Annotated in this window: 211 protein-coding genes, 2 tRNA genes and 7 pseudogenes (2 of these 220 running past the window's edge); 108 read left to right on the forward strand and 112 right to left on the reverse strand. The window is 56.7% G+C overall.

From position 1 onward, the window contains the following. Both Z946_RS20665 and Z946_RS0111740 read right to left on the reverse strand, forming a co-directional pair. Nucleotides 1-176 carry the 5' end (the start) of a ferric reductase-like transmembrane domain-containing protein gene (locus Z946_RS20665; RefSeq protein ID WP_052836096.1) on the reverse strand. Its footprint begins 427 nt before the window's first position, so only the first 176 of its 603 coding nucleotides appear in the window; the start codon lies at nt 174-176; the stop codon falls past the left edge of the window. A gap of 5 nt (nt 177-181) precedes the next feature. Beyond that, nucleotides 182-670: a peptidase associated/transthyretin-like domain-containing protein gene (locus tag Z946_RS0111740; RefSeq protein WP_025055929.1), complete on the reverse strand. Its 489-nt coding sequence runs from the start codon at nt 668-670 to the stop codon at nt 182-184. Between the two features lie 290 nt (nt 671-960). Between Z946_RS0111740 and Z946_RS0111745 the strand changes: the two genes are divergently transcribed. Further along, nucleotides 961-1,374 (forward strand): universal stress protein, encoded by a 414-nt coding sequence (locus tag Z946_RS0111745; protein ID WP_025055930.1) that lies wholly within the window; start codon nt 961-963, stop codon nt 1,372-1,374. Nucleotides 1,375-1,522: 148 nt separating this feature from the next. On the opposite strand, the gene Z946_RS0111750 is transcribed toward Z946_RS0111745, so the two are convergent. Further along, on the reverse strand, nt 1,523-2,191 hold the full coding sequence (locus Z946_RS0111750; RefSeq protein WP_025055931.1) for an NAD(P)/FAD-dependent oxidoreductase: 669 nt from the start codon (nt 2,189-2,191) through the stop codon (nt 1,523-1,525). Nucleotides 2,192-2,582: 391 nt separating this feature from the next. On the opposite strand from Z946_RS0111750, the gene Z946_RS0111755 reads away from it, so the two are divergent. Next, on the forward strand, nt 2,583-3,455 hold the full coding sequence (locus Z946_RS0111755) for an NAD(P)-dependent oxidoreductase (RefSeq protein ID WP_025055932.1): 873 nt from the start codon (nt 2,583-2,585) through the stop codon (nt 3,453-3,455). A gap of 80 nt (nt 3,456-3,535) precedes the next feature. On the opposite strand, the gene Z946_RS0111760 is transcribed toward Z946_RS0111755, so the two are convergent. Next, on the reverse strand, nt 3,536-5,266 hold the full coding sequence (locus tag Z946_RS0111760) for a M28 family peptidase (RefSeq protein WP_025055933.1): 1,731 nt from the start codon (nt 5,264-5,266) through the stop codon (nt 3,536-3,538). A 113-nt stretch (nt 5,267-5,379) separates the two neighbouring features. Continuing rightward, nucleotides 5,380-6,168, reverse strand: coding sequence for an IclR family transcriptional regulator (locus Z946_RS0111765; RefSeq protein ID WP_025055934.1), 789 nt, complete (start codon nt 6,166-6,168; stop codon nt 5,380-5,382). Nucleotides 6,169-6,405: 237 nt separating this feature from the next. Between Z946_RS0111765 and Z946_RS0111770 the strand changes: the two genes are divergently transcribed. The 9 genes from Z946_RS0111770 to Z946_RS0111810 all read left to right on the forward strand — a co-directional run bounded on the left by Z946_RS0111770 (nt 6,406) and on the right by Z946_RS0111810 (nt 18,223). Next, on the forward strand, nt 6,406-8,061 hold the full coding sequence (locus Z946_RS0111770; RefSeq protein WP_025055935.1) for an ABC transporter substrate-binding protein: 1,656 nt from the start codon (nt 6,406-6,408) through the stop codon (nt 8,059-8,061). 81 nt (nt 8,062-8,142) lie between these two features. Next, nucleotides 8,143-9,120: an ABC transporter permease gene (locus Z946_RS0111775; RefSeq protein ID WP_025043382.1), complete on the forward strand. Its 978-nt coding sequence runs from the start codon at nt 8,143-8,145 to the stop codon at nt 9,118-9,120. Then, nucleotides 9,113-10,006, forward strand: coding sequence for an ABC transporter permease (locus tag Z946_RS0111780; protein ID WP_025055936.1), 894 nt, complete (start codon nt 9,113-9,115; stop codon nt 10,004-10,006). Before Z946_RS0111775 ends, Z946_RS0111780 begins: the two co-directional genes overlap by 8 nt. 1 nt (nt 10,007) lies before the next feature. Then, nucleotides 10,008-11,027 carry an ABC transporter ATP-binding protein gene (locus tag Z946_RS0111785; RefSeq protein WP_025055937.1) on the forward strand — a complete coding sequence of 340 codons (1,020 nt, stop codon included), beginning with the start codon at nt 10,008-10,010 and terminating at the stop codon, nt 11,025-11,027. After that, nucleotides 11,024-12,007: an ABC transporter ATP-binding protein gene (locus Z946_RS0111790; protein ID WP_152540574.1), complete on the forward strand. Its 984-nt coding sequence runs from the start codon at nt 11,024-11,026 to the stop codon at nt 12,005-12,007. Before Z946_RS0111785 ends, Z946_RS0111790 begins: the two co-directional genes overlap by 4 nt. Next, nucleotides 12,007-13,014, forward strand: a complete 1,008-nt coding sequence (locus Z946_RS0111795; RefSeq protein ID WP_025055939.1) for an NADPH:quinone reductase — start codon at nt 12,007-12,009, stop codon at nt 13,012-13,014. The genes Z946_RS0111790 and Z946_RS0111795 overlap by 1 nt, the downstream gene beginning before the upstream one ends. Nucleotides 13,015-13,024: 10 nt before the next feature. Next, nucleotides 13,025-14,842, forward strand: a complete 1,818-nt coding sequence (locus Z946_RS0111800) for a hydantoinase B/oxoprolinase family protein (protein WP_241461329.1) — start codon at nt 13,025-13,027, stop codon at nt 14,840-14,842. Beyond that, complete coding sequence (locus Z946_RS0111805; protein WP_025055941.1) at nt 14,829-16,874, forward strand: hydantoinase/oxoprolinase family protein; 2,046 nt, start codon at nt 14,829-14,831, stop codon at nt 16,872-16,874. The genes Z946_RS0111800 and Z946_RS0111805 overlap by 14 nt, the downstream gene beginning before the upstream one ends. Then, nucleotides 16,871-18,223: a M20/M25/M40 family metallo-hydrolase gene (locus tag Z946_RS0111810; RefSeq protein ID WP_037969187.1), complete on the forward strand. Its 1,353-nt coding sequence runs from the start codon at nt 16,871-16,873 to the stop codon at nt 18,221-18,223. Before Z946_RS0111805 ends, Z946_RS0111810 begins: the two co-directional genes overlap by 4 nt. A gap of 84 nt (nt 18,224-18,307) precedes the next feature. Here the strand turns inward: Z946_RS0111810 and Z946_RS0111815 are convergent, their stop codons facing one another. Continuing rightward, nucleotides 18,308-19,198 (reverse strand): LysR family transcriptional regulator, encoded by an 891-nt coding sequence (locus tag Z946_RS0111815; RefSeq protein ID WP_025055943.1) that lies wholly within the window; start codon nt 19,196-19,198, stop codon nt 18,308-18,310. A gap of 98 nt (nt 19,199-19,296) precedes the next feature. Between Z946_RS0111815 and Z946_RS0111820 the strand changes: the two genes are divergently transcribed. Beyond that, on the forward strand, nt 19,297-19,794 hold the full coding sequence (locus Z946_RS0111820) for a lactoylglutathione lyase family protein (RefSeq protein WP_025055944.1): 498 nt from the start codon (nt 19,297-19,299) through the stop codon (nt 19,792-19,794). 95 nt (nt 19,795-19,889) lie between these two features. On the opposite strand, the gene Z946_RS0111825 is transcribed toward Z946_RS0111820, so the two are convergent. Further along, entirely contained in the window at nt 19,890-21,530 is a 1,641-nt protein-coding gene (locus tag Z946_RS0111825) for an FAD/NAD(P)-binding protein (protein WP_025055945.1), read from the reverse strand. Between the two features lie 246 nt (nt 21,531-21,776). Between Z946_RS0111825 and Z946_RS21825 the strand changes: the two are divergent. Next, a pseudogene (locus Z946_RS21825) lies at nt 21,777-22,022 on the forward strand (IS3 family transposase); the annotation flags it as partial. A gap of 51 nt (nt 22,023-22,073) precedes the next feature. Here Z946_RS21825 and Z946_RS0111835 read toward each other — a convergent pair. Both Z946_RS0111835 and Z946_RS0111840 read right to left on the reverse strand, forming a co-directional pair. Beyond that, the gene (locus Z946_RS0111835) at nt 22,074-22,988 is read right to left on the reverse strand and encodes an AEC family transporter (protein WP_025055947.1); all 915 of its coding nucleotides are present in this window, start codon (nt 22,986-22,988) and stop codon (nt 22,074-22,076) included. Nucleotides 22,989-23,094: 106 nt separating this feature from the next. Beyond that, entirely contained in the window at nt 23,095-23,997 is a 903-nt protein-coding gene (locus Z946_RS0111840; protein ID WP_025055948.1) for a LysR family transcriptional regulator, read from the reverse strand. Between the two features lie 133 nt (nt 23,998-24,130). On the opposite strand from Z946_RS0111840, the gene Z946_RS0111845 reads away from it, so the two are divergent. From Z946_RS0111845 to Z946_RS0111950, 22 genes are all read left to right on the forward strand, one after another. Beyond that, nucleotides 24,131-24,913 (forward strand): 5-oxoprolinase subunit PxpA, encoded by a 783-nt coding sequence (locus Z946_RS0111845; RefSeq protein WP_025055949.1) that lies wholly within the window; start codon nt 24,131-24,133, stop codon nt 24,911-24,913. Between the two features lie 23 nt (nt 24,914-24,936). Then, nucleotides 24,937-25,173, forward strand: coding sequence for an acetyl-CoA carboxylase (locus tag Z946_RS0111850; protein ID WP_025055950.1), 237 nt, complete (start codon nt 24,937-24,939; stop codon nt 25,171-25,173). Nucleotides 25,174-25,175: 2 nt separating this feature from the next. After that, nucleotides 25,176-26,543 carry an acetyl-CoA carboxylase biotin carboxylase subunit gene (locus Z946_RS0111855; protein WP_025055951.1) on the forward strand — a complete coding sequence of 456 codons (1,368 nt, stop codon included), beginning with the start codon at nt 25,176-25,178 and terminating at the stop codon, nt 26,541-26,543. Between the two features lie 16 nt (nt 26,544-26,559). After that, nucleotides 26,560-27,435 (forward strand): 5-oxoprolinase subunit B family protein, encoded by an 876-nt coding sequence (locus Z946_RS0111860; RefSeq protein WP_025055952.1) that lies wholly within the window; start codon nt 26,560-26,562, stop codon nt 27,433-27,435. Continuing rightward, nucleotides 27,425-28,396, forward strand: a complete 972-nt coding sequence (locus Z946_RS0111865) for a 5-oxoprolinase subunit C family protein (protein WP_025055953.1) — start codon at nt 27,425-27,427, stop codon at nt 28,394-28,396. The genes Z946_RS0111860 and Z946_RS0111865 overlap by 11 nt, the downstream gene beginning before the upstream one ends. A gap of 226 nt (nt 28,397-28,622) precedes the next feature. Continuing rightward, the gene (locus tag Z946_RS0111870) at nt 28,623-29,858 is read left to right on the forward strand and encodes an ABC transporter substrate-binding protein (protein ID WP_025055954.1); all 1,236 of its coding nucleotides are present in this window, start codon (nt 28,623-28,625) and stop codon (nt 29,856-29,858) included. Further along, nucleotides 29,855-30,838: a GntR family transcriptional regulator gene (locus Z946_RS0111875; RefSeq protein WP_025055955.1), complete on the forward strand. Its 984-nt coding sequence runs from the start codon at nt 29,855-29,857 to the stop codon at nt 30,836-30,838. The genes Z946_RS0111870 and Z946_RS0111875 overlap by 4 nt, the downstream gene beginning before the upstream one ends. Before the next feature lie 236 nt (nt 30,839-31,074). Then, complete coding sequence (locus Z946_RS0111880) at nt 31,075-32,157, forward strand: ABC transporter ATP-binding protein (RefSeq protein ID WP_025055956.1); 1,083 nt, start codon at nt 31,075-31,077, stop codon at nt 32,155-32,157. Continuing rightward, nucleotides 32,154-33,020 carry an ABC transporter permease gene (locus Z946_RS0111885; RefSeq protein ID WP_025055957.1) on the forward strand — a complete coding sequence of 289 codons (867 nt, stop codon included), beginning with the start codon at nt 32,154-32,156 and terminating at the stop codon, nt 33,018-33,020. The genes Z946_RS0111880 and Z946_RS0111885 overlap by 4 nt, the downstream gene beginning before the upstream one ends. Before the next feature lie 3 nt (nt 33,021-33,023). Next, nucleotides 33,024-33,875, forward strand: coding sequence for an ABC transporter permease (locus tag Z946_RS0111890; protein WP_025055958.1), 852 nt, complete (start codon nt 33,024-33,026; stop codon nt 33,873-33,875). Further along, the gene (locus Z946_RS0111895) at nt 33,872-34,588 is read left to right on the forward strand and encodes an SDR family NAD(P)-dependent oxidoreductase (RefSeq protein WP_025057535.1); all 717 of its coding nucleotides are present in this window, start codon (nt 33,872-33,874) and stop codon (nt 34,586-34,588) included. The genes Z946_RS0111890 and Z946_RS0111895 overlap by 4 nt, the downstream gene beginning before the upstream one ends. Further along, nucleotides 34,585-35,340, forward strand: a complete 756-nt coding sequence (locus tag Z946_RS0111900) for an SDR family NAD(P)-dependent oxidoreductase (RefSeq protein WP_037969188.1) — start codon at nt 34,585-34,587, stop codon at nt 35,338-35,340. Before Z946_RS0111895 ends, Z946_RS0111900 begins: the two co-directional genes overlap by 4 nt. 62 nt (nt 35,341-35,402) lie before the next feature. Beyond that, nucleotides 35,403-36,626 carry an ABC transporter substrate-binding protein gene (locus Z946_RS0111905; protein WP_025055960.1) on the forward strand — a complete coding sequence of 408 codons (1,224 nt, stop codon included), beginning with the start codon at nt 35,403-35,405 and terminating at the stop codon, nt 36,624-36,626. A 75-nt stretch (nt 36,627-36,701) separates the two neighbouring features. Further along, nucleotides 36,702-37,808, forward strand: coding sequence for an ABC transporter ATP-binding protein (locus Z946_RS0111910; protein ID WP_025055961.1), 1,107 nt, complete (start codon nt 36,702-36,704; stop codon nt 37,806-37,808). Nucleotides 37,809-37,812: 4 nt separating this feature from the next. Then, on the forward strand, nt 37,813-39,165 hold the full coding sequence (locus Z946_RS0111915; protein WP_025055962.1) for an amidase: 1,353 nt from the start codon (nt 37,813-37,815) through the stop codon (nt 39,163-39,165). A 44-nt stretch (nt 39,166-39,209) separates the two neighbouring features. Then, the gene (locus Z946_RS0111920) at nt 39,210-40,112 is read left to right on the forward strand and encodes a polysaccharide deacetylase family protein (protein ID WP_025055963.1); all 903 of its coding nucleotides are present in this window, start codon (nt 39,210-39,212) and stop codon (nt 40,110-40,112) included. A 52-nt stretch (nt 40,113-40,164) separates the two neighbouring features. Then, complete coding sequence (locus Z946_RS0111925) at nt 40,165-40,473, forward strand: hypothetical protein (protein ID WP_241461330.1); 309 nt, start codon at nt 40,165-40,167, stop codon at nt 40,471-40,473. Continuing rightward, on the forward strand, nt 40,470-41,426 hold the full coding sequence (locus Z946_RS0111930; protein WP_025055965.1) for a CobW family GTP-binding protein: 957 nt from the start codon (nt 40,470-40,472) through the stop codon (nt 41,424-41,426). Before Z946_RS0111925 ends, Z946_RS0111930 begins: the two co-directional genes overlap by 4 nt. A gap of 84 nt (nt 41,427-41,510) precedes the next feature. Then, nucleotides 41,511-41,828 (forward strand): cupin domain-containing protein, encoded by a 318-nt coding sequence (locus Z946_RS0111935; RefSeq protein ID WP_025055966.1) that lies wholly within the window; start codon nt 41,511-41,513, stop codon nt 41,826-41,828. 186 nt (nt 41,829-42,014) lie between these two features. After that, nucleotides 42,015-42,926, forward strand: a complete 912-nt coding sequence (locus tag Z946_RS0111940) for an AraC-like ligand-binding domain-containing protein (protein WP_241461331.1) — start codon at nt 42,015-42,017, stop codon at nt 42,924-42,926. A 112-nt stretch (nt 42,927-43,038) separates the two neighbouring features. Next, nucleotides 43,039-45,066: a hydantoinase/oxoprolinase family protein gene (locus Z946_RS0111945; RefSeq protein WP_025055968.1), complete on the forward strand. Its 2,028-nt coding sequence runs from the start codon at nt 43,039-43,041 to the stop codon at nt 45,064-45,066. Nucleotides 45,067-45,069: 3 nt separating this feature from the next. Then, nucleotides 45,070-47,031, forward strand: a complete 1,962-nt coding sequence (locus Z946_RS0111950) for a hydantoinase B/oxoprolinase family protein (RefSeq protein ID WP_025055969.1) — start codon at nt 45,070-45,072, stop codon at nt 47,029-47,031. 318 nt (nt 47,032-47,349) lie between these two features. On the opposite strand, the gene Z946_RS0111955 is transcribed toward Z946_RS0111950, so the two are convergent. The 3 genes from Z946_RS0111955 to Z946_RS21830 all read right to left on the reverse strand — a co-directional run bounded on the left by Z946_RS0111955 (nt 47,350) and on the right by Z946_RS21830 (nt 50,113). Further along, a complete protein-coding gene (locus tag Z946_RS0111955; RefSeq protein ID WP_025055970.1) occupies nt 47,350-48,996 on the reverse strand; it encodes a BCCT family transporter in 1,647 nt (548 codons plus the stop codon). 57 nt (nt 48,997-49,053) lie between these two features. Then, complete coding sequence (locus tag Z946_RS0111960; protein ID WP_025055971.1) at nt 49,054-49,470, reverse strand: universal stress protein; 417 nt, start codon at nt 49,468-49,470, stop codon at nt 49,054-49,056. 424 nt (nt 49,471-49,894) lie between these two features. Beyond that, nucleotides 49,895-50,113 (reverse strand): DUF6500 family protein, encoded by a 219-nt coding sequence (locus Z946_RS21830; protein WP_025055972.1) that lies wholly within the window; start codon nt 50,111-50,113, stop codon nt 49,895-49,897. 137 nt (nt 50,114-50,250) lie between these two features. On the opposite strand from Z946_RS21830, the pseudogene Z946_RS20670 reads away from it, so the two are divergent. Next, a pseudogene (locus Z946_RS20670) lies at nt 50,251-50,633 on the forward strand (transposase); the annotation flags it as partial. 122 nt (nt 50,634-50,755) lie between these two features. On the opposite strand, the gene Z946_RS0111975 reads toward Z946_RS20670, so the two are convergent. The 5 genes from Z946_RS0111975 to Z946_RS0111995 form a co-directional block, all read right to left on the reverse strand. Next, the gene (locus Z946_RS0111975; protein ID WP_160170279.1) at nt 50,756-52,540 is read right to left on the reverse strand and encodes a bifunctional helix-turn-helix transcriptional regulator/alpha/beta hydrolase; all 1,785 of its coding nucleotides are present in this window, start codon (nt 52,538-52,540) and stop codon (nt 50,756-50,758) included. A 543-nt stretch (nt 52,541-53,083) separates the two neighbouring features. Continuing rightward, nucleotides 53,084-53,854 (reverse strand): SDR family NAD(P)-dependent oxidoreductase, encoded by a 771-nt coding sequence (locus Z946_RS0111980; RefSeq protein WP_025055974.1) that lies wholly within the window; start codon nt 53,852-53,854, stop codon nt 53,084-53,086. Then, a complete protein-coding gene (locus Z946_RS0111985; RefSeq protein WP_025055975.1) occupies nt 53,851-54,780 on the reverse strand; it encodes an SDR family oxidoreductase in 930 nt (309 codons plus the stop codon). Before Z946_RS0111985 ends, Z946_RS0111980 begins: the two co-directional genes overlap by 4 nt. Then, the gene (locus Z946_RS0111990; protein ID WP_025055976.1) at nt 54,777-55,673 is read right to left on the reverse strand and encodes a bile acid:sodium symporter family protein; all 897 of its coding nucleotides are present in this window, start codon (nt 55,671-55,673) and stop codon (nt 54,777-54,779) included. The genes Z946_RS0111985 and Z946_RS0111990 overlap by 4 nt, the downstream gene beginning before the upstream one ends. Next, the gene (locus Z946_RS0111995) at nt 55,670-56,986 is read right to left on the reverse strand and encodes a flavin-containing monooxygenase (protein ID WP_025055977.1); all 1,317 of its coding nucleotides are present in this window, start codon (nt 56,984-56,986) and stop codon (nt 55,670-55,672) included. The genes Z946_RS0111990 and Z946_RS0111995 overlap by 4 nt, the downstream gene beginning before the upstream one ends. 61 nt (nt 56,987-57,047) lie before the next feature. On the opposite strand from Z946_RS0111995, the gene Z946_RS0112000 reads away from it, so the two are divergent. Then, nucleotides 57,048-57,695: a TetR/AcrR family transcriptional regulator gene (locus tag Z946_RS0112000; RefSeq protein WP_025055978.1), complete on the forward strand. Its 648-nt coding sequence runs from the start codon at nt 57,048-57,050 to the stop codon at nt 57,693-57,695. Between the two features lie 151 nt (nt 57,696-57,846). On the opposite strand, the gene Z946_RS0112005 is transcribed toward Z946_RS0112000, so the two are convergent. From Z946_RS0112005 to Z946_RS0112015, 4 genes and pseudogenes are all read right to left on the reverse strand, one after another. Beyond that, complete coding sequence (locus tag Z946_RS0112005) at nt 57,847-59,223, reverse strand: sensor histidine kinase (RefSeq protein ID WP_025055979.1); 1,377 nt, start codon at nt 59,221-59,223, stop codon at nt 57,847-57,849. Nucleotides 59,224-59,266: 43 nt separating this feature from the next. After that, nucleotides 59,267-61,060, reverse strand: coding sequence for a sensor histidine kinase (locus Z946_RS0112010; RefSeq protein ID WP_241461332.1), 1,794 nt, complete (start codon nt 61,058-61,060; stop codon nt 59,267-59,269). A 142-nt stretch (nt 61,061-61,202) separates the two neighbouring features. After that, nucleotides 61,203-61,520, reverse strand: a pseudogene (locus Z946_RS21400) (transposase); the annotation flags it as partial. A gap of 41 nt (nt 61,521-61,561) precedes the next feature. Further along, nucleotides 61,562-62,269, reverse strand: a complete 708-nt coding sequence (locus Z946_RS0112015) for an IS6 family transposase (protein ID WP_025055981.1) — start codon at nt 62,267-62,269, stop codon at nt 61,562-61,564. Nucleotides 62,270-63,334: 1,065 nt separating this feature from the next. On the opposite strand from Z946_RS0112015, the gene Z946_RS0112020 reads away from it, so the two are divergent. The 3 genes from Z946_RS0112020 (at nt 63,335) to Z946_RS0112030 (ending at nt 66,248) form a co-directional block, all read left to right on the forward strand. Then, nucleotides 63,335-64,012 (forward strand): potassium channel family protein, encoded by a 678-nt coding sequence (locus Z946_RS0112020; RefSeq protein ID WP_037969189.1) that lies wholly within the window; start codon nt 63,335-63,337, stop codon nt 64,010-64,012. Then, a complete protein-coding gene (locus Z946_RS0112025; protein ID WP_025055983.1) occupies nt 64,012-65,358 on the forward strand; it encodes a TrkH family potassium uptake protein in 1,347 nt (448 codons plus the stop codon). The genes Z946_RS0112020 and Z946_RS0112025 overlap by 1 nt, the downstream gene beginning before the upstream one ends. A gap of 218 nt (nt 65,359-65,576) precedes the next feature. Beyond that, the gene (locus Z946_RS0112030) at nt 65,577-66,248 is read left to right on the forward strand and encodes a crotonase/enoyl-CoA hydratase family protein (protein ID WP_037969190.1); all 672 of its coding nucleotides are present in this window, start codon (nt 65,577-65,579) and stop codon (nt 66,246-66,248) included. Nucleotides 66,249-66,485: 237 nt separating this feature from the next. Here Z946_RS0112030 and Z946_RS0112035 read toward each other — a convergent pair whose 3' ends face one another. The 7 genes from Z946_RS0112035 to Z946_RS0112065 form a co-directional block, all read right to left on the reverse strand. After that, nucleotides 66,486-67,883 (reverse strand): FGGY-family carbohydrate kinase, encoded by a 1,398-nt coding sequence (locus Z946_RS0112035; protein WP_025055985.1) that lies wholly within the window; start codon nt 67,881-67,883, stop codon nt 66,486-66,488. Then, nucleotides 67,880-68,197, reverse strand: coding sequence for an L-rhamnose mutarotase (locus Z946_RS0112040; RefSeq protein WP_025055986.1), 318 nt, complete (start codon nt 68,195-68,197; stop codon nt 67,880-67,882). The genes Z946_RS0112035 and Z946_RS0112040 overlap by 4 nt, the downstream gene beginning before the upstream one ends. Further along, nucleotides 68,194-69,195 (reverse strand): ABC transporter permease, encoded by a 1,002-nt coding sequence (locus tag Z946_RS0112045; protein WP_025055987.1) that lies wholly within the window; start codon nt 69,193-69,195, stop codon nt 68,194-68,196. The genes Z946_RS0112040 and Z946_RS0112045 overlap by 4 nt, the downstream gene beginning before the upstream one ends. Then, nucleotides 69,192-70,172, reverse strand: a complete 981-nt coding sequence (locus Z946_RS0112050) for an ABC transporter permease (protein ID WP_025055988.1) — start codon at nt 70,170-70,172, stop codon at nt 69,192-69,194. Before Z946_RS0112050 ends, Z946_RS0112045 begins: the two co-directional genes overlap by 4 nt. Then, on the reverse strand, nt 70,169-71,713 hold the full coding sequence (locus Z946_RS0112055; RefSeq protein WP_025055989.1) for a sugar ABC transporter ATP-binding protein: 1,545 nt from the start codon (nt 71,711-71,713) through the stop codon (nt 70,169-70,171). Before Z946_RS0112055 ends, Z946_RS0112050 begins: the two co-directional genes overlap by 4 nt. An 80-nt stretch (nt 71,714-71,793) precedes the next feature. Beyond that, a complete protein-coding gene (gene rhaS, locus Z946_RS0112060; protein ID WP_025055990.1) occupies nt 71,794-72,789 on the reverse strand; it encodes a rhamnose ABC transporter substrate-binding protein in 996 nt (331 codons plus the stop codon). A gap of 34 nt (nt 72,790-72,823) precedes the next feature. Beyond that, nucleotides 72,824-73,627 carry a DeoR/GlpR family DNA-binding transcription regulator gene (locus tag Z946_RS0112065; protein WP_025055991.1) on the reverse strand — a complete coding sequence of 268 codons (804 nt, stop codon included), beginning with the start codon at nt 73,625-73,627 and terminating at the stop codon, nt 72,824-72,826. A 185-nt stretch (nt 73,628-73,812) separates the two neighbouring features. Here Z946_RS0112065 and Z946_RS0112070 point away from each other — a divergent pair, with 185 nt between their 5' ends. From Z946_RS0112070 to Z946_RS20675, 3 genes and pseudogenes are all read left to right on the forward strand, one after another. Next, a complete protein-coding gene (locus tag Z946_RS0112070) occupies nt 73,813-75,915 on the forward strand; it encodes a bifunctional rhamnulose-1-phosphate aldolase/short-chain dehydrogenase (RefSeq protein ID WP_025055992.1) in 2,103 nt (700 codons plus the stop codon). A 22-nt stretch (nt 75,916-75,937) separates the two neighbouring features. Then, nucleotides 75,938-77,176 (forward strand): L-rhamnose isomerase, encoded by a 1,239-nt coding sequence (locus Z946_RS0112075; protein ID WP_025055993.1) that lies wholly within the window; start codon nt 75,938-75,940, stop codon nt 77,174-77,176. Nucleotides 77,177-77,507: 331 nt separating this feature from the next. Then, nucleotides 77,508-77,654, forward strand: a pseudogene (locus Z946_RS20675) (IS110 family transposase); the annotation flags it as partial. A gap of 75 nt (nt 77,655-77,729) precedes the next feature. Here Z946_RS20675 and Z946_RS20680 read toward each other — a convergent pair. Next, a pseudogene (locus Z946_RS20680) lies at nt 77,730-79,060 on the reverse strand (IS3 family transposase). A gap of 275 nt (nt 79,061-79,335) precedes the next feature. Here Z946_RS20680 and Z946_RS0112100 point away from each other — a divergent pair. The 4 genes from Z946_RS0112100 to Z946_RS0112115 all read left to right on the forward strand — a co-directional run bounded on the left by Z946_RS0112100 (nt 79,336) and on the right by Z946_RS0112115 (nt 83,577). Then, nucleotides 79,336-80,364, forward strand: coding sequence for a histone deacetylase family protein (locus Z946_RS0112100; protein ID WP_025055996.1), 1,029 nt, complete (start codon nt 79,336-79,338; stop codon nt 80,362-80,364). A gap of 88 nt (nt 80,365-80,452) precedes the next feature. Further along, a complete protein-coding gene (locus tag Z946_RS0112105; RefSeq protein ID WP_160170280.1) occupies nt 80,453-81,493 on the forward strand; it encodes a phosphotransferase in 1,041 nt (346 codons plus the stop codon). After that, nucleotides 81,490-82,809, forward strand: a complete 1,320-nt coding sequence (locus Z946_RS0112110; protein ID WP_025055998.1) for an aspartate aminotransferase family protein — start codon at nt 81,490-81,492, stop codon at nt 82,807-82,809. Before Z946_RS0112105 ends, Z946_RS0112110 begins: the two co-directional genes overlap by 4 nt. A 12-nt stretch (nt 82,810-82,821) precedes the next feature. After that, nucleotides 82,822-83,577, forward strand: a complete 756-nt coding sequence (locus Z946_RS0112115; protein WP_025055999.1) for an SDR family NAD(P)-dependent oxidoreductase — start codon at nt 82,822-82,824, stop codon at nt 83,575-83,577. Here Z946_RS0112115 and Z946_RS0112120 read toward each other — a convergent pair. The 8 genes from Z946_RS0112120 to Z946_RS0112155 all read right to left on the reverse strand — a co-directional run bounded on the left by Z946_RS0112120 (nt 83,574) and on the right by Z946_RS0112155 (nt 92,272). Further along, on the reverse strand, nt 83,574-84,551 hold the full coding sequence (locus Z946_RS0112120) for an NAD(P)-dependent oxidoreductase (protein WP_025056000.1): 978 nt from the start codon (nt 84,549-84,551) through the stop codon (nt 83,574-83,576). The two genes, Z946_RS0112115 and Z946_RS0112120, sit on opposite strands and share 4 nt — an antisense overlap. Further along, entirely contained in the window at nt 84,548-86,185 is a 1,638-nt protein-coding gene (locus tag Z946_RS0112125; RefSeq protein ID WP_025056001.1) for an ABC transporter ATP-binding protein, read from the reverse strand. Before Z946_RS0112125 ends, Z946_RS0112120 begins: the two co-directional genes overlap by 4 nt. Next, nucleotides 86,182-87,021 (reverse strand): ABC transporter permease, encoded by an 840-nt coding sequence (locus Z946_RS0112130; RefSeq protein ID WP_025056002.1) that lies wholly within the window; start codon nt 87,019-87,021, stop codon nt 86,182-86,184. Before Z946_RS0112130 ends, Z946_RS0112125 begins: the two co-directional genes overlap by 4 nt. Beyond that, nucleotides 87,018-87,989 carry an ABC transporter permease gene (locus Z946_RS0112135; RefSeq protein ID WP_025056003.1) on the reverse strand — a complete coding sequence of 324 codons (972 nt, stop codon included), beginning with the start codon at nt 87,987-87,989 and terminating at the stop codon, nt 87,018-87,020. Before Z946_RS0112135 ends, Z946_RS0112130 begins: the two co-directional genes overlap by 4 nt. A gap of 80 nt (nt 87,990-88,069) precedes the next feature. Further along, nucleotides 88,070-89,626 (reverse strand): ABC transporter substrate-binding protein, encoded by a 1,557-nt coding sequence (locus tag Z946_RS0112140; protein WP_025056004.1) that lies wholly within the window; start codon nt 89,624-89,626, stop codon nt 88,070-88,072. Nucleotides 89,627-89,667: 41 nt separating this feature from the next. Beyond that, nucleotides 89,668-90,432: a class II aldolase/adducin family protein gene (locus tag Z946_RS0112145; protein ID WP_025056005.1), complete on the reverse strand. Its 765-nt coding sequence runs from the start codon at nt 90,430-90,432 to the stop codon at nt 89,668-89,670. A 206-nt stretch (nt 90,433-90,638) separates the two neighbouring features. Then, nucleotides 90,639-91,583: a LysR family transcriptional regulator gene (locus tag Z946_RS0112150; RefSeq protein WP_052836097.1), complete on the reverse strand. Its 945-nt coding sequence runs from the start codon at nt 91,581-91,583 to the stop codon at nt 90,639-90,641. Further along, nucleotides 91,580-92,272 carry a GntR family transcriptional regulator gene (locus Z946_RS0112155; RefSeq protein ID WP_025056007.1) on the reverse strand — a complete coding sequence of 231 codons (693 nt, stop codon included), beginning with the start codon at nt 92,270-92,272 and terminating at the stop codon, nt 91,580-91,582. Before Z946_RS0112155 ends, Z946_RS0112150 begins: the two co-directional genes overlap by 4 nt. A gap of 144 nt (nt 92,273-92,416) precedes the next feature. On the opposite strand from Z946_RS0112155, the gene Z946_RS0112160 reads away from it, so the two are divergent. Continuing rightward, nucleotides 92,417-93,802 (forward strand): aspartate aminotransferase family protein, encoded by a 1,386-nt coding sequence (locus Z946_RS0112160; RefSeq protein ID WP_025056008.1) that lies wholly within the window; start codon nt 92,417-92,419, stop codon nt 93,800-93,802. Nucleotides 93,803-93,882: 80 nt separating this feature from the next. Here the strand turns inward: Z946_RS0112160 and Z946_RS20685 are convergent. Both Z946_RS20685 and Z946_RS21405 read right to left on the reverse strand, forming a co-directional pair. Then, nucleotides 93,883-94,134: pseudogene (locus tag Z946_RS20685) on the reverse strand (DDE-type integrase/transposase/recombinase); the annotation flags it as partial. A gap of 45 nt (nt 94,135-94,179) precedes the next feature. Beyond that, nucleotides 94,180-94,314, reverse strand: a pseudogene (locus Z946_RS21405) (integrase core domain-containing protein); the annotation flags it as partial. 896 nt (nt 94,315-95,210) lie between these two features. Between Z946_RS21405 and Z946_RS21115 the strand changes: the two are divergent. The 4 genes from Z946_RS21115 to Z946_RS0112200 all read left to right on the forward strand — a co-directional run bounded on the left by Z946_RS21115 (nt 95,211) and on the right by Z946_RS0112200 (nt 98,992). Continuing rightward, nucleotides 95,211-96,425: a Hint domain-containing protein gene (locus Z946_RS21115; protein WP_025056011.1), complete on the forward strand. Its 1,215-nt coding sequence runs from the start codon at nt 95,211-95,213 to the stop codon at nt 96,423-96,425. 227 nt (nt 96,426-96,652) lie between these two features. Beyond that, nucleotides 96,653-96,955, forward strand: coding sequence for a DUF3489 domain-containing protein (locus tag Z946_RS0112190; RefSeq protein ID WP_025056012.1), 303 nt, complete (start codon nt 96,653-96,655; stop codon nt 96,953-96,955). Beyond that, nucleotides 96,945-97,355 carry a DUF2924 domain-containing protein gene (locus tag Z946_RS0112195; RefSeq protein ID WP_025056013.1) on the forward strand — a complete coding sequence of 137 codons (411 nt, stop codon included), beginning with the start codon at nt 96,945-96,947 and terminating at the stop codon, nt 97,353-97,355. The genes Z946_RS0112190 and Z946_RS0112195 overlap by 11 nt, the downstream gene beginning before the upstream one ends. Beyond that, a complete protein-coding gene (locus Z946_RS0112200) occupies nt 97,352-98,992 on the forward strand; it encodes a recombinase family protein (protein WP_025056014.1) in 1,641 nt (546 codons plus the stop codon). Before Z946_RS0112195 ends, Z946_RS0112200 begins: the two co-directional genes overlap by 4 nt. Nucleotides 98,993-99,165: 173 nt before the next feature. Here Z946_RS0112200 and Z946_RS0112205 read toward each other — a convergent pair. The 4 genes from Z946_RS0112205 to Z946_RS0112220 all read right to left on the reverse strand — a co-directional run bounded on the left by Z946_RS0112205 (nt 99,166) and on the right by Z946_RS0112220 (nt 102,286). Continuing rightward, nucleotides 99,166-99,240, reverse strand: a tRNA-Gln gene (locus tag Z946_RS0112205). Nucleotides 99,241-99,300: 60 nt separating this feature from the next. Next, on the reverse strand, nt 99,301-100,620 hold the full coding sequence (locus Z946_RS0112210) for a mechanosensitive ion channel family protein (protein WP_025056015.1): 1,320 nt from the start codon (nt 100,618-100,620) through the stop codon (nt 99,301-99,303). Between the two features lie 83 nt (nt 100,621-100,703). Further along, nucleotides 100,704-101,696 carry an NADPH:quinone reductase gene (locus Z946_RS0112215; RefSeq protein ID WP_025056016.1) on the reverse strand — a complete coding sequence of 331 codons (993 nt, stop codon included), beginning with the start codon at nt 101,694-101,696 and terminating at the stop codon, nt 100,704-100,706. A gap of 119 nt (nt 101,697-101,815) precedes the next feature. Next, complete coding sequence (locus tag Z946_RS0112220) at nt 101,816-102,286, reverse strand: SH3 domain-containing protein (protein WP_152540576.1); 471 nt, start codon at nt 102,284-102,286, stop codon at nt 101,816-101,818. A gap of 156 nt (nt 102,287-102,442) precedes the next feature. Here Z946_RS0112220 and Z946_RS0112225 point away from each other — a divergent pair, with 156 nt between their 5' ends. The 4 genes from Z946_RS0112225 to Z946_RS0112240 all read left to right on the forward strand — a co-directional run bounded on the left by Z946_RS0112225 (nt 102,443) and on the right by Z946_RS0112240 (nt 109,372). After that, a complete protein-coding gene (locus Z946_RS0112225) occupies nt 102,443-103,429 on the forward strand; it encodes a 2-hydroxyacid dehydrogenase (protein ID WP_025056018.1) in 987 nt (328 codons plus the stop codon). Nucleotides 103,430-103,493: 64 nt separating this feature from the next. Beyond that, nucleotides 103,494-105,269, forward strand: a complete 1,776-nt coding sequence (ggt, locus tag Z946_RS0112230) for a gamma-glutamyltransferase (RefSeq protein WP_025056019.1) — start codon at nt 103,494-103,496, stop codon at nt 105,267-105,269. Nucleotides 105,270-105,308: 39 nt separating this feature from the next. Continuing rightward, entirely contained in the window at nt 105,309-106,715 is a 1,407-nt protein-coding gene (locus Z946_RS0112235) for an FAD-binding oxidoreductase (RefSeq protein ID WP_025056020.1), read from the forward strand. Nucleotides 106,716-106,876: 161 nt separating this feature from the next. Beyond that, the gene (locus Z946_RS0112240; protein WP_025056021.1) at nt 106,877-109,372 is read left to right on the forward strand and encodes a GcvT family protein; all 2,496 of its coding nucleotides are present in this window, start codon (nt 106,877-106,879) and stop codon (nt 109,370-109,372) included. A 54-nt stretch (nt 109,373-109,426) separates the two neighbouring features. On the opposite strand, the gene Z946_RS0112245 is transcribed toward Z946_RS0112240, so the two are convergent. Beyond that, on the reverse strand, nt 109,427-110,941 hold the full coding sequence (locus tag Z946_RS0112245) for a catalase (RefSeq protein ID WP_025056022.1): 1,515 nt from the start codon (nt 110,939-110,941) through the stop codon (nt 109,427-109,429). Nucleotides 110,942-111,092: 151 nt separating this feature from the next. On the opposite strand from Z946_RS0112245, the gene Z946_RS0112250 reads away from it, so the two are divergent. After that, the gene (locus tag Z946_RS0112250) at nt 111,093-111,467 is read left to right on the forward strand and encodes a diacylglycerol kinase (protein WP_025056023.1); all 375 of its coding nucleotides are present in this window, start codon (nt 111,093-111,095) and stop codon (nt 111,465-111,467) included. 8 nt (nt 111,468-111,475) lie between these two features. Here the strand turns inward: Z946_RS0112250 and Z946_RS0112255 are convergent, their stop codons facing one another. The 5 genes from Z946_RS0112255 to Z946_RS0112275 form a co-directional block, all read right to left on the reverse strand. Then, a complete protein-coding gene (locus tag Z946_RS0112255; RefSeq protein ID WP_025056024.1) occupies nt 111,476-112,261 on the reverse strand; it encodes a glycoside hydrolase family 25 protein in 786 nt (261 codons plus the stop codon). Continuing rightward, nucleotides 112,258-112,914 carry a DUF938 domain-containing protein gene (locus Z946_RS0112260; protein WP_025056025.1) on the reverse strand — a complete coding sequence of 219 codons (657 nt, stop codon included), beginning with the start codon at nt 112,912-112,914 and terminating at the stop codon, nt 112,258-112,260. Before Z946_RS0112260 ends, Z946_RS0112255 begins: the two co-directional genes overlap by 4 nt. After that, nucleotides 112,911-113,990, reverse strand: a complete 1,080-nt coding sequence (locus Z946_RS0112265; RefSeq protein WP_025056026.1) for an NAD(P)/FAD-dependent oxidoreductase — start codon at nt 113,988-113,990, stop codon at nt 112,911-112,913. The genes Z946_RS0112260 and Z946_RS0112265 overlap by 4 nt, the downstream gene beginning before the upstream one ends. After that, nucleotides 113,987-114,925, reverse strand: coding sequence for an aldo/keto reductase (locus Z946_RS0112270; RefSeq protein ID WP_025056027.1), 939 nt, complete (start codon nt 114,923-114,925; stop codon nt 113,987-113,989). The genes Z946_RS0112265 and Z946_RS0112270 overlap by 4 nt, the downstream gene beginning before the upstream one ends. Nucleotides 114,926-115,092: 167 nt before the next feature. Next, on the reverse strand, nt 115,093-115,701 hold the full coding sequence (locus Z946_RS0112275) for a glutathione S-transferase family protein (RefSeq protein WP_025056028.1): 609 nt from the start codon (nt 115,699-115,701) through the stop codon (nt 115,093-115,095). Nucleotides 115,702-115,769: 68 nt separating this feature from the next. On the opposite strand from Z946_RS0112275, the gene Z946_RS0112280 reads away from it, so the two are divergent. Next, entirely contained in the window at nt 115,770-116,171 is a 402-nt protein-coding gene (locus Z946_RS0112280) for an ectoine synthase (protein ID WP_025056029.1), read from the forward strand. 69 nt (nt 116,172-116,240) lie between these two features. After that, nucleotides 116,241-116,969, forward strand: a complete 729-nt coding sequence (locus Z946_RS21410; protein ID WP_152540577.1) for an MgtC/SapB family protein — start codon at nt 116,241-116,243, stop codon at nt 116,967-116,969. Nucleotides 116,970-117,036: 67 nt separating this feature from the next. Here Z946_RS21410 and Z946_RS0112290 read toward each other — a convergent pair whose 3' ends face one another. From Z946_RS0112290 to xdhA, 8 genes are read right to left on the reverse strand one after another with little or no spacing between them, the layout of a single operon-like run. Beyond that, nucleotides 117,037-118,116, reverse strand: a complete 1,080-nt coding sequence (locus tag Z946_RS0112290; RefSeq protein WP_025056031.1) for a BMP family ABC transporter substrate-binding protein — start codon at nt 118,114-118,116, stop codon at nt 117,037-117,039. Nucleotides 118,117-118,165: 49 nt separating this feature from the next. Continuing rightward, complete coding sequence (locus Z946_RS0112295) at nt 118,166-119,086, reverse strand: ABC transporter permease (protein WP_025056032.1); 921 nt, start codon at nt 119,084-119,086, stop codon at nt 118,166-118,168. Then, on the reverse strand, nt 119,086-119,442 hold the full coding sequence (locus Z946_RS0112300; protein ID WP_025056033.1) for a hypothetical protein: 357 nt from the start codon (nt 119,440-119,442) through the stop codon (nt 119,086-119,088). The genes Z946_RS0112295 and Z946_RS0112300 overlap by 1 nt, the downstream gene beginning before the upstream one ends. Further along, on the reverse strand, nt 119,442-120,524 hold the full coding sequence (locus Z946_RS0112305) for an ABC transporter permease (protein ID WP_025056034.1): 1,083 nt from the start codon (nt 120,522-120,524) through the stop codon (nt 119,442-119,444). The genes Z946_RS0112300 and Z946_RS0112305 overlap by 1 nt, the downstream gene beginning before the upstream one ends. 48 nt (nt 120,525-120,572) lie before the next feature. After that, nucleotides 120,573-122,093: an ABC transporter ATP-binding protein gene (locus Z946_RS0112310; RefSeq protein WP_025056035.1), complete on the reverse strand. Its 1,521-nt coding sequence runs from the start codon at nt 122,091-122,093 to the stop codon at nt 120,573-120,575. Next, entirely contained in the window at nt 122,090-122,854 is a 765-nt protein-coding gene (gene xdhC / locus Z946_RS0112315) for a xanthine dehydrogenase accessory protein XdhC (RefSeq protein ID WP_025056036.1), read from the reverse strand. Before xdhC ends, Z946_RS0112310 begins: the two co-directional genes overlap by 4 nt. Further along, nucleotides 122,851-125,238 carry a xanthine dehydrogenase molybdopterin binding subunit gene (gene xdhB, locus Z946_RS0112320; protein ID WP_025056037.1) on the reverse strand — a complete coding sequence of 796 codons (2,388 nt, stop codon included), beginning with the start codon at nt 125,236-125,238 and terminating at the stop codon, nt 122,851-122,853. The genes xdhC and xdhB overlap by 4 nt, the downstream gene beginning before the upstream one ends. Next, on the reverse strand, nt 125,235-126,608 hold the full coding sequence (xdhA, locus tag Z946_RS0112325; protein WP_025056038.1) for a xanthine dehydrogenase small subunit: 1,374 nt from the start codon (nt 126,606-126,608) through the stop codon (nt 125,235-125,237). Before xdhA ends, xdhB begins: the two co-directional genes overlap by 4 nt. A gap of 183 nt (nt 126,609-126,791) precedes the next feature. Here xdhA and dnaE point away from each other — a divergent pair, with 183 nt between their 5' ends. After that, nucleotides 126,792-130,316 (forward strand): DNA polymerase III subunit alpha, encoded by a 3,525-nt coding sequence (dnaE, locus tag Z946_RS0112330; RefSeq protein WP_025056039.1) that lies wholly within the window; start codon nt 126,792-126,794, stop codon nt 130,314-130,316. 120 nt (nt 130,317-130,436) lie between these two features. Further along, nucleotides 130,437-131,402, forward strand: a complete 966-nt coding sequence (locus Z946_RS0112335) for a hypothetical protein (RefSeq protein WP_025056040.1) — start codon at nt 130,437-130,439, stop codon at nt 131,400-131,402. A gap of 61 nt (nt 131,403-131,463) precedes the next feature. Here the strand turns inward: Z946_RS0112335 and Z946_RS0112340 are convergent, their stop codons facing one another. Further along, nucleotides 131,464-131,658, reverse strand: a complete 195-nt coding sequence (locus tag Z946_RS0112340) for a SlyX family protein (protein ID WP_025056041.1) — start codon at nt 131,656-131,658, stop codon at nt 131,464-131,466. 110 nt (nt 131,659-131,768) lie between these two features. Between Z946_RS0112340 and hisS the strand changes: the two genes are divergently transcribed. Genes hisS through hisG form a run of 3 tightly spaced genes read left to right on the forward strand, consistent with a single transcriptional unit; the run spans nt 131,769 to nt 135,030 of the window. Continuing rightward, nucleotides 131,769-133,265, forward strand: coding sequence for a histidine--tRNA ligase (hisS, locus tag Z946_RS0112345; protein ID WP_025056042.1), 1,497 nt, complete (start codon nt 131,769-131,771; stop codon nt 133,263-133,265). Next, the gene (locus Z946_RS0112350; protein WP_025056043.1) at nt 133,265-134,344 is read left to right on the forward strand and encodes an ATP phosphoribosyltransferase regulatory subunit; all 1,080 of its coding nucleotides are present in this window, start codon (nt 133,265-133,267) and stop codon (nt 134,342-134,344) included. Before hisS ends, Z946_RS0112350 begins: the two co-directional genes overlap by 1 nt. Next, nucleotides 134,341-135,030, forward strand: a complete 690-nt coding sequence (hisG, locus tag Z946_RS0112355; protein WP_025056044.1) for an ATP phosphoribosyltransferase — start codon at nt 134,341-134,343, stop codon at nt 135,028-135,030. The genes Z946_RS0112350 and hisG overlap by 4 nt, the downstream gene beginning before the upstream one ends. Here the strand turns inward: hisG and Z946_RS0112360 are convergent. Then, entirely contained in the window at nt 135,027-135,458 is a 432-nt protein-coding gene (locus tag Z946_RS0112360) for a DUF1489 family protein (RefSeq protein WP_025056045.1), read from the reverse strand. The genes hisG and Z946_RS0112360 overlap by 4 nt on opposite strands. A gap of 167 nt (nt 135,459-135,625) precedes the next feature. Here Z946_RS0112360 and Z946_RS0112365 point away from each other — a divergent pair, with 167 nt between their 5' ends. Next, nucleotides 135,626-137,893, forward strand: a complete 2,268-nt coding sequence (locus Z946_RS0112365; RefSeq protein WP_025056046.1) for an adenosylcobalamin-dependent ribonucleoside-diphosphate reductase — start codon at nt 135,626-135,628, stop codon at nt 137,891-137,893. Between the two features lie 80 nt (nt 137,894-137,973). Here Z946_RS0112365 and Z946_RS0112370 read toward each other — a convergent pair whose 3' ends face one another. The 4 genes from Z946_RS0112370 to Z946_RS0112385 form a co-directional block, all read right to left on the reverse strand. Beyond that, nucleotides 137,974-139,308 (reverse strand): aspartate aminotransferase family protein, encoded by a 1,335-nt coding sequence (locus Z946_RS0112370; RefSeq protein ID WP_025056047.1) that lies wholly within the window; start codon nt 139,306-139,308, stop codon nt 137,974-137,976. A gap of 161 nt (nt 139,309-139,469) precedes the next feature. After that, nucleotides 139,470-140,606 carry an N-acetylglucosamine-6-phosphate deacetylase gene (gene nagA / locus Z946_RS0112375; RefSeq protein ID WP_025056048.1) on the reverse strand — a complete coding sequence of 379 codons (1,137 nt, stop codon included), beginning with the start codon at nt 140,604-140,606 and terminating at the stop codon, nt 139,470-139,472. Next, entirely contained in the window at nt 140,603-141,484 is an 882-nt protein-coding gene (locus Z946_RS0112380; RefSeq protein WP_025056049.1) for a glucosamine kinase nucleotide-binding domain-containing protein, read from the reverse strand. Before Z946_RS0112380 ends, nagA begins: the two co-directional genes overlap by 4 nt. 60 nt (nt 141,485-141,544) lie before the next feature. After that, nucleotides 141,545-142,072, reverse strand: a complete 528-nt coding sequence (locus Z946_RS0112385; protein WP_025056050.1) for a winged helix DNA-binding protein — start codon at nt 142,070-142,072, stop codon at nt 141,545-141,547. A 353-nt stretch (nt 142,073-142,425) separates the two neighbouring features. Here Z946_RS0112385 and Z946_RS0112390 point away from each other — a divergent pair, with 353 nt between their 5' ends. Beyond that, nucleotides 142,426-143,502: a Hint domain-containing protein gene (locus Z946_RS0112390; RefSeq protein ID WP_025056051.1), complete on the forward strand. Its 1,077-nt coding sequence runs from the start codon at nt 142,426-142,428 to the stop codon at nt 143,500-143,502. A gap of 47 nt (nt 143,503-143,549) precedes the next feature. Here the strand turns inward: Z946_RS0112390 and Z946_RS0112395 are convergent, their stop codons facing one another. Continuing rightward, the gene (locus Z946_RS0112395; RefSeq protein WP_025056052.1) at nt 143,550-144,119 is read right to left on the reverse strand and encodes a TlpA disulfide reductase family protein; all 570 of its coding nucleotides are present in this window, start codon (nt 144,117-144,119) and stop codon (nt 143,550-143,552) included. Between the two features lie 22 nt (nt 144,120-144,141). Between Z946_RS0112395 and argH the strand changes: the two genes are divergently transcribed. From argH to Z946_RS0112420, 5 genes are all read left to right on the forward strand, one after another. Beyond that, on the forward strand, nt 144,142-145,533 hold the full coding sequence (argH, locus tag Z946_RS0112400) for an argininosuccinate lyase (RefSeq protein ID WP_025056053.1): 1,392 nt from the start codon (nt 144,142-144,144) through the stop codon (nt 145,531-145,533). Next, the gene (locus tag Z946_RS0112405) at nt 145,530-145,709 is read left to right on the forward strand and encodes a hypothetical protein (protein ID WP_025056054.1); all 180 of its coding nucleotides are present in this window, start codon (nt 145,530-145,532) and stop codon (nt 145,707-145,709) included. The genes argH and Z946_RS0112405 overlap by 4 nt, the downstream gene beginning before the upstream one ends. A gap of 168 nt (nt 145,710-145,877) precedes the next feature. After that, complete coding sequence (locus tag Z946_RS0112410; protein WP_025056055.1) at nt 145,878-146,195, forward strand: DUF2834 domain-containing protein; 318 nt, start codon at nt 145,878-145,880, stop codon at nt 146,193-146,195. Nucleotides 146,196-146,246: 51 nt separating this feature from the next. After that, nucleotides 146,247-147,512: a diaminopimelate decarboxylase gene (gene lysA, locus Z946_RS0112415; RefSeq protein ID WP_025056056.1), complete on the forward strand. Its 1,266-nt coding sequence runs from the start codon at nt 146,247-146,249 to the stop codon at nt 147,510-147,512. Between the two features lie 37 nt (nt 147,513-147,549). Beyond that, the gene (locus tag Z946_RS0112420; protein ID WP_025056057.1) at nt 147,550-150,183 is read left to right on the forward strand and encodes a TIGR02302 family protein; all 2,634 of its coding nucleotides are present in this window, start codon (nt 147,550-147,552) and stop codon (nt 150,181-150,183) included. A 9-nt stretch (nt 150,184-150,192) separates the two neighbouring features. Here Z946_RS0112420 and Z946_RS0112425 read toward each other — a convergent pair whose 3' ends face one another. Further along, nucleotides 150,193-151,041, reverse strand: a complete 849-nt coding sequence (locus Z946_RS0112425) for a zinc-ribbon domain-containing protein (protein WP_025056058.1) — start codon at nt 151,039-151,041, stop codon at nt 150,193-150,195. Between the two features lie 163 nt (nt 151,042-151,204). Here Z946_RS0112425 and Z946_RS0112430 point away from each other — a divergent pair, with 163 nt between their 5' ends. From Z946_RS0112430 to Z946_RS0112445, 4 genes are read left to right on the forward strand one after another with little or no spacing between them, the layout of a single operon-like run. Further along, nucleotides 151,205-151,882, forward strand: coding sequence for a cell division ATP-binding protein FtsE (locus tag Z946_RS0112430; RefSeq protein ID WP_025056059.1), 678 nt, complete (start codon nt 151,205-151,207; stop codon nt 151,880-151,882). Further along, a complete protein-coding gene (locus tag Z946_RS0112435) occupies nt 151,879-152,784 on the forward strand; it encodes a cell division protein FtsX (RefSeq protein ID WP_025056060.1) in 906 nt (301 codons plus the stop codon). Before Z946_RS0112430 ends, Z946_RS0112435 begins: the two co-directional genes overlap by 4 nt. Beyond that, complete coding sequence (locus Z946_RS0112440; protein ID WP_025056061.1) at nt 152,784-153,509, forward strand: lysophospholipid acyltransferase family protein; 726 nt, start codon at nt 152,784-152,786, stop codon at nt 153,507-153,509. Before Z946_RS0112435 ends, Z946_RS0112440 begins: the two co-directional genes overlap by 1 nt. Then, nucleotides 153,502-154,107, forward strand: a complete 606-nt coding sequence (locus Z946_RS0112445) for a pyridoxamine 5'-phosphate oxidase family protein (protein WP_025056062.1) — start codon at nt 153,502-153,504, stop codon at nt 154,105-154,107. The genes Z946_RS0112440 and Z946_RS0112445 overlap by 8 nt, the downstream gene beginning before the upstream one ends. Before the next feature lie 124 nt (nt 154,108-154,231). Here Z946_RS0112445 and lpdA read toward each other — a convergent pair whose 3' ends face one another. The 16 genes from lpdA to Z946_RS0112525 form a co-directional block, all read right to left on the reverse strand. After that, nucleotides 154,232-155,620, reverse strand: coding sequence for a dihydrolipoyl dehydrogenase (gene lpdA / locus Z946_RS0112450; protein ID WP_025056063.1), 1,389 nt, complete (start codon nt 155,618-155,620; stop codon nt 154,232-154,234). A gap of 44 nt (nt 155,621-155,664) precedes the next feature. Beyond that, a complete protein-coding gene (locus Z946_RS0112455) occupies nt 155,665-156,060 on the reverse strand; it encodes an MAPEG family protein (protein ID WP_025056064.1) in 396 nt (131 codons plus the stop codon). A gap of 110 nt (nt 156,061-156,170) precedes the next feature. Then, a complete protein-coding gene (odhB, locus tag Z946_RS0112460; protein ID WP_025056065.1) occupies nt 156,171-157,697 on the reverse strand; it encodes a 2-oxoglutarate dehydrogenase complex dihydrolipoyllysine-residue succinyltransferase in 1,527 nt (508 codons plus the stop codon). Next, the gene (locus tag Z946_RS0112465; RefSeq protein WP_025056066.1) at nt 157,694-160,660 is read right to left on the reverse strand and encodes a 2-oxoglutarate dehydrogenase E1 component; all 2,967 of its coding nucleotides are present in this window, start codon (nt 160,658-160,660) and stop codon (nt 157,694-157,696) included. Before Z946_RS0112465 ends, odhB begins: the two co-directional genes overlap by 4 nt. 29 nt (nt 160,661-160,689) lie before the next feature. Then, nucleotides 160,690-161,154 (reverse strand): DUF805 domain-containing protein, encoded by a 465-nt coding sequence (locus Z946_RS0112470; protein ID WP_052836098.1) that lies wholly within the window; start codon nt 161,152-161,154, stop codon nt 160,690-160,692. Nucleotides 161,155-161,270: 116 nt separating this feature from the next. Then, nucleotides 161,271-162,071 carry an FkbM family methyltransferase gene (locus tag Z946_RS0112475; RefSeq protein ID WP_025056068.1) on the reverse strand — a complete coding sequence of 267 codons (801 nt, stop codon included), beginning with the start codon at nt 162,069-162,071 and terminating at the stop codon, nt 161,271-161,273. 47 nt (nt 162,072-162,118) lie between these two features. Then, nucleotides 162,119-163,006 carry a succinate--CoA ligase subunit alpha gene (gene sucD, locus Z946_RS0112480; RefSeq protein ID WP_025056069.1) on the reverse strand — a complete coding sequence of 296 codons (888 nt, stop codon included), beginning with the start codon at nt 163,004-163,006 and terminating at the stop codon, nt 162,119-162,121. A gap of 62 nt (nt 163,007-163,068) precedes the next feature. Beyond that, nucleotides 163,069-163,344 carry a hypothetical protein gene (locus tag Z946_RS0112485; RefSeq protein WP_025056070.1) on the reverse strand — a complete coding sequence of 92 codons (276 nt, stop codon included), beginning with the start codon at nt 163,342-163,344 and terminating at the stop codon, nt 163,069-163,071. Nucleotides 163,345-163,401: 57 nt separating this feature from the next. After that, nucleotides 163,402-163,923, reverse strand: a complete 522-nt coding sequence (locus Z946_RS0112490) for a hypothetical protein (protein WP_025056071.1) — start codon at nt 163,921-163,923, stop codon at nt 163,402-163,404. Between the two features lie 2 nt (nt 163,924-163,925). Then, a complete protein-coding gene (locus Z946_RS0112495; RefSeq protein WP_025056072.1) occupies nt 163,926-164,438 on the reverse strand; it encodes a hypothetical protein in 513 nt (170 codons plus the stop codon). Beyond that, complete coding sequence (locus tag Z946_RS0112500; protein WP_025056073.1) at nt 164,435-164,701, reverse strand: hypothetical protein; 267 nt, start codon at nt 164,699-164,701, stop codon at nt 164,435-164,437. Before Z946_RS0112500 ends, Z946_RS0112495 begins: the two co-directional genes overlap by 4 nt. Nucleotides 164,702-164,745: 44 nt before the next feature. Beyond that, a complete protein-coding gene (gene sucC / locus Z946_RS0112505) occupies nt 164,746-165,939 on the reverse strand; it encodes an ADP-forming succinate--CoA ligase subunit beta (RefSeq protein ID WP_025056074.1) in 1,194 nt (397 codons plus the stop codon). A 254-nt stretch (nt 165,940-166,193) separates the two neighbouring features. Next, the gene (locus Z946_RS0112510) at nt 166,194-167,225 is read right to left on the reverse strand and encodes a MaoC family dehydratase (RefSeq protein ID WP_025056075.1); all 1,032 of its coding nucleotides are present in this window, start codon (nt 167,223-167,225) and stop codon (nt 166,194-166,196) included. Continuing rightward, nucleotides 167,225-167,428, reverse strand: coding sequence for a DUF1737 domain-containing protein (locus Z946_RS0112515; protein WP_025056076.1), 204 nt, complete (start codon nt 167,426-167,428; stop codon nt 167,225-167,227). Before Z946_RS0112515 ends, Z946_RS0112510 begins: the two co-directional genes overlap by 1 nt. 16 nt (nt 167,429-167,444) lie before the next feature. Continuing rightward, a complete protein-coding gene (locus tag Z946_RS0112520) occupies nt 167,445-168,002 on the reverse strand; it encodes an NnrU family protein (RefSeq protein ID WP_025056077.1) in 558 nt (185 codons plus the stop codon). Nucleotide 168,003: 1 nt separating this feature from the next. Then, nucleotides 168,004-168,864 carry an HpcH/HpaI aldolase/citrate lyase family protein gene (locus tag Z946_RS0112525; protein WP_025056078.1) on the reverse strand — a complete coding sequence of 287 codons (861 nt, stop codon included), beginning with the start codon at nt 168,862-168,864 and terminating at the stop codon, nt 168,004-168,006. A 317-nt stretch (nt 168,865-169,181) separates the two neighbouring features. On the opposite strand from Z946_RS0112525, the gene Z946_RS0112530 reads away from it, so the two are divergent. After that, nucleotides 169,182-169,514: a hypothetical protein gene (locus tag Z946_RS0112530; protein WP_025056079.1), complete on the forward strand. Its 333-nt coding sequence runs from the start codon at nt 169,182-169,184 to the stop codon at nt 169,512-169,514. 77 nt (nt 169,515-169,591) lie between these two features. Here Z946_RS0112530 and Z946_RS0112535 read toward each other — a convergent pair whose 3' ends face one another. Further along, nucleotides 169,592-170,347: a sulfite exporter TauE/SafE family protein gene (locus tag Z946_RS0112535; RefSeq protein WP_025056080.1), complete on the reverse strand. Its 756-nt coding sequence runs from the start codon at nt 170,345-170,347 to the stop codon at nt 169,592-169,594. Nucleotides 170,348-170,461: 114 nt separating this feature from the next. On the opposite strand from Z946_RS0112535, the gene Z946_RS0112540 reads away from it, so the two are divergent. From Z946_RS0112540 to Z946_RS0112595, 11 genes are all read left to right on the forward strand, one after another. Then, the gene (locus tag Z946_RS0112540) at nt 170,462-171,355 is read left to right on the forward strand and encodes a PRC-barrel domain-containing protein (protein WP_025056081.1); all 894 of its coding nucleotides are present in this window, start codon (nt 170,462-170,464) and stop codon (nt 171,353-171,355) included. 153 nt (nt 171,356-171,508) lie between these two features. Then, nucleotides 171,509-172,471: a malate dehydrogenase gene (gene mdh, locus Z946_RS0112545; protein ID WP_025056082.1), complete on the forward strand. Its 963-nt coding sequence runs from the start codon at nt 171,509-171,511 to the stop codon at nt 172,469-172,471. A gap of 141 nt (nt 172,472-172,612) precedes the next feature. Then, complete coding sequence (locus Z946_RS0112550; protein ID WP_081780879.1) at nt 172,613-173,284, forward strand: DUF1194 domain-containing protein; 672 nt, start codon at nt 172,613-172,615, stop codon at nt 173,282-173,284. Between the two features lie 185 nt (nt 173,285-173,469). After that, nucleotides 173,470-173,853: a succinate dehydrogenase, cytochrome b556 subunit gene (gene sdhC / locus Z946_RS0112555; RefSeq protein WP_025056084.1), complete on the forward strand. Its 384-nt coding sequence runs from the start codon at nt 173,470-173,472 to the stop codon at nt 173,851-173,853. Between the two features lie 13 nt (nt 173,854-173,866). Then, nucleotides 173,867-174,238, forward strand: a complete 372-nt coding sequence (sdhD, locus tag Z946_RS0112560; RefSeq protein WP_025056085.1) for a succinate dehydrogenase, hydrophobic membrane anchor protein — start codon at nt 173,867-173,869, stop codon at nt 174,236-174,238. Nucleotides 174,239-174,265: 27 nt separating this feature from the next. Beyond that, a complete protein-coding gene (sdhA, locus tag Z946_RS0112565; protein WP_025056086.1) occupies nt 174,266-176,071 on the forward strand; it encodes a succinate dehydrogenase flavoprotein subunit in 1,806 nt (601 codons plus the stop codon). 4 nt (nt 176,072-176,075) lie between these two features. Beyond that, the gene (locus tag Z946_RS0112570; protein WP_025056087.1) at nt 176,076-176,405 is read left to right on the forward strand and encodes a hypothetical protein; all 330 of its coding nucleotides are present in this window, start codon (nt 176,076-176,078) and stop codon (nt 176,403-176,405) included. Between the two features lie 3 nt (nt 176,406-176,408). After that, complete coding sequence (locus Z946_RS0112575; protein ID WP_025056088.1) at nt 176,409-177,209, forward strand: FkbM family methyltransferase; 801 nt, start codon at nt 176,409-176,411, stop codon at nt 177,207-177,209. Nucleotides 177,210-177,275: 66 nt separating this feature from the next. Further along, nucleotides 177,276-178,055, forward strand: coding sequence for a succinate dehydrogenase iron-sulfur subunit (locus tag Z946_RS0112580; RefSeq protein ID WP_025056089.1), 780 nt, complete (start codon nt 177,276-177,278; stop codon nt 178,053-178,055). Between the two features lie 350 nt (nt 178,056-178,405). Then, nucleotides 178,406-180,052: an FAD-binding dehydrogenase gene (locus Z946_RS0112590; RefSeq protein WP_025056091.1), complete on the forward strand. Its 1,647-nt coding sequence runs from the start codon at nt 178,406-178,408 to the stop codon at nt 180,050-180,052. Beyond that, entirely contained in the window at nt 180,049-180,897 is an 849-nt protein-coding gene (locus Z946_RS0112595; protein WP_025056092.1) for an urea carboxylase-associated family protein, read from the forward strand. Before Z946_RS0112590 ends, Z946_RS0112595 begins: the two co-directional genes overlap by 4 nt. Nucleotides 180,898-180,901: 4 nt before the next feature. Here Z946_RS0112595 and deoD read toward each other — a convergent pair whose 3' ends face one another. From deoD to Z946_RS0112610, 3 genes are all read right to left on the reverse strand, one after another. Then, nucleotides 180,902-181,606, reverse strand: a complete 705-nt coding sequence (gene deoD, locus Z946_RS0112600; protein WP_025056093.1) for a purine-nucleoside phosphorylase — start codon at nt 181,604-181,606, stop codon at nt 180,902-180,904. Nucleotides 181,607-181,840: 234 nt separating this feature from the next. Further along, the gene (locus Z946_RS0112605) at nt 181,841-182,185 is read right to left on the reverse strand and encodes an H-NS histone family protein (protein ID WP_025056094.1); all 345 of its coding nucleotides are present in this window, start codon (nt 182,183-182,185) and stop codon (nt 181,841-181,843) included. An 83-nt stretch (nt 182,186-182,268) separates the two neighbouring features. After that, nucleotides 182,269-184,236, reverse strand: coding sequence for a protein meaA (locus tag Z946_RS0112610; RefSeq protein ID WP_025056095.1), 1,968 nt, complete (start codon nt 184,234-184,236; stop codon nt 182,269-182,271). 164 nt (nt 184,237-184,400) lie between these two features. On the opposite strand from Z946_RS0112610, the gene Z946_RS0112615 reads away from it, so the two are divergent. The 8 genes from Z946_RS0112615 to Z946_RS0112645 all read left to right on the forward strand — a co-directional run bounded on the left by Z946_RS0112615 (nt 184,401) and on the right by Z946_RS0112645 (nt 192,270). Beyond that, entirely contained in the window at nt 184,401-185,201 is an 801-nt protein-coding gene (locus Z946_RS0112615) for a bestrophin-like domain (protein WP_025056096.1), read from the forward strand. A 115-nt stretch (nt 185,202-185,316) separates the two neighbouring features. Next, on the forward strand, nt 185,317-186,711 hold the full coding sequence (locus Z946_RS0112620; protein WP_025056097.1) for a 1-acyl-sn-glycerol-3-phosphate acyltransferase: 1,395 nt from the start codon (nt 185,317-185,319) through the stop codon (nt 186,709-186,711). A 115-nt stretch (nt 186,712-186,826) separates the two neighbouring features. Next, the gene (gene ccrA / locus Z946_RS0112625) at nt 186,827-188,107 is read left to right on the forward strand and encodes a crotonyl-CoA carboxylase/reductase (RefSeq protein WP_025056098.1); all 1,281 of its coding nucleotides are present in this window, start codon (nt 186,827-186,829) and stop codon (nt 188,105-188,107) included. Nucleotides 188,108-188,323: 216 nt separating this feature from the next. Beyond that, on the forward strand, nt 188,324-188,530 hold the full coding sequence (locus Z946_RS21415) for a hypothetical protein (protein ID WP_081780823.1): 207 nt from the start codon (nt 188,324-188,326) through the stop codon (nt 188,528-188,530). Then, on the forward strand, nt 188,478-189,197 hold the full coding sequence (locus Z946_RS0112630; protein WP_025056099.1) for a helix-turn-helix transcriptional regulator: 720 nt from the start codon (nt 188,478-188,480) through the stop codon (nt 189,195-189,197). The genes Z946_RS21415 and Z946_RS0112630 overlap by 53 nt, the downstream gene beginning before the upstream one ends. 155 nt (nt 189,198-189,352) lie before the next feature. After that, nucleotides 189,353-189,988, forward strand: a complete 636-nt coding sequence (locus tag Z946_RS0112635) for an acyl-homoserine-lactone synthase (RefSeq protein ID WP_025056100.1) — start codon at nt 189,353-189,355, stop codon at nt 189,986-189,988. Between the two features lie 51 nt (nt 189,989-190,039). Then, nucleotides 190,040-191,578 (forward strand): ATP-dependent DNA helicase, encoded by a 1,539-nt coding sequence (locus Z946_RS0112640; RefSeq protein ID WP_025056101.1) that lies wholly within the window; start codon nt 190,040-190,042, stop codon nt 191,576-191,578. Continuing rightward, nucleotides 191,575-192,270: an SDR family oxidoreductase gene (locus Z946_RS0112645; RefSeq protein WP_025056102.1), complete on the forward strand. Its 696-nt coding sequence runs from the start codon at nt 191,575-191,577 to the stop codon at nt 192,268-192,270. Before Z946_RS0112640 ends, Z946_RS0112645 begins: the two co-directional genes overlap by 4 nt. A gap of 14 nt (nt 192,271-192,284) precedes the next feature. Here Z946_RS0112645 and Z946_RS0112650 read toward each other — a convergent pair whose 3' ends face one another. From Z946_RS0112650 to Z946_RS0112705, 12 genes are all read right to left on the reverse strand, one after another. Beyond that, on the reverse strand, nt 192,285-193,043 hold the full coding sequence (locus Z946_RS0112650) for a TIGR02186 family protein (RefSeq protein ID WP_037969196.1): 759 nt from the start codon (nt 193,041-193,043) through the stop codon (nt 192,285-192,287). Continuing rightward, a complete protein-coding gene (locus Z946_RS0112655) occupies nt 193,043-193,954 on the reverse strand; it encodes a sulfite exporter TauE/SafE family protein (RefSeq protein WP_025056104.1) in 912 nt (303 codons plus the stop codon). The genes Z946_RS0112650 and Z946_RS0112655 overlap by 1 nt, the downstream gene beginning before the upstream one ends. Before the next feature lie 90 nt (nt 193,955-194,044). Beyond that, nucleotides 194,045-195,013: an ABC transporter permease gene (locus tag Z946_RS0112660; protein ID WP_025056105.1), complete on the reverse strand. Its 969-nt coding sequence runs from the start codon at nt 195,011-195,013 to the stop codon at nt 194,045-194,047. Next, nucleotides 195,013-196,143 carry an ABC transporter permease gene (locus Z946_RS0112665; protein WP_025056106.1) on the reverse strand — a complete coding sequence of 377 codons (1,131 nt, stop codon included), beginning with the start codon at nt 196,141-196,143 and terminating at the stop codon, nt 195,013-195,015. The genes Z946_RS0112660 and Z946_RS0112665 overlap by 1 nt, the downstream gene beginning before the upstream one ends. A gap of 1 nt (nt 196,144) precedes the next feature. Further along, nucleotides 196,145-197,782, reverse strand: coding sequence for an ABC transporter ATP-binding protein (locus Z946_RS0112670; protein WP_025056107.1), 1,638 nt, complete (start codon nt 197,780-197,782; stop codon nt 196,145-196,147). Next, nucleotides 197,783-198,781, reverse strand: coding sequence for a BMP family lipoprotein (locus Z946_RS0112675; RefSeq protein WP_025056108.1), 999 nt, complete (start codon nt 198,779-198,781; stop codon nt 197,783-197,785). It abuts the gene before it with no gap. A gap of 114 nt (nt 198,782-198,895) precedes the next feature. After that, entirely contained in the window at nt 198,896-199,231 is a 336-nt protein-coding gene (locus tag Z946_RS0112680; RefSeq protein WP_311733212.1) for a GNAT family N-acetyltransferase, read from the reverse strand. A gap of 104 nt (nt 199,232-199,335) precedes the next feature. Beyond that, entirely contained in the window at nt 199,336-200,025 is a 690-nt protein-coding gene (gene tsaB, locus Z946_RS0112685) for a tRNA (adenosine(37)-N6)-threonylcarbamoyltransferase complex dimerization subunit type 1 TsaB (RefSeq protein WP_025056110.1), read from the reverse strand. 1 nt (nt 200,026) lies between these two features. After that, on the reverse strand, nt 200,027-200,587 hold the full coding sequence (locus Z946_RS0112690) for a NifU family protein (protein WP_025056111.1): 561 nt from the start codon (nt 200,585-200,587) through the stop codon (nt 200,027-200,029). Nucleotides 200,588-200,720: 133 nt separating this feature from the next. Further along, nucleotides 200,721-201,179 (reverse strand): universal stress protein, encoded by a 459-nt coding sequence (locus Z946_RS0112695; protein WP_025056112.1) that lies wholly within the window; start codon nt 201,177-201,179, stop codon nt 200,721-200,723. A 165-nt stretch (nt 201,180-201,344) separates the two neighbouring features. Next, nucleotides 201,345-202,223, reverse strand: coding sequence for a branched-chain amino acid aminotransferase (locus tag Z946_RS0112700; protein ID WP_025056113.1), 879 nt, complete (start codon nt 202,221-202,223; stop codon nt 201,345-201,347). A 10-nt stretch (nt 202,224-202,233) separates the two neighbouring features. Then, the gene (locus Z946_RS0112705; RefSeq protein ID WP_025056114.1) at nt 202,234-202,467 is read right to left on the reverse strand and encodes a hypothetical protein; all 234 of its coding nucleotides are present in this window, start codon (nt 202,465-202,467) and stop codon (nt 202,234-202,236) included. Nucleotides 202,468-202,608: 141 nt separating this feature from the next. Here Z946_RS0112705 and Z946_RS0112710 point away from each other — a divergent pair, with 141 nt between their 5' ends. Together Z946_RS0112710 and Z946_RS0112715 are read left to right on the forward strand one after the other, a co-directional pair. Beyond that, the gene (locus Z946_RS0112710; protein WP_081780824.1) at nt 202,609-203,328 is read left to right on the forward strand and encodes a M48 family metallopeptidase; all 720 of its coding nucleotides are present in this window, start codon (nt 202,609-202,611) and stop codon (nt 203,326-203,328) included. Between the two features lie 20 nt (nt 203,329-203,348). Further along, nucleotides 203,349-203,699 carry a YigZ family protein gene (locus Z946_RS0112715; protein ID WP_375782155.1) on the forward strand — a complete coding sequence of 117 codons (351 nt, stop codon included), beginning with the start codon at nt 203,349-203,351 and terminating at the stop codon, nt 203,697-203,699. Here the strand turns inward: Z946_RS0112715 and trhA are convergent. From trhA to rimO, 4 genes are all read right to left on the reverse strand, one after another. Beyond that, nucleotides 203,670-204,293, reverse strand: a complete 624-nt coding sequence (gene trhA / locus Z946_RS0112720) for a PAQR family membrane homeostasis protein TrhA (protein ID WP_025056117.1) — start codon at nt 204,291-204,293, stop codon at nt 203,670-203,672. The genes Z946_RS0112715 and trhA overlap by 30 nt on opposite strands. A gap of 58 nt (nt 204,294-204,351) precedes the next feature. Then, nucleotides 204,352-204,723, reverse strand: coding sequence for a thiol-disulfide oxidoreductase DCC family protein (locus Z946_RS20695; protein ID WP_037969197.1), 372 nt, complete (start codon nt 204,721-204,723; stop codon nt 204,352-204,354). A gap of 38 nt (nt 204,724-204,761) precedes the next feature. After that, a complete protein-coding gene (locus Z946_RS0112730) occupies nt 204,762-205,118 on the reverse strand; it encodes a hypothetical protein (protein WP_025056118.1) in 357 nt (118 codons plus the stop codon). Between the two features lie 517 nt (nt 205,119-205,635). Beyond that, the gene (rimO, locus tag Z946_RS0112735) at nt 205,636-207,006 is read right to left on the reverse strand and encodes a 30S ribosomal protein S12 methylthiotransferase RimO (protein ID WP_025056119.1); all 1,371 of its coding nucleotides are present in this window, start codon (nt 207,004-207,006) and stop codon (nt 205,636-205,638) included. Between the two features lie 59 nt (nt 207,007-207,065). On the opposite strand from rimO, the gene Z946_RS0112740 reads away from it, so the two are divergent. Together Z946_RS0112740 and trpB are read left to right on the forward strand one after the other, a co-directional pair. Beyond that, entirely contained in the window at nt 207,066-208,997 is a 1,932-nt protein-coding gene (locus Z946_RS0112740) for an AsmA family protein (RefSeq protein WP_025056120.1), read from the forward strand. 148 nt (nt 208,998-209,145) lie between these two features. Next, nucleotides 209,146-210,378 (forward strand): tryptophan synthase subunit beta, encoded by a 1,233-nt coding sequence (trpB, locus tag Z946_RS0112745; protein ID WP_025056121.1) that lies wholly within the window; start codon nt 209,146-209,148, stop codon nt 210,376-210,378. Nucleotides 210,379-210,437: 59 nt separating this feature from the next. Here the strand turns inward: trpB and Z946_RS0112750 are convergent, their stop codons facing one another. From Z946_RS0112750 to Z946_RS0112770, 5 genes are all read right to left on the reverse strand, one after another. Next, a complete protein-coding gene (locus Z946_RS0112750; protein ID WP_025056122.1) occupies nt 210,438-210,821 on the reverse strand; it encodes a DUF2237 family protein in 384 nt (127 codons plus the stop codon). 6 nt (nt 210,822-210,827) lie between these two features. After that, nucleotides 210,828-211,991, reverse strand: a complete 1,164-nt coding sequence (locus Z946_RS0112755; protein ID WP_025056123.1) for a serine hydrolase domain-containing protein — start codon at nt 211,989-211,991, stop codon at nt 210,828-210,830. Between the two features lie 55 nt (nt 211,992-212,046). Next, nucleotides 212,047-213,087: a DUF2332 domain-containing protein gene (locus Z946_RS0112760; protein WP_025056124.1), complete on the reverse strand. Its 1,041-nt coding sequence runs from the start codon at nt 213,085-213,087 to the stop codon at nt 212,047-212,049. Then, nucleotides 213,084-213,776 (reverse strand): aminoacyl-tRNA hydrolase, encoded by a 693-nt coding sequence (pth, locus tag Z946_RS0112765; RefSeq protein WP_025056125.1) that lies wholly within the window; start codon nt 213,774-213,776, stop codon nt 213,084-213,086. The genes Z946_RS0112760 and pth overlap by 4 nt, the downstream gene beginning before the upstream one ends. A 179-nt stretch (nt 213,777-213,955) precedes the next feature. Next, nucleotides 213,956-214,621 carry a 50S ribosomal protein L25/general stress protein Ctc gene (locus Z946_RS0112770; protein WP_025056126.1) on the reverse strand — a complete coding sequence of 222 codons (666 nt, stop codon included), beginning with the start codon at nt 214,619-214,621 and terminating at the stop codon, nt 213,956-213,958. A gap of 149 nt (nt 214,622-214,770) precedes the next feature. On the opposite strand from Z946_RS0112770, the gene Z946_RS0112775 reads away from it, so the two are divergent. Then, nucleotides 214,771-215,919 carry an MFS transporter gene (locus Z946_RS0112775; protein ID WP_025056127.1) on the forward strand — a complete coding sequence of 383 codons (1,149 nt, stop codon included), beginning with the start codon at nt 214,771-214,773 and terminating at the stop codon, nt 215,917-215,919. Here Z946_RS0112775 and Z946_RS0112780 read toward each other — a convergent pair. Both Z946_RS0112780 and Z946_RS0112785 read right to left on the reverse strand, forming a co-directional pair. Next, nucleotides 215,894-216,520 carry a hypothetical protein gene (locus Z946_RS0112780; protein WP_025056128.1) on the reverse strand — a complete coding sequence of 209 codons (627 nt, stop codon included), beginning with the start codon at nt 216,518-216,520 and terminating at the stop codon, nt 215,894-215,896. The genes Z946_RS0112775 and Z946_RS0112780 overlap by 26 nt on opposite strands. Before the next feature lie 20 nt (nt 216,521-216,540). Continuing rightward, on the reverse strand, nt 216,541-217,710 hold the full coding sequence (locus Z946_RS0112785; RefSeq protein WP_025056129.1) for an alpha-hydroxy acid oxidase: 1,170 nt from the start codon (nt 217,708-217,710) through the stop codon (nt 216,541-216,543). Nucleotides 217,711-217,842: 132 nt separating this feature from the next. On the opposite strand from Z946_RS0112785, the gene Z946_RS0112790 reads away from it, so the two are divergent. Beyond that, nucleotides 217,843-218,949 carry an Acg family FMN-binding oxidoreductase gene (locus tag Z946_RS0112790; RefSeq protein WP_025056130.1) on the forward strand — a complete coding sequence of 369 codons (1,107 nt, stop codon included), beginning with the start codon at nt 217,843-217,845 and terminating at the stop codon, nt 218,947-218,949. Next, nucleotides 218,942-219,394: a MarR family winged helix-turn-helix transcriptional regulator gene (locus tag Z946_RS0112795; RefSeq protein ID WP_025056131.1), complete on the forward strand. Its 453-nt coding sequence runs from the start codon at nt 218,942-218,944 to the stop codon at nt 219,392-219,394. Before Z946_RS0112790 ends, Z946_RS0112795 begins: the two co-directional genes overlap by 8 nt. Here Z946_RS0112795 and trpA read toward each other — a convergent pair. Next, on the reverse strand, nt 219,391-220,182 hold the full coding sequence (trpA, locus tag Z946_RS0112800; RefSeq protein ID WP_025056132.1) for a tryptophan synthase subunit alpha: 792 nt from the start codon (nt 220,180-220,182) through the stop codon (nt 219,391-219,393). The two genes, Z946_RS0112795 and trpA, sit on opposite strands and share 4 nt — an antisense overlap. Nucleotides 220,183-220,398: 216 nt before the next feature. On the opposite strand from trpA, the gene ychF reads away from it, so the two are divergent. Further along, nucleotides 220,399-221,496 (forward strand): redox-regulated ATPase YchF, encoded by a 1,098-nt coding sequence (gene ychF / locus Z946_RS0112805; protein ID WP_025056133.1) that lies wholly within the window; start codon nt 220,399-220,401, stop codon nt 221,494-221,496. Nucleotides 221,497-221,587: 91 nt separating this feature from the next. On the opposite strand, the gene Z946_RS0112810 is transcribed toward ychF, so the two are convergent. Beyond that, the gene (locus Z946_RS0112810; protein ID WP_025056134.1) at nt 221,588-221,884 is read right to left on the reverse strand and encodes a hypothetical protein; all 297 of its coding nucleotides are present in this window, start codon (nt 221,882-221,884) and stop codon (nt 221,588-221,590) included. A 465-nt stretch (nt 221,885-222,349) separates the two neighbouring features. Here Z946_RS0112810 and Z946_RS0112815 point away from each other — a divergent pair. Both Z946_RS0112815 and Z946_RS0112820 read left to right on the forward strand, forming a co-directional pair. Further along, nucleotides 222,350-222,439, forward strand: a tRNA-Ser gene (locus Z946_RS0112815). Between the two features lie 370 nt (nt 222,440-222,809). Then, nucleotides 222,810-223,913 carry a hypothetical protein gene (locus Z946_RS0112820; RefSeq protein WP_152540578.1) on the forward strand — a complete coding sequence of 368 codons (1,104 nt, stop codon included), beginning with the start codon at nt 222,810-222,812 and terminating at the stop codon, nt 223,911-223,913. A gap of 6 nt (nt 223,914-223,919) precedes the next feature. Here Z946_RS0112820 and gmd read toward each other — a convergent pair whose 3' ends face one another. Continuing rightward, complete coding sequence (gene gmd, locus Z946_RS0112825) at nt 223,920-224,942, reverse strand: GDP-mannose 4,6-dehydratase (protein ID WP_025056136.1); 1,023 nt, start codon at nt 224,940-224,942, stop codon at nt 223,920-223,922. After that, nucleotides 224,939-226,828 carry an FkbM family methyltransferase gene (locus Z946_RS21125; RefSeq protein ID WP_052836100.1) on the reverse strand — a complete coding sequence of 630 codons (1,890 nt, stop codon included), beginning with the start codon at nt 226,826-226,828 and terminating at the stop codon, nt 224,939-224,941. The genes gmd and Z946_RS21125 overlap by 4 nt, the downstream gene beginning before the upstream one ends. Nucleotides 226,829-227,028: 200 nt before the next feature. Here Z946_RS21125 and Z946_RS21130 point away from each other — a divergent pair, with 200 nt between their 5' ends. The 3 genes from Z946_RS21130 to Z946_RS0112850 all read left to right on the forward strand — a co-directional run. Further along, entirely contained in the window at nt 227,029-228,903 is a 1,875-nt protein-coding gene (locus tag Z946_RS21130) for a glycosyltransferase family 2 protein (protein WP_025056137.1), read from the forward strand. A gap of 354 nt (nt 228,904-229,257) precedes the next feature. Then, nucleotides 229,258-230,295 (forward strand): efflux RND transporter periplasmic adaptor subunit, encoded by a 1,038-nt coding sequence (locus tag Z946_RS0112845; protein ID WP_025056138.1) that lies wholly within the window; start codon nt 229,258-229,260, stop codon nt 230,293-230,295. Between the two features lie 8 nt (nt 230,296-230,303). Further along, a protein-coding gene (locus Z946_RS0112850; RefSeq protein WP_025056139.1) for an efflux RND transporter permease subunit crosses the window boundary here: on the forward strand, nt 230,304-230,686 show its 5' end (the start). It continues 2,665 nt past the right edge of the window; only the first 383 of its 3,048 coding nucleotides appear in the window; the start codon lies at nt 230,304-230,306; its stop codon lies beyond the right edge, outside the window.

Consider the following 230,686-nt stretch of genomic DNA (forward strand, 5'->3'; position numbering starts at 1 on the left):
TGGATAAGCAGTAACCCAAGCCCGAAGATGCCTGCAAACCCGCCCACGATATATACGGGGTCACGAAATGCGAGCAGCGGACTGAAGGCCGCAGCGATTAGGGGTGCAAGGACTGCGAGGATTGCCGCGATCCAAAAGAAAACACCGCTGCCGCGCCAAACCTGTCGCTGTTTCATTGCCGTCAGACCGGTTGCAGAACGAAATCCGCATGCAACGTTGTGTCGCTCGAGCGTGCCATGACCGGTCGCAGGAATACGGCTTCAAAGGCGTCATCATCATAGGCCAGATGCCCATGGGCTTGCCCAAAAGCGGGAACAATTTGCGGCATTTCCAGCTGGAATAGCCCGTCCTCATCCGTCAATGTGGCACCGTGGCTTTGCGGGTCGCGCTCGTGGCCTTCGGTTGTATGTGCCCAAATCTGGATGCGCTGTCCGGCCAGCGGTGCGCCATCACCGGCGCGGCGCACAGAACCTGTCATCCAGAAACCACCGCCGCCGATCTTTTCGACAACGGGTGCACCGGGGCGGTAATTATTCGCACCACCGCGCATGCTGGGTGTCGCACGCAGGCCCGACGCGTTTGCCGAAGTCCACAAACCAGACAGGCCTGAAACCGCTGCCGCACCTGTGGCTGTCAGCACGCTGCGCCGCGTAAAAGAAAGTAAAGTCATATGAAATCTCCCCTCAGAATATCGGAACTCTAAACACTGGGTACTGATCTCGCTCCGCCATCTTACCGCTTGGTTTGAAACTAGAATACGTGCAGGGTGTCACCAACCATATTCACGCCTTCGTGAACCATACGATATGCCGTATTCCGACCTCATGTACAATTTCTCCGCACGCGCCAATGGCCGTCACAGGACCGTTTCTCGCAAATTCACTGACAAACGGTACTGAAACGGAAATTCGTGCTAAGCTTACACGCACTGGACGTAAAAACTGCACGAAGGAACGCAAGATGTACTCAAAAATTCTGGTACCGATGGCTTTGACTCACGGGGTCTCCTCTCAGACGCTTGAGATCGCAAAGGCACTGTGTTCGGCAGGAGGGGAGATCATCGCACTCCACGTCCATGAAGAGTTGCACGGAACCGTGAGCGCCTATCTGGACAAGAAAGCGGTCAAGGCCGGGTTCGATTCCGCAAAAGCGGTGTTGGTGGAAAAAGCGTCGATAGTGCCAGAAGCCACCACTGTGATGGTGTCCGGTCACTCGGGCCGGACCGTCCTGGAATATGCCAAGAAGCACGACATTGATTGCATTGTGATGGGCTCTCACAAGCCGGGCTTGCGAGACTACTTCCTTGGCTCAACTGCGGGTCATGTCGTGCGCCATGCTCATTGCGCAGTCCATGTGCATCGCCACCCGGACTGACTTAGACTCGGTTTGATGTCGTATTGATAAAGGTTCGGACGCCTGCGACCACTGTGCGCTGGCGCCCTTCGTTTCCTATGGTCACGCGTGTGCGCCAGCGGCAATCAGACGTGACGTGATGAACTCTGCCCGTGACTGGGCCTGTTCCTCAACCACCTCTTCGCCCGACATAACTGCCTTCATCATCATTCTCGCCACATCCACGCCCTGCTGCCAATATTCGGTATGCAAACCGGAACCTGCGGTCCATCCACTGGCATAATAGATGCTGTTGCGGCCCTGCGATATCCGCCTGTGCTTGCATGCAATCGAAATCAAAGACGAAATGCTTGAGGTTGGCGACCGCAGGTTCGCCGTTTTCGTCCTTGAGGATATGTTTGTCGATCACCGGCATATGCGGGTTCACAGACAGAAAGAACTCGGGCGAGCCAAATTTGTTGAACTCTTCGTTCGCGCCGTCGTTTTGATGGCGGTTGGCCACGTAGTTGATGACATAGGGTTTCAGCGCGACAGAACACGGATCGTGCACGACGATGTTATACGTGCACCACATATTGCGGTTGACCGGGAGCAGCCGCGAGTCTGTATGCGCGACGCTGACTGCCGTCTCGTATTTGATCTGTGACATGATATTTGAAGCCTCACGCGGCAGGCTGGGTGTTGGCGATTCTGCCTCGAGTTCAGCGGTGCCAACCATCAAACGCAGCGCATCATCAGCAGGCGTCGCAAGGCAAATGTAGCGGCAATTCAGGATCTCGATTTTCTTTTCGGCGTTGTAACTCCAGACGGCATAACCCGGCTCCGGCCCTGCCGCCACTAACGCCTTCCTGAATGTGATATTAGTGCATGACAGCAGCGAAGGGCATCTTGCGCGGGCCGGTCACGCTACTGACAAAATACATCCGCGCAGGCCCGGAATTGGTCCTGCGGTGCCGATACTCAGCGCATCTTTTAAGCGTTACTTCGGTCATCAAACGATAACCCGACCGGTTAGACCTACGATTCTTTTCAACATGGGGTTGAAATTGAGATGCCTCTGCACCGTGACTTTCGTGAAAGCCGCCACTGAAAATAGGCAGGACAGTACTTATCGGTCTTCTTCTTTGTGGTTTGTGCATTTGCGCCGATCCAGACAAAGTACATAGCGACTGGTGTGAGAACAGGCGCGCAATCAGCGAGCGTTTGGAACTGAAATAGAGGGTGAGCAGATGAGTTGGGTATTTGTCGGATTAGGGCAGATGGGGCTTCCTATGGCGCAGCGATTATCTTCCGTCGTCGACGTGGTTGCCTATGACGCAAGGAATGACGTGACCACGGATTTGAATGTCGTTAAAGATCCGCGCGCTCTCAAAGATCATGAGGTGATGGTCACCTGCCTGCCGAATGGAAAGGTCGTTGAAGATGCACTGTTCGGAGAAAAAAACCTTGTTGCTGGTCTCGCCGAAGGAGCCGTCGTCTTTGACACCTCTACGACCTCCCATACCGCAGCCTGTAATATCTCTGAAAGGCTCGCGCAGCGCGGCATCCATTTTTTGGACGCGCCGGTATCAGGCATGCAAAAACGTGCGGAGGACGGAACCTTGACCATGATGATCGGCGGCGATCCGGCGCTTGTGGCCGCGCACAAAGACAGCCTGTCTGCGATGGCCTCGAAGGTGCTGCACGTGGGGCCAGTGGGGACAGGGCAACTTGCCAAACTGATCAATCAGTTGCTGTTCGACATCAACATGGCGGCCTTGGCCGAGATTATGCCTGTCTCTACCAGACTCGGTCTGAAACCCGAGCAGATCACGGACATTGTCAACACTGGCACCGGCCGCAGCTATGCGAGCGAATTCTTCCTGCCTAATATTCTGGAAGGCATATTTGATCAGGGTTATCCGATGCAGGCAGCGTACAAGGATCTGGTATCAGGGTCAGAAATTATGGCGAACAACAGTTTCCCCGCTCCAGTTCTGGCAGCGGCAACAGCGACGTATCAGCATGCTTTGGCAGAAGGGTATGGTGAAAGCGATAAGGGGGCGATGATCCGGGTTTTCGAGCGGCTTTTGAAAACCTCGTTTCGTAAATCTGACGGATAGACCCTTACTGCGGGTCTATCGACAAGGCGATTGGTAAGGCAAAGCGCGGGGTATGACCCGCCGCGCTTTGCCTGATTTCATCAAACCCCGGCGACGCGTTCGATCAGGGTTTCAGCGGACCGCATGCCTGCGATCACGTGGTTCTGCCCACGCACCAGTTGTGTGCGTCCGAACCCCTGCAAATCTGCCGGCGTCGCGGCGATTTTGCTGGCCTGATCCAAGGCGGGCAGGGGCGGGATGGTCAGCGCAGGGTCATGGCGGAACCGGTCCGAGCGGTTGAAGTTAAGCGGCACCAGAATGCGAGCGAGGTCTTGGATCACGATATTCGCCCGCGCCTCACTGACGGACCCATCGGCGACACCATCGTAGAACGCGTTAAGCTTGCTCAACAAACTGTCGCTTGCTGCTTTGGCGTCTGAAAGGTCGAACGCATCGCCAGCTTCGGATTGATAGGTCGCCAGCGTGTCCTGAAATTCGAGGGCCGTCGCGCGCCAGTCCTGCGGCAAGACCGCAGCGTTTGCGTTGCGGAAGACGGCGAGCAGGTACACCTTGATGTCGCGTAACAGAATATCCTTGTCAGCGATCTCAAGCGTGTCGTTCTCGGTGTGCCATGCAATGTTCATGCCGCAGCCGCCAACAGCGTAATATCCCAGTTCTTCGCGGTGTGCGTCTGTCATGGCAGAGGACAGCATGAGATAACCGGACAAACCGATGTTGTTGAAAGAATAGTCGCCTGCGCGGTGGGGGCGTTCGGAGTGCAATTCCTTGCCGCAAACGTCCTTAATCACCTGTGCCAGATAGTCGTGGTTCTCTGACATGACAGATACATTCAGAAATTCCGTGGCCCAGCGACAGCCGGGGCTGTCACAGTTCACCTGCGCCACGCAGTTGGCGTCCAGATCCAGCGCGAAGGTGTCGGAATACCATGTGGATCCCGCGTAACGGCCGGTGGAGTGGCCGGGCCACCAGACGATTTTGACCGTGCGACGCAGCTTGTCCTTGTTGGCCCACAATACACGGGCGATTTCCAGCATGCTGGCGTCACCGGTTGCGTTATCGCCGACACCCACATCCCAGCTGTCAAGGTGGCCGTGCAACAGCACGTATTTCTCTGGCTCTTCAGTGCCCGGGATCGTGATTTCAGGCAGTTTTGAGGTGAACCAGCCTTCTTCCATCTCGGTAAAGATCGTGGCTTCACCACCGGCTTCGGCAATTGCACGCAAGGCCTGACCGCTTTCGAAATTGACCGCGGCAGCGGGAATAGTTGGTTTGTTCGGCAGATCATCCGTGCCGGGCGTGCCCCAGATGGTCGTGCAGATACCCCAGTGGATATCGACGCCGGGATTGATCGCAATCACACCGATGGCACCGCATGTGTCCATCAACGAAATGATCGCGGGGCTGGCGAAACCTTCGGTCAGCACGATCTTGCCGCGCACCTTCGCTTCCATCTCGGCAGAGGCTTCCAACTGGCTTTCGAACGCGTCTTCTTCGTCCATGTTGGTGGTGCCGGGGATATAGACCAGCGGGCCGCTTAGTCCGTTTGGTGTGTTCACAGCATAGGCAGGAGGCTTGGCGCGGAACGTTGTGCCATCCGCTTCGACACGCGCCTGACCGGGCAGACTGAGATAGAGCTCCGGCTCGTGCACCTGAACCTCGACACCATGACCGCGAAGTGTGTCGACAACTTCATCCATTCCGCGATTGACGTCATCGGGATGCTCGCGCTTGAACGTCGCAAAGCTCTCGACCAAGGCCCACGGCGCATCGATTGTCACCTGTTCAAGCAGGTCTTTTTCTGTTTGGTTCATTTCTCTCTCCTGTGTTTTGCTCAATGAAACGATGTTGCATTTGATAAAACGCTAGCAGAGAGGTTTGAGTCGGGCAAGCGGCGCGATTGCCCGAAGGCGCGGTGTTTGGATTTTCAGCCGAGGGTGAGCTTTGCGGAGATTTTGTCGGCCGCAGCCTTCACCGCTTCGATATAGACTTCGCGTCTTTGCTCATCGAGGCGCACGGCGGCACCGGCGATTGAAAGGGCGGCCACCACTTCACCCGATGCGTTAAAGATCGGGGCAGCGATCGAAAATGCGCCATCATCCAGATCGTTCAGCGCCACGTTGTACCCGTTTGCACGAATCCGGTGCAGGATTTTGCTGAGCTGTTCGGGGTCTGTGATTGTATGATTCGTGTAGCTGGGCATTTCGGACGTGAGGACGCGGTCTAGAATGGAGGGTTCAGCATAGGCGAGCAACAACATTGAGCCGCCGCCTGCATGCAATGGCCCCTTGCGCCCTGTTTGCGCGAACATACGGATCGCGTGCAGCCCTTCGCGAGTCGCCAGGGCCAGCGCATAATTCCCTTCGCGGATGACCAGATTGACGTTTTCGCCAGTTTCATCACGCAACTCGTCCATGATTTGCGGGGCGACATGCAGCAAAGCCCCATCGCGGCCCACGCGTTCGCCCAACAGGGCAACGCGGTAGCCCAGTGAAAAGGTGGCCCGTTCTGCGTCGCGGTGCACATAACCTGCTTCTTCGAGTGTCTGTAACAGTCTGAAAACGATAGATTTCGTTAGCCCCATTTCATTGGCCAGTGCGGTCACGCCAAGGCCGGGTTTTTCGGCCAGAGCCTCGAGAACATTCAGCGCGCGACCCACTGCCTCAATTTTATACGATTTTCGTTGGGCAGGGGGGGGTACAGCATCGTTTGTCATGGTTGCTCCAAAAAAGTGTATTGTCTTTTTCAACATTCGTGTTTTACTGAATAAAGTAATTTCGTTCTGTCTCACTGAGTAAAACACTAGAGGCTGTCCGTCAATACCAAGAATAACGCCGGACTGCCCGGCGAAAGAATGTACGGAAGAGAAGTTTGGCCGCACGTTTGGTCGCGTTGTTCCGTAACATTTGCATGCTGACTGGCCCGATGGGTCGACGACAACAGGAGAGATATTGTGAACACACTATTAAAGCTGGCGTCTACGTCGCTGATGAGCATGGCGATGCTTGCCGGACCGACATGGGCGCAGGACAAAATCCGCACGATCCATTTGCTTTCGCGCCCGCAGGCGGCGCAACCGGCGGAATTTCAGGCCGTTCAACTTATTGCACAGGAATGGCGCAAACTGGGTCTGGACGTAGAAGTTGACGTCATGCCGTGGGAGCAGATGTCATCCGAGGTTTGGTACAACCGCGAAGACTGGGACGTGACGGCGTGGCAGATGACCGGCCGGCCCGAACGCTCCGATCCCGACGAGATTATCTATAACCTTTTCCACTCCACCACGGCGGAATCCGGTTATAACTTCATCGGATACAACAACCCCGAATATGATGCGCTGGTTGAAAAGCAGCGTGTGACGATTGACCCGACAGAGCGTCAGGCGCTTGTCCGTCAGGCGCAGGAAATTCTGGCCAAAGACCAGCCCAACATGATGCTGGTGCACCCCGAGCAGGCCTTTGCCTTTGACAACACAATCTGGGATGCAGCATCGGTTGTAAATCAGTCGGGCATCGGTATCCGTAACACATGGACGTGGTTGTCGCTGGCCCCCAAGGGCGACCAGAAAGACATCATTGCCAATTCCGCCGATAACGTGATTGCGGTAAACCCGCTTTATATCTCCGGGGTGACCGACAGCTGGATTACCGAGCTGCTGTATGACCGCCTGTTCCGCGTTGGGCCGGACGGCTTGCCCACAGAATGGGCCGCGACCAGCTATGAATGGCGCGACGACAAGACCATCGCCGTGACCCTGCGCGATGATATGAAGTGGCATGACGGTGAACCCCTGACCGCCGAAGACGTCAAGTTTTCGTTTGAGACAACGGTTGGTGGTGAAGCGCCGATGTATTCGCCGTTCGGCAAGGGCATCAGCGATATCGCAATCGAGGGCGACAATGTCGTGGTCTTCACGCTTGAGAACCCGTCTGCGTCTTTCATCATCTCCAGCCTTGCCAAGATCAACCTGATCCCCAAGCACGTGTGGGAGCCGATCCTTGCCGACCTGTCGACCAAAGAGGAAAACGCAGAGAGCTATCAGGAAGAGATGCCCATCGGTTCAGGCCCTTACAAGTTTGACCGCTGGATCACCAACGAAGAGATCGTTCTGAGTGCAAACACCGATCACTTCAACGCACCAAAGGCCGAGCGCTGGATCCTGCGTTTTGTGCCGAACGCCGAAGCATCTTTGGGCATGTTGCGTTCAGGTGAGGTGAACTTCCTGACCGATTTCTCCGGTGACCCGCAAGTTCTGGTTGATGCCGCAGAAGCGGATGGTGATCTGGAAGTCGTATCAACCGTCGACATCGGTTTCCGGTATCTGGCCTTTAACAACCGCCGCCCGCCGTTCGATGATCCGGCCTTCCGCTCGGCGCTGTCCTCTGCCGTTGATCGCCGCCTGATCGTAAACGCTGCTTTCAAAGGCTTTGCGGTGGCATCAAACTCGGTTGTTTCACCGGCGCTTGAATTCTGGCACGCCAAAGATGTTGTCGACAACTTCAAGGCGGGGTCTGACGTCGCGAAAGCGATGCTGGAAGAAGCAGGCTACACAATGGATGGTGACAGTCTGGCCTATCCTGATGGCGTAAAAGAGACACTGGCCGACTAACGACGGCCCGATCAAAACGGGGGCGGCGCGTCTGTGCCGCTCTCTCCTCCCCCTTTCACCCAAAACTGGCAGCAGGTTCTCATGAGTACGCTCAAACCCGTTCTATCGCGCACCTTACAGTTAATGCTGGTCCTTTGGGCAGTTGTGACAATCCTGTTTCTGATGTTCCGCTTGATGCCGGGCAACCCGCTCGCGGCCTACATCGACCCGTCTTTCACCCTTGAACAGCAAGAGCAGTTGATCCGCCAATTCGGTCTGGATGAACCACTGCTGTCGCAGTATTTCACCTACCTCGGCAATCTGTTGCAGGGCGAGCTGGGATATTCATTCCGCTACCGCACGCCGGTTTCCGAACGCATCTGGCTGCTGCTTCCGAACACGCTGATCCTGACGTTTTCCTCGCTCATCATTGCCTACATCTTTGGTATTCTCGCGGGTGCGTGGCTTGCATGGCGCCGCGCCAGCCGCGCCGAAGCTGTGGCTTTGCCCATTGTCCTTGCCACCCGCGCGATGCCGGAGTTCTGGCTGGGTATGGTGTTGCTGGCGGTCTTTTCCTTTTCGCTGGGCATATTCCCTGCGGGGGGAACGCGGTCCGCTGGCACCGAATACGACAGCCTTTGGGCGCTCTATACCTCGGCTGATTTTCTGTCCCACCTCGCGCTGCCGATGCTGACGCTGGCAATATATTCCCAGGGTTTGCCGTTGCTGCTGATGCGGTCGAACATGCTGGACGTGATGAAAGAAGACTTCGTCACCATGGCCAAGGTCAAAGGCCTGTCACCCTATACTATTGTCATCAAACACGGCGCACGTAACGCTTTGCTGCCGGTGATGACGTCGTTCGCAATCTCTGTCGGTTATCAATTGCAAGGCAACGTGGTGGTCGAAAGCGTGTTCTCCTGGCCGGGATTGGGACGTGAACTTGTCTCGGCGGTTTCAGCTTCCGACTATCCACTGGCGCAGGGGGCGTTCTTGATGATCGCTGTTGTCGTAATCCTGATGAACCTGATTGCCGACCTTCTTTACACCTTCCTCGACCCAAGGATTTCCCATGCCTGAGGCTATCGCTTCCCAAGGACCGATCCGCCGCATGTTCAACATGCTGAACCTGCCGGTTGGCGACAACTTTGCCGTTGCGGGTCTGGTGATCTATCTGCTGTTTGTCCTGACCGCGATCTTTGCGCCGGTGCTGGCCCCCTATGATCCGACCGAGATTTTGTATTCGGAAGATTACAACCTCGCGTCTGATTTCCTGCCGGGGCAGGAGGGCCATATTCTGGGCACCACCAGCCTTGGCCGCGATATCTTTTCGCAGATCGTCTATGGCGCACGGTCGGCCCTGCTGGTTGGTTTGACGGCGGCGTTTATGGTCGCGTTCATCGGCACCATTGTCGGCCTGATGTCCGGTTATTTCGGGGGCTGGATTGATACCGTCCTGATGCGGCTGGCCGATGTGGCCTTTGGTATTCCGTTCCTGCCGTTTGTGATTGTGATCTCGGCCTTTCTCGAACCCTCAATCTGGAACACGGTCATCGCTATGGCGCTGGTCCTGTGGCGTGACACAGCGCGCGTGATCCGTTCGCAAGTGCTGACCCTACGCTCTCGCGGCTATGTAGAAGCGGCGCGGGTGTCAGGCTCTTCCGATTTCAAGATCATCACACGCCACATCGCGCCCAATATCGTCCCGCTGTCGCTTCTTTACGGGTCCATTGCCATCGGCTGGGCCATCCTGACCGAAGCCTCCATCAGCTTTCTGGGGTTCGGTGATCCTGACAGCATCAGTTGGGGCTTCATGTTGCAGGATGCCTTTGCCAGTCAGGCACTGAGCCGCCAAGCCTATCATTGGTTCATCCCTCCGGGCCTAGCAATCATTCTGGTCGTTTCTGCGGGGTTCTTCATCTCGCGCGGTTACGAAAACCTTCTGTTTCCAAAGTTGGGCCGTTGATATGACTGACCACCTTCTTACCGTCAAAGATCTGTCTATCGCCTATGAGGTGCCGGGTCTTGATATCGTCGCCGTGTCACGCGCGTCCTTTGATGTGCCAAAGGGGTCAATCGTCGGGCTCGTAGGCGAAAGCGGCTGTGGCAAGACCACGATGGCGCGCGCCTTTACCCGCATCATTTCCGACAACGCCAAGATCACCGAAGGCAGCATGATGTTTGACGGGCAAGACCTCGCCAAGCTACCGGAGAAAGCGATGAACGCCCTGCGCTGGCGTGACATTGCATTTGTGCCGCAATCGGCAATGAACTCGCTCGATCCGGTGTACCGCGTTGAATACCAGTTGAATGAAGTGCTGCGGGGCAGGGGCGGCATGACCCGTGCTCAAGCCAAGGTGCGTGCGGAAGAACTGTTCGAAATGGTCGGGATTGAGGCGAACCGTCTGCGTGACTATCCACACCAGTTTTCCGGCGGCATGCGCCAGAGGGTCGCGATTGCCTTGGCGCTCGCATTGAACCCCAAGCTGATCGTGGCGGATGAACCGGTGACGGCATTGGATGTGATCGTTCAACGCCAAATTCTGGACCAGATGCGCGATCTGCAACGCGAGCTTGGCATTTCTATCATTATGGTAACGCATGACATTTCTGTCGTCGCCTATATCTGTGACCGCACGGTGGTGATGTACGCAGGCGAGGTGGTCGAGGATTGCGATACCGCGACGCTGCTATCCGAACCGCTGCATCCTTACACCATGGGTCTGAAGAACGCCTTCCCCGATATTGCAAGCGCGGGTTCGGGCACGCTGACCCCGATCAGTGGCGCGCCGCCGGACCTTGCCACCCCGCCAAGCGGTTGCCGTTTTGCGGCGCGCTGCCCCTTTGCCACCGATCACTGCCGTGCAGTGTCACCCGTTCTGGAAAAGCAGGCAGAGGGCCATTCGGTCGCCTGTCACCGCGCGCACGAAGCGGCGCAGTTGCGTGCGCAGGCAGCCCAACCCGAGACATGGGGAGAGATGGCATGAGCACGCCACTTGTCGAGGTCGAAAACGCGCAATTGCATTACAAGGTCGGCTCGGCCGCGTCTGCGATGTTGGGGTTGCCTTCGGTCGTCAAAGCGGTCGACGGAATTACTTTCACGCTGAACAAAGGCGAAAGTGTCGGTCTGCTTGGCGAAAGCGGATGCGGGAAAACGTCGATGGGGCGTCTTTTGGTCAAACTGGAGGACGTCACAGGCGGGTCGGCCCGTTTTGACGGGGCAGAAATTGCGCAGCTAAAGGGAACTGAACTGCGCAAGTTCCGGTCGCGCAGCCAGATGATATTCCAGAACCCCTTTGACGCGGTAAACCCCCGTTATTCCATCAAGAAAACGATGGCAGAGCCGTTAGGCAACGCGGGTATCCCCAAAACGGAATGGGACAGCCGCATCATCAAGGCGCTGGAACTTGTCCGCCTTGCCGAGCCCGAGCAATATCTGGACCGCTATCCGCACCAGTTGTCGGGCGGTCAGTTGCAGCGTGTGGTGATGGCCCGCGCCCTGATCCTTGAACCCGACTTTGTGGTCGCGGACGAGCCGGTTTCGATGCTCGACGTTTCTGTCCGTGCCGGTGTGTTGAACGTTTTCCGCGAGGTCCGCGACAAGCTGGGGCTGACTGCGATCTACATCAGCCATGATCTGGCGCTTGTGCGCTACGTGTGTGAACGCACCATCGTCATGTATCTGGGCCGCATCATGGAGGACGGCCCGACCGAAGAGATCGTACGCGACCCGCTGCACCCCTATACGCAAGCGCTGGTCGCTGCCGTGCCAACCCCCAAAGCAGATCAAAGCCATGATCCTCTTCCCATCGGGCGCGGTGCACCCGATCCGCGCAATCCGCCATCGGGCTGCGTTTTCCGCGATCGCTGTCCCAAAGCTTTTGGTCGTTGTGCCACCGACATTCCGTTGCCGCAGAAAGTGGGCAACCGCGATGTGGCCTGCCATCTGTTTGACGAGCGTTCGTGATGCGTGCCGCCACCTATTCCCGGACCGGTCCAGCGGCTGAGGTTTTGTCGGTCATTGATATGCCCGATCCGAAACCCGCCTCCGGAGAGGTGGTGGTACGCATCCATGCGTCGGGCATTAACCCCGCAGACGTGAAACGGCGCGCCGGATGGAATGGGATGCAGATGGCCCATCCGCTGGTGATCCCGCATTGCGACGGGGCAGGCGTGATCGTGGAAACTGGTGAAGGTGTATCCGAAGACCGGATCGGTGAACGGGTCTGGCTGTGGAACGCACAGGGCGGATACGGCGAAGCGGGACGCGCCTATGGCACCGCCGCTGAACTGATTGCATTGCCATCGGAACAGGCGGTGCGGCTGTCTGACAAACTGAGCTTCGAAGAAGGTGCTTGCCTTGGCGTTCCGGGCCTGACCGCATGGCTTTTGGTGCTCGCAGATGGGCCGGTCGATGGTAAAACACTTTTGATCCAGGGGGCTGCTGGCGCTGTGGGCCATATGGCTTTGCAGGTCGCCCTGCACCATAATGCCGATGTCATTGCGGTTGTCAGCTCTGATACGAGGGCGCAACACGTGGGCAAGATCGCGCGGGTTCCGACCATCAACCGGCACACCGAAGACGTCGCTGCCCATGTGCATGAATTGACAAGCGGCACAGGTGTTGATCGCGTTATCGAGGTCGATCTAGCCGCCAATCTGGAAACCGACATCGCTTGTCTTGCCGTGCATGGGACCATCGCGTCTTACTCCTGCTCGTCTGATCCCACACCGACACTACCCTATTACAAGCTGGCCGATCTGGGCGCGGTGATCCGCTTTGTGCAGGGTTTCCGCCTGACAGCCGATCAACGTAAGGCCGCGAACGCAATGCTTACTGAACTGTCCGATGCAGGTGCCTTGCGCCCCGCCATCGGCGCATCATTCCCTCTGACCGATATCGCGCAGGCGCATGAAAACATGCACAGCGGCGCGTTTGGCCAGACGGTACTCACCCTCGCAGCGAACGACTAAGGAGCTGATGATGAACGAACAAACCGCCGTAAAGGCACCCCCCAGCCATATCTGCGATCCTGTGTCGTTAGAGATTATCAGAGGGGCCATCGCCGCCGCCCAGTCAGAGATGGAGGCGCTGATTGAACGCACTGCGATCTCGGCCTTTATCCGCGAGAAGAAGGACTTTTACACCGCGCTTTTTGATGGGCACGGCACGATGGCCGTCGGCTCAATGGTTCCAATATTTGGCGATATGACCCGTCCTGTGTTGGAGAAGTTTCCGGCAGAAACCATGCAGCCCGGCGACGTCTATTGGTACAATGATTGCTACGGCTCTTACGGGGCAATTTCGCATTCGAACGATCAGGTTTTGCTGGCACCAGTGTTTCGTGACGGGCGCATCTGCGCGTTTGTGATGAGCTGGGCGCATTTTGCCGACATCGGCGGGCTGCGGCCCGGCTCAATCAGCCCTGATGCGACCGATATTTTCCAGGAAGGTGTGATGATTCCCGTCACCAAGATGATCGAGGCGGGTGAAGTTAATCAAGCTGTGCTCGACATCTTCCACCGCAACTCCCGCTTTCCCGATCAAAGTATCGGTGACATGCGCGCGTTGATGGCCTCGGTCGATCTGGGGACCAAGCGGGTTGGTGAAATCCTTGATCGCTTCGGGCCGGACATGATGGCCGACGCACTGGCCCAGCTGCTAGACCGGACGCGCCGTTTGGTGCGCACAAAACTGGCGGAGACGTTTGACTACGGCACGCATAAATTCACCGATGCCATCGACAGTGATGGCCACGGCAACGGCCCGTTCCGCATGCGTTTTGCCCTGACCCGCGAAAAGGGCACTGATGGGGACGATCACTTTATCTTTGATGCACGAGAGAGCGATGATCAGGCCCCGGGTCCTATCAATTATCTGATGAACAAGGGCGTGCCGGGTATGGCGCTGGGCCTGTTCTATCTGGGGGGTGATCCGTCGCAGGTGTGCAACGCGGGCGGTCCGAATGCATTGGACGAGGTGTTGTTTCGCGAGGGGTCGTTCCTGCAACCGAAATACCCCGCGCCTCTTGGCCTGCGCGGCCTGACGGCGATGCGGATGATTTCCGCGATGTGCGGGTTGCTCAACACCGGCGGCGGCGAAGCGCCCGCTGCGAATTCGGCCTATGTGGTGAACATCATGCGTGGCGAATTCCGCAACAAGGCGGGCGAATTGGAGCCGTACCTTCTGGCTGACGGTATCGGTGTCGGCTACGGCGCGCGGGCGACAGCGGACGGTATTGATGCTGTCTATTTTGTCGCGCAAGAAAACTATCCGGTGGAGTTTCTTGAAGCTGGATATCCTGTCACGATGCGGGGCTACGGCGTGGTGCCTGATTCCGGTGGGGCGGGCAAACATCGTGGGGGCTGTGGCATTGTGCGCGAATACGAGATCCTTGCCGAAACCACCATGTGCGCGATCCGTATCGACAGTGTGCAGAACCCGCCATGGGGCATCGACGGCGGGCGGTCCGGCCGTCACGGCGTTGCGATTGTAAATCCGGGCACACCGGATGAGGTGGTTCTGAACCCGCTGTCAGACGGTAACATGCTGAAAAAAGGCGATATCCTTCGCATCGAGACCGGAGGAGGGGGCGGGCATGGGCATCCATATGACCGTCCCGCAGAACGTGTTCTTGAAGATGTGCTCGACGGTTTTGTCACCGAAGCAGCCGCGCTTGAATTGTACGGCGTGGTCATAAAAAACGATGAACTCGACGTTACCGCAACCAAATCACACCGCGCCGACCGCCCGAAGGTTGGCCGCTTTTACCGTCAGGAGTACGTCGATGCCCTCGTCTGATATGACCTTTGATCCGTCCTATGCCGTGGCTGTCGACATTGGCGGCACCTTCACTGACATCTCTTTGCTTGATCGCACTTCCGGTCAGGTCTGGCGTGCCAAAACACCGTCGACGCCGGTAGATCCATCGCAGGCTTTCATGACGGGTGTGAATGCGGTTTTGGGGGATGCTGGCATTGATGCATCCGTGTTGGATCAGGTGCTGCATGGCACAACTGTTGCCACGAACATGATCCTTGAAAACAAAGGGGCCAAAACAGCGCTGGTGACAACGCGGGGCTTCCGTCACGTGCTGGAAATCGGGCGTCAGGATATTCCGCGTCATGCAAACCTGTTCACGTGGGTCAAGCCGCGCCGTCCGGTTCCCGCATCGCGTATCCATGAAATTGATGAGCGTATCGGCACAGGGGGCGTTGTGATGACGCCGCTGGACGAGGACTGCGTGGCAAAGGTGGCTGAAGCGATCCGCGCGCAAAATGTCGAAGCGGTCGCGGTTTGTCTGGTTCACGCATACGCAAATGCAGATCACGAAAAGCGCGTGACCGAATTGTTGCGGGCCGCTTTGCCTGACGTGGATGTCACCTGTTCCACAGATGTTTTGCCGGTCGTGCGCGAATTCGAACGCAGCCTTGCAACGGTTCTGAACGCGGGCGTCATGCCCGGCGTTTCCACCTATGTGGAGCGGCTGGAAAACCGTCTGTCCGAGGCAAACGTCGCATCACCCCTTTTGTTGATGCAATCAAACGGCGGTGTTGCAGGCACGGCGGCGATCCGCACGGCACCGGCGCTTACTGCGTTGTCCGGCCCCGCTGCCGGTGTTGTGGGCGCCTGTGACGTTGCCGGGGCCTGCGGGATCAAGGATATCATCACTGTCGATATCGGTGGCACCTCTGCTGACATCTGCCTGATACGCGATGGTGTCGTTGGCCTGACGCAATCGGGCAAGGTTGGCGATTGGCCGCTGTCCCTGCCGATGGTCGATATGGTGACAATCGGGGCAGGCGGCGGGTCTATCGCGCAGGTCGCGGATGAAACGCTTGCAGTTGGTCCCCATTCCGCCGGAGCAAGGCCAGGTCCTGCGGCCTATGGTCATGGCGGGACACAGGCGACCGTGACAGATGCGCATGTTGCACTGGGTCATTTGCCTGTCAGTTTGCTGGGCGGAGAGATGTCGCTGGATCAGGAAGCCGCGCTTAAGGTTGTGGATGACAATGTTGCCGGTCCGCTTGGGCTGGAACGCCACGATGCAGCGCGTGGTATTCTTGCGATTATGAATAACAACATGGTGGGCGCGGTTCGGACCGTTTCTGTGGAACGTGGCCATGATCCGCGCGACTTCACACTGGTGCCGTTCGGCGGTGCCGGTCCCTTGCACGGTGTTGCATTGGCAGAACTGCTTGGCATCAATCAGGTCATGGTGCCGCCTGCGCCGGGCTTGCTTTGTGCTGACGGGTTGCTTGCCGCCGATCTTAAAGCGGAATTTACACGTGCTTTGCCGACACCCGGTGCCATTGATCAAAGCGTGGGCGACAGCATTGCCAGCGAGCTGGTCAAAGACGCCACCGCGTGGTTGGAAGAAGAGGGCATTCCGGTGGAGCGCCGTGACATCCAGACCCGCGCATTGCTGCGCTTTCACGGGCAGGGCGGCGAGATTGCCGTTGATTGGGCCGACACACCTGAAGACACCGAAACGCGTTTCAAGCAGGCACACGAAGCCCTTTACGGCTTCATTCTGGACGCTCAGGTTGAACTGGTTACATTGCGCATCGAGGCGGCAGGCCGCACCGAAGCATCGCCGCGCCCCGACCTTGACACCGGTGAAAAGCCAGCGCCGGTCCAATCTCAGATGGTGCATTGGGAGACCGGCGATGTGGACACGCCAATCTATGACCGCGCCACCCTGTGTGCGGGCGTGCGGCTGTCCGGCCCTGCCGTGATCACGCAACTGGATACGACCACGATCATTCCGCCCGGCTGGTCCGCCACCGTGCATCCCTCCGCTGCATTGTTGTTGGAAAAGGAAACAGCATGAGCCAGATCGACGAAATTTTCGACTACATCAAAGAAAACGAAGAAAGCTACGTCGCGCGGGTGATGGAATATGTAAGCCACCCCTCTATTTCCGCCCATAACATCGGGATCAGGGAAGTGGCAGGCATGCTTGTCCATTACCTTAAGGGGCTGGATTTCGACGCCAAGCTGATCGAGACGCCCGGACATCCTTTCGTTCTGGGACACCGTACCGTTGATCCGTCAAAACCAACCGTCCTGCTTTATGGTCACTATGACGTGCAGCCGCCTGATCCGCTTGAGGCTTGGGTCAGTCCTCCGTTTGAACCCGAAGTCCGCGATGGCCGCATCTGGGCGCGCGGCATTGGTGACAATAAGGGGCAGCATTTCGCGCAGCTTCTGGCGATCGAGGCCCATCTGAAGGTCACAGGCACCTTGCCGTGCAACATCATTTTCTGCCTTGAGGGTGAAGAGGAAATCGGCTCCCCACAGATTGCCGACTTTGTGCGCAATCATATGGACGAACTGCAAGCCGACCTTGTCGTGACCTCTGACGGGCCGCTTCATGAAACCGGCCAACCGGTGATTACATTCGGTGTGCGCGGTGTTGCGTCATTTGATCTGGTGGCAAAGGGGGCATCGCGCGATGTGCACTCCGGCAATTTCGGGGGCGTCGTGCCGAACCCGATCTGGACGCTGGTACAGCTGCTGGCAACGATGAAGGACGCTGATGGCAATATCACAGTCGAAGGCATCACAGAACCGGTTATACCTGCCACCAATCTTGAGCTGGACGCCGCATCGCGTCTGCCACTTGATCTGCCGGAGGTGATGAAAGACCTTGGCCTTGAGGCGCTCGACGGCCCGTTGGACCGCCCGTATTGGGACCGTCTGATGTTCCATCCGACACTGACCATCAACGGTTTTCACGGCGGCTACGGCGGTCCGGGCAGCAAGACAGTTCTGCCCAATGAAGCCATCGCGAAATGCGATGTGCGGCTGGTCGAACCCCTGACACCCGATCATGTGTTCGAGCGTATCGAGGCGCATGTCGCCAAGCACGCACCAAATGTCGAGGTGGTCCGCCACAATGGTATGCTGCCTTCCAAAACACCCATGGACACGCCCTTTGCCGCGACGCTGATCAAAGCGGTCGAGCGCGCGCGCGGCGTTGAACCCCTGCTTTATCCGACGGTTGGCGGCAGCCTGCCGGATTACGTCTGGACGAAGATACTGAAGAAGCCGGCTTTTGTTGTGCCCTATGCAAACGCAGACGAGGCCAACCACGCGCCGAACGAAAACCTTGAGGTGGTCCGTTTCATCGACGGTATCCGTACAGGGGCATCCCTGCTGTTCGAACTTGGTCAGTGATGTCGCCTTGGGGATGATACGTGAAAAACGCCGCCTTCTGAATACACCATTTAGAGGCGGCGTATAACCTCAACTCGGACGGAGTTATTGCAGTGCAACCGCGGCGCGGGTGATCAATTTACCTAGTGCCGCAACACGTGCGATGTCACTTCGGCCCTTGCGCGATATGATGCGTAGATCCTGAAATCTTCGCTTTGGCAATTGAATGATTGCCAGATCAGCCTTTCCGGCAAAAGCGTCGACGCCGGATCTTGGCAGAATTGTATATCCAAGACCCTGCGCCACAGGGATCGGAATTTGTCCGATCTGATTTACAAAGGTCCTGACCCGCAAACGGTCAGCGCCTTTGTAGGTGTCTTTAAAGTTCAAAGAAAAAAGATCATCTGCATAGCCGTAAGCATCCGGATGCGCGACAAAGCCAAGCTCATCGAGCATGGGAAGGTGAACTTGTCGTCCGGCGAAGGATCGGGGGACAACCAGACACAGCTCTTCGCGGGTCAAGTCTTGGGCGTCCAGCCTGGGATGGCTTGTCGGCTCTGCGACAATACCAAGGTCAAATGTACCGCTCAGGACCGAGGCAAGAATAGTGGCGTGCGGTGCAGCCGTAACGTTAATAACGAGTTTCGGTGCGCGGTGCATCCGCTCCAGTAGATGTGGATACAGCCACATAGCAATGCTGCCCGAAGATCCGATGCTCACGGTCCCTGCGTCGGGATCATCTGCTTGGATCGCCTCTTGCAATTCCCGTTCTTGCTGACGCCGCGCAACGCCGATGGCCAAAACCGCATCACCGGCAGGGGTCAGCGTGAACGACTTGCCATCCTTTATGATCAGGGGCTTGCCGACCTGAATGGTCAGTTTGTTCAAGTGTTGCGACACGCCGGGTTGCGTCATCCCCAACAACTCAGCCGTGCGCGTGAAGTGTCCGACATCGCACAGTGTCGTGAAGGTGTCCAACCATGTGGCGTTAAGCATGTGTGGTGAATTTATTTATGAAAATCATACCAAATGATAATTTTTTATTCGAGCGCGGTCCAGCTAAATCCTATTCAACACGCATGAAAGGAAACACTATGCTGCCGACGCCCCGCTCGTTCTCTCACATCGGTCTATCTGTCCCGGATCTGGCAAAAGCGATCAGATTCTATAGCGAAGTTCTTGGCTTTTACGTCATAATGGAACCGACGGTCATAATCGAAGACGACAGCGACATCGGTCAGATGTGCATAGATGTTTTTGGCGAAGGGTGGGGGCGCATGCGCATCGCCCATTTGGCAACGGCGGACCGCATCGGGTTTGAATTGTTCGAATTTGAAGGGCACGAGGCACCGCAAGACAATTTGAACTACCGTCAGCACGGCACGTTCCACTTTGCCATTCAAGACCCGAACCTTGAGGATCTATTGGCTAAGATCGTTGCGGCTGGTGGCAAGCAGCGCATGCCGGTGCGGGAATATTTCCCGAACGACAAGCCATATCGCATGGTCTATGTCGAGGACCCTTTTGGTATCGTTTTCGAGCTATATAGCCACAGCTATGAACTGACGTATTCCAATGGCGCATATTCTTGATCCGTCAGCTCATATTTATGAATTGGCAATCGAGGCTGATGCGCCCCGTCGGATACACTGCGGTATCCGACGGTAAGCCCGCGCAATCGCTTTGCTCAGGTCCTTGGCCCCAACCGCTCCATTACGCCCTCTGCCCAACGGTGAGACGCTTCGCCAAAACAATCGTGAAGCGAATCCGCGGCCACGACGCTGCCCAACGCCAACCGCCCCAAAAGGCATAGTCCGCGTGACTGCGCCCCGTCTTTGCCGATAAGTTGACCATTGCCGGCAGTATGTGCAGCAAGGCTATCTGCGATCGGAGACAGTCGTCCTGCTTCCATTAAGCCCACTAGCAGCGGGGGCCGCAAGATCGACAGGTTCGGTGACGGCAGAACAGCATCAATCATAACGTCCGCTTCGATAGAACTCGCATCGTTCTTCAACGTCCAGCCGCCGTTAGTAAGTGCAAAATCAGGGTCGGCAGCGTAGTCCAGATCGACAAGCCCCGCATCAATCAAAGCAGCAAGCTCGCGACTGGATGAGACCGGCGGTCCGTAGGAATACCGCTTGAGCCCCTCGTCAAATGCGACAATCTTTTCTGCGGTTTCAGGCGGGGTCTCGGCAGGGTTATAGCCGCTTCGAAGTTCATCCTGCCATTTTCGCCAGACTTGCCCGACCACGTAGCCGATTGACGGCAGACTTTTGCCCTCTGCCATCGCGATCCCGGCCTGCAAGGTCTCTAATGAACCGCCAGTTTCCTGCGAACCGGGCGAGGACCATTCGGTCTCTAGCCAGTCTGCAACATCGGAGGTGTCCGCATCGCCGCCCACGTCGCGCAAAATCCGGGCTACGACTGGCAAAAGCGCTTCCGTTATAAACTCTTGCGCTCGTTTCGGGGCGGCGGTTGCTGCGTTTTTAATGTTGTCCGAAAAAGCCCATGTCTCTTCGTGCTCCGGTTCAAAGTTCGCATCAATCGCTTCGGTTTCAGGCTTCGGGAAGGGCGGTCTGCCATCCAGCGAAAATGGCAGGATGCACGCTGGTTCATTTCCCGAAGGCAGGTATTTGCCCTGATGAAACTTACCGCCTTGAAGGGTGGTCAGAACACGCAAAACATCAAAAGCCGAAAGAGCCAACCCGCGAATTGCGACAGTGCGGCCCGACCAAGCAGTGGCCTGCGACAGTAGACGTTTCGCCGGATAGGACTGTGCGAGTGTGCCATGCGACGCATCTGCATGTTGCTGCCATTCGGCAAGCTGGTCATCCGGTTCTACATCCGGCTGACCTGGCGATAACAGAACTTCGGCGTACGGCCCGACCCATTCGTCCGCGACGCGCAACATCCAGCCCTCATCCACCTGCTTTAATTCGGACACCTTAGTGGATGAAAGTGTGATCTCCAGTCGCCTTGACGCCTTCAGGTCTGCGTACCTCTCTTCGAGATATCGTCCCAAATCGGCACGCGCTGGAAAGGCATTCGGTCCGGGCGCGTCCTCCAGCCACTCGGCAAAGCTCCCACAACGCGCGAATTTCGGCGGGCGAATTTCGACGTCCCGCATCGGGATGTTGAGTTGACAGACAGCAGGCTCATCAGGGTCAAAATTCGGTCCCGCGCCAAAGGCTGGGAAGGGATCAAAGGCATCGACTTTCAAAGGCGCTGCACCGTCTTCGACGCGCATTGCAAGCGCCTCCAGCGCACCCAACCCGCGCGGCCCCATCCCGATAATCGCTAGACGAGATTGGTTAACCTGTTCGTTCATCTGCTTTCAGCCCTTCAAGCTACCATTTCGAATGTCGCGAGTAACGGTGTAGGCTACGATAGCAGCCGCGATGAATTCGGTGGCATTTCAATGTTCCAATGCAACCGACACCAGCGCGTTCAAGATCTACTCCGATAAAGCTTAACCCGACTGACGTGTCCATGGTTCCGCGCCAAGTGAGTTTACGAAGAATTGATAGACGGACGTGGTCGCGGTGATGAACATGCTGTGTCCGGATTCACCACTGAAACACAGGTTCGAAACCGTCTCGGGCACCAAACCCTGAAGAACCGCATCCTGCTTGAAAATGACTTCCTGCGAAGTGATCTTGAAGCCCAGATCGAAGCATTTGTCGATCACTAACGCTCCTGCGAGAGCATCAACAACGTCACACCTTCCGACGTCGTCTTCGGCAATTGCTGCGCAATACCCTGTCAGGCCATGGAAAGGATCAAACGACAGACACTCACAGCGCGTCGCTTGCATCACCGCGGAGGTTCAGATGGTGGAGCAGCAATGTGCGAACCGCTTCTAGTGGAACATTCAACCAAGAAGCGACAGAATGACGGGCAATGTCACCGCAGAGAACGCGGTTCCGTACAACACCGTTCGTGCAGACAAGGGCACACTGATGCCGGCAGCGCGGGCCATGATATAGACATTGGCGGCGGGGGGCAGGGCACCCATGATAATCGCCGTGGCCACCCAAATCGGATCGAACCCAGAGACGACGATAAAGGCAATCGCAACAGCCAACGGGTGCCCGACAAGCTTTACCGTTAGACATGCCGCGAGACGTGGCTCGACTTTGCCGCCACGGTTGCGCGCCAGCGTCAGGCCGAGAGAGAACAGGGCGGTGGGCGCTGCGGCATTCTGAAAACCTGTCAGGGGCACGTCGATACTGTCTGGCAGGGTCAGGCCGCTTTGCGCGAACAGCAACCCTGCGATGGTCGCAATGATAAAGGGATGGGTAAGAACCTTGCGCAATGGATCAACCAGACGTGACCAGCCCTGTGAGTTGCCCCCGATCATCAGCGGCCAAATCGTAAAGATCAACAAAACATCTGCACAGAAAACAAAAGCCGCGGGGGCGCCAGCCGTCGGGCCAAGCACCGCAACCGTCAGGGCGGGACCCATGTATCCGATATTGGAATAACTTGCGGCAAGCCCGAAAACCGCAGGGTGGTCGCCCGCCGGATTCTTGCGCCCGATCAACCATCCGCTCAGGAACATCAAGCCAGTGACCATCGTGGTTATCGCGAGAAACCCGATGAGTTCGGAAGCACCGGGTGGCACGATGCGTACCGATTGGAAAAGCAAAGCGGGCAGCGCAACATAAAAGGTAAAGGCATCGAGCCAACGCTGTTGTTCTGCACCATGGCGGAGCAGGAGTTGCGCTGCAACGCCGGCAAGTATGTATAGAAAAAACGGGGCAATAAGCCCCAGTCCGACCATCATAGCAACGTTTCCTGTGCATTCGGGTGGGCCGTTGAAATGCGTGGAACGGCTCTATCGTGTCCGCTGTCCATCGCGTAACCGTTCCAAAGTTTCAAGCGGCTGGCATTCAGAACTGCAACTTGGGCGACAAAAATGCCGAGGTGAAATAGCCTTTGAGTGTCTCCATTGCGAGACTGCGCGCCGCGCCGCGGTTGAATGCGAGCCCTACATCCATCGTCGGAATTTCAACATCGGTGGGGACCGTTTCGATCCGACGTCCTTCCAGCGACCAAGGGCGGTACACCATATCCGACAGGATGGTTACGCCCTGACCATTCCCAACAAGCGAGCGGACCGCTTCAACGGAGGATGTGCGCAGCTTCACATTGGGATTCTGATTGTGGCTGTTCCAATATTTCATACTGGAATGGGCCGCCTCGTCGACCGTGAGCATCACGTAAGGTTCCTGTGCAATACGGCTGAGGGGAACGTCACCTTCGTGGCAGAATTCATGGCCTGCCGGCACCCATAGCCGGCGTGGCGACTTGAGAAGTGTCAGGGTTTCAATGCCATCGCGCTGGATATTTGAGGTCAGCGCCAGCGCCATGTCTATCTGGCACCTGAGCAGCTGCTCTTCGATGCTCTGACGGTTCAGTTCAACAATCTGGATGTCGAGACGCGGATAAAGCTGGCTAAGCCGCCCCAAATGATAGGGCAAGAAGTAACCGATGACCGTATAGGACGCGGCAACAGTGAGCGTTCCGGTAACCTCGTTGCTGCCGCGATCAAATTCATGGGCGGCATCGATTCGCTCCAGAATATCTCTGGCCGCATGCAGGAATTGCCGCCCGTCCTTGGTCAGATCCATCCCCTGCGCGCGCCGTTGAAAAAGCGAAACGCCTAAAATTGCCTCAAGTTCGCGCACAGAACTGGTGACAGATGACTGCGAAATTGAGAGAAGTTTTGCTGCGCGGCTCACTTGCCCGGTTTCGGCAGTGGCGACAAAGTACTTCAAGTGCTTGAAATTCATGACTTCTCTACTTTTTTCTAACGGCGCTCCCTAATGATATCTGAAAAAATGATAATGCGTCAGCGAAAAAAAGAAATTCCAATTACGCGAATTCTGAACATCAATGTGAGGGCATAAACGAGAGGGCGACGGCGTGAAGCAAGTAGTAGATCTGAACTGCGATATGGGCGAGGGATTTGGTCAATGGGTCCTTGGTGACGCGCCGGATGACCAGATCATGAAGATCATCAGTTCCGCTAACATTGCGGCTGGATTTCACGCTGGTGACGCGAACTCAATGAACCGCGTGGTGAAGTTGGCACAGGCACATGGCGTCGGTGTCGGTGCGCATCCGGGCTATGCCGATTTGCAAGGTTTCGGGCGCCGTTACATCAACACTGATTCCGCCGAATTGATTAATGACATTCTTTATCAGATCGGTGCGATCCGCGAATTCGGGCGGCGCTACGGTGCACCGTTGCAGCACGTTAAACTTCACGGCGCGCTGTATATGGAAGCCGCGACAAACGATGACCTTTCAGAAATGCTGGTGGATACCTTGCAGGTCACAAGCCCTGATGCCCTGCTGTTTTGCATGGGCATTTCCAAAACCTACGCCGCCGCAAAGCGGGCAGGGCATCCGGTCATTCGCGAATTCTATGCCGACCGCGATTACGATAATTCCGGCTCTATCGTGTTCACACGTCAGGTCGGTCGGCCTGATCCGGCCAAGATCGCAGAAAAATGCGTAAAAGCATGCCAAACCGGCAAAGTCACAACGGTAGAAGGCGATGAGATGGACATCGAGTTTGAATCGATTTGCTTCCACTCGGACACGCCCGGTGCTCTTAGCATGGGACAGGCGATCAGATCGGGCTTGTCGGACGCAGGCATACGCATCGCGACAGCTGCCGAAGTTGCAAAAACACTCTCGTAAAGAAATCAGACAAGGAGACTACTATGGCGCAGGTCATGTCCCCCGTTCCGGGCACTTTCTACACTCAGGCTTCTCCCGAAGAACCGACATACAAATCCAAAGGTGACAGCGTTGCCGTAGGCGACACCATCGGTTTGGTGGAGGTGATGAAGACATTCATCGAAATCAAGGCAGAGACAGCCGGTACGTTCGACAGCTATCTTGTGGAAAATGGTGCCGCCGTCACGGCCGGTGAAGCGCTTGCGCAGCTGGAGGAATAAGAATGCCAATCCAGCGCATGTTCATTGCCAACCGTGGCGAGATCGCGGTGCGGATTATTCACGCGGCGCAGGCGATGGGTGTTCACACGATCCAAGCCTATTCAGAAGCGGACGCGGATATGCTGGCGGTGCGTTTGGCTGATGAGTCCGTATGCATCGGGCCTGCGCAAGCGGCGCAATCCTATCTGAACGTCGATGCCGTCGTAGCGGCAGCAAAGGCTGCCAAAGCAGATGCTGTGCATCCGGGCTATGGATTTCTGGCCGAAAACGCCGGCTTTGTCCGGGCGCTGACTGCTGCTGGTATCACCTTTGTCGGGCCTTCCGCCGATACAATTGACAGGATGGGCGATAAAGTTGCCGCGCGACAGGCGGCGCAGTCCGCAGGTGTGCCTGTGGTTCCGGGGTCGAAAGGGCGCTTGGAGACAACCGACGAAGCCGTGAAAGTGGCATCAGAGGTTGGATACCCCGTGATGATCAAGGCTGCAGCTGGCGGCGGCGGCAAGGGTATTCGCATCGCGCAAAACGAAGACGAATTGCGCAAGATGGCCCCGCAAGCGCAGGCCGAGGCCGCCGCTTCTTTCGGGGATGGCGGGCTATATTTGGAACGTGCAATTCAGTCCCCACGCCACATCGAAGTGCAGATCATGGGCGACGGCAAGGACGCGGTGCACTACTTTGAGCGCGAATGTTCGATGCAGCGCCGCCGTCAGAAGGTCTGGGAGGAGGCGGGTGCCGCCTGTCTGGATGAGGAAACGCGCAAACATCTGTGCGACACTGCTGTGTCGCTGGCCAAAGCGGTCAACTATGTGGGTGCCGGCACTCTCGAATACCTCTATGACGGCGTTACCAAAGAGTTTTTCTTTATCGAGATGAACACACGGATTCAGGTGGAACACCCTGTGACCGAAATGTTGACCGGCACAGATCTTGTCCAAGAGATGATACATGTTTGCGGTGGTGGAAAGCTCCGCCAACAGCAGTCGGACATCACCCGCTCTGGTCATGCGATCGAGGTCCGGCTGAATGCCGAAGATCCGCTGATGCAATTCATGCCGTTTCCGGGACAGGTCACAGGTCTGACAGTGCCTGAGGGCAAGGGTATCCGCTTTGATCACTTTTTATACGAAGGCTATCAAATTCCACCGTTTTACGACTCACTTTTGGGCAAGTTGATCGTCCATGCACCCGACCGTGCTGCGGCCATTGACTTGATGGTGACCGCGCTCGAAGGGCTTGAAATCGAAGGTGTCAAAACAACCAAGCCGCTGCATTTGGCGCTCGCAAATGATGCTGCGGTCCGGGCGGACGACTTTCATACTCAATGGCTTGAGCCGTGGCTGGCTGCGGGCAACCTGACTTCAACGCGCTAATCATTGGAGGGATACCATGAAGACACGTTATACCTATGGCGGCGATGAACATATCTATGTCGAGATGGACGATGAAATGTCACTCGATGCGTTTTTCAAATCGCTTTCGATGAGCAACGCTGTGCGCGATGCAAAAATTGAGGGGGTCACCGAAATTTGCCCTGCGAACGCTTCGTTTCAGGTGCGGTTTGATCCTGATGTGATCGCGCCGGACGACATGATGGCAAAGGTCAAAGAGCTGGAGCATCGTGCCGAAGACGCAGAGAAACGTCTGAAAACCCGCATCATCGAGATACCGGTCTACTATCAGGATCCTTGGACCCATGAGACGCTGATGCGTTTCCGCGAACGCCATCAGGACCCGTCCGGTAGCGATCTGGACTACGCCGCACGGATCAACGGTTTCGACAGTGTCGACGCCTTTATCGAGGCGCATCATGCACAGCCGTGGTTCGTATCCATGGTTGGTTTCGTCGCGGGGCTCCCGTTCTTGTACCAGTTGGTCGACCGGGAAAAGCAGCTGCAGGTACCGAAATATCTGCGGCCCCGAACGGATACACCAAAACAGACCGTTGGCTATGGAGGCTGCTTTTCTTGCGTTTATTCAGTGCGGGGCGCGGGCGGATATCAGATGTTTGGTGTCACCCCGATGCCTATTTTCGATCCTGAGCAAAAACAAAGCTACCTCAAGGATTTCATGGTGTTCTTCAAACCCGGAGACATCGTTAAGTGGAAGCCGATTGACCGCGACGAATACGACCGCATTCTGGCCGAGGTCGAAGCGGACACATATGTGCCGCGCATCGCCGAAGTGGATTTCGATCTTGATGCCTTTAACGCGGACATGGCTGGCACCAACGCCAAACTGATGGAGGCCCTCAATGTCGCTTAAAATTATTCAGCCCGGACTGTCGACCTCTATTCAGGATTTGGGCCGCCCCGGTTACTTTCATCTGGGCATCCCAATTGGCGGCGCGATGGACCGGTTTGCATTGCGTGTTGCCAATATGCTGGTCGGAAACCCCGAAGGCGCTGCAGGTTTCGAAGTTGTCTTTATGGGGCCGACAATCGAGTTCCAGAAAGACGCCTTGATCTCAGTCACAGGCGCAAACCTTCCACCAAAGATCGACGGCACTCCCTGCGAGACATGGACGGCAATCGAGGTAAAGGCGGGCCAAACGCTTAGCTTTGATTTTCTGAAATCCGGCGCGCGCGCCTATATCGCGATCAGTGGGGGCATCGATACGCCACCGGCACTTGGCAGTCGTTCTACTTATCCGATTGGCGCGCTGGGAGGCATTGAAGGCCGCAATATCCAAGAAGGAGACATCATTCCCTTGGGCGAGGCCGATATGATCGAACCCGGGCTGAGCGTTCCTGAAAAGCTGCGCCGTTTGCCCGGTAATCCGGCAGAACTTCGCGTGTTGCCGGGATTATACTGGCACCGTCTGACACCGGCATCACAGAAACAGTTCTTTGCGGATGACTGGGCCGTCGCATTGGAAGCGGACCGGATGGGGTACCGTTTCAAGGGAGGCAATCCGCTCGAGTTTGTAGACCGCGAACAGCCTTTCGGTGCTGGCGCCGACCCTTCCAACATCGTCGATGGTTGCTATTCCTACGGTTCCATTCAGGTGCCAGGCGGGCTGGAACCGATTGTGCTGCACCGCGACGCGGTATCTGGCGGTGGCTATTTCACCTTGGGTGCGATCATTTCCGCTGACATGGATTTGATCGGACAGTTGCAGCCGCACACGCCGGTCAAATTCGTGCAGGTCAACATGGACCAAGCGATAAAAGCCCGCGCAGAGCGGAAGAAGATGCTTGCACAGGTACGTGAGCATCTAGGTTAAGCGTGTCCATGAGGCCGGTGACTGCCTGATGGCGCTCACCGGTCTGCCATAGAGGGTCTAAGCCGGTTTGACCGGTGATGCGCTGGAATAACGTGATCGACACACATTCGCGTCTGAAAGAATACCGAATGTAGCCGGCGGCAAGGTGACATTTACGTCTGGTCTTTGCAGAGGTAAAAACAGCGAGGCCAATTGTGCGGCCCAGTAAGGGAGGACGTTCCCACCAATGGCCGGTACTCTTCATGATCGACATAAACTTGCCTCGCCTCCGCGGGTAAAACGGCGCAAACTCAGGGTGCGCGGCACCGATGTAACCCTGCTCGAAGAGGTGCGGCAGCTGGCCATCGCCGATCTGGGTTATGACATCGAATTTGAATCGCTTGATTTTCTAAGCTGTCAACGCCGCGCGGCGATGGACCCGCTTACATACGATATCTACGAACAGTGTTTTCATAACCTCGATATCGTTTGGTATTGGGGCGCTTTGCAGCCAATCGACACTGCTTTGATAAAGCAATGGGACAACGTGGGTAATCTGGCCAAGGTCGGTGGTATCAGCAAATATACATGGCACGGCCACGGTGACGCGCCTGTGCGCAAGCTATACGTTCAGCCGGATGGCACGCTGGGCCAGCAGCAAATGCCACAGATCAGCATGCTGCCGACCACGCATAACGTAGACAGCTTTGGATTTGATCGCCGTCTGTTTGGTGATGAGGGGCCGGAAGGATCAAGCTGGGCTTGGTTGCTTGACCGACGTGCGCGCGGCCGCATTGCTTTGGTGGATGAACCCGCAATCGGGATATTTGATGTAGCACTTGCGGCAGAGGCCAACGGCGATCTGACCTTCAAAGACATCGGGAATATGACTGTCGACGAAATCGACAGCCTGATGGCATTGCTTGAAACACTGCGCCAACAGGGGTTCTTTGTTGGCAGTTGGGTCGATGCCGACCAAGCCGAAAAGCTGGTTTTGGAAGACCGTGTGTCGGTCCAGAGCATGTGGGCACCCTCTTATGGTAACCTGGGACCAATGGAGGGAACGTTTTGCGAAAGTGTCCCTCGGGAGGGCTACCGTGCATGGCACGGCGGAGCGTCGCTGGCCCGCCACCTGAGCGGCTCCAAGCTTGAGATGGCCTATGAGTACCTTAACTGGTGGTTGACCGGGCCGGCTGGGGCAGTGATGGCGCGCCAAGGTCACTATATGACAAATCCAGAGGGCGTGCGGGAATACCTGAGCCCCGAAGAATGGGGCTATTGGTATGACGGCGACATTGCGCCTTGTGACCTTAAGGGACCAACAGGAAAAACTGTTGTCCGTGCCGGTCAGCGTAGGCCCGGCGGGGCCTACAACGAGCGTGTCAGCCGGATCGCCCTGTGGAATACGACGATGGACGAATATAACTACGCTGCCCGTGCATGGAACCGGTTCATTGCAACATTGGGTGCAGGCGTATCATGAGCAAATCGCCAAAAATATCCGGGCAAGAGCCGCTCTATGAAACCATCAGCCGGGTGTTGCGCCACAATATCAAGTCGGGACGCCTTCCAGAGGGGTTGGTCCTCATTGAGGGGCCGATCGCAAAGCTGATGCAGACAAGCCGCGCACCGGTACAGACGTCTCTTCGAATGCTGAATTCCGAGGGACTCATTCACCGGTTTCGCGGGCGTGGGTACCTTGTTGGCACCAAAGTGCAGGGACTCACACCGATACGGCGTGGCCTTGACGAGTTCAACTTCGAAATCCCCTCGGACTCTCGTGAGGCGCTGACGGTGCGCGGAACGTGGTTGCGGGTTTATGACCGGGTTGAGGGCGAGATTGCCTCATGCCAGATTTTCGGTGAGTTTCGCGTGATTGAAACTGAATTGGCCGATCACTTAGGGGTCAGCCGCACGGTCGCGCGCGATGTATTAAGTCGTCTGAACGAACGTGGTCTCTTGCGCAAAGGCGCGACATCGCACTGGTTGGCCGGACCGATGACTGCACGCACATTACGTGAAAAATACGAATTGCGCAGCATCATGGAGACTGCCGCATTGCGTCAGGCAGCCGATTATATTGATCCCGTGCAAATCGCACGTGTTCGGGACCGCATCGAAGCAGGTGAAAGCAAAGGCGCGTCAGAGCTGGAGGAGGCGCTGATGACGCACTGCCTTTCCCGTGCGCCGAACGCTGCATTGGTGGAACTGATTGCCAATAACAGATTGCTGCTGTCGGCGATGGATGATGCGCTGAACAACCTCGGTTTGCCTGTCGATACCGTTGCGCTTGACCAATACAAAACGCTTTTTGATCTCATCGGATCGCGTCAGATTGATGCTTCAATCGAGTATCTGAAAGAGCATCTGCGCATCCTCGCGTACAAGAGTCTGGCACGTCTCAAAATCGTTGCGCTGGTTCCAGAGAGCGAGTCGATCCCAAGATATCTCGTGCCTGTCTAAAAAATGACTCGAGCATCCAATAATCATTTTGAATAATTGAAATTTCTTAAAATATCGCCAGATATACACGTAATAGTAGATATTTTTCGCAAAAAATTCATAAAGATGACTATTGCCACAGCCATTAAACAGTCTTTTCATACGTTATACATTTTATGAGAGGGCATCGCACACAGCGTTTTGTGCGGGTCGCAGGACCGGACCTTGCCTTTCTTTTACACCAAATCGAGGGCTGAATGACGCATAGTGAACCCATTTTCCGGCTAGAGGGCGTGACGCGCCGATACGCCGATTTGACGGCGCTGGATCAAATAGATTTCGTTGCACAAAACAACGGCTACATTTCTCTTTTGGGGCCATCTGGATCGGGCAAGACCTGTCTGCTGCGCATCATTGCTGGCTTTGAAAAACCTGATGCCGGGCGGGTCTGGTTTCAAGGACAGGACATTACCGATTTGCCCGCTCATGAGCGCGGCATCGGATTTGTTTTCCAGAACTTCGCATTGTTTCCGCATCTAACCATCTTCGAAAATGTGGCCTTTGGCCTACGCAATGGCGAGACGACCGTCGCAGAAGAAGAGATCACCAGCCGCGTCGCAGAGGCGATAACCATGGTCGGGCTGGCTGGCTTGGAGGACCGTTCGCCGGATCAGATTTCCGGTGGACAGAAACAGCGGGTCGCCTTGGCTCGTACCTTGGTTTTGCAGCCGAAACTCGTGCTTCTGGATGAACCTTTGGGCGCTTTGGACGCAAACCTGCGTGACCGGATGCAGACCGAATTGCGCGCCATCCGTGAACGTCTTGATGTAACCTTTCTGCACGTAACAGGCAGCGAAACCGAAGCCTTGGCCATGGGTGACAGTGTCGCTGTGCTAGATGCAGGGAAAATTGTTCAATACGGAACACCTGACGAGATCTATGACACGCCCGACAGCTCGGACGTCGCATTGTTCCTCAACCGCTTCAACCTGTTCGATGGTCGCCTTGAGAGCGGCACATTCACTGGCCCCTTTGGCAAGGTTCCTGCACCAACCGCGCGCGCAAACCCGAAGGATGTTTATGCCATCCGCTATGACCGCACCCAGATTTTCGATCAGGGCGCACCATTGCCGGGTCCGGCGCTGCCTGTCCGCTACCTCGCCAACGAATATCTGGGGTCTTCGATCGTGTTTCTGTTCGAAGCTGCCGACGGCAAGACAATCGAGGTGGACCACCATCTGAGCTTTGGCGAGCCTCGGGAGCTGGAGATCGGCGCGGACTATGTCCTGTCCTGGGATCCCGCACATGCAATCATTTTTGGTCAGGAGGTTGCAGCATGAGCACCGACATTGTGAACAAGCAGAAAACGCCAACTTTCAAACTGCTCGCTCCCGGCGTGGTGTGGATGATCCTTTTCCTCGTCGCTCCGATCATGATGATTGTCTACGTGTCCTTCTGGACCCAGACGACGTTTTCGATCAACTCGACCCTTACACTCGAAAGTTGGCGCAACTTCTTTGCCTCTGACGCATATGTCGGGGCGTTGTGGACCACGGTTCGCCTTTGGTTGATCGTTCTCGGCATGACCTTTCTCATCGGGTATCCGGCGGCGCTTTATGTCGGGCTTCTGGTCAAAAGCAAAACACTGTCGACCGTCCTGCTGGTCCTCTGCGTGATCCCGTTCTGGACGTCATTCCTGATCCGCGTTCTGGCGTGGCGCCCGATGTTGGGTAAGGAAGGTGCGGTCAATATCGTGCTGCAAAAGATGGGTCTGATCGACAGCCCTATCGAGGTTCTGCTGTTCTCCGAACTTTCGGTCATCATCGGTATGACGCAGATTTACGTCGTGTTCATGGTCGGACCGATTGCCTTTATGTTGGGCCGCATTGACCGCAACATCATCGAAGCCGCCCGCGATCTGGGTGCCGGTTTCGGACGCATTTTCTGGAAGATCATCTTTCCCTTAAGCCTGCCGGGGGTCGTCGTTGGCGCGATCTTTGTCAGCGTCATGGTGTTGGGCGAGTTTGCAACATCCGGTGCCCTGTCAGGTCGCAAGGTGAACCTGCTCGGCAATATCATCGTGACACAAGTGGGATCACTAAAATGGGCCATGGCATCGGTGGTCGGGGTGATCCTGACCGTGCTGCTGGGCATCGTCGTTGCGGGTTTCCTGCGTATCGTTGACCTCAAGCGGGAGCTTTAACCGATGGAATCCAAAATTCTCAAACCGGTCCTCGCGATCTATATCGGCCTGTTCATCCTTTTCCTTTATGGACCGTTCTTTGTGTTGGGCATCCTGTCCTTTCAACAAGGTCCAGAAGGCGGGCCACAGTTCCCGATCATCGAATGGTCGACTTACTGGTACAAACACCTCTTCGGGATGACACCGCCGTCACGCATCGCGCCACTTCCAGTGGGCGAAGCACTGGTCCGGTCTTTGATCCTTGCCTTCATGACCATGGTCACGGCCACTGTTCTGGGTGTGATGGCGGCGCAGGCTTTCCGGCGCAGGTTTACGGGTGCAGGCATCGTGTTCTACCTGATCGTATTGGGCATGATGGTTCCGGGTGTTCTGACCGGTCTGGGCACGTCACTATTGGCCAACAACGTGGTCGGCATTGAACGCCACTGGTGGAGCACGGCATTCGTTGCCCACGTGGTCTATACCTTCCCATTCGCGTTCCTCGTCATGCTCGCAATTCTCAACCGGTTTGACGGTTCTGTCGAAGAGGCATCGTGGTCGCTGGGTGTCTCACCGATACGGACTTTCCGCAAAGTGACGTTCCCTCTGATTTTCCCGGGTGTTTTGTCGGCTATGCTGTTTGCTTTCACGCTCAGCTTCGATGAATTCCCCCGCACCTTGTTTGCCTCTGGCCGCGATCAGACTTTGCCGTTGGCGATCTACGGGACGTTCTCTGTCGAAATCCATCCGAATATCTTCGCCTTCGGGGTCATGACGACCCTGTTCTCCTTTGCCCTTCTGGCGGTCTACGGCATCCTGATGGGCCTCAGCGTCCGCCGCGCCAAGAAGATGGCGATGCAGGAGGACATTGCGTGAGAAATGTCATTGTCACAGGAGCGGGATCAGGCATCGGGTTTGCCGTCGCCGAGAAACTTGCCGGCCTTGGCTACAACGTTGTGCTCAACGATTACGATGCAGATGCGGCGCAGGCCGCAGCGGCGAAAATCGGCGGGCTTGCGGTACAAGGCGATGTTTCTGACGAGGCTGATGTCGCCAGAATGGTCGAGGCGTGCACAGCCGAGTTTGGCGCGCCGACCCATCTGGTGAACAACGCAGGACATGTGCACCAAGCGCGGTTCACTGATCTGTCCGTCGCTGACTTTGACCGCATGATATCGGTGCATCTGCGCGGCACGTTCTTGTGCACTCGGGCGGTTCTTCCCGCAATGATCGCAAGCGGATCGGGATGCGTCGTCAACATGGCCTCCCAACTGGGCCAGATTGGCGGGATCGAACTGGTACACTACTCAGCCGCCAAGGCGGGCATCATCGGCATGACCAAAGCGTTGGCGCGCGAGGTTTCAACCCAAGGCGTCAGGGTCAATGCCGTGGCACCCGGCCCAATCAACACGCCCTTGGTGCGCGCTTTGTCGGATGACTGGCGCGCGGCCAAGGCCGCCGAACTGCCGCTTGGGCATTTTGGTGAACCTGAAGATGTGGCCGAAACGGTCGCCTTTTTATGCTCAGATGCTGCGCGGATTTACGTCGGCCAAACTCTATCCCCGAACTCAGGAGACGTAATGCTATGACCTCAGTTGCATTGATAACAGGTGCGGGTATCGGCATCGGCAAGGCTGCGGCGCGCGCCTTAGCAGCACGCGGTGATTTCGTCGTCGTCACGGATGTGCTCGAAGATGAAGGGCGCGCAATCGTGCAGGAAATCCGTAAAGCGGGCGGCGAGGCTGAATTCCAGCATCTGGACGTTCGGGACACGGACCGTGCGAATGCGGTCGTCAAGGATATCGAAACCCGTTTCGGCGGGTTGGATACCATCGTCGCTAACGCCGGTATTGCGCACCGTGTGCCGCTCGAGCAGCTGACAGATGAAAAGTGGGATCACACATTCGATATCGATCTTAAGGGGATGTTGCGGGTGATCCGGCCCGCGGCGGCGCGGATGAAGGCACGGGGCACAGGATCCATTGTGTGTCTTTCGTCCATTATGGGTGTCGCCTACGGCTGGGATGAGCACGTCCATTATTCAGCCGCCAAAGCGGGCGTTGTCGGTTTGGTGCGGGGGCTCGCGGTCGAGCTTGGTCGCAGCGGTGTGCGCGTAAATGGCGTCGCACCGGGCTACATCCGCACAGCGCAGCTTTTGTCGGAAAAACACTCGTTAGGCCCTGAAGGTGCGAAAACGGTTGGCGATATCGTGCCTCTGGGACGCATCGGACAACCCGATGACATTGCGGATGTCGTTGCCTTTTTGGCTTCGGATGCCGCGCGATACATCACGGGTCAAGTAATTGCGGTGGATGGTGGGCTTATGGTCGGGCGCTACTAAACACGCAAAGGAGCATGCTCCTGAATAATGAAAGCAAATCGACCTCAACAAGGAGAAGACAGATGTCACGTTCAAATATATCGAGACGAAGCTTTTTGAAAACCACAGCGGGCGGTGCCGCAATGGCAGCAGGCGGCATGCCGTTCTTGGGAGCCCAGCAAGCCTTTGCGCAAAGCCTTGGCGATCAAGAGCTGCGCACCGTTGGCCTTTCTGTGACCGTGCAGGAGCGGATTCTGAATGACTTCAAGGAAAAATCCGGCATCGGCGCTGTAAGCGGCAAAGCTGACATTTTCCCGAACACCCAGACTGAAATCCTGTCAGGCTCAGACGCCTATGACTGCTGGGAAATCATCGGGGAACGTCTCGCTGCGATGGTTGCAACAGACAAACTTGCGCCGCTGCCCGCCGAGAACCTCAAGAACTGGGCAGGTATCCGCGACACCTTTACCACGGCATCCGACCGCTGGGATCGCAACCGTCAGATCGTCGGCCAGATTTGGGAAGACGAAAGCCAGACACGCCTGAACATGGTGCCGACGGTCTATAACTACGATTCCATCGGGTATCGCCCCGATCTGGTCGAAGCCGAAGAAGCATCGACATGGGCCGCGCTGTTCGATCCCAAGTTCAAGGGCAAGACCGGTCTTAACGTTGATCCGCTGATTGCCTTTGGTCAGGCCGTAATGGCGATGAACACTTTGGGCCTTCTTGAAGTATCTAACCCCGGTAACCCGGATGCCGAGGCGATTGAAGAAGCAGCCAAATTCCTGATCTCCAAAAAGAAAGAAGGGCAGTTCCGCGCTCTTTGGGGTGATTTTGGTGAATTGGTCAACCTGCTTGCCTCGGGCGAAATGGTGATCGCGGATGCATGGCAGCCGGCCGTGATGGCGGTTAAGGCGCAGGGCGTTGAATGTTCCTATGCGACAATGAAAGAAGGCTATCGTGGTTGGGCCATTGGTCCGGCACCGTTGAAAACTTCGCCAAATCTTGAAGCTGTTGCCGCATATGCCGACTACTGGCTGTCCGGTCCGCCCGCAATCGCGGTCTCCGAGCAGGGCTACTACTCTCCGACGTCGAACATCAAAGACGTGATGGACCCGGATAAGTACGCCTTCTGGTACGAAGGCAAACCATGGGTTGGCGAAGGTGAGCGTGGCATCAAAGAAGGTGATCTGCGCGACGGTGGCTCGCTCGAAGAGCGCGCGTCGAACGTCGCTTACTGGCACCAGTGGCCTGATGAGTATGACTTGCTGATCCGCAAGTGGGACGAATTCCTGTCCGCCTAAGCCAAATCGGTTCAGCTGCTTTGCGGCTGAACCATCCCTCCTGCATCTGCACCTTACAAAAAGGACGTAACCGTCTTGGCCTACGATCTTCAGCTCTCAAATGTCTATAAGACCTATGACAACGGGACACCGGCCGTCATTGATTTCAATATTGATGTCAACAAGGGAGAGTTTATCGCTTTCCTTGGCCCATCAGGCTGCGGCAAGTCCACAACCCTGCGCATGATTTCCGGCTTTGAAACGGTCACATCAGGCGATCTGATGATCCGTGGCAAACGTGTGAATGACCAGCTGCCTGAAAAGCGCCCGACGTCGATGATTTTCCAGAACTATGCGCTCTTCCCGCATATGAATGTTCGGCAAAATGTCCGCTTTGGTCTTGAGGTCAAGAACATGCCCCGTGCCGAGGCCGATGGTAAAGTCGACCAGATCCTCGAAAAACTGGGCCTTTCTGATATTGCTGAGATGCCGACCTCGCGGTTGTCGGGGGGGCAGCGCCAGCGTATCGCTCTTGCGCGTTCGTTGGTCGTAGAACCAGATATTTTGCTGCTGGATGAGCCGTTGGGCGCGCTTGATGCGAACCTGCGCAAAAGCATCCAGAACGAGCTGAAGCTTTTACAGCGTGATCTTGGCATCACTTTCGTCTTTGTGACACATGCCCAATCCGAAGCTTTGGCGCTTTCGGACCGGATTGTAGTGATGAACGCGGGTAAAGTTGAACAGATCAGCCCGCCTCGCGAGCTATACACCCAGCCGCGCAGCCAGTTTGTCGCGCGCTTCATCGGGTCGAACACGATCTTGCCCGGCACCGTAAAAGGCGCGAAAGACGGTATTGTGATCCTCGATACGGCGTTCGGCCCATTGGCCGGTGCGAACCGTGGTCAAAGCGACGCGAATGTGGGTCGTGAGATGAGCATCGTTTTGCCCGCCGAAGCTGTCGACCTTGTTCCAGCTGACGTGGATGAAGCCGAAATGCGAGCGAGCTTTGGCTCGAATACCATTCCGTGCACCGTCGAAAGCCTCCAGATTGTCGGCCACATCATGCATATGGTGGTGCGGTTTTCTGACGGCCAGACCATCAACATCGAAGGACACGTCGATAAATATCGCAACCGGATCAAGGCGGGCGGCAGTGCATTCGTTGCGTGGAGATCCGCCAGCGCTACAGTGATCGACCACTAGTTTGATGGGCGCGGTCACAGCAACAGATATGGCGCGTGATCTGCGCGCGGGAACGTGCGATCCGGTCGAGGTGACGCACGAGGTTTATGACCGTGTCGCGGCGCATGGCGATGATGCGATCTACATTGAGCAGACACGCGACCGAGCCTTGATGCTGGCTGAAGCGTCAAGGTTGCGGCTTAGAGCAGGGCACCCAGCCAGCCCGTTGGACGGGGTGCCAATCGCCTGGAAAGACCTGTTTGATCTGAGGGGCCGGACAACGACTGTCGGCTCAGTGGTTACGAAAAACAACGCGCCGGCAGAGTTGGACGCTGTGGTTGTATCTGATGCACAACGGGCCGGTCTGATCACGACTGGCACAGTCAATATGACGGAATTTGCCTATTCCGGTATCGGCCTGAACCCACATTACGGCACACCGCGCAACGTTTATGCACCGAAAGGTCAACGCCGGAGCCCAGGGGGGTCGTCTTCGGGATCGGGAGTGGTTGTTTCAGCCGGAATAGTGCCTCTGTCGATGGGGTCTGACACGGGGGGATCGGTTCGAATTCCGGCTTCTTTCAACGGTGTTGTCGGGTACAAAACGTCATCGCAGCGCTATTCCATGCAAGGCGTTTTCCCGCTTTCGCAAACGCTGGATACTTTGGGGCCGCTCGCTCATTCCGCGGCTGATTGCGCGCTTCTTGATGCGGTATTGCGACACCGTGATACGCCGGAGGCTCAGCCGGCAGCCGCTTCGGACCTTACATTTGTCATACCGGATGAGGTATTGTTCGACACACTGTCTCCGGCCGTTGAAGACAATTTCAATGCGACCGTGTCGCGGCTTGAAGCTGCCGGCGCGCGCGTACGCCGTATCGCGCTGCCTGAGTTGCGCGAGATCACCGAGTTGATGGGGGAACACGGGTTCCTCGCCGGCGCTGAAGCCTTGGCCAACCATGTTGATCGAGTTTATGGACCGGACGCTTCGAAAATGGATGCCCGTGTCCTGCGCCGTTTGTTGGCAGCGAAAGATATGACAGCGGTTGATCTTGTCATCCTCCAACACGCGCGCGTGCGTCTCATGCAGACGACTGCAGCCAAGATCGGCAATGCGATCATCCTGTGCCCGACCACCGCCACCACCGCGATGGAGATCGAACCGCTCGAAGCAGATCAGAACGAGTTTTTCCGTCACAACGGGCTCACCCTGCGCAACACCTCACTTGGAAACTTCCTCGATTGGTGTGGCGTATCCATCCCCAATGGAACGGATGCAGACGGGATGCCCACAGGCTTTCTGCTGTCGGCACCCTCGGGTTGCGACACTGCCGTACTGGGCGCGGCGATGGGATGTGAAGAGATTATCCGCGGGTAGCGCCGCGTCAGACTTAAGTGAACGTCAAACAAGGAGAACGAGACATGGCGAAGAAAATCTATTGTGCCTTTGGTACTGACATCGATTCCGTCGCGGGCCAGATCGGCTCGTATGGTGGTGGGGATTCCCCAAATGACATCCAGCGCGGCATTTTCGCGACCGAGGTTGGCGTGCCGCGCCTTTTGCGCCTGTTCAAGAAATACGAGATGCGAACCTCTTTCTTTGTACCGGGCCATTCACTGGAAACCTTTCCAAAGGAAATGGATATGATCATCGAAGCGGGCCACGAGATCGGCGCGCATGGCTACCTGCATGAAAACCCTGTCGCGATGACGCCATCGCAAGAAGAAGACGTGCTGGTCAAATCAATTGAGTTGATCAAGGGTCTCACCGGCGAAGCGCCAAAAGGCTACGTTGCGCCGTGGTGGGAAATGTCGAACGTAACAGCGGCGCTGCTTGGTAAATACGGGTTCTCTTATGACCACAGCCAAAGCTACCGCGATTTCCAGCCGTTCTATGCACGGGTTGGCGATGAGTGGACTGTTATCGATTATACTAAGACTGCTGGTGAATGGATGAAGCCGCTTAAGCACGGCAAAGAGATCGACCTCGTCGACATCGGCGCGAACTGGTATGTGGACGATCTGCCACCGATGATGTTCATCAAGAACGCGCCCAACAGCCACGGTTTCGTCAGCCCGCGTGATATTGAACAGTTGTGGAAAGACCAGTTTGACTGGGTGTACCGCGAAATGGAATACGGTGTGTTCCCGATTACGATCCACCCCGATGTTGCGGGGCGTCCGCAGGTGCTGCTGATGCTTGAGCGGTTGATTGACCACATCAACAGCCACTCCGGCGTTGAGTGGGTCGACTTCAACACCATCGCTGATGACTTCCGCGCACGTTTTCCTTTCGACAGCGACAAGCGCCCCGAAGTTATCTAAGAATGTTGGGCAGCAGCTTGTCTGCTGCCCATCCACCAGTTGATGAGGTGTTATGATGTGCAATGCATGTGGTTTCCCGACACGGCCCGGACACTGGACCGATGCCGGTGCCGATACGGCCGGCGATCGCTTGCGCTTGCAAATGCGCCGCGCCAAAATTCTGAACAAGATATTAAAAGGCTACGGTTTTTCCGCCCGCCCGCCCGGACATGGCCCCGGCTTTGCGCTGTCGTCATTCAGCGGGCGCACGACCCTGCTGCCTGATCTTGAGGCGGTATGGATCGAAGCGGAAAGGCAGCTTGGGCACCCGGTTGATCCGCTTGATCCGCGATTTACCGGAGTGGCGAAAGAGACCACATGAGCGCGGCACCCAATGACGGACGGCTGCGCTTGACCATCCTCGGCGGGTATCTTGGCTCTGGGAAAACGACGTGGTTGCGGCATAAGCTTTTCGAGGGGGCGTTTGGCAGCGCACAGATCCTTGTAAACGAAGCGGCCGAGACGCCTGTTGACGATACCCTTTTGTCCGCGCAGGCTGCGGGGCTCACTATGTTGTCGGGGGGCTGCGCTTGCTGTACCGGCAAGGCCGACTTGGTCGCCGCACTGCGCGCGTTGTGCGATTTGCGCAGTCGGCAACCCGCCGACCAGCGCAGTTCAGAGCAAATCGTTCTTGAAACCAGCGGCCTGGCCGACCCGGCGGCAATTGCCACTGCAATCCGCGAAGACGGTATTCTTGCGCATCACATCCGGGTGGTCGAGTTGATCGTGCTGGTAGATGTGCTGCATGCGACGGAACAACTCGGCGCGGAAGAATTGAGCCGAATTCAGATCGAAGCCGCCGACCGCATTATTCTGACCAAGGCAGATGCGGTGCCTGATACACTGCTGGCTAAGGTGGTAGCCACTGTCGCGCGCCTTAACCCTGCGGCGGTGATTGAGGCGGCAGTGAAAGGGCAGAAATTCGTGTTGGACAATCTGCCTGCGGCTGATCCGATGGCATTACCGCAGATGTCGGGCAATAGCGCGCCGGTAACGCCGACACGGATCGACATTTCGCCAGAGGTGGATTGGGCCACATTCTCTGTCTGGCTTTCGGCTTTACTTCATGCGCGGGGGCATGACCTAGTTAGGGTGAAGGGGGTTTTCGAAACTCCGGCTGGTCCATTGCTGTTGCAAGCGGTGCGCAAGTCAGTCCAGCCCCCTGAATTGCTGCCGCCCGAAGCCGTGCAGCGCCAGAACCAGATTGTGTTCATTGGACGCGGGTATGATCCCGCGGATCTTACAAGCTCCATTGCCAATCTTACACATGAGTAACCACAGCCGCTTGAATTGGAGCAAGTCGACATCGGGGCAGCATTGGACGTCATCAGGAACAACACACGAAAGGGGAGAAATTTTATGTGCGATGGATCAACAAAGGGTACGGCGACGCCCACGGTTCTTATTGATAACGCACGAACACGTGTGACTGAATGGCGTTTTGCGGCGCGCGGCGACAACACGGGCTGGCACCGCCACGGCTATGACTATGTCGTGGTGCCTATTCAGGACGGGATACTTGAGATCACAGGCAAGGACGGCGCAGTCACGAAAGCGGAGTTGAAAACCGGCGTGCCTTACTACCGTGATCTGGGGGTGGAGCATGATGTTGTAAACGGCAACGACTTTGAGTTTGCCTTTATCGAACTAGAGTTTTTGGAGAATGCAGACGGGTAGGGTAGGGGAAACCAAATTATCCACCTGCCAAAGGTTTATGCGTTTTTCACCAAGTTTTTGATTTGCAAACGCGTGATATTGGAAAAAAGGCCGCGCCTTCGCTCCGACTGAAGAACGGCTTTGACTGGGGGTAAGATGTATTTTTCGACCGCTAAATGCGCCGAGACAGACAAAAACCGAACTTGGGTGCGCACCCTTTCGGAAACCTATTTTCCGTTGTCTGCCGAATTCAACAATGATTCCGAATTTGAAGGCAGGCTTAGCTCTTGGTCGCTCGGTAATCTCGGCCTGTCAGAGATGACATGCGATGGTGTGTTGTATCATCGCAAGCGGTCCCACTTTGCCAACGAAAAAGACAGCAGTTTGCTGATTACCATTCCACACAAAGGTGACGTGCATTTCCGGCAATCCTCACGGGATACCAAATGTGGGCCGGGCGGTTTTCTCGTTGAACGCGGCGACATGCCCTATGAGTTCTGGCACGGCAAACGAAACAAGCTTTGGGTGCTCAAGGTGCCAACCGCAAGCGTGCGTTCGCGCCTTGGAGCGACAGATCGTTTGGGCGCGTTGACCTTTGATGCGACGCAAGGTGTTGGGTCGTTCTTTGTCGGGGCGGTACGCAATACAATCCAATGTGTCGACAAGATTAACGATGTGGCGCGGGATGTCGCAGGGCAGCAATTGCTTGATCTGTTGTGTCTGGCGATGCGTAGTGATGACCGCATTCTGGACAGTTCATCCTCCACGATCCGCGCCGCACATTTGCAGCGGGCCGAGCAGTTCATCCGCGACAACCTCGCAAACCCGAACCTGAATTCGCAGTTGGTTGCTGAATCTTGCGGGATTTCACTGCGCTATCTGCAACGTCTGTTCTCAGAAGCGGATCACTCCATCGTGGGCTATATCCGCGACAAGCGGCTGACGCGATGTGATGAGGCGCTAAAGTTGGTGAACGACACTTCGACCGTGGCCAACATCGCCTACAAGTGGGGTTTTTATGATCAGGCGCAATTTTGTAAATACTACCGGAGCCGTTTCGGCTGTACGCCAACGGAAACCCGCAAGAAAAGCCGCTTAGACGCGGGCACAGGGGGTTAACCCCAGACCAACAAAAGAAACTTTTGAGACGCCAATATATCCCCTTTCGGGGGCGTGGCTTTGCTTTGCCTGAAACTCGGGCGCTGACAGATAACAAGACGGGAACACCAAAATGACAAAGACAAGGGTAGCAGTCGACGTGGGTGGCACATTCACTGACGTATGCATCATGGACGAAGACACGGGGCAAATCCGCATCGAGAAGACCCCATCGACACCTGATGATCCGATGCGAGCGATCATGACGGGTGTATCCGACGCCAAGGTTGATTTGTCCGATGTCACGATGTTCTCGCACGGAACCACGGTCGCAACCAACGCGCTGATCACGCGCAAACTGCCGCGCACCGCGATGGTGTGCACAGAAGGGTTCCGCGATGTTGTCGAAATCCGAAGATCAAACAAGGAAGACCTGTGGGACACCTACAAAGACGTGGCCAAACCCTACGTCCCGCGCCGTGATCGTTTGACGGTCAAGGAACGGGTAGATGCTGCGGGCAAAGTGATTGCGGAGCTGGATGAAGACGAAGCGCGCAAGGTTGCGGCAATTCTTAAAAAGCGGGACGTGAAAGCGATTGCCGTCTGTTTCATCAATTCGTACGTGAACGGCGCACATGAACGGCGGATGAAAGAAATCCTGCTTGAAGTGATGCCGGATGTGTCGATCTCGATATCCTCACAGATCATGCCGGAAATCTTTGAACACGAACGGTTTTCCACAACGATGGTGAATGCCGCGGTATCGCCCGTGGTGGTCGATTATGTATCGCGGCTCAGCGATAAACTGTCCGATGGCGGGTACGAGCGCGATTTGTTGTTGCTCCATACGGGCGGCGGCGTGATGACCCCTGCAAGTGTCAAAGATTTCGCCGCACGCTTGGCGGGATCAGGCATCGCGGCGGGTGCCATCGCCAGCCGGTTTATCGGAAACCTATGTGGTTACGAGAACTCCATCGGCTTTGACATGGGCGGCACCAGTACGGATGTGTCACTGGCATATCAGGGTGAATCCACAGTCACCAAAGATTGGTACATCGAGTACGGCTATCCTATCCGCTTTCCTAGTATCGAGGTTCTGACCATTGGCGCGGGTGGTGGATCACTCGCATGGAAAGACGAAGGGGGATCACTGCGCAATGGTCCGCAATCGGCGGGCGCAACACCGGGACCTGCTTGTTATTCGAATGGCAATGAAGTCGCGACCAACAGTGATGCGAATGTCGTGTTGGGGCGTCTGGGCACAAGCCTGGCGGGCGGGGACATCACGCTTGATCCAAAGCTCGCTGAACAAGCTGTGCGCGATACAGTAGCCGAACCCTTTGGTATGGAACTGCATGAAGCGGCCGAAGCGATCATTGATGTGGCCAATGCGAACATGGCCAACGCCGTGCGTTTGTTGTCGATCACGCGTGGCTATGATCCGCGTGACTTTGCGCTGGTCGCATTTGGCGGGGCGGGTGCCTTGCACGGTGCGGCGGTCGCCAAAGAGTTGTCGATCCCTGTCGTCATCGTACCCCCAAATCCCGGTGTCACCTCAGCGATGGGGTGTCTGCTCGTGGATATTCAGCATGACTTTTCCGACAGTTTCATGGCGGACGCAGCGATAACCAAACCCGAAGAACTGGAAGCGGCATTTCAGAGGATCGAAGCCGAAGCTGTTGCCCGCCTGCGCCATGAAGGCGTAGCGGCAGAAGATACCGTACTTCAGCGTACGGTTGAGATGATGTATCAGGGCCAGTGGCGGTCGCTTGCGGTTTCCGCCCCCGCGAAAGTGACCAGCACCAGTGATCTGATCCAAGGGTTCCATAACGAGCACGAGCGCGAATTCAACTTTCGCCGTGAAGATGCACCAGTGAGCATCTTCCGCGTGGGGGTCAAGGCAACTGGCGTGGTGCCCAAAGCTGCGCTGCCGTCTTACGAGGTCGTTAAGAACACGCCAAAACCTATTGGTCAGCGTGACGTTTGGTTCAATGCAAAGCGTTGCACCACGGACGTTTACCAACGCGAAAGCTTCACCGCGGGTGCCGAGTTTGATGGCCCTGCGATTGTCGAACAGGTCGATTCAACCGTTGTCGTGCCGCCAAACACGACGGCAACAGTCGATCAATATATGAACATTCTTATCAAGGTGGAGGGTTGAGCCATGAACAGTACAACAAAACAGGAACTGGATCCGGTCACGTTTGAGGTCCTCAAGAACTCCTTCATTACATCGGTCGACCAGATGGCTGAGCAGATGCTGCGAACATGTTATTCGTTCGTGATCTACAACCGCGATTTCTCCAACGGATTGCATGACGCGGACGGTAATTGCGTGGCACAGGGCAATGCCGATATCGCGGTACATGTCGGCACGCTTCACTATACCTGCAAGGACGTGATCCGCGCCTTTGAGGGGGACATGTACCCCGGTGATGTTTACGCGATCAATGACCCCTACGCGGGGGGCACGCATTTTAGCGACGTGCGTTTGATCCGTCCTATCTTTGACGAAGAGGTCCTGATCGGGTTCTCGCAATCCAACGGGCACTGGTCCGACCTGGGTGGTTCCGTTCCCGGGTCGTTCAATGTGACGGCGAAAGAGATGTTTGGCGAGGCGGTGCGCATTACGCCGATCCGCCTGTTTCACAAGGGTAAGTTCTGTTCCGACGTCGCAAACATGATCGCGGCTAACACGCGGGACCCTGCGTCCATCATCGGCGATATTCACTCACAGGCGCAGGCAACCCAAGTGGCCGAACGTGAATTGCAGCGCCTTGTTGGCAAGTACGGTCGCGATCAAGTGACCCAAGGCATGAATGAGGTGCAGGACTATGTCGAGCGTTCCGTACGTCAGCGTATTCTGGATCTGCCCGACGGCACATGGGAGGCGGTGGATTACATCGACCGTGATCCGGGCGCTGGCGAAGGAATGATCCCGATCCACATTAAGATGACCATCAAAGGTGACCAGATCACCTATGATTTTGAGGGCAGCCATCCGACAATTGCCTCAATCTACAATTCCGGCCATGGCGCGACATTCTCGGCTGTTGTTGCAGGCATGAAAACGTTTTTTCCCGACCTTCCAATGAACAGCGGCTTCTACCGCATGGTCGAAATCAAAAGTCCCAAAAACAGCGTTGTCAGTGCTGAATGGCCTATCGCCGTCACAGGTTTTCTGATGCCGTTTGAAAAAATTATGAATGCCATATTCGAGATGTGGTCCAAGATCATGCCGGAACGCGCAATTGCATGCGCTTTCAACCTTGAATACCTGCTGGCAGGCGGCAACGACCTGCGCAAACCGGAAAAGCCGATCTATATGTTTTACGAATGGCTGCCGGGCGGCTGGGGCGGGCGCAACGGCAAGGACGGCAGCGATGTGACAACCGCTTGTTTTGGTACTGGCTTGATGTCGCAGCCTTCGGAGGGGAATGAACGGGTAAACCCCACGCGGGCGGATGAATTCCAAATCCTGCAAGACAGTCCCGGACCGGGCAGGTGGCGCGGTGGGGCAGGGGTAATCAAAGCATCAACTCTGCTTGAGGCCGACAACACCGTGATGTCCTACATTTGTGACCGCGAGCGCGCAGTTGTCTGGGGTGTTGAGGGGGGATTGCCCTCCATGCCACATGGATTGAGTGTTGTGCATGCGGATACTGGCGAGGAGAAATGGCTTGGCTCCGTGTTCTCCAACTATCCAATCAAGAGCGGTGACAAGTTCACGCGTCCGACTGCCGGCGGTGGTGGTTATGGTGATCCGATGGACCGCGACCCCGAGCATGTTCTATCCGATGTCATTGATGAATATGTGTCGGTGGAGCGGGCTGAAACCGATTATGGCGTGGTCATCGATGTCATCGACCGCGAGATGCTGGAGTTCGAAATTGATCAAGCAGCAACCGACAAAGCCCGCGCTCACATCCGCGCCAACCGCGTCGCATGGGCCCGCACGGACCCCGCCGAAGTGTCGCAAATGTATGTCGACGGGAAGATCAATGAGATGGACGCGGTGCGCAGATATGCAGTGATCCTTGATTGGGGCACCGGAGAGCTGATGCCAAATTCGACACAGCAGTTCCGCGAAAGCTTTGAAGGGCGTTCAATTGCACACTGGAGTTAGGGGCATCACCCATCGCCTTCCCTTCATTTCATGGGCAACTCGAACATGTCCGCGAACGCCAGAGAGGGCAGTAGGTGCTTAAGGTAAGGCGGAGTCGAGCGATGTAGGTGAGGGTATCTGATGGCGGCGCGAGAGACTCAGAAGTTTCCCCGCGCAGCTTTCGAAAAGATACGTTTGTCCCTCGTCAGGTCAAAAACAGCGCGTGGCAGTCGTTAGTTCTCTTTTACAAACAATCGCGTTCGATTGTCGGTCCCAAACTTAAAACGGCCCCGGTGTTTATCTCACCGGAGCCGCATCAGTTTCCTACTTTCAAGACTGTTACTTCAGCTCAGCCCGCTCGCTTTGCAGGCCCTTGAAGATGCAATAGCACATCAACAAAAGAACCACGGTAAAGAGCAGTCCAGTCGATATCACCATGGATTGCAACGCGGCCAACCCGCCACCGATCAGCAGGGCGATAGCTACGGCACCCTCAAAAATGCACCAGAAAACGCGTTGTGGCACCGGTGCATCGACCTTGCCGCCAGCCGTGATCGTATCGATCACAAGGCTGCCGGAATCCGACGAGGTGACAAAAAACACGATGACCAGAATGATCCCGATGAAAGAAGTGATCGAGGCCAAGGGCAATTCACCCAACATTTTGAACAGTTGCAGGGGCAGTCCTGCGTCTTGTGCACCGGTAAATCCATCTGTGACGACCTGATGGATGGCTGTGCCGCCAAAGATCGACATCCACATCACGCAGACCATGCTGGGGATCAAAAGCACGCAGATCACGAACTCACGCACTGTGCGGCCCCGCGAAACACGGGCAATGAACATGCCGACAAAAGGTGACCAGCTGATCCACCACGCCCAATAGAACGCGGTCCAGCCTTGCGAAAAGTTGACGTCCTCGCGTCCAAACGGGTTGGCCAGTGCGGGCAAATATTGGAAATAGGCCACAAGGCTGTCCCAGAAAAACGCGATGAGGAACGCGGTCGGCCCTACAATGAGAGTGAACAGCGCAAGCAAGCCAGCCAGACCCATATTGATTTCGCTCAGGATCTTAACGCCACCGTCAAGCCCGCGCAGTACCGAGATGAGCGCCACCGCCGTAATCGCGGAAATCAGGACAACTTCAGTGGTCTTGCCGATTGGCACGCCGAACAACTCGTTCAGTCCGGCATTTGCCTGCGTCGCGCCAAAGCCGAGCGATGTCGCCAGACCAAAGAGCGTGGCAAAAACCGCGATGATGTCGATCACGTGGCCTGGCCACCCCCATACGCGTTCGCCCAGAATGGGATAGAAAGCCGAGCGAATGGTCAGCGGCAAACCCTTGTTATAGGTGAAGAGCGCCAGTGAAAGCGCGACAGTCGCGTAGATCGCCCAAGGATGCAGGCCCCAGTGGTAAATGGTCGCCGCCATGCCAAGGCGGATCGCACCGGCCTCGTCCCCAGTTGCTGCACCCAACGGAGCCCAATCCGATCTCAGCCCGTTTTCACCCAAGGCGGTCTCGCCAAGCGAAGTCGAGAAATGCGTCAGCGGCTCGGACACGCCGTAAAACATAAGTCCAATACCCATACCGGCTGCGAATAACATCGCGAACCAGCCGATGTAGCTGTAATCGGGTGCCGCATCCTGCCCACCGAGCCGTACCGACCCGAAAGGTGTCACGATCAGCATGAGTGAGAACAACACCACGATGTCCGCCGCCCCAATAAGAAACCAGTCGAAGTTCTTGGTGGTGAAGTTGAACATTGCGGAAAATGCCGACGCCGAAGCTTCGGGCAAGGCGAGCGTGAAGAACACGAATGCTACGACAGCCAGGCCGGAAATTAGAAAAACCGGGTTATGGATGTCAAAGCCGAACGGCCCGACCGTTCCATCGACGTTGTCCTGCCCAATCTCGTATTCTGTATCGATAACATCGCTGGTGCCTTCCGGCGCAGGGATGCCCTGATTGGTTGTTTCATCGGCCATTTTTGGCCTCCCTCATTACTTTTGTTTCTTGTGATCTTATGTGCATGCTGCTGTTGCTCATGTTCGCACCATAAAGACCGAGCATTTCGCATGTTGAGCAATCCTGCCCCCGTTCGAAGGCCAGACATGATCCAATACGTTGGGTAGATGGCTGGCCATCACCACCAGGTCCGCCCCGATGTCACCGGCCGCCCTAAGCAGAGCATCGTCCAGCTCTGCCGTAGGGTCGTGACTGATGACCGGATGCGAACCTGCCCGGAACCCGTATTTCTCTGCCTGTGCGGCGGCAAAAGCGGCAAGCTTTTCACCATATTCCTTTGGATTATGTGCGACCGCGCTGGGCGTGGAGGCTGTCACGCCGACAAAAACCACCTCGGCATCGTATTGGTTGGCCAGATCAGCCGTACATATTAGCGCTTTGGCAAGCGCGTCTTGATGCGCCAGATCGACCGGCGCCATTATTTTCTTGAACATTTTGAAGTGTCCCCCTTTCAGACCGCACCGCCGTCTTGGGCGAAACGCAGTGGATGATAGGTAACGACCGTGTCATGGCATTGGAGCCGACCCGGTCGGCAGCGTCTGATTGCTTCTTACGCCCTTTCACAGCCGTCTTTCAACCGCAGGGCGGTAGAAACCCCAAAAGATACAGGTGCGTCTGCTTCTATGGGGTGTGAGAAAAAAACACGCAGCCGGGACCGGAGGCGGCTCGACATGGCCATCCAACAGCACGGTGTCCGATCTCTACCAAGCAACATGAACGGCCCACATCAATTATTTACCCAGCATTCCATCGCTGCGGCGCGGCTCTACCAGACCAGACATTCGTGCATCGTGCATCGTGCATCGTGCATTTTTGTGTCGGATTGATCGGACGTGTGCAAGACAGTGCTGTCGTTGCTCAAGCTTCCGAGCTGATGAGTTCTCGAACCTTCAGCGCCTTCTCGAAATGATTGAGCTGATGTGTCCTAATCCACCACTCCGCTGCCTCCATGAGCAACTCCGGATCGTCATTCCGGTTGGCAAAGAACGCATAGAATGAAACGCTAACAGCGTCGCCCTTCTTAGCGATTTTTTCGTTACAGATCGCGATTGCCTTGGATCTTAAAGTGGACCTCATTCTGAGTTGGACCCTCAAGTCGGAGCTATATTCACGGGAACATAGCGCGAACAATCGAACTGCGCAATGTGTTGGCTTGGCACGCTTAAGCTCCTCTGCGGTATTTGCTGATTAAACCGCAATAGTTTGTCTGGCACGTGCCGTTATTGGTCTCGGTGCGGATTACGCTAGTCAGCGGGCTAGCGCGTAAGCAGGTTGCTGATGATCCACGGCCTGGCAGGGTTTTGCGAAGCATGATCCCGAGAAGGTGGGTGTCGGCATGTCGACGCTGGACAAATGGATCACAGCACACCGAGACACGGAGGTGGTTTCAAAAGAGGAATTGAGCCTGGCTCAAGAGAATGATCGGCTTCACGTGAGAACCGCAGTTTCAAGGAGGAGAGGGAAATCCAAAAAAGGCAACGCAGTACTTCGCGGGCCAGAAGCCATGAGATTCAAGTTCATCGAGAAACAAGCAGGCCGCTTTCCAACAGATCGGTTACACCATGTCATGGATTTCAGTTCGCGCGGCACAGGAGCGCGACAGGTCCAGTTCGCACCACCACTCGTATGAAAACGGAGCAGTAAATCGTCCAACAAAACCCAGTCTACCGATGCCACCTGCGGTGACATTTCTTGACCTGTCTAGATGGAATGCTGCGATCAGCGCGGTTCAGCGCTCATCTCGGCTAGGGTGCGCAGGACACGGTCAGGGAATTGATGCAGCAGCAACTGGCCAGCATCCTCATGAATCTCCAATGAAGCGCGGTTGCCCAAGCGTTCTGCAAAGTCCCGTACGGATTTCGGGCTTACGACAGGGTCATGTGCGCCGTGTATCAGGCTGACCGGTACGTCCGATCCCGCCACCAGATGCGACCAGTCGCGCACCACTTGATAGCTGTCGATCTCAAACGCCGAATGCCCCTGACGCGTGGCGAATTTATATCCTTCAAGGACAACACGGCATATTTCAGGGTCTGCCAGTGTCTTCATGTCAATCGAGGCATTGGCATATAGCGACTGCATAAAACGCTCCGTGCCGCCACTATTGATCTGGCTGATGCCGGCACGCACGACAAAGGGCAGCAGGCTTGGCGTATAGCGTGCGGTATAGGCCACAACACGCTGACGGTGGGACATGTCGGCGAATTGCGATCTGGAAATGATGGGCACGCCGCCTGAGACATTCACGATGGCACGGATGTGGTCAGATGCTTGTGCCGCACTGGCAAAGGCATATACCGCGCCCGCCATGTGGCCCAAAACCACTGCGTCCTTTATCCCCATTTGTTCGCACATCTCGCGCACGTAGCCGCCGACGCGGGCAGGGGCCGTTTCCATCGGGCCGTAGTCGGGTTCAGCATCGCCGAACCAGGGCCGCGTCGGGCAGATAAAACGGAAACCACGGGCGCTGAGGGCTTCTCTTAGCTGTGAGGTAAGGCTGGCTCCGTCCAACATGCCGTGCAGAAAGATCACAGGCTTCCCACTTGCAGGCCCGTGAACCTCCACAGGCATCAAGATGCCGCTCTCCAGTAGAACCGTGGTCATCTTCCCCTGAGAAATAGGTGCCGCTGGCCGCGCGGGGCCGTGGCTTTCCGCCACACGCATCAGCAAATGCAACAACCGGACGAGTTCTGTCTGCGACCCACAACCCGTTTTCACCAACAGAGACTTGATCTGGGTGCGCACAGTCGCAATCGAGCTGTTTCGATAGTCTGCCACATCCTTAGGGCGGTGGGCGCGGCTCAACAGTTCGCAAATCTCGCATTCAGACTGGCTTAGCCCGTATGTCGTTGCCAGTAGGTTGGGCATAGAAGGGGGCCAGTGCGCGGCCAATGGCCCGATCAGCAGCAGATCGCTGTCCAGCTTTTCATGTAGCCGTTGCGCTTGAAGATGAACCACGTCCCCTTCGGCCAGCCCATCAGAGGCGTCCAAGACTGGCATTTGGAAGATAAGCGGTGGGGCACCATGTTCTGACGCCGTGTTCAGAGTTTCAATGCGTTCCGCCAAGGCTGTGCGGTAGCGGTCTGGCAGCCCCAGATCGTCAAAGCGTGTTGTACGCTTTAGCCGGAACGCTCTGGTAGCAGCTGCATTGGACCACACGATTGTCCCAGAGCGGTCGATCAGGAACTGTGGGTCAGGGGCTAAACCGGCACCGTTTTCTGGTGTCGCTGATTGCGCTTCCACCACGCTGCGGGTTTGCTCCAGCAGGCGCTCTGCGATCTCGAAATGGGTTGCGACCTCCGGTGTTTCGAGGGTGCCAGTCTCGCTTCGCAATGTATCAAGTGCGCTGAGGCGGTCTTGGATAAAGGCGTCCCACCGCCCCATGAAGGCGTCATAGGTCTGCGGCTCAAGAGCAATTCTATAAATGCTCTCAACGAGTTGCGATTGCCGCTCCGATGCTTCGGCACCATCCTGAGTATGCGTTTCCGTTTTTCTGTCGGACATCTGGACAAAACCTCGATCGTTAGGAGTGACCACTTCGTTGGGGCGCATACCTAAATTGGGGTATAGCGGCCCTAAACCTTTAGAAAAAGCTGAATTTTGGCTGCTTTGCCGAGCCTTGCAAGCTGTAAGAGTTTGACCGCGAGCGGAGTGCACGCAAAGTCTTAGACAGATTTTGAGGACGGACAGCTTTTAAATGCGCTTTTGTAAGTAAGGATTTTTATGGACGCCGTCGCGCGCTCATCGGACTTATTTCGGTCCTACATGAGCCGCCCCGGGCCTTGGCTGACGGCGTCAATTTTTAACAACGAACCCTCAGACAGTTAGGTCGCAGTCCCAGTTAGCCACGGACGGTTTTAGCAAATCCAAATGACTGCAGCTTAAAGTCAAAGAGCACCACTGCTTTTCTGCTGTAGAATTCGGCTGCTGCACGCAATTCGAAGCAAACCGCAGCGGGATCTGCGTGCTTGTTGCTGTCACTGCTTCAATAACGGAAACCGCTTTACCACTAGAAAGAGCGCATTCGGGCCGTCGGACTGAAGGCGCTTAATTCTTCGGTATATCTGCGCGCATATTGCGCCGCATGGCCCACTGGTAAAGTGCTGGCGACAAGCGAACCAGCAGTGTTGCCAGACGCGCAACACGGCCGACAGGTATAAATTCCTGCCCTTTCTGCACTCCTTTCAGGATGGCTTTGGCGGCCATCTCTGGGGTCATGTGATCTATGCCATCCGCCGCCGCGCCGGGACGCATGATTGCGTCATCACCGCGCTCGGCATTACCGGTGTTGGTTGCGACGAAGCTTGGGGCCGCGATCATGCAGCGCACGCCGAAAGGCATTTCTTCGGAACGTAGAGTAGAAAAAAAGCCCTGCATTGCATGTTTCGATGCTGCATAGGCAGTGCGCCCATATAGCGGTGAAAAACCAGCGACCGAGGAGACCGCCAAATGTGTGCCGCGGCTTTCACGGAGCGGATGCAGGAAAATTCGAGCCATTTCAACAGCGGCGAAATAGTTGATCCCAAAGAGCCGCCGATGACTATCTGCGTCCGTTTCATCAAACGGAGCGACCTGCGTCACTCCCGCGTTATAGATCACCATGTCGATTGACGGGCGCGCCGTAATAACTTCGGATGCGGCACGTTTTAGCGCAGTCTGATCCGTAAGATCCACAGCTATTGGCGTGCGGCTAGCAGATTTAGCAAGGCCCGCAATGTTCACGTCCAACAGCACGCAATGCCACCCTTGCGCTTCAAGTTGATCGGCCATCGCACGTCCCAAGCCGCCGTTTCCGCCTGAAATAACCGCTGTCTTCATGCACATGCCTCACGCCGCCAAAGATCGAATACTTCGGCGGAATTCAACTCTGGCGTATAGCCGAAAACCCGCTTTAGTTGGCTGTTGTCCAGCACCGGGCGATATTGCAAGAACCGCACCTGTTCGGGCCCGTATTGCGACAGGCCCAATGGATGCGCCACCGCAAGTGCAGCCTTCACCGCCAATGCGGGCAGGCGCAGAACCGGTTTGCCCAGTGCCGTTGCCAACTCGTCAACAGAGAGCCAACCATCCCCGGCGACGTTGTAGATGCCCGCAGGTCCATCAGTCGCAGCGCGCTCGACAATACGGGCGAGGTCGCGTGTCCAGATGAACACGAATGGGCTATCGCTGCCTTTGATGGCAAGAAGACGCTTCCGCCGGAAAAGCGCAGTAATCTGGTTGTCCGTTCCCGCGCCCAGAACAGTACCGATGCGCAAGACGACTTGTTCCAGTTCAGGGTTATGCTGTCGTGCGACCGCAAGCATTTCTTCGACCTGACGCTTGTGGTCGGCATATGCGAATTCGGGATTCCCACGACAGGCTGCTTCTTCGGTCAGCGGGATCGGGTTGTCAGCGTGGTATCCGTAGGCAGCACCAGAACTGGTGACCACCAGCCGTTTCACCTTGTGCTTTATGCAGGCATTTAGAACATTGCGCGTGCCTTTGACGTCGACGGCAAATGCAGTGTCGCGGGTCATGCCCGGCGGCGGGGTCACAATCGACGCAAGATGAACGACGACATCAGGGCGCAGTTGCCCGATGACGATATCGGGATCGCTACCGGTGACATCCATTCGCTGGAACTGCACCTGCTCTGGCACGTTTCCGCGCGCGAGATCTGTAACGACGATATCCTGGGTCGGCAGTGCTTCTGCCAGCGCGCCACCGATCATACCTGCGCCACCTGTGATCAGGATGCGGGTCATGATGTAGTCACCTTGCGAGACATGATGCCAGCAAGGATCAATCCCGAGATTGCATGCCAGACGCCCCAAAATGCCGCGACGATCGCCATGCCGCCAAGTCCGCCAAAGAAACCAAAGATAAGAACCAACCCGAGGCCGGAATTCTGGATGCCTGTTTCGATGGTCACCGCTCTGCGGTCAAAAGGGGACAATCCCGCAAGACTTGCCGTTGCATAACCGCCAACAAGCCCGAGGGCATTGTGGATAATGACCAGCCCTGCAATGCCACCGGCGAAAGCCAGAAACAGCGTCCAGTTCGTGGCAAGTGCGATCGCGACAAATCCGATGAAAACCGCCATAGATACCCATTGCAATGGTCCCCGCAGCTTGGCGGTAATGTCCGGGCGACGGGTGTTTAGCATTACGCCAAGAATAAGCGGCAGGATCAGCATGAAACTGATTGTGATGGCAATGCTGACCGGATCAATCGTGGTTGCGCGCAGGATCTCGGCAGACGGCCCATAAAGGCTCCCCCAGAACGCGATATTGAGCGGGGTCAGCACGATCGCGCCGATAGTCGCAAAGGCGGTCATCGACACTGAAAGCGCCGAATTGCCGCCCGCACGGTGCGTGATGAAGTTGGAGATATTACCGCCCGGACAAGCCGCCACGAGGATCAGTCCCAATGCAACAGAGGCCTGAGGCTGGGCGACGAGCACGAGCAGAAAGGTCAACACCGGAAGCACTACGAACTGTGAGAACAGGCCAACTATCAGCGGCTTGGGTGCTTTCGCCAATATCTTGAAATCACTTGGTTTAAGATCAATGGCGATGGAAAACATCACAATGGCGAGGATTGAGTTGAGAAGGGTGAGTGACCCAGCAGAGAAGTCGAGTACGGCCTCGTCTATCACGCCTGTTGTCCTCCCAGTTTGCCGATCCACTGCGTCACGGCTTTGCGGTATGTCGCCTTGTCAACGTAATAGGCCATGCGTGGTACGTCGATATAATCCACGCCGCCTGTCGCGCGCGTGAAATCTTGCGCTTTGGTTTGCTGCAATGCGCGCGCGTCATCCGCGTTCTCGCGCAATCCCTTGATATAGCGCACAACCATTTCAGCTTGTTCATGCCGTCCTTGCCAGCCAAGGCCTGAAGCTTCGACCATTCCCAGCACGAATAAATCGTCCCGATCAGGGTGCATGCAGTTGAGATAGAGTTGCGGTGCGTCGCCTTGCCAATTCAGAAGCGCGTTGTCGATAAACGGGTAGTCCAGCTTATAGCCTGTGGCGGCAAGGATAATGTCGTAGTCCTCGCTTGTTCCGTCTTTGAAATGCACGGTCTTGCCTTCAAAGCGGGCAACATCGGGGCGTATTCGCAAGTCTCCATGTCCCGCATGATAGAGCACGAGCGAATTCACTACGGGATGGCTTTCGTAAAGCTTGTAGTCCGGCTTGGGGAAACCGTATTTCTGCGGATCGCCCACGAACCATTTTAAGATCGTGCTATCTATTATCCGCTTGAGCGGCATAGGCAGTTTGATCGCCCCGCCCATGGTGTCGGCCGGTTTGCCGAAAACATACTTCGGTACGAAGTAGTATCCGCGCCGCATCGATAGATCGCAGGCCGTTCCGTGATGGATCGCATCCACCGCAATATCACACCCTGAATTACCCGCTCCGATAATGAGGACCCGTTTGCCGTCAAACTGACTTGCGGAGCGGTACTCGGAAGAATGGACCAACTCGCCGCTGAAGTCGCCCTTGAATGTTGGCATATTCGGTTCGCTCAGCGTGCCATTTGCTATGAGCAATCCTGAAAACTCCTCGATATGCTCGCCTGCATCATTGCGCCAAGTGATGCGCCACCCCTCATCGGGATCTCCCAAAGGCGAGCAAGACAGCACTTCAGCACCGAAGTGATAGTGCTTGATAAGGTCGAAATGCTCCGCGAACTCTTGGAAATACCGCTTCATTTCGCGGTGGGAAGGATATTCAGCCACCTCGTCGCGCATCGGGAAATCCGAAAACTCGGTCATCTTCTTGGACGAAATCAGGTGTGCAGTCTCATACATGGTCGAGCGCGGGGCGTTGATGTCCCAAAGACCACCGACCCCCGAATTAAGCTCGAACCCCTGAAAATCAATTCCATGTTCGACCAGCAACTTGGCCGCAGCCAAACCCATCGGACCCGCCCCTATCAGGGCCAGCCGTCTATGCGCGTCTCCCATCGCGTCCTCCCTTGTTGGCGCTTAACTTGAACAAATGTTCAAGTTAAGGCAAGATGTTTTCATGTCTGAGATGCAACCACCTGAAACAGAACGAAAGAGAGCCCCGTCTAAGCGGGCGCTTGCCACGAAACTGCGCGTATTCGATGCGGCGGAGAAGGTGTTTGCAGATCGGGGATTCGATGGGGCAACGATCCGCGAAATTGCAGCGGAGGCTGGTGAACCCGTGGGGACAATCCATCATCACGGAGGCGGCAAGAACGCATTGTTTCATAAAACGGTCGCGCGCCGTGCCGAAACCTTGTCGTGCGATCGCCTGAATGCACTTCAGCAGGTTCGATCCGATGGTGATAAGACACTCGAACGCGTCCTTGCCGCCTTTATTTGTCCGTTTTTTGAATTGTCATCGAAAGATCCACGCTGGCGCGACTATGCCCGCCTCGTGGCCTTTGTGTCGGTTGACAGCCGTTGGCAAAACATCTCAGCCGAGTGTTTCGATCCCGTGGCAGAAGTCTTCATAGAGGAAATCTCAAGTCTTCTCCCAAAGGCGTCGCGAAAGCAGATTGTGGAAGGGTTTGTCTATTCCGTCTCTGCCATGCTGGCGTTGCTCACCTCACAGAACCGGATGGGTGCGTTGGGCGCGAAGGTGGACTTGGATAGCACACGGATCGACCATCTCGTTAACTTCTGCGCTGCAGGTTTTCGCGTTTGACACTGGGGTAGTATGCATCTGCCGAACTGCGCCTTGCCGATAGTGGTGCAATCAACAATTCGGGCATAGCCCTGCCAAGGGGAGCACCAAACAGCTATGGTGTCATCGCTTGAGTACAAAGCAGAACAGAAGAATCGGAACGAGGCAGTAGTTAAGAAGCGAGCGGTCGCTCAGACACTTTCTGCAACTCAACGTAAAATTCCGTGCCCACACCAAGCTCGCTCGTATAGCCGATTTCTCCATGATGGGCTTCAACAATTTTCTTTGAAATGCTTAATCCTAAGCCTGTGCCGTCATACTCGCGCCCGTCACTTGAGTCTAACTGTGTGAACTCTGCGAACACCAACTCCTCTGAATCTTCTTGTATTCCAATACCATCGTCGCGCACCAAAAGTCTCACTCTGTCCTCGTCCGTTTCTAAAGCGACGGTGATGGTTCCATTTTTCTTCGAGAACTTAGCGGCATTGGACAGCAAGTTCATGAGGACCTGATCAATCCTCTTTTGGTCGGCGCAAACCCGGTATTCACCCGGTTTGTATGCTACTTGAAGTGTGATCCCGGACTTCACCGCCTGTGGCCGAAAACGTTCCGTTGCCTCTTCAACGATTTCTTTCAGGTCCACGTCCTTAAATTGGAATTTGACTTTCCCAATATCTGAGGTCTGGAGAAACAGCAGATCATCAACCAGTTCTTTCAACTTGTTGGTGTTCCGTGAAGCTACCTCCAAAAGTCGTTCCATTTTTTGAGGGGGTGATCCAAACCCGCCAGAGTTCAGAAGGTCGAACGAGCCCTTTATGGAAGTCAACGGGGTGCGCAGTTCGTGGTTCATGGTCGCGAGAAAACGTGTCTTTGCTTCCAACGCCGCTTTTGTAAGCCGATGTTCTTGTTCAAGTTTTTCCCGCGATCGAAGGTCACGAGAGTACCCAGCCAGAAAATTCCTTCCCAGCTCCATGATAAAACCCAACACGAAAACCATAGTGAAGAGATTGAGCCACATTTCCGAAGATAACGGTGGCCTGACGATCCAAAGATCGTGGATCGGAGTATACAGGATCGCAAGGACGAATATGCTTAGGCGTATAGCCAGCACTGAAAGAAATTGATGGCTGTTCATAGCTCCAAAAATTGCGGCTGAGACCAACATGAATTGCGGGAAGAAGTGCCCATCCCCCATGCTCTGTTGTCGAGCAACGCTAATACAGAAGGAAGAAATCGTAACGGTACTCAAAAGTGCACCGATGTGAATGGCGATCATAGCATTCTTGATATTCTCTGGTCTCCACGTCTTCTGTTTGAGAATTCGGTGGAAAACGTAAGAGTCGAAAGATTCAAACATCCCGACCGCAACCAAGAAAATGGCGGCAATGTAAGGATTATAGTAAGCGCCGGATAGAAAGATTGCACAAAGATAGATCGCAAGACGTTGCACAAGAAGCTGTCGGCCAGCATAGGCATAGTCCCTCAGCCTACGTTTGACTGCCCAGAGATTTGTATCGTTATCTCCCATTACAGAGCTGAATTTTAACATTCTGGTTGATCCGTCTTATCGCTGAGGTTGAGAAAAAGGTTTCTCATGCGGGTAAACCTAAAAATTGCGCGGGCCCGTTCGCCTGTTGAGCCACTGACTGAAACTCAACGTGAAATGTTGTTCCCACGCCCATCTGGCTTTCATAAAAAATGTCCCCGGACATCTGATTGGCCAGTTTCTTTGAAATGTGCAGGCCCAGACCGGAACCTTGTGTAGAGGATTGTCCGCTATCTCTAACCTGCTCAAAGCGACCAAAGACTTGCCTTTCCATACCGTCCGGAATTCCTCGGCCAGCATTTGTGATGGATAGCCTTATTCGGTCATCCGACGTGGTGAGTACACCTTCGACCGTGCCATTCTCGTCCGAAAACTTAATGGCGTTTGAAATCAGGTTGTCGATAATCTGACGGATAGCGAAGGCGTCGCCGATAATAACTGCCGGCATGATCGTGCCAAGGTAAAGCCGCACACCCCGTTCTGTTGCAAACATCTTGTTCTCTTCGAAACTCTCTTCGAGGAGATGACCAAGGTTAACAGATTTGCTCTCTAAAGTCAGCGCGTCGATGTCGATCTTTTGTGCCAACAGTATGTTATCGACAAGACGTGAAAGCCGGCCTCCGTTTCGATGCGCAATGCTGAGCAATGTACGAATGGGTTTGGGGACATCCCCGAGCCGACCGCTCAGCGCAAGTGTTAAGCCACCCGTAAGCGAGGTAAGCGGGGTACGCAATTCATGGCTTACGACCGAGATAAACTCGTCCTTCGCCTTGTTTGCGTCATCTGCGCGTTTAAGCGCCTCCTCCAAGGCCGCGCTGCTGGCAATCCGGTCTGTGATGTCAACGAAAGTGATGCTCCAGCCCATAGCGGCACCCATCGGGTCAAGCGGGCTTTCGATTGCCCGAATTCGTGGTTCGAAAACACGCTGGTTAACGGACAGTTGAGCGGTGTTCTCAGAGCGGTCCAATTCATTGATATTCTCGATGATGTCGTCCAGGGCAGGAATTGCACCCTGATGCAATCCACTGCTTTTCGCGGCTGTGTTCATCAGCGTTATGTTTCGATGTCTGTCGACTAGAATAACGGGTTCACTCATCGCATTGAAAAGCATGGACTGGCCTACGAAGGCCATATCCATCGTCCTGTTCGCAACGAGCATCCACGTGAAGGTGAGGATACCAAGCGTGAACATAAAGGCCGTGGGGTCCAGACCAAAAACAGTGAAGCCGAGGAAAACATAAGCCGCATTCGCTGTCAGCGGGGTTGTTGTGATGATGATCAGCATGGTCAGCAAAGGCCATGAGGTGCGTTTCGCTCGGGTAAATGCTTTGGCAAGACAGTAGAGGGTCGCCACGACGAACGCATACAAGGTGGCAATAATTCCGTAGAAGCCCGGGCCGTGGACATACTTGATATCGTCCACACCCGCTGGGATGACTGAGGCGTCAGTATAGACAAGGTTGTGCCACTGGTTGGTAGCAGCAAACAGAAAAATGGCAGTGGGTATGACGACGAGCACCGCGCGAACACCGCGCTTGTTGAGCGTTGTGTTTCCGACGTAGGAAAATACGAAAAAGCACCAGGCAACCGGGACCAAGCCATTGCCCAGCCACGCCAGAGTTGCCCATTGCAACTGACAAGAGAATGTCCGCGACGCAGCTTCCAACCCGATCATCAACAACGTCCAGATCATGGCGATGAAGGTGAGCGAATAGTAGCTTTTGCCCTGAAACTTCTGAAACTTCATCATCCAGAAAAGAACAAGAGCCGCGATACCACTGACCCCGATAACCATCCACAGGGCGGCCTCCGCCACCAGTCCGTCAAAGCACGTCAACATTGTCTCGCTGCCATTTTTTACCAGTTTGTGAAATTCACCATAAGGTTGTGTTTTAAATTTGACCAACGCGGCACTTTTGCGGGCTTTTATATAAAACGCTTTGAGCGAGCTTAAGAATTGAATAGGAGACTCAAGTTGGCGATCGGCCCATCAGTTTCAAACAATACATCTTGGTTTCGACGCGGCTTCGGCGGTGGTATCCGCTCCAGCGGTTTCAAATTGTGCGACCAGGATAGCGTGGGGCATTTACTGCCTCGTTCCGTGCGATGGCTCCAGGGTGGTAGGTTTCCATGGCTGGGCATTCTTGCGCGGCGGGAGGATGGCATGAGAACCAAGGGCGGCGATGGCAGTTGCGCGTGTCGTAGGCCCCGTCGGCGGTCACTGACGCGAAATCCTGACTGGTCGGAATTTGGTTCAGCAATTCCGGCAGCATTGGAGCGTCTCCGACGGTGGTGTCAGACGGATGCCAACCAGTCTCTGCAAGGGCAATGATGCTGTCCCTTATGCCGCGCCAAGAAGGTGCCACTCAGCGAGAGCAGCGGTTCGGTTCAGCTTGAAATTTTCGCGTGAGTAAAGGTGGCGCTCCTGATTGAAATGGTTGCAGACCGAAGCATGAACGGCGACGAATTTCTGCAAACTTCGCATGCTGCGGAACCGTTGCATGGCCCGTTCTCGTCGTCGGAACGGCAAGTGTGAATTCTCCGCCAGATTGTTCATCCAGCGGCCAGTCTCCTGCTTGTCGGCATTGCCAATATCCTTCATTGCCGCGCGGTAGGATCGGAGCTTGTCGGTAACCAAGATATGAGGGCGGCCGTACCGCTTCATTGATTTCTTGAGAAATTTCAATGCCGCTTTGCGATCCCGTCGCTTTGTGACGAAGGACTCCAGCACTTCACCCTCATGATCAACGGTGCGCCAAAGATAATGCGTCTCGCCGTTGATCTTCACGAAAACCTCGTCCAGGTGCCACCGCCAATTCGAATACGACCGCTTTTGCTGCACGCGTTTTCGACGAATTTCTGCGGCGAACATTGGCCCAAATCTATTCCACCAGTACCGCACCGTTTCGTGGCTGATGTCGATGCCGCGCTCGTGCAGCAGGTCCTCGACGTTTCGCAGCGACAGTGGAAAGCGAACGTACATCATGACCGCCAGGCGGATGATCTCCGGACTGCTGTGAAAGTACTTGAAGGGGTCTGTTTTCGTCATAAGCAAAGGTTACGAAACCGCCCTGTCGGCCTCAAGCCAATTTGTTCTGACAAAGCCCTCTCTTAGTTTAGGACCGCATTGGTTCCAAAAACCCTGACGACGGACAGACGATCAGGTCGACGCCATTGTTCATGCCCTTGCTTACGAGCAAGTCGAAAAAGGTAGAGTAGATTACATCTACCTGGATCGACCTAGGCGCAGATCCGACGACGGTTGGTGGTGGTTGCGGTAAATGGCACCGAAGCCATGTAGATGCCAATGAAAGCGTGTCTCGGTCCGCAGCTGAAAGGACCGAGCCGCCAGTCTGACAAGGGAGCGGCTGCAAGCCCGAAGTCGACACAGCCGTCATCGGGTCGCTTTGCGGCGAACGGTTCAATTGAGCCCGTCATGCCTGATGCTCGTCGACGCATCGAAGATCGTCAGTCCAAAATGGTAAAGGCCCACTCGGTTGATCCGAGTGGGTCTCTCCCGGTCATACTCATTACGAGGACAGGAACAGATAATGACCTCGTAGCGGTTGGCTCTAGATTAATATCCAAGACCAAATTCTATAACGATTGCGGTTAGGAAAATGCAAACGCACACGCCATAGGCCTTCCGGCGCGTGGAGCGTTCGTTTTTGCATCATGTTGGTCCAATGGCAGTTGGTCCATTCGATCTACTGACCAATTGAGGCCGGGAATGGGCAAATGCGTTGAAAAATGGAGGCGTAATGTGATTGCGTTTAGGGGGGCTGCACTCAAGGGTCGTTGCGACAACAGAATTTTAGCAGTTGCAACAATTTCTACGCTGCGAGCGCAGGCAGCACGAAATCAGAAGGTTGGGCGTGGCTCCCTACCGCCATTAGATCGGGTGCAGCATATCGCTCATCTAGCATTAGGGTCTCCGACAGGGACTGCGGAAACCAGACCTTCGCTGCAAGTGCAAATTAGACTGGGCGATTTGTTGAAAGCGGACGCGCGGAGCTACAAACCGATTTTTCGCGCATGCGCAGCGACGGTCGGCAATTAGACCTCATTGACACTTTTCAGCGTTGCGGCAATGTGTCTCCGAGAGACAAACTTGATGGACGTGAACTTGAAAAAGATAAAAAGCCGCACTTTCGGTGTCGTCGGTTTGGGCAACTTCGGGAGCTCCGTTGCAAAGGAGCTGCAGCGGTTCGGCAACCACGTCATAGGCATCGACATCTCTGAAGACCGCGTCGCCAACCTTGCTGATACCCTGTCGCAAGCTATGATCGTAGATGCGCGTGACGATGTAGCGCTGCGCGATGCTGGTTTTGGTGACTGTGATACCGCTGTGGTCGCTATGGGCTCCGACTTGGAGGCCAGCGTTCTATCGGCAATGAATCTTAAACTTGTTGGCGTCCAAGTCGTCTGGGCGAAGGCCACGACCAAGACTCATCACAGAATTCTAAAAAAGCTCGGCGTGGACAGGATCATTCACCCGGAGGTCGAAATCGGTCAGCACATCGCGCAAATCTTGCACAACCCGCTTATGCGAGACTATGTGAGCCTCGGTAACGGCTATCATGTCGTGAACTTTCGCATCCCTGAGAGCCTCGAAGGCCGGAGCCTGAACGAATTGCCGCATGACAAGACATACAATCTTCGCTGTATCGGTGTCATGCGGGGCACAGAATTCATCGGTCAGGATGGAGCGGAGTGCAAGTTACAGCGCGATGATCTGCTTCTGTTGTTGGGGCAGCGCAAGGACCTGCACAGTTTCGCAGCCAGTCTCTGATGATGGACGCACGTTTCAAGAACCGCCTCAGCTGGAAAAAGGCGCTGCGGATGCCGGCGCCTGCGCTCTTGTCCCTTTACTACATGGCTTCCATCGTCTTGGGCGCGATCCTTCTCTGGTTGCCCATCTCACATCACGGTGACATCGGCCTGAGCGAAGCATTGTTCACCTCGACTTCAGCGGTGACCGTCACCGGCCTTGCGCTTGCCGATACTGGGGCCGCCTTCACCGTATTTGGCCAAGCGGTCATAGCGGCGCTCATTCAGCTTGGCGGTCTCGGCCTTATGACCTTTGCGGTGTTGTTGCTTGGGGCACTGGGCATCTCGGTGGGCATGCCACAGCGGTTAGTCCTGCGTGAAGATTTGAACCAGACCTCCCTGTCCAACCTCACCTATATCGCTCGCATGATCCTGATCATCGCCGTTGCGTGCGAGGCAATTGGTGCCGCTCTGTTGGCCCTGGTGTTTGTTCCAGAATTTGGCTGGTCAGGTTTGTGGCAGGCGATCTTTCATTCTATATCAGCATTCAACAATGCCGGTTTTGCTCTGCATCCCGACAGCCTTTCGCAATGGGTCGGAAACCCGATTATCAATTTGGTGATCCCTGTACTTTTCATCCTGGGCGGGCTCGGCTTTATCGTTGTGGGCGATGTTTTCAGAACGCGAAGTTGGCGTAAACTGACCCTCCATTCTAAGCTAATGCTTGTTGGCACCGCCGTTCTTATCACTTGGGGCAGCGTCATGTTCGGCCTCTTGGAATGGCGAAATCCAGAGACTCTTGGCCACCTGAGTGCCGCTGACAAATTGTGGGCCAGCTGGTTCCAGGGCACGACGCCGCGCACTGCCGGATTTAACACAATTGAGACCGGCGGGATGCATGACAGTACGTCGATGTTGACAATGACACTGATGCTGGTTGGCGGAGGCAGCACCTCGACAGCCGGAGGGATCAAGGTCACCACGCTATTCGTCCTGCTTCTCGCAACGGTTGCCTTCTTTCGGCGTCAGACCACGTTGCACGCCTTTGGTCGGTCCCTGGGGGTGGATGAGGTCATGAAGGTCCTTGCGCTCACCACCATTTCCATGTTGCTCGTCCTGACGGGAATCTTCGTGATGTTAATCAACCACGACGGCCAATTTATCGACGTGGCATTCGAAGTCACCTCTGCCTTCGGAACAGTGGGCCTGTCTCGCGGGATCACGGGCGAACTTGATGGCATTGGCCGAGGTATAATAATGGTGATCATGTTCGTCGGACGGGTCGGACCTCTGGCGATCGGCTTCTTCCTCGCTACTCGTAGCGTCCCAAAGGTAAAGTATCCGGCAGGACAGATCTACTTGGGTTGAGGGACAATTGATCTCAAACGCTGTTTTTTTACCCCCGAAAAAAACCCCTGGCGTCGATACGATCGATGTCTTTGTCCGCAGCAGACCACTATACTGTGGTTGTTTTCGTAGCTCTTACGTGGCGTTTCTGGGTTTTGGGCTTTGCCAGCCTTTAAGGCATGACTACCAATTTACGCAGACGCATCGGCAAATTATTCAGCAAAAGGCCAGGTTCCGAAATGATTTCTTACACAGTCGAAGGCGATGTTGCCATCCTCAGAATGGACGACGGCAAACTCAACGTCGTAAACCCGACATTCATCAAAGCGATGAACGAGGCTTTGGATCAGGCTGAAGCCGACAAGGCCAAAGCCTTGGTGCTTGAGGGGCGCGATACGGTTTTCTCTGCAGGGTTTGATCTTAAGGAATTTGCAAAAGGGCAGGATCAAGCCCGGGTACAGGTGCGCGATGGCTTTGCGATGCTCATCCGCATCCTTGATTTTCCGCGCCCGATTGTCGCTGCGTGCAAAGGGCATGGGATCGGCATGGGAATATTCCTTTTGATGGTTTGCGATTATCGTGTAGGCGCCGAGGGGGCATATAAGTACAGCATGCCAGAAAGCCGGATTGGCATGGACCTTGGTGAACTCCTGATTGCGCTGGCAAAGTCCCGAATATCTCCGAAGTACCTGACCCGCATGGCCGTTTTGTCAGAAGATTTGGATGCTCAAACTGCAGTGGACGCAGGCGTGCTGGACGAGATTGTCGATGCTGCAGAAGTCCAAAGCCGTGCGATGGAAGTTGCCACCGGTTTGGCAACGATGCCGGTCGCTTTCGGCAAAAACAAGAGAGAGATCAAGGCCACCGAGTTGAGCAATATGAGAGCTGCATTAAAGGTATTGGGCGGTTGATATTGCACCACATGGAGGTTCTCGTTTTCTCATTGGCTGCACGTTAGTCTAACAGACATACACATAAGTACTCTTGAAATTGAAGGGCGATAATGCTTCCCCCAAGTTCAGCAAAGGCTCCAATCATCTGCAGCTTAAGCGTGGCAAGAGCGTCATCCGACTTCGAAGAGAGTGCCGGTCATTCAGTTTTGAATGTGATTGCGGCCCCTCACCATCCAAGTAATGCGTGATACAATATCATAATGGGAGTTGGACAACAGCAGCCTTCCAACGCTCTGCGTAGTTGCTGAAGTCTCGGTTAGGTTCGACCATTTCAGCCGGAGCTACCACTGCAGGCCCCTGATCGGCGCGGCTAAACAGGAGCGCTGCTCCAATACTGGTTCCAGTAGCTGCTTCACTTGCACAGACGGATCGGCCCGTTGTTGCGTTTAGCATTGCTAAAAATTCGGCGTTCCGTGCAAAAGGTCCCTCGACTAATATGGGGCCTACGCCATTTATAAGGTCCAGACAGGTTCCCGTCATCAGGGCAAGGTAGAACGATAGCGCGACGGATCGTTCGCCCGATCCCTTGGGGGGCTCAATGTCATTCCAGTGCATCTTTCGCCCCTGAAACGGACCTGTGCCGGTTTCAACGGACGGCAAAAGCATCAAGGACCGCTCCAGCACAGCTGCCGTCTCTTGTTGAGTTGGCATATAGGGCTGGCCCTTCTGGATAATCTCGTATTCGCGCCCGCCCATGAACCGTGCACTGGGAACCGCCTGCCCGTGGGCGTTGACGTTGATGAGGGTGTCACGGGTCGGATCAAGCGGGGGCACCGCAGCCGCCTCATCGCCAGTCAACGACATTGCAATGACCCACGTCCCCGTCGAGACGACGCAGGCAGGTTTATTCCGAGAAATAATATGCGGATAAAGCGAGGCATTCGAGTCGTGAATCCCGACACAGACAGGTGTGTTCGGGGCAAGTCCTGTTGCTTGGGCAATTTCGGGCAGGAGGGGGCCAAGGATGTCGCTTGGGGCGCGCACCGACGCGATCTTGTCAAGAATGCCAAGTGTGCCCAGCAGGTCGGAAAACGTGCCTGTATGAGGGTTCCACAGATCCGAATGACAGCCCAGAGATGTTACATCTATCGCGCTGACGCCCGTTAGGCGGTGCCCCCAGAATTGTGGATATGTGACAATCTGCGCAGTGCGGTCACGAAGTTCTGGAACGGTGGCGAATTGATAGTGCAGCTGTGCGCCGATGTTCAGGCCGCCGAACATTCTTGGTGATCCGGTTTGGGCGAAATCGGGTTTGATTGCATCATAGGCCGCAACGATATTGGCAGGATATTCATGCTCATAGTCAAGGATCGGCGCGGCAAGCGACCCGTCCGGCGCGAGCAACGCAGCACAGGCCCCGTGGGTTGTGACCGAAATCGCATCGACACGGTAATCCGAGTGGAATTTGGCCAAAGCCTCAAGCAGAAACGCCCAGTGCCCGTCAACGTCGTAGTGCGGCCAAGGTGGCCCAGCCTGAACAACATTGGGGCGGGTGACGACGGCGACCTCGGTCAATGTATCCAAATCGACCAAAGCGAGCTTTGCATTGGTCTTTCCGATATCGATGACAGCGACGTGTCTGGGGCTGGTCATGGCATGTGAAACATCGGTGTGAGCGCCACGGCAACGGGCTCGTTGCTCGTCGCTGTTTCCATGATGTCAGCCATATGCGCCCACCATTTTTGCATAACCGGATGGCTTGGCAAATCGTCCATCCGATGATCCGGGCTGCGCGACAGCACGCCGATCAGATGGCCTGTCTCTTCATCCAGATGGATGGAGTAGTCACTGATACCGGCCTTGTGCAGCAGGTTCTCCAACTCGGGCCAGATCGCATCGTGACGGCGGCGGTATTCATCCGCCATACCGGCATTCAGCGTCATCCGGAAAACATAGCGTTCGGTCATGCTTTGGGCCTTTGTGCGACCATGGTCCACAGGCGGGGCAGGGCGATCACTCCGATCAGCAGCAGGCCGATGAAAATCGACATGACCAGTCCCGGAACGTTCAAAAGCCCCAAACCGAAAGTCACAAGACCCATCACAAAGGCCGCAATCACAACGCCTGGAATAGTACCTGATCCGCCCAGAATATTAACGCCGCCCAGCACGACCATCGTGACCACCTCAAGCTCCATTCCCGAGGCAATGCTGGGCCGCGTGGACCCCAACCGCGAGGTCAGGCAAATCGCCGCGATGCCAGACATCAGACCCGTCAGAAGAAACAGAATGAATTTCACGCGCTGGACGCGAATGCCGCTGAACAAGGCACCTGTGGGATTGTTGCCAATGGCATATACCGCGCGACCAAAGTTGGTTTTGTGCAGCAGCACCCCATAGATCACTGCGATGATCACAAAGAGCAGCATTTCAACCGTAAAGACCCAGTAGATATAGCCCTGACCGAACCACGCAAAGCTGGAGGGGTAGCCACTGAACGAGCCATCTCCGAGTATGATATAGCTGATCCCGCGAAACAGGCTCATGGTGCCGATCGTGACGACGATGGAGGGCAGGCCAAGAACGGTTACAAAGAAGCCGTTAAAGGCACCGCAAAGCAGCCCGACGGTTATCCCGATGATCACAAGCTCTGGCGTGCCTGCGCCGTGCTGCATGGCCAATCCCATGGCGGTGCTGGCCAAAGCAATGATCGAGGCGACAGAAAGGTCGATCTCGCCCGCGATGATCAGCAATGCCATCGCAAAGGCGATCATCGCTTTTTCGGTGAAGTTAAAGGTCGCGTCGCTGAGGTTCCACGCGTTCAGGAAATAGGGCGAGGCAAAGCTGTTCACGACGAAGATCGCGATGGCCACGGCCAGAAGCAAGGCTTCCCAGCTTTTGAAGATGCGCGCGGCGCGGCTGTTCAAGCGGTCTGGAATATGACGGGTTGTGGGGGTGTCCATCATTGGGTTGCCTCCGCAGATTTGAGAATGACGCGGCCTTTGTTGCGGCCCGAACGGGCGTTGAAGGCGACAGCGATCAGGATGGCAGAGCCGGAGATGGCAAGCTGCCAGAAGGGGGAAATATCCACGACCGGCAGGGCATTCTTTACAATGCCAAGGAAGATCGCACCAAGCACAGCACCCCCAACGGTGCCGATGCCACCAGCAATCGAGATGCCGCCAATGACGCAGGCCGCCACGACCTCCAGCTCGAAACCGCCCGCGATATCCACATAGGCCACTGCATACCGCGCGACCCACAGATACCCCGTCAGGCCAGCGAGGGCACCCGATGCCACAAAGGCCCAGAACTGGGTCTTCCCAACGTCAATGCCAGTATAGACCGCCGCATGGGGATTGCCGCCCACAGCAAAGATGGATCGCCCGGACTGAGTGCGCGCCATCATGATGCCAAAGACAATCACCGTCAGGATCGCAACCCACGACAGAACTGGCAGCCCCAATAAAACAGTACGCGGAAAGCCTGTGAAAGCGGGGCTCATCTCGTGGCTGTTTACCCATTTGCCGTCAGAGATCAGAAAAATGATGCCGCGGAAGATGGTCATTGTGCCAAGGGTCACGACGATCGGCGGTATCGACAGCTTCCACACAAGCAAGCCATTGATCGCCCCCATGAACGCCCCCATCAGTACTGCAATGGTTAGGATTACAGGGATGGGCAGACCCGGCAGGGCGACGTTGATCATCGCCACGGCCATACCCGTCAGGGCAAGGTTCGCAGCAACAGACAGATCGATGCAGCGCGTCAGGATTACTACCATCTGCCCCAGCGCCAGAATGATAAGCGGGGCGGTGTCGTTAAAGACATTGGCCAAATTGGACGGTGCAATAAATCCAGGGAACCGCGATGCAACCAGCAAGGTCAGGGTCAGGATCGCGGCGCCAAGAATGGCTTCACGAAGGGGAATGTAACGCTTCATGATGCGGCACCTTCGGTTGATTGGGTGATCCCCGCCGCATAACGTACCAGTGTCTCCGGGCTTAGCTCACCGCGCGACAACTCCGCAGCGATCAGCCCGTCCCGCATCACAATGACACGGTCCGACATGCCGATGATTTCAGGGATTTCCGAGCTGACCATGATCACGGACAGACCCTGTGCGGCAAGCTCGGCCATAAATTCATGCACAGCGGCTTTCGACCCGATATCGATCCCTTTTGTCGGCTCGTCCAGAATGATCACCTTTGGCTGGGTCGCCAGCCATTTGGCAATCACGACCTTTTGCTGGTTGCCCCCCGACAGGTTGCCGATGTCCTGATCAAGTGACGCCGCACGCAGGTCCAGCCGCTCGGCATATTCGCGCGCCAGCTTGAACTCCTCGGCCAATCGAAGGAAACCCCTCTTTGAGGTACGCGAAAGCGAAGGGAGGGTGATGTTCTGGAAGATCGGCAATCCAATCACCGCGCCTTGTTTGCCCCGATCTTCGGGGACGTAAACGATACCATTTTCGACAGCTTGGGCAGGCGATCTTATAATCTTGATTACGCCGTCCATTTGGCAGACTCCTTTGGAGGGCTTGGTGATGCCAAACAGCGCTTGCATGAATTCGGACCGACCCGCGCCAACAAGCCCGTAAATGCCAAGGATTTCGCCGCGTTTCAGTGAAAAGCCGATATCGGAAAATTCGGTAGGATGATCGTATCCGACCACCTTCAACACTTCTTCACCAACGTCATGTTTTCTGTCGGGGAAAATCTGCTCGACCGAGCGCCCGACCATCATCTTTACAAGATCGTTTTCCGAAATGTCGGCGATCAGTCCATCTCCCACAAAACCGCCATCGCGAAATACGGTATAACGGTCGGCGATGCGGAAAATCTCGTCAAACTTGTGGCTGATAAATAAGATCGCCTTGCCCTGGGCCTTGAGGGTGTCGACCAGCTCGTAAAGCTCTTCGATTTCTTTATGCGACAGTGCTGCGGTGGGTTCGTCCATAATCACCACCCGCGCATCAACAGACAGCGCGCGGGCAATCGCGACAAGGTGCTTATTGGCAATGCCAAGGTCGTCCAGTTGGGTGTGGCTGCTGAACGGTGCTCCGATCTCGGTCAGCAAATCGGCTGCATCGCGGTGCATCTGCGCGGTGTCGATCAGCCCGAAACGGGTGCGCGGCGCATGACCGATATAGATGTTCTCTGCGACGGACAGCTCGTCGAACAATACGGTTTCTTGATGGATTGCGGTGATCCCTGCCGTTGCTGCATCATTGGGAGAGGCAAAGGTAACGGGGTTGCCGTCAATGCGGATTGTGCCACCATCCGTTCGGTAAATGCCCGTCAGAATTTTAACAGTAGTCGATTTCCCTGCGCCGTTTTCCCCTACCAGCGCGGTCACCTGGCCCGGATAGAGGTCCAGCTTGACCTGATCGAGCGCTTTCACACCCGGAAAGGACTTCGTGATCATGTCCATTGAAACAACGGGCGTCACGTCTTGAGTAATTGGCGCAGGTTGCGTCATCATTCACTACCTTATTGGGGGGATTGGTGCAGGGGTGGCTGGCCCCGCGCAAGGTGATTGCACGGGAGCCAGCCGAGAGCGGTTTAGAAGATCGACTTGAAGTCGTCGATGTTGCTTGCGTCGTAGACAAACGGATCTGCCATCGCGCCTTCGTTGTTATCGTCCAGCGTCAATGCGCCCATGCGTCCCATGGGGATTTCTGCACCGGGGGCTGCTTTCACACCATTCTGGCTCAGCTCATAGGCCAGCATGGTGGCTGAATACCCCAGATCAATCGGGTTCCAGATGGCAAAGGATTTCGACGCGCCGGATTCGATTGCGCCGGCCATTTCCGACGGCAAGCCAAGGCCGGTCACATTCACCTGACCGACTTTGCCAGCATCAACAACCGCCTGGGCCGCAGCCACGATCCCGACAGACGTCGGTGCGATGATCGCGTCAAGATCCGGATAGGTCTGCATAAGACCGGTCGCTTCGCGATAGGATTTGTCTGCAAGGTCATCACCATAGACGGTCGCAACAACCTCAATGCCGGCATATTCACCCATGACTTTGTTCATCTCTTCCATCCAGATGTTCTGGTTGGTCGAGGTTGTCGTTGCTGACAACAAGGCCACTTCGCCGCCATCGGGCAGGTGGTCTGCGGCCAGTTTGATGATCATATTACCGATCAGCGGGTTGGACGACGGGTTCAGGTGGAGCTGACGGCCTTCTGGCGCAACGCCCGAGTCCCAGCTGATGACGGTGATGCCACGTTGCATGGCGCGCTTTAACGCGGGAACCAGCGCGTCTGTATCATTGGACGAGATAGCAATCGCATCAACCTGTTGTGCGATCAGCGCGTTGATCACTTCGATCTGACCTTCGGCTGTGGTGTCCGTCGGGCCGGTATAGATGATCTCGACATTGCCAAGCTCTTTTGCCGCTTCTTGGGCACCCTCGTTAGCGGCCTCGAAAAAGCCGATGCCAAGCGCTTTAACGACAAGTGCGATGCGCACATCGTCTGCAGCGAACGCAGGCGTGCCCAGCATTGCACCTGCCAGCGCAACGGATGTTGCTAATCTTTTGAATACACTCATGGTTTCCTCCCTGGAATGGTTGTATTTGGGGTGGCTATGACGCCACTCCTTCTCTCTGTGCAGCGCCTTTTGGCACTACGGTCAGTGATATATCAGCCGCCTCAAGCATGGCCGCTGTGCGGTCTTCTAAGCCTTCGTCAGTGATGATTGTGTCGATACGCTCAAGCGGGCAAAGCACGAGGCTTGAGCGATTTTTGAATTTGGAACTGTCGACCAAAACGATCAGCTCTTCGGCTTGTCCGATCAGCTTGTGTTCCGCCTGTATCAGCAGCGGGTCTTGCTCCATCAGGCCAAGCGGGCCGATGCCTTGTGCGCCCATAAACATCCGTTTCGCATAGAAATTGCGGGTCACGTCGTTCTCGAATGGGGACAGGATGATGTTTTGCTCGCGGTAGATAATGCCGCCGGACAGCATCACGGTGTTTGTCGTGTTCTTGAGCAAATGCTCGGCAATCGGGAAGGAGTTGGTAAATACCTGCATGCGCCGCGAGGCCAGCGGGTGCACCATCTGGAATGTCGTTGTCCCGCCGTTGATAATGATCGGCTCTCCGTCATCGCACATTTCAACCGCCGCTGCGGCAATGGCTTGTTTCTCGGCGATGTTAAGCGTTTCGTTGACCGAAAAGGGACGTCCTGCCAGCCCTACAAAAGGCTTAGTGGTGAGCGCTTCTGCGCCGCCACGTACACGGCGCAGCCGCTTTTGCTCGTCCATCGTGTTGATGTCACGACGTATCGTCGCCTCGGACGCGCCGGTAAGGGCGCATAGGTCGGTCACTGTCACAAGTGAGCGGTCCTGTACGGCGGAGAGGATAACGCGGTGGCGGTCTTTCTCGTGCATGGGTGGTCCTTTCGTTCGGTCAAAGTGGGATGAGTCGCGGCAATCTGTCAATCACTAAATTGCACAATCAATCATGCTGCGGCGCAGAATGATTGATTCTGACTGAAAATGATTGACTTGATTTTTAACTCCCGTCAGCTTGGCGCTAACAAATTGCTTTTAACTTGCCCCCGATGGAGACACAGATGACATCTTCCGAAACACCGCAGGTCCTTGAAAATAAATGGGATAATGCTTTGGCCGACACTATGAGCGAGCCGGAGAAGCTGCTGTATCGTTCAAATCTGTTGGGGTCCGACAAGCGAATCACAAATTATGGCGGCGGCAACACGTCTGCCAAGGTGATGCAAAAAGATCCGTTGACAGGCGACATGGTCGAAGTGCTTTGGGTCAAAGGGTCGGGCGGGGATGTAGGCTCCATCAAGATGGATGGGTTTTCCACGCTCTATATGGACAAGCTGAACGCCTTGCGCGGCATTTATCGCGGGGTGAAGTTTGAGGACGAGATGGTCGGCTATCTGCCCCATTGCACGTTTAACCTGAACCCACGTGCGGCCTCGATTGATACGCCGCTGCATGCCTATGTGCCGTGCAAACATGTCGATCACATGCACCCCGATGCTATTATTGCGATTGCAGCGGCCAAAGACAGCAAGGCGCTCACGCAACAGATATTTGGAGAAAGTATCGGTTGGTTGCCATGGAAAAAGCCTGGGTATGAATTGGGGCTGTGGCTGTCTGACTTTTGCGAAAAGAATCCTGATGCAAAGGGCGTTGTGCTGGAGAGCCACGGCTTGTTTACATGGGCGGATGACGCCAAGGAGTGCTACGAGCTGACCCTTGAAATTATTCAAAAAGCAATGGACTGGTTCGCCGCTCAGACCGCAGGCAAAGATGCCTTTGGCGGCGCTGTTCATCAAAGGCTGCCGGCGCAGGCGCGCCGCGCTACAGCGGCACGATTGATGCCTGCCATTCGCGGCTTTGTCTCTGGCCAGCAGCATATGGTCGGGCATTTCACCGACAGCGATGCGGTGCTGGAATTTGTGAACGCCAAGGATATGGAGCGTTTGGCTGCACTCGGCACATCGTGCCCCGATCATTTCCTGCGCACAAAAATCTGCCCTTTGGTCGTGGATTTTGACCCCGCTAAGCCGGATGTCGATGCGACCATTGCAGGCCTGTCCGACGCGATTGCCGAATATCGCGTGGGCTATCAGGCCTATTATGACCGCTGCAAAAGGGACGATAGTCCGGCGATCCGCGACCCGAACGCAGTTGTGTACCTGATCCCCGGCGTGGGCATGATCACATTTGCCAAGGACAAAGCCACCGCGCGCATCTCGGGCGAGTTCTACGTGAACGCAATCAACGTGATGCGCGGGGCCGATGCCGTGTCCGAGTATCAGGGTCTGGCCGAACAAGAGGCTTTCGATATCGAATACTGGCTTTTGGAAGAGGCCAAGCTACAACGCATGCCCGCGCCCAAATCAATGGCGGGCCGAGTGGCGCTGGTCACGGGCGGGGCAGGCGGCATTGGTGCTGCCACTGCAGAACGCTACTTGCGAGAAGGGGCTTGTGTTATGCTGGCCGACATTGATGATGCTGCGCTGACAGAAACCCTCGAGGGGCTTAGCGCCAAATATTCCGCCGATGTTGTGCGCAGTGTGAACATGAATGTGACGGATGAAGCCGCAGTCGCCGAAGCCTATAGCGCCATTGCGGCGGAATTCGGCGGCATCGACATTCTTGTCAGTAACGCAGGCATCGCAAGTTCCGCCACGATCGAAGAGACCAGCCTTGATTTGTGGAACAAGAACATGTCGATCCTTTCGACCGGCTATTTTCTGGTGAGCCGCGAGGCCTTCAAGCTGTTCAAGCTGCAGGAGATGGGCGGCGCGGTTGTTTTTGTTGCGTCCAAAAATGGCTTGGCCGCATCACCCAATGCATCGGCCTATTGCACCGCCAAGGCGTCTGAAATCCACCTTGCCCGCTGCTTGGCCCTTGAAGGGGCACCCATGGGGGTGCGGGTGAATGTTGTGAATCCTGATGCGGTGCTGAAGGGCAGCAAGATCTGGCAGGGTGAATGGCTCGACCAGCGCGCGGGCACCTATGGTACAGACAAGGATGGGCTGGAAGAAATGTACCGCGAACGCTCTATGCTGAAACGCTCTGTGCTGCCCGAGGATATCGCCGAGGCGGCCTATTTCTTGGCCTCTGACCTCTCTGCGAAATCGACGGGCAATATTATTAACGTCGATGCTGGCAACAAGGAGGCGTTCACGCGCTAAGCGTGAACGGGGAGGATCAATCATGAGCTATGACAGCGCGAAAGCCGCCTTTGCCGATTGGGGCGTGGACGCCGAAGCAGCCCTTGCGAAGCTGGCAGAGATTCCGATCTCTATGCATTGCTGGCAAGGCGATGACGTTGTGGGGTTTGAGAAGAAATCCGGTAGTTCTGGAGGCGGTATTCAGGCCACAGGCAATCACCCCGGTCGCGCCCGTACACCAGATGAGCTGCGTGCGGATCTGGAGTTTTCATATAGCATGATACCGGGCAACCACCGTCTGAATTTACATGCCTGCTATCTAGACACAGACCAGAACCCTGACCGCGACGAGATCGAATTCAACCATTTCGCACCGTGGGTGGACTGGGCTAAAGACCAGGGGTTGGGCCTCGATTTCAATCCGACATTCTTTGCCCATGCCAAGGCCGATGATAACCTCACGCTGAGCCATCCTGACGCAGGCATTCGTGATTTCTGGATCGAGCACGGCAAACGCTCCCGCGATATCGCGGCGCAAATGGGTAGAGTGCTTGGATCGCCTGTTGTCAACAACGTCTGGGTGCCCGACGGGTATAAAGACACGCCCGTAGACCGCTTTGCGCCACGCAAGAGGCTGGAGCTGTCGCTTAATGCGATGATGGGCATGCCCCATGACAAAGCGCAGATGCTGGACGCTGTGGAAAGCAAACTGTTCGGCATCGGGGTAGAGGCATGCACGGTCGGCAGCCACGAATTCTATATGGGGTATGCGATCCGGAACCATACGCTCTTGTGTCTTGATATGGGGCACTTTCACCCCACGGAAAACGTCGCAGACAAGCTGACATCGGTCGCTCTTTCGGTGGATGAAATTCTGTTGCATGTAAGCCGCCCGATGCGTTGGGACAGTGACCATGTGATCCTTCTCGACGACAAGATTATGCAAATGGCGCAGGAGCTTGTGAGCGCAGACCTGTTGGACCGGACACATATCGGTCTCGACTTTTTTGACGCAACGATCAGCCGTACGGCCGCTTGGGTTATTGGCACGCGCAACATGCAAAAGGCGCTACTGCGGGCGCTACTGGCACCGTGGGAGCAACTCAAATCAGCTGAAAATCAGCTCAATTTCACCACCCGTCTCGTGGTGACGGAAGAGATCAAGGATCTCCCCTATGGCGTTGTTTGGGAGGAGTTCTGCAACCGGAAGAGCGTAGCAACGGGTAAGACCCTCGCGGACGAACTTGTCCGATATCAAGCAAGCGTTGAGGCGCGCAGTTAGCGATCAGTGTAGGAAATACTGACTGATCAAGCGTGCAGGTTACAGCCGCTGTGGCGGTATATACTTGCAGTCATCGACCAAAGTTGGAACGCTGCGCCCTTCACCAATGGCGGTGACCTGCCCCCCATTGGTCCCTCGTTTATAATGAGAGTATGCGGGTTTACGGATTTCGGCTGTCTGAGATTGCCGTAGTTCGAATAGCGGCTATGGGCCGTCCGTGTCGAGCAACATAAGGGAGGAAACCTGATGGGGTGGATGGCTCCTGCTCCAATCGGCGTCGCAATGCGCCATACTGCAGATGTCCATATCTGCTTATAGGACGAGCCACCCAATGCAAGTTATCACAACCGGCCTTGATCTGGACAAGAACGTTTTTCAGGTTCATGGCATTACAGAAGACGAAGAGGTTGTCTTCAACCGACCTTTGAGACTGGCGCAGATGTTGCCTTTCTTCTCCAACATCGAACCTTGCCTGATTGTGTCCGTCGTCAGAGTTTTTGGGTCCAGAGGCCGCGTAATCTAGGCGGGAGTCTGGCTCATCAATTTGGTTGCATTATGCGGCGTGCTTGCGGTGATGCAAGCGCCGCGCCTTGAGCGTGTTTCGTTTGATCCTTTCTCTTTGGTTTAGAATGGCTTGTGAGCGTCCGAAGTAGACATCGGACGGCGTGACGTTGTTCAGGCTCTCATGATAACGCTGGTGATTATAGTGATCGACGAAGGCTTCGATCTGCGCTTCAAGATCGCCGGGCAAGAAGTAGTTTTCCAGCAGGATACGGTTCTTCAGGGTTTGATGCCAGCGCTCAATCTTGCCCTAGGTTTGGGGATGATACGGAGCACCGCGTGAGTGCTTCATTCCCTTGTCCTGCAGCCATTCGGCCAAATCGCCAGAGACGTAGCTGGATGCGTTGTCACTCAGCAGACGCGGCTTGTGAACGACATGAACTTGGTCGCAGCCTGATGCCTGCAAAGCCAGTTCCAGCCAGTCCGTCACATCCTCTGCCCTCATGTTCGTGCAGAGCTTCCACGAGATGATGTAGCGGCTGTAATCGTCCAGGATTGTGCTGAGATAGAACCAGCCCCAGCCCAGAACTATTAGGTAAGTGAAGTCCGTCTGCCAAAGTTGGTTGATGGCTGTGGTTTTGTCTTTGGACTCGTTGGCGACCTTGATCACGATGAAGGCCGGGCTGGTGATCAGATCATGCGCCTTCAACACACGATAAACCGAAGTCTCTGATACAAAGTAACTTTCTGTATCCGTGAACGTCACCGCCAGCTCTCGCGGCGAAAGCTCTGTTTCCTTCAGCGCCAGCTTGACGACCTTGCGCCGCACTTCGTCCGGGATTCGGTTCCAGGCATACTTTGGCTTGGGAGATTGGTCTCTTAATCCAGCCTCACCACGCTGCAGATACCTGTCATACCAACGGTAGAATGTGGTGCGGGGAACACCGAGCTTCGCCAATGTTTGGCGGGCCGACAGATGACTTTCTTCGACCAGCCGGATGATCTCCAGTTTCTCAGATGCAGCGTACCTCATTCGTGGTTGTCCCCATCTCCCAGCATGCCTTTTTTGAGCAAGCGAAGTTCGAGCGTTTGTTCTGCCACAACTTCCTTCAGGTCTCGGGCCTCACGACGCAGATCCTTCACCTCGTCGGTGTTGGCCGCGCGGGCCGTGTCGCCTGCCAGCCGCTTCTTCCCAGCTTCCATGAAGTCCTTAAACCATTTGTAGTAAACCCCCTCACGGCGGCACAGCTCTGCAATGCTTTCCTCGCCACGCAGGCCCGCCAAGACGATGCGGATTTTCTCTTCAGCTGAATACTGTTTACGCGTGGCGCGTTTGATGTCTTTGACGATCTTCTCGCCAGGGCTCTCGGTTATCTTTCTCATCGTCCACTCCTCAGTGGTTACGATGAGCCAGAAACACTCTCTTATCAAATTGCCCTATTTGGACCCATAAGTGCTCACGTCAGACAGTCTTTTGCATTTCATGAAACGCAATCTTGCGCATTTTTTCTAAGGAAGGGTCGATTACCTTCAAATTTTTTGGTGCATGATGCATCATTATTGTTGATGCGCTAGATAATCTCTGTAACAGTTCACCTCATGATGCGAGGGATTGCACGAAGCGCCCGGCGGATCCGCTATAGAAAAAGGAACAGCAGATGAAAGCATTCTTCGATGAGCGCCAACTGGGCCATGCGCCTTCGTTCTATTTTCGACGTGGCGCTGCCATGCCGCATCAGGAACAGCCTCAACGGGCAGAGATATTGCGTGACATGTTGCTGCGTGAAGGGTTCGAGGTTGCTGCGCCGCAAGATCACGGCCTGGACCCGATTAAAGCGATCCACAATCCCGATTACGTTGACTTTTTGCCCGATGCCCACGCCCGTTTTGTTGAAAGCGCCGGGGAGGATGCGCTGGCAATACCCACAATGCACCCTGGCCGGCGTCGCGGTAAGGAACCGGCCGATATTCACGGGCAATTAGGCTGGTGGATGACGGATACGTCAACACCGCTGACCGAAGGTTCCTGGGATGCGGCGTATTGGTCGGCGCAAACGGCAATTGAGGCCGCCGAAGAGATCTTAAGCGGTGAACGCGCGGCCTATGCGCTGTGTCGCCCGCCGGGGCACCACGCGATGCGCGATTGCTCTAACGGGTTTTGTTTCTTTAACAACGCCTGCATTGCCGCAAACTACTTGCGCCAGAAATTCAACAAGGTCGCGCTGATCGACATTGACGTGCACACAGGAAACGGGTCGCTGGATATTTTGTACGAACGGGGTGATATCTTCTTTTGTTCATTACATCCCGATCCCGCAAATTACCCTACATTTTACCTCGGCCATGCGGACGAGACAGGCGAGGGTGAAGGTGCCGGAAAGTCACTGAACATCTTGCTTGAGATGGGCGCGGATGAAGCAGCGGTACTAGAGGCGTTGGATCGAGGGATCGCAGCCATCAGCGACTTTGGTGCCGAAGCGCTTGTTGTCTCGCTAGGGTTTGACATGGCCGCGGACGATCCCTTGGCGGGCGTCGCGGTGCATGCAAAAGGCTTTGGCCAGATGGCCGACCGCCTTGCTGCTATGAGTCTGCCGACTGTGCTGGTGCAAGAGGGCGGATACCTTGGCCCTTCGCTTGATGACAATGCGCAATCCTTTCTCACGTCCTTTCGCGCGGCCCTAAAGTGAGGGCACTCACCGTCGGTGGGACGGCGGCGTACCGGAGTGATCCCTGATGATAAGGGCTGCGGGAAAATCCGACCTTCATTCTGAACTGTTGAGCCATGATGCCCCCGACATCAGCGCCGCGCGCGCGGCAGAAATCGCGCGTGATGTTTTTGGTGTTGCCGGTACGGTCAAATGTCTGACGGCGGAAAAGGATGCGAACTTTTGCATCCGGCCTGATGGCGGTAATCCCCTACTGCTGAAAATCAGCAATGCTGCGGAGGCGCGCGGCGTGATCGACATGCAGACAGCCGCCTTGATCCACCTTCAGTCGGTGGATCCGTCCTTGCCAGTCCCGCAGGTGTATAACGCCCTAAATGGGAATACCGCGCAGCTCGTCCTTGGCGCAGACGGGCGCGAGCACGTGGTCCGGATGCTCAGCTTTCTTGAAGGTCGTGTTTTAAGCAATGGACCCGTAGCCGACGGAGTGCATCGTGAAATCGGTGCATTGCTGGCGCGGCTCAATGTCGCGATGCGGGGGTTTGCGCATCCATCAGCGGACCATGTGCTGCAATGGGATATCAAGCAGGCATCGCTGTTACGTCCGATGTTGCCCGCGATCCAAGACAGTGACCTGCACAAAAGGCTGACCGCGCTAATTGATCGCTTTGATCTAAAGATCGCGCCGAAACTCAGTCAACAGCGGGCGCAGGTTGTTCATAATGATTTCAATCCGCACAACTTGCTGGTTAATGATATAGGCGCGCCGTATTTGTCAGGCATTATCGACTTTGGCGATATGGTCCACACGCATATCGCCTGCGACCTGGCGGTGGCCTGTGCCTATCAGATTGCGCATGGCGCAGAGCCGCTATTTCATATCGCGCAGATCCTGCGCGGGTATTCTTCGGTTCTGTCGCTGGAAGAACCTGAAATTGACCTGCTGCCCGAACTAATATGCCTGCGCCACGCGACGACCCTCATCATCGGGGCGATGCGCGCGAAACGCTATCCAGAAAACGCAGCCTATATCCTGCGCAATTCAAACAACGCGCTGCATGGATTGGCCGCAATGGATCTGCTGGGAATTGAGGCGGCGCGAGATGTGTTGCACCGCGCAGCACAGCCAAACGAACGGAGTGAGCCAAAATGAGCATGGCAAATGCGTATAACGCCGACCAAGACACGACGTTGGGCGCGCAGGATGCGGCGTTGATTGCGCGCCGTACCGCCGCACTTGGTCCGGCGTATCGGTTGTTCTACCAAGAACCGCTCCATCTGGTGCGCGGCGAAGGGGTTTGGCTTTGGGATACATCTGGCAAGGAGTATCTGGATGCTTATAACAACGTTGCTTCGGTCGGTCATTGCCACCCCAAGGTTGTCAAGGCCATCAGCGGACAGTTAGGTATCCTGAACACTCACACGCGATATCTGCATGACAGTGTGGTCACTTATGCCGAGCGGCTGTTGTCGACGATGCCGGCAGAACTGGCCCATGCCATGTTCACCTGTACAGGGTCGGAAGCCAACGATCTGGCACTGCGCATTGCGCGGTCTTACACCAAACGCGAAGGTATTATCGTCACTAAGTATGCCTATCACGGCGTCACGGAAGCAGTATCGCAACTGTCTCCTTCGCTTGGCGCTTATGGAACTGAAACGCCACGTGTGGCGATGATCCCTGCGCCGGATGGGGCTGGGACGTCAGCGGGGGAAGAGGGTGCCAAGTTTGCCGCAGAGCTTGCCAAAGCGATTGCAGCGTTGCGTGCGACGGGGATCGAACCGGCAGCATTGATTGTTGATACCGTATTTTCAAGCGACGGTCTGTTTACCGATCCAGTGGGTTTTTTGGAACCAGCCGCAGATCTTATCCGCGCGGAAGGAGGGCTCTTTATTGCCGATGAGGTGCAGGCCGGATTTGGGCGAACCGGCGACGCTATGTGGGGATTTCAGCGGCACGGGCTGATCCCCGATTTGGTGAGCATGGGCAAACCGATGGGTAACGGCTTTCCAGTGGCTGGCGTCGCGATGCGCCCTGACTTGATTGCTGAATTTGGCACCAAAGCGCGCTATTTCAATACATTCGGCGGCAACCCTGTGGCTGCGGCTGCAGGCATGGCGGTTCTAGACGTTTTACGGGATGAAGGGTTGCTGGAGAATTCAAAACAAATTGGCGGGTTTCTAAAGGCCGAACTGGAAACACTTTGCGCAAAGCGGAATGATGTTGCTGCTGTCCGTGGGGCCGGATTGTTTCTGGCTGTGGACATCGCATCGCAGGACGGCGAATGCACGCTGGATGCCGCGCGTGCCATCGCCGTGGTCAACCACATGCGCGCGAACGGCGTTTTGATCAGTGCGACCGGTCCGCATGCCAGTACTTTGAAAATTCGACCGCCGCTCGTGTTACAAAAGGACCAAGCATGCCAGCTACTGACTGCAATCAGTGACGCATTTGATGCTACGGCATAACCAAGATTGGACATGGATCAAATGACACCGCTCGAAACGGGGCAGCGTACGCTTCTTTTGACAGGGGCCAGCCGGGGTATTGGCCATGCAACGGCCAAGAAGTTTTTAAATGAAGGTTGGCGGGTGATCGGATGTTCGCGCCAGCCATTTTCAGGAGAATGCCCCTGGCCTGGTGGCTCGGATGACCACATTCAGGTCGATCTGAGCGATCCTCAAAACACCATGGAAGCTGTAAACGAGGTTAAACAAAAGCTGAATGGCAGCCCCTTGCATGCTTTGGTAAACAACGCAGGAATTTCCCCCAAAGGCCCTGAGGGCGAGCGGTTGAGCACGCTGGACACCGATTTGCGGGCCTGGGGCGAGGTGTTCCATGTTAATTTCTTTGCGTCGGTTGTTCTCGCGCGCGGACTTCAGAACGAATTGTCGAGCGGCAAGGGCGCGATCGTGAACGTTACCTCAATTGCCGGTTCGCGCGTGCATCCGTTTGCAGGGGCCGCATATGCAACATCAAAAGCGGCGTTGGCTGCATTGACCCGTGAAATGGCACATGACTTTGGTCCGCTTGGCGTGCGGGTAAATGCCATCGCCCCCGGCGAGGTTGAAACCAGCATCCTGAGCGAGGGAACAGACAGGATCGTGGCCAAATTGCCAATGCGGCGTTTGGGGCAACCAAGCGAAGTCGCAAACACCATCTTCTTTTTGTGCACAGAACAGAGTTCTTACGTGTCAGGCGCGGAGATCGAAGTGAACGGCGCGCAGCATGTCTAATATCCGGCTGCCGTGTTTACCGCAGTGGAGGGGCGCTCCCCCGCAGATAGTTCGCGCACCGAACGGTCCAGCGCCTGGGCGACGGCAGAAGGTGAGGTAACGGATGCTTCGTGCGGGGTGATGACAATTTTGGGATGGCCCCAGAAGGGGTGGTCTTTGGGCAAGGGTTCGACACGGAAAACATCAAGGGACGCGCCGGAGAGCTGGCCCGAGTCAAGGGCATGAAGCAGATCATCTTCAACAAGATGCTGACCGCGCGCGAGTTGGATCAGTGCCGCACCTTTTGGCATTGCGTCAAACAAATCAGAGTTGAGGATGTCGAGCGTGGCGTCGGTCATGGGCAGAATATTGATCAAGATATCAGAGCGTGCCGCAACCTGCTGTATGGCGCCAGGGCCAGCGATGCGGGAGACACCATCTTCGCTGGTGCCCGCTGTGCGGGTGGCAACAACCACGTTGAACCCCAAAGCACCAACCGCGGCTGCAATCGTGCGCCCCATCAGCCCATAGCCTAATATCCCGACAGTAATTGTCGACGGTGGTCGCAGTGTTTTCAGGCTGATACGCTCCCAATCTTTGTTAGCCTGCGCAGCCAGATAACATCCCATATGGCGGTGATGCCAGACCACATTCCAGACGGCAAATCCTGCCATGACTGCAGCTTGTTCGTGATCGTGGACCCGCGTAACAACCGCCGATTCCGGTAGACCCGGGGTGCGCAGTACGCCATCAACACCAGCTGCGATAACTTGAACCAATTCGATGTTGGGATAGGCCTCAAACGCGTCGTCCGTCGGTTGCCAAACAAGCGCAAAGCGGATGCGGGCAGGGTCCGGCACATCCTCGGGGCGGTACATCCGAATGTTTGGAAGAGCGTCCATTTCGCTGCCAAAAAGTTCCGGCAGATCCAACTTTGAGCATAGATAGACGCCTTCCATCACTTCTGTACTGAGCTGGCTTTGTGAACCACTCATCGTGCGGCCTCCCTTTGCGCAGCGAGCGCCCGTTCATGATCCTTGCCCGGAATCGCATCCAGCAATGATTTAGTGTAGTCCGTTTGCGGTGCGCCGAGTACCTGGGCAGAAGGGCCGAATTCTACCATTTTGCCGCGTTGCATGACGATAATCCGGTCACATACCTGCGCGGCCACACGCAGATCGTGCGTAATAAAGATCATCGACAGGTTCAGTTGTGACTTGAGGTCGGCCAGCAGGTCAAGGATTTGCGCCTGAATAGAAACATCAAGGGCTGAAACGGCCTCATCCGCGACGATCACCTCGGGATTGAGTGCAAGTGCGCGGGCGATGCCGACACGCTGACGCTGTCCGCCCGAAAACTCATGCGGGAACCGTTCAATCGCCGTTGGATCAAGACCGACAAGCGTCAACAGCTCTTGGGCACGTGTGCGCGCGGTTTGTTTGTCGTCGCCATATGCGATCAGCCCGTCGGTCAGGATCGTGCCGATGCGCGCACGCGGGTTGAGAGATGAGTATGGATCCTGAAACACCATCTGAATTCGTCGACGGTGCTGGTGCAGGGCCTCGCCTTTAATCTTGGAAATGTCTTGGCCACCAATTTCGACAACACCCTTTTGAGGATTTAATAGCCGCACGAGGCACCGTCCCAGTGTCGATTTACCGGATCCGCTTTCGCCGACAATGCCGATCGTTTCGCCCTTGAACAGATCGAAAGTAGCATTTTGAACTGCATCCACCCGCCGTGGTTTGACAAAAAAACCTGAGGTGCGGCTGGTGAAAGTCATGCTGAGGTCGCGCACGCTGAGGATCGGCACTTCGTCCTCCGGGCTTTGTTTGCCCTGGTGAAACGACAGCCCCGGGATCGCATCAAGCAGCGCGCGGGTGTAAGGGTGCTCGGGGTTGAGCAGCACGTCATCCGCCGCGCCGGCCTCGACGACTTTGCCTGTTTGCATCACGATCACACGATCCGCGATATCCGCCACCACGCCAAAATCATGGGTGATGAACAGCACCGCCATGCCGTGATTTTTCCGCAGCTCTTCGATCAAGTCGAGGATCTGCGCCTGCGTGGTCACATCCAATGCAGTCGTTGGTTCATCTGCAATCAGGATCTTGGGCTCAAGCGCCAGCGCCATCGCAATCACGACACGTTGGCGTTGCCCGCCCGACAGTTGAAACGGATAGGCGCGAATTGTTGTTTCCGGGTCAGGCAGGCCGACCTCGTGCAAGAGTTCCAATGCACGCTTGCGCCGCTCGGGCGGGGTGAGCAGATTGTGCGCTTCGAACACTTCAGCGATCTGGTCACCAATGCGCATCAACGGGTTCAACGCACTCAGAGGTTCTTGAAAGATCATTGCGATATCACGACCGCGCAGGGCGATCATCTCTCGCTCCTCCAGGGTCAGGATATCCTGACCCTGGAACCTGATGCTGCCACCAGCAGCTGTAACACCTTCGGGCAGCAGACCCATCAGGGCATTGGCTGACATCGACTTGCCAGAGCCGCTTTCGCCCACGATGCACAGGATTTCACCCGCGTCCAGCGTAAAGGAAACGTCCTCGACCGCCAACGCACGGTCGGCCCCGGAAGGCAGCGCAATGTTAAGGCTCTCGATTTGCAGTAAGCTCATGATGTTCGCCTCCGAAGGCGTGGATTGAGCGCGTCGTTCAAGCCCTCGCCAATTAGATTGAGGGAAAGAACCGTCAGGACGATGGCAATGCCGGGGATGAAGCTGAGCCACCATGCGGTGCGCAATACTGTTCGTGCGGCCCCGATCATATAACCCCAGGACATCACATTCGGATCGCCCAGCCCCAGAAAGCTGAGCGAGCTTTCAAGCAGAATGGCGGTCGCTACCATCAAGGACGCAAGAACAATGATGGGGGGCAGTGCGTTGGGCAACACTTGGCGCAGGATGATGCGCAGGTCGCTTTGCCCCGACAATCGGGCTGCCTCAACAAATTCGCGACTGCGCAGCGATAGGACCTCGCCGCGCACAAGGCGGGCAACAGGCGGCCAGCTGACGATGGCAATCGCAAGGATCACATACCCGAGTGAGGGTTGAAAGATGGCAAGCAGAACGATCGCCAAGGCAAAGCTGGGGATCGTTTGAAAGAATTCGGTGAAGCGCATCAGCGCATCATCGACCATTCCTGCATAATACCCTGCCAAAGCCCCGATCGGGATGCCAATCGCCAAGGCCACTACCGTAGAGACAAGTCCCACCAATAGCGAAACACGTGCACCATGGAAAAGCCCGGATAGCACATCGCGCCCCAAGGCATCTGTGCCGAGCAGCAGTCCTTCGGTTGAAAACGGCGGCAGAAACGGGCGCTGAACCATTGACCAAGGGCTGCGGGGAAACAGGATCGGCGCGGCAGCGGCGCAAATGATGACAATAGTCAAAATGACCAAGCCTATGACAGCGCCACGATTTTGGCGAAAGCGGGACCAGAATACGCTCATGACGTCAACCTGATGCGAGGATCAACGATACTATAAAGAATATCTGTGATCAGATTAAACAGCAGCACCATCGCTGCAGAGATAAAGAAGACGCCAAGGATCACGTTGTAATCGCGTTGGTTGATCGCCTCAAACATTAGCCGCCCGATGCCCGGCCAGGCAAAGACCGTTTCAGTCAGCACAGCACCACCAACAATTTGTCCCGCTTGCAAGCCGGCTAGTGTTATCACTGGCAGCAGGGCATTGCGCAGGATGTGACGCCGTTGGATGAGTGAATTGCGCAGGCCCTTGGCACGGGCTGTTTTTACAAAATCTAGGCGCGAGACCTCAAGCATGGAGGCACGGGTCATGCGCATGTAAATGGCGGTAAAGAACAGGCCCAAAGTACCCGCAGGTAAGATCAGGTGTTTCCCAATATCCAGAACGCGTTCGAAACCAGTATAGTTTGCGCCAATGGTTTCGTACCCGAATCCTGGCAACCATCCCAGAAAGACAGAGAACACCAAGGACGCCATCAACGCGACCCAGAACAATGGCGTGGCATAAAATAATAAAGCGACACTCGAGATCAGTGTATCCCACCACGTTCCCTGCGCTTGCGCAGCCAACACGCCAGCGACCACCCCGACTACGATTGAGATTAGAAAGGCCGTTGATGTTAACAGCAATGTGGCAGGCAACCGGTCCCAAATAAGCTCGGCCACGGGCATTTGCTGGCGATAGGAATATCCCAGATCAAGCTGTATGGCCCCCTTCACATAAGTCCAAAGCTGAACGGAAAAGGGTTGATCCAGACCAAAACGCTCTTGTAGGTCCATCAAAAATTTTTCATCTGCCGCACCTGCTTCGCCAGCCATAACCGCGGCGGGATCACCCGGCGCAGCGTGGATCAACACGAAATTGAGAACGAGGATCGCGAGCAGAATAAAGACGGCTTTTACAAGCCGTGCCGCGGTGAAGCGTAACACGATAGCGACCTTTCGGTACCTGGAGGAAAGAGGGGATCACCGCGCCAATCTGTCGGCACGATGATCGTTCGCGGATGGCGTTAGCGGTCAAGCCATGCGTCACGCATGCCATCGTTGACGCCGATCGCCGTGCTGATCGGATTTTTCAAATCGCAGCGGTAGATCGTGGGAAAGGCAAGCTCCAGCATCCATGCGACAGGAACATCATCAACGATGATATTTTGCGCCTTGGTATACATCTCTTGACGGGTCGCATCATCGGCCTGAATGGCGGCCTCCGCAAACAGGGTATCGACCTCTTCGTTCACGTATCCCGACACGTTGTTCCAGGGGCTGCCCTTTGCAATGTTGCTGGAAATATAGGTACGCGCTACGCCCAATGCCGGATCGCCGTATTGGTACAGATAGGTAAAGGCCATGTCGAATTCCCAATCGGAGACCTTTTGGTTCCAACCGGCAACATCCGTTGCCACGATGTCGACCTTGATGCCGATATCTGACAGATTCTGGCGTGTGGCCTCTGCCCAACGTTGCCATGTTTCGCCATAGGGCAAAGGCAGCAGGCGCAGCGTTTCACCGTTATAATCAGACGCCGCCAGATATTCCTTGGCCTTCTCAGGGTCAAAGGAAATGTCAGGTGTATTTGCCTCGTGGAAGCGCGTGACGGAGCTGACCGGCCCTTTTGCGACTTTGCCGTTGCCGTTCCACAGGGCGTCACGGGCAAACTCACGATCCAGTGCGTACATCACAGCCTTGCGCAGGTTTTTGTCCTGCATCGGACCTTCGTGCATGTTCAGCCACATCCATGAATGAGGTCCAAAGAACTCCCAGCCCTCATCTGTTGAGCACACGTTGTCCATTGCCATCAGGCGCGGGATGTCAAAATTTTCAACCGAACCACCAGGGAGAAGGTCAACCTTGCCGGTTTCGAAAGCAACAGAGCGAGAAGCGGCATCCGGGATCACCTGATAGTAAATCTCGTCGAGATAGGGCTTACCTTCCATGTAGTAGTCTTCGTTTTTGACCAGATGGATATAGCTACCGCGCTGCCACTCCTCGAATTTGAATGGGCCGGTCCCGATCGGCGTATTGTTCGCGGGGTTATTCGCGTAATCCGTGCCCTCGTAGATATGTTTGGGAACAATGGGCATTGTGCCGGCTTCAAAGATGCCGAGAAACGGCCCAAACGGTTGGTTCAAAGTGAACACAACGGTTTTATCATCCGGTGCTTCGATTCTTGCTACATGCACGAGTGATGCGCGCAGCCGTGCATGGGTTTCGCGCAGGAAAACATCGACCGAGAAAACAACATCCGCAGATGTGAACGGCGTGCCATCGTGCCAAACGGCATTATCTTGCAGGGTGAAAGTATAGGTGAGGCCGTCTTCGGACTTGGTCCATTCCTTTGCCAGTGACGGCATCGGGCCCAGATCGCTGTCATAGCGCAAAAGGCTCTCGTAAATCTGGCCTGCGACCATTTGGGTCGGGCCGTTCTGGATCAGCCCCAGCATGAGCCCTGGTGGTTCAGGTTGGATAACCGCGTTAAGCGTGCCGCCCTGTTTGGGGGTGTCCTGCGCAGCCAGCGCCGATGCCATGGCGACCGCCGCGGCGGATGCTAAAAATCGAAGTGCCTTCATAGTGTATCTCCCTGGAGATGGGTTGCGATTTTCCGCCCTGCTTATTGTGCAAGGTCGGGGTAGTGTTTGAGTGCGAGGCGCAGATAGGCCTCCCACTCGGGGTCTGGAACGTCTGGGTTGCCGCGATCGCGCGTCATGCTTTCGTATTGGCTCGCCGTATGTTCGGCGAGCTCCTCGGACACGTGGTTCAGCGCGGCACCAGACGAAAGAAGTGCGACCTGTGCTTTGCAGGTCCGCTCAAGGTTGAACATGAGGGCAAAAGCCTCTCCGACGGTGCCGCCACAGGTCAACAGCCCGTGATTGCGCAGGATCATCACATTGCGCGTACCGAGATCGGCGACCAGACGTTCGCGTTCGCTCAGATCAAGGGCAATGCCTTCGTAGTCGTGGAAGGCGACGCGGTTATGGAACTGCATAGCCCATTGGTTGAGCGGCAGTATCCCCTGCGCCATCGAGGAAACGGAAACGCCCGCTACGGTATGGGTGTGTAAGACACAGCCAACCTCGGGACGGGCGGCATGCACGGCACTGTGAATGGTAAAGCCGGCCTTGTTGATCCCTTTGCCGAACGTGTCCTGGATGATTGTCCCGTCCAGATCTACGGTCACAAGGTTGGAGGCGGTCACTTCGTCGAACCGCAAGCCAAAAGGATTGATAAGAAAGCCATGCTCGGCTTCTGACGCTGGAGCCCGCGCCGAGATGTGTGTAAATATACTGTCATCTAACCCAAAGTGAGCAATAAGCCTGTAGGCGGCGGCCAGGTGCAGGCGCTCTGTCGGGATGTCGGAAATGGCGTCGGCTTTCATATTCACCTAAATATCTATGGCTCAGACGCGCATTAATACTGGGCGTATTCGTCGCCTGCCTTGGCGTCGGAGCGGTTTGTTCAGTTATCTTGAGAACGAGGCTAGCACCGGGTTATCAAACCACAAAATAGAACAGGGTTATGCCAGATATAGTGGAGGTAAATGTAATGATCATCCAAATGCTTCCCTAAGCGCACATGTGCACTTTAAGTGGGCATACCAATAATTTCTTTCGCGACGGACAAGAACATTTTCTCTGAGAGATTGAAGTGGCGGGCAGGGTCGGAAATGAAAAACATGTCCGCATAGAGTTGGGCCCTGGGCAATTTGATATGCCAAAGCGTCTCCTCTTCAATCTCACGTTGCACTGCGTGCACGGGGAGCACACCGATCCCCAGGCCCGCGGTGATCATCCTGCACACTTCGTTAAAATCCCCACTGGTGCCAGCGATCGTACGTCCAAGGCTCGCCCCATCCCGCAGTGCCATCATAGGCTCGGGCGCGCGCCCTTCAGCGTCGCAAGAAAACGAAATGAATGGGACATCCCTTAGTTCGTCCATGGTGATATTCTGACGGCCGAACAATGGGTGTTCCAGGCCGCAGAAGACACCATACTGAGCCCGAAGACAGAGTTGGCATTCAAGGCGCGACAAAGGCTGGGTCATCAGGCAAATCCCGAAGGGTACGACACCAGAGATAACGTTCTGGAGTATTGTCGGGCTTGATGCGATCTGTATGTCGATGACAACCGAGGGATGTCGTTGATGCATGAGCCGCAAGATTTCATCCACAACGTCACTGCGTACGCCGGTCACAATTTGCAGGTGCACCTTTCCGACAAGATCGGACTGCAATGTCTTGAGTTTCTCTTCGGCACGCAGTGCCGCTTCGTACATGCGCTCCACCTCGCAAAAAAGAACTTCACCCGCCGCAGTAAGTTCGAACTCACGTTGACCGCGCTGTACCAACTGCTGGCCCAACTTCTTTTCCAACCGCATCAGGGATGCACTGACCGAAGGTTGGCTAAGGCCTTGTGCCTTGGCCGCATGGGTGACACCGCCTTCGTTGCCGATAAAGTAGAAACTGCGCAGCAAACCCCAGTTGTCCAAACTTTCGAAGCCTGGCAAGCTATGGTTGATCTCTTTGCTCATTCTCCGGCAACCGCGCCACGAAATTCTGTATTTAACGCTTCAATCTGGTCCAGCATCGCGGACTTCGCGACTAGTATGTCCGAGCGAATCGCATCCCGTGCACGGGCGGGTTCGCGCGTTTCCATTGCGCGCACGACTTCATAGTGCATTAAGTTCAAATCGGGTGGGTTTGTGTCATAATAACATGCGACAAGCGGCCCCATTTGTAACCACAATCCCCTGAGGATCTTCTGTAAGTTTGGCATGTTGGCAATATCACTTAAAGCAAGGTGAAATTCCTGATTGCCCTCTGTCGCGGTTGAGTAGTTATTGTTCGCAATGGCGCGATCATTGCGTTCCAATAATTTGAGAAGTGCCTTTATGTGGCTGGATTCAGCCCGCTCCGTGGCCCGTTCAGCGGCAAGCCCCTCAAGATGCAAACGGATATCTAGAATTTCCAGATAGGTCTCTGCCTGCATCACCGGTACACGCACATCTTTCGGCGAGCGTTGCTCAAGCACACCCTCTTGGGTCAGCTGTTTGACCGCGTCGCGGGTCGGTGTGGTGCTCACGCCAAGTTGTTCGGCGAGTCCACGAATGGTCAGCTTGTCGTTAGGGCGCATGCGGCCGGTCAACAAAGCCTTTGCGATACGTCCGTATACTTGATCACCAAGACTGGTTCGTCCCAGTATTTCGAAAGGATCAGACACTGCTTGTCTCCGCTCTTAATATCAAATCTGATGCATGGTGCATCAAAAATGCTTGTCAAGCCAAGAGCCAAGGGGCTAGCAAAAGGGTATTGGACCGGATTCCTGCGGAACTGTGATGAATTTCTCGATAAAAGGTTAGAAACTATGAACCTGCGCCCTAATTCCGACGAAGCCCGCGACGTTGCATATCATCTGCATGGGTATACGAATGCACGAGCGCATGGGGATCGCGGCCCCATTATCGTTGACCGGGGGGAGGGCATCCATGTCTTCGATTCCAACGGCAAACGCTATATCGAAGGCATGGCCGGACTGTGGAGTGTTGCCCTGGGGTTTGACGAAACGCGATTGATGGACGCGGCCTTCGCGCAGATGGAAAAGCTGCCGTTCTCCCACACATTCTCCCACCGCACCCACGGCCCTGCCATTGATCTGGCTGAAAAACTGATTTCGATTTCACCTGTACCGATGAGCAAGGTATTCTTTACCAATTCGGGGTCAGAGGCAAATGATACGATCGTCAAAATGATCTGGTATCGGTCCAACGCCTTGGGGCTGCACGATAAGAAAAAGATCATATCGCGGCTCGGTGGATACCATGGTGTGACGGTCGCGGCGGCGTCCATGACGGGGCTGCCTACCAACCATAAGTCTTTCGATCTGCCGATCGACGGGTTTCTGCATACCACCTCTCCGCACTATTACCGCGAAGGGCGCGACGCGGAGAGCGAAACAGAATTCGCTACGCGATGCGCAGATGACTTGGACGCAATGATTCAGGCCGAAGGGCCTGATACAATAGCTGCATTCATTGCCGAGCCGGTGATGGGGGCAGGCGGTGTTGTCGTGCCCCCCGCGACGTACTGGGAAAAAATTCAAGCAGTCCTTGCAAAGTACGACATTTTGTTGATCGCGGACGAGGTCATTTGCGCGTTTGGCAGGACAGGCAATATGTTCGGATCAACGACTTTCGGTATCAAACCGGACATCATCACGATGTCGAAACAACTTACCTCGTCCTATTTTCCCTTCTCCGCTTTCATGATGAACGACCGTGTTTATGAGCCTATCGCAGACGAAAGCAACAACATTGGAGTTTTGGGTCACGGCTATACCGGGGGCGGGCACCCCGTGGGCGCTGCGGTCGCGCTGGAAAACCTCAAGATCATCGAAGAGCGTGATCTGGTGGCAAATGCCGCTGCCCGCGGTAACGAGCTTTTGGCTGGTTTGGCGCATTTCGAGGATCATCCACTGGTCGGAAACGTCAGGGGCGTTGGGTTGATCGCAGCGCTTGAGGTGATTGCGCCTGATGGAAGAACAGATGATTTTCCAGTAGGCCAACTGGGGGCGAAAATGAGTGCAATTATGCTGAAAAACGGGCTGGTTTCTCGGAATATGGGTGATGCATTGGCCTTCTGTCCTCCATTGATCATCAACTCTGCCGAGGTGAAGAAAATTCTGCATATTGTCGAGAAAAGTTTGGATGAGCTATCGGTAGCTGTAAGGCCCGATTTGTATCAAAATGCATAGCGGATCAGTAAAGGCATGCTTAGGTTCTGGATCTGTCACAAATATTTTGAGGTTTTTAAATCAGCAACCATTGGATGCAGTTATTCTGTGAGCGCTGCAAACTGCTTGAATGGTGAGACCCCGTTTTGACCAAGTTGGCCCTTGCGGATCATATGGGCTGTTTCAATTCCGGCCAGCGTGGATGCTGCCGAATGCAGCGCCTTGAATCTAATAATAGGCCGGGTAATTCTTTTGATGAAACGGTGGTCCTGTTCAACGACATTGTTGAGATACTTGGGCTGGACAATCATGATAGTCTTTCCAGAACCGGTGAACTTGAATATTACGTTTAGACTTTGAAAGCTGAGCAGGCCCACTTGAGTGGTCCAGATTGAAAGTCAGTGCATAATCGGCCTTTGGTCCATCAGTACGATGGCCTCAGGCGCAGGTGGGCGATAGCCCAGAGCACTATGGGGTCGTTTGGTGTTGTAGTGTTTCCTCCATCGTTCGATGATGATTTCGGCTTCACGCAGATCCATCAAACCACGATGCCAAAGACCCCAACCAAGGATAAGAAATGCTATTTATTGCAGCCACGTTGTTGTTCCTTGTCGGACTGATGCACAGCCTCCTAGGCGAGAAAAACCTCATTCGCCCATTGCTGGCCAAAGAAAATTTTCCCGTTGTCTTAGGCAGCTAACGCAACGGGCGATTGACGCTTTGGTTCGGATGGCATGCCCTAACGTTATTCTGGTGGGCGCAAGCTTATGTCTTGATGCAGATGACTGTTGATATCGATACTGCGGCCCGAACGACGATGATCTCACTTTCAATTGCGTGCGTTGCGCTTGGGCTCGTGGCACTTCTTGTCTCTAAGGGAAACCACGTGTCATGGGTCTTCTTCTTGCCGTTGGCGGCCATCCTCGCGTGGAAAGTTTCAACTCTCACGACCTAAAACGCGCGACTTTAACGGCCCTTCGGCTGGTCATTACGAATGGCTGGAAATCCCGCACACCGGACCTCTGTGCAAAGTGCAGCGAAGGTCTCCTCTCCGCCCTTGGCGTCGATCGACATGAACAGCCCATACCGGCCATTCGAGCTTGGCAAAATTCAACATGCCGCCTTCCCAAAAGTTGCCGTTCGTGCGGGACGCAGCATTTCGGCGTGACCAGATGACTGCAATGCGGGACAAAACCGACCTTGACTGCAAGTGCGCCAATATCCGGTTTGGCGAACCGTTCAACAAACGTTGGAATTTTGTAATTTACTGAAAGTAAATAAAAACCCTCTTCGGAAAGCTCTCCGCCTTGTATCAAAACTTCACGTAGAGAGTATCGGTTTACAGTGAATTGGGCGCAGTAGGTTTCCATATTTATGACATTTTTCCTCATTACTGTACGGCGAGTTCGTAAATCGTAAGGCATATGAAATGCCCGATACTTTACTTGGCGGGATAATCATCAACGAGATCCTCGTTGATCCCAATAGTGCGTCTGGCGCAAATTTCGACACCGACGGGAATGGCACGGCCAATGCCGTCGATGAGTATGTCGAGCTTTACAACACCTCTGCCGCGGCGATTGATATCTCCGGCCTCCAACTTTGGGACGCCGGCGTTGGCCATTGGTTCACCTTTCCCCCAGGCACCATCCTTGCTGCAGGAGGCCATGCGCTGGTCATGTCTGGTCTGCAATCAGGTGGCGCATTGCCGACAGGCGATCCCGGTGATCTGTTTTTTGATGCCGGGCGCAACTCGCCGCTGTTCAATAATGGCGGCGACAATGTCACGTTACTAGATCCTTCGGGCGCAGGCACGTTCATCCAAGCGACATACAATGGTGACGCGCTGGATGATCCGACGCTGGGTGCAGGGGGGTATAGCGGGTTTCCTGCGGGCGCAGTGCGCAACGGCTCAGGCGAGAATTTTGGCAACGACGTTGATGGCCAATCCTTGCAACGCACCGGGGACGGCGCAACAACCTTTTCAACTGAGGCCCCTACGCCGGGCACCACAAATATCTGCTTTGCCGATGGCACGCATCTGTCTACCCCGTCAGGCTCGTGCAAGGTTGAGTGCCTACAGGTCGGCGATCTGGTCTTGACCGCCGATGGACGCGCCGTGCCCGTGCGCTGGACCTTCTCGAAACAATGGTCAGCGCAGGACATGGCGGCCCAACGTAAATTGGCACCAGTCTGCATCTCCAAAGGCGCGCTCGGGCTTGGCCTTCCTGCCCGCGATCTGCGTTTGTCGCAGCAACACCGCATTCTCGTGAAAGGACCGATCGTGCAACGCATGTTCGGTACGCAGGAAGTCTTGGTCGCGGCGAAATCGCTGCTTTCTTTGCCCGGCATCTATATCGACACGCCCCGTGCGCCTGTGCGTTATTTCCACATCTTGCTCGATGCCCATGACATTGTGATCGCTGAAGGCTTACGCAGCGAGAGCCTGTATTTAGGTCCGCAAGCCCTGCGTTCTATCCCCGATGCGGCACTGTGTGAGGCGCTGATGTTGCTTGGCCTGGATCGCGAAACACTTGAAGGCGGCAAGGTTATGCCTGCCCGCCCGCACGCCCAAATGAAGCGAGCGCGCCGCTTGATCGCTCGTCACACACGCAATGATAAACCTATCATCGCACAGCTTTGAGAATGAGTATGATCTGCGGATTTGACGCGGGAACTGCCATTCGTACATTTTGCAGCATCCGTGACTCCGCCCTTTGTGTTGATTGTTCTCTGTAATTGACTGGACTTCGGCCGCTGTCGGAGCGGTACTGCCACCACGCCGCGACCCATTCGCGTATGCCACCCGCTCAGTTCGGGCTCTGCTCAGTAGCAGCGGAATACCTGCGCTGATCATCTGAGGAGACGCACATGACCGATACAGCGAACAAGCAATATTTCATGCCAAAGCTTTCCAAGTCCAGCCGGACAACCAAGAAAGACCAGTTGATCAAACTGCTGGGGACAAAGACAGGTGCTGACATCAAGTCGCTGAGCGAGAAGCTGGGCTGGCAACAGCACACGACACGGGCTGCAATGAGTGGCTTGCGCAAGGCAGGCTACGAAGTGGCTGGGGAGAAGGCAGCTAAGGGCGGAGCATCTAAGTTCCGTATTCTGGCTGCGCCAACTGTGCCGAAGAAGGCAGGCGCAGAGGTCGCGCATCATGGGGCGTGATCCGAACCCGGAGCGCCCGAGAGTTCTAGCAGAATGGGAGGCGGTCATTGGATCGCCTCCACCAAAGTTTCTCTCGGTCGGGTTTATGGAAAAGGCGATTGCACATGAAACCCAATGCAAAGCGCTGGGCGGGCTTCCCGCGCAGACCCGACGGGCACTGGCGCAGATTGCAAAAGGCAAGACCGTGCCCGCTGCGCAAGCGGGCATAGCAAAAGCAGGCACCCATCTGGTGCGGGAGTGGAACGGGCGCAGCTACCAAGTGGAAGTAGTTGAGGGCGGCTTTCGAATGGATGGCAAAGACTGGAAGTCGCTCAGCGCCATCGCCAAACACATCACCGGTGCGACGTGGTCCGGCCCACGTTTCTTTGGTCTCACAAGCGGGGCAGGGCGCGGGTCATGAAAAAGACCCGCTGCGCCATCTACACGCGCAAGTCTTCTGAAGAGGGGCTGGATCAGGAGTTTAACTCGCTGGATGCACAACGCGAGGCCTGTGCGGCCTACATCACGAGCCAGAAGCATGAGGGCTGGGTGATGCTACCGGAGCATTATGACGACGGTGGAATATCTGGCGGCACGTTAGAGCGGCCTGCGCTGCAACAGTTGCTGCAACATATCGAAGACGGGTTGGTCGACCAAATCATAGTTTACAAGATCGACCGGCTAACGCGGTCTCTCGCCGACTTCTCTAAGATCGTCGACACGCTGGATGCGGCAGGTACGTCGTTTGTCTCTGTCACCCAGTCCTTCAACACAGCCACCAGCATGGGCCGCTTGACACTGAACATGCTGCTTTCGTTTGCCCAGTTCGAACGTGAGGTGACAGCGGAACGTATCAGAGACAAGATAGCTGCCTCAAAACGAAAAGGTTTGTGGATGGGAGGCAACGTGCCCTTGGGGTATGATCCGAATGGCAGGACACTGACGATCAATGAGGTCGAGGCAAAAATCATCCGAACTCTCTTCGATCTTTATGATGAACATGGGACAATACGGCAGGTGAAAGAGGCCGCTGAAAAGTTGCAACTGCGCACGCGGCAGCGCGAGACAACCGTCGGCAGAAAGTCCGGTGGCGGCCTATTTGATCGCGGCCACATCCACCACATCCTCACCAATCCAATTTATGCAGGCAAGATCCGGCACCGCAAAGAGATCCACGAGGGACAACACGAGGCGATCATCACGCCCGCTCGATGGGATCAGATACAGCAGCAACTGAAAGACGGCGCGACCAAGGGCAGGGTGCGCAACGCCGCAAAACAAACGTCACTGCTCTGTGGCAAGCTGTTTGATGAGACAGGTGATCGACTTACGCCCTCGCACACCAAGACGTCGAAAGGCATGCGTCTGAGGTATTACATCTCGCATCGACTGATCAAACGCAGTGGTGAGGTAAATCTGGATGGCTGGCGTTTGCCCGCGCCAGAATTGGAAGCCAAAGTTGCTCAGGTGATCCGAACAACGCTGATGACACCATCGTACCTCAATCAATTGATTCCCGACGCGTCGATCAGCGAAACGGGTCAATGGCGCGATGAACTGGCCCGGCTATGCGATGGGCAGCATCCAAAGCACCTTCTAAACCTTGTTCATGACATCAAGGTCGAAACTGGTAAGTTGCGGGTCACGCTTGATCCAAGTGGTGTCAGCAACATGCTGGTGGTCAAAACAAACAGAATTGTTCACAAAGCACTTACCATCACCTCGCCGTTTCAAATCCGCAAACGCGGTGTCGAGACGAAGCTGGTGCTGGGAGATGAAACTACTGAGCTTGACGAAACGCTGATCCAGAATCTTGCAAAGGCGCATCACTGGTTTGAACAGGTCAAGTCTGGCCAAACGCTCTCTGAGGTAGCCAAAGCAAATGACACAACATCGCGGCGTATCCAGCAAATCATTGAGCTGGCGCTACTGGCACCGGACATCATTAAAATGGTCCTTGATGGCAAGCAGCCGCTCGGCTTCACGTCCGAATGGTGCAAGCGTCATCACTTGCCAAGCAATTGGCAAGACCAGCGCGCGATCATCGCGTCTCTCTGACATCGTAAAGCCGGACACTGCTACCGTTGAAATGCGGTCTGTAGACACTTGAGGGTGTTCTGCCTGAAGTGGCGAGCATCATTGGTCTGCGGATATCTGGCGCCGCCGTAACCTACCGAAAACACGCCATTATCGTAACCGACAATCGCACCATCTACATTTACGGAAGTACGTGGCTGGGATGGTAGGATTCGAACCTACGGTACACTGTACCAAAAACAGTTGCCTTACCACTTGGCTACATCCCAACGTGAGCCGCTAATTAAGGGGATGAAGCGGAGTGTGCAAGAGCCGATTTGGCAAAAACTCTATTCTTCTACAGCATCATGCGTCAGCAGGTCATCACGGGCCAGTTCTGCGCGTTCCAGATCAACAATTTTGGTCAGCTCTTTGTCTGCCGTGGCATCCACATCCTGAACGGGGGCCAGGGGTGGGCCCTTGGCGGCTTTCTGCGCTGTGTCACTGTCAGAAGGGTCAGTCGCCAGTGCAGCGCCGGTTTCGATTCTGTAGCCGGGCAGGGGGGCTGCGATGCCTGCGTGGTCCAATGCAGCCTGGCATAAACGTATCGCTTCCGACCGCGCGCGGACGATATCGGTGTCGTTCTGATTGATCCAAGCGGCTAAATTTATGTTCACCCAGAAGTCTCCGACTTCTTCGATCCAGACAGAGGCTTCAGGGGTGGTCAGCACAAACGGAAGGCCCGTCAGCGTGTCCTGCAACATGGTGCGGGCGCGGTCCAGATCGGCATCTGCGGCAACGCCCAATGCAAAGGTAAACCGCCGCTCCGCATTACGCGAAAAGTTCACAATCCGGCTTTTGAACACGGTCGCGTTCGGGATGCGGATGTGATTGCCATCAAAGCTGAGCAGAATCGTTGCGCGGGACGTCAGACGGATCACCTTGCCAGTGTCGCCCTCGATCTCGATTGTGTCATTGGGTCGGAAGGGCTGGCGGATCGATAACATGATGGAGGCGATGAAGTTCTCGACCGTGTCGCGTACCGCAAAACCGATGGCGAGGCCCACGATACCTGCCGCACCTAGAATCCCAGACAGCAGCGCTGTCGCATTCACGATGTCCAACGCCACAACCAGACCACCCACAACAAACAAAAGGCGCGTGATCTGTCGGTAGATGTCGGCGATGAAGGCGTTGGGCGAAAGTCGGTCCCACGGTTGTTCGCGTTTGGCGAGCCAAAATCCAAAGATCACGATCAGGACAAAGACAGAAATGGCGATCAGGGCCAGCGGAAAGAAGGCGATCATTTGGGTGACGCGTGCTTTGAACCGCTCGACTGCGGGGTTCAGTCGCTCTGATATGTCCGTGGTCTCGGCAACCTCGTTCTCGATGGCGACCACGCCTTCAACACGGCCAGTGATCTCGTTAAGGCGAAGAACACTTTCTGCATCTGGCGTGGTCCCGCGCAGGGTGACGATGCCAGAAGAAACGGACACGGTGATATCGCCGTATCCGTCAAGCTCTGCCAGAATATCGCGGATGCGGTTGCCGATGCGCGCATCCGATTGCGCATCATCGGCAACAGATATGGTTCCGGTCGGCTGGTCAGAGGTCTGCGCCGCCAGAGGGGCGGCCAGCAGCAAACAAAGTGTCAAAGCAATGAAACGCATATATCGGCTCGTAATCAGGACAAATATGCGCTCAGCATATCGCAGCCCTGCGTACTCGCAACACAATCCATCCATGCAAGCGATCAGGCGTCTGAGCAATCCAGCAGAATGGCCCCCACGCGACCGCCGGCTTCTACAGCTTCGTGTGCAGCAACGGCATCTTCCAGCGGATAGGTTCGTTCTACCGGACAGATCAGGGCACCTTCGGCGAGGGCGGCATGAAGCTTGTCGATCATTGCGATGCGTTCAGCATCGGGGAGCAGGTAAATCAGGATGATATCAACTGTGACGGCTTTGAAGAGGTAGGGCAGAAACGGGAATGTCGGAGCCATTTCTTTGGCTGATCCATAAGCGGCAAGCCGTCCGTTTGGGGCGATCACCTCGCCGTCCAGATCAACATTTACGCCGAATTCGACCTCGATCACCGTGGGGATCAAGGCACCATCATTGGCGGCAAGGATCTTTTTGGCCAAATCGTCGGCGCTGTAGTCAAGTACCACATCCGCGCCTGCATCGCGCACACGATTAAAGTCGCGCGGGCTGGATGTCGCGATCACACGTGCGCCGCCCCATTTGGCAAGCTGTACGGCCAGCAAACCAACCGTGCCAGCGCCGCCGTGGATCAGCACAGTCGTGCCTGCGATATCGCCGCCGCCGAACACCGCCTGTGCGGCAGTCAGCCCAGGAATGCCAAGGATCGCGCCGGTTTCAAAGCTGACGTCATCAGGCATTGGTACCGCCATCTTGGCGGGCAAGGTGATGTGGCTTGCGGCGGTCCCCATCGGGCGCTGCCACTGGCCGTTCCATATCCAGACACGCTGGCCGATACGGCTTTGCTCAATACCATCGCCAACGGCATCAATCACACCTGCGCCATCACTCTGTGGGCAGATAGTGGGAAACGGAGGATGGGTCATGCCGGGGCGTCCCTTGCGTGACTTCACGTCTGAGGGGTTCACGCCAGACAACTTCAGTTTGACGCGAACCTCGCCCGCCGCTGGCGGAATATTGTCGAGCGTTTGCAGGCTGAGAACATCGCGCGCTTCGCCGAGTTCTGAATAAGTGATTGCACGCATGATATGGCACCTCTGATTAGCGTTCGATCAGATTACCCTGACGCAAAGACCGCATGCATGCAAACCGGTGCGGCGTCTAACGCTGCGTGCCAATGCCCTTGGGAGAAGGAACGTCAATATTACTCGCGTATTTCACCCGCAGCAACACCCCAGACCCGTGATTTGGGTGCCCAGCCCTTGTACCCGCCCGAGCGCAGTTCGCACCATTCGGTGTCGCAATCGCCCAGTTTCGCCACAACACCCAACTCAAGCGCCGCCGCAACAGGTGCGTTCGGGTCGGGGCGGACGTGAAGCGGCAGCATATCCTGTTCGACCAGCACGGTGCGGGTGCCGGACAGCAGCGAATAATGAACCCAGCCGCCGATGCCATCGCGGTCCTCGACCCTGCGCCAATGACCATGCTCTGCAGTGATCCGCAATGGCATGTCGCGGCGTTTGTATACCCAGTCGATGCGGTGCGAAAGCGACGGTCCACGCCGCACGTTGCCTTCGGAAGCTTTCATGGAAACGAAACGCGGCAGCGGCAGGTTGGTTACAGAACCGGTATCGCCTGCAATTGCCGGAACGGCAGGGGCGAATGACATAACCATCAGGACCACAAACGTGATTCTCAAGACCGACTGAAACATGGGTGCTGCCTGCACTGTGATTGTTTGCTCTTTTGCGGCGCTGGGTTCTTGTGCCTCCGGCTCGCATGGGACACCATGGCGCTAAGAAGTGCGAAGGCCAAGTCTGGGAGGACACGAATGTCAAAGAAACGGTTGAGTGTTGTCGTCACGCGACGGTTGCCGGACGCGGTTGAGACGCGGCTATCGGAACTCTTTGACGTCAAACTGCGTCTTGATGATGTGCCAATGACCCGGACAGAGCTGTCTGCGGCGATGAAGGAAGCCGATGTACTGGTCCCGACGATCACGGACGAGATTGACGCGGCGATGATCGGGCAGGCGGGTGAGCGGCTCAAGCTGATTGCGAATTACGGCGCAGGTGTGGATCACATTGATGTGGCCACCGCACGGCAGCGCGGCATCTTGGTCAGCAACACGCCCGGTGTACTGACAGAGGACACCGCGGACATGACAATGGCGCTTCTTCTTAGCGTGACGCGCCGCATGTCCGAAGGCATGGCTTTGATGCAAAAGGGCGAATGGTCCGGCTGGGCACCTACCGCGCTTTTGGGTGGACGTGTCAGCGGACGGCGTCTGGGTATCCTCGGTATGGGCCGGATCGGACAGGCGGTCGCCAAACGCGCATCGGCTTTTGGTATGCAAGTCCATTATCACAATCGACGCAGGCTGCACGCGGAGATCGAGAACGCGCTGGAGGCCACCTATTGGGAGAGCCTTGACCAGATGGTGGCACGCATGGACGTCATCAGCATCAACTGTCCGCACACGCCTTCGACCTTCCATCTGATGAACGCACGCCGGTTGAAGCTGATGAAACCCGATGCGGTGATTGTAAACACCTCGCGGGGGGAAGTCGTTGATGAAAACGCGCTGACGCGGATGTTGCGTGCCGGTGAGCTTGCCGGTGCAGGGCTGGATGTCTACGAGCATGGCACTGACGTGAACCCGCGCCTGCGCGAGTTGGAGAATGTCGTGCTCCTTCCACATATGGGATCCGCGACCCTCGAAGGACGTCTTGAGATGGGCGAGAAAGTCCTGATTAACATCAAAACCTTTGATGACGGTCACCGGCCACCAGATCAGGTGGTGCCCTCAATGCTGTAAGACCGCCATGTGCATCTGAAATGACTGGTGGACATGCTGATGAAAGAGAAAAGGGAAACGCGTTATGTGGAAAGTTCTGAGTATCTTGATGGTTTTTTGCGCAGGCCCCGTGCTGGCGCAGCAGGCAGCGGACGCAGTCGAGCCCGAAGCATCTGGCGCAGGCGCATTTGAGGGTCTTCCAGAAAACGTCATGGCGGCACTTGCGGCCAAAGACGCCGGTCAGCCGGTCAAAGCCAATGACTGGATGATCGCGGCAGCAAACCCGCATGCCGTCAAAGCCGGAGCCGATGTTCTGGCCGCTGGCGGAACGGCTGCTGATGCATTGGTGGCCGTTCAGGTTGTTTTGGGTCTGGTCGAGCCGCAATCGTCAGGCTTGGGCGGTGGAGCCTTTCTGATCTGGTATGATGCGGCGTCGGGCAGCCTCACAACGCTCGACGGGCGCGAAACGGCACCTCTGGAAGCAACGCCGCAGCTCTTCCAAGACGAAGCAGGCGAGCCACTCAAGTTTTTCGACGCCGTGGTCGGCGGGCGCTCTGTCGGGACGCCCGGAACACCGGCTTTGCTGGCCGAAGTACATGCCCGTTGGGGCAATCAGGACTGGGCGTCCCTTCTTGAACCGGCGCGAGTGATGGCAGAGCAGGGCTTCGCCGTGTCCCCGCGACTGGCGGCGCTTGTTGACGGGGATCGCGAACGGCTTTCGTCTTCAAAGGTCACCGCGGATTATTTCATGCCTGCCGGCGTTCCGGTCGTCGCGGGTGATATACTGAAAAATCCGGGCTACGCGGTCACGCTTGAGACATATGCGAACGAGGGTGCCAAAGCATTCTATGGCGGGCGTATCGGCCGCGAGATTGTCGCAACCGTGCGGACGGCAGATAACCCCGGCGTCCTGTCAGAAACCGACATGGCCATCTATCAGGTCAAGGAACGCGCCCCCGTTTGTGCGCCCTACCGCGCACACGAGGTCTGCGGCATGGGTCCGCCCTCATCCGGTGCCGTCGCCGTAGGCCAGATCCTTGCGGCACTCGAAGGGTTCGACCTGAGCGCGGGACCGCAAGACCCGACAGTGCGCATGCTGATCGGCGACGCAAGCCGTCTCGCCTTTGCGGATCGCGGGCGTTACCTGGCGGACAGCGACTATGTGCCGGTACCGGTCAGCGGACTGCTTGACCCCGAATACATGCAGGAACGTGCTGCTGTTTTGGGGGGGGATACTGCATTGGAAAGTGTTGAAGCGGGCAATCCCGACTGGGATCACGCCCTTCTGTGGGCAGATGATGAAAGCATCGAACTTCCGTCAACCTCGCACATCTCGATCGTGGACGCGAAAGGCAACGTGGCCAGCATGACTACGACTATTGAAAACGCTTTTGGCAGCCGTCTGATGGTCGGCGGTTTTCTTTTGAACAATGAACTTACGGACTTCTCGTTCCGCAGCCAAGCGGGTGGCGTGCCGATTGCCAATCGGGTTGAGCCTAGTAAACGCCCGCGTTCTTCGATGGCACCAACGATCGTATTGAAAGACGGCGCACCTGTGATGGCCGTGGGCAGCCCCGGTGGTAGCCGGATCATTGGATATGTGGCACAAACGATCATCGGGGTGATCGACTGGGGTCTGGATGTGCAGCAAGCGGTAAGTGTGCCCCATGCGGTCAACCGGTTCGGCACTTACGATCTGGAAGAAGGCACCGAGGCCGCCGCGTTGGAAGAGGCGCTTGGCGCGATGGGCTATGAAGTCGGCCTGCGCAGTCTGACGTCCGGCCTGCACGTGATTGCCATCGGTAACGATTTGCAAGGTGGTGCCGATCCACGTCGCGAAGGTGTCGCCGTCGGTCAATAGCGGGCTGCGCTCGGATCATGGATTATTAGGGAGTGAAAAATGGCAGATGGCAGTGCGCTGATGCGCAACGAGGATGGAATTGCCGCCGCGCTGGGCGTGCTTAAGCAACAATTTGGTGAGCGTTTCCAGACAGGTGAGGCTATTCGCGAGCAACACGGCCATACCACCACCTGGATTGCCAACCAAATGCCTGATGGCGTGGTCTTTGCCCAGTCTACCGAAGAAGTAGCCGAAATCGTCAAGGTTTGTGCCACACATAAGGTGCCGATCATTGCTTTCGGAACAGGGACATCGCTTGAGGGTCACGTCAACGCGCCCGCAGGCGGGATCAGCATTGATGTAAGCCAGATGGACAAGGTGCTTGAGGTCAACTCTGGCGATCTTGATTGTCGTGTCCAACCCGGCGTCACCCGCGAGGCGCTCAACACCCACCTGCGTGATCAGGGCCTGTTTTTCCCGATTGATCCGGGGGCCAATGCGTCTTTGGGTGGGATGACCGCAACGCGGGCGTCAGGGACCAACGCGGTCCGCTATGGGACGATGAAAGACAACGTATTGAGCGTCGAGGCTGTGATGGCGGACGGCACTGTGATCCGCACCTCCAGCCGTGCGCGGAAATCATCTGCCGGATATGATCTGACCCGTCTCATGGTCGGTTCTGAAGGGACACTGGGGATCATCACCGAAATCACTCTGCGCCTTCAGGGAATTCCCGAAGCTATATCTGCGGCGCGGTGTTCCTTCCCCTCTGTTGAGGCGGCCTCAAAGACCGTGATGGCCGTGATCCAGTACGGTTTGCCTGTTGCGCGGATCGAGCTTTTGGACACCCAAGTGGTGCGTGGCGTGAATGCCTATTCCAAGCTTCATCTGCCAGAAGGCCCGCTTTTGCTGTTGGAATTTCACGGATCAGAGGCATCGGTGGAAGAGCAAGCGGAAACGTTCGGGATGCTTGCCGCAGAGGATGGCGGTTCCGGGTTTGAAAAGACCGCGACTTTGGAAGAGCGCAACAAGCTTTGGCAAGCCCGCCATGATGCCTATTGGGCGATGTTGGCCATGCGGCCGGGGTGCAAGGCGGTGACGACGGATGTCTGCGTCCCTATTTCGCGTCTGGCCGAAGCGGTGACAACTGCACAGGCCAAAGCAGAAGAGCTGAATCTCTTTGCGCCAATCGTTGGCCATGCAGGAGACGGTAACTTTCACGCGTCGCTGTTGATCGACATGGACGACGAGGCCGAGACTGAACGCGCCAAGGTGTTTGTCAGTTGGCTGAACGACATGGCGATTTCCATGGACGGCACCTGCACCGGCGAACATGGGATCGGACAGGGCAAGCGCCCCTATCTGGTCAAAGAGCTGGGGGCAGGTACGGTCAACGTAATGTCGGCAATCAAATCGGCGCTCGATCCTGACAACATCATGAACCCTGGTAAAATCCTGCCTTTGTAATCCGGCTGTTTTGGCAGGCCGCTTTGCGGCCTTTTCGGCTGCATCCGACCCGCGGTGCACGGCAAGGTCGGTTTTTTGATATGTTGGGTCGGCGCTTGCCTGCGGAAATTGCGCAGTGTCCTTAAAACGGACCCCAACGCTGTCAGAAGGATTCGGGGCACATGAAAACGAACGTCAAAGCATTGGTTGTAGGCGGCGGGGCTGTCGGTACGTCGATTGCCTATCATCTTGCCCGCGCGGGCTGGGATGATGTGATGCTCTTGGAGCGTGACGAGCTGACGTCTGGTTCAACCTGGCATGCAGCAGGACTGCTGCCGTATTTCAACATGTCTTATGCGACGACCCACATCCACGACTACTCAATCAAGTTTTACAAAACGCTGGAAGAAGAGACCGGTCTGAACGCCGGTTTTGCAGTGGTCGGCAACCTGCGCATGGCGCAGACGGATGCGCGCATGGACGAATATATGCTCTATGCCTCGACCGCTGAAACCTGCGGCGTGCCCTATACCTTTATGTCGCCCGACGAGATCAAGGCAAAGTGGCCACTGATAAACACCCAGGACCTGAAAGGCGCACTTTACCACGAAACGGATGGCTACATAAATCCGGCAGATGTCACGATGGCCATGGCCAAGGGCGCACGCCAGCGTGGCGTGATGATCGAGCGTAAGTGGCAAGCTGATGCATTCCACTGGAATGGCTCGGCATGGGAAGTTACCTGCACCAAAATGGTTGAGAAAGGCGGTAACCTGATCCCATCCGACGAGCAAATCGTTATAACCGCCGAGCATGTCGTCACCGCTTCGGGCAATCACGCACAGCGCACCGCGCAAATGCTGGGGATCAAGATGCCCGCGATCCCGGTGGAGCATCAGTTCATCGTCATGGATCAGGACCCCGAGCTGGTGAAATGGCGCAAGGAAGCAGGCAACCCCGAACACCCCGTAATCCGCGACGCGGACGCGCAAAGTTATGTCCGTGAAGAACGCGGTGGCTGGATTTTGGGGGTCTACGAAAAAGACGCACCCGCACGGTTTGAATATGGTGTGCCCGACAGCTTTCGAGCGGACCTGTTCCAGTTGGATCTGGAGCGGATCGAGGACCAGTATGCGGCGATGATCCACCGCATCCCATCTTGTGAAGACTCTGGCCTCAAAGACGACTTTAATGGTCCGATTTGTTATACACCTGACGGCAATCCCCTTGTCGGCCCCGCACCGGGCCTGCGAAACATGTGGCTGGCAGAAGGGTTTTCTTTCGGGATCACAGCAGCGGGCGGAACGGGGTACTATCTGGCCCAGTTGATGGTCGAAGGCGAAGCAGAAATCGACATGGCATCGCTCGATCCCAAACGCTATGGCGATTGGATGACAACCGAATTTGCGGCTCGCAAGAACGAGGAATGCTATGAGCATGTCTATATTCTGCACCACCCTGATGAGGAGCGCCCCGCATGCCGACCGCTGCGTACGTCACCAGCCTACGATCGCCAGGCGGCGCGTGGCGCGCAGTTCGGATTTGTAAACGGCTGGGAGCGTCCGAACTATTATGCTCCCGAAGGATTTAACGACCACGACAGCCGTTCCTTCCGGCGCGGTGGCTGGTGGCAATATGCAGTCGAAGAGGCAAAGGCGATCCGTGAGGGCGTGGGCCTGATCGACGCGACCGCCTTTACCAAGCACGTTGTCAAAGGCCCCGGGGCCACGCAATTCCTAGACTGGTTCACCTGTAACAAGCTGCCTTCGGTGGGTCGCATCAACCTGACGTATGCGCTGACAGGTGCGGGCACAACGCGCACCGAATATACCATCGTGCGCATTGCACAGGACGAATATTATCTGGTTTCCGCAGGTGCCTGGACCGCCTATGACAGCGATTTTCTGCGCAAGGCAATCGAGGACAAAGCGCCCGAATTCGGGTATATCGAATGCCACGATGTCACCAACCAATGGGGTGTCTTCGCAATCGCCGGTCCAAAGTCCCGCGATGTATTGAACGCGCTTGTCAAAGATGGAGATCCTGAAACGGTTCTGTCGAACAAGCGTTTCCCATGGCTCACGATGCGCAATATCGAGCTGGGTATGTGCCCGGTCCGCGCAATCCGCGTGGCCTATACCGGAGAGCTGGGTTGGGAGCTGCATCATCCTATTGAGATGCAGAACTACCTATTTGACCAGCTTGAGAAAGCTGGCGAAAAACACGGCATGAAACTGGTCGGTGCCCGCGCCCAAAACTGGCTACGTCAAGAAAAGTCCTACCGCGCTTTCGGCACAGAACTGGGCCGGGATGCGACACCGCTAGAAGCTGATCTGCCGCGGTTTGTCGATCTGTCGAAAGAGTTTCACGGTAAAGCCGCAATGGAAGGCCATGGCATCCGTTCCAAATGTGTCACGGTCCTGATCGACGGCCCTGACGACGCGGACCCATGGGGGCGCGAAGTCCTCTATATCGGGGGAGAGCGTACCGGCAGGCTGACCTCAGGTGGCTATTCCGTTGCTTTCGGGAAATCCATCGGCATGGGCTACGTCAAACCTGAGCATGCAGTGGTCGGAACGAAACTGAAGGTGAAAATGTTCGATCAGCTTTGGGATGCCGAGATTGTCGAAGACAGCCCGTATGATCCCAAGAATGCGAAAATCCGGATCGATGGATAAGCGACATTTGAAATGAAAAGAGGTGCCCGAAAGAGGCACCTCTTCAACGTTAATTTAGTCCGCAACTTCCAGCGGTGTATCGTCCGTGACAGGCAGTGACGGATCACCATGGTTACCGGTTTCCAGCGCTTTGCGGACCCCGGCTTCATACCGTGGATCAACCTTTTTCAGAATGGCCAGCCAACGCTCCTTCACGCTGTCGGATACAGGGGCCATCCCACCGGCCATATTCTTGTGCAGACGGTCGCGTTCTTCGTCATTAAACACCTCGGCATAAAGCGCGCGGGGTTGTACATAATCAATTTCCGCTTCTTCCTGCTTGAACCGGGCCACGACCGCTTCGGGGTCGATGCGCAACGGCGGCTCTGCGACAGTTTCATCTGCTACCGGACCCTCATACTGGTTCGGCTCGTAATACGCATTCGGATTGCCAAAATCGTTGGTAAAGAACCGCATGGAGCCGTCTTTGTGGTAATGGTTCACCTTGGCATTCTTGGGCGCGTTGGCAGGCAGTGCCTCGTAATGGGTCCCGATCCGGTAGCGGTGTGCATCGGCATAGGCCATGACCCGCGCCTGCAGCATTTTGTCGGGTGAGAAGCCGATACCCGGAACAATGTTGTTCGGGTTGAACGCCGCGTTCTCAACCATCTGGAAATAGTTTTCCGGCACCTTGTTCATCGTCAGCTCGCCGACCTCGATCAGCGGAAATTCATCATGCGGCCAGACCTTGGTCAGATCGAACGGATTATACTCTGTCTCAAGCGCCTGTTCTTCGGTCATGACCTGAATGTTCATCGTCCACTTGGGGAAGTTGCCGGCCTCGACCATGTTCCACAACTCTTCTTGATAGCTTTCGCGCGTCTTGCCGATAATCTCGGCCGCCTTGGCATCTGACAGCCAGTTATGGCCCTGCTGCGTCTTGAAGTGGAACTTGACCCAATGGCGTTCGCCGGCCGCATTCCACATCGAAAAGGTGTGGCTGCCGTAACCATTCATATGTGCAGGGGATTGTGGGATGCCGCGATCCGACATCAGGATCGTTACTTGATGCACGCTTTCTGGTTGCCCCGCCCAAAAATCGAACATCGCCTCGGGTGAACGCATGTTGGTCTTTGGATGACGCTTTTGCGTGCGGATAAAGTCGGGGAACTTGAAACCGTCACGGATAAAGAACACGGGCGTGTTGTTGCCTACCATGTCCCAGTTGCCCTGCTCAGTATAGAACTTCAGCGAAAAGCCACGGACGTCACGCTCCGCATCCGCAGCGCCACTTTCACCGGCAACCGTTGACCAACGCGAAAGCACCTCTGTTGTCTTGCCGATCTGAGAAAAAACATCCGCGCAGGTGTATTTGGTGATGTCATGTGTGACTTTGAATTCGCCCTGAAGCCCCCAGCCTTTGGCGTGTACAACCCGCTCCGGAATACGCTCGCGGTTCTGGTGCGCCAGCTTTTCCATCAGGTAGTGATCTTGCATCATCACAGGGCCGCGCGGGCCTGCCGTTTCTGATGTCTCGTTTGTGGGGTAGGGTTTGCCTGATGTGGAGGTGAGGGTTGGCTTATCGGTCATGAGAATATCCTTGAATTTGGCCGCGCTTGAGACAAGCGTCATTAGTCGACCAACAACCCAATCTCCGAAAAGGTTCCATGCGAAGGGGGCGTCCTCTATCGCTCTGCCGCAGTGGCGCGTAGAGTTCGCTGAAGCAGGCAGAGGATTACATATGGCGAACCAACCTTTGAAGGGCACCGCGAGGCTGGTTGCGGCATGGCATAATTCGCGCGCCGGTTTTCGGGACATCTGGACACACGAGGAAGCCTTCCGGATGGAATTTCTGGTCTGGCTGGTGTCCGTGCCGGTGGCTTTCTTGATCTCGGGCACAGTGTTTCAGGCCGCAATCCTGATCAGCGCGGGTATCTTCCTTCTGATCGTAGAAATCCTGAACTCGGCCCTTGAGGCCGTCGTCGACAGGATCGGCGTCGAGCGGCACGAGCTTTCGCGCATGGCCAAGGATCTGGGATCGCTTGCGGTTCTGTTTGCGACCGGACTGTTGGCAATCCTGTGGGTTGCCGCATTCTGGCAGTGGGTGATGGGGTAAACCCCGACTTACCGCGTGTTTCGTGCGACCCAAGCCTGCCAGTCATCACGAGAGCCGTTGAACGCGTTCAAATCGACTTTGCCTCTGATGCCGGGTATGAGGCCGGTTGCCGAATACTGCCAGAACCGCCAACGCTGCCCGGGATACGCCTCGCGTGGCGTTTTCGCAGTGGTACGTAGCCAGAACTCATACCCTTTGAACTGCCCCAGTCGGTTCTCTTCGTAGAAACGCGGCGTGGTGTAGATGACCGGACGCTGTCCATAGTGCGCTTCTACGATGTCCAGCCAGACACGCATCTGGCGCTGCACTTCTGCGGCAGGGGGGCGCACCTTGGCGCAGGTCGGCGAAAACGGGTTCCATTCCATGTCCAGCACCGGCGGCAGAGTGCCTTTGCTGCGGGGTACATTTCTGATGAACCAGCGCGCCTGCACCTCGGGCGTCGTGCAGAAATAATAGAAATGATACGCACCGCGCAGAACCGCTGCCTGCCCCGATCGCCGCCAGTGGTCCTTGAAGGCGGGATCAAGTAGATCACCGCCTTCGGTCGCTTTGAGAAACGCAAAGTTCACACCATTTGCCCGCGCGGTATTCCAGTCGATACTTGTCTGGAAACGCGCTGCATCAATGCCATGCACTGCAAATCGCGAAGGCTTGGGATTGGCGAAATCCACCGGATCGGCATCCCGAAAATTCGCAGAGAAGAGAACCCCGGGAGGGGCGGGTGGTTTGCCTGCGCCGGAACCACAGGCAGCAACGGCCAACACCAAGAGAAAAGCAGCAACGCGCGCGATCATGTGTGGTCCTTTCGGGCGAGGAAAACCAAGTTATTGGCAGGCATCTCAAAGCAGTCAACCAAGGCGAAACCGGCCGCGTCGATGATCCGCCGGATATCGGCGGTATCCTTATAGCCGATGTCAGGATCAGACGCGCGCAGGGATGCGTCAAATTCTGCATCTCCCGTACTGGTCAGAAGACCGTCCCGCTTGAAGGGACCGTAAAGCATAAGCATGCCTTGAGGGTCGAGAGCCTTGCCGGCTTCGTGGATGAGATGGGTTGCTTGGGATGTCGAAATAAGATGCAACAGATTGACGAGCACAATCAGATCCTGATTGCCGAACCGGTCGGCCCAGCAGGGTACTGTCGCGTCAAGATGCTGCGCTGGTGCGACATTGCCAAGCGCCGCATCGTTTACATAGGCATTGATGCTTTTAAGTCGTGCGGGGTCAATGTCTGTGGGTTGCCAGTGCATATCCGGCAAGGCAGCGGCATATGCGCAGACGTGCTGACCTGTGCCGCTCGCGATCTCCAATGCGGTTCCTTTTGTCGGCGCGTGATCACGCAGGAAGGCGACAATGCTGTCCTGATTCCGCGCGGCAGAAGGCGCGTGCAGTTTTTCGCCATCCCCCGGCAGGACAACGCTCGCACGCGGAGGCCGCGTATCGTTCATTTGCGCAGTCTGTCGGGGGTGAGTTGTGCGACAAACTCTGCTCCGATCTCGGGCGTATTGTTCATTACCAGATCGCAGACAAGCTGGCTTGCTGCCGGAGCCGTCTGCATCCCGTATCCACCTTGACCAGCCGACCACACGAAAGACGGCTCTGCCGGATCAGGGCCAAGAACCAGCGCACGGTCCGGCGCAAAAGAACGCAAACCCGCCCACGATGTACTCACACGCGTCACAGGCTCGGTGACCATCTCCTCATACCGCGCAATCCCCGTTGCCAGCACCATGTCATCTGCCCATGCGTCATGCGGCTCAACCACGTCCTCATCAGCAGGAGAGACAAGCAGCGCACCCGCATCTGGTTTGGCGTACCATGTCTCGCCCACCCCAAAGAACATGGGCCACGTGTTTACATCATGTCCAGCCGGTGCCGGAATGCGTGCCATGGAGCGCCTGTGAGGGGTAATACCCAGTGGATCAAGGCCAGCCATGACAGCAATCCCATCTGCCCATGCACCCGCAGCGTTTACCACAGTGGCGGCCTCATATTGTGTGCCACTCGCGGTAATTTGCCATCTATCGCCCGACTTCGTGATCGCAGTGACCCCGGATCTGGTCACGACCTCGCCCCCGTTGGCGCGCAGGGTGCGAACGAAATCCTGCATCAAACGGTCGGTGTCGATATCAAAGGCCTCATGGTGATAGCCTGCATATGCAAGTGTTTCAGGGTTGAGGATCGGCACCATCTCCCGCGCGCGATCAAGCGGTATCGGATCAGCTCCCAATGTCGCGGCGTCTGTGTCGAAGGCGTCCTTTTCGTGGTTCTGGCCCACAATGAGAAACCCGCGTTGGCTCAGATACCCGCCGTTCGCCTCAAAATGATACGCCTTGCTGGCGGTATTCAGGGCGACGGTACTCGGCAGGCCGTAATTCTCTTCGTAAAGCGCGGCTGACCGGCCCGAAGCGTGGTATCCGGTGTGTGTTTCCTGCTCCAGCACAGTGACTTTTGCATGCGCTGAAAGCCGGGCTGCTGCGGAAAGTCCGGCAATGCCGCCACCGATGACGATGATATCGCTCATGTTTGTTCTTCCAGACGGTCTGTTGCCGGTGGAGGGGTGGGCGACAGCGCGGCGATGTGATCGTAAAGCTCAGGTGACATCTCGAAATCGAGTGCGGCCAGTGACGGCTTCAACTGCTCCTCGCTTCGGGCCGATATGATGGGGCCGGGCGCTGTCGGATGCGCCATGGCCCATGCCACCGCGAGTGTCGCGGGATGCACGCCTTCTTGTGCCGCAATATCGCTCAACCCTCGGGCCGCGCTGTGCATTGCGTCGACCCCGTAGCGGGCGGCATAGCGTTCATCCTCGGTCAGACGCCCTTGTGCACCTTCGGCATATTTGCCGGTCAACAGGCCACCACCCAGTGGCGAGTAGGGGGCCACGAGAATACCCAGATCGTCGGCCATCGGCAGTATCTCGACCTCGGCCTGACGCTTCACCAGATTGTACATCGGCTGGATCACCGCGATATCGAGATCAAAGGTGGCGGCAACACCTGCCGCTTTCACGACCTGCCAGGCCGCAAAGTTCGACAAACCTATGTGCCTGATATGTCCCTTGGCTTTCAGCTCCGCGAAGGTCTCGAAGCTCTCGGTGAATGGCGTTTCTGGATCGAAGCGGTGCAGGTACAGCACGTCGAGCGTGTCTATCTGCATCCGTTGGCGCGAAGTTTCGGCTGAGGTCAGAATGGTGTCGCGTGACGCGCCGCCCGAATAGGCCGCTTTTGTCGCGATGATCAGATCATCGCGGCGGTCCTGCACGAACTCTCCCAGAAGGGTCTCCGACGCGCCGTCTGTATAGACATGTGCGGTATCGAAATGGGTGATGCCCGCCTGCACGCAAGCATTGAACATCGCTTTGGATTGCGCGGCATCCGCTCGGCCGCCAAACTGCATGGTGCCAAAGGCAAGACGACTGGCAGCGGTGCCGTTGGGGCTGGTAAGAGTTTGTTTCATGGTCATAGGATGATTGGTGACATGACAGGAGGGTAGGCGCAATCGGCCTGCCGGATGTTTGGCGTAGAAATGCGCATCGCCCTCAAACCAAACTGCATGGCGAAATTGTTACGTGGGCGATGCTACGTGGAGCAGAAGCGGCCAAGATATAGCAGCTGGTTTCCATGTCAGGAATTGCCCTTGTCCATCGCACGTTTGTAGGCAGGCCGCTGTTGTATCTGCTGCACAAAAGACGCCAACGCAGGGAAGTCTTCCCCACCGCCAAGCCGCAGGGCCACCTCGGCCGGGAAGCTGAGCATAATGTCAGCGGCGTTGAGCGTATCCATCACGAAATGCCCCGACGGCCGGATCACTTTGTTGAGATAGCTGAAATGACTATCCAGTTCGGACTGGATCCTTGGATGCAAAGGTGCACCCGCATCGCCAAGCCGTCCGACATATAAGTTCAACAGAATAGGCGTCATCGCCGAACCTTCGGCGAAATGCATCATCTCAAGGTGGCTCAAATAGGCATCGGTATCGCGGGCCGGGATCATCTCAGGCGCGAACCTTTCGCACAGCACCTCTACAATCGCGCCGCTTTCTGTGACCAGCCGTCCATCCAGTTCGATCATGGGGGATTTGCCCAACGGATGAACGGTGAGCAACTCCGGCGGTGCCAGATTGGTTTTTTCATCCCGTGCATAGTGGATGACCTCATATTCCGCCCCGATTTCTTCGAGCAGCCAGAAAATGCGATGGGATCGGGAGCGGTTCAGGTGATGAAGTCGGATCATATGCAAGGGCTTTCCAATTGGGTCGAGGCGCAGTCTATTGGACAAGGACATAAAGGAAAGGGCAAGCGATGATCATTCGAAAGAAGGCTCTGCTGAAAGGCACCGAACGTGACGCTGCGGGGCCGGGCTGGACATCATTACGGTTGTTGGTTCGTTCCGACGGTATGGGGTTCTCCATGACCGAGACAGAGGTGCTTCCCGGTGCGGTGCTGAAGCTGGAATACAAAAATCACGTGGAGGCATGCTATTGCATCGCGGGCACCGGCACAGTGATCGAACTTAGCAGCGGCACCCGACACGAGATCACCCCCGGTGTGCTGTATGCCCCCGACAACCATGACCGCCACGAGGTGCATGTGCCAGCGGACGGTGAAGCACTTAAACTGATTTGCGTGTTCTCCCCCGCGTTGGAAGGCACCGAAGTCCACGGACCTGATGGCAGTTACGCGGCACCCGTCGATACCGCATGAGGCTGCGGTCATTGAAACCCCCAGTAATACAGGGCGAACGATCCTCATCGGTTCAAGGACAACAATGATATGGTAGGCATTTACACCGCAATCGATCTGTCATTGCTCTATGCTGCGCTGAACATGGCCTGCGCATTGGCGCTGGGGGCAGTCATTGGGTCGGAACGGCAGTTCCGTGGCAGGATGGCAGGGCTACGCACGAACGCGCTGGTGTCCTTGGGGGCGGCGGGGTTTGTTACCTTTGCAGCACTCTTTCCTGACGACATCAACCCGACGCGTGTGGCCGCTCAGGTGGTGTCGGGCATCGGTTTTCTGGGCGCGGGGATCATCTTTCGGGATGGCTTTAATGTCCAGGGGATCAACACCGCCGCAACCTTGTGGTGCTCCGCCGCTGTGGGGTTGATGTCAGGGGCAGGGTACGTCCTCTATGCAAGCGCACTTGCGGGGCTCATTGTCTTTACCAATCTCGGCCTGCGTCCCGTGGTCCGGAGGCTCAAAGCAGCTTCTGCAAAGTTTGCGGGGTCGGATCAGTTCTTTAATCTCGTCCTCGAATTCCATGAGGATGACGAGGCCACAACACGCGCAGCACTCGTGACAGCGTTAACCGAAGAAGCCCTGACCATCTGCAAAATCGAAAGCCGGACGGACAAGAAAACGACCAAGCTTACCGCTCAGGTGACAGGCTCCGAAAATGTCACGGTAAAGATCGAAAGTGTCATGGCAAAGCTCACACTCGGGGCCGGGCTGTTGCGCGCCCACTGGACCATCGCCGAGGAAGACGAGACAAGCTTCGAATAAGACAGGCTGCGCAAATAAAAAAGGCCCCGCAGATGCAGGGCCTTAATAGTGTTACGAACGTCTCCGCTTATTGCGGGATATCACCTTCGATACCTTCAACGTAAAAATTCATGCCAGCCAGTGTACCATCATCTGCTGTCTCACCTTCGCCAAGGAAAGGTGTGCCGTCCTGCTTGTTCAGCGGGCCGGTGAAGGCGTGGTATGAACCGTCGGCAAGTGACGCTTTCAAGGCCAGTGCTTCTTCTTTCACATCAGCAGGAACTGCATCGGAAATCTCGCCGATACCGACCATTCCGGCACCGATGCCGTCCCATGTGTCGGTGCTTTCCCATGTGCCGTCCATGACCGCCTTGGTGCGTGCGATGTAGTAAGGTGCCCAGTCGTCAATGATCGACGACACACGTGGCATCGGGCCGTACTGCGCCATGTCTGACGCCTGACCGAATGTGATCACGTTGCCGGCTTCTTGAGCGGCTGCCTGTGGCGCTGTGGAATCGGTGTGCTGCAAAACAACATCTGCACCCTGCTCGATCAGCACCTTCGCTGCGTCTGCTTCTTTCGCGGGGTCAAACCATGTGTAGGCCCAAACGATTTTGAACTGGACGTCAGGATTGACCTTCTTGGCGTGAATGTAGGCAGAGTTGATGCCACGGATCACTTCGGGGATCGGGTAGGAGCCGATATAGCCAATGATGTTCGACTTCGTCATCTTACCCGCGATGTGGCCCTGAATGGCACGGCCTTCATAGAAACGGGCGGAATAGGTCGACACGTTATCGGCGCGCTTGTAGCCGGTCGCGTGCTCGAACTTCACATTCGGGAACTTCTTGGCAACGTTGATCGTCGGATCCATGTAACCGAATGACGTGGTAAAGATCAGGTCAGCACCATCCAGCGCCATCTGTGTCATCACACGCTCTGAATCGGGGCCTTCTGCCACGGATTCAACGAACACGGTTTCAACCGCATCGCCGAATTCTTCCTCTACCGCCAGACGGCCTTTGTCATGTTCGTATGTCCATCCGCCGTCACCGATCGGGCCGACATAGACAAAGCCGACTTTGGTTTTCTCGTGGCCATCCGCATACGCAGATGTAGCCAGACCAAGTGCAATCGCGGCACTTGTCAGGAGTTTGGTGAGTTTCATTTCGTTCCCCAGTATTAACGCCCATTCATGCGGGCTTGGCAGTTTGGCCTCAGGTCGAGGCATGGAAAGTGCGCCCAAGACACGCCGGAGCGGCGGACTTGTCACGCGACAGGATCACCAAAACGATGATCGTGATCAGATAGGGCGACATTGCCAGATACTCGACCGGAATGGCAACGCCCGCGCCTTGCAGATTTAGCTGAAGCTGTGTGATTCCGCCAAAAAGATAGGCACCCAGCAACAAGCGCCACGGTTTCCAGCTGGCAAAGACGACCAGCGCGAGCGCAATCCAGCCAATACCTGCGGTCATCCCTTCGGTCCATTGGGGCACGCGGATAAGACTGATGTATGCCCCGCCCAAGCCCGCACAGGCCCCGCCAAACATAATCGCCAGAGTACGGATGCGCACCACTTTATACCCCAGCGCGTGGGCGGCATCATGGCTTTCACCCACCGCCCGCAGGATCAGACCCGCGCGGGTAAACTTCAGCACGGCCCAAACACCTGCCACCAGCGCAAAGCCGAGATACAGGATGATATCGTGCGTAAACAGGATGGGCCCGATCACCGGGATGTCCGTCAGCGGGCCAAAGTTGATGTCACCCAGACGCGGCGGTTTGATCCCGACATAGGATTGACCCAGCAACGCAGATAGCCCCAGACCAAACAATGTCAGCGCAAGGCCAGAGGCAACCTGGTTGGCCAGTGTGATCTGCGTCAGAAAAGCGAAGAGCAGGCTTAATAGCGCCCCGCCGACTGCCGCCGCCGCAAATCCCAGCATCGGCGATCCCGTCTCGACCGCAGTGGCAAAGCCACAGATCGCGCCGGTGATCATCATCCCCTCAACGCCAAGGTTGAGCGTGCCGGACTTTTCGACCACCAACTCGCCAATGGCGGCAAAGATGAGCGGGGTCGCGGCGACAAGAAAGCCTGCGACAAACAAGATCGGGTTGATGGCTGAAAGGTCCATTACCGCGCCACCATTCGAATGAACCTATCCATGATACCCAGTCCCCAAGGTGTGAATACTATCGATGATAACGCGATCCCGATCGGGACAGAGCGTTTGGCAAACCATTCGACATCATACGTCTTCAAAGACCACGCCAACCCGTCTTTGCGCCAGCGCAGCACGGTCATGATGTGAAGTGCGCTCACGATGATGATGGGAAGCAGGACCAAGGCAAAGGCCGGCCACATGGCAAAAGTGCAGTTTTTCAGGCAATCGGTAGCGAAGATGCCGACGACCGAATAGCCAAAGAAGCCAAGGCATCCCAAGGCCAAGCCAACTAACAGACCAAGGCACAATTTTAGTACGTTGCCCATCACGCCACCTCCGCCCGGCCAAACCGCAGCCGGTAGTTCGTGAACATATCCAGCGCGAGAAGGAAAAACAGCAGCATCCCCTGAAACACCTGAATGGCCGCCGCAGGCAGGCCAAGCTGGCTTTGCGCGATGTCGCCGCCGATATAAGTCAGCGCCATCAAGAGCCCAGCAAGCATGATGCCGATGGGATGCAACCGACCGAGAAACGCCACAATGATTGCGGTGAATCCGTAGCCCACATTGAAATCAATCGTCACCTGACCTGCGGGCCCCGACACCTCAAACATTCCTGCCAAACCGGCAAGCAGCCCCGACATACCCAGACAGAACAGGATCAGGCGCGTCGGGTTCACTCCCGAAAATTTCGCGGCACGCGGAGCCTCACCGGTGACACGGATGGCAAAGCCAAGGCGGTGTTTGGTCAGCAAAACATATGCAAAGATCACCGCGATCATTGCCGCCACAACGCCCCAATGCATGCCGCTGCCTTCAAACAGGTCAGCATTAAAGGCGCTTTCATATTGCTGTAGGTTCCGCGATCCCGGAAAGCCAAACCCTTCTGGATTTTTCAACAGGCCCAAAGACATAGACGCCAGAAACTGCTCTGCGACATAGACCAGCATCAAAGAAACCAAAATCTCGTTCGTCCCGAATTTCACTTTCAGCAGGGCAGGGATCATCGCCCAAATCCAGCCGCCAAACGCCCCTGCCAGCACCATCAGCGGAAAGACATAGAACCCTTCGACCGGGTAAAACGCCAGCCCCACGCCAGCGCCAAACAACGCCCCCATGATGTACTGCCCTTCAGCCCCGATGTTCCAGATACCAGCTTTGAACCCAAGGCTCAGACCGATGGCGATCAAGACCAAAGGTGCCCCCTTGATCAACAGTTGCGGGCGATAGAAAAATGCAAATTCACCAAAAAGCGGATCCCAGAAAATTGTTTTGATGGCCACCAACGGGTCCTTGCCAAGCACAGCAAACAACAATCCGCCGAAAACCATCGTTGCCAGCACCGCCAAAAGAGGTGTCGCCAGCGAAAAAGCCCGGCTCGGCTGGGGGCGCTTTTCCAAACGGATCATGCACCGTCCTCCGGCTTCATTTGGCCCACACAGGCTCTGCGCCACGCTTCAAACATGTGCCACCTCCATGCCATGCGCGCCACCCATCATCAGTCCGATTTCATCAACGGTAAGGCCCTGCGCGGGGCGTGGCTCAGACAGACGCCCTTCGTTCAAGGCCGCGAACCGGTCGGAGATTTCCATCAGCTCGTCCAGATCCTGCGAAATGACAACGATAGCGGCACCATTTTCTGCCAGATCCAAAAGCGCCTGCCGGATCGCCGCGGCGGCTGAGGCATCGACACCCCATGTCGGCTGGTTCACCACCAACAATTCGGGGCGCTGCAACACTTCGCGGCCGATTACAAATTTCTGCAGGTTACCGCCGGATAGCGAACGCGCCGCATTGCCGGCACCGGGCGTGCGGACATCAAAGGTCTCGATGATCTTGTCGGCAAAGCGACGCGCGCGGCTCCAGTTGAGTATGCCACCGGTCTCAAGGTTTTCACGCTCCGCTGCTGTAAGCATGGCATTTTCGGTCAGCGACATGTCAGGGGCCGCCGCATGGCCCAACCGTTCTTCGGGGGCGCTCAAAATGCCCAACCTGCGCCGCTGCGTCGGCCCCATAACGCTGACATCGCGCCCGCGAAAAGCGACCATGCCCGGCGCGCTAAGCGTTTCCCCTGACAGGGCCGCAAGCAATTCGTCCTGTCCGTTCCCGGCCACGCCACCGATCCCCAGCACCTCACCTGCGCGGACCTCGATCGAGATATCGCGCAATGGCATGCCGAACGCGCTGGGCGACCTTGCCGACAGTTTGTCCAGCGCAAGCACCACATCACCGGGGGCTTTGCCCGCCCGCACCGGTGTTTCCAGCAACTTGCCCACCATCATCTCGGCCATGTCGCGGGCAGATGTCTCGCGGGGAATACAATGCCCCACCACCTTGCCCAGACGCAGGATTGTCGCCTGATCACACAGACTGCGAATTTCCTCCAGCTTGTGGGAAATATACAGGATTGCCGTGCCTTCTGCGCTCAGCTTGCGCAGAGTCTGAAACAGAATATCCACTTCCTGCGGGGTCAGAACAGAGGTTGGCTCATCCATAATCAGAAGCTTCGGATTTTGCAGAAGACAGCGGATGATCTCAACCCGTTGACGCTCTCCCGCAGACAAATCGCCTACCACGCGGTCCGGTGCCAGCGGCAAACCGTATGCGTCCGACACCTCGCGGATCTGATTGCTAAGCGCGCCAAGCTTGGGCGCATCCTCCATGCCCAACGCAATGTTTTCGGCCACGGTCAGCGCGTCAAACAGGGAAAAGTGCTGAAACACCATGCCGACACCCGCGGCACGAGCGGCGCGTGGCTCTGCCGGAGCAAAGTTTGCACCAAACATCTGCATTTGACCGGCGTCGGGTTTCACCAAGCCATAGATCATCTTGACCAGTGTCGATTTGCCGGCACCGTTCTCGCCCAGCAGCGCATGCACTTCACCGGGTGCAATCCGGAGCGAGACATCGTCGTTGGCGATGACACCCGGATAGGCTTTGGTCAGCCCGGTAAGGTCAAGAAGTGGCGTTTCGGTCATGCACTGGCCTTCGGATGGGGCCGCGCCATCAGCTTCGCAATCGTTCCTTTTGCGATCTGTGCAGGTGCTTTGCCCATTGATTTGTCGCCAATGGGGCAGGTGATCGGCTTGGGGTCAAGCCCCATCGCCTGCAACCGCTTCCTAAATCGCGCCCATTTTGTTGCCGACCCGATCAGGCCGATGCTTTTTGCACCGCGTTGCAGCAATGTACCACAAAGTTCAAAGTCGATGTCGTGTGAATAGGTGAAGATAAGATGATCGGCGTCCAGCGGGGCCTGCGCGGCAAGGCGCGGCATATCGGTGACAGGTACGCAGGTCACATGCGCACCCGTACGGCGTGGAAACCGGTTGGCGGCGCTGTCGATCCAATGAATGTCAAACATCTGTGGCGGTGCCGAGGCGACAATCGCGCGGCCCACATGCCCCGCCCCCCAAAGCCACAGCGAGCGCGGTGGCGGCGGGTTCTCGACCGTTCGCCAGTAGGTCGATCCGGATGGATCGGTCTTAAGCGCCTCGTCAGTATAGCGCAGCGTTACGACGCCGCCGCAGCACTGTCCCAGATTAGGGCCCAGCGGAAGTGTTTCGGCATGGGCGGTTTCCCCGCGCGTCAGCATGGCGCGTGCGGTCGCGATGGCCATATATTCCAGCGTGCCGCCCCCGATGGTGCCTCTGGTGCCGGTGGGCGTGACCTTCATCGCACATCCCACCTCGCGCGGGGAAGATCCCCGTGTCGCGGTTATCTCGACCCAAAGCGCGCTCATCCAGTGGCCCGTTGCACGGCAGCCAGCACCGCTTCGGCTGTGGCAGGGGCCTGAAGATCACCGTAGCCATCGCCGCTGGCAGCGACCGCATCCGACAACGCCATAAACGCCGAAATGCCCAGCATGAAGGGTGGCTCCCCCACGGCTTTGGAGCGGTAGACGGTTTGGGCCGGATTAGGCGCATCCCACAAGTCGACATTGAAAACGTCAGGCCGGTCGGAACAGGCGGGAATTTTATAGGTCGATGGCGCATGGGTCTTCAGCACGCCTTGCTCGTCCCAGACCAGCTCTTCCGTGGTAAGCCAGCCCGCACCTTGAACGTATCCGCCTTCGATCTGCCCGCGGTCAATCGCAGGGTTCAGGGACGCGCCTGCATCATGCAGTATATCCGCGCGCAAAATACGGTTCTCTCCGGTCAGCGTGTCGATCACCACTTCGGTCACTGCGGCACCATAGGCAAAATAGAAAAACGGCCGCCCGCGCCCTGCAATCCGGTCCCATTTGATATCAGGTGTCTTGTAAAATCCGGTAGCCGAAAGCGAAACGCGGTTCTCATAAGCAGACATTACCGCTTGGGCAAAGCTCAGTGTCTCGGTGCCGACAAACACTGAACCATCCTCGAACCGGACATCCTGCGTCTGGTAACGCTCCGCCAGATGTTTGGTGATCCGCTCCCTGATTTCGTCGCAAGCGTTCTGCACCGCCATCCCGTTCAGGTCGGTACCGGAGGAAGCCGCAGTCGCTGATGTGTTCGGTACCTTGGCTGTATCCGTGGCCGTAATCTTGACCGCGTCCACCGGCACGCCGAACCGGTCCGCCGCAATTTGGGCCACTTTTTGAAACAGACCTTGGCCCATCTCTGTGCCACCATGGTTCAGGTGAATCGACCCGTCCTGATAGACATGCACCAGTGCACCGGCCTGATTGAGATGGGTGAGTGTGAATGAAATACCGAACTTGACCGGCGTCAGTGCGATGCCCCGTTTGAGAACCGGATTGGCAGCGTTCCACGTGGCAATCGCGGATCGACGTTCCCGATAGTCGGAGGTTTGTGCCAGTCGCTCCGTCATCGCGTTGATGATGCAATCGGTAACCGGCTGATCGTAGGGTGTTGTCTGCGCGTCCGAATCTTTTGGGGTGATGTCGGCAGGGGCCGGATCAGCCCCGCGCGATGCATTGTCGGCATTCACATCCGGCACCGGCCGGTCATCATGCGCGACACCACTCTCTTGCGGAATAACGCGGTCGGCATAGAAATTCGCCCGACGCACGTCGATCGGATCTTGCCCCAAATGGTGGGCAATGTGATCGATGATTTTCTCGATGCCCAGAACACCCTGCGGTCCACCAAACCCGCGAAAGGCCGTCGCAGACTGCGAGTTCGTACGCAACCGGTGCGATGTGATGCGAACGTCTTTCAGATGATAGGCGTTGTCCGCGTGCAGCATAGCACGGTCCGCGACAGGCAGGCTCAGGTCCATCGCCCAGCCACACCGCGTGTAATGCGTTACATCCAGCGCCGTGATCTTGCCTGCCCCGTCAAAGCCGACCTCGTATGTGATGCGAAAATCATGACGCTTGCCGGTGATCAGCATGTCATCATCGCGGTCATAACGCATTTTGCACGGCTTGCCTGTCATCTGTGCGGCAACCGCACATGCTACCGCCAGCGCGTTGCCCTGACTTTCCTTGCCGCCAAATCCGCCCCCCATGCGCCGCGTTTCGACCCGTACCGCATGCATCGGTTTGCCGATGGCATGAGCTACCTTGTGCTGGATTTCTGTGGGGTGCTGGGTTGATGAATGCACCAACATGTCGCCGTTTTCCTGCGGCAGGGCGAGGGCAGCCTGACCTTCCAGATAAAAATGTTCCTGTCCGCCCATGTCGATCCGGCCTGTGAGGGTCTGATCCGCTCGTGAAAGCGCCTGCACAGGGTCACCTTTGGTATAGATGCGTGGACCATCCTCGAACCGGCTGTCCGCCGCCATGGCGTCTTCTATCGTCAGGATCGCGGGTGTTGCTGCGATCTCGACCTTTGCAAGTGTAGCGGCAAAGCGTGCCGCAAGGTGGGACGTCGCTATCACCATGAACAGGGGCTGGCCCACGTAATGCACGTTATCCCGCGCCAACAAAGGTTCGTCCTGCGCAGAGGGCGAGACATCGCAATCACGCGGCAGCGTCTGCGCGGTAACCACCCTGACCACACCGGGCGCTGCCTCGACGCGGCTCAAATCCAGTGTCGTGATCTTGCCTGCTGCAACACGGCTTATTCCGAAGGCCAAATGCAGCGTGCCCTGTGGCGTGGCGATGTCATCCGTATAGCGCGCGGCACCCGTAACATGCAGTGCAGCGGCATCATGGGGCAGTGGCTTTGCGGCGCTCATGGCTGCACCTGCTGCACGTCAACTGCCGTGCCTTCCATATCATGCAGATAGCGCATCAGCATATTCTGGGCGGTTTGCATCCGGTAGCTGGCAGAGGCCCGCATGTCCGACATAGGCTCAAAATCCGCTGTCATTGCCTGCATCGCCTTGCGGACGGTCGTCTCGTCAAATTCTTGTCCGATCAACGCATTTTCCGCATTGTTTGCGCGTTTTGGCGTACCTGCCATGCCGCCGTAGGCGAGGCGTGCCGATGTGACTTTACCTCCCTCAACAACGATCGACAGACAACCACACACTGCCGAAATATCCTGATCAAACCGCTTCGAGAGCTTGTAGCAGCGCAGGGTATCATCCTGTTTCGGGATCGTAATCGCCTCGACGAATTCGCCGGGGGCGCGGTCCTGTTTGCCGTATGCGATAAAGAAATCTTCCAGCGGCAGGGATCGACGTGTATCGCCGCGCCGCAAATGCAGCGTCGCGTTCAATGCGATAAGTGCCGGCGGGCTGTCTCCGATGGGGGAGCCGTTGGCGATGTTGCCACCAATGGTCGCCGCATTACGTACCTGGACCGAGCCGTACCGCCGGATCATTTTTGCCAGGCTTGGAAAGTGCGGCGCGACGGCCCGTTCTACTTCTGTGAGGGTCGTCATGGCACCTAACCGGATGGTCCGGTCGTCTTCTGAAGCGCCTTGCAAATCTTCGCAACGGTTCAAAAACGCTACCGGACCCAGTTCGCGGAACTGCTTTGTCACCCAAAGACCTACGTCCGTCGCACCCGCAACCAACGTGGCGTCAGGATGTGCCGCGTACCACTTCGCCAGCTCATCACTATTGGTCGGCTGAACGGTATCGGCCGTATTCACAACCGCTGCATCGCTGCGCCTCAAAGACCGCAAGTGATCCGGCACAGGTTTGTCTGCAAGATCTTCTGCGGCGCGGATGATTGGCGCATAGCCGGTGCAACGGCAAAGGTTTCCGGCAAGTTGCACGTCATGATCTGTCGCCCCGTTCAGATGCGCTGTCGCCATTGATACAACAAACCCCGGTGTGCAAAATCCGCATTGGCTGCCGTGGTGGTCGACCATCGCGGTCTGCGCGGGATGCAAGGTGCCGTCGGGTGATGCCAATCCCTCGACTGTGGTCAGATGCTTGCCGTTGATCTGCGGAAGGAACAGAATACATCCGTTCAATGCGCGACTGCCGGCGGCGTCCGTCACCATTACTGTACAGGCCCCGCAATCTCCTTCGTTGCAGCCCTCTTTGGTGCCGGTCAGATGGCGCTCTTCACGCAACCAGTCCAGCACTGTCGTGGTTGCCGAGACGTCATTCAGCAATACGGGCTGTCCGTTCAGCGAAAACGTGATGTCCATGGAGTCAACCTGCCGCGGTACCTTTAGCCCTTGAATGCGCGGCGTTCGATGCGACGTAGAACGCGATCGCGCAGGCGTTTGCACCTGACACGGTATGCGGCGGCGGGGCGTCGTGCAAGAAAAATGATCCGTACAGGTCCGCAGCCACTGGTAGCTGGCAGGCGGGTCGCCTAGTCTTTGGGCATGTCAGAACATCCCCGATTCATTCACCTGCGCACCCATTCCGAATACTCTTTGCTGGAAGGGGCGCTGCGGCTGAAAAAGCTGCCCGATATGTGCGTCAAAGCGGGCATGCCTGCGCTCGCGCTGACCGATACAAACAACATGTTTGCCGCGCTCGAGTTTTCTGTCGCCATGGCTGGTGCCGGTGTGCAGCCGATCATGGGCTGTCAGGTTGATCTGGCGTATCTTGCAGTGCAACCGGGCGAACGCCCCAAGGATCCGGCCCCTATCGTCCTGCTTGCACAGACCGAGCAGGGCTACGAAAACCTGATGAAGCTCAACTCCTGTCTTTATGTCGACAAGGGCGGGCAACTGCCGCAGGTCACGCTGGACGAACTTGAGGCACTTCATGCCGGAATTATCTGTCTGACAGGCGGTCCTGATGGCCCCGTGGGGCGGCTTTTGCGCAGCAGCCAGCGCCCCGCCGCAGAAGCGCTGATGACTCGCTTGCACAAGATCTTTGGCGACAGGCTCTATGTTGAGCTGCAGCGTCATCCGGGCGAGGGGGGGCAGCCGGAAGCCGAGCGCCTGTCAGAGCAGGGATTGGTCGAGATGGCCTATGCCATGGACATCCCTCTGGTGGCGACCAACGATGTCTACTTTCCCAAGTCGGAAATGTACGAGGCGCACGATGCGCTGATCTGCATCGCGGATGGCGCTTACGTGGACCAGCAGGCTGAGCGCCGCCGTCTGACCGCACAACACTATTTCAAATCCGAAGCGGAAATGGTCACCCTATTTGCCGACCTGCCCGAAGCCATTCAGAACACGGTAGAGATTGCCAAACGCTGTGCGTTTATGACCTACCGTCGCGATCCGATCCTGCCTAAATTCGCCGATGACGAAATTGCCGAATTGCGCAGGCAGGCGCAGGAGGGGCTGAAGGCGCGCTTGGCCATCATCCCGCATGCAGCCTCGGTCGAGGAATACGAGAAACGGCTCGATTTTGAGCTGGGTATCATCGAAGGCATGGGGTTTCCGGGTTACTTTCTGATTGTTGCGGACTTTATCAAATGGGCGAAAGATCAGGACATTCCCGTAGGGCCGGGCCGTGGTTCCGGTGCGGGGTCTCTGGTGGCCTATGCGTTGTTGATTACCGATCTTGATCCGCTGCGCTATTCGCTGCTGTTTGAGCGGTTTCTGAACCCTGAACGTGTATCCATGCCCGACTTTGACATCGACTTTTGCATGGACCGGCGCGAAGAGGTCATTCAGTACGTTCAGCAGAAATATGGCCGAGACAAAGTGGGCCAGATCATCACTTTCGGTGCGCTTTTGTCAAAAGCGGCGGTACGTGACATCGGCCGCGTGTTGCAAATGCCCTATGGTCAGGTCGACCGTCTGTCCAAGATGATCCCTGTCGAAGGGGTGAAACCAGTCTCGATCGAAAAGGCGCTGGCAGATGAACCGCGCCTGCGCGAGGAGGCGAAAAACGAAGAGGTGGTTGCGCGCCTTCTGGAATACGGCCAGCAGGTTGAAGGTTTGCTGCGCAACGCGTCGACTCACGCCGCGGGTGTGGTGATCGGCGACCGTCCACTGGACGCGCTGGTCCCCCTTTATCAAGACCCGCGCTCTGACATGCCCGCGACCCAGTTCAACATGAAATGGGTCGAACAGGCAGGGCTGGTGAAGTTCGACTTTCTTGGCCTGAAAACGCTCACCGTGATCCAGAACGCTGTGGACCAGATCAAAGCGTCGGGGCGGCATCTGCATATCGCGGCGGACGGCACGGAACTTTTTACACCGCCGGAAAGTCTGCTGGACGATATCTCGACCATCCCGCTGGATGATGAGGCGTCTTACAAGCTTTATGCCAGCGCCAAGACGGTTGCGGTGTTCCAGGTGGAATCCAGCGGCATGATGGACGCGCTCAAGCGCATGAAGCCGACCTGTATCGAAGACATCGTGGCCTTGGTGGCGCTCTACCGTCCCGGTCCGATGGAGAACATTCCGACCTATTGCGAGGTCAAGAATGGCCAGCGCGAAATTGAATCAGTGCATCCGTCTATTGATTATCTTCTGGCCGAAACCCAAGGCATCATCGTTTATCAGGAACAGGTGATGCAGATCGCGCAGGTCATGGCGGGCTACTCTCTTGGCGGGGCCGACCTGCTGCGCCGTGCGATGGGTAAAAAGATCGCCGAGGAAATGGCCAAGGAACGCCCCAAGTTCGAAAAGGGTGCAATGGCCAATGGCGTCGACAAAAAGAAAGCCGCCGAGGTTTTCGACCTTCTGGAAAAATTCGCCAACTACGGTTTCAACAAATCGCATGCCGCTGCCTATGCGGTGGTCAGCTATCAAACAGCGTGGCTTAAGGCGAACCATCCGGTTGAATTCATGGCCGGCGTGATGAACTGCGATATCCATCTGACCGACAAGCTGGCCGTCTACTTCGAAGAAGTCCGCAAGCGGTTGGAACTGCCATGGGTGCCACCTTGCGTGAACCGGTCTGATGCGACCTTCAAAGTATCCGATGGAGCGTTGGTCTATGCGCTGGGCGCTTTGAAAAATGTGGGCGTTGAGGCGATGAAGCTCATTACGCAGGGCAGGGGCGACAAACCCTTTGCCACGCTCTTTGATCTCGCCCGTCGTGTTGATCTCAAACGTGTCGGCAAACGGCCCTTGGAAATGCTGGCCCGTTCTGGTGCTTTCGACCAGCTCGACCCCAACCGCCGCCGCGTGTTTCAGGCGCTCGACGGTCTGGTCAGCTATTCCGCAGCGATCCATGAACAAAAAGCGTCAAATCAGGTGTCTCTGTTTGGCGAGGCAGGCGATGACCTGCCGGAGCCACGCATGTTACCCTGCGATGACTGGGAAGCCGCTGAGCGCCTGACGGAAGAATTCAAAGCTGTGGGTTTCTATCTGTCAGGCCATCCGCTTGACGATTACATGACCCCGCTAAAGCGCAAGTGGGGTGCCGACGCAGGTGTTCCGTTCATGACGCTGGATGATCTGACAGAAAAAGTATCCCAACGCGGTGCGATGAATGCCCGTCTGGCAGGGATCGTCGCGGGCCGTCAGGAACGCAAATCGGCACGCGGCAACCGCTTTGCATTTGCGCAGATGTCTGATCCGACCGGCGGCTATGAGGTGACATTGTTCTCCGATACGCTTGAGGCGGCGCGCGACCACCTTGAAACCGGATCAAAGGTTATCGTGACGGTCGAGGCCACGATGGAAAGCGACCAGCTCAAACTGTTGGGGCGTTCGGTTGCACCCGTCGATCTGGCCGTAGTGGATGCCAGCAACATCGGATTGCGTGTCTTTATTGACGGGGCGGACGCGATTGGTGCCGTCGCGGATGTCCTCGAAGGTGCGCGGAAAGCCGCCAAGGGCAAGGGACGCGGGCCCGTTCAATTCTGCCTGATGGATCCGGCATTGCCGGGTGAAGTTGAGGTCGATCTCGGGCTGGAGTTTCCTGTAACCCCGCAAATCAAAGGGGCGATCCGGTCCTTGGGTGGCGTTTTGGAAGTCGAAGAAATTTGATGGTCCGCCATCCGCCAGTATCCCGCTGCAAAAGCTGCGTCCGTTTGCGCCGATCATCACCGTGGACGCCTGTGCTTCAATAAGATAAACGGACGCTCAAAGGTAAAGTGTGGGGCAATCATGCTGAAGGCGGGCGTTTTATTGAGTGCGGTGTTGCTGGTGGCGGCTTGTGGGGATCCACTGGCAGAGCTGCCAAGGTTCTCCGATGTGGAAGTCGCGGACACCGACCCGATTGCTGCCGCGTTGCCGAGCGAAGACGAAGTCGCCCGCGAAGGCTTCTTTGGAACAGCCGCAACGGCTCAGCAAAGCCCCGACCAACCTCTGGTAGATCCCGTTGTGACGGCTCCTGAACAGAAACGCGGATTGTTTGGCCGTCTGCGCGGTGCAATGGCGCAGAACACCAAGCCTTCGGGTGGTGCCGATGAAACATTGTCAGCTGTGGAATTCGAAGCGGCAAAATCGGCCGAAAGCGTTGCGACTTCGGAGCAGACGGTTCTTCTTGAGCGCCCCGCTGAGCTTTCACCGCTCAAGGCATCCTCGCGCGGTGGTTTCTTTTCGCGCCTGACGTCGAACCAGCCGGCCCCCACTGCCAAGAGCAATCTGGTCGAGGTCGAATACGGCGCGGTTGTGCCTTATGGCGAGATGGCGCGCAGCTGCGCCTCAAAACGCAAACCGCTTGGCAAGAAGGTGCATACCACCAGTTCCAGTGGTCATACGCTATACGATTCCAATCCCGCATCGACGGGCATGCGCACGTTCTACATTTTGGGCTTTGATGATGGCTGCCCGCGCCAGTTGACCGCAGCGCAGGTGCATCTGGGGGAACCTTCGTTCTATGAACAACTGCACTATGGTCCTGCCGGACAACATTTGGCAGTGGGTGCCACGGACAAAGCGTACGAAAGCGTCAAGGGGCGCGTTTGCGGCGCACGCAAGGGCAAACCTTGCGGATCCAAGATGAAGCGTCTTGAGCGGACAACGTTTTTTGTGAACAGCTATGAACGTCTGAACGAGAACCGCCGCTGGTCAGAGCAACTGGTCCATGACGGTCAGGTCGTTGCATCGTCAATGAAATCAAACGGCTGATCGCATCCGCGCGCCCGTCAAGGGCCGCAGCAAATCAGCCTGTGCGACATGCAGTCCGCCCTCAGTAATGCGGGGGCTGCTCGTCTCCCATCACCACCGCGCCGCCACCGGCGGCCTCACGCTCCCCTTCGCGCTGCATCAACATGTGCACACGCCGGTTCAGGGTCGTGATCTCGTCCGCCTGTTTGGCGACAATATCACTGAGGTCTTCGACAGTGCGCACAAGGTGCGCAAGTTGTTCTTCGAGGTTTTCCATGGCTGCGCCTTTACCACGGGTTTTGCGCTGGCGTAAGGGGGATGTCTTGCCCCGCAGGGTGCCATCCGTTAGACGCGGCAAAGACCCGTATGCCCCCAAAGAGGTGCCTCATGGCCAAGCCGAAAAAGACCCCCCGCCCCAAGGCGCAAACGCCGAAAGGTTTTCGCGATTATTTCGGGCCAGAGGTTACCCATCGCACGCAGATGCTGCGCAAGATTGCGGCAGTCTATGACCGCTATGGATTTGACGCGTTGGAATCTTCCGGTGTCGAAACCGTAGAGGCGCTGGGCAAGTTTCTGCCCGATGTGGATCGCCCCAACGAAGGTGTTTTTGCGTGGCAGGAAGATGCTGATGCGGACAAGCCCGGCGACTGGCTGGCCCTGCGCTATGATCTGACGGCACCCTTGGCACGTGTTTACGCCCAGCATCAGAACGATCTGCCCAAACCTTATCGCCGCTACGCGATGGGTCCGGTCTGGCGCAATGAAAAGCCAGGACCGGGGCGGTTCCGCCAATTCTATCAATGTGATGCCGATACGGTTGGGGCGTCGAGCGTAGCTGCAGACGCAGAGATTTGCGCGATGCTCGCTGATTGTCTTGAGGAAGTCGGGATTGATCGTGGCGATTACGTTGTGCGGGTCAACAACCGTAAAGTGCTGAATGGTGTGATGGAAGTTGCAGGCCTTGCGGGCGACGACAAAGAGGCCGAGCGCGGGATTGTGCTGCGCGCGATTGATAAGCTGGACCGGCTGGGCACGGACGGGGTGCGTGCGCTTTTGGGTGAGGGCCGCAAGGATGAAAGCGGCGATTTCACCAAAGGTGCCGGTCTGGACAATACACAAGCCGATGTCGTGATGGGTTTTATGCAGGCCAAACGCGACAGCGGCGCACAGACAGTCGCGCGTCTGCGCGAGCTGGTGGCAGACTCCAAGATCGGAACGGAAGGCGTGGACGAGCTGGAAACCATCGCTGATCTTCTGGGCGCTGGCGGCTATGGCGCGGACCGGATCGAGATCGACCCCTCCGTTGTCCGTGGTCTTGGATACTATACCGGTCCCGTCTACGAGGCCGAACTCACCTTCGAAATCAAAGACGACAAGGGACGCCCCCGCAACTTCGGCTCTGTTGCAGGTGGCGGGCGCTATGATGATCTGGTCAAGCGCTTCACCGGACAGGAGGTGCCCGCAACTGGTGTCTCCATCGGTGTGGACCGCCTGCTGGCCGCGCTGGACGCCAAGGGGCGGCTGGATAAAACCGCGCATGGCCCCGTTGTCGTTACCGTGATGGATAAAGACCGCATGGCCGATTATCAAAAGATGGTCGCTGACCTGCGCAGTGCAGGCATCCGCGCCGAAGTGTATCTTGGCAACCCCAAGAACTTTGGCAACCAGTTGAAATACGCCGACAGGCGCGGCAGCCCCGTTGCCGTGATCGCGGGTGGTGATGAGTTCGACAAAGGTGTGGTGCAAATCAAGGACCTGATCCTTGGTGCCAAGATTGCCGAAAACGCAACACTGGAAGAATGGCAGGCCCGCGAAAACCAGTACGAGGTCGCCCGCGACGATCTGGTAACGGAAGTGGCCAAGATCATTAACGGGACGTCCTGATGCCAACCCGTTCCGAAACTCTTGCACGTGCTGCACGACTGCGCGCCTTGTTCGAAGCGCAGGGTGCAGCCTTGGTTGAGCCACCGATCCTGCAACCGGCAGACACGCTGCTGGATCTGTATGGTGAAGACATCCGCGCTCGCGCTTATGTAACCTCCGACGCGCTTCGCGGTGAACAAATGCTGCGGCCCGATTTTACCGTGCCGGTCGTGCAAATGCATATGGCCCACGGAGCAGAGCCTGCACGCTACACATATTCCGGCGAAGTTTTTCGGCGTCAGGAAGATGATCCCACCCGCGCAAATGAATATGTTCAGGTCGGGTATGAGGTGTTTGACCGCACCGATCCGGCAGCAGCCGATGCTGAAGTTTTTGCCCTTATTGCGCAAGCGCTAGGAGAGTTGTCCTTGTCTCCTGTCACGGGTGACATTGGCGTTCTCATGGCAGCCGTCGAAGGGCTTGAAACCTCGCAAGCCCGCAAGGCCGCATTGTTGCGCCACATCTGGCGACCTGCGCGGTTCCGTGCCTTGCTGGACCGTTTTGCTGGCCGCAGCCCTGTGCCTGCATCCCGCACCGCCTTGCTGAATGGCGACATCCCGACAGATGTACCGCTGACCGGTCTGCGCACACAGGCCGAAATTGCCTCACGTATCGCCGCACTGAAAGAAGACGCCGAAACCCCCGCATTGGCCGCGAAAGACGTCACGCGGATCGAGACGCTGCTGGCCATTCAGGGTGTCATGCCTGTGGCGCTGGATGCCTTGCAATCCCTCAGCCGCGAGATGCCGCAGATCACCGATGCCGTCGCGCGTGTTGCCGCCAGAGAAGCAGCGCTTGCCGCCAGAGGTGTCAAAACGGAGACACTGATGTTTGAGGCGAGCCACGGACGCACCTCCATGGAATACTACGACGGTTTTGTTTTCGGCTTTTATGCGGTGGACCACCCGCAGATGTCTGCGATCGCCAGCGGAGGTCGCTATGATGCGTTGACGCGGCAGTTGGGGCAGGGCGGTGAAATTCCCGCCGTCGGCGGTGTGATGCGCCCCGGCCTTATGCTTGAACTGGAGGGCGCGACATGACCCTCAAACTGGGTGTGCCCTCAAAGGGGCGGTTGATGGAAAAGACGTTTCAGTGGTTCGGTGCCCATGGCATCACGCTGGAACGGACAGGCTCCGAACGTGAATACGCGGGCCGTGTCGACGGGATCGACGGCGTCAGCCTGATCCTGCTGTCGGCCAGCGAAATCCCTCGCGAACTTGCTGCGGGTCGGATTCATCTGGGGGTGACGGGCACTGATCTCATTCACGAAAAGCTCGCGCTTTGGGACCAGCTTGTCAGCCCCGTGCGCGAACTTGATTTTGGCCATGCCGATCTGATCCTTGCCGTACCGCAGGGCTGGGTAGATGTGGACACGCTCGATGATCTGGACGCCGCCGCCGCCGCATTCCGCGCACACCACGGTTTCCGCATGCGCATCGCGACCAAATATCACCGTTTGGTTCGCGACTTCCTGCGGACTTCTGGCGTGGCCGACTATGCGCTTGTTGACAGTCAGGGCGCGACCGAAGGCACCGTTGCCAATGAAACCGCGGAAGCAATCGCGGATATTACATCCAGCGGCGAAACCTTGCGCGCGAACCACCTTAAAATTCTGGGCGATGGCTTGATCCTGCAATCTCAGGCCACCCTCTGGCGCAGCCTTACGGCCCCGCTGGCAGAGGACGATCAGGCGACGATGGATGCCCTTATGACGCGGTTGGCCTAAAGCACCCCGATCTCAGCGAGTGCGCGGTTCAGGTCGTCAGGCAGCGGGGCTTCCTGATCGCGTCCCTTTGGCAGATCCATCGGTGCATCGGCGGGTTCGAGATAACGCCACCCCTGAAACGGCCGCTTGAGTGACGGGGTTACGCGGATAATTTCGGGCTCCAGCATGATGGCGCACCGCCGGATGCCGTCCTGCCCGATCCGTTCACGGAATTCGCGTACGCGCTGGCGGGCCTGCACCTCGCCCTTGATGACCCAATAGATGCTGCCCCCGTTTGTGACTTCGGCCTCCCGCTTGGGCCACATACGGGTCACATGATAGTAATGCCCGTCCTCGATCTGCTTGGAACGCTGCTTTTGCCACGCCTCCAGCTGCTCGATACTTTCTGTACCGACGCTCAGCTTGATCAGGTTGACCATCTTACCCATAAGTTACCCACCACGTTATCCACAGACTCACCCCTGAGCCACGAGATAAGGTAGCTGTTCCGCCACAAAGATCAAAGTCTGGTAGTATGTCGCACCAATCGCCGGTAGCCACCGCATCCGAAGTTTGTTAGTTTGGCTTCCTTCCCTGTTGAATTGAAAGAATCGTCATGACCCGTTTTGCTGCCCCCATCGCCGAACAAATCTGGGATATGAAGTACCGCTTCAAAGATGCCGATGGCACGCCCCGCGATGTAACGGTCGAGGATACATGGCGGCGCATCGCCCGCGATTTGGCTCAAACGGAAAAAGACTCCGCCGCCTGGGAAGAGAAATTCTATACCGCGCTGGAAGATTTCAAATACCTGCCTGCCGGACGTATCACCGCGGGTGCCGGCACCGCGCGCCGCGTGACACTCTTCAACTGCTTTGTGATGGGCACCGTACCTGACAGCATGGGTGGTATCTTTGACATGCTCAAAGAGGCAGCCCTGACCATGCAGCAGGGTGGTGGCATCGGGTATGACTTCAGCACCATCCGGCCAAAGGGGGCCGACGTTCTGGGCGTATCTGCGGATGCCTCCGGCCCGCTCAGCTTTATGGATGTCTGGGATGCCATGTGCCGTACAATCATGTCGGCAGGGTCGCGCCGTGGTGCGATGATGGCGACGATGCGCTGCGACCACCCGGACGTCGAAGATTTCATCGCCGCCAAATCCGACCCCGCCCGCCTGCGCATGTTCAATATGTCCGTATTGATCACTGACCCGTTCATGGAAGCGGTCAAGGCAGACGGCTCCTGGGACCTGACATTTGACGGTAAAGTCTACCGCACCGTGCAAGCTCGCGATCTGTGGGACACGATCATGCAGGCCACCTATAGCTACGCAGAGCCGGGCGTGATCTTTATCGACCGGATCAATGCGGCAAACAATCTGAGCTATTGTGAAACGATCGCAGCCACCAACCCCTGCGGTGAACAGCCCTTGCCGCCCTATGGTGCCTGCCTTCTCGGGTCGATCAACCTTGCCCGTCTGGTGGCAAACCCCTTTGATGACGCGGCCAAACTTGACGAAGAGGCCCTGCAGGAACTCGTCGCCACCGCAGTGCGCATGATGGACAACGTCGTCGATGTCTCCAAATTCCCGCTCGACGCCCAAGCCGCCGAAGCACAGGCCAAGCGCCGCATCGGTCTTGGTGTTACGGGGCTGGCTGATGCGCTGCTGATGGTCGGCTTGCGCTATGGTTCTGATGAGGCCGCCGCCCAGACAGAGGCATGGCTTAAAGCAATTGCCCGTGCCTCCTATCTGGCCAGCGTCGACCTTGCCAAAGAAAAAGGCGCATTTCCGCTGTTTGACGCAGAGGCCTACCTTGCGTCCGGTACAATGCAGCAGATGGACGACGATGTGCGCGACGCGATCCGCACCCACGGCATCCGCAACGCGCTGCTCACCTCGATCGCGCCCACAGGAACGATCAGCCTCTATGCGGGCAATGTCTCCAGCGGGATCGAGCCGGTCTTCGCCTATGCTTACACCCGCAAGGTTCTGCAAAAAGACGGATCGCGCACCGAAGAGGAAGTCGTGGATTACGCTGTCCAGATGTGGCGCGAGCTCAAAGGTGACGCGCCTTTGCCTGATTACTTTGTGAACGCCCAGACCCTACCACCGCTGGACCACGTTAAAATGCAGGCGGCCGCACAAAAGTGGGTCGACAGCAGCATTTCAAAAACCATCAACTGCCCCGAAGACATCAGTTTCGATGCCTTTAAAGACGTCTACATGGAAGCATGGGACACCGGCTGTAAAGGGTGCACAACTTACCGGCCCAACGATGTAACCGGCTCCGTCCTTAGCGTCTCCGAAGACACGAAAGCCGACAAGCCTGTGCCAGTGCAGGAAGGTGGCGAGGTCGTCTATATGTCCGAACCGCTTGACCGTCCCGAAGAACTGGAAGGCAACACATACAAAGTCAAATGGCCCGACAGCGAGCACGCAATCTACATCACGGTCAACGACATCGTGCTGAACGGCCACCGCCGCCCGTTTGAGGTGTTCATCAACTCCAAAAATATGGAGCACTTCGCCTGGACCGTTGCACTGACCCGCATGGTCTCTGCCGTCTTCCGCCGGGGCGGCGATGTGTCGTTCGTGGTGGAAGAATTAAAGGCCGTGTTTGACCCGCGCGGCGGCGCATGGATGGGCGGCAAATACATCCCGTCAATTCTGGCAGCCATCGGCGGCGTGATCGAACAACATATGATCGCGACGGGTTTCATCGCGGGCGAGGGTATGGGCCTTAAGACCGATCCGCAGGCCAAAGTCGTAGGCCTTGATGCCCCGCGTGGCAAAGCCTGCACCAGCTGCGGCCAATACGACCTTCGCATGGTCGAAGGCTGCATGACCTGCGGCTCCTGCGGGCATTCCAAGTGCGGCTGAATTGAGCGGGGGGCAACGTGTCCAGTATTTGGCCGTTGTCCCTCCTAATACAAAGTACCAGCCGGTACCTACGATAAGCGTTAAATACGGCTAGTCTCGGTATCAATCGCGTTGGCCATCACCTCAACGATCAGATCAATTTCAGCGTCCGTTGATGTGAAGCATGGGGCCAGCAAGACGTGATCGCCAGCGGTGCCGTCTGCACAGCCCTGTGACGGATAGCAGATCACGCCCGCGTCCTTTGCAGCGTTCAGCACTCGACCGGCGAGGTTCAGCGACACATCAAAGGGTTTCTTTGACGCGCGGTCCTGAACGATTTCCGCGGTCCAGAACAATCCACGGCCACGAATATCACCTACATGTGCGTGGTCTTCCAGCCGCGCGCGCAGTCCCGCCTCCAGACGGGCACCCTGCTTGCGCACAGCGCTCAACAAATCGCGGTCTTCTATCTCGCGCATCACGGCCATCGCACCTGCGGTCGCGACGGCATGGCTCATGTAAGTATGGCCGTTCCACAGCTTGCCACTGCCGCCCAAAATCGCACCGACAACTTTTTCCGACGCCATAACGGCGGCAATCGGCTGGTAGCCCGCGCCCAGGCCTTTGGCCATGGTGGTGATGTCGGCGCAAATCCCTTCCTGCTCCAAGGCAAAAAGCGAACCTGTGCGGCCCATCCCGCACATCACCTCGTCTGCGATGTACAGAACGCCGTGACGGTCGCAAATCTCGCGGATGCGTCTGAAATAGCCCGCTGGTGCGGGTTGGGTGCCGAGCGAGGCACCAACGACCGGTTCTGCCACAAAAGCCGCAACATTTTGCGGGCCAAGCGCCTGAATACGCTCTTCCAGTTGATCGGCCATGCGCCGTGCAAAATCAGCTTCGCTTTCGGCATCTCGCTGGAACCGGTAGGCATAAGCCGCATCGATATGCTCCACATCAATCAGCAATGGTGCGAAAGGTGCGCGGCGGCCTGCGTGGCCGCTGACCGACAGCGCGGCAAGCGTGTTGCCATGATAACTGGGGGCGCGGGCAATGATCTTGGCGCGCTGCGGCTCTCCACGCTCCACATGATATTGGCGTGCCAGTTTCAGCGCCGCCTCCATCGCTTCCGATCCGCTGCCCAGATACATGACGCGCCCTTCACCTGTACCTTGCGGCGCACGCGCGACCAAAAAATCCGCAAGCTCTTCAGCGGGTTCGTTGGTGAACAGACCTGTATGGGCAAACGACAGTGTTTCCATCTGCCGCGCGACGGCATCGCGCACGGCACGGTTATCATGGCCCAGACTGGACACCGCCGCACCTCCGCAGGCATCCAGATAACGTTTGCCCGTGCTGTCGATCAGATAGGCCCCTTCACCCCTAACGATGGTGGGCTGATCTCCGGTCAAGGTGCGGCGCAAAACGTGGCTCATCTGGTTTCTCCGAATGGGGCGAGTTTTTTCCCGCCAAGCGCGTGAATGGTATCTCAGACAGGCAGTATCGCTCAATTCGGATGATCTGTCTCGGAACATCTGCAACGCGTGGATCGAAACCAAAAGATGGTATCTGCGCGAACCCCTCTGCGGGCGTTACGTCAGATGACATCAGCCAGATGAGTAACGCTGAAATCTGCGCCAAGATGGATCATGTCGTCAACCTGTGCAGGCAAAGACGCCGCATTCCCGACGTCGCGCAGCATTGACGCAGGTACCGTCGTAGTGCGCGACAAAGCGCGGGCAGGGGGCTCTCCCACATCGTTAATCAGGACGTCGAGAGATCGCGCCATGGTGACGTCCGCTCCGGCCAGCGTGCCATCAGACAGGGTCAGGCGACCACCCGCCCGTTTGATTTGCCGGCCGTTCAGTTCGAAGTGGGTGATATCGGACCCTGCACAGGCCATTGCATCGGTCACTACAAAGATGTCTCGGGGTCCTTTATGCGCGGCCAGCGCAAGGCGGATCGTGGCGGGGTGAACATGAACGCCGTCTGCGATCAATCCGGCGGAGGCCTGTGGGTGGCTCATGGCGGCCCCGACCAACCCAGGCGCACGGCTTGTCAGCGGGCTCATCGCGTTGAACAGATGGGTGGCACAGCGGGCACCGGCATCAAACGCGCGCATTGCGGTATCGTAGTCGGTGTCACTGTGGCCCAGCGACACAATCACCCCTGCGTCGGCCAAGGTGCTGATATCGCTAAGGGAGACAGTTTCGGGGGCCAGTGTGACCATGAGGTTCGGCAGACTGTCAGCGGCGTCCAGCAGCACCTTCATGTCGTCGGTCGTCATGGCGCGGATCAGCCCGGCGTCATGCGCACCTTTCTTGACGACGTTCAGATGCGGCCCCTCAAGATGAAGTCCGGCGACCCCTTTGACACCGCCGCGCACGGCCTGCCGGACGGCTTCAATCGCTGCCGCAGTGATCTTGGGCCTGTCGGTGATCAACGTCGGAAGGAACGCTCGCGTGCCGAGCGACATATGCGCCTGCGCCATGATCTCGACGGTTTCAACGGTCGGCGCGCTATTGAACATCAGCCCGCCACCGCCATTCACCTGAAGATCGACAAACCCCGGCATGATCGTGCCGCCATCAAGGTTGATCTGGCGCGTGTCTTTGGAGATCTGCGTTTCGGGAACGACCTTGGCCGCATTGCCCTCGACGATCACAGCTTGCGCTGTCAGAATTTGCGTTCCGTCAAAGACATTTGCACCGACCAGCGCCAGTGACTGTTTCATGTGTTCGCCAGCGCGGTTTGCCACGCCATCGCAAAAGCGCCATCAAGCGCAGTGCCGCGGGGCTTAATCACATTTTCGACCATCTCGGCAGGCAGATAATTGCGGTAATGCGGGCCAACCCCGCCCGCGAGCGCCAGTTGGTCGCCTGTCTGAAAGCCGAGCGTCCGCAGGCAGTGGATGATATAATCCGCGCCCTTCTTCATCAGTTCCTGACCGACCGCATCACCTTGCGCTGCATGCTCGATCACATCGCGGGCAAGTTTTGCAAAATCACCGGGCGCCGCTGACGATGCGAAATAGATCATGTCAATCAGACCACCCTGATCGGACAGAACCTTTTCGGTCAACGGACTATGCGCCCGCAACCCGTCTTCTGCCATAACGATCTGCTCAAGCAGATGACGGCCCAGCCACGACCCGGATGCCTGATCCGATATGTCAAATCCCCAACCGCCGACCGTATGCAAGCCCAGAGCCTTTTGGCGTGCCACGATGGTGCCGGTGCCAAGGGCAACAACATACCCGTCTGTATCACCCAGCGCGCCCCTGACCGAAGTGGCGCGGTCCCCTGTGACACTGGAACGGCCATAGGGCAGAGCGGCCCGAACGGCTTCCATTTCCACGTCGGAATGTGCGCCCGCCACGCCAAAATGTGCTGTGATCTGATCAAGTGGTACATGACCTAGGTCGGCTTGCTGCAAGGCTTCTGTGACCGCACCCGTCAGATTGCGGATCGCATTTTCGAAGTTGCTGTGAACATTGCCGGGACCGCCTTCGGCCTGTCCCAAAATGCCCGCTTCGATCGTGCCCGCGCAGGCACGACAGCCGGTACCCCCGCCATCCGCGGCGACAAGAACGGATTGCTGCGTCGTCTTCATAATCTTGTTATAAGGCGGGCTTGCGCCAAAAGCCCAGAGCCGTTGTGCATGGTGTTTTGCTCATAGCGATGCCGCTGCGCGACTTGCCTGATCGTACTGGCCCGAAATGGCACGCAGACCTGCTGCAATTTCGCGCAGATCGTCGCCAGTGGTGTCGACACGGCTCAACCCGTCCAGAAAACAGCTCTTGCGCACAGCCCGGTACGCTTCACACAGCGCGGCCCCTTCTTCGGATGTGCGATAAAACACTTCTTTTCCGCGCTTGTCGGAAGCAAGCAAACCGGATTTCAACAACTTGCGCAGGGCATAATTAACTGTGTGCGTGTCTTCGATGTTAAGCAGAAAACAGATATCGGTCAGCCGCTTTTCGCGTCCCCGGTGGTTGGTGTTATGCAGAACCAGTATTTCAAGCGGTGTCAGTTCCGCATTTCCTGCCGCCGTCATGCAACGCGCCATCCAACGGGTGAAAGCATTGTAGGCAATTATCATGCCGTATTCGAGTTCAGATGCTTCCCAGCCCTCTCCTTCTGCAAGATGGCGGGACGACACGATGCGGCGTTCGGGCAGGGGGCGGGACGAGTTGGGCATAGAACCTCACGGAGTTGACCCCCTTGACGTTAGCGAATTGTAAACGATTTACAAGCGTGACCAGACACTCCAACCCAGCGATATGGCAAGCAGTCTGCGCAATCATAGCGGGTAAACGTGCTTCCACTACCACGGATTCTAAAATGACGTCCCGTCAGATGTACGGTCGACTTATGCTGCATATGGTGGATGAGGCTGTGGAAATATCAACATATTGATTTTCGCGTCATGCGGGAATGCTTCTTTAACAGAATTCCGCAACGCATTGGAAATTGTCACAAAAAGCGACTTCCAAGCTCAGGTCTCATTTGTTAATCTTTCTTTAATAAAAACTGAGGCAGGCAGAACGAGCAATGAAAACGGGCTTTCGAGGCACGTTTGTCATCAGCTGGTCGCAAACAGAACTAGACGGCCTTGATGCCGCCCCGCTGCAAAACCTAAAAATAGGTGCGGCATGGGCATGGCGCGGGGATGCCATCCGGGTGGATGGACCATCGGACGTTTTGCGGCTGGATCAGGCAGACGGCGCAGATAAACTTCGCAAACGAGCGGCACGCATGGTGCACCGGCTGGTCGGTGCGGCGTTGGATAAAGAAGCACCCCAGCTTTCGGATCAGCAAAAAGAAGCGCTGGATCACTCACCTTTGATGGATAACAGCTTTGTCGTTACGGACGGTGGCAAAAGCTACACCGTGACGCTGATCGAAGTCGGCGGCGGCAACCAGCCGCTCCTGATGTTTCTCAATGAAATCCCGCCCCGCAATTGCGACCTCTGGATCGTACATCACACATTGGGCTCGATGCCGAATGATCTGGATTCAGACGGCAGCGGCGGCGTCATTTGCTTTACGCCCGGCACACGTATCCAGACGCCCGAAGGTCTGATGCTGATCGAGGATTTGCGCGAAGGCGATCTGGTGCAGACAAAAGACAACGGCAGCCAGCCTGTCCGCTGGATCGGCAGTCGCCGGATGACCGGCGCACGCCTTTTCGCGATGCCCAAACTCCGCCCCGTGCGTATTTCCTCGGGTATGTTCAGTAACGGCATCCCAGATGAGGATCTGATCGTCTCTCCGGAACACCGCATTTTGGTCAAGGGTGCCGTCGCGCAAGAGCTTTTCAACACACCAGAAGTGCTCGTCGCGGCCAAAGACCTGATCAACGGCGATACCGTTACGGTCGATTTGAAAATGCGCGAGGTCACCTATGTGCATCTGCTGTTCGATCGTCATCAGGTGATGTGGGCAAACGGCGTGGAAACCGAAAGCTTCCATCCCGCGTCAGCAGCACTCAGCACACTCAGCGAAGTGGACCGTGCCCGTCTTCTGGCCAATCATCCCGAGCTTGAGTTTGATCCGCACACCTACGGCAGCTTTGCACGGCGCAAATTGTCTGCATCCGAAGCGGCAATACTGAACCACGCAGCATAGATTTACGGGCGCGTGCCGCATAAACTGCGGCGCGGCCCCCTCTGAGGTCAGCCGTCTGTGCGGCTTTTCACAAGCGTCTCAATAATTTTTTTCGCATCATCACTGTACCAGTCGGCATCGCCCCGCAGCCGTGCGATCTCGCGCCCTTCAGGGTCGAGAATCACTGTGATCGGTAAGCCGAAGACCCCCATTTGTGCGGCCAACGCCTGCTTTGGGTCCTGATGGCGCGGCAGGCTGTCGATCCCTGCCTCGGCGAAAAACTTCTTGATCCCCTGAGGCGAATTGCGCCCGGTCGCGATGGTCAGCACCTCGAAATCGGCACCGCCGAACTCTTTTTGCAGCGCGTTAAGCTGTGGCATTTCCTTGCGGCAAGGCGCACACCACGTGGCCCAGAAATTTACCAGAACGTACTTCCCCTTATAGTCCGCAAGCGTCCCTTTGCCTGCATCATCGGCCAGTTGAAAAGCCGCATCAGAGGTCGCTTCGGGTGTGCTGTGGACGATCAGTTTCTTCATGTCTCCGTCACGGATCGACAGAATGTCGGGACCTGCGGCAAGCGCTGCATTTGCACTGGTCAAAAGGGCCGTATACACGAGGCCGAGTAAGACTTTTTTCATTCGTCCCTCCGAGGGTTTCTTCATGACTGACACCACCTCCAACAAAATGTGGGGCGGCCGCTTTGCTGCCGGTCCCGACGCGATCATGGAGGCGATCAACGCCTCGATCGGCTTTGACAAGCGGATGGCCGCACAGGATATCGCCGGAAGCCGCGCCCATGCCGCGATGCTGGCCGCGACCGGTATCATTACTGATAGCGATGCCGAGGCGATACGGGAAGGCTTGCTCACGATCTTGTCAGAGATCGAAGGCGGGACCTTTGAATTCTCCACGGCGCTCGAAGACATCCACATGAACGTGGAGGCACGTCTGAAAGAAGTGATCGGAGAGCCTGCGGGCCGCTTGCACACAGGTCGGAGCAGGAACGATCAGGTCGCCACAGACTTCAAACTTTGGGTGCGCGACCAGCTTGATGCCTTTGAGGGGGGGCTTGTCGCCCTTATTCAGGCGCTTCTCGGACAGGCCGAAGCGGGTGCCGATTGGGTCATGCCCGGCTTTACCCACTTGCAAACAGCACAACCCGTCACATGGGGGCATCACATGATGGCCTATGTCGAAATGCTGGGGCGCGATTTGTCGCGTGTGCGCGATGCGCGGGCGCGGATGAACGAAAGCCCGCTTGGGGCCGCTGCTTTGGCGGGAACGTCCTTCCCGATTGATCGCGAGATGACAGCGCAGGCGCTTGGGTTTGACCGTCCTGCGGCCAACAGCCTGGACGCTGTGGCGGACCGTGATTTCGCGCTGGAGTTTCTTTCCTGTGCCAGCATCTGCGCGATGCATCTCAGCCGCTTTGCAGAGGAGTTGGTGATCTGGTCCTCTGCTCAATTCCGCTTTGTCACGCTGTCGGACCGGTTCTCGACGGGCTCGTCGATCATGCCGCAAAAGAAAAACCCTGACGCCGCAGAACTGATCCGCGCGAAGGTGGGGCGCATCTTTGGTGCGAACACGGCGTTGATGCTCGTGATGAAGGGGCTGCCGCTCACTTATTCAAAGGACATGCAGGAAGACAAGGAACAGGTCTTTGATGCGGCGGACAACCTGATGATCGCGCTGGCCGCGATGGAAGGCATGGTGCGCGACATGACCGGAAACCGTGCTGAGCTTGCTGCGGCGGCGGGCAGCGGGTTCTCGACCGCGACCGATCTGGCCGATTGGCTGGTGCGCGTGCTTGGGCTGCCGTTCCGCGACGCACATCACATCACCGGCACGCTGGTCGGGATGGCTGAAAAGCAGGGCTGCGATTTGCCGGATCTAACGCTGGCGCAGATGCAATCGGTTCACGCCGACATCAACGAAAGCGTTTTTGACGTCCTTGGAGTGGAAAATTCGGTGAACTCGCGTATGTCTTATGGAGGCACGGCACCCGCACAGGTCCGCGCACAGATTGAACGATGGAAAGGTTTGTTGGCATGAGAATTTTCATGGCTTGCATCACGGCACTTGGCATCGCTGCCTGCGGTGCCGACGGCGAGCCGGTGACGCCAACGCGTGACGCAACCATCACCCTGTCTGATGCCGGTGTTTCCGGCATGGCACGTGTCGGGGTGAACCAGGGTCCTGTGACAGTGACCATGGGCGTGGGCCTATGATGCGTGCGCTGATAACAGGGTGTGTTCTGACCTTGGCCGCCTGCGGCCCGCCGCATCCTGACAGCACACACAACCGTCACCCCGATACCCGCCAGCAGCCCAGCAATTACACCCCCGGTATTCACGTCTCAGGGGATGCGAGGGTCGGCGTCATCAGGAGTTTCTGACATGTCCGCTTTGCGCATGATCTACCTTGGCCTTGCCATCTGGGGTGCGATCCACCCGATGTATTATTTCATCAGCTGGTTTAATACGAACGGCTATGACATCTGGGCCATGGTCGATGCATGGCACGTCAACACCGCCGCAAGCGGTCTTGTCTGGGATCTGACCATTGCGGCAATCACTTTGACAGTCTGGATAATCGCCGAGGTAGCAGTGCGCCGGAACTGGATTGCACTCATCGCCATTCCAGCCACCTTTTGCATCGGTGTGAGTTGCGGACTGCCGCTGTATTTGTTTTTGCGCACCGCACCTGTCAAGTAAGCGCCGCGCCTGCTAGTTCGGGCGGAATTAAGTTTAAGGGCCTAGTGAAACATGGATCATTTCCTTTATCGTAACGGCGCGCTTTTTGCGGAAGACGTGGCCATATCCGAGATCGCGGCAGCCGTTGGCACGCCGTTCTATGTTTATTCAACCGCAACGCTGCTGCGCCATTTTCGCGCCTTTGATGATGCGCTGGAGGGGATGGATCACCTCGTTTGCTATGCGATGAAAGCCAATTCCAATCAGGCGGTGTTGCAGACTTTGGCGCAGGCAGGCGCAGGCATGGATGTGGTATCGGGTGGTGAATACCGCCGTGCGCGTGCAGCCGGCGTGCCGGGCGACCGGATCGTCTTTTCCGGCGTTGGAAAAACCCGTGATGAAATCCGCCTCGCGTTGGAAGGCGGCATCCGCCAGTTCAACGTAGAGAGTGAGCCGGAGATGGTCATTCTGGATGCAACCGCTCGGGAATTGGGCGTGGTGGCACCGATCACCGTGCGGGTTAATCCGGACGTGGACGCCAAAACACACGCCAAGATTGCCACCGGCAAATCGGAGAACAAGTTTGGCATCCCCATCGCCCGCGCGCGCGAAGTTTACGCGATGGCAGCCGCGATGCCGGGCTTGGACGTAATTGGCATCGACGTGCACATCGGATCACAACTGACCGACCTTGCCCCCTACGAGCTGGCCTATCAGAAGGTCGCCGAGCTGACCGAAGCTTTGCGTGCAGATGGTCACACCATCACACGCCTCGATTTGGGGGGCGGTTTGGGTATCCCTTACGAGCGCACGAACGAAGCGCCGCCTTTGCCGTCCGATTATGGTGCTTTGGTCAAGCGGACTCTGGGCCATCTGGGCTGCGAGGTCGAGATTGAACCCGGACGGCTGATTGCGGGCAACGCGGGCCTGATGGTGAGCGAGGTGATCTACGTCAAATCGGGTGAGGGGCGTGATTTCCTGATTATCGATGGCGCGATGAACGATCTGATCCGCCCCGCGATGTACGAAGCGCACCACGAGATTGTACCGGTGATTGAGCCTGCACCGGGTGTGGAGCCCGCGCCGATTGATATCGTCGGTCCGGTTTGCGAATCCGGCGATACCTTTGCCAAACAGCGCCTGATGCCCCCGCTCAGCGCCGGTGATCTGGTCGCCTTCCGTTCAGCCGGCGCATATGGCGCGGTTATGAGTAGCGAATACAACTCGCGGCCTCTAATTCCGGAGGTTTTGGTGAAAGATGATCAATTCGCGGTTATCCGCGCACGTCCAACCTTTGACGAAATGATAAATCGCGATACCATTCCTGAATGGTTGTAGGGCTATTGTGCTTTGTGGCCGTCAGGGAGCCTATGTGATGAGCACGTTTACCCCCAATGATCTGCGCAACAGCATGGCAAAGCTGCGGTGGCCGCTGCGCCTGACCTGGGCTGGCATGCTGGCCGAAAATCTGGTGCAGGCGCTTTGGCCTTTGATGACGGTGGTCCTTGTGGTGCTTGCCGCGCTGATGATGGGCGCACAGGATTCCGTCTCGGTCGAAGTAGTCTGGGGCGGTATGATCCTAGCGGCGATTTGTTTCGTGATGGCGCTGGTTTATGCCCTGCGCCGCTTTCGCATTCCCTCACGGACTGCCGCGCTGGAAAGGCTGGATGCCAGTCTTCCGGGGCGACCCATTCAGGCATTGTTGGATGATCCGGCGATTGGTGCCGAAGATGATGCATCCATGGCTGTCTGGCGCGCACATAAATCCCGCATGGCGGAACGCGCCGCTGCCGCAGGACCCGTCAAGGCGGACTTGCGGGTGTCAGACCGCGACCCATATGCACTGCGCTTTGTCGCGGTACTGGCCTTTGCAGTTGCACTGATCTTCGGCTCTGTCTGGCGTGTGGGTTCTGTCGCTGGCATGGGTCCGATCGCAGGCGGGTTGGCCGATGGCCCCGTCTGGGAAGGCTGGGCGGAGCCGCCGCGCTACACCGGACGCCCGACACTCTATCTAAACGACCTCGACGAAGGCCCGCTTGATCTGCCCAAAGGAACGCTGATCACACTGCGCTTTTACGGAGAAGTGGGAGCGCTGACGCTCGCCGAGACGGTGTCGGGCCGCACGGCTGATCTGCCAGCTGCTTCCGATGCGGCGCAGGATTTTGCAGTTGTGCAGGAGGGTACAATCGCCGTCGAAGGACCCGGTGGCCGCAAATGGGATGTGACCATGCGTCCCGACGCCCCGCCAATGGTCGACGTTCTGGGCGCGCCGGACGTTGCCGCCCTTGGCGAGATGCGTCTGCCGTTCTCGTCCAGTGATGACTACGGTGTCGAAGCAGGTGAGGCGCGCTTTGTGCTTGATCTGACTGCTGTCGACCGGCGCTATGGTTTGACAGTGGACCCTGATCCGCGTGACCAGATCGTTGTGCCGCTGCCCATGCCTATTGCCGGCAATCGGAACGCGTTCGAAGAGAACCTGATCGAAGATTTTTCCAAGCACCCTTGGGCGAACCTGCCGGTCAAGCTTAGCCTGTCTGTCCTTGACGCTGCCGAGCAGCAGGCGGAGACCGTTCCGCAGGATATGATCCTGCCGGGCCGGCGCTTTTTTAATCCTTCCGCCGCAGCGCTGATTGAAATGCGCCGTGATCTGTTGTGGTCCAAGTCGAATGCCCCCCGTGCCGCACAGGTTCTGCGCGCCGTATCCTACCGTCCGCAGGATGTGTTCAGCAGTGACACCACCGCCCTGCGCATCCGCCGCCTGATCGAGCGGTTGGAAATTCGTACGCGTTATGGATTGGACGATGAAGTTCAGGATGAACTGGCCGAAGACCTGTGGGGACTGGCGCTGGAACTCGAGGAAGGTGTCCTCGCAGATGCGCTGGAACGTCTGCGCCGTGCACAAGAACGGTTGCAGGAGGCGATGAAAAACGGTGCCTCTGACGAAGAAATTGCGGAACTGATGGACGAGCTTCGCCGCGCCACAGATGAATACATGCGCCAGTTACAGCGCCAGCAGGCACAAGAAGGGCAACAGGAGCAGCAGCAACAGCAACAAGGCGAAAGCATGCAAATGACGCAGGATGACCTGCAACGCATGATGGACCGCATTCAGGAGCTGATGGAAGAAGGCCGCATGGCCGAAGCCGCTGAAGCCTTGCAGCAACTGCAAGAGATGATGGAAAATATGCGCGTGACCGAAGGCCAGCAAGGGCAGGGCGGAAAGTCACCCGGCGAGGAAGCCATGGAAGGGCTGGCCGACACGCTTCGCGATCAGCAGGGCCTCAGCGATCAGGCATTCCGTGACCTGCAGGAACAGTTCAACCCGAACGCGCAGGCTGGTGAAAATCAGGGCAACGAAGGACGCAACGGTGGTCAGGGCCGTGGCGAAAGCCACGAGGGCCAAGGACAGGGTCAGGGCCAGGAGCAAGGTGAGGGCGAAGGTCAGGGCCAGCAACAAGGCCAGAACGGACAGACACCCGAAGGCGGTGAACAGGGCGAGGGGTTCGGCAAAGGTGAAGAAGGGCTGGCCCAACGTCAGCAGGCGCTGCGCGACGAACTGCGCCGTCAGCAGCAACGTCTGCCCGGTCAGGGCACGCCGGGCGGTGATGCGGCGCGCGATGCGCTGGACCGTGCTGGCCGTGCCATGGATCAGGCCGAGGATTCTCTGCGCGACGGCGATCTTGCCGAAGCCATCGACAATCAGGCACAAGCGATGGAAGCCTTGCGCGAAGGCATGCGGTCACTAGGAGAAGCCATGGCGCAGGAGCAGCAGAACCAGCAGCCCGGTCAGGGCACAGCCGAATCAGACCGCCGCGCTGACAACCGTGACCCGCTGGGGCGCGAACAGGGCAACAACGGACCGAGTAGTTCTGACGGACCACTTTCAATGGGGCCGGGTGGTGCGGGACGTGCACGCGATCTTTTGGATGAAATCCGCAGACGTTCGGGAGAGACCGAGCGCCCTGAAGAAGAACGTGATTACCTTAACCGTTTACTTGACCGGTTCTAAAAAACTGGTTCAGCCTTCGGACTGTGTCGCCTTGCTATCAAGCCAGCCAAGCAGCGACCGGACCTGGCTGTCCAGCCCGGTCCGCATCGCATCAATAGCGGAAACGTAGGACGTCATGATACCTTCCAGCGCAGGCACCGCCTGCGCGATCTGGTCGGCGTAAATATAAAGCAGCAAAAGAACCAGCGCGATCAGCACAACGGTTAGAAACCCGCGCTTGAAAGAACCTTTCTTCTTTGTGCCTCCGCCCGCACCCAATTCCTCGCGTGCATCGGCATCCATGTTGTTGGACACCGTGTCATTGCGCAGGGTTGAGTTGATCTCTTCGATGTCGGGCAACAACTCGCGCCGAGATGATATCGCAGCGGCGGCCGCAGCAGCTTCTGCGCTTTTCGGCTCGGGCTCGCCACGCATCCGCGCCATACGTTTCTTGGCTTCATGCGCGCGGGTGTCCGGATCATCCTGCGGCACAATCGGTGTTGCGGGTGGTTGCTCGGCTGCATCCAGTCCCAGTTCCGGTTGGCTTTCCAGCGGTTCGGACTGACGTTTACGCCGCGCTTCGAACTCTGCTTCGGCCTCCTGACGCAGGATGTCCGCAACCGCCGGGTCAAGCTCTTTGCGAACGGGTTCGGTACTGGGCAAAACAGGCGGCGGAGGCGGCGAGACTTCCTCATCAGGTGCAGGTGCGTCAACGCTTAGCGTTTCTTCGATGTCTTGAGCTTCTTCGGGTTCGTTATCTGGATGGTATTGAAACCACGTCTGACCACAATTTGAACACTGCACATCACGTCCGGCGGTTGGCACCACCTCATCAGGCACTTCATATTGTGCATCACAATTTGGACAGGTCAGCCTCATCTTGTATACCGTAACTCATTCACAACAATATTTGCACATTAAGAACAGCATATGGTCAACAATACCCTAGGAAAAGCGCTAACTGTCGCCAATCATCAGAAGTGCCGCATTGAATCCCCTGCGGTGCTCAGGCACAACAGATGCGGTGATATAGGGTGAATACGTGATCGACCTTGAAAATGTGGCGTATAGCTATGGCGGCGGCGAACTGCTGTCCGACATTTCGCTCAAACTTGCACCCGGTTCCTTTCATTTTCTTACCGGCCCTTCGGGCGCCGGTAAAACGACTTTGATGAAATTATGCTACGGTGCGCTTTTGCCGACCGCTGGCCACGTGCGCCTGTTCGGCGCGGATGTGCGCGGGCTGGAGCGTGATGATATTGCTGTCATCCGGCGCCGTGTCGGTGTCGTGCATCAGGACGTGCAATTTCTTGACCATCTGAACGTGACCGACAACATCGCGCTGCCTCTTACGGTTTCGGGTCGTCACGCCGAAGCAGCAGGGGGAGATCTGGGTGAGTTGATGTCGTGGGTCGGGCTGACCAATCGTGCCGATGCCTTGCCGCCCGAACTGTCGGGTGGTGAACGGCAACGGGCTGCATTGGCCCGCGCTGTAATCATGTCACCTGACGTTGTTCTTGCAGACGAGCCTACGGGCAACATCGACTGGGAAATGTCGCAACGCCTGCTGCGGTTGCTGATCGAACTGAATAAAATGGGCAAAACGGTGCTGATCGCCACTCATGACCTTAGTCTGATCCGCGCCACCAAAGCGCATGTGCAGGCCCGTGTGCTCCGCATCGCCAATCGTCGCATTCAACTTGCCGGAGCGGATTTGTGAAGCTGACCCTCGCCAGCATACGTGCCCTACTTGCGGGTGATCGCAATGCCGATCGTGTGGTGCCGCCCTCCGGTTTCACCGCGCAACTAACGCTCTTTGCATCGGGTGCCATGGCTTTTCTGGCGGTCTTCGCGCTGGCGCTTTCACTGGCTGCAGGCCGGCTTGCTGATCGGTGGGGCGAAGAGCTGGCCCGCTCTGCGACGATCCGTATTGTTGCACCGCTTGATCAACGCGCCGCGCAAACAGATGCGGCCTTGCGTATCTTGCAAACCACACGCGGCGTCGCGCAGGCGCGTGCGCTCAGTGATGAGGAACAACAGGCATTGCTTGCGCCTTGGTTCGGAAATGATCTGGCGCTTGATACCCTGCCGGTACCACGCCTGATTGAAGTGATCGAAGATGACGCGGGCATCGATGCTGCGGGTCTGCGTTTGCGGCTGGCGGCAGAGGTACCTGGTGCCGTGCTCGATGACCATGGACGCTGGCGCGCACCATTGGTCGAAGCCGCGCAACGCCTGCGGCTTTTCGGATGGGTTTCCATCGTGCTGATCGCCGCTGCCGTGGCCGCCATGATTACCCTTGCCGCCCACGCGGCCCTTGCGGCCAATGCGCAGGTCATTCGCGTGCTGCGCTTGGTCGGTGCAACGGATGACTATATCGCACTGGCCTTTATCCGCCGCTTCACACTGCGGGCTTTGTCAGGTGCTGCAGTTGGAACAGTGATCGCGATGATTGCGGTGTTGTTCCTGCCCTCTGCCTCAGAAGTGGGCGGATTCCTGACAGGTCTCGGATTTCGCGGGGCGCACTGGATTTTGCCCTTGCTTATTCCGCCGCTCGCAGGGGCAGTGGCATTTGCCGCGACGCGCAGCGCAGCCCGCCGCACTTTGGGAGAGCTTTCATAATGCTACAGTGGGTCCGCTCCATCATCTATATCGTGCAGGCAACCATTGCGATGCCGGTGATCGGCCTTGTCTTTGCACCCTGGGCGATGTTTTCAAAGACCGGCGCCTATACGGCCTGCAAAACCTATGCCGCATGGTGTATGTGGAGCGCGCGATGGCTGATCGGCCTTCGCTGTGAAGTTCGTGGTGACGTGCCTCAGGGCGAGGTGTTGATCGGGGCAAAGCACCAGTCGTTCCTGGATATCATGATGATCTTTCATGCGCTGCCCCGCGCCAAGTTTATCATGAAACGCGAGATTCTCTGGACGCCTGTGATCGGGCAATACACCAAGCGTATGCAAATGATCGCGGTGGACCGTGGCAAACGCGGCAAGGCGATCTCCAAGATGATGGAAGACGTGAACGCAGGGCGGATCGAGCCGGGCCAGATCGTGATCTACCCGCAAGGCACGCGCGTCGCACCGGGCGCTCATATTCCTTACAAGGTGGGAACGGCTGTGCTTTATGGACAGCTCAAGCAGTCTTGTATTCCTGTCGCCACGAACGCCGGATACTTCTGGCCACGCAGGGGACTTTACCGCCGGTCCGGTCTAGCGGTGGTGGAGTTTTTGCCCCCGATTGAGCCGGGGCTGGAAAAGGCGGCGTTCATGGCCGAACTTGAAAGCCGGGTTGAAACCGCATCCAACAGATTGCTGGCCGAAGCCGGATGGCAGGCTGATGCATAAAATCGGCGCGATTGAAGAACTGGAAGCGCTTTACGGTCAGCCCGGTGCACCCGCATTGCGCAAGGTCGCGACACAGATGACACCGCTGTATCGCAAATGGATTATGTCGTCGAAGTTCTGTGTGCTCAGCACAGTTGGCGCGCGCGGCACCGATGGCAGTCCACGCGGGGATGATGGGCCGGTGGTCGAAGAGCTGGACGTGCACCGGCTGGCGATGCCGGACTGGCGCGGGAACAACCGGCTCGATTCACTGCGCAATATTGTCGAGGACGGGCGTGTGTCGTGCATGTTCATGGTGCCGGGATCGAACAACGTGGTGCGGGTGAACGGTCAGGCGTTTCTGACGGATGATGCGGTGCTGCGAGCGCGGTTTGATAAGAACGGGCGGCAACCGGCAACAGTGATCGTCATACAGATTGCCGAGATCTATACGCAGTGCGCACGGGCGTTGATGCGATCGGCGACGTGGTCCGGCGTCGATGAAAGCGGCGATCTGCCCAGTGTCGGTGAGATTTTGGCCGAGATGACCAGCGGCGAGGAGGGCGGAGCACCCTACGACGCGGCATGGGGCGCGCGCGCCGCAGACACCATGTGGTAAGCAACCGGATGTTTCGCACGCGAAAAATTTAATGTTAACAGTTACTTAACTATTTTTAAGGATGGGTGAAGCCAAAGATCATCCGGGAGGCGGTGTAAGGTGGGCATGATGCCCACCTCAATATTCACGCGTGGATAGGGCCGTCACCACAGGCCAATGCCGCTTCGCGTACGGCTTCTGAATAGGTCGGGTGCGCGTGGCACGTCATGGCAAGGTCTTGCGCTGAGGCACCGAATTCCATTGCGACGCAGACCTCGTGAATAAGATCGCCCGCCGCAGGGCCGATGATGTGGGCACCCAGAATGCGGTCGGTTTCTTTATCCGCGAGGATTTTCACAAAACCGTCGCCGGCGAAATTCGCCTTGGCGCGTGCGTTGCCCATAAAGCTGAACTTGCCGACTTTATATGCACGGCCTGCCTCTTTCAGGCTGGCTTCGGTCTCGCCCACGTTGGCCACCTCGGGGTGGGTGTAAATCACGCCGGGGATGATGCCGTAGTTCACGTGCCCGTGCTTGCCTGCGATGACCTCGGCCACGGCCATGCCCTCGTCTTCGGCTTTGTGCGCCAGCATGGGGCCTTCTGTTACATCGCCAATGGCGTAGATACCTTTGACATCGGTCTGCCATTCTTTGGTGATGGCAATCTGGCCGCGCTTGGTCATGCGGATGCCGAGCGCTTCGAGGTCCAGCCCGTCGTGGTAAGGTTTGCGGCCCGTAGCGACCAGTACAACATCTGCGTCCAGCACATGCTCGCTGTCGTCCTTGCGCAGCTTGTAGTGCACTTTGGCTTTGGTCTTGGTGGCTTCGGTCTTTTGCACCGCGGCCCCCATGATGAACTCAAGCCCCTGCTTTTTAAGTGTGCGTTGGAACACCTTCTGCACTTCGGGATCCATGCCCGGAGTGATCGCGTCAAGAAATTCAACGACAGTCACCTCAGAGCCCAGACGGGAATATACACTGCCCAGTTCAAGGCCGATGACACCCGCACCAATCACCACCATTTTCTTAGGCACCTTGCCCAAAGTCAGCGCACCGGTGGACGTGACAACGACGTTCTCGTCCACTTCAACACCGGGGAGAGAGGACGGCTCAGAGCCTGTGGCGATGATGATGTTCTTCGCCTCATGCACCTCGTCACCGACTTTGACCTTACCGGCCTCGGGAATGCTGCCCCACCCCTTGAGCCAGTCGATTTTGTTCTTTTTGAACAGGAATTCGATGCCCTTGGTGTTGGTGTCGACCGTGCCCTGCTTGTAGCTTTGCATCTGCTTCCAATCGACGGAGGGGCTTTTGCCCTTCAGCCCCATCTCGGCAAAGTTGTGCTCTGCTTCGTGCAGCATGTGAGAAGCATGGAGCAGCGCCTTGGAGGGAATGCAGCCCACGTTCAGACAGGTGCCGCCCAAAGTCTCACGGCCCTCGACGCAGGCTACTTTGAGGCCAAGCTGGGCGCAACGGATGGCCGCGACATAGCCGCCGGGACCGGAGCCAATGATGATGACGTCATAGCTGGACATGGGATGTCTCCTTGGTAATTAGGTGCGCCTTCAGGGTAGGGGCGTCAGATGAGGGCTGCAAGCAGCATGAAAACGGTCGCGAGAAGCCCCGCAAACCAGATGTAGGATCGCAACGGGCTCCAGCCAAACGCATACGCGGGAATGTAGGCCAGACGTGCCACCAGATAGACCATGGCGCAGGCGGCGGTGAAACCGGTGTTCTGAGCGGATGATTGGATCACCAGAACGGCAATTGTGAACAGGATCAGGGCCTGAAAGTGATTGTCAAACGCACGGCCCAGTCGAGCGGTACGCTCCGACATCTCTCGGGTCGGTTCGCGGTCGCGGGGCGACATGGTGTAGCCGGGTGTCAGTTCAATGTTGGCAGGGATCGCATAAAGCGCGAATTGCCCGAACTGGAGTAAGGCCGCGAGGGTGAGGACGATAAGTTCGGGTGTCATTTGATGTCCTTGTTGTATGGACAGGGGCGACGCATCAAGAATGCGACACCGGTGGGGACACCCCCGCCCTACAGAAGTCCCGTAGGGCGGGGGTATCCCTGCCTATATCATCACAGATCCATCAACAGACGGCGTGGGTCTTCGAGCATTTCCTTAACCCGCACAAGGAAGGTCACCGCCCCTTTGCCGTCGATGATACGGTGATCATACGAAAGCGAGATGTACATCATCGGACGGATCACGACTTCGCCACCGATTGCCATGGGACGGTCCTGAATTTTGGCCATGCCAAGGATACCGGACTGTGGCGGGTTCAGGATAGGTGCGGTCATCAGTGAGCCATAGACGCCACCGTTGGAGATGGTGAAGGTGCCGCCGGTCATGTCGGCCATGGAAAGCTTACCATCGCGGGCTTTCTTGCCCATGGTGTTGATGCCTTTTTCGATCTCGGCGAAGGACATCGTATCAACATCACGGATGACAGGCACCACAAGGCCAGTAGGCGTACCGGCGGCAACGCCCATGTGCACGTAATTCTTGTAGATCACATCGGTGCCGTCGATCTCGGCGTTGACCTCTGGAATTTCCTTGAGCGCGTGGCAGCAGGCCTTGGTGAAGAACGACATGAAGCCCATACGGACGCCGTGTTTTTTCTCGAAATCGGCTTTGTAGAGGTTCCGGATTGCCATCACTTCGGTCATGTCGACCTCGTTGAAGGTGGTCAGGATCGCGGCGGTGTTCTGTGCTTCTTTCAAACGGCGCGCCATGGTCTGCTTGAGACGGGTCATTTTGACACGCTCTTCGCGGCTTGCATCGTCAGGCGCGGATGGCGCACGCGGTGCGGCGGCTTTGGCAGGCGCGGCGGTCGAGGAAGTCCCGGCAGCAATCGCCTTGGCCACGTCTTCTTTCATCACACGACCATCGCGGCCAGTGCCGGTGACTGCATCGCGGTTGATGCCTGCTTCGGCCATCGCTTTCTTGGCGGAGGGGGCGTCTTCGACGTCTTTACCACCAGTTGATTGTGCCGCAGCTGGGGCCGGCGCGGTTTCCTGTGCGGGTGCTGCAGCGGCTGCACCAGCGCCTGAGGAGATGACGGCGAGCTTGCCATTGGCCTCAACCGTGCTGCCTTCGTCCGCGAGGATTTCGGTCAGGGTGCCAGCCGCAGGTGCAGGAACTTCGACGGATACCTTATCGGTTTCCAGCTCACAGAGCATTTCGTCCTGCGCCACGGTGTCACCGACCTTTTTGAACCATGTCGCCACGGTGGCTTCGGTCACGCTTTCGCCCAGAGTGGGGACCATCACATCGACGGCACTGCCGCCTTCGTCGCGCGGTGCCTGACTGGAGGCCCCTTCGTCGCGCGAGGCTTCTTTGGCTTTGGGGGCTGCATCGGAACCGGAATCCCCTTCGGAGATATTGGCCAACAGGGCGTCGACACCAACGGTTTCACCTTCCGCTGCGACGATCTCAGACAGGGTGCCAGCGACGGGGCTTGGCACCTCGACGGTCACTTTGTCTGTCTCAAGCTCGCAGAGCATTTCGTCCACCGCGACGGTATCGCCGGGCTTTTTGAACCATGTCGCCACGGTGGCTTCGGTCACGGATTCACCCAGCGTGGGTACGCGTACTTCGGTCATGTCTTTGATCCTTCAAGTGTCAGCGCCTCGTCCACGAGGGCGGCTTGTTGTGCTTTGTGCTGGCTGGCAAGGCCCGTCGCAGGAGAGGCCGCAGCGGCGCGACCTGCATAGAGCGGCCGCGAGTTCTTGGCTTTGATACGGGTCAGCACCCATTCGATATTCGGTTCGATAAATGACCAGGCACCCTGGTTCTTTGGCTCTTCCTGACACCAGACCATATCGGCGTTCTTGAAGCGCTCCAGCTCCTTGACCGCGGATTGTGCGGGGAAGGGGTAGAACTGTTCGAACCGCAACAGATAGATATCGTCGATGCCACGGCTGTCACGTTCTTCCAGCAGATCGTAGTAGACCTTGCCGGAGCACATGACGACGCGCTTGATCTTGTCATCGGCCACGAGCTTGGTGTCGGAATTGCCCTGCTGGGCATCATCCCACAAGACGCGGTGGAAAGATGAACCTGTGGTGAATTCATCGGCAGAACTGACAGCCAGCTTGTGGCGCAGCAGCGACTTGGGCGTCATCAGCATCAGTGGCTTGCGGTAGCTGCGGTGCAGCTGACGGCGCAGCAGGTGGAAGTAGTTCGCAGGCGTGGTGCAGTTGGCCACGATCCAGTTGTCGCCGCCACACATGGTCAGGAAACGCTCAAGCCGTGCGGAAGAGTGCTCCGGTCCCTGTCCCTCGTAGCCGTGCGGCATCAGACAGACCAGACCGGACATGCGCAGCCATTTGCTTTCGCCGGAGCTGATGAACTGATCGAACATGATCTGCGCACCGTTGGCGAAATCGCCGAACTGCGCTTCCCAAAGCGTCAGCGCATTGGGTTCAGCCAGAGAGTAGCCGTATTCAAACCCGAGCACCGCATATTCGGACAGCATGGAGTCGATCACTTCATACTCTGCCTGACCTTCGCGGATGTGGTTCAGCGGATAGTAGCGCTCTTCGGTTTCCTGATTGATTAGACCCGAATGGCGCTGCGAGAACGTGCCGCGTGTGGAATCCTGACCTGACAGACGGACTTTGTAGCCCTCGGTCAGCAGGGAGCCAAAGGCCAGTGCTTCTGCCGTGGCCCAGTCAAATCCCTGACCGTCTTCGAACATCTTGGCCTTGGCTTCCAGAAGGCGGCCCACAGTCTTGTGAAGCGGGAAGCCATCGGGTGCCGTGCTGATTGCTTTGCCGACTTCGGCCATTGTCTCTGGCTTGATGGCAGTTTTTCCGCGCTGGTATTTCTTGCCGCGCTTGTCCAGATGGGACCATTTGCCATCCAGCCAGTCCGCTTTGTTGGGGCGGTACTCTTTGCCGGCTTCGAACTCTTCGTTCATCAGCTTCTGGAAGTCGGCCTTCATGTCCTCGATCTCGCCCTCGGGGACCAGACCGTCCTTGACCAGACGTTCGGAATAAAGGCTGAGCGTGGTCTTGTGGCCTTTGATCTTTTTGTACATCACCGGATTGGTGAACATCGGCTCATCGCCTTCGTTGTGACCAAAGCGGCGGTAGCAGATCAGATCGATCACGACATCCTTGTGGAACTTCTGGCGGAATTCAGTCGCGACGCGGGCGGCGTGTACAACCGCTTCGGGGTCATCACCATTCACGTGAAAAATCGGGGCCTCTACCACCAGCGCGTTGTCAGTCGGGTAGGGTGAGGACCGCGAGAAGTGGGGTGCCGTGGTAAAGCCGATCTGGTTGTTCACCACGATGTGCATGGTGCCACCGGTTTTGTGACCTTTGAGGCCGGAAAGCGCGAAACATTCTGCCACAACACCCTGACCAGCGAAGGCTGCATCGCCGTGCAACAGCAAAGGCATCACAGCGGTGCGGTCTTTGTCACCCAACTGGTCCTGCTTTGCGCGGGCCTTGCCGATGACCACAGGGTTCACCGCTTCGAGGTGGCTGGGGTTGGCGGTCAATGACAGGTGAACAGTATTGTCGTCGAATTCGCGGTCAGATGACGCACCGAGGTGGTATTTCACATCACCCGATCCATCGACGTCTTCGGGTTTGAAGCTGCCGCCCTGAAATTCGTTGAAGATCGCGCGGTAGGGTTTTTGCATGACGTTGGCCAGAACCGACAGGCGGCCCCGGTGTGGCATGCCGATGACGATCTCTTTGACGCCCAACTGGCCGCCACGCTTGATTACCTGCTCCATTGCGGGAACAAGGCTTTCGCCGCCGTCCAGACCAAAACGCTTGGTCCCCATGTATTTCACATGCAGGAATTTCTCGAAACCTTCAGCCTCGACCAGCTTGCTGAGAATGGCCTTGCGACCATTCTTGGTGAAACTGATTTCCTTGTCGTAGCCTTCGATACGCTCTTTCAGCCAGCCTGCTTCTTCGGGGTTGGAGATGTGCATGTATTGCAGTGCGAAGGTGCCGCAATAGGTGCGTTTCACGATGTCGAGGATCTGTTTGAGGGTCGCGACCTCAAGCCCGAGTACGTTGTCGATAAAGATCGGACGATCCATGTCGTCATCGGTAAAACCGTATGCCTTGGGGTCGAGTTCGGGGTGCTCTTCGGCCTCGCGCATGCCCAGTGGATCAAGGTCTGCGTCCAGATGGCCACGAATACGGTAGGCGCGGATCAGCATCAGGGCGCGGATACTGTCCAGCACCGCCTGCTTGATCTGGTCATCGCTGACGGCCACGCCTTTTTCATCAGCCTTTGCTTTAATCTTGTCGCCGGCGGCTTTTGCCTCGACTGGATCAGGCCAGACCCCGGTCAGCGCGCCCATTGTCTCACCCGCAGGGGCCGGTGGCCAATCAGGTCGCGCCCATGACGGGCCTGCCGCTTCCGCTTCGACCGCTTTGCGTTCATCGCCCATCGCTTTGAAGAACACATGCCACGCCTCGTCGACGGAGGACGGGTCAGCCGCATATCGTGCGTAAAGTTGTTCGAGGTATTCCGCGTTGTCTCCCTCCATAAAGGAGGAAGCGTGGAAATGGTCGTTGGCAGGTTGTTCGGTCATGGCGTCACCTTATGGCTGAGCAGATCGGGTCAGGATTGCGGGACGGGCGGTGGCCCGTATGCATTGGTTTCGGGCTGGCTGGGGCGCGTCAGCCACCACAGATAGAGGATGAAGACAACAAGGCTGACGATGCCAAGTACGGCTGAAACGGCGACAGAACCCATATTCGGCATTTCGCCTGCCATCATAGCCTGTTCGGATGGCATGGTAGGGGCCAGAACGGTGTTCACGAGGCTGAGCCCGAATGGAATGGCGATGTACCAGCCGGGGCGGCCGGTGTCTTGCAGGCGCCGCCAGCCAACGGCGAGGCCGGGACACAGGAGCGCGAGCGCGTAAATCATATAGAGCGGAAGCCAGATCAGGGATGTAATCAGGCCGCCGATGACGAAGGCTAGAAAGAACCACCAATATTCAGACCGCGAGGCGCGGCCCTGAAAAGTTGCGTACTTCTGTGTCAGACAGGTTCTGACGGCGGTCATAAAATCCATTGTCATTCATCTAGTCCCTTCGTTTCTAATATAAAGTTTCAGTTCCTAATTCTTTGTCCGGCTGGAGCTACTGATTGATGCAGCAGTGTAATCGGGTGCCGCGCTGCGGCTGCTAAATATAATCATGGCGTATCATTACCCCTTGGCAGGGCGAAGTAATTGAAGGCGAGAAACGGATACCTGCGGTAGCTCGCAAACATCGCCGCATCTATCGCGGGACGGTCATAAAAAAGATCAAAGGCGGCGTAGACGTCATAATTCATCTGGTTTGTAAGCCAGTCGAAAAGCGCGTCAGTCGTTGCAGTCTGAAGATCGTCATCGGCAACTGCACCCGCCTCGAACTGGATAACGGGGCGGCACCGTTCAAGCAGCTTTTTCGCACCGCGCAGAGCGGGAAATTCGAACCCTTCCACGTCGATCTTGATAAAATCAACACGGGCGTCACCCATCAGATCGTCGAGCCGCGCGGCAGTGACCTTACGCTCTACCACGCGTCCGCGGGAGGAGCGGTTGGCAAGTGATGAAAACCCTGAATCGTCAAGGTTCTCAAAGAAAGACACTTCGCCCGGTGTGTCGCTGACCGCGACTTCGTGCACCCGGTCGGCACCGAAACGCGCCCGCAGCATCGCGGCCTTGTCAGCGCTTGCTTCAACCATGGCATGGTGCCCCTGAGGAGCAAGTTCGCACAGGCGATAGAACACTGATCCCAGATGTGCACCTACATCCAGACAGTTCCAGTCACGACCGATGCGGCGTTTCATAACCGCGTCGATCATTGCATCCTCACACCGCAACAAACCCAGTTCGGGATGGCGCACACCGCGCGCGCGGCGCACGACATCGCGCAAACGCCCCGCCACCCCGGAAAAGGGTGACGTGGCGACGCGGTGCTTAAGCCGCAAACTGGTCGAAAGCGTTGTCATCTGACCCACCGTTGCGGGCAAGGGATGCCTGGGTGACAGGGCATTGATTAGCCTTTTTCGATCGCTTCTTTGACAGCTTCGCCCAAAGTGGCAGGGCTGTCAGCGACGACAATACCTGCCGCTTTCATCGCTTCGATCTTGTCCTCGGCACCGCCTTTGCCGCCTGCAACGATCGCACCGGCATGGCCCATGCGGCGTCCGGGAGGGGCCGTGCGGCCAGCGATAAAGCCGGCAGTCGGCTTCCAGCGGCCTTTCTTTTTCTCGTCAGCAAGGAACTGTGCGGCTTCTTCTTCGGCAGAACCGCCGATTTCGCCAATCATGATGATGGACTGCGTCTCGTCATCTGCAAGGAACATTTCAAGCACGTCGATGTGCTCGGTCCCTTTAATCGGGTCGCCACCGATACCAACGGCGGAAGACTGGCCATAGCCAAGATCGGACGTCTGTTTGACCGCTTCGTACGTCAGCGTGCCGGAGCGCGAGACCACGCCGCAGGAACCGCGCTTGTGGATGTGGCCCGGCATGATGCCGATTTTGCACGCATCAGGTGTGATAACACCAGGACAGTTCGGGCCGATCAGGCGGGACTTCGATCCTTCCAGCGCACGCTGGACGCGCATCATGTCCAGCACCGGAATGCCTTCGGTGATGCACACGATCAATTCCATCTCTGCGTCGATTGCCTCAAGAATTGAATCAGCGGCGAAAGGCGGAGGAACATAGATCACGGAAGCGTTCGCTTCGGTCACGTGCTTTGCTTCGTGCACAGAGTTGAAGACCGGCAGGTCCAGATGAGTCTGGCCACCTTTGCCGGGGGTCACACCGCCGACCATCTTGGTGCCGTAAGCAATCGCCTGCTCGGTGTGGAATGTGCCTTGCGAGCCGGTAAGGCCCTGACAGATGACTTTTGTGTTTTCGTCTACGAGTACGGCCATTGCGCGTCTCCTTTTGGTATTCTTCTTATGCTGAGGTGCGGGCGGTGCGCCGCCACGCCCCTTTAATCAACGATGGGACGGGAGCCGTCATTCTTGTGACCGGAGTACTGGCCATGATGGCAGGATTTATGCGCGGCGCAGGGGGCCGTGACATTGACGACCGTGATGTGCTGCACGCTTGTGATTTCGGGCGCTGTTGTTTCAGCCATTGCACCGGACGCAAGGCGGGAAGGGCTGGGGTGCACGTCCTGAGGGCCATTGCGGACAGAATAATCGCTGCCGCAGGCCGCGAGAGAGGCGAGTGCGACGGCGGTCACGGTCAGGCGAAGTGGTGTCATGGTCAGTCCCTTTGTCGTAAGTGCCGGTCGCGTTGGCGCGGGCCGGGGTTTCGGTGGTTAGTCGGCGCTGTCGGAGGGGGTGAGCCGCTCCACCAACATAAAGGTTTCAATGCCGCCGCTGGCGGGGCGGGTGCCTACGTGCACGACGGCAACGCGGCGCGGATTTAGACGGCGGGCGGCAAGCAAGGTGGTGCTGTCGCCCGAAGCATAGCGTGCGGGTAGCGGAGCAGGGTCAAGGATAGCTTCTGCGCTCAATCCCTTGAGTACAGCTTGAGCCGCAGTTTCGGAATAATCACCGGCAAAGGAAACCTCGCACCTGCGGTCGGTGCCCGGCGTCACAGCGCGCGCCGTTGCCGGTGAAGCCGCTACACTCGAGAATGGATCGAGATCGTAGAAATCATAGGACGCACCGGACAGGGCAAAGGTTTTTGCGGCTTTGTCTGCGGTCAGGTAAGGCGAAAAGCAGTTGTCAGCGAAAAGCTGCATCGCTGCGCGTGCGGTGGACGCTGGACCACCGGCAGTTGCCGTTGAGCCGACTGCGAGCAGTGAAAAAGCGTATAGAGATGCGGCCAAACGCATGATCAGCCCCTCTCTGCGATATGAGTAATGCGGAAACCGTCAGCGCTTTCGACAAAGCGGACGATATGGGCCACGTCGCTGCGTGTGTAGCGCCAGCTTACGCCGCCATCAATCGCAGCGGTTTCAACGGCGCTATCACGCCACCATGCCTCGGCGAGATGGGCCTCAAGGCTTTCGTAGATTTCGCTGCCATCGTCGCCGATTTGCGGACTGATGTGCAGTTCGCAGATTGCTTTCAGCGTACCGACGTCAGCGGTGACCTTGAGCTCGTTATTGGGTGAAATAAACGCAAAGTCGTGATCCGTGTCGGGTAGAGCGGCAAACCAGAAGGCCTGCGACCAGAGCGGAACAGCACGGTCAAGACGGCTTGGCTGGCTGGTGGCGCAGGCTGACGCAAAGGCATGGCCGATTTGCGCAGGCGTAAGATCGGTACCCTGACGGATTGCCTGATTGTCCGCACTGGCAAAGGCGGGCAGGAGGGCAAAGAGGGAGAGGGTTGCGAATTGACGGATCAAAACAGTGCTTCCTCGTCTTCTACAAATTCGTCCAACACCCGCACCATTACCAGACCAGCGCCCATGATAAGCAGTGACCGGCCCAGAGAACCTGTCATGTTGCGTGGCAGAATTGTTGCGACGCCATCGCGTGACCGACGCGCTGCTTTCGCAACGCCCCTGTCGGTATGGCGATCCTTTTCGGGACGGTCCGGCAGGCTCAGCGCTGACGGCCGCCACGCACGCATGAGCAGGCCCGCGCCCATAAGCGCGATACCTGCCATGATGGGGGCGGTCGATGGAGGGGGCTGATCCGACACCGGTCCAATCAGCCTTTGACCGCTTTCACGATCTTCTGTGCGCCGTCCTTGAGGTCTTCGGCGGCGATAACGTCGAGACCGGAGTTGTTGATGATGTCTTTACCCTGCTGGACGTTTGTCCCTTCAAGGCGAACAACCAGCGGCACTTTCAGACCTACTTCTTTCACCGCGGCGACAACGCCTTCCGCGATCACATCGCAGCGCATGATGCCGCCAAAGATGTTCACGAGGATGCCTTTGACCTGCGGGTCGGACGTGATGATTTTGAACGCTTCGGTCACCTTCTCTTTGGTTGCACCGCCGCCAACGTCAAGGAAGTTCGCAGGCTCTGCACCGTAGAGTTTGATGATGTCCATTGTGGCCATCGCAAGACCGGCACCGTTCACCATACAACCGATTTCACCATCCAGAGCGATGTAGTTCAGGTCGTACTTGGACGCCTCCAGCTCTTTGGGGTCTTCTTCGGTGGTGTCGCGCAGCTCAGCGATATCCGCGTGGCGGTAGATGGCATTCCCGTCAAAGCTGACCTTGGCATCCAGCACCTTGAGGTCACCGCCGTCGGTAACGATCAGTGGGTTGATCTCAAGCATTTCCATGTCTTTTTCCATGAACGCTTTGTACAGGAGGCCCATCAGACCAACGCATTGCTTGACCTGTTTGCCTTCAAGACCGAGCGAGAATGCGATGCGGCGGCCGTGGAATGCCTGATAGCCTGTCGCGGGATCGACAGAGAAGCTGAGGATTTTCTCAGGCGTGCTTGCCGCGACTTCTTCGATGTCCATGCCGCCCTCGGTGGAGCAGACGAAGGATACGCGGGATGTCTGGCGGTCAACCAGCAGAGCGAGGTAGAGTTCTGTCTCGATGCCCGAGCCGTCTTCGATGTAGATGCGGTTGACCTGTTTGCCGACTGGGCCGGTCTGGTGCGTGACCAGTGTGCGGCCCAACATCTTTTTGGCTTCTTCTGCAGCTTCTTCAACGGATTTGGTCAGGCGAACACCGCCTGCGTCACCGGCATCAGCCTCTTTGAATTTACCCTTGCCGCGACCGCCTGCATGGATTTGCGCTTTGACGACCCAAAGTGGGCCGTCCATCTCACCGGCTGCTGTCTTGGCGTCTTCTGCCTTGAGCACCACACGGCCATCCGAGACGGGCGCGCCATAGCTGCGCAGAAGGGCTTTCGCCTGATATTCGTGAATGTTCATGGAAAGCGTCCCGTGTTTGTTCAAGTCACCCGTATCGCGTTGGGTGAGTCTTATGGTTATCAGCGAGCCTTGTTCAGTTTGCACATCAATAAAAGCCTAAAGTGACATTTGTGATCACAGCTGAAAAACGTGTGATCACAAAATACTTTGATTTAGGCAAATGTTAAGCACGTAGCAGGCTTTTAGGGCAAATAGCACGATTGCGCCCCGCTGCGGGCGGGCGCAATCTGGTGCTTGGTGCATCGGGTGCCCAGTTAAAGCGGCATCAATGCCCAGTAGTCCAGATCCAGCAGGACCTCTGGCAGATACTTGCCGTCTTCGCCACGCAAGGCAAAGGCATCGCCCCCCTTGGTTGCGACAAGACGCAGCCGGATAGCACCGACACCGGGTGCCGATGTCTCGGCCTTGTCGAGGACCTCTGACCACGCGCGGATCGTATCGCCCGAAAGGCATGGGTTGGCATGCGCGCCGCCGTTAAGGCCCGCCACAATTTGTGCGTTTGCAAGACCGTTGAAGGATAGCGCCCGTGCCATAGATATCACGTGCCCGCCATAGATCAGCCTCGATCCGTCAGGCCGTGCAGAGGTGTCGAAATGCACCTTGGCGGTGTTCTGCCACAGGCGTGTGGCCATCATGTGCTCGGCTTCTTCTACGGTGACGCCGTCAACATGATCGATCTTCTCTCCGATTTCGTAGTCAGCCCAGCGGTGAGGCTCACCGGCGAGGGTGAAATCGTAGTTGGTGAAGTCGAGACCTTTCGGAATGCTAAGCTGATCTGCGCTGAGGGCGTCTGGCAGATCGGGTACGACGGTTTCAGGTGCGGGCGCATCAACATTGCGTTTCCGGACCATGACCCAGCGCACGTATTCCAGAACCGCTTCGTCATGCTGGTTCAGGCCGGTGGTGCGTACGTAGACAACGCCGGTGCGTCCGTTGGAATTCTGCTTGAGGCCAATTACCTCTGACTGGCTGCGCAGCGTATCGCCGGGCCAGACGGGGGCGAGCCAGCGGCCCTGCGCATATCCAAGGTTGGCCACGGCGTTCAGGGATACATCCGGCACGGTTTTGCCAAACACGATGTGGAAGGCGATCATATCGTCCAGCGGGCTGAACGGCAGGCCACAGCTTTGCGCGAATTGGTCTGATGAATAGAGCGCGTGCCGCGCGGGATAGAGCATGTGATAAAGGGCGCGTTCGCCCATTTTGACGGTACGCGGTACGGCATGGTGGATCGTTTCGCCGACGGTGTAATCCTCGAAGAAGCGCCCTGCGTTGGTCTTGGCCATCAGTGTTCTCCCAGCTTGGTGTCAGGTGTATAGGTGCCGGGAGCGTCTTTCGTAACGGCTTGCCCGCACCGCATCACACCTGCTGCGTGATCCCATGTCTGGGTTGGCGTGCCGTACAGCTCCCAGCCCTTGTTCAGCGCGTCAGTGACCTTGTGGCAAAAGGCAGACGTGTCCTCTTCGGACAGAAATCGGTAGAGTTTCATAAGGTTGACCGTTGGTTCAGGAAGGGAAAGGCCAGACACCGAGCCATGAGTGGATGGCGGTGACGATGGCGACGATGACAAGAGTGATGACTGCAAGCCGGATATAGGTCGGGCGGCCCGCATGTGCAGGCGGCGTCCAGGCAGGTTCGGCGCGGTTGATCATGATGACGCTGCCCACAGCCCAAGCCAGAAGACCGCCAAACAGCAGGATTGACGCCAGATCGCCGTTCACCAGCAAATGCGCGATGGCCCATGTTTTAACCGCCAGCAATTGCGGATGGCGGGTCTTGTAGGCGGGCCATGCCTTGGCCCCTTTGGCGGCAGAAGAGCCGTAGATCCAGAAGGCGAGGATCATCAACAGGTTGTTGATGTGCACCATGAATGCGGGCGGCTGCCAGACGGGGATAAACGCGGCACCACGGTAGCCGACGATCATCAGCACCAGCGACAGGACGATAACGACAGCGATGATCCCTTTTCCCGGTGTCCCCAAAGCGGCACGAGAATCCGGCGCGAGCCGTTTGTAGTAATGGGCACCCGCCCAGAGGATGAGGCCAAGGATCAGTAGTAACATGTCAGTGCTCCGCGTTCAGGTCTGCGATTGCATCCAGCTTTGCCAGTGTTTCGCGGGCGGTGGCAACGTGCAAATTTTCAACGATCTTACCATCGACCACTGCAACACCCTGACCGGACGCTTCGATTTCTTCCAGCGCGGCAATCTGGCGGCGGGCCAGATCGACCTCAGCTTCGGAAGGGGAAAACGCGGTGTTGGCCACATCGAGCTGCGCAGGATGGATCAGCGTTTTGCCGTCAAAGCCCATGTCGCGGCCCTGATCACATTCGACACGCAGGCCGTCGTCATCTTTGAACGCGTTATAGACGCCATCAATGATCGCAATATCGTTGGCTTTTGCGGCGAGAACGCAAAGGCCCAGACCGGCCATCATCGGCAGACGGTCAGCACGGAAGCGTGTTTGCAGGTCTTTGGCCAGATCATTGGTTCCCATGACCATCGCCTGCAATTGCGGATGGGCGGCGATTGCTGGGGCGTTCAGCATTGCGCCCGGTGTTTCCATCATTGCCCAAAGCGGGATGTCGCCCACGATCCGGGCCAGTGCATCAAGATCTTCGGGGCTGCCCACTTTGGGTAATAGAATCGCATCGGCGTTCATCTTGGCTGCTGCCGCGGCATCGTCAGCGCCCCAAGGCGTGTCCAGACCGTTGATCCGGATCACCTTGAGCCGGTTGCCGTATCCGCCCTGTGTGAGCGCAGCGGCCAAAGTGTCGCGAGCGGCAGGCTTTTCGTCAGGTGTGACAGCGTCTTCGAGGTCGAAGATGATTGCGTCGCAGGCAAGGCCACGCGCCTTATCCAACGCGCGATCCTTTGAACCGGGGATATAGAGGACGGAACGCAGGGGACGGGTAATCTTGGGCATGGTGAGGCTCCCTTTGGGGTATAAAGTTGCGCGCAAAGGGCCATTATTTGCAGAAAAGTTCAAGCACAATGGTGCCGCAGCGCAGCAAATATCAAATTGGGCCCGTCCGCGGACGCAGCGTTAACCATTACTTTAGCCCTCCACCGCAGACTGATCCCAGTTGCAGCCCGAGGGAGCACCGCATCGGCAAGGCCGCCGGAAATAGCGGAACGGGATGAGCAGACGAATGTCATAACCTGGGCCACCCAGGTCCCGCCGGGAAAACCCGGGGTGGTCCGAGGACCGTGGGTGCAGTCTTTTGAATGAGGCATAGTAATATGAACAAACGTATTAAGCTTTTGCAGTTGGGTGCGCTGACAGCAGCAGCGGCAGTTTATCTGGCGACGACAACGGACGTGGCAGCGCAGAATGCGCGAAACTGCGCACCGCGCGAGGCCGTAATTGAACGTTTGGCCCAAGGATACGGCGAAACGCGTCAATCAGTGGGTCTTGGCTCTAACAACGCCGTGGTTGAAATCTATGCATCGGATGAGACAGGCAGTTGGACAATTACGGTGACAGCGCCCGGCGGGCTTACCTGTCTTGTCGCGTCGGGACAGTCATTTGAGGAAACTGCGGATATGTTGCCTGCGAAGGGGAATGACGCATAGTGCGTGGAAACTGACTTTCGGGAAGTGAAAGGCGGGCGGATGGTCCGCCTTTTGCATTTTTGGACGGCGCAAGAGATTCAGGTCAGCCCGTCCCAGATTAGCTTGCAGCCTGTGACCATCAACAGAACGTATGTCAGCCCAAAGAAGATGCGTTCCGGCACGATGTGATGCGCACGTACGCCCAGCCATGTTCCCAGAAGGGCAAAGGGGACCAGAACAACGTTTGCCATAAACGTCTGCGCAGTAAACATGCCCAATGCGGCATACGGAATGAACTTCACTATATTCAGTATCCAGAACAGCAGGACGGTGCTGGCCTGAAACTGCGTCTTGTTCAGTCCCCGGCTGAGCAGAAAGACCGCAACCGGCGGCCCGCCCGCGTGGCTGATAAAGGTAGTGAACCCGCCTAATGCGCCAAAGAAGAGGCCGCACCAGTCCGGCATCCGCGCACGGGCCAACCGGATCAGGCCACTGGCCAGCGACAGCTGCCACAAGACAAACCCCACAGAAACCGCGCCGATCAACAGGCGCAACAGGTCAGGCGAGGCGACTGTGTATAATAGCGTGCCTGCAACCACCCCCGGAATGCCTCCGATAAGCAGCAGGCGCACATCCGGCAGGCTCCATTTTCCCCAGTACGGTTTGAGAGAACTCGCGTCGATCAACATCAGCATGGGTAACATCACGCCCAAGGCGAGACCCGGTTCCACCACCAGTGCCAAGATCGTGGCCGAGGCGAAGGCAGCCCCCGAACCAAAGCCCGCTTTGGAGATTGCGGCGAATAAAACCGCAGGACCGGCCACGCAAAAAAAGAACAAATCGAGGGTGAGCATGTCTTAGTTTATACCAACGTCGTTTTCTTAGAAATCCGTGGAACAAGAGTGCTGGATATTGGTTCTTTCACCAGACGAGCAACAAATGCTCACCCTTAATATGGAGTAATAGATATGAAACGCTTTCTTTCTACAACCGCCGTCCTTGTTGCACTTGCAGGCACAGCCTATGCAGACGCTCACAGCAACTCATTTGGCGCTGTAACCTTCGAGAAAAGCGACTTTTTTGCCTCTGACCTGATCGGCATGCGCATTTATAATGCAGAGACCGAAATGGAGACAGGTGCCACCATCGAGGCAGACGCCGAGAAGGAATGGGACGACATTGGTGAGATCAATGACATCATCGTTGGCAAAGACGGTGAAGTCCGCGCCGTGATCCTTGGTGTAGGTGGCTTTCTGGGCATGGGCGAGCGTGACGTAAGCGTATCCATGGACGCTATCAAAGTAGTACAAGAAGATGGTGATGCCGGTGACCGCTTTCTGGTCGTGACAACATCCAAAGAGATGCTTGAGCAAGCTCCTGAATTCGAGCGCGGTGATGACGAGATGGCAAGCGGTTCTATGGCCAACGACAACATGACCAATACAACTGAAACCGAAGCCACAGACACCACCGAGACAGACGCAGCTGAGGACGTGAACACTGCATCCAACATGGAAGCAACAGACGATGATCTGGCACGTCCGGCAATGACCTATGACGGTTATGCAGATGCTGAGGCTGCCGAAGTCGAGCAACTGACAGCCGAACTGATTGAAGGTTCGTATGTCTACGGTGCACAAGACGAAACAGTCGGTGAAATCGACACGCTGGTGATGAGCGATGACGGCAAAGTCACAGACGTTGTGATCAACGTCGGCGGTTTCCTTGGTTTGGGCGAAAAGCCAGTGGCCGTGAGCTTTGACAAGATCCAGGTCCTGAAGAATGTGGACGGCGACGACTACCGTTTCTACATCGACAGCACGAAAGAAAAGCTCGAAGCGCTGCCAGAATACGATAACTGATACGCAAATCGACCAATAATGCATCAGACCACCCCAAATCGGGGTGGTCTTTTCGTTTCTACTCTCCACTTCGCGTTCAAAGCAGGCTGAACTTGCAGGCTCGCGTGCATTTCGCTATTGCACGCGCAAACAAACCCTCATGGAGATATGATCATGGCCAGACCCAAAATCGCGCTTATCGGCGCGGGGCAGATCGGCGGAACGCTTGCACATCTTGCAGCACTCAAGGAACTGGGCGACGTCGTCCTCTTTGACATCGCCGAGGGAACGCCGGAAGGCAAAGCGCTCGACATCGCGGAATCAGGGCCATCGGCCAAGTTCGACGCGACCATGTCCGGCACACAGGATTACGCTGATATTGCTGGCGCAGACGTCTGCATCGTCACCGCCGGTGTCGCCCGCAAACCCGGCATGAGCCGTGACGATCTGCTGGGCATCAACCTGAAAGTTATGAAGTCCGTAGGCGAAGGTATCGCCGCACATGCGCCGAACGCATTCGTGATTTGCATCACTAACCCGCTGGATGCGATGGTTTGGGCGCTGCGCGAATTCTCCGGCATGCCGCACCACATGGTTTGCGGTATGGCTGGCGTTCTTGATTCGGCACGCTTCCGTCACTTTCTTGCGTCCGAGTTCAACGTTTCCATGAAAGACGTCACTGCCTTCGTTCTGGGCGGTCACGGCGACACTATGGTACCGCTGGTACGTTATTCCACCGTTGCAGGTATCCCGTTGCCTGATCTGGTAAAGATGGGCTGGACAAGCCAAGAGAAACTGGACGCGATTGTTCAGCGTACACGTGATGGCGGTGCAGAGATTGTGGGTCTGTTGAAGACCGGTTCTGCCTTCTACGCCCCTGCGACATCGGCGATCGAGATGGCGGAAAGCTATCTGAAAGACCAAAAGCGTGTTCTGCCTTGTGCGGCATATGTCGATGGCGCTTACGGTCTTGACGGTTTCTATGTGGGTGTACCGACAGTGATCGGTGCCGGTGGTATCGAGCGTGTGGTGGAAATTTCGATGGATAAAGACGAGCAGTCCATGTTCGACAATTCCGTTAACGCGGTTAAAGGTCTGGTCGAAGCCTGCAAAGGTATCGACGAGACACTGGCGTAAGCCACTTTCCAAAAACAGTGATGGAAACGCGCCCCTTTGCGGGCGCGTTTTTTGTTGGGTAGGGGGCACCCAGCGAAAAGGCCAATCGCGTCACCCGATTGTGAGGTGGACGGGGCGGGCTTGTGGCTTATGCTCCGCGCTATGCGGCTGTTCCTACCCCTGACTGCAATACTGTTACCGGCCCGCCTGTTGGCGTGTGATCTGGCTTTGGTATTGGCGGTTGATGTGTCGGGGTCAGTTGATCGCGAAGAATACACAATCCAGATGGAGGGGCTTGCCGCAGCGTTGCGCGACGGGATCGTCGTTGATGCACTGGTGGATCAAAACGCGCAGGTGTCTTTGGTGCAGTGGTCCGGATCTTCTCGTCAGGTGCAGTCCATCAAGTGGCGCGGCATTGAGACCGCGCAGGATGTGAGCGCACTCGCAGCGCAGGTATCGCGCGTGCCGCGGGTTTGGCGCAATTATTCCACCGCAATCGGTGAGGCGCTTTCGATTTCTGCACGCAGCTTTGACATGGTCGCCGATTGCGGGCGCAGAGTGATTGATGTGTCGGGCGACGGCGTATCGAATGAGGGGATACCGCCAGAACAGATGCGGCCGGTTTTGCGTGCCGGCGACATAACCGTAAACGCATTGGCGATTGAAACCGATGACACGGACCTCACCGGCTACTTCTTTGAGCAGGTCATCGATGGCCCGCACGCTTTTGTTGTGACCGCTAACGGGTTTGAGGATTATCCGGCCCAGATATTGCGTAAATTGCAGCGCGAAACCACAAAACAACTGAGTCGGCTCAACCTAAATGATGATTAATGTGATCACAGGCGTTTTTTGTGTGATCACAGCTTGGGCAAAAGGGTGTTGTTGATGCGAATTTCTCGGATAATATCCGCAAAACCCTGCGGCAAATGCACCGCCCCCCGTGACACGCCTGCTAAAAAGGCTATTACTATCCTCAGCCAACTACGTAATTTAAGCCACCTCAAAGGACCTGTGCCATGGCCGATGTAAACCGGGGCAACCGTCCCCTGTCGCCACATCTGACGATTTACCGCCCGCAGCTGACATCCATGACGTCCATCCTGACGCGTATCACGGGCAATGCGATGTTGATCGCTGCGCTGATGATCGTGTGGTGGTTTCTGGCGGCAGCCAGCTCGCCCGAGTATTTCGCAACAGCCAACGGGTTCGTGACCAGCTGGTTCGGCGATCTGGTGATGTTCTTTTCCCTGCTTGGTCTGTGGTATCACACTCTGGCAGGCATCCGGCACCTCATTTGGGACAACGGTTATGCGCTGGACATTCCCACAGCTGAAAAGCTGGGTTGGGCCTGCATCGGCGGTTCTGTCGTGCTGACCATCATCACTGCAATCGCGATATAAGGGGAGGTTTGACATGGCATATCTGACAGACCGCAAACGCGCGATGGGCCTCGGCTCCGCGAAATCCGGCACCGCCCATTTCTGGGCTATGAAGGTCAGCTCTGTTGCGCTGCTGATCCTGATCCCGCTTTTCGTGTTCACATTCGGAGCAGCGCTGGGCGGAACATACGAAGAAATCGTGGCTTACTATAGCCGTCCGGGCCCTGCGATCATCGCGGCCCTGACATTCATCGTCGGCTTCAAGCACTTCAACGACGGTGTTCAGACATTGATCGAGGACTATGTACACGGGACCGCCCAGAAGGTGGCGATCATCCTGATGACGTGCCTCAGCTACGGTGCCGCAGCGGTGGGCGTATTCGCCATCGCCAAGCTGGCGCTTTGACCAAACATTCCCCAAGGGAGACGAAAAATGGCCGCATATGATTATGAAACCCACGAATATGATGTGGTGGTTGTCGGTGCCGGTGGTGCCGGTCTGCGTGCAACGCTTGGCATGGCAGAGCAGGGCTTGCGCACGGCCTGTATCTCAAAGGTATTCCCGACCCGTTCCCACACTGTTGCGGCACAGGGCGGTATCGCCGCCAGCCTGAGCAACATGGGACCGGACAACTGGCAGTGGCATATGTATGACACGGTCAAAGGCTCCGACTGGCTGGGCGACACGGACGCGATGGAATACCTCGCCCGTGAAGCGCCAAAGGCGGTTTACGAGCTTGAGCACTACGGCGTGCCGTTTTCACGTACGGAAGAAGGCAAAATTTACCAGCGGCCTTTCGGCGGTCACACAACTGAATTTGGCGAGGGCCCACCGGTTCAGCGGACATGTGCGGCAGCAGACCGTACAGGTCACGCGATTCTGCACACGCTATATGGTCAAAGCCTCAAGCAGAACGCAGAGTTCTTTATCGAATACTTCGCCATCGATCTGATCATGTCCGAAGACGGGGTGTGTCAGGGCGTTCTGTGCTGGAAGCTGGATGATGGCACCATGCACTTGTTCAGCGCCAAGATGGTTGTGCTGGCAACTGGCGGCTATGGCCGTGCCTATTTCTCGGCCACATCTGCGCACACTTGCACCGGTGACGGTGGCGGCATGACGGCGCGCGCCGGTTTGCCATTGCAGGACATGGAATTCGTACAGTTCCACCCGACAGGTATCTACGGCGCTGGCTGTCTGATCACCGAAGGGGCGCGGGGCGAGGGCGGATACCTCACCAACTCCGAAGGCGAGCGGTTCATGGAGCGCTATGCGCCGACCTACAAGGACCTTGCGAGCCGCGATGTTGTGAGCCGCTGCATGACGATGGAAATCCGCGAAGGGCGCGGCGTGGGCGAGAAGGGGGATCACATCCACCTGCACCTTAACCACCTGCCGCCGGAGACGCTGGACCTGCGTCTGCCGGGTATCTCTGAATCCGCGCGTATCTTTGCCGGTGTGGACCTGACGAAAGAGCCGATCCCGGTATTGCCGACCGTTCACTATAACATGGGCGGTATTCCGACAAACTATTGGGGTGAGGTTCTTGCACCGACCAAGGATAACCCTGACAATGTATCCCCCGGTCTGATGGCCGTGGGCGAAGCGGGCTGTGCCTCTGTGCACGGTGCGAACCGTCTTGGTTCGAACAGCCTGATCGATCTGGTGGTGTTTGGCCGCGCTGCGGCGATCCGCGCCAAGGAAATCGTTGATCCGAACACGGCAGTACCTGCGCCGAACAAGCGCTCTGTTGAAGCTGCGTTCAGCCGCTTTGATGGTCTGCGCTATGCCAAGGGCCATGTCCCAACGGCAGAGCTGCGCTTGGAAATGCAAAAGACGATGCAGGACGATGCTGCTGTCTTCCGCACGGACAAGACGCTGGCAGAGGGTGAGGAGAAGATGAAAGGTGTCGCCGGCAAGCTCGATGACCTCAAGGTCACGGATACCTCACTGGTCTGGAACTCCGATCTGATGGAGACGCTGGAGCTGACGAACCTGATGCCAAACGCTGTGGCAACGATCACAGCTGCTGCTGCACGCAAGGAAAGCCGTGGTGCGCATGCGCATGAGGATTATCCGGACCGCGACGACGAGAACTGGCGCAAGCACAGCCTGATCTGGTTCAAAGGCAACGAAGCATCCTTGGGTTTCCGAGGCGTTCATACGCAGCCCCTGACCAGCCACAACGAAGGCGGGATCGACCTCAAGAAGATCGCCCCCAAAGCACGGGTGTATTAAGCCCATGCGCCTTACGGCTCTGGCAATCTGCGCAACACTGCTCACGGCCTGTACCCAAGTACAGCAGGCCGTGGATGACACTGCACGGGCGGGAGCCAAGGGTGTCGTGACCGAAACTCTGGCCACCCGCTTTCCGCAGGTGCCAAAGCAGTTGATCACGCCATTCACCGACTGCATCATCGACAACTCGTCAGCGCTGGAGATCCGCGACTTTGCGCGTGCGGCAGTTGTGGGTGTTGACGATCAAACGGTAACGACCGTTCGCACAGTGCTTTCGCGTCCTGAAACGGTGCAATGTCTGCAAACGCGGGCGTTGAGTAGCGGGATCATCTGACCGATGAACGCGATGTCCACCTTCACGCCTGATCCGGCCACCAGCAACGCACTGCGGGAGGTATTCCGGCGTGCGGACAAGGCACAGCGACAGCAGTTGGTGCCGATCCTGCCGCCGGAAGTGATCGAATTTGCGGGCGTGAAAATGTACGTGGACCCGCGTGACAATTTCACCGACCGTATGATCTGGCGGGACGGGCATCCGCCCGAGATACAATCGCTGATGGCACTTACCCAACTTGTCGAGGGGCGCAATGCGCTGGTGCTTGATATCGGAGCGAACTCCGGTGCTTTCGCCATTCCGCTTGCTGTCGCGGCGGGGAAGGGCAGCCGAGTGATCGCGTTTGAGCCGAGCCCTGTGATGATTGGCCGCTTGGGGTACAACGTGCAGTTGAACGATCTGGGCCATTTGGTGCGGATTGAAGGTTGCGCGCTGGGGGCTGCGGCGGGTGAGGCGATGCTGAACTTCCGCGAACGTAATTTCGGACAGGCTTCCTTGTTGCCCGTTAAAGAACATGTGCGTACTGGCGGAGCGCTGGTACCCGTGAGACCCTTGCTTGATTTCGTGGGCGAGGCGAGTGGTCACGACATTTGCGTTCTCAAGATTGACGTTGAAGGTGCCGAAGTGGACGTGCTCGCGCCGCTGCTTGATGCAGGCGGGTGGATGCCTGATGCCTTGCTGGTGGAGACGGATCATGCCGACGCATGGGATGTCGATCTGGTAGGCCGGATCATTGATATGGGTTTCGAGATCACTCTCGAAGCCGAACAAAACACGCTGTTTGTCCGCAAGGGCGCAGCATAACAAAAGGCGCTTTCGGGCGCAGCAGATGAAACGGGCAGGCCTCTGCCCAAAGACAGGAGACGCGACATGGTTCAGCTGACACTCCCCAAGAACTCGCGGATGACGAGCGGCAAAACATGGCCAAAGCCAGAGGGTGCCACCAACCTGAAGGAATTCCACATCTATCGCTGGAACCCTGATGACGGCAAAAACCCCGCGGTCGATACCTATTTCGTTGATATGGACAGCTGCGGCCCGATGATTTTGGACGCGTTGATCAAGATCAAGAACGAGATTGATCCGACGCTGACCTTCCGCCGGTCCTGCCGCGAAGGGATCTGCGGATCCTGTGCGATGAACATCGACGGTATCAACACACTGGCCTGTACCTATGGTCTGGCTGAGGTCAAAGGCGCGATCAAAGTCTATCCGCTGCCGCACATGCCAGTGGTCAAAGATCTGATCCCCGACCTGACGCACTTCTATGCGCAACATGCATCAATCCAGCCATGGCTTGAGACAGAGACACCTGCGCCTGCAAAAGAGTGGAAGCAGTCTATCGATGACCGCGAGAAGCTGGATGGTCTTTATGAATGCATCATGTGCGCTTGCTGTTCCACATCCTGCCCCAGCTACTGGTGGAATGGTGACCGGTACCTTGGGCCAGCAGCACTGTTGCATGCCTATCGCTGGATCATCGATTCGCGGGACGAGGCCACGGGCGAGCGTCTGGATGAACTGGAAGATCCGTTCAAGCTTTATCGCTGCCACACGATCATGAACTGCGCCAAGACCTGTCCCAAGGGCTTGAACCCTGCCGCAGCGATTGCGAAAATCAAGAAACTGATGGTCGAACGGACCGTCTGAGCCACCTAATCCAGCGCTTGCAGCTGTCATCGCCCGACCGAAGACAGCCGCAGGCCGGATAAGAGCACAATGCTATTCCTGCCCTTTCTTATCATTGTCGTCGTCGCGGTCGCAATCTATGCGAATCGTAACAAGGACCGTCGCCGGTGCAGCTGGCGGCAAAGTAAGCAGGGCAGCAAGGGTGCTCTCATTCGCTACAATTGCATAACGTGCGGCCAGGAAGCCTTTCGGTCAAACGGACAGCCCCGAGAGTGCCTTGCGCAATTGGGCAAGTCCAAGCTTTGACTTAGCGTCCCACTCGACAACCGGCCAAAGCAGCGACTACGCTCCGCCCAACAGGGGGAGAGTTCATGACTGATTTTCAGGCAGATATCATAGTTGTAGGTGCCGGGCTGGCTGGCATGGTCGCCGCCCACGAAGCCGTGGCGCGGGGGCGCAAGGTTCTGCTTCTGGATCAGGAAGCGCCACAGTCTTTGGGCGGGCAGGCGTTCTGGTCTTTGGGTGGTCTATTTATGGTCGATACCCCTGAACAGCGGCGTTTGGGGATCAAGGACAGCCGAGAGCTGGCTCTCAATGATTGGATGGGGTCAGCGCAGTTTGATCGCCATGAGGATGCAAACCCGCGCCTTTATGCCGAGCAATTTATTGACTGGGCGGCAGGGCCGATGCGGCAATGGTGCCATGATCTTGGCATGCGGTGGTTTCCGGTGGTCGGCTGGGCCGAACGCGGCGGCGCGCAGGCGCACGGACACGGCAATTCGGTGCCACGGTTCCACATCACATGGGGAACAGGGACGGGCGTTGTCGCCCCTTTTGCCAAACGGATGACAGAATACGCGGCGGCAGGCCAAGTGAAACTTGGCTTCCGGCACCGCGCGACGGATTTGATTGTGACAGACGGCGCGGTGACCGGCGTGCGTGGCGACATTCTTGAAAACAGCACAGCGGCGCGGGGCGAAAGCACATCGCGCGAGGTCACCGGCAGCTTTGAGTACAGCGCCGAAGCAGTCATTTTGACCACTGGCGGCATTGGTGGAAATCACGACACCGTCCGTAAACACTGGCCGGAGGAGCGCTTGGGAAAAGCACCGCAGCGGATGGTTGCGGGCGTGCCCGATTATGTAGACGGGAAAATGCACGAGATCGCCCGCAGCAGCGGAGCAGGGCTGATCAATGAAGACCGCATGTGGCATTACTGCGAAGGCATTCAGAACTGGAATTCGATCTGGCCCAATCACGGCATTCGCATCCTTCCGGGGCCGTCTTCGCTTTGGTTCGACGCCAAGGGTGATCGAATGGAAGCGCCCTATCTGCCGGGTTTTGATACGCTGGGCACGCTCAAGCGTATCTTGCAAGCGGGGGAGCATAGCTGGTTTATCCTGACCCAAAAGATCATCGAGAAGGAATTCGCGTTGTCGGGGTCGGAGCAGAATGCGGATTTGACCGACGGTGGCTGGATGGATGTGCTGAAAGCGCGGTTGGGAAAGGGGGCAACGCCAGCGGTTGAGGCTTTCAAGAAACATGGTGAGGATTTTGTCGTCGCGGATGACCTTGAAACGCTTGTCGCCGGAATGAACAGGATCACACCGGAAATGCCCATTGACCTGACCCACATCCGCAATCAGATCGCGGCGCGGGACAGCCAACTGGACAACCCTTTTGCGAAAGACGCGCAGATCACCGCGATCCGCGGCGCGCGGGCCTACAAGGGTGACAAGCTGATCCGCACGGCCAAGCCACATGCAATTCTCGACAAGGAGAATGGTCCGCTTATTGCGGTGCGGTTGAGCGTGGTGACACGCAAATCACTAGGCGGGTTGCACACCGATATTAAGGGGCGTGTTTTGACCCCTTCAGGCGCGGTGCTGCGTGGCCTGTATGCCGCTGGCGAGGTCTGCGGATTTGGTGGTGGCGGCTATCACGGATATAATGCGCTGGAGGGAACATTCCTTGGGGGATGCTTATTCTCTGGCCGGATTGCAGGACAAAACGCATGACAGTTCTTCCCCCCTCTGACGCGGACGCGCGGCGTGCCGTAAAGCCGGTGATTTGCTATCCGGTTGAAACGCTGCCGCAGCCTGCGATGGCCACGTTGACCCGCGCCCGCCAGACAATGACCAAGACTGACGAAGTTCTGGTCCCTGCGCGCGACGCCAAGACGTTTCGCGTGCCTGCCGGCCATTTCTTTCGCATCACTTCTGTTGAAGGATCACAGGTGGGCGACCTAAATCTGTGGAACGCGAACGACCTGAGCGAACGGTTCTACTCCGGTAAAACACGTGCGCTGCATGGCACCCACATAACAACCGGCGAACAGATGTGGAGCAGCTTTCCACATTTGCGGCCGATGGCGACGATTACACATGATACGCTGGAGTGGTATGGCATGGATGCCTTCGGCGGCTCTGTGCATGATGTGATTGGCACGCGGTGCGATCCCTATACGCACCATCTATTGAAAGGGGGGCAGTACCACCATTGCTGTCACTCCAACCTGACGCGGGCTTTGGCGGATCACCTTGGCGTTTCGCTAAAGGAGGCAGAGCCGCATGTGCATGATGTATTGAATGTCTTTATGTGTACGGGCTTCACGCGCGACACAGGGCAGTATTTCATGAAGGCCAGCCCTGTAAGGCCCGGTGACTATCTGGAGTTCTTTGCGCAAATTGATCTGCTTGGTGCGCTCAGCGCCTGTCCGGGTGGAGATTGCTCTGCCGAGCATTCATCGGATTCGGCGCAGTGCTATCCGCTGCTAATTGAGGTATTTGCCCCGGCCGAAGGGGCGCTCGATGGGTGGGACGCACCCGCCACAAGCGGATACGACCAGACGCACGGTACATGACGGATCAGGCGAAAGCCGCCTCAAGCGCGATTTCAACCATATCGCCAAAGGTCTTTTCACGGTCTTCTGACGGCAGAGCTTCACCTGTTTGTAGGTGGTCCGACACAGTCAGCACCGCCAATGCGCGGCGACCATGCCGGGCGGCCAGCGTATAGAGCTCGGCTGCTTCCATCTCGACACCGAGAATGCCGTGGCGAACCATCTGTTCGTCCAGATCTGGACGTTCGGCATAGAACACATCGGATGAATAGATGCCGCCGACATGGGTCTTTGTGCCTTTTGCCTCGGATGCAGCAACCGCTGCACGCAGCAACGACCAGTCAGCGGTGGGGGCGAAGTTCAGCTCGCGGAAGATGCCGGAAGAGGGCGAGGTAATCGTGCTGGCGGTCATTGCGATAATGACATCACGGATGCCGACGTGCGGCTGCATTCCGCCGCAAGATCCGATGCGGATCAGGGTTTGCGCATTATAGGTCGAGATCAGTTCATTCGCGTATATGGACAGCGATGGCATGCCCATGCCCGACCCCTGAATGGTAACACGGTTGCCCTTCCACGTGCCGGTAAATCCCAACATGCCGCGTACTTCATTTACAAGTTTTGCATCCGTGAGAAAGGTTTCGGCCGCCCATTTCGCGCGATAGGGATCGCCAGGCATAAGAACTGTTTCAGCAATTTCGCCGACTTCTGCACCAATATGGACGGTCATTTTGTTTTCCTTTTTGTGGGCTTTCACAGGTGAAGCAGAACCAAGTTTTGTTCAAGACAAAAACCAAAGCCTCAGCTATTGGCTGAAACCCGCCTAGCGATACTATTGGAGGTAGTGGCTCAGCGAAGCTGAAGCGGCACATTCAGGTGTATTTCGCGAATCAATCCTGTTTTCGGAAGCACCTAATTGTGCGGTGCGAAAGGATTGAAACCTCAACCCTTTCGCGAACCAGCGTCAAATACGCATATCATCAGGGTTTGTACCCTCGGATACCGCTGTGCGGTACCAATTGGGCTGACGCCCTTTTCCGGTCCAGGTCTGGCTGGGGTCGCTGGGGTTGGAGAACTGAGGTTTGGATTTCTTTACCGGTTTTTTAGGCCATTTTTTCATGGACTTACGTGCCGGTTTTTCCCCGTCGGACAGATCGCTAAGCGAGAAGCCGAATTCAGCTGCCGCTTTTTCCGCCGCTTTTTGCGCTTCACGGCGATCCCGTGCCTGTGCTGACAGCAACGCTTTCTTTACATCTTTAAGATGTTTTTCAAGCTCTTTGCGAGTCATTGATTTCAGATCTATTTGCATAGGATTAACCCCTTTTTCTGCATTTGACGCGAAAAGAGATAATCAATTGTCACCAGATGAAATAGATTCAGTTTTGTGTCAGCCTATTCAGCTGCCACCGGTTCGGGGTCAGCCAGTGTCACAATATCCTGCATGATCATATTCAGTTCAAAATCCTTGGGCGTATAAACACGTGCCACACCCATCGCTGTTAGGCGTGCGGCATCGTCATCAGGAATAATACCGCCAACAATTACTGGAATATGCCCGAGGCTCGCTTCGCGCATTTGTTTCATCAGGTCTTCGACCAATGGAATGTGCGAACCCGAAAGGATCGACAGGCCGACCACATGTGCCTCATCTGCCTGTGCGGCGCTGACGATTTCGGAAGGGGTCAGGCGGATGCCTTCATAGGCGATGTCCATACCGCAGTCGCGTGCACGTACTGCGATCTGCTCGGCCCCGTTTGAGTGGCCGTCCAGGCCCGGTTTGCCGACGAGGAACTTGAGGCGGCGACCCAGACGGTCGCTGACAGCATCCACGGCATTGCGCAGATCATCCAAACCTTCGGTCTTGTTCGATTGGCCCTTGGCCACACCGGTTGGCCCGCGGTATTCGCCATGAACGGCACGCATTTGCGCGGCCCATTCGCCGGTTGTGACACCTGCTTTGGCGGCTGCAACAGACGCTGGCATGACATTGCGCCCCTCGGCGGCGGCGGCACGCAGGTCCGCGAGTGCGGCCTTCACTGCTGCTTCATCACGCTCTGCACGCCATGCGTTCAGACGGTCAATCTGTTCGGCCTCAACGGCAGGGTCGACGACCATAATGCCGCCATCGCCGGTCATCAGTGGGGAAGGTTCGCCCTGCTGCCATTTATTCACGCCCACGACCACGGTTTCACCTGCTTCGATCCGGCCCAGGCGGTCTGAATTGCTCTCGACCAGACGGCCCTTCATGTAATCGATCGCGTCAATTGCGCCGCCCATGCCGTCAAGCAAGGCCAATTCGGCGCGCGCCCCTTCTTTCAATTCTTCGACCTTGGCATCCACCGCAGGGTTGCCATCAAAAAGATCGTCGAATTCGAGCAAATCCGTTTCATAGGCCAAAATCTGTTGCATGCGCATGGACCATTGCTGATCCCATGGACGCGGCAGGCCAAGCGCTTCGTTCCACGCTGGCAATTGGACGGCGCGGGCGCGGGCTTTTTTGGAAAGCGTGACGGCCAGCATTTCGATAAGGATACGGTAAACGTTGTTTTCAGGCTGCTGTTCGGTCAGGCCAAGCGAGTTCACCTGCACGCCATAGCGAAAACGGCGGTATTTCGGATCTGTTACGCCGTACCGCTTTTCGCAAATTTCGTCCCATAGATCGACGAAGGCGCGCATTTTGCACATCTCGGTGACGAAACGAATGCCTGCATTTACAAAGAACGAGATACGGCCAACGAGTGCCGGGAAGTCTTTTTCATCTACACGCGGACGCAACTGGTCCAATACGGCCGTTGCTGTCGCAAGTGCGAAAGCCAATTCCTGCTCCGGTGTCGCACCGGCTTCTTGCAGGTGATAGGAACACACGTTCATCGGGTTCCATTTGGGGACATTGGTATAACAATACTCTGCCACGTCCGCGATCATCTTGAGCGATGGTGCAGGCGGGCAAATATAGGTGCCGCGTGAGAGGTATTCTTTGATCAGGTCGTTCTGCACTGTGCCTTGCAGCTTCGAAATGTCCGCGCCTTGTTCTTCGGCCACAGCGATATAAAGCGACAAGAGCCAAGGTGCCGTCGCATTGATCGTCATCGACGTGTTCATCTGGTCCAGAGGAATGTCGCGGAAAAGCATCCGCATATCCCCTAGATGGCTGACGGGCACACCAACTTTACCGACCTCGCCGCGCGACAGGATATGATCGCTGTCATAGCCTGTTTGAGTGGGCAGATCGAAGGCAACGGACAGACCGGTCTGCCCTTTGGCCAGATTGGACCGGTAGAGCGCGTTAGAGGCCTCGGCAGTGGAGTGGCCGGCGTATGTCCGGATCAACCAGGGGCGGTCTTTTTTCTGCTCAGTCATCTACGGCTCCATGGATCGAGGGGGCAAGAATATTGCGTGCAGGGGTACATATGAGACATTTTATGCTAATGTCAATTCGCTGCGTTGCGGCATGGTGCGACAGAGATTGACGAAAGGCAAGCGCAGGCATAGGCGCGGCCCAAGAGTAGCCTGCGAGTCTTCTTATGGGATCAAATGAATTGATGTACGACATTCCAAGCCCGTTAATTTCTTTGTGTCTCTTGGGACTGATGATGTTGGCGATGTGGCTGGGGTACCGTATCGGATTTCGCCGCCAGCATTCGGAAACCGAACAGACCAGAGCGCAGACCATCGCGGTGCAGGGATCTTTGCTGGGACTTTTGGCCTTGCTGCTTGGTTTTACGTTTTCCATCTCATTATCGCGACATGATGCCCGCTCTACTTCGGTCGTCGCCGAAGCCAATGCAATTGGTACGGCTTGGTTGCGATTGGACTTTTTGGAAGGCGCATCCAAGACGCAGGCGAAAGTGGCGCTGCTCAAATACACCAGATTGCGGGTTGAGGCTGGTAAATTGTCGGCGGATCAACATCGCGAACGCGCACTTTATACGACAAACGCCGAAGCCGCATTTGCCGATGTCTGGAGCCTTGCCGCGACAAACGCACGTGATCCGGGCGGTCCGGTAGCGGTGTCGCTGACAAATGCGCTGAACGATATGATTGACGCGCTGGCGTCACGCAATGCAGCACTGGACAGGCATGTGCCAGAAATCGTGCTGATCATGCTTTTCGTCACCTTCATCCTTTCAGGTGCGATGTTGGGCTTTTCCGCCGGGGGCAACGGGTCGAAACCGGCAACGCCCGTCTACCTGATGCTGACGCTGATCGTGGTCTTGGTGTTTCTTATCGTCGATCTGGACAGGCCCCGTCGTGGTATTATCGAGGTTGATCAAAGCCCGATGCAGAACCTGCTGACATCGTTTCAGGCACCGCAGTCCCAGTGATCGCGGTGCAAGCGGGCAACAGGCCGCAGTCCGTTTTCTGTAGAACGGCGCGGTGGGGCGGTCGTCGCGCCATCATATGTTGTCCTTGGGGCATGACACTGCAAATGTGTGCGCCATGACGCAAACTGTCCAATTGCCGCTTTGGCTTTTTATTCTGATCCTGCTTTTTGCGGCTGTGACGGCGCTTAGCCATTTGCTGCTGCCATCTGTCAGGTGGTTTTTCCGCCGTCGGCTGGAGCGCGCGGTCAAGCAGTTGAACACCCGTCTCAAGCGGCCGATCGAGCCGTTCAAACTGGCGCGGCGCTATGACATGATCCAGCGGCTGATTTACGATCCCGAAGTGTCGAAAGAGATCGTGGCCTATGCCCGCAAGAACGGCGTGCCCGAGAACGTGGCGTTTGAGAAAGCGCGCGAATATGCGCGGGAAATCGTGCCGAGCTTTTCAGCCTTTGCCTATTTCAGTTTCGGCATCCGGCTGACGCGTTTGCTGGCCAAGTCGGTGTACCGGATTGAAACGGCCGATACCAACGACGCGGTGTTCAATAGCATCCCAAAGGACGCAACGGTTGTCTTTGTGATGAACCATCGCAGCAATATGGACTACGTACTGGTAACCTATCTGGCGGCACGGGATTCCGCGCTGTCTTATGCGGTGGGGGAGTGGGCGCGTGTCTGGCCGCTGAGCTGGCTTATCAAGTCACTTGGTGCCTACTTTATCAGACGCCGTTCTCGCGGTGCGCTTTATCGTAAGGTATTGGCACGCTACGTCCAGATGGCGACCGAGGGTGGTGTTAATCAGGCTTTCTATCCCGAAGGTGGCTTGAGCCTGAACGGTAAGCTGCAAGAACCCAAAATGGGTTTGATGTCCTATCTTGTCGAAGGGTTCGACCCCGAGGGCGAGCGGGACGTTGTTTTTGTGCCGGTAGCCATCAATTATGACCGCGTGCTGGAAGACCTTGTGTTGATCGCTGCGGATGAACGCGGCGACAGACGTTTCGGTGCACGCATATCCGTGGTGGTGGGGTTCATTCTGCGCAAGCTGTGGCAGCGCCTGACATGGCAGGAAACGCGGTTTGGCACGGCGGCTGTGACCTTTGGCCCGCCGCTCTCCATGCGCGAGGCGGGGCAGGACGCGAGTGTCGAGGCATTGTCAGAGCAGTTGATGGGCCGCATCGGCGATGTGATGCCGATACTGGCTGTGCCTGCGGTTTGCCATCTGTTGCTGGCGCACAAGGAGCTTTCAGAGGATATCTTGCGTAGCAAGGTGAAGGCGCTTTTTGATGCGGCACCTTCGGCCTACGAAGTCATAGATGCGGAGGCCCTGCCGATTCAGGTCACACGTGCATTGAGCGGGCTCGAGGCGCGGGGGCTGATCGCAAAACAGGGCGGAACATGGTCTGCGGTTGCTGACCAGACCGCTGTGCTTCGCTTCTACGCGAATTCAATCGCACAGCGTGTGGATGGCAATGCTGCGATTGCATCCGAAATTTCTGCACCTGCTGGGTCATAAAATTACAAAAACTGCGGTTCTGGTGTTGCATTATTGCGTATCGCAAAATATCCCAACAGGATAACAGCGCGATTCTGCATTGCGGCAATTTATCCAGATCCGACAGGAGGCCCCCATGGCACTTGATTCAAACATCGCTCAGTACGATGCACCTGAGAAGGACCTCTACGAGGTCGGCGAGATGCCCCCGATGGGCCACGTCCCAAAGCAGATGTATGCTTGGGCCATCCGCCGTGAACGGCACGGCGATCCTGATACTGCGATGCTGAAAGAAGTCGTCGATGTGCCAGAGCTAGACAGCCAGGATGTGCTGGTCCTCGTTATGGCGGCGGGTGTGAACTACAACGGCGTCTGGGCAGCACTAGGTCAGCCCATCAGCCCGTTTGACGGTCATAAGCAGCCCTATCACATCGCAGGCTCTGATGCGGCGGGCATCGTCTGGGCGGTTGGTGACAAAGTAAAGCGCTGGAAAGTCGGCGACGAAGTGGTGATCCACTGCAATCAGGACGATGGTGACGATGAGGAATGTAACGGTGGCGACCCGATGTATTCCCCGACACAGCGCATCTGGGGCTATGAAACACCGGATGGATCGTTCAGCCAGTTTACGCGCGTGCAGTCTCAGCAGCTGATGCCGCGGCCCAAGCACCTGACATGGGAAGAGGCGGCGTGTTATACGCTGACGCTCGCCACTGCGTACCGGATGCTTTTTGGCCACGAGCCGCATGACCTCAAGCCCGGACAGAACGTACTGGTCTGGGGCGCGTCAGGCGGTCTGGGATCTTATGCAATCCAGCTGATTAATACGGCGGGTGCTAACGCGATCGGCGTGATCTCCGATGAAAGCAAACGCGATTTTGTGATGGATCTGGGTGCCAAGGGCGTTCTGAACCGTAAGGACTTCAACTGCTGGGGCCAACTTCCCAAGGTGGGCAGCGACGAATACGCCACATGGTTTGCCGAGACGCGCAAGTTCGGCAAAGCGATCTGGGACATCACCGGCAAGGGTGTGAATGTCGACATGGTGTTCGAGCATCCCGGCGAGTCGACTTTTCCTGTTTCGACCTTCGTGGTCAAAAAGGGCGGTATGGTTGTGATCTGCGCGGGCACCACCGGCTTTAATCTCACATTCGACGTCCGTTATATGTGGATGCACCAGAAACGTCTGCAGGGCAGCCACTTTGCCCATCTCAAGCAGGCATCTGCGGCGAACAAGCTGATGCTTGAGCGGCGTCTTGATCCGTGCATGTCCGAGGTATTCGCCTGGGATGACCTGCCAGAAGCCCATATGAAAATGATGCGCAACGAGCATAAGCCCGGCAACATGTCTGTTTTGGTGCAGTCGCCCAAAACCGGACTGCGCACGCTGGAAGACGCATTGGAAGCACGTAAGTAAACGCGAACTGTTTCCAATATAGAGACAAAGGCCTGCGAATCAGCTACTGATTCGCAGGCCTTTTTTGTGGCCTTTTTCCACCATCCAATTAAATCAAGCAGTTAAAACGCGGCTCCTCCCTATAACTGGGGAGTGGAAACCAGCGAATTTTGCACATTTTAGATACATGCTAAGGTTGTGTTAACGATCTGTTAACCATTTGAAGGAGAGTCTCGTATGCGTAGTGACTGGATTTTGGACGTTCTCGCCGATTTAAAGACATTTGCATTGTCGGTCGACCTGCACGCCTTGGCGGAACAGTTAGATGACACCGCAATCGTCGCCATGGCCGAGATCGCGTCCTTGGACGAAAGGACGAAGACACAACTAAATGGGCAACAAAAAGCAACTGGAATTCATTCTGGAGAGTTTGGAACAAGCTGATACGCTTGCCGGTCTTCAGACGGCATCAGAAGACCTTCAACGTAATCTTGGCATAAAACACGTAGCGTATCATTGGGTGGATTCCGCCGGAGACCAATATGGATGCGGGACTTATTCGCTCGATTGGCAAGCCCGCTACATCGAACAGAATTACGTCAGGATTGATCCTGTCATCAGTGGCTGCTTCCAAAGGTTTCACCCCGTAGACTGGAAGCAACTGGATTGGTCGTCTAAAGCCACTCGCGCCTTTCAGGCCGAAGCGATTGAATACGGTGTCGGCAATCAAGGCTATTCAATTCCGGTCAGGGGTCCAAATGGACAATTCGCCCTGTTTACAGTCAATGACAGTTGTGAAGACGACACTTGGGCGACATTCACCGAAGACAAGCGGCCCGAATTGATTCTGATTGCGCATTTCCTCAATGAAAAAGCGCTCGATCTTGAACCCGGACGGACGCCAGAGGCGGTGCAGCCGCTCTCGCCACGGGAAGTCGACGCCATCACGCTGCTCGCCATCGGGTACAGCCGTGCGCAGGTCGCGGACAGTTTATCGATCTCTGAGCATACATTGCGAGTCTATATTGAGAGCGCAAGGTTCAAATTGGGGGCGATTAACACAACCCATGCGGTAGCGCGAGCATTAAGTCGGGGACTTATTGTAGTATAAGGCAATTATGGGTTGAGTGTGGCAAAAATATTCCCGAAATTGGGAGGGTGACAGATGTTGCCCTAGTCCACTTAGCACCGAGCGCTGGATTACATCAGCGTTAAGGGGCGCTGCGGTAACTCTTTGGTCATACCTGAGACAACCCGGAGAGTCCGATGCTGCGATACCTCTACGCCGATCAACTGTACAAACACCCCAAACTGGCCCGCGCAATGTTCTTGGATCGGGCTGACCAGTTTCGAACCCGTTTGGGCTGGGATGTCGCAGTGGATGCCGACGGGGGCGAGCGGGATGAATACGACGAGATGAACCCCCTTTACGTGATCTGGGAAGAACCGGGTGGCGGGCACGGTGGCTCCATGCGTTTTTTGCCAACGACGGGTTCTGTGATGATCAACGACCATTTCGGCGACTTGATTGATGGGCCGGTTTGCAGTCCGCTCATTTGGGAATGCACACGGTTCTGCCTTAAGCGCGGCGCGGGCGGACATGTTGCGGCGGCCTTGATGCTTGGCGGGGGCGAGATCATGCAGGGGTATGGTATCAAACACTTTGTCGGTGTCTTCGATGCTCGCATGATACGGATCTATCGGATGATCGGTTCGTCGCCTGAAGTGCTCGGCAGTCAGGGCACCGGAAAGGATCAAATCTCGGTCGGTTTGTGGGATTTCACGCTGGAGGCACAGGCGCAGATCGCGGAGCGGGCAGGCATTACGCTAGAACAGTCGCGGTTCTGGTTTGATCAGGGCTTGGGAAATATTCGAAACCAGCCATGGGTAAAAACCGCCTGAGATTGCGCAATCGCGCTGGTTCACCAAGGCCATTGTCCTTAGACATGCCACATGACCACCGCACTTACGTATTCTGACGATCAGGCCGCCGCCTATGACGGTGTGGCAGACATGCTGCGCAGTGCAGGGATTGACCTGTCCGACAGTCTTCTGATGCCGCCAGCGGGTGGGGCGGATCAGGTGATGGCTGTGACGGGCAAGGCGGGGTCGGGCAAAACCCTTTTGCTTGCAGAACTTTATAAGGCGCTTGAGGCGGCTGGCGTTGCCATCGTCTCGGGCGATTATGAAAGCCGCAAGAAGGGTGACAAGCGCACGCTGGCCATTCTGGCCCCCACAAACAAAGCGGCATCGGTTCTGCGTCTGCGCGGCGTGCCTGCTACGACCATTCACCGTATCCTCTATACGCCTGTCTACGATCCCGAATATGAACGGATTGCGGAATGGCTGGCTGGCAGCGGCGAACGGCCCGTTGATGTAGAAGGGTTGACCGAGATTGCCCTTGATCGGGCAGCGGCCTTTTATGCGGGTAACAAATCCATCCCCGGGGCACTTGCGGCCGCCGGATTGCGCGGGTCCGATTTTATCACCGGATGGAAACGGCGCGAAGAGCCGCTGGACATCGGCTTTGTCGATGAATCCTCGATGTTGGACGACAAGCAATTCGAGGACCTGAAGGAAATCTTTCCGACTCTGTTGTTGTTTGGTGATCCTGCACAGCTGGCCCCTGTGAACCAGTCCGGCACCATGGTTTTCGAAAAACTGCCCGAGAAACGGGTGATGAACCTGAACCGAATTTTTCGTCAGGATGCAGGCAACCCGATCCTTGATCTGGCCCATGCGCTGGCCGACCCCGATTTGGGGTTTGAGCAGTTTGAGCGGATGGTCGAAGAGGCTGCCCAAAAGGATGACCGCGTTGTTTGGGGGCAACGTGTAGAAGTCGATCTGATGGCACGCTCGCCTGTGCTGGTCTGGCGCAATGCCACGCGCATCCGGCTGATTAATGCGTTCCGATCGGTCCACGGTGCCCCGGAAGATGCCCTGCTCGCAGGCGAGCCGCTGATCTGTGACGGAATTGAATTGCCGTTGAAACACCGCAAAAAGAGGCTGGATCTGGAGGCGCGTGGCCTGATTAAAGGCGCGCAGGTCATCTTCTTGGGGGAAGGGCGCAAACCCGGCTTCAGTCGGCTGCATGTGATGGGGGCCGAAGACCCGCAGGTTAGTGCCGCTTCCATAGTGAAGATCGAAAAGCCCGACGAGGAAGAACCTTTCATTCCCTTTGCCGCCCGTATGGGAGCGACATTCTTGCACGGTGCCGCCGTGACGATCCATAAGGCGCAAGGGTCGCAATGGGAGACAGTTCAGGTGTTTGCACCCGATCTATATGCCGCTGCGCGTATGGGCCGGATGGAAGCAGGTCAACCCTTGTGGAAACGCCTTGCATATGTTGCGATCACCCGCGCACAGGAACGATTGGTCTGGGTGGTGCGAAACCGGCTTTCAAAACCGACAGGACCGCTGGTGGTGGACGATCTGCGCGCCGCACCTGCCGCACCGCTTACCCTAGATGCCCAAACGGAGGATATGTTGTGAAACGCATTGTGATTACCGGTGCCAGTTCCGGCGTTGGCCGCGCCACAGCAGAGCTGTTTTTGCAGGAGGGCTGGCACGTAGGGCTGATCGCCCGCCGCGCTGATATCTTGAACGAGATGGCAGCAGAGCACGAGAATGCGGTCGCCTTGCCTGCGGATGTTACGGATGCAACCGCGTTGGAGCAGGCTTTCACGGAATTCGGCCCACTGGACGTTCTTTTTAACAATGCGGGGATGTTCGGCCCAAGCGCCCCGATTGACGAGATTGCTATCGCAGACTGGGAACAGGTGATGATGGTCAACCTGCATGGCATGTTTCTGGCCGCACGACTGGCGTTTGCCGCAATGCGCAAGAACGCGGGCGGTCGGATCATCAACAACGGTTCGATCTCTGCCCACACCCCGCGGCCCGGGTCGGTCTGCTATACGACGACGAAACACGCAATCACCGGCATGACCAAATCGCTGTCACTGGACGGCAGGCCCTTCGACATCGCTTGTGGCCAGATCGACATCGGCAATGCAGAAACAGAGATGGTGGCGGGACTGAAAAAGATAAGCCCCGAGACACATACGATGGATGTGGCCCATGCGGCAAATGCCGTGCTTCACATGGCGACGCTACCACCCGAAGCGAACGTTCAGTTCATGACTGTGATGGCGACCAAGATGCCGTTCATCGGGCGCGGCTAGCGAAGCCAGGCCTCTTAGCGGCGGAAGGCGGAGAAAACGGCCGATGCGCCCCAGCCTGCGGCAATGGCGATGGCGAGCGACATCAGACCATAAAGGAATGCATTCTCTCGAGAGAGGTTGAACAGCCAGCGCTCCATCCCGACTTTGCGGACATAGATGCTCGTATCGTGCTTCGATACGACCTCGCCGCCGCGTGTCAGAAAGATGCGGGTCTGATAGTCGCCTTCAGTCAAGGCGGACGGCAGTTTGATCGCGGTGCGGAAAAGAGTCTGCTCGTCAACGCTCACGGTACCTTCGTTCAGTTGGTACTGGTCTGACCGCTTCTTGATGCGGATCAGTGCTTCGGAGAAGGTGGCGCTGTTGGTGATATTCATCGGCGCACCGACCGACCGGATTGCGCGAGGGATGGAGACTTTGTGACGCTGGTCCTCGGTCTCCGAGATCGAAAGACCCAAAAGGGTACTGCTTGAGACAGCATAGAAGCTGGGCGCGCTATCGACATCGACAGCATCAGTGTTCACCCAGATGCCGAACCGCTTTTCCTTGCGCCGGACAGTAACGGTTTCCGACGGTCCCGCGACGGTAACGATCACCTGCAAGCGGGGCGTGTCGGGGATAGGTTTCTCGCGTTTGACAGCACCGAAAATCAAGATTTCGGACCCGTCAAAACTGGTATTGATCGACACCTGATCCTTGCTCAGCCCAAGGACGACCTCTTCTGCAAACACAGGCGATGCAACGAGCAAAAGGATTGAGAGGGCCAGCGCGCGCATCAGTGACCCGCCACGCCAAGGGAGTAAAGCTCGGTCGGTTGCAACAGCAGGTCCATCGCCAGTTTACCACAGACCGCCAGCACCATCAGGGCCAGCAGGATGCGCAATTGCTCGGCCTTCATCTTGACGCCGATGCGCGTGCCGATCTGTGCGCCGATGACACCGCCAACCAACAGCAGAACCGCCAGTACAATATCGACCGTAAAGTTGGTGGTAGCGTGAAGCATCGTTGTGAATGCGGTCACGAAAATAATCTGAAACAGGGATGTCCCGACCACGACCTTGGTGGGCATACCGAGGAGATAGATCATCGCGGGCACCATGATGAAGCCGCCACCAACACCCATGATCGCGGCCAGAATACCCACCGCCACACCAACGATGAGCGGTGGAATGACCGAGATATAAAGCCCAGAGACGCGGAACCGCATCTTGAAGGGCAGGCCGTGGATCCAGTTGTGTTTCTTGCGCGGGGCGGGTTTGCCCTTTTTGGTATTGCGGATTGCATTGAGCGATTCAATGAACATCAGGCCGCCGATCACGCCCAGAAAGACCACATAACAAAGCTTGACCAGCAGATCGACCTGACCCTGCGCCTTGAGGTAGTTGAACACCAGCACGCCCAAGGCGGCACCGATCAAGCCCCCTATCAGCAGGACGGTGCCCATCCTGAGATCCACCGTCTTTCGTTTGAAATGGGCAAGGACGCCTGAGAATGAAGACGCGACGATCTGGTTCGCTTCGGTTGCCACGGCCACGGCGGGCGGGATACCGATAAAGAACAAGAGAGGTGTCATCAGGAAGCCGCCGCCGACCCCGAACATCCCGGACAATATGCCAACCAACCCACCCAGCCCCAAAAGAAGGAAGGCGTTAACCGATACTTCGGCGATAGGAAGGTATATCTGCATGTGTTCCCTTAGCGCGGCTCAGGTTTTGAATCAACGTCCTGTGCCGCTTTGCAGCATGCAGGACTGACACAGCGCGGTAAACTGGTCTTATTAACGTTCCTTCACATATGGCTCGCCACCGGCGCGGGGCGGGATGGCCTTGCCTACAAATCCGGCAAGGATAATCACTGTCATCAAATAGGGCAGCGCGCCCAGCAACTGGCCCTGAACCTTCATGCCAATCACCGCTTCGATCACGTCAGGGCGGGTTTCAAGCGCGCCGAACAGACCAAAGAGCAGGGTGGCCCACAGCGCGTGCCATGGTCTCCATTTGGCAAAAATCAGTGCCGCAAGTGCAATGAAGCCACGACCGGCGGACATGTCTTTTACAAAACCGGCCTGAAGCGCGGTGCTGAGATACGCGCCGGCAATCCCGCACAGGATGCCGCAGATGCCCACCGCCGCATAACGTAGACCAACGACCGAAATGCCGGCAGTATCTACAGATGCGGGGTTTTCACCGACCGCACGCAGGCGCAGGCCAAAGCGGGTACGATACAAGATCCACCAGCTGAGAGGTACGGCAGCAAGCGCCATATAGACCAGTATCGAGTGCCCTGAGATCAGTTCGGCGTAAAGCGGGCCAATGAAAGGCACGTCGGCGATCGCCTCTGCGCCGGGCAGGGTGATCCCTTCAAAGCGGGCACCCCCCATCAGCGACGGCGTGCGCCCGCCTTGTTTGAACCAGCCTTGCGCGATTAGAACGGTCATACCGGCCGCAAGGAAGTTGATCGCCACACCCGAGATCAGCTGGTTGCCGCGAAACGTGATAGAGGCGAGGCCGTGCAAGGCAGAGAGCGCCAGTGACGCGCCGATACCTGCAAGAAGACCCAGCCAGACAGAGCCGCTGAGCGCTGCGATGGCTGCGGAAAAGAACGCGGCGGCCAGCATCTTGCCCTCAAGCCCGATGTCAAAAATACCCGCACGTTCGCTGAACAGACCGGCAAGACATGCCAGCAGTAACGGCGTGGCAAGGCGCACGGTAGAATCGAGAAGTTGGATGAGCGTGAGATAATCCATTATTCAGCAGGCTCCACCGGCTTGCGCTCAGGCTTTGGGGCACGCGCACGGCGCACAGCCAGAAACATTTTCTCAAGCGGCATGCGCACCATATTGTCGAGCGCACCCGTGAACAGAATGACCAAGGCTTGAATGACCACTATGAGCTCGCGGGGGATAGATGTCCAAAGCGCCAGTTCAGCGCCGCCTTGATACAAAAATCCGAACAGGATTGCCGCGATAAAGACACCCAAGGGGTGTGACCGGCCCATCAGTGCAACAGCGATACCGATGAAACCGGCACCTTCGGTAGAGTTCAGAACCAGCCGCTCCGCCTCTCCCATTACGTTGTTGATGGCCATCATGCCCGCCAATGCACCCGAGATGATCATGGCGACCATGGTGATCTTGACCGGAGAGATGCCAGCGTATTTTGCCGCTGATTCCGAATGACCATAGGCGCGGATTTCATAGCCCAGACGGGTGCGCCAAATCAGCACCCAAAGCCCGACACAGGCAGCAGCCGCGACCAGAAGGGATACGTTTGCAGGTGCCGCTTTGGAAAATTCGATGCCAAGCGGGGCCAACAGATCGTGCAACGTCGGTAGTTGCGTCGCTTCGGGGAAGCGGGCTGTGGCCGGATCCATCTGGCCCTTGGGGCGCAGAAGGTTAACCAGAACGTAATTCAGCAAAGCCGCGGCAATAAAGTTGAACATGATCGTGGTGATAACGATATGGCTGCCGCGTTTGGCTTGTAACCACGCAGGTATCGCGGCCCAGATTGCACCAAACAGGGCGGCCATCGCAGTGGCACCAACCAGCGCAAGCGACCAATGGGGCCAGGGTATGTAGAGGCAGGCGAGGGCAACACCCAATCCACCCAGCATTGCCTGTCCTTCACCGCCGATGTTGAACAGCCGCGCGTGAAAGGCAATCGCGACAGCCAGTCCGGTGAACATGAAGTTCGTGGCGTAATAGAGCGTATATCCCCAGCCGTAAGTCGACCCCAGCGCACCGGTGATCATCAGCTTGACCGCAGCGATAGGGTCTTCGCCGATGGCAAGAATGACGAGGGCGGAAATGATCGCAGCGAGCAACAGGGAGATGAGTGGCACGAGGATCACCTCGGCCCACTTGGGCATTACATCCATTTCACACCTCCTTGTGCGGGTCGCCGCCGGCGTGCGCCAGGTTGGCTTCGACCTCGGCCACTGAATGGGGCGCGTTTGTATCGGTGATACCGGCCATCAGAAGACCCAGTTCTTTTTCGTCCGTGTCTTCCGGCAGGCGTTCACCCATTACACGACCGTCAAACATGACTGCAATCCGGTCGCTCAGCGCCAGGATTTCTTCCAGCTCGACCGAGACCAGAAGGATGGCCTTGCCCTGATCGCGCAAAGCAACGATCTGCTGGTGAATAAACTCAATTGCGCCAATATCAACGCCGCGCGTTGGCTGCCCTACAAGCAACAGGTCGGGGTTGCGTTCAATCTCGCGGGCCAGAACGATCTTTTGCTGGTTACCGCCAGAAAAGTTCTTGGCGGCCAGCTTGGGATTTGGTGGGCGCACGTCAAAGCGCTCCATCTTTTCTGCCGTATCATTGCGGATTGCCGCGTTGTTCATGAGAACACCGGCGCGATATTCAGGATCGTGGTGGTAGCCGAAGGCGGTGTTTTCCCAAGCCTGATAGTCCATGATCAGGCCTTCACGTTGACGGTCCTCGGGAACGTGTGCGATGCCGCGTGCACGCCGTGATTGGCCATCCGAGTGGCGACCTGTCAAATCAAGCGATTGCCCGTTGAGGCGTACTTCGCCGGTGCCGTCCGCATAACCGCCCAGCACCTCAAGCAGCTCTGACTGGCCGTTGCCCGCAACACCGGCAATGCCCAGCACTTCGCCCGCACGCACTTGCAGATCAATCCCGCGCAAACGCTCAACGCCTTTTTCGTCAACGACCTTTAGGTTTTTGATGTCGAGCACCACGTCCCCCGGAGTGGCGGGCTTTTTGTCGACACGCAGCAGAACCTTGCGCCCGACCATCAGCTCGGCCAGTTCCTGTGGTGATGTGTCTTGTGTCCGCACCGTTGCGGTCATTTCGCCACGGCGCATCACGCTGACCGTATCGGTGATTTCCATGATCTCGCGCAGCTTGTGGGTGATCAGGATGATGGTTTTACCCTCGGAGCGCAGACGGCCCAGAATGCGGAACAACTGGTCCGCTTCAGCCGGTGTCAGAACGCCTGTCGGTTCGTCCAGAATGAGGATATCCGCCTGACGGTAGAGGGCCTTTAGAATCTCGACGCGCTGTTGCATGCCGACGCCAATGTCCTGCACCAAGGCGTCAGGCTCAACGTTCAGCCCGTAATCTTCGGCCAGTTCCAGCAAGGTACGCCGCGCTTTGGCCAGTGACGGTTTCAGCAACCGCCCGTCTTCGGCACCCAGAATGATGTTCTCCAGGACCGTAAAATTCTCAACCAGTTTGAAGTGCTGGAACACCATACCGATGCCCGCAGCAATCGCCGCCTGACTGTCAGGTATTTCTTTCTTTGATCCGTTGATCCAGATCTCGCCTTTGTCGGCTTTGTAGAAACCGTAAAGGATCGACATGAGTGTCGATTTGCCCGCGCCGTTCTCTCCGATGATCCCATGGATCGTACCGGGCATGACGCGGATTGAGATGTCTTTGTTGGCCTGTACGGGTCCGAAGGCCTTGGATATGCCCTTCAGCTCGATTGCTGGCACGTCAGGAGCGGCAGTTGCCTGCCGCTCCAATGTTGTTTCCTGCGTCACTTAGAAGTCCAGTGCGGGGCAGCTATCGTTCGCATAGTAGCTGGTCACTTCGATTTCGCCGTCGATGATCTTCTGACGGGCCTCATCTACAGCTGCTTTCATCTCGTCTGTGATCAGCGGGCCATTGTTGTCATCCAGCGCATAGCCAACACCTTCTTCGGCCAGACCAAGAGTGAAGACACCTGTTTCAAGGTCATCACCTGCGGCCAGTGCGTCATAAACGGCAACATCAACACGCTTGAGCATGGAGGTCAGAACCTTGCCCGGGTGCAGGTGGTTCTGGTTGCTGTCCACACCAATAGAGAGTATGTTTTCGTCCGCAGCAGTTTGCAGCACACCGACGCCTGTGCCACCGGCAGCAGCATAAACAACGTCAGCACCTTGTGAAATCTGCGCTTTTGTCAGCTCGGACCCTTTTACCGGGTCATTCCATGCGGCAGGTGTCGTACCTGTCATGTTTGCAATCACGGTCGCATCGGCATTTACAGCTTTAGCACCCTGCGCATAGCCGCAACCGAAGTGGCGGATCAGCGGGATGTCCATGCCACCGATAAAGCCGACTGTGCCGCTCTTGGAAGCCATCGCTGCAAGCATACCAACAAGGTAGGAGCCTTCATGCTCGGCAAAGCCGATCTGGCGGATGTTCGGGTTTTCCAACCATGTCACGTCGATGGCGACAAAGTTGGTGTCGGGGTAATCAGCCGCAACGGAGGACAGCGGGTCTGCCATCGCGAAACCCATTGTGATGATCGGGTTTGAACCTGCTTCGGCAAAACGGCGCAGGGCCTGCTCGCGCTGTGCTTCTGACTGAAGCTCGATCTCGCGGTAGTTCAGGCCGGTTTCTTCCTGCCAGCGCTGCGCACCGTTGTGAGCTGCTTCGTTGAAGGATTTGTCGAACTTGCCGCCAAGGTCAAAAATCAGAGCAGGCTCTGCCAGTGCAGCACCGGCGCTTAGCGCGACGGCGGCGGCAGCGCCCAGAAATTTTGTCATAAGGGTCATGTGGTATCTCCCGGTTTTTCCATATTGGGGCAGAGCCAGCAGTGGCCCCTTGCCCACGATCGTCAGATCATTGCCAATTTAGGCGGGAGTAGGGGGGGAGGGTCAACCGATTCCTCAAGTGGGAGGGTGTAAAACACCATGATGACCAAGGGTTAAGTCGCGTCGCATGACGATCGCGTCCGCAGGTGCCGCGTTCTTGCGCATGTAATAGCCCTTGCGGCGCCCGACTTCGGCAAACCCTTCGGCGGTATAGAGTGCATGTGCACCGGCATTGTCAGCAGCAACTTCGAGAAATGCCACGTCAGCCTGCGCCCGCGCAGCTGTTAGCCAAGCCCGCGTAAGTTTGCGTCCCAACCCGCAGCGCTGATGGTCCGGATCCACGGCAAGGGTCAGAAGCTCGCTCTCTCCGGCGACGGTACGCGCGAGGGCGAAACTGTGTTCGTCTGTCAAAAGCGAAACGTGATCTGAGTTCAGCAGAGAGGCAAACTCGTCCGATGACCAGGGGCGTTCGTGAACAAACGCCGCAGCGTGCAATGCTGCGAGTGCTTGAGGGGTCACGTGAGTATCAGTGGTGCCGCGTCGCGGGCAGGGGCGGCATCCGGCGCGCGGACATAGAGCGGGGCAGGCCGCGTATCGGTGTCATGACCGTTTTCCAGCTTCCAATGTGCGACGCGTGCCAGCTGCTCGGCAGGAGTGGAAATCTCTGCGGTATTCGCGGTGCCACCTAAAGCTCCGGCAATTTCTTCTGCGCGGTGGCCTGTTACCATCAGGTTCGTCTGCCGCAGATGGTCGGGCGGTGCTGCAGGATCAATCATTTCTGGCGCACCTGACGGGCGTCCGTAGTGGAAGCACTGAGCATAGGCCGCGCCGCGCGGCGCTTCCACGATAACGACTTCCGCCGCATGTGCGCCCAGACCGGATGTATCTCGCAACATTTCGAATGCGGAGACAGGGACTGCCGGAATACCAAGACCCAAAGCCAGCCCGCGTGCGGCCGAGACGGAAATGCGGATACCTGTGAAGTTTCCTGGCCCGATGCCAACCGCAAGTGCGGTCAGGTCCGTAAATGCGAGATCTGAAGCTGCCAGGACTTCCTGACACAGCACCAGAATACGCTCGGCCTGACCTTTTGCCATCGGCTCGACAACGGCCTGACGCAACGCATCCCCTTCATACACAGCAGCCGCGCAATGCGCGGCTGAAGTGTCGAAGGCCAATAAGGCGGTTTCGGAAAGGAGGCTCACGTCAGGCGACGGGGCGCACTTCGGTGACTTCCGGAATGTAGTGCCGCAACAGGTTCTCGATCCCCATCTTCAGCGTGAGGGTGGACGAAGGACAACCGGCGCAGGCACCCTGCATGTGCAGGTATACTACACCACGGTCGAAGCCGTGGAACGTAATGTCACCACCATCCTGAGCAACAGCGGGGCGGACACGGCTGTCGAGCAGTTCTTTGATCTGGCCTACAATCTCTCCATCTTCGCCGTCGTGATCCGCATGACCCGAAGACGCCTGATGATCGGCACCCATCACCGGCGCACCGGACTGGTAATGCTCCATGATCGCGCCAAGAAGCGAGGGTTTGATATGGTCCCACTCGATCGCGTCATCTTTGGTAACGGTCACAAAATCCGTGCCAAAGAACACGCCTGTCACACCATTGACCCCAAATAGACGCTGGGCAAGGGGCGAGCCGCCCGCAGCGTCAGGTGTCGGGAAATCCGCTGTACCCATCTCCAGCACGGACTGGCCGGGCAGGAACTTGAGCGTTGCGGGGTTCGGCGTGGATTCTGTCTGGATAAACATGTGGCGGCATCCTTTGTCTGCTTACGACTGATATGCGGGTCAGCGGCCCGTGATTCAAGTCCTTGGAACCATTCTAAACGGCGTGTCTCTTCCCGTCCAGCGGCCAGACGCGGCCACTGGGTGTATCACCGGTTCAGGTTATCGCCTCAAGCCGTTCCTTGCTGAGGTTGCCGGGCACAATGGTGATCGGGATCGGCAACGTACCGGCAGAGCGGGACATTTGCGTGACCAGCGGGCCGGGCCCTTTCTTCTTGTCTGACGATGCGCCCAGAACAAGCACACCAATGTCAGGATCATCCGCGATCTGCGCAATGATCTCGTCCGAGGGTTCGCCCTCACGGATTACCAGTTCAGGATCGACACCTTGCTTGTCGCGCATCCATTTTGCGAAGACTTCAAAGTGCACTTCGATACGTTCGCGGGCTTCTTCGCGCATAATATCGCCAACGCCGATCCAGTGATTGAATTCATCCGGCGGGATCACGGACAGAACGGCGACGCCGCCGCCGGTATGGTTTGCCCTCAGTGCTGCAAACCGCATGGCATTGAGACATTCGGTGCTGTCATCGAGCACGACAAGGAACTTGCGCATCTTTGGTCTCCTTCGCGGGGATCATGACCCCAGAACCGAAGGCACGCAATCCCATTCTGATTGCGTTTCGGTGGGGTGAGCTACTGCTCTGTGAAAAGCTAATGCCTGTGCTGCCTATGGGGCGCCCGGGAACATCGCGAACCCTAGTGGTCACGTAATTAGGTGTCAGCTTCCTGAACTTGCGGCCCAGTCCCAATACATTTCGCGCACGCGGCGGGTGACAGGGTTGGCGTTTGCCCCGACTTCGTAGGTCGTGTCATCAAATGCCGCTACGGGTGTGACTTTCATCATGTTGCCCGACAAGAACACTTCGTCCGCTTCGTGGAAGTCTTGAAATGACAGCACGGATTCGTGCACTTTGATGCCCTCGGCCGCCATGTTGATCATGTGACGCTCGCGGGTGATGCCTGCCAGAAATGTGCCATTTGGAACGGGGGTAAAAACTTCGCCGTCCTTGACCATGAACACGTTGGCTGAAGCGCTCTCTGCGACATTGCCAAGCGCATCTGCCACCAAGGCATTGCCGAAACCTTTGGACCGCGCCTCAACCATCATGCGGGCGTTGTTGGGGTAAAGACAGCCAGCCTTGGCGTTTACCACAGCATCTTCCAGCACAGGGCGACGGAACCGCGTGCGCGTCAGGGTCGTGGCGGCTTCGGGTGGTGCCATGGGGATTTCTTCGAGCGAGATGGCAAAGCCAGTGGCCCCTGCGCGTGGCACAATGCCCAGATCATCGCCCGCAAGCGCCCAGTACATAGGCCGGATATAAACCGGCTGATTTTTGTTGTAGCTTTTCAGTCCTTCGCGGACTGTCTCGACCATCTCTTCGGTGCTGACGGTCGGCGTAATCATCAACGCTTCGGCAGAACGGTTGATCCGTGCGCAGTGCTTTTCCAGATCTGGGGACAGGCCGTCAAACAGGCGTGCGCCGTCAAAAACAGTCGTGCCGAGCCACGCTCCATGATCGGCCGCGTTCATCACCATGCGGTCACCGTCGTGCCATGTGCCGTCAAAGAAAGTCTTGATGTTGGTGCCAGTGGCCATGGACGTGTCCTTATTCCGTTGGGCTGCGGTATATGCCTTCGGGCAGGTTGAGCGCGGCCGTCAGATCGCGCAACTGCTCCGGCGACAGGGTGATCTTCGACACACTGTCAGTCCGCGGGTCCCACTGCTCAAAGGTGATTTCAGTGTCGAATGCGTGAACCGTGATGTCTTCGCGAAGCGGGGTTTGCCCCTCATCGACAAGCGTGATCACGGAGGCGTCGAATTCGTGCTCAATGGTAAACATTTGCCGACCCTGCGGGTTTCGGTGATGCTTTGCAAGAGGCAGAAGGACGGCTCTTTGCCGAAGACGCATCAATGGGCTGGCCCCCCGCGCATCCCGTGCTAACATAAGACAGACAGCACCACAGGCGCAGGGACAGGACGCATGATCAAAAAGACATTTGCAGCAGTTGCTTTCTTGGCGATGCTTGCTGCCTGCGATGTGCAGCAGGTGCCACAATCGCCAACCACGCCTGCGCCGCAGACTACGGCACCAGCGGCTCCGACGCTTTCGGGCGCACAGGCCGCGCGCAGCTTTGTACGGGTGGTGCAAACGGTTGAGCCGGTGGCCGAACGCGAATGCCGTGCGCGTACGTCGGGTGTGAATTGCGATTTCAATATCGTGGTAGACGATCGTCCCGGTCAGCCTGCGAATGCGTTCCAGACACTTGATAAACAGGGGCGTCCGGTCGTTGCGTTCACCCTCGCGTTGATCGCAGATGCCCGCAACGAAGACGAGCTGGCCTTTGTGTTGGGGCATGAAACAGCGCACCACATCGGCGGCCATATCGCCCGCCAACAGCAAAATGCTGTTGCTGGCGCCGTGATCTTTTCGGGGCTTGCCACACTTGCCGGCGGGGGCGCGGAAGCGGTCCGTTCCGCACAGCAACTTGGGGCAACAGTGGGTGCGCGCAGTTACTCGAAAGAATTTGAGCTTGAGGCCGACGCGCTTGGCACGATCATCACAAAACGGGCAGGATACGATCCGCTGCGCGGCTCTGAATTCTTTACCCGTATCCCTGACCCGGGCGACAAATTCCTTGGGACCCATCCACCTAATGCATCGCGGATCGACGTTGTGCGCCGGACTGCTGCAGGATTGTAGTCGGTTTGTATAAATCAGGCGTGATCCTGAATGATAAAGGATCGAAATATGCGGTGTCAGGCACACGCGTGTCTGACAGGGCTGGTGTCGACGCCGCGCTGAAACAGCTGAAACGCGAAAAGTCCTATGCCAAGGCCACCCATAATACGTGGGGCGTGCTTTTGCCCGATGGCACCCCGTTGAAGGGGGATGACGGAGAAGCAGGTGCCGGGATGATAATTCTGCGCATGCTTGAGCGCGCGGAACTCAGCGGTGAACTGATTATCGTGACACGCTGGTACGGTGGCAAACATCTGGGAGGAGACAGGTTCCGTCATGTGCAAACCTGTGTAACGGTTTACCTAGAGGCTAAGCGCGATGGCCGCGAATAGACAAATAGACGCCAGAAGCACAAAGCTGTGCCAGATCGCATTCTGATAGCGCATGCCGGGGTGGGCATAGATCCGCGTACCTACAGAATAGATCAGCCCGCCGATGACCACGAGGGCGACAACCACACCGCTGAGCGTTTGCCACATAGGCCAGACCAACAACGTAGAAAGCCACCCCATTCCCAGATAAAGCCCCAGTGACCCCTTGGCCGCAGTGGACCAGAATGACAGCTTGGCAACGGCACCCAGCACGGCCAAAGCCCAGACCAGCCCGAGAATTCCATAGGCAAAGCCGGACCCGATAACGACGACGATGGGCGTGTAAGAGCCTGCAATCTTGAGGTAAATCGCGGCATGATCAATGCGGTGCAACGTGGGTCGAAGCCGGTCGACCGGACACATGTGATAAAGCGCCGAGGCCGCGAAAGCCAGGATCAGACACCCCGCATAAAGCGCCGTGGCCGCAAGGGCCGATCCGGAATGCTGTGCTGCGTGGGCGATCAACAAGATCGAGGCAGGAACGGAAAACAACAACCCCGCCGCATGGACGGCTGCATCTGCAAGGGTCTCAGCTTTGGAGTAAGGATAAGCCATCAAATATCGTTAACCGATAAAAATTAAGATGTGATGGCCCCAGCGTGCTCACCTTGCGTCAATCACGCTGCTGTCGCCGCAGGTGCATTTGGTACAGCAGCGGGGCCGCAAAATGGTCATACACCTTTTGTGCGATCCAGTTCACGCCCGGCAGGGAGACCAGACGTGCCAGCCAGCGGGTTTGGGGAATATCCTGCCAAAGAACGACGAACGCGGGAATACCACCATAGGTTTGCCCACCCTTGCGCACGTGGAAACGCCGTGCCGCATCTTCCGCAGTGATGCCCCAATCGCGCAGCTTCGCAGGGTCGGTCGCGTCATCATACCGGATTGGCAAGGCCGCCCGCGCGCTCAACTTCGCATAGTGGTCAACTTCGCGGCTGCAGATCGGGCAGCTTGCGTTGTATAGAACTTCGGTTTTCTCACTCATTTGCGTCAGATAGGGCGCCTGATGTCGGCTTCAAAGGCTCAGCGCGGCTTATTGCTATCAATCCAGCGCGACATAAGGGCGCGATCCTTGAAGCATTCCGGCGGCACCGGATTGCGTTTGAGCCGCGCGATCCGTTCGGCAAAGGCCACCTGTTTCGACGACGGATAGTCCGAAAAACGCCCCTGCGGTGCAGGTGCCTTGTGCGCGTCGATCCACTTTGACAGCGCCGCACGGTCTGCGGTGATCCCGTCGGGCAGCGGATCGCCCGATTTGGCGGCCAGCGTTGTGGCATAGGCGATCTGCTTTTCCGTGGCGGGCAGCGGGGCGTCGGTCTGAACGGGCTGCGCGCCCTGTGCGGGTGAGAACAGACCGGGGAAGGTGGGTTGAAAGGACATGGAATATTCCTTGCGTTCTACTGTGTCTTAACTCTTGGTTAACATATAGAACAGAGGGGGAACATTTTCAAGTGTTCTTGCTATGTGCTGTAATCCATGCACCCCACGCGCCCGGCAGAGACAGCCCCTGGGGTGGCGCATCCGACGTGGGTTCAGGTCAGTTTATGGTGGCTGTTGTAGTCTTCTATTTGATGAAAGCGCATCTGTCTGACAAAGCGCCAGCCCGACGGAGGGGCTGCCGCTGCACGGCGGCTACGCCTTGATCCCGTGCGGGATTGGATTCAATCGGTCCAAACTTTGTGATCCGACCCATAGTATGTATTAGCTTAGGTCACAACGCGACCGGACGAAGTACCTCGCAAAACGATCGCTAGACTATGCCATTCGCTTCTATCTGCCGCTAACTGGTCTATGGCTTCTAGCATGATTGAACGGCTCTCTGTATTTGGGTGCGGGGCCTTCAGTCATCGGTTAACTGATGACTCCAGAAGGTAATATTTGATGGCGGTGTAGCCACTCAAACAACCCGCCCCCACAAATCATACTCCCCGGCTTCCTCCACCTCGACCGTGACGATATCCCCGACGGACACCCCCTCGAACCCTTCGTCGATAAACAGGTTCCCGTCGATCTCGGGCGCATCCGCCTTGGTCCGGCAGGTTGCTGCCTCGGCGTCGATCTCGTCCACGATCACATCAATCCGGCTCCCGACCTTTGCTTCCAGCTTGGCTTCCGAAATTGCCTGCGCCTTTTCCATAAACCGGTTCCAGCGGTCCTGTTTTACCTGCGGCTCCACATGATCCGGCAGGGCGTTTGACCGCGCGCCTTCGACGTTTTCGTATTGAAAGCAACCCACACGGTCCAACTGCGCCTCGTCCAGCCAATCCAGCAGGGTCTGGAACTCCGCCTCCGTCTCGCCCGGATAGCCGACGATGAAGGTGGAGCGCAGGGTTATGTCGGGGCAGATGTCGCGCCAGGCGGCGATTTCGTCCAGCGTTTTGGCCGCTGCCGCAGGGCGGGCCATGCGTCTAAGGACATCAGGGTGCGCGTGCTGGAACGGGATATCCATATAGGGCAACACCAGCCCTTCGGCCATCAGCGGGATCAACTGGCGCACGTGCGGATAGGGGTAGACGTAATGCAGCCGGACCCACGCGCCCAGCGATCCCAGATCACGCGCCAGGTCGGTGATATGGGCGCGGTGGCCGCGGTCCTCGGCGTGTTTGATATCGACGCCGTAGGCCGAGGTGTCCTGAGAGATCACCAGCAACTCCTTCACGCCGCTGTCGACCAGCCGTTCGGCCTCGCGCAGCACGGCATGGGCAGGACGCGATTGCAACCGCCCGCGCATGTCGGGAATGATGCAAAACTTGCACTTGTGGTTACAGCCTTCGGAAATTTTGAGATAGCTGTAATGGCGCGGCGTGAGGGAGACCTGTTGCGCAGGCAACAGATCGATAAAGGGATCGGGCGACGGTGGCACGGCGCTGTGCACGGCATCCAGCACCTGTTCGTATTGATGCGGGCCGGTCACGGCAAGGATCTTGGGGTGATGTTCGCGGATGTAGTCAGGTTCGGCACCCAGACATCCCGTCACAATCACGCGCCCGTTTTCGTTCAGCGCTTCACCGATGGCATCAAGGGATTCTGCCTTGGCTGAATCAAGAAATCCGCAGGTATTCACAATCACCGCATCCGCACCGGAATAATCGGGCGACACGCCATACCCTTCGGCCCGCAGGCGCGTCAGAATGCGTTCGCTGTCGACCAAAGCTTTGGGGCAGCCCAAAGATACCATGCCGATGGTCGGCTGGCCCGGGCGCTTTGGGTCGGTGATCCGCGCACGCGGGGCGAGGTCGGGGCGTAGTTCTGGTGGGTTTGTGCTCATGATGTGGCTATAGTCCAAGCAAAGGGTGTGTGAAAGCCCCGGGCAGAGAGGTGTGGGACATGAAATGGATCGTTAGGATCATCGGAATTCTGGTTATCATGGCGGTGATTGCCGTTGTCGGTGTGTTGATGTTGCCAGCCGACCGGATTGCAAGGATTGCATCGGATCAGTTGACGCGTGTCACGGGCCGCGATGTGAAAATCAGCGGCGATGTCGGCATGACGTTCTGGCCTGTTCTGGGCGTGACTGCGGGCGGGCTAGAGATTGGCAATGCCGACTGGACCGATGGAGAGGCGATGCTGAGCACCGCGCAGGCAGCAATCGGTGTGGATGCAGGGGCGTTACTGCGTGGCGAGATCAGGATCACCAATGTCGAAGCGACGAGCCCCACCATCCGATTACAAAGTCGCGCTGACGGGCGGGCCAACTGGCTGTTTACGGATGCGGATGGTGAAACCCGCATAGAGACGGGATCCGAGGCTGGCACAGCGACACGGCCTATCACCATCCAGCGGCTGGTTATCCGGGATGCGGCGTTGATCTATGATGCCGAGGGCAGCGATCTGGTATCATATGCTGGCGTTGATCTGTCGCTAGATTGGCCGGACCAGAATGGTCCCGCTGCAATCGAAGCGAGTTTGCGCCCCGCGGCACAGAAGGTAGATGTCGTGGCAACGATTGATGCTTTCTCCGGATTTCTGAATGGACAGGTGCAGCCATTGGCATTCGAAATGCGCACGCAAGGAGGCGAGATGTCTTTAAATGGGCGTGCATCCCTGCAAGGTGCGGTTGCCGGCAAACTTCGCCTCAAGACCTCGGATACTGGTGCCTTTATGGCTGCACTGGGTGTAGGGGGTGTCGATCTCCCGGAAGGATTTGGCCGCACGATAGACACCAGCGCGGACATTACCCTCACACCGGACCGCAAGCTGGCCCTGCGGGAATTGGTGGCGGATTTGGGCGGGAATACCTTGCGCGGTGCGGCCGACATCGAGCTGAACGGCACGCCGCAGATTAACGCGCAACTGCAAGCCGGCGCATTGGATATGCGCAGCCTCACGTCTGGCGGCGAAAGTTCAGGCAGCGCTGCATCCTCCGCTGGATGGTCCCGCGCACCGATTGATGCCTCAGGCCTTTCCGCTTTCAACGGCGCAATTGCGTTAAGTGCGGACAGCATTGATCTGGGCACACTCAAACTGGGCAAAACCCGCAGCCTGCTAAGCAATGACCGCGCGCGCATGGTGTTCGAGCTGCGCGAGGTTTCTGGCTATGGCGGCGTATTCAGCGGTGAATTCGTGATGAACAATCGAAACGGTCTGTCGGTCGGGGGCAATCTGCGTGCCGCCGGGGTTGAGATGAAAGGGCTGCTCGCGGATATGGCAGGACTGTCGCGCTTTACCGGCGCGGGCGATGCCGAGGTGTCCTTCCTCGGGGTCGGCCAGAACCTTGATGCAATCATGCGGTCGCTCTCGGGAAAAGGAGCGATTAAGGTCGGACGTGGATCAATTGAGGGGATCGATCTGGATAATCTACTGGGCTCTTTCGATGTGGCGGGCGGGACAACGGTTTTCGATGCGATGACCGCGACCTTTGCGATGAACGTGGGCGTCTTGACCAACGATAACCTGCAAATGTCGCTGACAAACTTTAATGCAAGCGGTGTGGGGCAGGTGAACCTTGGTGCACAGACGCTGGACTACACGGTGACGCCGAAAGCGCTGCGCGTGAACAATGATCGCGGGCTGGCGGTTCCGGTGCGCATCTCCGGCCCTTGGTCTGACCCGCGCATCAAGCCCGATCTACAGGCAGTGATCGACCTCAACTTTTCCGAAGAACGCGAACGTGCAGAAGAGCGCGTGAAGCAAAACGTGAACGAAAAGCTGGAAGAAGAATTGGGCATCACGCGTGAGGACGGTCAATCGGTTGAGGATGCCGTCAAGGACGAGTTGGAAGACAAGCTGAAGAAAGAGCTTTTTAAGCTGTTTGACTGACGAACTCCTATGGCAAATAGGCGAGTGGGCGTGCAGGTTTTGGCTGCTGCGAAATAGCGCATGCAGAATGCAATAGTCTTGGGGTTTCGCGTGACCCACGCCTGCGCTAGATGTCTGTTCTGACCCGCGCGAGACAGGAGACGCTCCAATGGCCAACGATCTTTTCAACAGCTTCATGACCGGTCCGGATGAAAACGGGCGCTTTGGTGATTTCGGGGGGCGTTTTGTTTCAGAGACGCTGATGCCGCTGATCCTCGAGCTGGAAGAGCAGTATGAGATTGCCAAGACGGACGAGACGTTCTGGGCAGAGATGCATGATCTTTGGACGCACTATGTTGGACGCCCCAGCCCGCTCTATTTCGCGGAACGCCTGACCGACAAGCTTGGTGGAGCGAAGGTCTACATGAAGCGCGACGAGCTGAACCACACGGGCGCGCACAAGATTAATAACGTGCTGGGCCAGATCATCCTTGCCCGCCGCATGGGTAAAAAGCGGATCATCGCGGAAACAGGCGCGGGGCAGCACGGTGTGGCCACTGCAACGGTTTGCGCCAAGTTCGGCCTTAAATGTGTGGTCTATATGGGCGCACACGACGTGGAGCGGCAGGCACCCAACGTGTTCCGCATGCGTCTCCTGGGTGCGGAGATCATACCTGTCACGTCAGGTCGCGGCACCTTGAAAGACGCAATGAACGATGCGCTGCGCGACTGGGTCACCAACGTGCGCGACACGTTCTATTGCATCGGCACAGTTGCCGGTCCGCACCCTTATCCCGCCATGGTCCGCGATTTCCAAAGCATCATCGGCAAAGAAGTGCGCGAGCAGATGACCGAGGCCGAAGGCCGTTTGCCGGACACAGTTATCGCCGCCATCGGGGGCGGATCAAATGCGATGGGCCTGTTTTATCCGTTTCTTGATGACAAAGAAGTGGGCATCATTGGTGTCGAAGCGGGCGGCAAAGGTGTGAATGCCAAGATGGAGCATTGCGCGTCGCTCACTGGCGGACGGCCGGGTGTTCTGCACGGTAACCGCACCTATCTGCTGCAAGATGATGACGGTCAGATACTCGAAGGGTTCAGCATCTCGGCGGGTCTCGACTATCCCGGTATCGGGCCCGAGCACGCCTGGCTGCACGATATTGGCCGCGCCGAATATGTGTCAATCACAGACAAGGAAGCGTTAGCCGCATTTCAGGTATCATGTGAGTTGGAAGGCATCATTCCTGCACTTGAGCCATCCCACGCTCTGGCCCATGTTATGAAGATTGCGCCTGATCTGCCGAAAGATCACATCATCTGCATGAACATGTGTGGCCGTGGCGATAAAGATATCTTTACCGTCGCCAAGGCGCTTGGCTTCGAGATGGGTGAATTCGCCTGACGTTATCTTAAGTCTTCGCTGACACCTGTCTTTCGGGTGTCAGCGGCAACGCGCCTGCTCTATTCGTCTGCGGTATCAATTGCATGGTCTTGCAGAATCCTGAGCGGTACCGCCTCCAGCGCGCGCTTGTGCGTTGCCTCAAGATAGACCTTCGGGCCGCATCCTTCATCTGCCGCCTGCCGGAAACGTCCGGCACACAGACACCACGGATCCCCGGGCTTGAGCCCTGCAAAGCCGAACTCAGGGCGCGGTGTGCTCAGGTCATTTCCGACATATTTCGAAAAGGCGAGGAATTCGGCCGTCATCACCGCGCATACCGTATGGCTGCCCTGATCCGCCGCGCAGGTGTTGCAAAAGCCATCGCGGAAAAAACCCGTGACAGGATCGGTGCCGCAGATGATGAGCGGACCATCAAGTACGTTTACACTTTCATCCGGTTCCATTGGCCCTCACATGTTCTGCGCAATCTTGCGGAACATTTCGATGTTCTGCCCGGATACGCCTTCTTCCCTGAATTTGCGGTCTGCCGCGTTGGTCGCGATCACGACGCCACGGTCCGTATCGATATAGATGTATTGACCATAGATACCACGTGCCATGTATTCTCCTGGCACCGCGCCTACTGGTATCCACCATTGATACCCGTATCCGATCTCGCCTTCAGCCGTAGGTGCGCTGGGCACGGTTGACGCTTCTACCCATTCACGCGGAACAATTTGCGTACCGTTCCACTCGCCACCCTGAAGATACATTTGACCGAAGCGTGCATAATCCCGCGTGGTTACGTTCAACCCGCCAAGGACAAAGGCAGTGCCAACGCCATCCGTAAGATAGTAGGGCGCATATTCGACGCCCAAGGGCGTGATGACCTTTTCGCTCAGCAGATCCGCGATCGAACGGCCGGTGGCACCACGCACCACCATGCCAATCACATGGGTGTCGATTGACACGTATTTCCATTCCGCACCGGGATCGGCGAAGGTTTCGGTCAATCCGGTGGTGAAATCATCCATTTTCCCGCCCAACGCCAACACACGGCCCATGCGATTGATGTCAGAATTTTTATCCAGATAATCCTCATCGAAGGTCACGCCGCTGGCCATGTTCAAGACCTGCCGAAGGCTGGCACCGTCATAAGCAGTCCCTTCAAGCGTGGGCGCGTATTTGGTGACAGGGTCGTCAATGGAGGCAATAGCGCCTTCTTCCAACAAGATGCCAACCAGCGCAGACAGATAGCTTTTGGCCACCGACCAGCTGATGCGCAAATCCTCTGGCTGGGTGGACTGAAAGTAGTTTTCATAGGCGATCTTGCCGTCTTTCAGCACGACCAATGCCGTCACACTGCGGTCTTCGATCCACGTCTGCGCCCCCTCGGGCAGCTCGCTCTCCGGTCCATAGGCAAGTTCGCTGGTCGGGCCGTCACCGCGATCCAGCGGTACGGTGAGAAAAGCATCTTTCATGTTTGAGAAGTTGGTCACGATCTTCTCTTCGGAGAAAAGCGAGTTCACAGCCAGAAGGCGCGTTATTTCTTCCCGCTTCCACAAACCAACCGCTACCGCGACAATCACCGCAATGAGCAAAAACCGCCCGAGCCATTTTCCGAAACGTCGCATAGCTGTCTACTTTCTCTGCAGTGGTCTTGCGGGCATTTGCCGTTCAGACATTAGTCTAGCCCTCGTAGGCCCATTTGATCCAGCGTCCGTGGAAATCCGCGCGCCCCAGATTCAGCGTCAGATCACCGGGCCACAGCCGCAATGTCAGTGCCGCGCCGACTTTGCCTGTCGTATCTCCGTCAGTCTCCATTGACAGCCACGCAAGCGGGCGGTTTTTCGTAGCCTGTGCGCCAGCGGCCTCGATCACAGCGCGGCCGTGGGCCTGCACGGCGGCTGGGAAATACTGCCAGGCTACAGTGTGCTGAATAAGGTGCAAGCGTCCCTGAGGGGCACGGGCCAGGCGGGGTGCGAGCCATTCAATTGCGTCTCCTTTGACAGGGCGCGTCGCATCAATAGACGCGGCGGCGCGGGTCATCTTCAGACGCTCCGGCTGGTCCGGCCAAAGGTAGGCGGTCAGGCGCAGCAGATGATCGCCGCGACTAGGGTCGAGCGGGTTAAGATCAACGCCGGCCCGATCCGCAATGGACGGGCTGGCATTGGGCGGTTTCGCACCTTCCCACTCCGGCGTCAGCAGCACGGATGGCACATTCATGCCAAAGCGGTCGCCGTCAATTTCCAGCGCGTAGTGATCCCAAAGCATGTTCAGCCCGCCGCTGGCACCAAGTTCGGACAGATGGATTGGCAGATTGAAATGTTGCAAGGCTACATGCGCGCCTGCAATCAGGGCGGCAGAGCGGCGCACTTCGTTGGTTTGGGGCGGACTGTCCGTCCAATCCAGCAGAAAGGCCTCGTGGGTGGTCAGAGCATTCAGGACACCGTCGCGCAGCGCGTCGTCCGTGGCTTTGTTCGGCGGGTAGAGTACAGCGAGCTCAGGCGCGGCATTGCTGAGCACCAATGCGTGCAGCCCACCCGCGATGCGCAGAGGCAACGAATGACCCGCGGGTCCGATGTCACCTTCGAAACTTGAAAACTTGCGACCCAATGCGCTGTCGGTGGGCCAGCTCTCACTCAGGATACCCAAAAGCTGGCCCATGAAAGGGCTACCCATGCGTGTGCAGGTGTCCGCTTGTGCCGCGAAGGCTTGTGACAGGTTCATCTAAAGCGCTCCATCAGCTTTTGCATCGGTGATTTGGGGGCCTCTTCCGACAGGGCCTTGTCAACCGGGGCGGCAGCTTCTGGTTTGGGTTTGGGGCCTTTTGTGCCAGTGCCGGAACGGGGCGGATTAACCCGCATCGCAACAGCATTGAGGAATTTGGCCGTATCCCATGCCACAAGTGCACTGGCCCCGTCGCTGATACCGCGCAATACATCGTCGAGCCAATCCTGATCTGCTTTGGGGAAGTCGCGCAGCACGTAGCCGGGCACGGCATCCTTGTGACCGGGATGGCCGACACCCAGCCGTACACGGTCATATTCCGGCCCTATGTGGGCGTGGATCGACCGCAAGCCGTTGTGGCCCGCATGTCCACCGCCGGATTTGCATTTGACCTTGCCGGGGGCGAGGTCGATCTCGTCATGCAGGACAATCACATCCGAGGGGTCGAGCTTGTAAAAACGCATCGCCGCCTGCACCGACTGGCCTGAGTTGTTCATAAAGGTCTCTGGTTTTAGCAATACTGCACGATCTGTCCCGATGCGTCCTTCGGTGATGCTGCCCTGATGCTTGCCTTTCCACGGGCCAAAGCCATGATCCGACGCGATCTGGTCCAGCGCCATGAAACCGATGTTATGTCGGTTGCGCGCGTATTTATCACCCGGATTGCCAAGTCCCACGATCAGTTTCATCAGACGTACTCCTGCTTCTTGTGTTCTGTTTAGCAGGCTTGGCGGATGATCTAAATCCCTGCAACGATCATCCGTTGTACCGGTCGCGGTGCGCTGGAAAAGGACATCGCGACTGTCCTGAAACGAAAAAGGGCCGCCTGATGGCGACCCTCAATATCTTCGGTCCTGCAGGGCAGGCCTCAGTCGTCAGACTTCTCACCATCTGGTGGGCCCATCTCTGAGGTTGGAACCTCGTCTGCCGCTGTATCTTCGTCATCATCATCCTGAGATGCGAGACCGGATGGTGCAGAAACCTGAGCGATCACAAAGTCGCGGTCGATCGTTGGCTTTGCGCCTTCTGGCAACTTCACATCGGAAATTGTCAGGCTGTCGCCGATCTCCAGCGCGGAGATGTCGATTACCAGGCTCTCGGGGATGTCTGCCGCAGTCACAACAAGTTCGACCTCGGGACGTACCAACGTCAGAACGCCACCTTTTTTGATGCCGGGAGCGACGTCTTCGCCCTCAACTTCAACGTTGATGAACAGGTTGATCTTTGTTGTGCGCTTGAGGCGCATGAAGTCGACGTGCGTTGGCAGGTCTTTAACAACGTGACGCTGAACATCGCGGCAGATAACGCGGACGTCATCGTGGCCTTCGACCTTCATGTTGAACAAAGTCGCTTTAAAGCGGCCTTTGCGCAGCATTGTCAGCAGCTTGTTGAAATCAAGGTTGATCGGCAGCGGGTCAACATCACCACCAAAAACGATACCTGGTACCATGCCATCACGGCGTGCCTGACGAGCGGCGCCCTTGCCTGTCCCCGTCCGTTCCTGGGCGATAAGATCTGGAATCTCTCCGGCCATTTGTATTCTCCAATATGTAAGGGCGGGAATCCTCCAAGGCTGTATCCCCGCGTGAAGCGCTGCCTATAGAACGGTTTGTGCTTCGTGAAAAGACCAAATTCGCGCGACCACTCTTGGCAAGGGGTGCGGGCCGTGTCAGGGCTGATCGAATGGGCCTGAAAACCGACATAATTCTATCGCGCCGACCGCTTGCCGGATTTGTCGCCATTGGACTTGCTTGGGCCACCTACTTTGCCCAGATGCCGGTAATCAAGGCGAATGTGGGCGCGTCCGATGGAGAATACGGATTTGCCATTCTGGTGTCCTCGCTGGGCGCGATTATGGCGATGTGGCTTGCCCCGATGTTCCTGCGCCTTTTCGGCAGCGTTGCGAGCAGTATCAGCATTGCTGTTATCGCTGTGGGGATGTTGGGGGCCGGTATTGCGCCTTCCATCCCCTTGCTTATCTGCGGGATGGCTTTTGCAGCTGTCGGTTCCGGCGTGGTGGACGTTCTGGCCAATGCAAGAATTTCGGAGATCGAGGCTGATGCCCGGCGTTCGCTGATGAACCTTAACCATGCGCTCTACAGTTTTGCATATGCCGGTGGTGCGCTTGTGACGGGTGCATTGCGAGAGGCAGGCTGGGCACCGACGTCCGTGTTTCTGCTCCTTGCATGCGCGCTAGTTGCCTTGGCGATTACCGCACGCGACCCCGCCGTGACGTTGCCGGAAAGCGGTGCGGCCGGAAAGATACAGACAGCGGCAATGCACCGGCTGGTTCTGTTGGCTGGTTTGGTCGTAATGATGGCGTTTCTGGCAGAAGCGGCGTCCGAGGGCTGGTCCGCACTTCACCTGGAGCGCACTCTTGGCGGCACGGCAGGCGAGGGCGCACTGGGACCGGCACTTCTGGGCCTGACCATGGGGATCGGCCGGCTGTTCGGGCACGGTCTTGCACGTGTTATCCGTGACACCACGCTGATGCTTCTGGCAACGGTTGTTTCCGCTTCGGGCATCCTGCTGGCTGGCGTCGCAGGCAGTGTCCCTATGGCACTGGCGGGCTTTGCACTGGCGGGTTTGGGCATTTCCGTGGTCGCGTCGCTTTCCCTTGCCCTGATCGGGCGCGTGGTGCCACCGGCGCAACGGCTTGCCGCGATCAGTCGCGCATCGGTAATCGGGTACGGTGCGTTCTTCTTCGGGCCGTCGCTGATGGGGTTGGTGGCTGAAGGCTTCGGCCTGCGCATGGCCTTTGTACTGGTGGCCGCCTTGCTGGCGGCAACAGCGCTGATCCTTGTCCCTATGCTGGCGCGTCGCTCCGCTTAAGGTGTCCATCCTTCGATCTTAGTTCATCGTAAAGGATGAAGTCAGCCGCACGGGCATCTTGCAATAGCGCAAGTGTCGTAGGCTCTAACGCCGCTCCTACCTTGGGGGATACGTTCCTGAGTGGTATCTCGACCGGATGCTGAAGATGTTCTGACAAGAACATCAGGAATGCTTCCTGTTCTTCGTAGGCGAATATGTGATCTGCCATCACCTGCGTTTTGCCGTCGGTCAGAAAATTGAACTGCCGTCCGATCTGCGCACGTTCCGGCGGGTCGTTGGAGACGACTTCACGCACAAACTGGTCAAAGCTGATGCCCTTGGTGCTTTGCGCTGTACCATCCAGACGCTCTTGACTGCGGTACTTGTACCAACTTCTGATCTGGTCCACCGGTTCGCGCATCACAGCGACAGAGGCAGGACGAACACCGAAGGTATCCTCAAGAAACGGCGCGATCTTGTTGGCGTAGCGCAAGGCTGTGATGTGCTTGCGCCCTTTGGAAAACACGATTTCAGCCCGTGGTTTCAGCGCCATCTCAACGGCTGTCGTACCTGTCTTGGGTGTAGCCAGAAAGGTTATCTTGTGACGCAGGAATACGAGCATGGGCCAGACCTATCCCAGCCTCAGGTTTTCTGCCAGCGCCCGCCGAAATCTTCGGGAATAAGAAGGTTATGGCGGCCCAGATTTGCGACATTTGTCTCACCACAAAGCGCCATTGTGGTGTCCAGCTCTTTTTGGATCACCTCTAGCGCTGTGGTCACACCCTTTTGCCCCATTGCGCCCAGTCCGTAAATGAACGCGCGCCCGATCATGGTGCCCTTGGCCCCCATCGCAAGGGCTTTCAGCACGTCCTGACCTGACCGGATGCCGCTATCAAGGTGCACTTCGACCTGATCGCCCACCGCATCAAGGATTGAGGGCAGGGCGCTGATGGAGCTGACCGCTCCGTCCAGCTGCCGCCCGCCATGGTTCGATACAACAATGGCATCTGCACCGACATTGAGCGCCATCTTGGCGTCTTCCGCGTCAAGAATCCCTTTCAGGATGACCTTACCGCCCCATTGTTCCTTGAGCTTGGCGATCTTGGCCCAGTCGAGCGTCAGATCGAACTGTTCCGCCGTCCATGCGCCCAGGCTGGATGCATCCGAAATGCCATCGACATGGCCCACGATGTTGCCGAATTCACGCCGCTTTGCCTGCAGCATCTCGATGCCCCATGTCCATTTGGTCATCAGGTTTGCAATTGTCTTTGGTGTCAGTTTGGGTGGGGCGGACAACCCGTTCTTGAGATCCTTGTGCCGCTGACCCAGAATTTGCAGATCAAGTGTGATGACAAGCGCCGAGCAATTGGCGTCCTTGGCGCGCTGGATCAGACGGCTGACATAATCGGCGTCCCGCATCGTATAGAGCTGAAACCAGAACGGAGCGTTTGTCGCCTCTGCCACATCTTCGATAGAGTTGATGGACATCGTGGAAAGGGTGAAGGGCACACCGAATTCTTTAGCCGCTTTGGCTGCCTTTATTTCACCGTCCGCGTGTTGCATCCCTGTCAGCCCGACAGGGGCCAGTGCGACCGGCATCGCGACATCCTGACCAATCATCTGGCTCTTCGTGCTGCGGCCGGACATATCGACGGCAACCCGCTGGCGCAGGCGCAGCTTGTCAAAGTCCGATGTGTTCTCGCGAAAGGTCTGCTCGGTCCAGCTGCCGGATTCACAATAGTCGTAGAACATGCGGGGGACGCGACGCTCATAGATACGTTTCAGATCGCCGATGTTGGTGATGACGGGCATGAACAGCCTCCATATTGGTCACGTTTGCTTACCAATCAGCGCGATTTGGGTCAATTCTATCTTTACTCTTGATTGGTGCAATATCGTACTATAATGCATTTGGTGCAATATCGCACTAAATGGAGATTCGAAATGTCATTATCATGTAGAAAGGCGCTTTCCCTGATTGGCGGAGGTACTATTTTGGCCGCCGGGGCCTCTGCTGCCGGATTTCTTGCAACACGCACACCAGCCAAGGCGCAGGCCCCATGGGAGCTGGCAGGCAGCTACTCTGATCCGCGGAAGAATGCTCTGAGCTACGCCTTGCTGGCTCCGAATCCACATAATCTGCAACCTTGGCAGGTCGCGTTAGAGGGGGGTGACGCGCTCACATTGTCCCACGATGGTGTGCGAAACCTGCCGCATACTGATCCGGACGGACGCCAGATTAAGATTGGTATGGGCTGCTTTCTGGAACAGATGGTGATTGCGGCCAGCGCCGCAGGCTATGACGTTGATCTAACGCTCTTTCCTGAGGGACCAGCCGGCCCGATTGCACGTGCGGTCTTTGCCGAGGGCGCGCAAACGGATCCTTTAGCCGAACACATACTCGCACGCAGGTCTTGCAAGAAGCCCTTCACCGATCAGGCCGTTCCTGCCGCCCATGCAGAGGCCCTGCGGTCGCAGGTGGATGTCTATACCGACCCTGCCATGGTTGCGGCTATTCAGGAGTTGTCCTTTGACGCCTTTATGGTTGAGACACTGACACCAAGAACCATGAAAGAAAGCGTTGATCTCATGCGCATGGGCAAAGTGGAGATTAACGCGACGCCGGATGGCATCGACATGGGCGGTGCTTTTCTAGAGAGCCTGATGCTGACCGGAATGCTGAGCCGTGACGCACTGCTAGATCCCGACAATCCGGCGTTTTCGGGCGGTATCGACAGCTTCCGCGAGCTTATGCTTGCCACGCCTGCCTATGCTGTTCTGACAACGGCTGGAAATAACGCACTGGATCACATCGAGGCCGGGCGGCGCTGGCTGCGCCTTAATCTCACGACGACCGGAATGGGGCTTTCCTTGCACCCGATCAGTCAGGCCTTGCAGGAATACCCTGAAATGCAGGTACTATACGCAAAGGCACATGAAATGCTTGCGCCTAAGGGGCACACGGTTCAAATGCTCGGTCGGCTGGGATATGGTCCGGAAATCCCGCGCACGCCGCGCTGGCCACTGGAAGCGAAACTGGCACGTGCATGACAATGACCCCCGTCCGATTTTTGAGGTGTTTAAAGAAATCGGAATTATTGAACAACTGACCCGCGCAAGATTGGAGGCGCGGTTGCCGGACGGGCTGATCGCGCCGCATTTTGCGGTACTGAACCACCTGATCAATCGGGGTGACGGTGCAGTGCCAATTGACATGGCACGCGCGTTTCAGGTGCCCAAGACCTCGATGACACATACACTCAAGGGTCTGGCGGCAAAGGGGTATGTGGCGCTGAAAGAGAACCCTCAGGACGGGCGGTCGAAAACCGTGTGGCTGACGGACAAAGGACGTTCCCTGCAATCGCAGATGATTGCGCAAATGGCCGCGACTTCTTCCGATCTTTTTAAAGCGGTGCCACCCGAGGAAATCGCGGCGGTACTACCGGTCCTGATAAGGCTCCGTCAGCATCTCGATTCCGCGCGGGATGCTCCTTAGGCGGCGTGCGCGCCATCTGATAGGGATTTTACGAAGCTGAGCACATCGGCCACGCTGTCACCTGCAGCGATCCGCGATACAATTGCCGACCCGACCACAACGCCGTCTGCAACCTCGGCAATCGCCTGTGACTTGGCCGGTGTGTTTACGCCAAAGCCTACGATAACCGGCAGACCGCTTGCTTCGCGGATGCGGATAACTTCCGGTGCTACATCGCCTGCGTCTGCTTCAGCCGAACCCGTAATGCCGGTGATAGAGACATAATAGACAAAGCCCGAGGTGTTCTGCGCCACACGTGGCAGACGTTTGTCGTCGGTTGTAGGTGTCGCCAAGCGGATAAAGTTCAATCCGGCCTCTTGTGCAGGCAGACACAACTCGCTGTCTTCTTCGGGCGGCAGATCGACAATAATCAAACCATCAATGCCGGCCGCCTTGGCAGCTTTGAGAAAGGCATCGACACCCATCGAGTAGATCGGATTGTAATAGCCCATTAGCACGATTGGCGTCGTATCATCTTCCTTGCGGAACGTTGCGGCCATCTCAAGCGTTTTCTTCAAAGTCATGCCACCATCAAGCGCACGCTGTCCTGCCAGCTGGATCGTAGGGCCATCTGCCATGGGATCGGTAAAGGGCAGACCCAATTCGATCACGTCCACACCCGCCGCTGGCAGACCGCGCATGATCTCAAGCGATGTGGCAACATCGGGATCGCCAGCCATGATATAGGAAACGAACGCTTTCTTTCCCTGTGCTTTCAGGTCAGCAAACTTGGCATCGATACGGGTCATGTCATGGCCTTTTCTTCGGGTTTCCCTAGCCAATGCCGAACCTCGCGCCGGAAATCAATGTGTGACGGGTGCCGCAGAGGGGGGAATTTTCAAAAATTGGAAGGTGAAAATCATCTTTTCTGTTGTTGGCACCGCCTGAGAGCCCTTCATCCCCTTGCACCGCACCCTTCGCCGCCATAGGAGAACGCAAATTCTGATGTCGGAAGGATCAAGATTATGGGTTTTAAAATGGGTATCGTGGGTCTGCCGAATGTCGGTAAATCGACCCTCTTCAATGCATTGACCCGCACCGCAGCCGCTCAGGCAGCCAACTTTCCCTTCTGTACGATTGAGCCCAACGTGGGCGAGGTCGCGGTTCCTGATAGCCGGCTGGATAAACTGGCGGCCATCGCGCAATCGAAATCGATCATTCCGACACGGATGACTTTTGTCGATATTGCCGGATTGGTGAAAGGTGCCTCAAAGGGTGAAGGTCTTGGCAACCAGTTCCTTGCCAACATCCGCGAGGTAGACGCGATTGCCCACGTGCTGCGCTGCTTTGAAGATGGTGACGTCACCCACGTCGAAGGTCGGGTTGATCCGGTTGCGGATGCTGAAACCATCGACACAGAGTTGATGCTGGCTGATCTGGAAAGCATCGAAAAGCGCCGCGCCGGATTGGTGCGCAAAATCAAAGGCAACGACAAGGAAGCAGTGCAGCAGGACCGTTTGCTGGCGATGGCACAGGATGCCATTGAGGCAGGAAAACCCGCACGCGTCGTTGAGGTGGATGAAGACGACGCCCGCGCATGGCGGATGTTACAGCTTTTGACCACCAAACCAGTGCTTTATGTCTGCAATGTCGGGGAATCCGAAGCATCTGAGGGCAATGCATTCTCCGCCGCTGTCGCCGAAATGGCGGCGTCTCAGGGGAATGCACATGTCATTATCTCTGCACAGATCGAGGAAGAGATCAGCCAGCTCGAAGCTGAAGAAGCCGAGATGTTCCTTGACGAAATGGGATTGAAGGAAGCGGGCCTCGATCGGTTGATCCGGGCAGGCTACGAGCTCCTGCATCTTGAGACATATTTCACTGTGGGGCCGAAAGAGGCACGTGCCTGGACGATCAGGACAGGCACATCCGCACCAAAGGCGGCGGGTGTTATTCACGGTGATTTTGAGAAAGGCTTCATTCGCGCCGAAACGATTGCCTATGAGGACTTCATCACTTTGGGCGGCGAGGGTCCTGCGAAAGAAGCGGGCAAGATGCGTGCGGAAGGGAAGGGGTATACCGTCAAGGACGGCGATGTCCTGCACTTCCTGTTTAATACCTAACGCCGCTTGGGCAGTGCCCGCAAATTTACGGTAACCGAAAAAAGAAAGGCCCGGTCGAATGACCGGGCCTTCTTTAGAATATTAGCCTGTATTAGCGGCTGTCGTTGCCTGGGCCGTAGCCACCGTAGGGGTAGCTCTCGCCCACGGATGTGATGTCGCTACGTGTGGAGAACGTCACATCTGGTGTTTTGTTCTCGTCCGCTGTTGTGTACTGCTGGTCGGCACCACGCTGGGCGCGCTCCAGATTGTTCTTTTCTACGCCATCAGAATAAACGCGCTCGGCAGTTTCGGATGTGTCGAGCATCAGGTCGTTGTAACGATCTGAGTTCTCTGCGAATGCGGCTGTGCTGATCAAAGTTGCGGCGGCTGCTGTGATGAAAAGTTTCATTGTTTCTTCCTTACTCTTAGTTCATTTGCGTGCCGAGCCTCGTGCTCGTCTCGCTGTCTGGTGTTCCAACTCCACGACGGCGAAAAAGGTTTCCAATGATTTTCGTTTTTTGTTGTGGATTTCGATGTTGATAGGTCGGGAGACTTTGCGGCGCCTGTGAAAAGTCTCTCGTTTTCAGTCGGTTGGAGGGTGGCTTGAGGCCGCCCCCACTTAATTTCACAGGTGGTCACAGACATGTGAGCGCCAATTTTCAATTGCCGCGAATGCCTCGAACGCTGAAATTAGGTTGATCTTGGATGCTCGAAAAACGCCGGGGTCCGTTGAAATCCAGCCGCTGGAACGCCTTCTCAAGAAGGGATCTACTCTTGTCTGATCCCTTTCACTGTCACACACCAACTGCTTTTTTTCAAAAGTAGGCGGTTTTGCCCTTGTTCAGATGCAAAGCGCCCTTGTATAGCGGTCAACGGAGACGTGGCCGAGTGGTCGAAGGCGCTCCCCTGCTAAGGGAGTAGGCCCGGAAGGGTCTCGAGGGTTCGAATCCCTTCGTCTCCGCCACCATTAAATATCGCACGGTTTGATCTGGTCGCCTTTGGCGGACTTTTCTCTTTGTATGGGTGGGTTTTGTCTGACGTCAGCGCCTATTTGGATCCATAGGCGCTGACGTCAGACAGCCGTATCTGCGGCACAAACTGGCGCTCGCACGCCCCGATCAGGTCTGGACGACATTCATTGACTACATCCCTAGTGCCGAGGGTTCGTCTACCCGCCGGCGCGTTAACCTCTTTAAATCGTTCACAGCCAGAGCGATGGTGCTGATGATCTGCGGTGCATTAAGTGCAAAAAGCCTGTAATGCCTTTCTCTTTCCGCCACCATCAATCCCCAAAGCCATTCTTCTGGTAATATTGGCAGATATCCGGCTAAAAGGTGCCAGCGCTGAACATCCAAACAACACAGAGCACCAAATTTATGCGTAAATGCCTCATCTTACAGTTCGAGCCACGTCATGAAGAGGTAATCCCTTCATTGATCGCAGCATGCAACGGGGCTGGCTATAAACCTACTGTACTGCTCAATCGCCGTATCCGCCGCATCCGGGGTGATGTCTTTGAACAGGTGCGCGGCGGAGACGCAGATATTCAGTACACCTCCTTGTCCACAGATGAGAATATGGATTGGGATAGCCTGCTGGCAGATGTCGACTTTGTGTTTTTGAACACACTTAATCGCGTGCGGGTAGCGGAGTGGGCGAGCCGTTGCGGCAAACCTGTGATCGCGATGATCCATAACGTCGATCAGTTTATCAAGACACCCGAATGTATCGGCCTGCTAGACCGGCCCGACTTTGCTTTCATGACACTTGCCCCTCACGTGACAGCAGAGATGAACGCCCAGACGGATGCCAAATATGTCGATAAGCTTGGTCTTCTGACGTATTGCGTTCTGGCCGATACCCCGGTGGCTTACAACGTTGAAGAGATGCGCAAGATTGTTGTGCCAGGCAATCTTTCTTTGCGCTCCCGCAATTATGCGGCCTTGATCGAGACGCTTTCCGCTCATCCCGACAAATGGCAAAATCTGAAATTTGAGTTTCCATCTAGCGGCGTGGACAGAGCAGAGGTTGTTTCAGTGATCTCACAACATGGGCTGGAGAAAAGGATTAACGTTCTGCCGCTAGGGGATCAGCCGGAAATTCCTCATTCGGAAGTGTTCGAAAGCTTCCGCTCCGCAACCATTTTCCATCCGCTTATTGCGGAAGGGTTCGCACAGTATCAGCGCATCAAAATCACATCGACAGCATCAATGTCTGTAGGGTTCGGAGTGCCGATGATCATGGATCGATATTCTGAGGCCTGTTACCGCTTTCCAATGCTGGTATCTGACAACACCGTGCAGGCAACGCTTGACCGCCTGTCCGGGGTTGAGGACGAAGAGCTTGTCGAAATACACAGCGCGCTGGCTGCCTACCGGAGCCGGATGATGAAACGTTCGGCTGAAGAACTCGCCCGACTGATCGGGCGAGTTGTCTGAACGCTCTTAACTGGCCGCTTTGGCGTCATCGTAGTCAGATTTTGCCATCATAGCTGCCAGTTCTTCGATGGAAGTCTGTGCTTTCCAGCCAAGCGCTTTTTCGGCCTTGCTGGCATCACCAATCAAAAGGCTGACCTCTGCGGGGCGATAGAACTTCGGGTTGATCCTTATGATCTGATTGCCTGTTTTTTTGTCCGTGGCCGTTTCTTTCTCGGCCTCGCCGTCCCACTCCAGTTCAATGTCCAACGCTTGTGCTGCAAAGTTTACGAAGTCTCGGATTGATGTCGTCACGCCTGTGGCCAGTACATAATCGTCAGCCACGTCCTGTTGCAACATGCGCCACATGCCCTCTACATAATCACGAGCAAACCCCCAATCACGCTTGGCGTCCATATTGCCCAGCTCGATTGCGTTGCAGTTTCCATTCGCGATCTGAGCTAGTCCAAGAGTGATCTTGCGGGTCACGAACTCAGGGCCTCGCAGGGGGCTTTCATGGTTAAACAAAATTCCCGAAGATCCGTGAAGATCAAAGCTCTCGCGATAGTTCATGGTCATGTAGTGGCCGAAAGTCTTGGCCACCCCATAGGGAGAACGGGGATGGAATGCTGTCATTTCCGATTGCGGGATGTCACGTACACGGCCGAACATCTCTGACGTTGAGGCCTGATAGAACCGTGCTTCGGGGCAATAGGTGCGGATAGCGTCAAGAAGCCTGACAACGCCCATGGCATTTACATCGGAAGTATAGATAGGCTGGTCCCAAGATGACCCGACAAAGCTTTGTGCCGCAAGATTATAGATCTCGTCGTATTTCCCTTCGCGGATGATACGGGTAACGCTATTGGCATCGCTCAGCTCGACCGTGATGATTTCAACTTTGTCAGCGACACCGATGCGCCGCAGGCGGTCCAGTTCGTCCAGCGAATTGCGTCTGATCGTGCCTGTGACATGGTACCCTTTGGACAAAAGCAATTCAGAAAGATACGCGCCATCCTGACCCGCAATTCCTGTAATCAATGCTCTTTTCATTTCTTGCTTCCCTCGTTTTTTGTTGTCTTTTCGGTTGTCCGTTGTGCGGCCCATACCGTTTCTGTGGACTTACCTTTCACAGGTTCAAGTCCGGCTTTTCTGATCTGCGCTTTACAGAATTCCATGCCTTCTTGCCCATAGACCTCGGGATGGAACTCCATGACGACGACATTGATACCGCTTAGGTCTGCCTCTCTTAAAAAATCTAACTCGCCGCCCTCTATGTCCATCAAAAGTACGGTGGGTCGGAAGTCTTCTTTCAACTTCGCAAAATCGTGCACTGGCACCGAAACGGTCTCGGAAAGCTCGCGCTGAGGCGCGTCCAACGAAGAAAAGGCGAAGCGTTTGGAAACATTGAAATCTATTTTTTGGGGGATGTTCTTACCAGCCATCAGCGCACCATGCGTGACCGAAATACGATCATCTACGCCATTGCGTCTGTACGTAGCCTCAACAACCTCAATCAGGTGCGGATTTGCTTCGAAGGATCGCATGACAGCGGGCTTGCAATTGTGGGCAACACTTGTTCCGACAATCCCGATCCCCGCGCCGCATTCCAACACACGGTCCCCTTCGTCTACCAAAAAAAGTGCGCCAGCTATTTCTTCTTTCTCGTAACGTCCGTTGTTGATCTTGCGTACCAGCCATTTAGGCCCGACCGCGTGAGATTGAGGGACCTCAATACCATGGCAAGCAGCGACGATACCGTCGGGCAAACCCTTGGGCGCTTCTGTCCCTTCCAGTCTGAATGAATACCGTGTTTCGCTGTTAAGCTTTTCAAGCAGTCCCTTAAGGGTTTTCTCGTCCAGCTCGGGCCAGTCGGCAGCGGTCGCCATACCAGCGCTTTCCAAGGCCGCCCCTGTGGCGGCAAAGTCCAGCTCTGCGATCGAAAAACGGTCGACCCGCTTTCTGTCGGATCGGATCCAATTCCGCCTTATTGCGTCCACTACGACAGGCTTACGCCCAATAAATGATGTCAGATTGGCTTCGATCCCAATGCTAATCGGAGAACTGCGCCGCTTTATCATTGCAATCTTCTGATCTGGTCCAGCGACCATTGCGGCCAGATGCAGGGCAGAGCCGTCAAGTGCGACGATGTCAGATGCTGCCTTGTATCGTGCAATCTGTGTTTGAAGGCTCTCCTTCTGAGGGTGAAAGGCGGTGTAGCCATCCTGCTCTAATCGTTTTTCGAGCAGGTTCTCACCAATGACGCCGCCGCGACGGGCACCGTAGGCAGACCGCGAGATGTAGAGCTTCTTCGGCCCGTCAGCCTCGATTTCATTTCCTATCCTGCTTTGGACGAACTTGCGGAAGGCCGGTGTACCGGTGGCCATCGTGCCCATGCCGAACGCCTGACCAGGTATAATTAGCCGCTCGACCTGTACTGGCGTGCGGACGACGCCGATGGGCGCTTTAATCCCGAATTGGTTGAACAACTCTTCCTGAAAGCCGGTTAGAACCGGCGCGCTATCATTGTGCCATGCGATTGCAGTGCTTTCATCGTGCTCGTCTGAACGCTTTTCCAGGAACAATACGCCGTCAATTTTTAGCTCTTCTGCCTCATAACCCCAGATTCGGCCGAGGCTCTCAACGAGGAAATGACCAAAATGACCGTGAAGAACGCCTCCCCAAAGGTACGTTCCTTTGACCGGATTGTCACTTTGGTCGAAGGTCGGGTTTTCCGCGGGGACCATCAGCGCCCTGCGGCGCCAAAGAACGGCATCATGGCAATAGGCATGATCAGAGGTATAGACGCCGCAGCCCTGTATTAAACTACGACCGTCCGACGGGATGATATGGGCATCCTTAACAGTTCTGATCTTGTGGGCCCAGTTAGACGGATCAACGGGGTTCGGCGGCTGATCGACCGCGCCTGCGTCTTTCATTCCCTGACTACCTTTGCTGCTCTACTCCTCTGATGGGAGTTTTATTCCGCCCGCTTGTATTCGAAATTTCTGACCAGTTACAGTTTTTTCCGGCAACCGGCCCCGATTTACAGGGGACCGTGCTGCAAGGTGTTGTATTGGGGAAGGCGACCACGCATAGTCTTGGAAAAAATTCGAGCAGACGGGAAAAGGAAGCAAAGATGCGGCCACCAACAGGCGGACCCGGTTTTGACGCAATAAAACCACGTATTTTCCAGATCGGTTTCAACAAATGCGGCACTCGCTCGTTCTACGATTTCTTTGAGAAAAACGGGATCAAGTCAGTTCACTACAAGCGTGGTGATCTGGCGCATGGCATCAGCTCCAACATAGCCGAAGGCAAGCCACCGCTTGAGGGGTGGGACAAATGGACCGCCTACACTGACATGCAATGGGTGAAAAAAACCGGCGTGATTGAGGCCTGTGGTTTTTACAAGGAGTTTGCGGCTTATTATCCCAGATCCTATTTCATTTTGAACACCAGAAGCAAAGACCGCTGGATCAAAAGCAGGTTGAACCACGGCACTGGCCAGAATTATGGAAACCGTTATCGTCTTGGTTTGGGCCTTTCCACAATGGATGAGACCGTTGCAGCATGGTCGGCAATGTGGGATTTGCACCACGAGAACGTGCAAAGGTTCTTCGCTGAAACCGGTCAGAACTTTCTTGTCTACAACATCGAGGAAGATGTGCCCGAAAGCCTGGAAAGGTTCCTCGCGCCTGACTTTGAGACAGACGCCAGTTTGTTCGGACATGAAGGGCAGACAAATTCGGAACCTAAAACCGTCAAGGCATCTCAGCCGGTCGCAGAAAAGGCGAGCAATCCGTACATCTCGAATGTCTCGGCTGTGAAAGGTGCTTCGAAACCGGCAGCGCCCAAGCCTGCCGTTGAAGCGAACCCGTTAGACGAAAAACTGGGCAAGAAGTTTCAGCCACACAACAATCTTGTCGCTTTTGATGAGGCGGCAACGATGGAACCTTTCGACGCAGTACCAATCAAGAATGCCGAGGAAGGCTGGACCGGTAATCTGATTGTCTCGATTGTGAAGAATGAAGGGCCCTTTTTGCTGGAGTGGATCGCATATCACCGTGCGATCGGGTTCAACCACTTTCTGATATTTTCTCACGCGTGTTCTGATGGAACGGACAAGATGCTGGCGCATCTGGACAAGCAGGGGATCGTGACCCACGTCCCATTGGGGAACCTCGAAGACACCACGCCGCAAGCCGCCGCTTTGGAAGATGTGATGAAGCATCCCAAAGTTTTTGCGGCGGACTGGATCGTTCACATTGACGTGGATGAATTCGTAAACATCAGAACAGATGATGGTACATTCGCCTCCTTGATTGGTAGCCTTCCTTCCAATGTCACTAACATTGCCATGACATGGCGCATCTTCGGCTCTGGCGGGAAAGAACAATTTGAAGACCAACTGACGCTGGCACAGTTTGACAGGTGCGCTCCGTCCTACCTTCCCAAACCGCACACGGCCTGGGGCTTCAAGACTGCCACTTCCAACGGTGGCGCATACCAATCGCTTACCGCACACCGACCCGGAAGCATTGCCAAGGGTTTCGAGAAGGAAGTGACTTGGGTCAACGGGTCCGGAAAGGATATCACAGACGCCCGAGCAAAAAGCGGTTGGCGTTCTGATGTGAAGACGGTCGGATATGACCTCGTGCAATTGAACCGATATCCGCTCCGCACTCTCGACAATTTTCTGCTCAAACGCGAAGAGGCGGCTGAAGGCGGAAAGCCGGAGCTGGAAAGCTGGATAGCGCTGGACTGGAACGGCTGTCAGGATATGACGATCCAACGCAATCTGCCCAGAATGCAAGCCGCGCTGGATCAACTAAAAGACGATGATTTGCTTCAGGAATTGCATGAAAGCGCCGTGGACTGGCACAAAGAACGGATTGCAGTCATCAAGAAGGACACGGCGATCAAAGCGTTTGTACAGGAGGCCTTGGGTACCGATCTCGACGATGTCTCCCGGGTCATTCATATTCTCGAAAATGACCGGAAAGGTGATTGAGGTTTAAGGGGTCCAGACACCTTCTACTCAATGTTCACCAGACAGAGTTTGCCAGAGGCAAAGCGCCAAGAACTACTGCCTTGGCCAGACGAAGCCAACTTCGCTGGCGATCTTTCAGATGCCGCGGTCCCGCTCGCTCATTCTTAGAGAATTTGTATGCACTGACGCCTCTTCCAAATCCGGCTGTCAGCGATAAGAAGTGTCGCATAACTGCCCCATAAGTGGGCAAGTTCACTTCAATCCGATCCCGTGACCATCTTGATTGCGCCTTTCACTCTTGAATGTTGGCCATGGCGGGAACATGTGCCGCAGATACCATAAGTGCAACATGCGTTGCGAACCAAGGAGACGCTGGTGAAAACGCTGATCAAGATCGCAACGCTCATGACTGTTGCCCTAATTCCTTTTACTGCAACAGCAGAGCAGCCCATCGTAAAAATTGAGGCTGTGAGCGCTGGAGATGAAGACCAGCAGCGTGTTTTCTTTGGTCGCGTCGTCGCACGAGAGACTGTTGATCTGGCGTTTCAGGTTGGTGGCCAGATTGTAGAAATTCCTGTGGAGGAAGGCGCTTTTATGGCCACCGGTGATCTGGTTGCCATGATGGACCAGCTCCCGTTCGAGCTCGCGCTAGAAGAAGCCGCCGCGCAGCAATCGCAGGCGGAGCGCACCGTGACCCGCTATAAGCAGCTTGTTGGCAGTGCTGTTGCAGAAACCAATCTGCAAGATGCGCAAACCCAATTGGATCTCAGCGCCATTGCCCTGAAGAATGCGGAGCGCGAGTTGGCGAACGCCACACTTCATGCTCCGTTTGACGGTATTGTCGCGGCCCGGCTGGAGCCGAACTATGCCACCGTGGCGGCGGGAACCCCCGTTGTTCGGCTCCATGATATGTCGGATCTGAGGATAGAAATCGACGTGCCCGAACAACTGTTCCAGCGCGCCGGACAGGACGCCGAAGTGACCTTGTTTGCCCAGTTTCTAACTGGAGACAAACAATACCCGCTGGAGATCAGGGAGTTCAACGCCGAAACCGAACAGGTGGGTCAGACTTACACCATCACATTGGGGATGGAGCCACAGGAAGGCCTGAACATCCTCCCCGGATCATCTGCCAAGGTAACTGCTTTCCTCGGCAAAGATGTCGCCCTTGTCGAAGTCCCGGCCTCTGCCGTTATCATCGAAAACGATAATTCGACCAGCGTCATGGTGTTCACGCCAACCGGTGCACTAGAAGGCACCGTCAACAAAACACCGGTTGAAGTGCAACCGACCGAGAATGGTAATGTGGCCGTGCTGTCCGGGCTGGAGCCCGGTCAGGAGTACGTCGCAATTGCGGCTGACAGGTTGACAGACGGGCAGGCGGTACGCCGCTTCACCGGCTTCGGGGACTGAGAATTTCAATGGATATCGCACGTCTGTCTATCAATCGCCCGATCTATACCTGGATCGTTATGCTTATCTGCCTCCTCGGTGGCCTTTGGGGGTTTAGCTCTCTCGGACGGCTCGAAGATCCGGCATTTACCATCAAGACAGCGATTGTTGTCACCCAATATCCGGGAGCCTCGGCGGAAGAGGTGGCGCTTGAAGTGTCAGAGCCGATTGAATCCCAGATACAAAAGATGGGTGAGGTCAAAGACATCCAAACCATGAACCAGCCGGGACTTTCATGGATCACGGTCAATATGCGCGACCAGTACGATGGCACCGAGTTGCCGGAAATCTGGACCAAGCTCCGAAACCGTGTAGGTGATGCGGCGCTTCCCAGCGGCACATCCATTCCGTT

It is taken from the genome of Sulfitobacter noctilucicola (genome assembly GCF_000622385.1).
GTDB classification, from domain to species: domain Bacteria; phylum Pseudomonadota; class Alphaproteobacteria; order Rhodobacterales; family Rhodobacteraceae; genus Sulfitobacter; species Sulfitobacter noctilucicola.

Bases quoted from the DNA above. Each gene is read 5' to 3' on its own strand.
- Z946_RS0112575 (WP_025056088.1), top strand. From the start codon at position 176,409: ATGAACGCGATGTCCACCTTCACGCCTGATCCGGCCACCAGCAACGCA.
- Z946_RS0112015 (WP_025055981.1), bottom strand. From the start codon at position 62,269: ATGACGAAAACAGACCCCTTCAAGTACTTTCACAGCAGTCCGGAGATC.
- mdh (WP_025056082.1), top strand. From the start codon at position 171,509: ATGGCCAGACCCAAAATCGCGCTTATCGGCGCGGGGCAGATCGGCGGA.
- pth (WP_025056125.1), bottom strand. From the start codon at position 213,776: ATGAAACTGATCGTGGGACTTGGCAATCCGGGTGATAAATACGCGCGC.
- Z946_RS0111945 (WP_025055968.1), top strand. From the start codon at position 43,039: ATGACAAAGACAAGGGTAGCAGTCGACGTGGGTGGCACATTCACTGAC.
- Z946_RS0112485 (WP_025056070.1), bottom strand. From the start codon at position 163,344: ATGACACCACTTCGCCTGACCGTGACCGCCGTCGCACTCGCCTCTCTC.
- Z946_RS0112440 (WP_025056061.1), top strand. From the start codon at position 152,784: ATGCTACAGTGGGTCCGCTCCATCATCTATATCGTGCAGGCAACCATT.
- Z946_RS0112695 (WP_025056112.1), bottom strand. From the start codon at position 201,179: ATGCGCAAGTTCCTTGTCGTGCTCGATGACAGCACCGAATGTCTCAAT.
- Z946_RS0112540 (WP_025056081.1), top strand. From the start codon at position 170,462: ATGAAACGCTTTCTTTCTACAACCGCCGTCCTTGTTGCACTTGCAGGC.
- Z946_RS0112075 (WP_025055993.1), top strand. From the start codon at position 75,938: ATGAGCTATGACAGCGCGAAAGCCGCCTTTGCCGATTGGGGCGTGGAC.
- Z946_RS0111755 (WP_025055932.1), top strand. From the start codon at position 2,583: ATGAGTTGGGTATTTGTCGGATTAGGGCAGATGGGGCTTCCTATGGCG.
- Z946_RS0112470 (WP_052836098.1), bottom strand. From the start codon at position 161,154: ATGACAATGGATTTTATGACCGCCGTCAGAACCTGTCTGACACAGAAG.
- ychF (WP_025056133.1), top strand. From the start codon at position 220,399: ATGGGTTTTAAAATGGGTATCGTGGGTCTGCCGAATGTCGGTAAATCG.
- deoD (WP_025056093.1), bottom strand. From the start codon at position 181,606: ATGACCGTCCATATTGGTGCAGAAGTCGGCGAAATTGCTGAAACAGTT.
- Z946_RS0112255 (WP_025056024.1), bottom strand. From the start codon at position 112,261: ATGATCGCGCGCGTTGCTGCTTTTCTCTTGGTGTTGGCCGTTGCTGCC.
- Z946_RS0112785 (WP_025056129.1), bottom strand. From the start codon at position 217,710: ATGCCCGTCATCACCAACATCGGCGATCTGAAACGTATCTATGAGCGT.
- hisS (WP_025056042.1), top strand. From the start codon at position 131,769: ATGGCCAAGCCGAAAAAGACCCCCCGCCCCAAGGCGCAAACGCCGAAA.
- Z946_RS0111955 (WP_025055970.1), bottom strand. From the start codon at position 48,996: ATGGCCGATGAAACAACCAATCAGGGCATCCCTGCGCCGGAAGGCACC.
- Z946_RS21115 (WP_025056011.1), top strand. From the start codon at position 95,211: ATGCCCGATACTTTACTTGGCGGGATAATCATCAACGAGATCCTCGTT.
- trpA (WP_025056132.1), bottom strand. From the start codon at position 220,182: ATGACCCGTATCGATGCCAAGTTTGCTGACCTGAAAGCACAGGGAAAG.
- rimO (WP_025056119.1), bottom strand. From the start codon at position 207,006: ATGAGCACAAACCCACCAGAACTACGCCCCGACCTCGCCCCGCGTGCG.
- Z946_RS0112550 (WP_081780879.1), top strand. From the start codon at position 172,613: ATGCGGCTGTTCCTACCCCTGACTGCAATACTGTTACCGGCCCGCCTG.
- Z946_RS0112810 (WP_025056134.1), bottom strand. From the start codon at position 221,884: ATGAAACTTTTCATCACAGCAGCCGCCGCAACTTTGATCAGCACAGCC.
- odhB (WP_025056065.1), bottom strand. From the start codon at position 157,697: ATGACCGAAGTACGCGTACCCACGCTGGGTGAATCCGTGACCGAAGCC.
- argH (WP_025056053.1), top strand. From the start codon at position 144,142: ATGACTGACACCACCTCCAACAAAATGTGGGGCGGCCGCTTTGCTGCC.
- Z946_RS0112275 (WP_025056028.1), bottom strand. From the start codon at position 115,701: ATGATCCGACTTCATCACCTGAACCGCTCCCGATCCCATCGCATTTTC.
- Z946_RS0111935 (WP_025055966.1), top strand. From the start codon at position 41,511: ATGTGCGATGGATCAACAAAGGGTACGGCGACGCCCACGGTTCTTATT.
- Z946_RS0112310 (WP_025056035.1), bottom strand. From the start codon at position 122,093: ATGACCGAAACGCCACTTCTTGACCTTACCGGGCTGACCAAAGCCTAT.
- Z946_RS0112595 (WP_025056092.1), top strand. From the start codon at position 180,049: ATGACAGTTCTTCCCCCCTCTGACGCGGACGCGCGGCGTGCCGTAAAG.
- Z946_RS0112140 (WP_025056004.1), bottom strand. From the start codon at position 89,626: ATGAAGGCACTTCGATTTTTAGCATCCGCCGCGGCGGTCGCCATGGCA.
- Z946_RS0112120 (WP_025056000.1), bottom strand. From the start codon at position 84,551: ATGAGTGGTTCACAAAGCCAGCTCAGTACAGAAGTGATGGAAGGCGTC.
- Z946_RS0112655 (WP_025056104.1), bottom strand. From the start codon at position 193,954: ATGCAGATATACCTTCCTATCGCCGAAGTATCGGTTAACGCCTTCCTT.
- ccrA (WP_025056098.1), top strand. From the start codon at position 186,827: ATGGCACTTGATTCAAACATCGCTCAGTACGATGCACCTGAGAAGGAC.
- Z946_RS0111860 (WP_025055952.1), top strand. From the start codon at position 26,560: ATGAAGACACGTTATACCTATGGCGGCGATGAACATATCTATGTCGAG.
- Z946_RS0111875 (WP_025055955.1), top strand. From the start codon at position 29,855: ATGAGCAAATCGCCAAAAATATCCGGGCAAGAGCCGCTCTATGAAACC.
- nagA (WP_025056048.1), bottom strand. From the start codon at position 140,606: ATGAAACAGTCACTGGCGCTGGTCGGTGCAAATGTCTTTGACGGAACG.
- Z946_RS0112750 (WP_025056122.1), bottom strand. From the start codon at position 210,821: ATGGAACCGGATGAAAGTGTAAACGTACTTGATGGTCCGCTCATCATC.
- ggt (WP_025056019.1), top strand. From the start codon at position 103,494: ATGTGGAAAGTTCTGAGTATCTTGATGGTTTTTTGCGCAGGCCCCGTG.
- Z946_RS0112475 (WP_025056068.1), bottom strand. From the start codon at position 162,071: ATGACAACGCTTTCGACCAGTTTGCGGCTTAAGCACCGCGTCGCCACG.
- Z946_RS0111800 (WP_241461329.1), top strand. From the start codon at position 13,025: ATGAACGAACAAACCGCCGTAAAGGCACCCCCCAGCCATATCTGCGAT.
- Z946_RS0112010 (WP_241461332.1), bottom strand. From the start codon at position 61,060: ATGTTGACGTGCTTTGACGGACTGGTGGCGGAGGCCGCCCTGTGGATG.
- Z946_RS0112780 (WP_025056128.1), bottom strand. From the start codon at position 216,520: ATGCTCGTATTCCTGCGTCACAAGATAACCTTTCTGGCTACACCCAAG.
- Z946_RS0111905 (WP_025055960.1), top strand. From the start codon at position 35,403: ATGTCACGTTCAAATATATCGAGACGAAGCTTTTTGAAAACCACAGCG.
- Z946_RS0112020 (WP_037969189.1), top strand. From the start codon at position 63,335: ATGGACGTGAACTTGAAAAAGATAAAAAGCCGCACTTTCGGTGTCGTC.
- Z946_RS0111840 (WP_025055948.1), bottom strand. From the start codon at position 23,997: ATGAATTTCAAGCACTTGAAGTACTTTGTCGCCACTGCCGAAACCGGG.
- Z946_RS0112410 (WP_025056055.1), top strand. From the start codon at position 145,878: ATGTCCGCTTTGCGCATGATCTACCTTGGCCTTGCCATCTGGGGTGCG.
- Z946_RS0112290 (WP_025056031.1), bottom strand. From the start codon at position 118,116: ATGAAACTCACCAAACTCCTGACAAGTGCCGCGATTGCACTTGGTCTG.
- Z946_RS0112065 (WP_025055991.1), bottom strand. From the start codon at position 73,627: ATGCACGAGAAAGACCGCCACCGCGTTATCCTCTCCGCCGTACAGGAC.
- Z946_RS0112240 (WP_025056021.1), top strand. From the start codon at position 106,877: ATGAAAACGAACGTCAAAGCATTGGTTGTAGGCGGCGGGGCTGTCGGT.
- Z946_RS0112790 (WP_025056130.1), top strand. From the start codon at position 217,843: ATGTCATTATCATGTAGAAAGGCGCTTTCCCTGATTGGCGGAGGTACT.
- Z946_RS0112630 (WP_025056099.1), top strand. From the start codon at position 188,478: ATGGGCAACAAAAAGCAACTGGAATTCATTCTGGAGAGTTTGGAACAA.
- Z946_RS0112665 (WP_025056106.1), bottom strand. From the start codon at position 196,143: ATGGATGTAATGCCCAAGTGGGCCGAGGTGATCCTCGTGCCACTCATC.
- gmd (WP_025056136.1), bottom strand. From the start codon at position 224,942: ATGAAAAGAGCATTGATTACAGGAATTGCGGGTCAGGATGGCGCGTAT.
- Z946_RS0112070 (WP_025055992.1), top strand. From the start codon at position 73,813: ATGACATCTTCCGAAACACCGCAGGTCCTTGAAAATAAATGGGATAAT.
- Z946_RS0112160 (WP_025056008.1), top strand. From the start codon at position 92,417: ATGAACCTGCGCCCTAATTCCGACGAAGCCCGCGACGTTGCATATCAT.
- Z946_RS0112040 (WP_025055986.1), bottom strand. From the start codon at position 68,197: ATGACCGAACGCTATGTTTTCCGGATGACGCTGAATGCCGGTATGGCG.
- Z946_RS0111865 (WP_025055953.1), top strand. From the start codon at position 27,425: ATGTCGCTTAAAATTATTCAGCCCGGACTGTCGACCTCTATTCAGGAT.
- rhaS (WP_025055990.1), bottom strand. From the start codon at position 72,789: ATGAGTGTATTCAAAAGATTAGCAACATCCGTTGCGCTGGCAGGTGCA.
- Z946_RS0112520 (WP_025056077.1), bottom strand. From the start codon at position 168,002: ATGTTACTACTGATCCTTGGCCTCATCCTCTGGGCGGGTGCCCATTAC.
- sdhC (WP_025056084.1), top strand. From the start codon at position 173,470: ATGGCCGATGTAAACCGGGGCAACCGTCCCCTGTCGCCACATCTGACG.
- Z946_RS0111950 (WP_025055969.1), top strand. From the start codon at position 45,070: ATGAACAGTACAACAAAACAGGAACTGGATCCGGTCACGTTTGAGGTC.
- Z946_RS0111980 (WP_025055974.1), bottom strand. From the start codon at position 53,854: ATGAAGACAGCGGTTATTTCAGGCGGAAACGGCGGCTTGGGACGTGCG.
- Z946_RS0112420 (WP_025056057.1), top strand. From the start codon at position 147,550: ATGAGCACGTTTACCCCCAATGATCTGCGCAACAGCATGGCAAAGCTG.
- Z946_RS0112530 (WP_025056079.1), top strand. From the start codon at position 169,182: ATGAACAAACGTATTAAGCTTTTGCAGTTGGGTGCGCTGACAGCAGCA.
- Z946_RS0111890 (WP_025055958.1), top strand. From the start codon at position 33,024: ATGGAATCCAAAATTCTCAAACCGGTCCTCGCGATCTATATCGGCCTG.
- Z946_RS0112300 (WP_025056033.1), bottom strand. From the start codon at position 119,442: ATGGGCAACGTACTAAAATTGTGCCTTGGTCTGTTAGTTGGCTTGGCC.
- Z946_RS0112395 (WP_025056052.1), bottom strand. From the start codon at position 144,119: ATGAAAAAAGTCTTACTCGGCCTCGTGTATACGGCCCTTTTGACCAGT.
- Z946_RS0112260 (WP_025056025.1), bottom strand. From the start codon at position 112,914: ATGAACGATACGCGGCCTCCGCGTGCGAGCGTTGTCCTGCCGGGGGAT.
- Z946_RS0112755 (WP_025056123.1), bottom strand. From the start codon at position 211,991: ATGCGACGTTTCGGAAAATGGCTCGGGCGGTTTTTGCTCATTGCGGTG.
- Z946_RS0112280 (WP_025056029.1), top strand. From the start codon at position 115,770: ATGATCATTCGAAAGAAGGCTCTGCTGAAAGGCACCGAACGTGACGCT.
- Z946_RS0112590 (WP_025056091.1), top strand. From the start codon at position 178,406: ATGACTGATTTTCAGGCAGATATCATAGTTGTAGGTGCCGGGCTGGCT.
- sucC (WP_025056074.1), bottom strand. From the start codon at position 165,939: ATGAACATTCACGAATATCAGGCGAAAGCCCTTCTGCGCAGCTATGGC.
- Z946_RS0111745 (WP_025055930.1), top strand. From the start codon at position 961: ATGTACTCAAAAATTCTGGTACCGATGGCTTTGACTCACGGGGTCTCC.
- Z946_RS0112770 (WP_025056126.1), bottom strand. From the start codon at position 214,621: ATGGCCGGAGAGATTCCAGATCTTATCGCCCAGGAACGGACGGGGACA.
- Z946_RS0111995 (WP_025055977.1), bottom strand. From the start codon at position 56,986: ATGGGAGACGCGCATAGACGGCTGGCCCTGATAGGGGCGGGTCCGATG.
- Z946_RS0111920 (WP_025055963.1), top strand. From the start codon at position 39,210: ATGGCGAAGAAAATCTATTGTGCCTTTGGTACTGACATCGATTCCGTC.
- Z946_RS0112235 (WP_025056020.1), top strand. From the start codon at position 105,309: ATGGCAGATGGCAGTGCGCTGATGCGCAACGAGGATGGAATTGCCGCC.
- Z946_RS0112365 (WP_025056046.1), top strand. From the start codon at position 135,626: ATGACCCGTTTTGCTGCCCCCATCGCCGAACAAATCTGGGATATGAAG.
- Z946_RS0111930 (WP_025055965.1), top strand. From the start codon at position 40,470: ATGAGCGCGGCACCCAATGACGGACGGCTGCGCTTGACCATCCTCGGC.
- Z946_RS0112730 (WP_025056118.1), bottom strand. From the start codon at position 205,118: ATGTCCTTTCAACCCACCTTCCCCGGTCTGTTCTCACCCGCACAGGGC.
- Z946_RS0112615 (WP_025056096.1), top strand. From the start codon at position 184,401: ATGGGATCAAATGAATTGATGTACGACATTCCAAGCCCGTTAATTTCT.
- Z946_RS0112125 (WP_025056001.1), bottom strand. From the start codon at position 86,185: ATGAGCTTACTGCAAATCGAGAGCCTTAACATTGCGCTGCCTTCCGGG.
- Z946_RS0111835 (WP_025055947.1), bottom strand. From the start codon at position 22,988: ATGATGGTCGGACTGGGGCTTATTGCCCCGTTTTTTCTATACATACTT.
- Z946_RS0111975 (WP_160170279.1), bottom strand. From the start codon at position 52,540: ATGTCCGACAGAAAAACGGAAACGCATACTCAGGATGGTGCCGAAGCA.
- Z946_RS0111915 (WP_025055962.1), top strand. From the start codon at position 37,813: ATGGGCGCGGTCACAGCAACAGATATGGCGCGTGATCTGCGCGCGGGA.
- Z946_RS0111880 (WP_025055956.1), top strand. From the start codon at position 31,075: ATGACGCATAGTGAACCCATTTTCCGGCTAGAGGGCGTGACGCGCCGA.
- Z946_RS0111785 (WP_025055937.1), top strand. From the start codon at position 10,008: ATGACTGACCACCTTCTTACCGTCAAAGATCTGTCTATCGCCTATGAG.
- Z946_RS0112350 (WP_025056043.1), top strand. From the start codon at position 133,265: ATGCCAACCCGTTCCGAAACTCTTGCACGTGCTGCACGACTGCGCGCC.
- Z946_RS0111815 (WP_025055943.1), bottom strand. From the start codon at position 19,198: ATGCTTAACGCCACATGGTTGGACACCTTCACGACACTGTGCGATGTC.
- Z946_RS0111740 (WP_025055929.1), bottom strand. From the start codon at position 670: ATGACTTTACTTTCTTTTACGCGGCGCAGCGTGCTGACAGCCACAGGT.
- Z946_RS0112705 (WP_025056114.1), bottom strand. From the start codon at position 202,467: ATGTTTACCATTGAGCACGAATTCGACGCCTCCGTGATCACGCTTGTC.
- Z946_RS0111760 (WP_025055933.1), bottom strand. From the start codon at position 5,266: ATGAACCAAACAGAAAAAGACCTGCTTGAACAGGTGACAATCGATGCG.
- Z946_RS20695 (WP_037969197.1), bottom strand. From the start codon at position 204,723: ATGAGTGAGAAAACCGAAGTTCTATACAACGCAAGCTGCCCGATCTGC.
- Z946_RS0112610 (WP_025056095.1), bottom strand. From the start codon at position 184,236: ATGACTGAGCAGAAAAAAGACCGCCCCTGGTTGATCCGGACATACGCC.
- lysA (WP_025056056.1), top strand. From the start codon at position 146,247: ATGGATCATTTCCTTTATCGTAACGGCGCGCTTTTTGCGGAAGACGTG.
- hisG (WP_025056044.1), top strand. From the start codon at position 134,341: ATGACCCTCAAACTGGGTGTGCCCTCAAAGGGGCGGTTGATGGAAAAG.
- Z946_RS0112190 (WP_025056012.1), top strand. From the start codon at position 96,653: ATGACCGATACAGCGAACAAGCAATATTTCATGCCAAAGCTTTCCAAG.
- Z946_RS0112195 (WP_025056013.1), top strand. From the start codon at position 96,945: ATGGGGCGTGATCCGAACCCGGAGCGCCCGAGAGTTCTAGCAGAATGG.
- Z946_RS0112620 (WP_025056097.1), top strand. From the start codon at position 185,317: ATGACGCAAACTGTCCAATTGCCGCTTTGGCTTTTTATTCTGATCCTG.
- Z946_RS0111790 (WP_152540574.1), top strand. From the start codon at position 11,024: ATGAGCACGCCACTTGTCGAGGTCGAAAACGCGCAATTGCATTACAAG.
- Z946_RS0112110 (WP_025055998.1), top strand. From the start codon at position 81,490: ATGAGCATGGCAAATGCGTATAACGCCGACCAAGACACGACGTTGGGC.
- Z946_RS0112025 (WP_025055983.1), top strand. From the start codon at position 64,012: ATGATGGACGCACGTTTCAAGAACCGCCTCAGCTGGAAAAAGGCGCTG.
- Z946_RS0112250 (WP_025056023.1), top strand. From the start codon at position 111,093: ATGGCGAACCAACCTTTGAAGGGCACCGCGAGGCTGGTTGCGGCATGG.
- xdhB (WP_025056037.1), bottom strand. From the start codon at position 125,238: ATGAGCGCCGCAAAGCCACTGCCCCATGATGCCGCTGCACTGCATGTT.
- Z946_RS0112115 (WP_025055999.1), top strand. From the start codon at position 82,822: ATGGATCAAATGACACCGCTCGAAACGGGGCAGCGTACGCTTCTTTTG.
- Z946_RS0111900 (WP_037969188.1), top strand. From the start codon at position 34,585: ATGACCTCAGTTGCATTGATAACAGGTGCGGGTATCGGCATCGGCAAG.
- xdhA (WP_025056038.1), bottom strand. From the start codon at position 126,608: ATGGACATCACGTTTTCGCTGAACGGACAGCCCGTATTGCTGAATGAC.
- Z946_RS0112145 (WP_025056005.1), bottom strand. From the start codon at position 90,432: ATGAAAGCCGACGCCATTTCCGACATCCCGACAGAGCGCCTGCACCTG.
- Z946_RS0112215 (WP_025056016.1), bottom strand. From the start codon at position 101,696: ATGCGTGCAATCACTTATTCAGAACTCGGCGAAGCGCGCGATGTTCTC.
- Z946_RS0111985 (WP_025055975.1), bottom strand. From the start codon at position 54,780: ATGACCCGCATCCTGATCACAGGTGGCGCAGGTATGATCGGTGGCGCG.
- Z946_RS0112535 (WP_025056080.1), bottom strand. From the start codon at position 170,347: ATGCTCACCCTCGATTTGTTCTTTTTTTGCGTGGCCGGTCCTGCGGTT.
- sdhD (WP_025056085.1), top strand. From the start codon at position 173,867: ATGGCATATCTGACAGACCGCAAACGCGCGATGGGCCTCGGCTCCGCG.
- Z946_RS0112710 (WP_081780824.1), top strand. From the start codon at position 202,609: ATGATCAAAAAGACATTTGCAGCAGTTGCTTTCTTGGCGATGCTTGCT.
- Z946_RS0112675 (WP_025056108.1), bottom strand. From the start codon at position 198,781: ATGACCCTTATGACAAAATTTCTGGGCGCTGCCGCCGCCGTCGCGCTA.
- Z946_RS0112045 (WP_025055987.1), bottom strand. From the start codon at position 69,195: ATGATGGACACCCCCACAACCCGTCATATTCCAGACCGCTTGAACAGC.
- Z946_RS0111855 (WP_025055951.1), top strand. From the start codon at position 25,176: ATGCCAATCCAGCGCATGTTCATTGCCAACCGTGGCGAGATCGCGGTG.
- Z946_RS21130 (WP_025056137.1), top strand. From the start codon at position 227,029: ATGCGGCCACCAACAGGCGGACCCGGTTTTGACGCAATAAAACCACGT.
- dnaE (WP_025056039.1), top strand. From the start codon at position 126,792: ATGTCAGAACATCCCCGATTCATTCACCTGCGCACCCATTCCGAATAC.
- Z946_RS0112425 (WP_025056058.1), bottom strand. From the start codon at position 151,041: ATGAGGCTGACCTGTCCAAATTGTGATGCACAATATGAAGTGCCTGAT.
- Z946_RS0112335 (WP_025056040.1), top strand. From the start codon at position 130,437: ATGCTGAAGGCGGGCGTTTTATTGAGTGCGGTGTTGCTGGTGGCGGCT.
- Z946_RS0112605 (WP_025056094.1), bottom strand. From the start codon at position 182,185: ATGCAAATAGATCTGAAATCAATGACTCGCAAAGAGCTTGAAAAACAT.
- Z946_RS0111805 (WP_025055941.1), top strand. From the start codon at position 14,829: ATGCCCTCGTCTGATATGACCTTTGATCCGTCCTATGCCGTGGCTGTC.
- Z946_RS0111795 (WP_025055939.1), top strand. From the start codon at position 12,007: ATGCGTGCCGCCACCTATTCCCGGACCGGTCCAGCGGCTGAGGTTTTG.
- trpB (WP_025056121.1), top strand. From the start codon at position 209,146: ATGGCCAACGATCTTTTCAACAGCTTCATGACCGGTCCGGATGAAAAC.
- Z946_RS0112100 (WP_025055996.1), top strand. From the start codon at position 79,336: ATGAAAGCATTCTTCGATGAGCGCCAACTGGGCCATGCGCCTTCGTTC.
- Z946_RS0112490 (WP_025056071.1), bottom strand. From the start codon at position 163,923: ATGCGTTTGGCCGCATCTCTATACGCTTTTTCACTGCTCGCAGTCGGC.
- Z946_RS0111870 (WP_025055954.1), top strand. From the start codon at position 28,623: ATGGCCGGTACTCTTCATGATCGACATAAACTTGCCTCGCCTCCGCGG.
- Z946_RS0112405 (WP_025056054.1), top strand. From the start codon at position 145,530: ATGAGAATTTTCATGGCTTGCATCACGGCACTTGGCATCGCTGCCTGC.
- Z946_RS0111925 (WP_241461330.1), top strand. From the start codon at position 40,165: ATGATGTGCAATGCATGTGGTTTCCCGACACGGCCCGGACACTGGACC.
- Z946_RS0112445 (WP_025056062.1), top strand. From the start codon at position 153,502: ATGCATAAAATCGGCGCGATTGAAGAACTGGAAGCGCTTTACGGTCAG.
- Z946_RS0112465 (WP_025056066.1), bottom strand. From the start codon at position 160,660: ATGACCGAACAACCTGCCAACGACCATTTCCACGCTTCCTCCTTTATG.
- Z946_RS0112000 (WP_025055978.1), top strand. From the start codon at position 57,048: ATGTCTGAGATGCAACCACCTGAAACAGAACGAAAGAGAGCCCCGTCT.
- sucD (WP_025056069.1), bottom strand. From the start codon at position 163,006: ATGGCCGTACTCGTAGACGAAAACACAAAAGTCATCTGTCAGGGCCTT.
- Z946_RS0112370 (WP_025056047.1), bottom strand. From the start codon at position 139,308: ATGAGCCACGTTTTGCGCCGCACCTTGACCGGAGATCAGCCCACCATC.
- Z946_RS0112340 (WP_025056041.1), bottom strand. From the start codon at position 131,658: ATGGAAAACCTCGAAGAACAACTTGCGCACCTTGTGCGCACTGTCGAA.
- Z946_RS0112635 (WP_025056100.1), top strand. From the start codon at position 189,353: ATGCTGCGATACCTCTACGCCGATCAACTGTACAAACACCCCAAACTG.
- Z946_RS0111820 (WP_025055944.1), top strand. From the start codon at position 19,297: ATGCTGCCGACGCCCCGCTCGTTCTCTCACATCGGTCTATCTGTCCCG.
- Z946_RS0112690 (WP_025056111.1), bottom strand. From the start codon at position 200,587: ATGTTTATCCAGACAGAATCCACGCCGAACCCCGCAACGCTCAAGTTC.
- trhA (WP_025056117.1), bottom strand. From the start codon at position 204,293: ATGGCTTATCCTTACTCCAAAGCTGAGACCCTTGCAGATGCAGCCGTC.
- sdhA (WP_025056086.1), top strand. From the start codon at position 174,266: ATGGCCGCATATGATTATGAAACCCACGAATATGATGTGGTGGTTGTC.
- Z946_RS0111850 (WP_025055950.1), top strand. From the start codon at position 24,937: ATGGCGCAGGTCATGTCCCCCGTTCCGGGCACTTTCTACACTCAGGCT.
- Z946_RS0112130 (WP_025056002.1), bottom strand. From the start codon at position 87,021: ATGAGCGTATTCTGGTCCCGCTTTCGCCAAAATCGTGGCGCTGTCATA.
- Z946_RS0111825 (WP_025055945.1), bottom strand. From the start codon at position 21,530: ATGAACGAACAGGTTAACCAATCTCGTCTAGCGATTATCGGGATGGGG.
- Z946_RS0111775 (WP_025043382.1), top strand. From the start codon at position 8,143: ATGAGTACGCTCAAACCCGTTCTATCGCGCACCTTACAGTTAATGCTG.
- Z946_RS0112200 (WP_025056014.1), top strand. From the start codon at position 97,352: ATGAAAAAGACCCGCTGCGCCATCTACACGCGCAAGTCTTCTGAAGAG.
- Z946_RS0111780 (WP_025055936.1), top strand. From the start codon at position 9,113: ATGCCTGAGGCTATCGCTTCCCAAGGACCGATCCGCCGCATGTTCAAC.
- Z946_RS0111885 (WP_025055957.1), top strand. From the start codon at position 32,154: ATGAGCACCGACATTGTGAACAAGCAGAAAACGCCAACTTTCAAACTG.
- Z946_RS0112245 (WP_025056022.1), bottom strand. From the start codon at position 110,941: ATGACCGATAAGCCAACCCTCACCTCCACATCAGGCAAACCCTACCCC.
- Z946_RS0112295 (WP_025056032.1), bottom strand. From the start codon at position 119,086: ATGGACCTTTCAGCCATCAACCCGATCTTGTTTGTCGCAGGCTTTCTT.
- Z946_RS0112030 (WP_037969190.1), top strand. From the start codon at position 65,577: ATGATTTCTTACACAGTCGAAGGCGATGTTGCCATCCTCAGAATGGAC.
- Z946_RS0112210 (WP_025056015.1), bottom strand. From the start codon at position 100,620: ATGCGTTTCATTGCTTTGACACTTTGTTTGCTGCTGGCCGCCCCTCTG.
- Z946_RS0112650 (WP_037969196.1), bottom strand. From the start codon at position 193,043: ATGCGCGCGCTGGCCCTCTCAATCCTTTTGCTCGTTGCATCGCCTGTG.
- Z946_RS21410 (WP_152540577.1), top strand. From the start codon at position 116,241: ATGGTAGGCATTTACACCGCAATCGATCTGTCATTGCTCTATGCTGCG.
- Z946_RS0112760 (WP_025056124.1), bottom strand. From the start codon at position 213,087: ATGAACCTGTCACAAGCCTTCGCGGCACAAGCGGACACCTGCACACGC.
- xdhC (WP_025056036.1), bottom strand. From the start codon at position 122,854: ATGAGCGCGCTTTGGGTCGAGATAACCGCGACACGGGGATCTTCCCCG.
- Z946_RS0112660 (WP_025056105.1), bottom strand. From the start codon at position 195,013: ATGGATTATCTCACGCTCATCCAACTTCTCGATTCTACCGTGCGCCTT.
- Z946_RS0112150 (WP_052836097.1), bottom strand. From the start codon at position 91,583: ATGAGCAAAGAGATCAACCATAGCTTGCCAGGCTTCGAAAGTTTGGAC.
- Z946_RS0112035 (WP_025055985.1), bottom strand. From the start codon at position 67,883: ATGACCAGCCCCAGACACGTCGCTGTCATCGATATCGGAAAGACCAAT.
- Z946_RS0111765 (WP_025055934.1), bottom strand. From the start codon at position 6,168: ATGACAAACGATGCTGTACCCCCCCCTGCCCAACGAAAATCGTATAAA.
- Z946_RS0112050 (WP_025055988.1), bottom strand. From the start codon at position 70,172: ATGAAGCGTTACATTCCCCTTCGTGAAGCCATTCTTGGCGCCGCGATC.
- Z946_RS0112360 (WP_025056045.1), bottom strand. From the start codon at position 135,458: ATGGGTAAGATGGTCAACCTGATCAAGCTGAGCGTCGGTACAGAAAGT.
- Z946_RS0112775 (WP_025056127.1), top strand. From the start codon at position 214,771: ATGGGCCTGAAAACCGACATAATTCTATCGCGCCGACCGCTTGCCGGA.
- Z946_RS0112225 (WP_025056018.1), top strand. From the start codon at position 102,443: ATGTCAAAGAAACGGTTGAGTGTTGTCGTCACGCGACGGTTGCCGGAC.
- Z946_RS0112640 (WP_025056101.1), top strand. From the start codon at position 190,040: ATGACCACCGCACTTACGTATTCTGACGATCAGGCCGCCGCCTATGAC.
- Z946_RS0111960 (WP_025055971.1), bottom strand. From the start codon at position 49,470: ATGTTCAAGAAAATAATGGCGCCGGTCGATCTGGCGCATCAAGACGCG.
- Z946_RS0112500 (WP_025056073.1), bottom strand. From the start codon at position 164,701: ATGGCAGGTATCGCGCTTATGGGCGCGGGCCTGCTCATGCGTGCGTGG.
- lpdA (WP_025056063.1), bottom strand. From the start codon at position 155,620: ATGTCCAGCTATGACGTCATCATCATTGGCTCCGGTCCCGGCGGCTAT.
- Z946_RS0112525 (WP_025056078.1), bottom strand. From the start codon at position 168,864: ATGCCCAAGATTACCCGTCCCCTGCGTTCCGTCCTCTATATCCCCGGT.
- Z946_RS0112510 (WP_025056075.1), bottom strand. From the start codon at position 167,225: ATGGCCAAGACCAACGCAGGGCGCTTCTTCGAGGATTACACCGTCGGC.
- Z946_RS0112005 (WP_025055979.1), bottom strand. From the start codon at position 59,223: ATGTTAAAATTCAGCTCTGTAATGGGAGATAACGATACAAATCTCTGG.
- Z946_RS0111810 (WP_037969187.1), top strand. From the start codon at position 16,871: ATGAGCCAGATCGACGAAATTTTCGACTACATCAAAGAAAACGAAGAA.
- Z946_RS21415 (WP_081780823.1), top strand. From the start codon at position 188,324: ATGCGTAGTGACTGGATTTTGGACGTTCTCGCCGATTTAAAGACATTT.
- Z946_RS0112055 (WP_025055989.1), bottom strand. From the start codon at position 71,713: ATGATGACGCAACCTGCGCCAATTACTCAAGACGTGACGCCCGTTGTT.
- Z946_RS0112270 (WP_025056027.1), bottom strand. From the start codon at position 114,925: ATGAAACAAACTCTTACCAGCCCCAACGGCACCGCTGCCAGTCGTCTT.
- Z946_RS0112570 (WP_025056087.1), top strand. From the start codon at position 176,076: ATGCGCCTTACGGCTCTGGCAATCTGCGCAACACTGCTCACGGCCTGT.
- Z946_RS0112740 (WP_025056120.1), top strand. From the start codon at position 207,066: ATGAAATGGATCGTTAGGATCATCGGAATTCTGGTTATCATGGCGGTG.
- Z946_RS0112385 (WP_025056050.1), bottom strand. From the start codon at position 142,072: ATGCCCAACTCGTCCCGCCCCCTGCCCGAACGCCGCATCGTGTCGTCC.
- Z946_RS0112265 (WP_025056026.1), bottom strand. From the start codon at position 113,990: ATGAGCGATATCATCGTCATCGGTGGCGGCATTGCCGGACTTTCCGCA.
- Z946_RS0112220 (WP_152540576.1), bottom strand. From the start codon at position 102,286: ATGGTTATGTCATTCGCCCCTGCCGTTCCGGCAATTGCAGGCGATACC.
- Z946_RS0112380 (WP_025056049.1), bottom strand. From the start codon at position 141,484: ATGAAGACGACGCAGCAATCCGTTCTTGTCGCCGCGGATGGCGGGGGT.
- Z946_RS0112390 (WP_025056051.1), top strand. From the start codon at position 142,426: ATGAAAACGGGCTTTCGAGGCACGTTTGTCATCAGCTGGTCGCAAACA.
- Z946_RS0112700 (WP_025056113.1), bottom strand. From the start codon at position 202,223: ATGGCCACTGGCACCAACATCAAGACTTTCTTTGACGGCACATGGCAC.
- Z946_RS0112305 (WP_025056034.1), bottom strand. From the start codon at position 120,524: ATGATCCGTTTGGAAAAGCGCCCCCAGCCGAGCCGGGCTTTTTCGCTG.
- Z946_RS21125 (WP_052836100.1), bottom strand. From the start codon at position 226,828: ATGAAAGACGCAGGCGCGGTCGATCAGCCGCCGAACCCCGTTGATCCG.
- Z946_RS0112515 (WP_025056076.1), bottom strand. From the start codon at position 167,428: ATGAAACTCTACCGATTTCTGTCCGAAGAGGACACGTCTGCCTTTTGC.
- Z946_RS0112455 (WP_025056064.1), bottom strand. From the start codon at position 156,060: ATGACACCCGAACTTATCGTCCTCACCCTCGCGGCCTTACTCCAGTTC.
- Z946_RS0112580 (WP_025056089.1), top strand. From the start codon at position 177,276: ATGGTTCAGCTGACACTCCCCAAGAACTCGCGGATGACGAGCGGCAAA.
- Z946_RS21830 (WP_025055972.1), bottom strand. From the start codon at position 50,113: ATGAGGTCCACTTTAAGATCCAAGGCAATCGCGATCTGTAACGAAAAA.